Source organism: Erythrobacter sp. JB1-15, from assembly GCF_057365035.1.
In genome coordinates this window covers 2112014-2338313 of sequence record NZ_CP200295.1, presented here as the reverse complement: position 1 = coordinate 2338313, position 226300 = coordinate 2112014, and the positions used below count along the sequence as shown (strand labels likewise).

Sequence of the window (226300 nt, the reverse complement as noted above, 5' to 3'; positions counted from 1 at the left end):
GCGGGTCTGGCGGCGCGGCTGATGAAGATGCCAATCTTGGCACTTTAGTGCCCGATGACGATCTATCGAGCGGTTTGCTTTACCCCGCGGCCGTCCCAGCGCGCTGCGATGATCGCGGCTTGCTGTTGATCGGTAATCCGCCAGAGCTCGGTTCTTATGTCCTGCCGGGCAACAATTATCATGTCTATGACATCCCCTTGTTTTGGGCAAACACCCAGGCCGATGTGAATGGCCGGGTTCGCGCCTTCCTTGGCGATGTCGAGGACGGCAATACAACACCGCAAGCATCAGGCAGCGCATCCTGATTACCGAAGCCGCTCCCGATTTCGCCAATGGTCTGCCTAGTGGCGGCGTGCTGCTTGGCCTTGATCTTGGGACCAAGACGATTGGCACCGCTTTATGCGATGCTGGCTGGCGATTTGCGACCAATGGCAAAACTCTTGCACGCGGCAAATGGGGCCGTGATCGCGCGGTCATCGAAGCGCTTGTGAAAGAGCGTACAGTGCGCGGCATCGTGCTTGGCCTGCCGCGCAATATGGATGGCAGCGAAGGGCCGCGCGCCCAGTCTTCGCGCGCTTATGCTCGAAACTTGGCCGATACCTTTGCGCTTCCTGTGTTGTTATGGGATGAGCGATGGTCTTCGCAAAGCGCCGAAGCAGCGATGATCGGGCAGGATATGAGCCGTGCCAAGCGCGCCCAAGCGATAGACAGCCACGCCGCTGCCATCATCTTGCAAGGCGCGATTGATCGGTTGGCCGGCGGAGTGATCTAGGCCGCCGATGCGGAGGCGTTTCGCAGACTAAACCAGGCCCAGTTCTGCGCGTTTTTGCCTGGCCACGGCCGCGACCATTTTACTGCCGCAATTCTCCCCCTCGCGCCATAAAGCATCGCGAGCTTCTGGATGACAATAGACTGCAGAACGCGCCTCAAAACTGGCAAGCCGCAGGCGCTCACTGGGATGTGTTTCACCGACCCACTCCGCATATTCAAGAGCATCATCCGAACCGCTCGCCACCGCGATACGCATGAACACCTCGCTGGCATTGGGGCTCAGTACACGGCTGATCTCTTGCCGTTCCAGATCGAAGCCATATTGATCGAACCATCCCTGCACCGGATCAACATGCATGATGTTCAGCGATACGGACAGGCTTTCAGGCGGCAATTGCGAATGCACATCGCGATGCGCCCGGTACAGTAAGATACGCCCTTCCTTCAGGCAGCTGCGCTCAGCAAACCGCAGATCAACCCGTTCACCAGCAACGCCCGTCACGCTGTCATAATCATATTCGAAATAGTCGCTCTGGTAGCCCGGCCCCAGATATCCGCTGGTCAGAAACGAAAAATTGTGATCGTGAGGTATCCCATACACGAACGAGCGTGCCCCGCTGTTCTTGAAACACAAATCGTCTTCTGCCGGCCAAATATTGGCTCGCAAAAACATGCCGCCGCGCACTTGGCTTAAAACGATAGCTTGCGGGCCATATCCTGTCGCAATCTCGTGTGCGGAACGCCCGCAAAGCCTGTCAACCAGCCGATCGGCAAGGAAGGTCCGGTTTGCATTCAACTGCTTGAGCCATTCAGCCGCTTCGATAACACTATCGGCATCATAAGGGTCGAAATGAAGGCCTTCCAGCGCATCGATACATTGATCGAGCGAGCAGGTTTTTGCCACTTTTGCTGCGTCTTCAGTGCCCTCATCAATGACAAGCGGCATTACGCTGCCGCTCCGAACAAATGCGCGAGTTCGGGTTGAGTTTCCCTCAAAGCTTTGCGCAAATCAAACGCATCCAAAGATAACGGATCAGTTTCGCGTGCTATAATCTCATCCAACAATGCGATGCCGCGTGCGGGATTGAGCGCAAGTGTCTGGCGAACAGCCTCCCAGCGCACATCAAGATCCTCACTCTGGTCGAGCGCGCAAATGCGCATCGCATCAAGTCCGCTTTGATCGCCCAAAGCGCCCAGCACGCCCAAAGCCATGAATTTCTGGCTGGCAAGCTTATCCCCGCTGACTGATTGGACAAGTGCGCCATCTTCCAGTTTGTATTCGCGCGTGGGCTGCGGATTGGGAGCGTTTCGAGACAGTTGCAAAACCACCATCGCCCCATCCACTCGTATCACCTGACGCGCTTCGCAAGGCCCCTTTGTCACAATGACAGCTCCGGCGCGCCAACGAGCATGGCAGGTATCGATTATGGTGTCGTATCCGTCGCATTGGCGAACTTCGTGAAGCACGCCATCAGCTGATCCTTTCACAACGCATTCATGCGTCTGACGATCTGGAAAAACGGCTGTTTCAGGCTGGATCAGGTTTGCCTGCTCTTCATAAACGTTCACACTCAGGGCCGCGCGTCCGCTCGACATCAACACCATATTGGCGTTTGCATCAGAAGAGCGGTGCTGGAAGGTCAGATTTCCAAGAGGATATTCGCGCGACGCAGCAATAACGCAGCGCTGCCATATCTGTACAAATGTGCTGGCGCTTATGAAGTCTGACACAAGGGTGTCGAGATGTTCGCAATCTGCCAAATCCTCGCCAACACCGAACCTTTCCAGATCGCCCAGTATCGCCTGAGTGTGGTCTTGCGATTTCCATTTTGAAACCGCGGCCCGAAAGTGCTCTTGATTTGAGCCATGCCGATCTGGATCGCTTCGCAAAGCTGCAATGGCGGGGTGAATATTCACCGCAATACGCCCTTCACCACTCCCTTAACCCTCGGCCTCTGGTGGCAAAACGTCATAAAGATAGACCATGATATCGACGATGGTTTCGTTGTAGATTGGCCCTGATTGCTGAACCAGAGAGCCAAACAATCCCTGCGCCGTGCTGAGGCCTGGAAGAGAAGTCAGGTCGATTTTTGCGCCGTCCATATTCGATCACCTTCACCATTAAGCAGCCAGTTCACAAAGCGCCTGACTCGCTTTAGGCATGATGGGTCACCATGTTCGTGTGACCGAATTAAAACTCGGTTAGATCATTTTGTTTTGATGTCAGGAAGCGTGCATGAGTTCTGAGGCCGCCAAATTTGACGCCCGCGAGGCATCGAAGTTTTTCTTCCGTCACGGCCATACCGGCTGGCTGGGCCTTCGATACAGCAGTCACGGTGGCAATTGGGTCGAACTTGAATTGCCCTGGCGCGAAGATTTGCTCGGCGAAGATGCGCAGGACAAGGCGGCTGCCGTGCTAGCCTCTGGCCCGATCATCAGCCTGATGGATATGGCCAGCGGCATGTCCATCTGGCAGACATCAACCACATTCACCCCTGTCGCAACTCTGGACTTGAGAGTTGATTACCAGCGCCCCGCTCGCCCGCAATGCAGCGTCTTTGGCCGAGTTGAATGCTACAAAATGACTCGCTCTGCCGCTTTTGTCAGGGGTGTCGCCTATGATGAAGACATCGATGACCCGGTCGCTCATGTTGCAGGCGTGTTTATGACGATCGCCAAAGACGCGCGAACGGCTGCCAAAGCCAAAATCGAAGGGGCCCATGATGACTGACACAAACGGTCCGCCCCTGACGCCTTATGCCCGTTCGCTTGGCATTGAGATGGCTCAAATCGAGAATGATCTGCCGATCTTGACAATCGACTTCGGTTCCAACGTGGAAGGCAGGCCAGGCTATTTTCACGGCGGCGCAACCGCCGGTCTTTTGGAAAATGCAGGCTATGCCGCCTTGCGCTCAGTTCTCACCCATGAAGGACGTGTTGATGCAAGCATGAAGCCGATCAACATCACCGTCCAATATCTGTCAGCCGGCCAACAAAAGCAGACATTTGCGCTTGGCCGGATCACCCGGCTGGGCCGCCGAAACGCAAATGTGACGGTGGAAGCCTGGCAGGATGATCGCACTCGCCCGATTGCCAGCGCGGTGATGAACATATTGGTGAGTTAAGGCCCGCTTGGTTCAAGCGCCAAACCGTCTTCATCCAGCCGCAAATCGACACTGACCCCGTCAACATCGGTGGTCAGCGTCACGCCATTTTCATCAAAGCGCAGCCCGGTTCCTTCCTCATCAAGCGGGATTGTCTCACCCTCTTCTATGTCGAACCGCTCCAATGGACCTTGGGGATCAGGCGACGATTTGGGCGCTGGCGCGGTCTTCAGCGACAAGGCACCGCGCATGAAATCCTTCCAGATGCGCGCTGGCAGACCGCCGCCGGTGACTTTACCCATGGGCGAATTATCATCATTGCCAACCCAAACACCCACCACCAACGCATCCTCGCCTTCGCCGGCATAGCCAACGAACAGCGCATCACGGTAGTTTTGAGTCGTTCCGGTCTTGCCGTAATTGGCAATTGGCAATGTGGCCGCTTTGCCTGTGCCGCGATTGATTGCGGCGCGCAGCATCTTTTCTATATCGTCATGCGCGCTTGAAGACACGCTGTCTTCGGGCGTTGTCAGCCATTCCCACCAGGTTTCTTCTTGTTGCGGGAACGCAAATGCGCGCACGGGAAATTCATTGGCCGCAATCCCCGCATAGGCTGATGTGAGCTCAAACAATGTCATGGACGAGGTGCCCAAAGCTAGGCTGGGATCACCTTCGGCCATAGGCGAGGTCACCCCCAGCGACCGGGCCGTGCGGATCACCCGTTCACTGCCAATTTCGTTGAACAACCGCACAGTTGCCACATTGCTGGATGTCGCCAGTGCATTTTCCAGTGTGATCGTCTCCGAATAACTGCCGCCTGAATTTTTGGGCCGGTACGACCCTTTTTCTATCGGAGTGTTGGGCAAGGTGTCATCGGGTTCCCAACCTGCTTCTAGAGCGGCCAGATAAACGAACAGCTTGAACGTTGAACCGGGCTGGCGCTTTGCCTGTGTCGCGCGGTTGAACGGCGATACCGCGTAATCTTTGCCGCCCAGCATGGCGACAACTTCGCCCGTGGGCCGCATTGCAATCAGAGCCACTTGAGCATCGCCCAATGCGGCGCGGCCAATCACACGTCCGGCCAGTTTTTGCAGCCGCGCATCAAGCGTAGTTTCGACCACTTGCGCAGAATAGCTTGTCTCCATCCCTGCCCTCGCCAATGGCAGCGCCCAGTCGGCAAAATAGGTGCCCGTGGGCAAGTCATCGCGCGTGCGCACATCGAGCTTTGGCACAGGCAGTGCGTCGCGTTCTTCCTGCGTCATATACCCTGCATCCACCATGGCCTGGGTGACTAAGTACATACGAGAGCGGGCTCTCTCAAAATGGCGTGTAGGATTGTACCGCGAGGGTGCCTGTAGGAGACCTGCCAGCATAGCTGCTTGTTCTGGAAGGAGATTTTCAGGCTTGCGATAGAAATAATGGAGGCTTGCCGCGCGCAAACCATATTGATTGTCGCCGAAATAGGCATTGGACAAATATCGGCCCAGAATTTCGTCTTTGGTGAGCTGGGATTCCATCCACAAAGCGATCAACGCCTCGCGCGCTTTGCGGGTCATGGTCTGTTCTGGCGTGAGGAATGTGAACTTTGCCAATTGCTGAGTGATTGTGCTGCCCCCGCCCCGCCCAGTCCAGGCAGCGCGTGCGATGCCGCGCGGGTCGACACCCCAATGCGAATAGAACCGCCGGTCCTCAATCGCGAGAAAGGCTTCGATTACATGATCTGGCAAAGCGTCCACTTCGACAGGCGCGGCGACCACGGCCCCTTGCCGGGCAATCGGCGTTCCATCTTTTGCCAGCAAAGTAACCTGCGGCGGCGCTATGGGTTCAAGGCTTTTGGAAAGCGGCGCGGTTACCGCCAGCCAGCCGACCAGCAGAATGAAAAATAACAGGCACAGCGCCATTATGCGAACCGCCCACCAGCGTTTCCGGCGGCCACGATAGGAAGATGGTTTCCACCATGGGAGGCGCTTTTTTCTTCATGCTCGACATAGCTATCGAGCCGTTCGAGCCTATCGTCCCAGCTGGAATAATCCGGCTCAGACCGCGAGGCGGCAGCCCCTGACTGCGGGGTCAGATCGTCATCGTAAAAAACCGGGCGCTGGCTTTCATAGGTGGCATAAAATTCGCCGCCGGGCGCCTCGCCCGCCGATGGATCACGCCCTCGCGCGCTTTTAAAGAATCGGCCCAAAACGCCCATATGCCCACTGTGTTAGCAGACTATAACACCCGTCTGCAACACCGGGATACGCGGTGCCAAGTGTATCGCGCGTTTACGAAGCGGCAGCAGCGCTATCGGGCAAGTCTTCGCCAAACACGCGCTGATAATACTCGCTTACCAGCACGCGCTCTGCCTCATCACATTTGTTGAGGAATGACAGGCGGAAGGCAAAGCCCATTGACTTGAAGATCGCCGCATTCTGCGCCCATGTAATGACGGTGCGCGGGCTCATCACTGTGGAGATATCGCCATTCATAAAGCCCTGCCGCGTGAGATCCGCAACCTTGATCATATCGGCAATCACGCCATCATCGGTATCCGGCGTCTTCGACTTAACGATGGCTTTTTCTGTGTCGGCATCGAGATAATTGAGCGCCACTACAACATTCCAGCGGTCCATCTGCGCCTGGTTGATCGCTTGGGTGCCATGATACAGCCCGCTGGTATCGCCCAGCCCCACCGTATTGGTGGTCGCAAACAGGCGGAAATGCGGGTTCGGCGTGATTACGCGATTCTGATCGAGCAGTGTCAAACGGCCATCAAATTCGAGGATACGCTGGATAACGAACATCACATCCGGGCGGCCCGCATCGTATTCATCAAAGGTCAAGGCAACCGGATGCTGCAACGCCCATGGCAAAATACCTTCTTTGAATTCAGTGACTTGCAATCCATCTTTCAACACGATTGCATCGCGCCCGATCAGGTCGATCCGGCTGATATGCGCGTCCAAATTCACCCGGATGCTGGGCCAATTGAGACGAGCTGCGACCTGTTCGATATGAGTTGACTTGCCCGTCCCGTGATAGCCCTGAACCATCACGCGGCGATTATGCGCAAATCCGGCGAGGATCGCCAGCGTGGTGTCAGGATCAAAAACGTAATCCGCGTCAAATTCAGGCACATGCTCGCTTGCCTCGGAAAAGGCAGGCACTTGCCAATCGACATCAATGCCAAAGACATCGCGCACATCAATCGTCGTATCGGGAGAGGCGGGAATGGCGGTTGCGCCGGCGGTGTTGGGTGTAGCAGGTGAGTTCATTGCAGGGGCCGCGTTAATGGCCTTAAGCCAAGCGGGCAAGAGGGTCAGCGCGGCTTGCGCCTCACTATTTTTAGCAAGGGGTTTGGGCGGGCACACGAATATCGCGCAAATGCCCCCTTTTTATCCAAATCCGCGCGCCATTGCCTCCTGCGGTGACAGACGCTTTTTGCCCCGGAGGCCAACGTACCCAGTCATGAACGCCGTAGCGATCACCGCCGATCTCCATATCGCCTTTGAGCACAAGCAGTTCAAAACCGCCTTTGTCGCTCAATTCAATACAAGCGCTGGCATCCCATTCCTCAAGCGCGACATGCTCGTAATCCCTCTTTGCCAGCACCGCTTCGCGCACACCTTCGCGGCGGCTATCCGCGGTTAATGGCAGCGTGGTGAGATCGAGCGCGAATTGGTTGCGGTCGGCCGGATCAAACTGCCACAATTTGACAAAGATCGTGCAACCATCCTCTGATCTGGGCGTATGGCGTGTGCCAACTGGATTACGCACATAAGTGCCCGCCGGATAATCGCCGTGCTCATCCTGAAACACGCCTTCAAGCACGATGAATTCTTCACCGCCTGAATGGGTATGCTCGGCAAAAGCGCTGCCTTTGGCATAGCGGACGATAGAGGTTGCCCGGGCCACCTCATCGCCGATGCGGTCAAGCATCCTGCGATCCACACCCGCCATAGGCGACGCGCTCCATTCCAGTGTGCTTGTGTGCACCATCGCGGGGGACGCAAAATCGGCGTTGATCTGCATGGTCAGTCACATGGGCATCACGAGCGGTCTTTAAAAGCGGCAGCGTCTCTCGAAAAATGCGATTAGAGTAATTACCTTGCTCTGATGGCTGACCCAATCGAAGCCCTGCGACTAAAAGTGGTCGAACAAGTGCGCGGTGTCTTTAACGACACCTCAGCCGGTCAAAAGCCAGTGCCGCCTTCTGATGAAGCATTGTTCGCGCGTGATACGCCCATTCGCATGGTGCATGCTGATCTGGTTGGCATGATGACTGGCGGGATACGCGGGCTTTTGCTGCAAATGCTTCACCCCCACGCCTTGCAAGGGGTGCTCGATCATTCCAATTTTCGCGAGGATATGCATGGCCGCCTGCGCCGCACCGCTCGCTTTATCGCCGTGACCACCTTCGGGCATGAGGACGAAGCGATGCGCGCGATTGACCGGGTGAACCGCATTCACGCCCGTGTCGGCGGCACTTTGCCCGATGGCACGCCTTACATCGCCAACAATCCGCGCACATTGGCATGGGTTCATGTGGTCGAGGCGCAGAGTTTTCTTGCCGGATATGTCCGCCATGTCCGGCCCGATATGCCTGGTGCGGAAAGGGATGAATATTACCGGCAATTCGCAGTGATCGCGCGCGCATTGGGGGCGGACCCCGTGCCTGAAACCCGCGCAGAGGCTGATGCGATCTTTCGCGAATTGCGCGGCGATCTACGCGCCACTCCCGAAGCGCGCGAAGTGGCGCAATTGGTTCTAACTCAGCGCCCTCCCGGCACGCCTCCCGGTGTGCAAGCAATGTTGGGGGCAGAGGCGGTGTCCATGCTGCCTGATTGGGCGCGCGGAATGCTGCGGTTGCAGCGCCCTCGCCTGACTGCCCTGCCAGCGCGCGCGGCGACATCAGCCGTTGGACGAACATTGCGCTGGGCATTCAAGCAAAACTGAACGCCGGATTTTCGCCATCCTCTGATACACTTGGCCCGCTGAGTCGCTGACGAAGGAGGCGTTTGTGTATGTAGCTATTGCCGTGCTGTCCGTGCCTGAGGGCAATCGGGACGAATATCAAAAAGCCGCGCAATTCATGGCCGACTGGTCGATGAGCCAGGGCGCATTGGAAGTCATGGAATTGTGGGAAGCCAATGTGCCGACAGGCAAAACCACCGATCTTCGCAAAGCTGTTGCTGCACAAGATGGCGAGCAGATTGTCGCAGGATGGGTGATCTGGCCGGACAAGGAAACGCTCACCAAAGCGCAAGAGGCCATGGGACGCGGCGAAGGGTTCGAAGGCTATCCTGAAGGCGATCCTCCGTTCGATCCGGCGCGCATGATTTTTGGCGAATTTACTCCCGTTTTGACCAGAGGACGCGGCTGAAATGGCTGAATTCACATTCTACACTGTTGCGATGAGCCGGGGGCAGATTTCGCGCTGGGCTTTGCACGAAGCGGGAGCGGACTACGCCTCTGTGGTGTTTGATTGGGCCACGCGGCCCGATAGTTTCAAAGACATCAATCCGATGAACAAAGTCCCCGCTCTGGTGCATCATCAAGGCGGCCAAGACCATGTCATCACAGAGGCGGCTGCGATCAACCATTACCTTGCAGAAACGCATCCCGATAAAGACCTTCTGCCACAACCCGATGAGATGGCGGCCTATTTCCGCTGGATGTTCTTTGCAGCCGGACCGCTTGAACAGGCTCTTCTGGCGAAAGCTCTTGGTTGGGAAGTGTCCGAAGATCGCACCCGGACGGCAGGTTTTGGCACTCTGGAACTCGCTCTTTCTGCGATGAAAGACTGGCTTACTCATAACGATTTTGCTGCGGGGTCGCGTTTCACAATGGCCGACACATATGTCGGCAGCCAATTCGTGTGGGGTCTTAGGTTCGGCTCGATCCCTGAAAGCCCTGCGTTCAAAGCCTATGTAGAGCGCATCACCCAGCGGCCTGCCTATAGTGAGGCAAATGCGATCGATGCTGCGCTGATTGAACAGGCGGGCAGCTAGGTCAAAGCACGGCTTTTCTGGAGCAGTTGATAGGCCTCAACCACCTTACCCAGCCGCGCCTCGTATTTGCGATCCCCGCCATTTCGGTCGGGGTGATAGCGGCGCACAAGCTCTGAATAACGCCGCCGCAATCGCCTTTTGTCAGTGCCTGTGCCCAGGCCCATAACTTCCAGCGCTTCGGCTTCGTCTTTGGAAAACCGCCCATCCATGGCCATTGCCGCCTCGCGCTGGGCTTTGCTTTTGATCCCCGCCGCGCGCGCAGAAATCGCATCGAGCGGATCGTTGAAATCGGCCCAGCGCGGCATACCGTCAACATGGACTTTGGCCGAAAAACCCGGGCTTTCAGTGCGCCATCCCGACATTGGCGATTGCGCGGCGAGGATTTCGTCCGCACTCATCCCCTCGAACCAATCATAGCCCGCGTTGAATTCGCGCACATGCTCAAGGCAGAACCAGCGCCATGTGCCCGGCCCATCAAACCCCGCAGCACGGTGACCGGGCGCGCGAAATTCTCCGGCCTCGGTGCAACCGGGCCGTTCGCATTGCCGATGCGCGCCTTCATGGCGGCCATGAAATCGGGATTGAGCCATTAAGAGCTTGAGAATGGTGCCTCATATGCCAAATGCCAAGACTTGCAATTCGGGAAACACACAAATGGTTGGACATATAGCTGACGAAATGAGCGAGCTTTTGACGCAGGCCTTCGCGCCGACGCGGCTTGAGATTATCAATGACAGCGCCAGCCATGCTGGCCATTCGGGCGATGATGGATCAGGCGAATCGCACTTTACCATCGTGATAGAGGCCGCCCAGTTCGCAGAAATGACGCGCCTCGCCCGGCAGCGAGCGGTGATCGCAGCACTCGGCGATATTGTTGGCGGGCGAGTGCATGCGGTCGCGATCAAAGCTGGCGTGCCCACAGGGTGAGCGAACCTGCAGCCGGTCCCTTACGCATCCGCCGATCCGCGCGCATCATCGTGCTCGATCCGCAGACCCGCGCATTGATGTTTCGTTTTGATGTGCCGGGCCGTGCGCCTTTTTGGGTAACGGCCGGCGGTGAATGCGAAGCTGGTGAGACGTTCGAAGACGCCGCGCGGCGTGAATTGCTGGAGGAGACCGGCATCATTGCTGATCCGGGGAAGCAAATCGCGCGCACCACTCCGCAATTTGTCACGGTCGAAGGCGAGCCTGTGCAAGCCGATGAACGCTATTTCCTCATTCGCGTAGACGATGCGGCTATCGATACAGCGCGCCACACCCCGCTTGAACAAAAGGTGATGACGCAGCACCGCTGGTTCACATACCGCGAATTGGGCGAATGGCCTGAAGCAATATTTCCGGAAAATATCGCCGCCATTATAAAAAGGAATATTTCAAGCTGATTGCCCTTCGCGCACTTTCTGTTACGCATTACAACAGTTTGGGGCCAGAATTCTGGGGGAGCACATGGATTACACCGATAAGACGGTCTGGATAACAGGCGCATCATCGGGAATTGGCGCAGCGCTCGCGCGGGATTTAGCGGGCCGCGGCGCGCATCTTGTGCTTTCAGGGCGCGATGAAAGCCGGCTTGCTGCGGTCGCAGCCGATTGCGGCGAAACGCTGATCCTGCCCTTTGACGTTCGCGATGATGCCGCGCTGGCCGATGCCACCGAAAAAGCAATTGCTTGGAAAAGCGGTGTTGATCTTGCTTTTGCCAATGCCGGTGTGTCGCAGCGGTCCAGGGCGCTCAAGACCGACATGCAGGTTTACCGCGATATTATCGATATAGATCTGACCGCACAAATCGCTTTTTGCCAAGGGCTTATCGGCCATATGGCAGATCGCGGATCAGGTGGTATTGCGCTCATTTCCTCAATCGCGGGCAAAGTGGGTGTGCCTATGCGAACGGCCTACTCAGCGGTGAAATTTGGCCTTGCTGGATATGGCGATGCCCTGCGCGCAGAATTGTCGCAAACGGGTGTGAGTGTTCATGTCATCTACCCAGGATCAGTCGCCACCGATGTCGCACGCAATGCGCTTGTCGGTGATGGCCATAAGAGGGGCCGATCTGACAGAGTGATTGATGAAGGAATACAGGCTGAAGATGCAGCCAAAACCATGCTCGACGAAATTGCCGCGGGCACCCGGGAAATTATCGTGGCGCAAGGGTCTGAAGAGGCGATGGGCGAATTGCGCCGCACTCCCGAGGAATTGATGGATCAGGTCGCAGGCATGGTCGCGGCGGGATATATGGAGAAAATGGAAGCCTGAAAAACAGGCAAGACTGGGTCGTAACATTATGTTTTCTCGCAATTTCAAGCCATCAGCTAAGCTCGCGCCCTATGTCCGGGATTATTACATCTTCCAGGCGCCTTTGCCTGACAATCACGTGATTGAGGATTTCCTGCTGGCAGAAACCGCCTTTGTCCGGTGCCTGATCACAGGTGACTGGCGCGGCGGCGATGCGCCTGAGGAATTGTCGCGCGCGGGCTATGCCCTGTTTTCAGGTGCAAACAGCCGCCCATACAAGGTTCGACTTACCGGCAGCCTTGATAATATCGGTATTGCCTTTCGCCCCGGCGGATGGCGAGCATTGTTTACCCAATCCCATGCGGATTTTGCCGACGATATGCTCGCGCTGCGCGATATCTGGGGACCGCTGGCAGACACATTGCATGAAGAGGCCGCCCGCGCGCCCGACGATGAAACAAAGATCGCAATCGTCGAAGATATCCTCACACGGAGGCTGGACGAGATTGGCAGCTATCATGTCGATGAGGCGATGACCTTGTTTGAACGCATATCGCGTCAGGACAGCACGATCCGAATTGATGAGGCGGCGCAGCGAATCGGGCTTTCGGTTCGCCAGATGGAGCGGCGCTGCAAGTATCATTTCGGGCTTACGCCTAAGGCCGTTCTAAGGCGCAGCAGGTTCCTTGATATGGCAGCGGCTATTCGCGGGTTCAGCAGCCCCAACGATCAAGTGCTTGCCGAATTGCGATATTTCGACGATTCTGCATCTTAACAAGGAATTCCGGATGTTTGCGCATATGACGCCGGGCCAGTTTAAAGAGGCCGAAACGCCTCTGCAAACCGCCGGGCTGCGCTTTCGCGAAAACAGCCGATATGACGATTAGGGCCTGCTTGCGGGCCGCAGACACATGAGGAACGGCCTGCATGGAACAAAAGCGCGTTGAACTTGCCAATGGCATCCATCTGGACGTGATCGACGAAGGGCCGGTTGATGCCCCGCCCCTGATTTTTCTTCACGGATTTCCAGAAAGCCACCGGACATGGCGCCACCAGATTGCGCATTTCAAGGATCGCTTTCGCTGCATTGCGCCCGATCAGCGCGGTTATCGCGGGTCGTCCAAACCTCAAGAGGTTAGCGCATACACGCCTGACAAGCTGATCGGCGATGTCTTCCTGCTGGCCGATGCGCTGTCTTTATCCAAATTCACGATTGTCGGCCATGATTGGGGCGGCGCGATTGCCTGGGGCGTGGCTTTGGGCGGACAACATATGCGGGTTGAGCGGGCGATTATCGCCAATGCGCCCCACCCTGCAATCTTTCAAAAGCTGCTTTACACCCATCCCGGCCAGCGCGAGGCCAGCCAATATATTCGCGGATTTCGCGATCCCGCCAACGATGCCTTAGTGAAAGATCAGGGGCTCACAGGCCTGATGCTGAAAGAGGTCAGATGGGACCGCCCCAGCGCGATGGAAGCGGATGAGCGTGACGCCTTGCTGCGCGATTGGCAGAACCGCGATGCTGCCTTTGGCATGCTGAATTACTACCGCGCCAGCCCGCTGGTGGTGCCCGCGATGGAAGAGCCGTTTGAATTGCCTGCCGATTTCGTGCCTCTCGATCTGCCGAAATTGACCATCCCGACATTGGTGATCTGGGCTCTGGACGATCTCGCTTTGCCGCCTGAGAACATCGAAGGATTGGACGACATTGTCGAACCATTGATGATAGAGCGCGTGCCGAATTGCGGACATTTTGTGCCGTGGGAAGCCCCTGACAAAGTCAACGCAGCAATGGAAAAATTCCTGCCAATCTAGGCCGCGCGCGTTTTTGCTAGCATCTGGATACGATCCGCGCTATGTTGTTGATATACAAGGAGAAATAAAATGGTATATCATATCCCAGCCGATTGTTGTGATTGCGACTGCACCAAGTGTCAGCAGGGCGCTACGTGTCAGGATTGCGATTGCTGCTGAACGATTGACGAGTGGAGGATGGTGACGTGGAGGGAGGCCCTCCACCCACCCCGTTAGGCACCGCCCCATTCAATCCATGCGCCATGCGGATGGGCGTGCGCCAACAAGGTTGGCGTGCCTGAACCTTCGGTCCCGTCCCAAAACCGCACTTTCAATTCGTGCCGGAAAGTCGCCGGGTCTGTTTCCAGACTGACCCAGGCAAGCGGCATATCTGGCGTTGCGTTTTCGCCCGCTTCGGCAAATGCATCTTCGATAGAATTCTGCGTTTCGCGCGGCATATATTGCCACATAATCGAATGAAACATCGCCTTGGTCGTGCCCGCCATCTGCGGCCGGGCAAGTTCCTGCGCGACAAAACCGGCTGCATCCATCCGCACCAAGTCAGGCGGCGCCTCCTTTGCTAGGGAAATCGCAGCATCAATCCTCTCCATGCGTTCCCCCGCATCGGGCCAGACATAGGCTTTGAGCCGCAAAGCGGCGTCAGGATCGGCCAGATTGATGGGGGCAACGTCGCACCCGTTTACCGACAGGATTGCAAAATCGCTCGGCGGCAGTGGCGGTGTGCCGGTGCCGCGCCATTCGGGCCGGATTTGCATTGGCGATGATACGGGACCGGCCTGCGTGCCGCCCAGATCATAGGAATACCGTTCGATCATGGTGTTGACCCCGGCGCTTGCACCCAGTTCGAACAGATCAAAGCGCGCGCTCACCCGCTGCGCCAGCCACAGCAATCCCGCCATAATGCTGGCAGAACGTCCAGCCTCATTGGTTTGGGGCGGCCCATCAAGCCAAGGGGTCAACTCCGCGTCATGCTGGCGGGCGATATCAAGCACAAGCGCGTCAATCTCACCTTGATCGGTGATCCCGCCTTCGTAAATGGGCTTCAGCCGGGTGTCGCGCCCGCTCAAAACAAGATGGTGCAAACCGCCTGCCACGCGCAGCGGCAGCGCATCTTTCAAGGTCAGCCCTTCCCAACCAGTCATGGCGCGGCCCAATGCGGTGTCGCTATTGCGGATCACCCTAAGCGCTTTAATCATTCTCGCCGTACACGGTGCCCCATTTTTGGCCGCATGATCTGCCTGCCACTGGATCGCGGCATCAAATTCTTGCGTTGCCATAATATCATGCGCGTCCATGCGGCTTAAAACTCCCGTTATACGACCGCCGTTTTGGTTGCCCTTTTTAAGGCCGCACCCTAAGTGCCAGCGCTATGACAACGCCGCCTCCCCTCTCGGCCCAAAGCCAATTGACCTTTGCCATCCCCAAAGGGCGCATTCTTGATGAAGCGCTGCCTGTTATGAAGGGTTGCGGCATCGTGCCCGAAGATGGCTTTTTCGACAAGGCCAACCGCAGCCTCTCCTTTGACACAAACCGCGCAGATATGCGCCTCATCCGCGTGCGTGCTTTCGATGTGGCGACCTTTGTCGCGCATGGCGCTGCGCAGCTGGGGATTGTGGGATCTGACGTGATCGAAGAATTTGATTACGATGATCTGTATGCGCCGGTTGATCTCGATATCGGGCATTGCCGCCTCTCTGTCGCGCGGCGCGCCGATGATACAGTCCCTATCGAAAGCGCAAGCCATCTGCGCGTTGCGACCAAATATCCCAATCTAACGCGGCGACATTTTGAAAGTCAGGGCGTGCAGGCTGAATGTGTTAAGCTGAATGGCGCGATGGAACTGGCCCCTTCGCTCGGTTTGGCAGGGCAAATTGTCGATCTGGTTTCAACCGGCGCCACTTTAAAGCAGAACGGACTTGTCGAGGTTAGCCGCATTCTCGATATTTCCGCGCGCTTGATCGTCAACCGAGCCGCACTGAAAACCGATCCGCGTATTGCCGAACTCGTCACCCGTTTCCGCGACAATGCGCGGTGCAGCGATGAAAAAGGCTGCGTGATGCAACAACTCTCCACCCTTGATCCCGATTTCGAGGCAAAGTTTGCGCGGCTAGTCAACGCTCGGCGCGATAGCGATGGCGATGTCGCGGGCCAGGTTCAGGGCATTTTGAGCGCGGTCAAAAGCCGAGGCGAAGAAGCGGTGAAAGAGTATACCCAGCGCTTTGATGGCTATGCTTTGTCGCGCGATGAAGACTGGGTCATCACGCCAGACAGGTGCAAGCAAGCATATACCGAAATCGAACCGGAACTACGCGAAGCGCTCGATCTCGCCGCAAGCCGCATCCGCGCCTATCATCTGGCGCAATTGCCCGAAGATCGAGACTACACCGATGATGCAGGCGTAAGGCTGGGTGCGCGGTGGCGGCCAGTTGATGCTGCTGGCTTGTATGTGCCCGGCGGACGCGCGGCTTACCCTTCTTCATTGCTGATGAACGCCATTCCCGCCCGCGTTGCTGGGGTTGAACGCTTGGTCGTAGTCACGCCCACACCAAAAGGGCAATCGAACCCTCTGGTGCTCGCCGCAGCCCATTTGGCAGGCGTTGATGAGATTTGGCGTATTGGCGGGGCGCAGGCCGTGGCGGCTCTCGCCTATGGGACTGACCGGATCCGGCCCGTTGACGTCATCACCGGCCCCGGCAATGCCTATGTCGCCGAAGCCAAGCGCCAGCTTTATGGCCGGGTGGGGATCGATATGGTTGCTGGCCCGTCTGAAATTCTGGTCATCGCAGATGGCAACAATGATCCTGAGTGGATCGCGGCAGATTTGCTAAGTCAGGCAGAACACGATCCCACTTCGCAATCGATCCTCATCACCGACAATGCGGGCTTTGCAGCCCATGTCGAAGACTGCATTGACGTGCAATTGGCGCAGCTTTCAACAGCCAAAACCGCCAAGGAAAGCTGGGAAGCGCATGGCGCTGTCATCATTGTGAATGACCTTATGGAAGAAGCCCCCGCACTCGCCAACGCGCTTGCCGCGGAACATGTCGAATTGGCTATTGATGAAGCCGAAGCGATGATGGGCCTGATCCGCCATGCAGGCAGTGTGTTCCTGGGACGGATGACACCAGAAGCCGTGGGCGATTACGTCGCCGGGCCCAATCACGTGCTGCCAACCGGGCGGCGCGCGCGGTTTTCCAGTGGCCTATCGGTGCTTGATTTTATGAAACGCACCAGCTTCATCGAGCTTGATGATAGTGCCTTTGCCAAAATCGGCCCTGCCGCTGCTACCCTTGCCCATGCAGAAGGCCTGCCCGCTCATGCCAAAACAATAGAATTGCGCCGCAAATGAACACTTCTTCCCGCTCACAATCGCGCTCTGCAGCCCGATTGGCTGCCGTACAGGCGCTTTATCAGCAGCAGATGGAAGGCACAGCCCTGCCCAAACTGCTCGATGAATTTCACCAGCACAGGCTGGGCCGCGAAGTGGATGATGCCGAATATGAAGGCGAGGTGTTCGCCGATGCAGAGATTGCCTTTTTCGATGATCTGGTGCGCGGCGTGGATGCGCGGCGCGATGAAATTGACGCAACCTTGCTTGCCAAGCTGGCTGATGGCTGGACATTGAAACGGCTCGACAAGACGATGCTGCAAGTTCTGCGAGCTGGCGCTTATGAATTGATAGCGCGCGCTGACGTGCCAAAAGCGAGCGCCATCAGCGAATATGTGGATGTCGCCAAAGCGTTCTTCGATGATCGCGAGGCAAAGTTTGTCAACGGCGTGCTCGACGCTGTGGCAAAGGATGCGCGCGCTTAAGGATCGGCTGCATCTATGAAGGACAACGGTATGTCAACGCGCTGCGCCCACGCATTTTCCTCATGCTCAGCGCCGAAAAATACCCGGCTTTCAAAAGCAGGCAGCTGCCAACCCTGTTTTGCCATCATCGCATCGAATGCCCCGAAATAGGGAGCATAGTATGCATCAAGCGTCGCTGTTCCATGGTCAATGTAGATGCGGTTTCGCGCCGGATCGAGTGCGGTCTTGCTGAAGTATTGGCCAAAGGCTGCCGCAACCTGTGCTGCGCGCTCTTCCGGGTCACCGCCTTCCGGATTGGTCAATGGAAGATGGGTTGAAACCCCGGCGGCCTGGCCAAAAATATCGGGATATTCGGCAATAATATATAAGCTGATTAACCCGCCCATCGAGGAACCCATTACAGCGGTATCCTGCGGCGTGGGCAACGTCCGAAACTGGCGATCAATTTCGCCCTTCAAATCAACCGCGACCACTTTCGCATATGCATCACCGCGCAGCGGCGGTCCCGCCTTCATACCTCCTAAGTCAATCCCGGTCACGCCTCGCTGATAGCTTTCAGGCAGCAAACCAAACAGCTTTTGGGGGAAAAGCGCTTGATATCGGTCTTTGGGGCTGCTTAATCCGACCACAATCCATTCACGCAGATCTGCGCGCCCAGCCATTCGCGTAATTGTCTCGTCTATGCCCCATTCCTTGTCGAAATTGGACAGTCGGCGATCAAACAAATTTTCAGCGTCGTGCATGTAGAGCACCGGGAACCGCTTGTTCGGCTCGCTTTGATAGCTTGGCGGAAGCCAGATCCAGACATGATCGACACCTACATCTTTTGCCGGTGAAAAATCTGGCCACGATACAATCTCGCCAGCCGAAACAATTGGCACATCAGGCTTAAGGGACGGCTGGGTCTGTGCTCCAGCGCACGATGCGAGCACAAATGCGAAAGATGATAAAACGAAACGGAAAAACGTTGGCATTTTCACCTCATATGAATTGGCATGAGCATGCCGTTTTGGCCAAGCAAAGGGAAGAAAATACTCACCCGCTAGCGCCTCTGAATTTGCTCGAAAGGCAAATGCAGTCTAGCGAGCACCGGAAGAAGCAGAAAGTTTGTTCGAAATGAACGAGTTGGAGTTCTGGCATGCGTTAAGCGCGCTGCCCCTGCACACAGGCGCTCGCGGATTGAAAGATGATTGCGCGGTTTTAGAAGTCGGCAGCGAAACGTTAATCCTCACTCATGATGCCATGGCTGAGGGTACGCATTTTCGCGCCGATGCCGATCCTTTCGATGTTGCCTGGAAACTTGTCGCCAGCAACCTGTCAGACCTCGCTGCTAAGGGCGCGGAGCCCGTTGGGGTGTTGCTTGGCTATTCGCTGGGGGACGACGATGCGCGTTTTGCCGAAGGGCTTCGTGCGGTCTTGGAAGAATATGACACACCTTTGCTTGGCGGAGACACCATTTCAGCCAAGGGGCCAAAGACCCATGGCCTCACTGCCATCGGGCTGGCAACGCACACGCCTGTCCCGGCGCGCGGCGGCGCAAATGCCGGTGATGGGGTTTATATAACTGGCCCCTTGGGCGGCGCACTGCTCGGATTTGAAGGTGTCCCCGAATATCTGGAGGCTTTTAACCGGCCCCGCCCATTATTGGCGCAAGGTAAAGCGCTTGCGCCTATGGTCTCCGCGATGATGGATGTGTCGGACGGCTTACTGCTGGATTGCTGGCGATTGGCAACGGCGAGCAACCAAGTTGCGATTGAATTGGAAAGCGCTTCGATCCCGGTCGCTGATAGCACGCGGTTTGATGAATGCATCCGGTGGGGAGATGATTATCAGCTGCTTTTCACAGCTGCCCCCGATGCCACTATACCGGCCGCAGCCTATCGCATCGGAACTGTGACGAAAGCCGATTTCGCGCCGCTTTGGCTCGATGACAAAATTCTTACGCCCGGCGATAATCTCGGCTTCCAGCACAACTAATGCTGCAAGCGCTCCTGCACAAAACGCAAGTTTCCCACGCCCCATGCGCTTTCGTGCTTGTGTCCGAGAATTCTCTCGATAGGTTGCACCGTCTTGGCGCAAGGGATCTGCACTGAGAGATAACGACGGCGGACCCCATTTCTTGCGTTTATCTTCCACGCTTTGGAGAGGGGATTCTTCGTGGACTTAATTCTCATATCAATTGGGCTTGGTGTGCTCGCCATCGTGTATGGCTTTATCACCAGCCGCCAAGTGCTGGGTGCCAGCGCTGGCAATGAAAAAATGCAGGAAATTGCAGGCGCCATTCAAGAAGGTGCACAGGCTTATCTCAACCGCCAATACACCGCGATCGGCATTGTCGGCGTGGTCGTCGCTGTTCTTGTCGGAGTGTTCCTTGGCGCGGTTCCAGCGGTTGGATTTTTGATCGGGGCAATTTTGTCGGGCGTTGCTGGCTATATCGGGATGAACATCTCGGTTCGCTCCAATGTTCGCACCGCTGCTGCGGCTGATACGGGACTTCAGGAAGGGCTAACAATCGCCTTTCGCGCAGGCGCGATCACGGGAATGCTCGTGGCGGGCCTTGCTTTGCTGGCCATCGCGGTGTTCTTTTATGTTCTGGTCGGCCCGATGGCGCTTGAACCCAACAGCCGCACGGTCATTGACGGGCTTGTCGGGCTTGCCTTTGGCGCATCGCTGATTTCGATCTTTGCGCGGCTTGGCGGAGGTATCTTCACCAAAGCGGCGGATGTGGGCGCTGACCTTGTCGGCAAAGTAGAAGCGGGCATTCCTGAGGATGATCCGCGCAACCCTGCCACCATCGCCGATAATGTGGGCGACAATGTCGGCGATTGCGCGGGCATGGCGGCCGACCTTTTCGAAACCTATGTGGTGACCGTTGGTGCAACCATGGTGCTCACCGCGCTGTTGTTTGGAGAGGCACTTGGCGATCTCCTGCTGCCGCTGATGACATTGCCTTTGCTGATCGGCGGGGCGTGTATCGTCACATCGATCATCGGCACCTATTTCGTGCGCCTTGGCGGCGGCACCAATGTGATGGGCGCGATGTATAAGGGCTTCCTTGTCACTGCGGTTCTATCCGTGCCGCTGATCTACCTTGTCACAAGCTATGCTTTGGCTGGCGGTACTGATGGCATGAGCGCCGAGATCGCAAGCGGTATCACCGGCGAAGGCCTCGGCTTTAGCGGGATGGACCTGTTCTATTGCTCGCTGATTGGTTTGGTTCTCACAGGTGTCATCATCTGGATTACTGAATACTACACCGGCACCAATTTCCGCCCGGTGCGGTCCATCGCTAAAGCATCGGAAACAGGCCATGGCACCAATGTGATCCAGGGTCTGGCAATCAGCCTTGAATCGACCGCATTGCCAACCATCGTCATCATTGCAGCGATCATCGGTGCCTATCAGCTCGCAGGGCTTATTGGCCTCGCCTATGGCGCGACCGCAATGCTGGCCCTGGCTGGTATGGTCGTTGCGCTTGATGCCTATGGCCCTGTCACCGACAACGCTGGCGGTATTGCTGAAATGGCGGGTCTGGACGAAAGCGTTCGTGAGAAGACCGATCTGCTTGATGCGGTGGGCAACACCACCAAGGCTGTGACCAAAGGCTATGCCATTGGCTCGGCGGGGCTCGCAGCGCTTGTGCTGTTTGCCGCTTACACCGCTGACCTTCGGGAGTTCTTCCCAGATGCCAATGTCGATTTCAGCCTTGAAAACCCCTACGTGATCGTGGGCCTCCTGCTCGGCGCGCTTCTGCCTTACCTCTTCGGAGCCATGGGCATGACCGCGGTGGGCCGGGCTGCTGGCGATGTGGTCAAGGATGTGCGGGAGCAGTTCCGCGAGAAGCCAGGCATCATGGATTACTCGCAAAAGCCGGACTATGCCCGCACCGTTGATCTCGTCACCAAGGCGGCGATCAAGGAGATGATCGTGCCTTCGCTCCTGCCAGTGCTTGCGCCCATTGTGACCTACTTTGTCATCCTTGGACTGGCAGGTCAGGACAATGCGTTTGCAGCTCTCGGCGCGCTCCTTCTCGGCGTGATCGTTGGCGGCTTGTTCGTCGCGCTTTCCATGACTGCTGGCGGCGGTGCATGGGACAATGCCAAGAAGTACATCGAGGATGGCAATCACGGCGGCAAGGGGTCTGAAGCTCACAAGGCTGCCGTGACAGGCGACACTGTGGGCGATCCTTACAAGGACACCGCAGGTCCGGCGGTGAACCCGATGATCAAGATCACCAACATCGTCGCGCTGCTGCTGCTCGCTGCCCTCGCGCACTAGAGCGGTTAGCCAAACCCAAAGACAAGGCCCCGCTGCACTCCGGTGCGGCGGGGTCTTGTGCATTGGGAGAGTGCGTATCAGCACATCCCATTTCGAACCCACCTGCGCTTGACCTAGCCCCGCACCCACCGCATGGGCATCCGCTATGACCGACAGCCCAACCCCTCAGCAACTCGTCCAAGACCTCATCCGCTTGCTCACCACCCAAAAGCGCGCCGCTGATGTCTATGAAGGCGCTCAGCAAACCGATGGCTTTGGCCGCGTCTTTGGCGGGCAAGTGCTTGCCCAGGCCCTGCAAGCTGCCCAGGCCAGCGTGCCCCACACCAAGACCGCCCATTCGCTTCACGCTTACTTCCTGCGCGGTGGACGCGAGGGGGTGCCGATTGAGTACCGGATCGAGCGCGACTTTGACGGGCGCAGCTTTGCCAATCGCCGTGTTGTCGCAGCGCAGGAGGACGACCAGGGCCGCGCCGTCCCCATCCTCAACCTCACTGCCTCATTCCAAACGCCTGAGGATGGGTTGAGCCATGAAGACAGCCCTATGCCCGATGTCGCCCCGCCCGATACGCTCAAGACCGATATGGAGATGCGCCGGGCCATGATCGATACGATGGATCAGCTGACAGAGGGCCAGCGCGCCCTGATGCTGCGGCCCCGTCCGATCGAGATGCGCACGGTTGACCGGCTTCACTGGATGAACTCCGAACCCAAACCGCCGCGCGCGCACAGCTGGTTCAAGACCGCCGCCCCCATCACGGGAGAGGCTGACACCCCCGCCCTGCACCGCGCCATCATCACCTATGCCAGCGACTACACCCTGCTTGGCACCAGCGCCCTGCCCCATGGCCTCAGCTGGATGCGCGGAGAGCTGGTGGGCGCCAGCCTTGACCATGCGATCTGGTTCCACCGTGATGCGCGCGCCGATGACTGGCTGCTTTATGTCACGGATGCCCCGTGGTCTGGCGCGGGCCGCGGCTTCAACCGGGGGCGCATCTTCAACCAATCGGGCGATCTTGTGGCCAGTGTTGCCCAAGAGGGGATGATGAGGAAGCGCAAAGGCAAAGGCAACAGCAAGGCTTGAACAGCCGCCGCCTCAGCTCACCGCACCTCCACTCAACTCGTCGCTCGTCATGCACACATGGACCGCATGTTACACGGTCTTAGCGCAATAATCAGATCGATCACACAGGCCCGTATTGATCGCCTCACTCGATCAAAAGCGCCCGCATCGCCCTAACAATATCAAAGAACAGCGCGCGCAATACACCAGCACTCGCAAGTAGGAAAACGCAGCGCGCGTCCCCCAACTTCCCCTCGCGCCGCTCTATTTCGGCCCTGCCTCCACCGTGCCTCCAGCGGCCCAGCGCTCTCCCCACTTACGCCTGTAAGGTTCGCGTTAACCTTGCTTTTTTGCTTCTCAATTCAGCTTTCGCCCTTATCTTCAAACCCATGGAGATCGTTGCAATCGTCCTGGGCCTGGCGCTGATTATGCTTGGAATTGAGCTGCTTGCCCCCGGCAGAGCTTGGCCCAAAACCGCCGGATGGTGGGCGCGCGCTCTCGCGCTCAATGCGGTGCAGGTTGCGATGGTGTTCATCGCCGGGCTGACATGGGACAAATGGCTGGCAAACTGGTCGATCTGGAATGCCGAAGCCGCTTTTGGCCAGACAGGCGGCGCCATTTTCGGATACCTCGCCATCACCTTCATCTATTACTGGTGGCACCGCGCGCGCCATCAGGTCCCGTTTTTGTGGCGCATGTTCCACCAGATCCACCACAGCCCGCAGCGTCTGGAAGTCGTCACCAGTTTCTACAAACATCCGGCAGAAATCTTCGCCAATGCAGGATTGTCGAGCTTTATCCTCTATGTGCTCTGCGGGCTTGGACCAGAGGCGGCGGTCTATGCCATCCTGCTGACCGGGATTGCCGAACTGTTCTATCACTGGAATGTCAAAACGCCCTATTGGCTGGGCTTTATCATCCAGCGGCCCGAAAGCCACTGCGTCCATCACAAGCAAGGCCATCACCGGCAGAATTTCTCAGATCTGCCGATCTGGGACATGCTGTTTGGTACATTCCACAATCCGCGCGAATTTAACGAGGCTTGCGGTTTTGCTGATAATCGCGAGCTGAAACTGGGCACAATGCTGATCGGCGGCGATGTCCATGCAGCGCGGCATAGATCGCAGGAACGCCCCGGTTCATGAGCGCGCTGAAATCAGCGATAGCGCCCGCCGTCCTGATCGCGATTGGCTGCGTTCAGATGGTCGGCGATGCGCTGGAATTGCCAGTTGTGAAAGCCGTGGGCGCGGCCTCTGTCGCCTCGCCTGCACCCAAGGTTTTCACTGCGCATCAGGGGTTTGAAACCTATTCTTCGCAATTTATTCTAAGCTGGCGAGACAAAACAGGCGCGGGGCGCAAACTGGTTTTGACCCCGCAAAACTATGCCGGCGTGCGCGGGCCGTATAATCGCCGCAACGCTTACGGTGCGGCACTCTCCTATGCGCCTGTCCTCAATTCAAATGAGCTGAGCCGCCCGATGCTGGAGGCCGCAATCGAGCACACCTTTTGCGGCAATTCCACCGCGCTTGAGGAGATCGGTCTGGACCGTGATGATGTCGATGGCCCGGTCCAGTTTCGCCTGATCCCGCGCCAGACATTGCCCGCGAACCATCCGTGGAAACTCGAATATGAAGTGACCTGCGATGCTGAGTAAGTGGGGGCCGAGTAATTGGGGCGCTAACGATTGGACAGGCGGACAATACAGTATCTTTCGCGTGCTGTTCGGGGCCTATCTGTTTGTCCATTTCGCCTATCTGGCCCTGTGGGCGCCTGACATCTTCTCCAATGCTGGGATGCTGCCCGATGCACAGCTCAGCCCGCTCATCATCGCCTTTCCCAATGTGCTGGGCGTGATCGACAGCCCGGCCTTTGTCACCGGACTTGCCATCGCGGCGGCGGCGGCATCGGTGCTGTTTGCAGCCGGAAAATGGGACAAATGGGCCGCGATCTTCATGTGGATTGTGCTGGCGAGTTTTCTGGGCCGAAATCCGCTCATATCAAACCCCGCCATGCCCTATGCCGGGTGGATGCTGATTGCCCATGCGTTCATCCCGTCAAAGCCGTTTTGGTCATGGCCTGCGCGCGGGCGCGCTGATCCGGACGGCGGGTGGCATATGCCTGCTGGCGTGTTCTTTGCCGCGTGGGTCGTGCTTGCGCTGACTTACAGCTATTCCGGCTATACCAAGCTGCTCAGCCCCAGTTGGGTATCGGGCGATAATGTCCAATATGTGCTCGACAATCCGCTCGCGCGGGATTGGTTCGTGCGCGACATCGCTTTGGCAGTGCCCGATGCGGCGCTGAAAGCGCTCACATGGTTTATCCTCGGCATTGAGCTGCTCTTTGCCCCGCTTGCGCTGATCAAGCGGCTGCGCCCATGGCTGTGGGGCGGGATGCTGGCGGTGCAGTTTGGGTTCTTACTGCTGCTGAATTTCCCCGATCTGACGATCGCGATGCTGCTGTTTCACATGTTCACGTTCAACCCGGCATGGCTGCGGGCCAAACCGCTGGAAGACACCGTGCTGCATTTCGATGGCACCTGCGCCTTGTGCCATGGCACGGTGCGGTTCCTGCTGGCAGAGGAAACACCCGGTGAATTGCGCTTTGCCGCCTTGCAGGATGGCGCATTGGAGGCGGCGATTGGGCGCGACCGGGTTGAGGCACTGGGCGATACGATTGCGGTGCAAACGCCGGATGGGCGCGTTCTGACAGAGGCCGCTGCGGTAGCCTATCTGCTCGACCATTTGGGCGGGCTGTGGCGATTGGTGGCTTGGGGCCTGCGCGCTTTGCCGAACCGCTTTGCAAACGCCGCCTATCATTTCGTCGGAGATCGCCGCTACCAACTCTTCGGGACCAAGGCAAATTCCTGCCCGCTCATGCCAGCCGAAATGCGCGCTCGGTTTCTATAAGCGCGCCGCCCCTTCCCCCGATGCCTGCTGTGCGCTAGCCTCTCGCGTGGGAGACACCATCAATGCACATCACACGCCAACCGCCTGTCAAAACCAGCCTTGAACCCTCAAACCACCCCTATCTGTCGGGCGCATGGACCCCGCTTCATGAAGAGGTGGACGTGGATGAGCTGGAAGTGATCGAGGGCGAAATTCCGGCTGACATGGACGGGATTTACCTGCGCAACACCGAAAACCCCGTGCACCAGCCGCTTGGCCGTCACCATCCCTTTGATGGCGATGCGATGGTGCATCAGGTGAACATTTCGGGCGGGCGCGCGAGCTATCGCAACCGCTTCGTGCGCACCGCCTGTTTCGAAGCCGAACAGATCGCAGGCGGCGCGCTATGGGGCGGATTGATGGACCCGCCAAAACTGTCGAAACGCCCCGGCTTTGGCGCGCATGGCAGTCTCAAAGACACCGCCTCAACCGATATCATAGTGCATGCAGGGGTGGCGCTGGCGACGCTCTATCAATGCGGGGAAGCCTGGCAGATGGACCCGGTGACTTTGGAGAACCTTGGCAAGGCATCATGGGGGCCATTGGACGGCGTATCCGCCCATCCCAAAGTGGATGAGGAGACGGGCGAATGCATGTTCTTCAACTATTCCAAACACGCGCCTTTCATGCATTACGGCGTCGTGGACCGCGCGGGCAAAATCGCGCATTACGTGCCCGTTCCGCTTCCCGGCCCGCGTCTGCCGCACGATATGGCGATCACCAAGAACTGGTCGATCCTCAACGATATGCCGCTGTTCTGGGATGAAGAGCTGCTCAAACGCGATATCCACGCCGCGCGCATCCACGAAGGCGTGCCCAGCCGGTTCGCGCTGATCCCGCGTTATGGCAGTGCGGACGACATCCGCTGGTTCGAAGCCGCGCCCACTTATGTCCTCCACTGGACCAACGCCTATGAAGAAGGCGATGAGGTCGTGCTCGAAGGGTATTTTCAGGACAAGCCTATGCCCGACCCAATCGCGGAAGCGGGTGAATATGGGCATATGATGGCCTATGTGGATGAGCATTCCTTCCTGCCCAAACTCCACCGCTGGCGCTTCAACCTTGCGACCGGCGATACGCGCGAGGAACGCCTGTCGGACCGCATCGTCGAATTTGGCATGATCAACCCTGCATACCTGATGCGCAAGAGCCGCTATGTCTGGTCCACCACGGCCAAGCCGGGCTGGTTCCTGTTCAACGGCTATGTCCGCCACGACACCGAAACGGGCGAGGAGCAAGTGTTCCAATTGCCCGACGGCGTCTATGCCAGCGAAAGCCCCATGGTGCCGAGGAAGGGTGGAGCATCAGAAGATGACGGCTATCTCATCACGTTCCTGATTGATGAGAACAAGGGCACGTCCGAATGCGCCATCATCGATGCAAGCGACATCACCAAAGGCCCCATCTGCCGCCTCGCTTTGCCGCACAAGATATCAAGCGGGGTGCATTCAACCTGGGTGGAACATTCGCAGCTCAACGCCGACGCCGCATTCAAACAAGACCTCTCAGCCAGCGCCGCAGCTTAGCCCGCTTCGCCTGCGATCCGCCGAAATTTCCCAAAGTTTTCGCAACTCTTGCGCGGTCCGCGCATTGAACCCATATGAACCACGAGATTTTCAAACAGAGGGCACCCACATGGCTTATCAAGTAATCGACCTTCCCTATTCCGACACCGCTTTGGCCCCGGCCATTTCGGCCGAAACGCTGTCATTCCACCATGGCAAGCACCACCAGGCCTATATCGACAAGATGAACGCAGCCATCGAAGGCACCGATCACGCCGATGCCGCGATGGAAGACATTGTCGCTGCTGCTCGCGGCAGCAATCAGGGCCTGTTCAACAACGCCGCGCAAAGCTGGAACCACGCCTTTTACTGGAATTCCATGGCCGCCGAAGAAACCGCGCCGTCAGATGATCTGAAAGCGAAAATCGACGAAGCTTTCGGTTCTGTTGACGAGCTGAAAAAGCAACTCAAAGATCGCGGCGCGGGCCACTTCGCCAGCGGCTGGGTCTGGCTCGCTGAAAAAGACGGCAAGCTGTCCATCGAAGAAACCCACGATGGCGACACTCTGGCTGATAGCGATTTCAACCCGCTTTTGACCGTGGATGTGTGGGAGCACGCCTATTACCTCGACCACCAGAACAAGCGCCCCGCTTATCTGGACGCCGTGGTCGACAACAAATTGAACTGGGCCTTCGCCAGCGAAAACCTCGCCCGCGGCAGCGCTTGGACCTATCCGAAGTAAGCGACTAAAATCGCAATGCAAAAAGGCCGGTTCGCATAGCTAGCGAGCCGGCTTTTTTGTTGGGCAGAGAGCTTTGTCTCAAGAAACATGCATGTTGATTGGCTGGACTTGAGTGGAGCTGCGACTTTCCGGTTTGGGGAATGAACACCGAGACAGCAGTCGCTTTGCAAATCAAACCGTAATGACTGCAAGCGACTCAATTGCTGCCGCCACGAAACACCCATTTTCGCCTGTCGATTGAAGTCGATGTCGACCCTTGGCCTCGCAACTTAGCGGGAGCGGTGTGAGCCATAAGGGATTCCGGCCCCATGCTGCTCTTTGGGAAGGCGAATTCCCATTGTGCTGACAAGAATAGCACGCACACAGAACGGCCTTTTTGCAATTGACTCGCAAGAGCAACTCTATCAAGAGGCTCAGCGTTCGAATGCAGAAGGGGTCATCACTTGCTCAAACCAAACACCACGCCGCTAAAATTAGTATTATTGGCGTCCACTTGCGTCGCCACCAGCGCCCATGCGCAAGAAGCGCAGGATGCAGGTTCATCCGAAGACGAAGGCACGATCATTGTCACCGGTGAGGTTTCCACATTTGGCGCAACAAAGTCTGAAACGCCAATCCTAGAAACCTCTCGCTCGGTATCGGTAATCACCAATGATGCATGGCGCGAGCGTGGCGCGCTCACCCTTGATGACACATTGAATTACACCGCTGGTGTGGTTGGCGACACATTTGGCTTCTCGACTCGGGGAGACTTCCCACGGGTTCGAGGTCTCGATGTCCCTGAATATCTCGACAACATCCAGGTGCTGTTTGGTTTCTACAACAACGCCCGCTCTGACATTTATACGCTTGAACAAGTCGAAGTCCTCAAGGGACCAGCGTCCGTTCTCTATGGCCAAGGATCGCCTGGCGGTATCCTCAACACGGTGAGCAAGCGTGCTGGGCCTGACAATATCGGCAGCGAAGTGTTCGTTGAGTACGGCACATTCGACCGCGCGCAAGTTTCTGCCGATATCGGTGTCGATCTCTCCGGTGATGGAACGCTCACCGGTCGGCTTGTCACGCTTTACCGCGATGCCGATACGCAGGTTGATTTCGTGAATGACGACGCATTTATCATCGCGCCGTCGATCACTTTCGATAACGGCCAAACTGCGCTTACAGTTCTAGCCAACTACACGGACCGGGAAAGCGACACAGCGCATCAGTTTTTGCCCTTGGCAGTGACAGCATGCGCCAGCAGCGATGTCGCGGTTTCCGAACCCAACATTTGCTCTGGTGGTATTACAGAGGAAGTTGGCGCGTCGCTTTACGTAGGGGAACCGGCTTTCAATCGCTACGATAGCGAAAGCTTCTCGCTCACCGGGTTTCTCCAACACCAATTCAGCGACGCCATCGGGTTCGAAGCGACCGCTCGTTACCGCGACAACAGCGCCGATTACAGCCAGACATGGGTGTCGTTCCTTGGCGATGGCACTCCGCGAGTATTGGCTGATGGCACGGCGGTCGGACGCAGTTGGTATGACGCCCCTGCAAGCTCTGATCAGTTCGCGATAGACGGACGCTTCCGCGCTCAATTCTCAACCGGTGCGATTGAGCATGAGGTGCTCGCAGGCATCAACTACCAGACAATTGACACCCTGCTGGATGCTGCGTTTCTCTATGCGCAGCCGACCACCTTCAACGTCTTCAACCCGGTTTATGATGGGTCGGAAATCCCCGGTGATGCCCTGTTTGAGGCAGCGCGGGCGAGAAGCGTAAATGAGATCGATACGGTCGGATACTACATCAACAATCAGATGACCGTCGGGAATCTCGTCCTGAATGCAGGCGTTCGATTTGATGAGTTGGAAACTGGTAACGGCACCACCACACAAGATGATGATGCCACTAGCCTGAGTTTTGGCGCGCTCTACAAGACCGATATCGGCCTCAATCCTTATGTCAGTTATGCCGAGAGCTTTCAGGCCGTGGTTGGCAATGACACGGTCACCAACGAGCCCTTGCTGCCGCAGGAAGGTAAGCAGATCGAAGTCGGGGTGAAGTTCCAACCGCGCGGAACGCGCACTTACATCACGGCTGCATATTTCGACATTGAACAATCCAATCTGCCCAACCCGGCGGCCTTGCCCAACGCCTCCTCGCAGCAGGAAGGAGTTGCGAAAATCAGTGGCTTCGAAATTGAGGCTACGACCGCCATCGGGGATGTGTCGATCGACGCAGCCTTCAGCATCATTGATACGCAAGACCCAGACGGCGTTCGCTTCCCAAGTGTGCCGGAAGTGCAGGGTTCGGCCTGGATCGCATGGAAGCCTTCGTCAGAGCAACTGGATGGGTTGGTTATCGGCGCTGGCATCCGCTACGCCGAGGGCAATGAAAGCAGCGGCACAGCTTTTCTTGCCGCCAACGGTTTTGCGCCGACGCCGGTCTTGATTGAAACCGATGGCTACACCGTCTTCGATGGTTTGATCGGCTACAGCTTTGATCGGTACTCCATCACGCTGAATGCGCGAAACATCTTTGACAGCGAGTTTTACGGCACCTGCCTGTCGCGCGGAGACTGTTTCCCCGGCGAAGGGCGCACAATCCAGATCCGCGCTGGCGTCCGCTTCTAAGGGGCTCGCATTGTGTTGATCTGGCAAATCCTGGGATTGGCGCTGGCGGCGATGGGCGTTTGCTCGCTCTATTTCGCATGGCAGCGCAAGGCGCGCAGTTGGCCGCTCGTGGTGGCCGGATGGGTGCTGATCTTAGGCTCGATCATCGCATGGAGCCAGACCAGCGGCGTCGACAAGGGACCAGCCTTGGGTGTTGTCGCGGTCATACTGGTCGCTTTGATCGCGATTATCGCAGCCGCGATCAAAGCGCCGGTAAAGACGCGCCGCACGATCACACCTCGCCAGCCACAGCAAAGCGGGCAAGCCAGTGTCTGGCATGAGGGATTGTCCATCACGGCATCAATCCTTGCGATTGCAATCCTTGCCCTGATTGCTGCCCTTGCGAGCTGCACGGCCATGTTCATGGCTGGCCGTGCTACGGGATTGGAGCACACGGCCAATCTCACAATTTCGATGTTTGCCTTCCCGATGGCTTGGGCGGGGCTTGCGACTTTCATCGGCTATTCGACGAGCACGTTTTTGCGGGCAGCCGTGCTGCTTGGGCTCGCCTGTATCTCGGCGGCGATCATACTTGTAACTATGCAAGGGGGCGGCTGAGATGTCAGCGTCAAACTCAAAAGCATCGGCAACGCGCGTGGCAAAGTCGCTTGAGGCGCACAGCCTGATCGCGGTTATCTTTGGCGGGCTGATTTACATCCTTGCCGTCACCGGCACCCTTTCGGTGTTCAATCATGAATTTCAGCGTTGGGAACAGCCGAACGTGCCAGAGATGGAGAGCATCTCTCCAAAGGCGGCTGAAATGGCGGCGCTGGCGGTGTTCAGAAGCGAAGAAACGCCGACGACGCACCTTTATGTGAACTTCCCGCAGGCGGATTTGCCGCGCACGGTCATCACAACGGATACGCAGGCGTTCTTCGCTGCGCCCGACGGCACGATCGCTGCGAAGGAGGCGTTTCCTTGGACGCAGTTCCTGCTCGACCTGCACTATTATTTGCACTTGCCGCAAATCCTTGGCCTCACCGTCGTGGGAGCATTGGGCGCGATGCTCATCGCAATGTCGTTTTCGGGCTTGCTGGCTCACCCGCGCATCTTTCGTGACGCGTTTACATTCCGCAGGGGTGCGGGGCGTCTAACGACTGTTGATCTGCATAATCGTCTGAGTGTTTGGACGCTGCCGTTCCATCTATCCAATGCTCTAACGGGCGCCATACTTGGCCTCGCCAGCATTTTGGCTTTCGCCATTGCTGCGGCTGGCTTCAACAATGACACTGGCGCCGTCTTCAATCCAGTCTTTGGTACTGAGCCGGAAGAGAACTCGGCCCCTGCCGAGGTGGCAACGATAAGCACGCCTTTGACATATATGGCGCGCGAATTTCCCGATCTCGATGTCACCTATTTCATCTTGCACGACCCAGGGACGGCGGGACAACACAGTTCCATAATCGCGGAGCACCGTGATCGTTTGATCTTTGGTGAGTACTACAATTTCACCTCAGAGGGAGACTATGAGGGGAATGTTGGAATATCCGACGGAACGGTTGGCCAGCAGATCACTGGGGCCGTTTACAATGTGCATTTCGGCAATTGGGGCGGGTTGCTGGTTAAGTTGGCCTATCTGATTTTCGGCGTGGGCCTTTGCGTGATTATAGCCAGCGGCTTGAGCATTTACTTTGCAAAACGTGAAGCGAACGGCAGGCCAGCGCCGAAACTCGCTGCGGTTTGGACAGGTCTCATTTGGGGCACTCCTGCAATGCTCGCCGCAACTCTTGCAGCGGCGCTAACGGGTTCGAGCAGTGGAGGTTTGGTGGCCATCTTCTGGATAGGCCTTCTCGCTACCCTGATCATTGCAGGTTTTATCGGACGCGAAAAAACGCAAACATTTGGTCGCACATTTATGCTGACGAGCTTGGTCTTAGTGCTCGCCATTTACACTGGACGATATGGCATGAGTGCCTTTTCCAATGCTGGCCTTAGCATCTCGCTATTGGGCGCTGTCTTGGCTGCGGGATTGGGCTGGTGGAGCTTGAACGCGCGCAAGAACCGACCCCGTGGCCATTCACTGGCAGGCGAAGCCGCAGCACCGTCGGCCAAATGATGAAAACGGTTCTAAAAGTTTGAGCCGGCTTTGGTCTGGCAGCACAAAGGCTCTCCATTTACTCGCCACAGCTTACCCTAGCGCAGAGCGACCCGATACTCTTGAAGCAAATCAAGGTGAGCTATCAGCAGCAAGCTCAGGCGTTCAATTGACGCGTCCCACGCAATAGCTGAGCGCAAGCTGACTGGAAGGCGTTTGACCGTCATCATACAAGCCACTAATGCGAGTGATTATCAGAATCATTCGCACTTATGATTCGTCCTTGGGGTCACATTCTATGAAAATCAATCTGCTGCTTGCTTCTTCTGCCCTCGCGCTGGCGGGCTCACCGGCTTTGGCGCAGGCTGATATTGATGGCGATGCAGACGCTGAACTGACCGGTGAGATCATCGTAACCGCCCAAAAAATTGAACGGACACTGCAAGACACTAAAGAAAGCATTGCGGTCATCAGTGAGGAGACAATTGAAGCGCAGAACCTGCTCGATATTGAAGATGTTCTGAACCTTACCGCCAACGCGTTTGACTTTGCTGGAGGCGAGAACTTCGGCATTCGCGGGATCACTCAAAACTCGGCATCAACTGGCGGGGGAAGCGGCGAGCTTGCCAGTCTCTACGTGGATGGCGTTGCGCTCACCGGCTTCGCCACTCGCTTCCTCCCAAAAGACCTATGGGATGTTTCCAGCGTAGAGGTCCTGCGCGGCCCGCAATCCACCAATGTCGGGCGCAACGCTTTGGTCGGAGCGCTGGCGGTCAACACCAACCGCGCCAATCCTGATGAGTTCGAAGCAGCCGCACGTCTTGAGTATGGCAACCCCAACAAGCTATCAGCATCTGCACTCATCAACGTTCCATTGGCTGACAATGCTGCGTTTCGTCTGTCAGGCGAGTACGAGGAAACCGATGGCTTTATCTCTAACGTCACGATTCCGGTCGAAAACTTCGATGCGCGCGAGAACGTCAACCTGCGCGGCAAGCTGTTTTTCGAACCAGCGGATGGGCTGACCATTAATGTGACGGGCCAGTATGCTCGCACAGAGCGCGGTCAGGACATCTTTCGCGGCGACCTGCAACCGATCGATAGCCGCATCAGCAGCGCAAATTTGCGCGCCTTTGAAGACTACGAAGGCTATACCGCATCGGTCGATATCAACTATGACTTCGATGAGAATTGGTCGGTGCGATCTGTGACCGCCTATCTTGAAGGCGACTACGAACGCTTCGACGATGATGACGAAGGTCCAGAAGGTGGAAACGCATTTCGCGGACGCACTGCAAGAGATCAAAACTGGTCTCAAGAACTGCGCTTCACTTATCAGTCGGATCGTTTGAACGGTGTCTTTGGTGGCTATTACACCGAGGTCGAAATCGACAATTTCACAAGTGGATTGGTCAACATCTTGCCAGCGCAAGTCGGTGTTCCTGATGCGCTGCTGCCATTTTATCCTGCCGTTCTCGAAATTCTCGCTGACGTTCCGTTCCAAGGGGACACTCGCAACTATGCCTTCTTCACTGAATGGGATTTTGAATTTGCGGACAATTGGATTGTCTCTGGCGGCCTGCGCTACGACAATGAGCGCCAAAATGCGCTTTCAAACACCAATAACAGCCTGGCTCCTGGCAGTGAATTGCCGGACCCAGCTGCCGCAGGAGCCTTGGCGGATATGCTCCAACCTGGTTCTGGACAATTTGTTCAAGCAGGTGTTGCGCAGGTAAACGCTATCTTGGCAGCACAGCTTGCTCCGAGTAATTTTCCGGCGACCCAAACGACTTACGATGCGTTCCTCCCGCAGTTTGGTCTTACGCATCGTCTGAGCGACTATGTATCGCTCAGCGCCTTCTACAAACGCGGATACAGAGCCGGTGGAAGTGAGGTAAACCTCGCTGGCGTCCAGAGTGATTTTGACCCGGAATTTCTCGACAATTTTGAGCTGTCGCTAAGGACTGAGCTGGTGCCAAATCAGCTGTTTCTCAACGCAAACGCCTATTACGGGGATTGGAGCAGTCAGCAGGTTACTATCTGCGAAGGTGGCAGCGTCACCAATTGCACTGTCGAGAATGCTGGCGAGTCCGAGATTTATGGCGGTGAGCTGGAATTGAGTTACCGGCCCAATGGCCAAACAACTTTGTTTGCTAACATTGGCCTGTCAGAAACCAAGTTTACCGATTTCGTAAGCGGCACTGAAGGCGATCTTACCGGCAACACATTCGCTTTCTCTCCAGACTTCAGTTTCGCATTCGGCGGCAGGCATTTCTTCAACGACAACATCTACCTTGCCGGAAGTGTGAGCTATCAAGGCGAGAGCTTCTCTTCGGTGCAAAACGATGTGACGCTGGATAACAGAACGCTGGTTGATCTATCCGGCGGCTATGAGGCGGACACTTACGGCGTCAAACTCTACGTATCGAACCTCTTTGATAACGACTATCTCACCAATGATGGGCGAGGCGGGCTATCGAACGGCCGGTTTTTGCGGCTCGGTCCGCCTCGAGAATATGGCATCGTGCTAACGGCGCGTTTCTGATGCAGCGCAACCCCACCTCGCGTGTGGAGCGGCCTATTGCATGCTGATTGTTGGTGGAATAACGGCCCAACTGGCAGCGATTTGGGCGCTCAGGCTCGGTCAGCAACGCGGCCTGTTGCCGCTCACAATCGCTGCTTTGGCGCTGATGCTGGCATCTGCTTGGATCATGACCTTGGCGCTGGGCACTGAGCTTGGAGTGACTTGGGCGCTGACGGCCGTGTCCGTTGTTGCCTATCTTTTCATTTTGCACCCATTCTTTCGCGCAAAAGCGATTGGTCATGACCGTGTCCCGCGTCAGGGCAGACGGATGCCAACGCCGCCAAGCAATTCGAAAATGCGCCTCGCAGTGAAGCTACTTTCAGCAGGGCCACTCTATTTGATCGCTTCGCTGGGGCTTAGCCTTCTTATTGCCACCAAGCCTTGGACTACCGAACTCACCCGGCTCTTTATCGGCGGACTGTCCTCGCCGCTCTTTTGGTCGATTGGCGCATTGCACGCGACTGTCGATCCTAAGCTTTGGCGCGTCGTTGCGGTTCCAATCGCGCTTTCTCTCGTTTCGTTTGGGATATTCTATCTGTTATGAATGCAGAGCAGCCAATCACCGCAGAAGCCTCGAAGCAGAGCTCGTTCGTCCGCCGAATGATCGACTCTCATTCTGTGCTCGGACTGGGCCTTGCAGCGCTGATCTACATTGTCAGCGTGACAGGCGCTTTCACGCTATTCGTTCCAGAGATTTCGCTCTGGGAAAATCGCGGCGTCGTTACATCGCAATCCGTCACGCCTGAAGTCGCGGCGAAAGCAGCGGAGAATGCAGAGGCTCGGCTGGAGCCAGGCAATGGGATACTCAACGTAATTCTATACGCGCCAGACGAGTTTAAACCCTATACCACGGTGAGGCTGAACCAGCGGCCAGATCGTGAAAGCCCTTTGCAGTCGGCGGAGTGGATCGTCGAACCGAACACGGGTGAATTGCTCGATCAGATCGATGCACCCTACGCGCATTTCATCGAAGACCTGCACACCGTGCTGCATTTGCCGAGCCCTTGGGGGCGTTACCTCGTCGGTCTTGTGGGCGTTGTCATGTTCACGCTCATACTGTCCGGTATCTTTGCTCACCCAACGATCTTCAAAGATGCCTTCAAACTGAGGCTGGACCGCAATGCGCGGCTCGCGTGGACCGACATTCACAACAGATTGAGCGTTTGGGGGCTGCCGTATCACTTGGTTCTGACCTTCACCGGAGCCTTTCTGGGGGTCGCCGGGATCACCGTGTCAGCGCTGGCATTCATAGCGTTCGAAGGCGACACTGAAGAGGCTATCAGCGCCATCAACGGCCCGCAGCCAATCTTAGACGCGCCGGCTATGGAAAGGTCGCCAGACTATGCGGCTATGCTCCGCAATTCCGATCAAGAGGGGCGAACATTCGCGCTCATGGTTGCGAGCAATCCCAAAGATAGCGGCAGCACCACGTCCGTGATTTATGGCGAAGAGGGCATTCTTTCGACCCGCTCTTCTGACATCTATCGCAATGATGGTGAGTTTTTGGAAAAGTTCGGCGGTAAGGGTTCAGAGGTTGGTGCGCGCATATTCGGAGCGGTGCAACCGTTGCATTACGGCACTTTTGGCGGTTACCCGATCAAGTTCTTCTACTTCGTTCTGGCGCTGGGCCTTACCTATATCACCAGCAGCGGCATGATGATCTGGTTCAAACGCAAGATTCAACAAGGCCAGCCAAAGCCTAAATCGGAGGCGGCATGGCGCGGCATGACAACCGGGCTGACTCTGGCTTTGGCATTGGGAGCCGTCCTGGGGACAAGCGGCCTCAGTCTGCCCATTGCTCCAATTGGCTTGGGTGTTTGGGCCGCTGGTTTAGCTGCGATCTATCTCGCGAAGAACCCGATTAGAGTTGTCCGGATTGGTTGGTTCTTAAGCGCTGCAATGCTCGTGGTAGCAATGATAACTAATGTCTCGATGAGGGCGTCGATGGGAACTGTTTCTATTGTTACCAACGTCTTGCTCGTAGCAACTGCCGCCGGATTGGTGATCTGCGCGAAACGGCTGTCTGGAGCAGAAACGGTAAAAGCTGCACGTGAGCGCATTTCTTTGCCGACGAACTGAACTTCCGCTTTTACCCCCACGTCCTGCCAATTCGAGCCAGCGCAAACCGCGTCCGCTTTTGGCAGGCAAGGCGCTTTGCGCTTATAGCTGGTGTTCGGGCCGCGAGCGCATTCTCCCCTCACCCGCCCGCGTGGTAAAAGTCATAAATCTGCCGCGCGACCTTATCGCTCACGCCCGGCGCGCGCTGCAGATCTTCAAGCGCGGCGGCGCGGACTTTGCTCGCCGTTCCGAAATGCAGCAGCAATGCGCGTTTTCTCGCCGGGCCGATGCCGGGGATTTCATCGAGAGGGGATGCGGTGATCGCTTTGGAGCGTTTGGCCCGGTGCGCGCCGATGACATATCGGTGGACCTCATCGCGCAGGCGCTGGGCGTAGAACAATACGGGCGAGTTGGTCGGCAGCATCTTTTCGCGGCCGTCAGGGAAATGGAACACTTCGCGCCCTTCACGGCCATGATGCGGCCCTTTGGCGATGCCGATGACGGGCAGGTCTTCGATCCCGAGTTCGCCCAAGACCTCCATAACCGCCGATAGCTGCCCCTTGCCGCCATCAACCAGCACCAGATCAGGCCAAACCCCTGCACGCTCGCGGTCGGGATCATCTTTCATCGCGCGGGTAAAACGGCGCTCAAACACCTCGCGCATCATTGCAAAATCATCATTGGTTTGCGCGGTCTTGATGTTGAACTTGCGGTATTGCGATTTTTCAAAGCCTTCGGGTGAGGCGACCACCATCGCGCCCACCGCCTTGGCCCCCTGAATATGGCTGTTATCGTAAGCCTCAATCCGCTGCGGCGGTTCGGGCAGTTCGAGAAATTCAGCCAGCTCGCGGTGGACTTTGGCTTTGGTGCCTGTTTCCGCCAGCCGCCGCTCCAATGCTTCGACCGCATTGCGCTGCGCCTGTCCGAGCAATTTGCGCCGGTCGCCGCGTTGGGGGACCGACAGGGTCACTTTGCGCTCCGCCACTTCGGACAAGGCCGCCTCGATCAGCTCGCTTTCCGGCAATTCGCGGTCAAGCAGAACGGTCGCGGGCGGCGGCACTTCTTCGTAGAATTGCAGCATGACATTGGCGAGCACCTGATCCTCGTCCACATCCTTTGTGTGGCTCGGAAAGAACGCGCGGTGCCCCCAGTTTTGCCCGCCCCTGATAAAGAATGCCTGCACCCCGACATGCCCGCCTTTGCTGGCCAGAGCGAAGATATCGGCATCGCCCAGATGCTTGGCGTTGATCGCCTGTGACCCTTGAATAAAGGTCGCCGCCCGCAGCCTGTCGCGCAGGATAGCGGCGGTTTCAAAGTCGAGATCTTCTGCCGCCTTGGCCATTTGCTTTTCAAGATCGGCCTGCACTTGGGACGATTTCCCGGCGAGGAAATCCTTGGCCTGTTTGACCAGCTTTTCGTAATCCGCCTCATCAATACGATTGACGCACGGGGCCGAGCAGCGCTTGATCTGATAGAGCAAACAAGGTCGGTCGCGATTGTTGAAAAAGCTGTCTGTGCAAGACCTTAAGAGGAACAGTTTCTGCAGCGCATTAAGCGTGGTGTTGACACTACCCGCGCTGGCAAAGGGTCCGTAATAATTGCCTTTCGCCCGGCGCGCGCCGCGATGTTTGTGGATGCGCGGAAACGCATGATCGGCGCGCAGCAGGATGAAGGGAAAGCTCTTGTCATCGCGCAAAAGCACATTGAAGGGCGGGCGGAAACGCTTGATCAATTGCGCTTCCAAAAGCAGCGCTTCGGCTTCGGAATTGGTGGTGACGATCTCCATGCTGCGGCATTGCGAGATCATCCGCAAAATCCGCTGGGTCAGCCCGTTGGTCTGCGTGTAATTGGCGACCCGCGCTTTCAGGCTGCGCGCTTTACCCACATAAAGCACATCGCCGCGCGCATCGCACATCCGGTAGACGCCGGGAATGGGTTTGAGCGTTTTGACGACCTCGCGAATGGCATCAACACCCGCCTCCAGATTGGGCTGCGCGCGCGAGACCGTCTCTGCTGCGCGCGTCTCATCAAAACGCGCAGCACCATCGGGACTGTGGGGAGTGCCTGCTTTCGCCATCGGCTGCTTAGGTCCTGTTGACACATTCTATGCGGATCATGGTTTGAGGCCAAATTCGCATCTCACGAGGCGCTGACGTGCAGGAAGTGCATCGCACTTTCAAGCGGCAGCAACGCTGTGAAGGCGAATTTGGGTCAAATCCCGAAGGGACGCCCCAAGAATTGGCCAGCTAAGCGTCGCTCGTCCTTGAATATGCAACGGCATGTCCTTCGTCCTCGCTCCTTTATCTGACCAATTCTTGGGGCGCCGTGACCGCATAGAGTGTGTCAACAGGACCTAGGATAGGGATTGCCCTGCGCGATTGGCAATCCGCACGAGGCTCTCTATCGCCAGCTTGATGGAACAATATGATGTGATCATTCTGGGCGCAGGGGCTGCGGGCCTGATGTGCGCAGGCCGCGCGGGCCGGCGCGGGCTGCGCGTGGCGGTGCTGGAAAAGGCGGAGAAACCGGGCAAGAAGATCCTGATTTCCGGCGGCGGGCGCTGCAATTTTACAAATGTGAATGCGGGCCCTGCCAATTTCCTGTCCGCCAATCCGCATTTCGCCAAATCCGCCCTCGCCCGCTACACGCCGCAGGACTTTATCGATCTGGTCGATGCGCACGCGATTGCCTGGCATGAAAAGACGCTGGGGCAATTGTTCTGCGACGGCTCAGCCAAGCAGATCGTTCAAATGCTGCTCGAGGAATGCCCGGACAGTGTGGATGTGATCTGCGGCGCGGACTGCGAAACCGTTGTTCACGACAGCGGCGCGTTCGCCGTATCCGCGCGCGGTCGAAGCTTTACCGCTCCTAACCTCGTAATCGCCACAGGCGGACCTTCGATCCCGAAAATGGGCGCGAGCGGATACGCTTATGATCTTGCGCGCCAGTTCGGCCTGAAAGTGGTTGAGCCGCGCCCTGCCCTAGTGCCTTTAACGCTTGGCGGGGACGATGTGCTGTTTCGCGAGCTATCCGGCGTTTCTGCCCCCGTGACCGCTCGCAGCGGCAAAGCCAGTTTCGATGAAGCAGCGCTTTTCACTCACAGGGGGCTTTCCGGGCCAGCGATCCTGCAGGTTTCCTCATATTGGCGGCATGGCGAAGATATTGGCATCACTTTTCTGCCGCAAAACGATGCCGACTGGCTGCTCGATATGAAACGCGACCGCCCGCGCGCCAGCATTAAGGCAGCGCTGCGCGAACATTTGCCCGATCGGCTCGCGGATGCGTTGGCGGATAGACTGGGCATAGAACGCGAGCTTGGCAACGTGCCCGATAAGGCCCTGCGCGCAGCGGGCGAACAGCTCGCCAATTGGCGCTTTTCACCCAGCGGCACCGAAGGCTTCGCCAAAGCCGAGGTCACCATAGGCGGCATTTCCACCGCCGAATTGTCGAGCCAGACGATGGAAGCCAAACGCATGCCCGGCCTTTATGCTATCGGCGAAGCGGTGGATGTGACAGGCTGGCTGGGCGGATACAATTTCCAATGGGCCTGGGCGAGCGGGGTCGCTTGCGGCGACAGCATGTTGCCCGGCTCTCAATTGTAAAAATACGACACATCACAAACGAGAGAGCTGATTTCATGCGCAATCTGACTTTTACCATAGGCCGCATTTTGCTGGGGCTTTACTTCCTCTTTCCCGGTCTGATGAAAGCCGCAGGACCAGCGCAAACCATCGCTTACATGGAAAGCCATTCGATCCCCTTTGCCGCCCCGCTGATGTGGTTTTCCGCGTTTGTGAATATCGCAGGCGGCCTTGCTCTTATTGCAGGCCGGCATGTGCGTTTGGTGGCTTTTGGCTGCGTCATCTACATTTTGCTGGTGAATTTCATGCTGCACGATTTCTGGACCATGGGCGAGGATATGGCCCCGCGCGAAACGCAGAATTTCGTCAAAAACCTAGGGATATTGGCCGGGCTAATGGTGCTGGCAGGCGTATCGAGCAAACGCGCATTGACGCTGCGGCAATGGTGGGTTTCGGACAGTAAGGCCGCTAAAGGTGTGTAATTAAATTACAACACAGGCCCGTCCCAGAACAACACTTACCGCCTACGTCAGCTTGCCTTGATCCCAAAACGTGCCTACCTCACCTTACAGAGCTTGAAAACAAGCCGTTTTGGAGGATGCTTTAACAGGAGGCCCGTTTGCAGCAATTGCAGGGTATGGATTCCTCGTTTGTCGCGTTGGAATCCCCCAATTCGCCGATGCATATCGGCAATCTGCTGATCTACAATCCGGAAACGGCGCCAGGCGGTTTTGTCCGCTTTAAAGACATTCTCGACTTCTTCCGCGACCGACTGCACCTGTCCAAAACGATGCGTCAACGCCTTGTGCGCGTCCCGTTTGATCTCGATTATCCCTATTGGATCGAAGATCCCAATTTTGACCTTGAATACCATGTGCGCCATGTCGCTTTGCCAAAACCAGGCGATTGGCGGCAATTGTGCATCCAGACCGCCCGCATCCACGCGCGGCCGATGGATTTGAACCGTCCGCCATGGGAATTTACCGTGATCGAAGGGCTGGACAACGTGCGCGGTTATCCGCCCGGCTGTTTTGGTTTTGTCACCAAAATCCACCACTCCGCGATTGACGGGATGAGCGGGATCGATCTGATGGAGGCAATCCACACCGCCACGCCCAGCACTGCCCCGCCCAATTCCTCTGATGAGTGGAAGCCGGAAAAGATACCGGGTCCAGTTGAATTGCTTGGCAAATCCTATCTCAACGCCATCGTGAACCCGGTTAAACAGGCGCAGGTCGCAGCTCAGGCCGTTCCCGGTATCGCCAGCGCGATCAAGGGGTTGGTCACACGCCAGTTCAAACTGAACAGCGATTATGTGCCGCCGCGCACGCGCTTCAACCGCTCCATTTCGCCCCACCGCGTGGTTGAAGGGCGCAGTTTCCCGCTAGCCGATATCAAAGCGATCCGTGCGCTTCAGCCAGAAGCAAAGGTGAACGATGTGGCGCTGGCGATTGTCGGCGGCGCGCTGCACAAGTATTTAAGCGCGAAGGATGATCTGCCCAAATCCTCGATGACGGCAATGGCGCCCATTTCGGTGCGATCTGCCGATGAGAAAAGCGATATGGGCAATCAGGTCGCCGCGATGATCGCGCCGCTGGGATCGCAGATAGCAGATCCGGCTGAACGGCTGGAGTTTGTCTTCAAACGGACCAAAAACTCCAAAGCGATGACCAACGCCATCGGCGCGCGCACCATGACAGAAGTCAGCAAGGTCAACCCGCTGTTGTATATGGCCCTAGGCGCGCAATTGTTTAACCGCGTCAGCCTTGCCCATCGCACTTTGATGCCGTTCAACACGGTTGTCACCAATGTGCCCGGACCGCCGGTTCCGATTTATTCGGCTGGTGCCCGGATGGAATCGATGGCGCTTTCGCTCATTTGTCTAACCGATGGGCTGGGCCTTGCGCACGTGGTTCAAAGTTATGTCGATGAAGCCTATATAAGCTTCACCGCATGCCGCGATATCATGCCCGATCCTGAGTTTTACTCAGAATGCCTGCAGGAAAGTTTCGACGAAATGCTGGCTGCGGCGAAAGCCGCGGGCGCGCCTGCTGGCAAAGCGCCCGCCCAAAAACCGCCCGCCCAAAAACCAGCAGCGAAAAAGCCTGCTGCAAGGAAACCCGCAGCCAAATCCGCCGCGAAGAAACCGGCAGCTCGTAAACCTGCAAAACGCAAACCTACGACCACTATGAAACGAAAAACAAAACCTGAATAAGCCTAAATAAACCCATATAATCTTTGCAAAAAGCCTGCCGCAAGAGCGGGTCGCATAAGCCTTCAAGGGCCTCTGAGGAGAACAGCACAATGGCAAGCATCCCGTTCACGCAGCAGCCTGATTACAAGGCCTCGCCGCCCAACCGTTTCTGGACGCTGAGCGAAGGGCGCGCCATGTTTGAGCTGGGCCTGTTTTACGCCAGCCGCCCCATGCTGACCACTTTGCCAAAAGGTGATGGCCATGCGGTGATGTGTCTGCCCGGATTTATGGCATCGAACAGTTCCACCATGCCCATGCGCAGCCTTTTGAAAGAGCTGGGATATGACGCGCATGGCTGGGATGCGGGCCGCAATATCCGCGTTGACAACGCTCTGGTTGCGCAGCTCGAAAGCCAGCTGAAACGCCTCTTCAAAACATCAGGCCGCAAAGTGTCGATCATCGGCTGGAGCCTTGGCGGTGTGCTCGCCCGAGAAATCGCCAAGCTGCATCCTGATATGGTGCGCAGCGTCATCACTTTGGGCAGCCCCATTTCCTCAGATCGCAATCACACCCATGCGCGCGCTTTGTTTGAGCGGCTGAACGGCAAAGAACCCGAAGCGATGCGCGATGGCCGGTTTGACGATCTGGAAACCGCCCCGCCGCTGCCCACGACATCGATTTACACCAAAACAGATGGCATTGTGCATTGGCATGCGAGCCTTCAGGCCGAAGGCGCACATCCGACCGAGAATATCGAGGTTCATGCCAGCCATTGCGGCATGGGTGTAAATCCATCGGTGATGGTCGCTCTGGCGGATCGGCTGGCGCAGGCCGAAGGGGATTGGAAACCCTTCGTGCCGACATTCAACCAAAGCTGGATGTTCCCGCGTTCAAAACTGCATTGATAGTGGTGAGCAATCGCTAAAGTAAGTTATGTTGGGTGTTCGCTTTCGCTTATGCCGCAACGCCCTGAGTATTTGTTGGGTGCGGATCAGGCATCCGCCTGATCCTTGGCCGGACCGCCCCGAGTTTTTGTTAGGTGCGCCTTTGACATCCGCCAAAGGCTTGCCGGGGCGGCCCGGCTGTGAGCGCACGCGAACAAAAGACAAAAAAGCGCGCCAGCGAACACAAAACAAAAACACCCTCAAAACAGCTTGCGAATATCCACGCCCACAAACCGCCCGGTCGGATCAATAACAAAGGGCTGATAATTGATCGGCGTAGCGCCGCTTTCATCGGTCACCTGCCGGCGGGCATCAAAGATGTTATCCGCACGAAAAGACAGCCGCAGGTTTTTCAATGCCCCCTCATCACGCCCAAGAAACTGGCCCAAATTGGTGAACAATCGCAGATCGAATGTCGCCAGGTCATCAAAGATCAGGTCAGAACTGCCCGGCAAGCCGCTTCCGTTTAACCGGGTGCTGCCGGTATAGCGCGCAGACAAACGCGCACCGATGCCATTGCCGAACATTCCGCCTTCCAATCGGCTGGTGTGACGGGGCAAGCCAAAGGCTCCGGTTGCATCGCCGTCCAGTTGGTCCAGCAGATCGAGCCCCGGCGCGATCAGAATGTCGTTTTGCAGTTCAATCGTATGCGTCAGGCTGGCAAAATAACGCCAGCCACGCCGCGCGCCGCCGCGCCTGCCCAAAACGGCACCGATCAGGCTGCCGCCGCCTCTGCCAGAACCAGCGCCAGCGCCTTGGCGCGCTTGGGGCCGGCCTGCGCCCTCGCTTTCTGCGCTCCCACTTCCACGCCTGCCCCGCATTTGCGCCGGGTCCATGCTGCATATTCTTTCGCGGATCATGCCGATCCGTTCGGGCGTGATTGCCCCGCTATCATCGCGCGCGCGCTCGAGCATGGCTTGCAATCGCTGCGGGTTAAATCCGGGCAATTCGCCGGAGACGTCTTCTCCTGCCTCGACCCGGGCAATCAGCCTGGCGAGGAATTGCTCGCCATCATCCGCGCACACCTTTGTGCGAAACGCCATGAAAGCAGCGCGGCGATCATCGGAAGGCGCGCCCGGTGCAGCAGTTGGAGCACTGCCGCCAGCGGTCCGCTCAGGCGGGCCGCCCTGTCTTCCGCTAGCGCCTCGTCCTTCGCTCCCGGCCCCGCCTCCTCTTGATGAGCCGCCAAAAGTGCCGCGCGTCAGCAGATTGAATTGCAACCGGTCCGCCCGTGTCTGCGCAAAAGTCACAAGGCGTTGATCCACCGCCGTTAGAACGCCTGCAGCATCGCGCGTGACACGGCCTGGGAAAGCGGCCTCAATTTCCGGCGTGATCTGCGGAAAAGCGCTTGTGACATTGCGTGACCGGTTGCGGATATATTCGGCTGTAAAACTTGTATTTTCCCAAAATGGAAATTCCCATGTCGCGGCAAATTTCCAATCGGCTTGTGTTTCTGCCAGCAGGCCGGGATTGCCCCCGCTTGTCACAGTGGCAAGCACCGTTTCGCCATTGGTGAAATCGAACACTGGCACATTGAAAACCGTGATTGTGGGGCTGCCAAGCGCGGACAGGCCCGGTGCCACCTCGCGTTCGATATAGGTCGCTGACAGGTTCAGCGCATCGGTCACTTTCCAATTGAGGCCGATGGTGTAATCGCCCAAAGTGCCAAAATCCGACAAATGATCGAGCCCGATCTGCGCGTTCAAAGTGAAGCTTCCCAACCCGTCGGCAAAGCCCCGGCGCGTGCTCGTGATCGGGACCGTGATATTTGCCCCTGTCGTCACCACTCCGCGTGTGAGGTCGGCTGTTTGCAAAGTGCGCGTGTCCGAAGTGGTTAGGTTCGTCCAGCTGTATCCGGCATCGAAAGTCACCAGCACTTCGCCGCCCGGCAAATCAGCAAGCGGCCCGCGCAAAGTGGTCAGCGTTTCGCCGGCCAAAGTGCGCGAGCGTGCGATATCAAACCCGTTATCGGCATTGACAGGCAATGGCGCATCCAGCGCGATCAGCCCCGCACTCGCCCGCAAAGCGAGATCGCTAGTGTCGAACAAGCGGTCAATTTCGGTCTCGCTTTCGGTCAGCGATCCATCAAATGTGGTGGTGAGCTGAAAGGCATTCACGCGCTTGGTCAAAGATCCTGAGCCGGAGACCACATCGGTTGCCGTGCGCCGCTCCAACGGGCTGTCTTCGCCAAAGGTGCGATTGACGCTGGTGCCTGCGGCATCGGTCAAGGTAACGAAATTCAGCCCCGACAGGCTGCGCGTGTCGGTGCGGTCGTAATTCACATTGGCGGTAAGCGTGGTACCGGTTGCAATCACCGCTTTGGCCCAGCTGATATTGGCTTCAAGCGAGCGCGCATCGCTGATCAGGCTGCGGAACTGCGCGGGGTCAGGATCGCTTGTCAGATCGGATGTAGAGCCGTCTGTCTGAATAATATCGCGCTCGCTTTCGGTCAAAAGCGAAGTGTCATTGGCTTCCAGATTGATATTGAACCGGCCCTCTGGCGATATGCGCAGATATCCCAGTTCCTGCTCGTTCACGAAATACCCGCCGCGCGATGGCCCTTCAAATTCCAATTCCACCTCGCGGCTGGCGAAGTTGTCTTTGAGGATCAGATTGATGACCCGGCGATCAGGCGCAAAGCCAAACCTTTGCGCGACTTCTTCGGGGAAGACTTCCACCCGCTCCAGCGCTTCGGTGGGATAGGCGGCGAGCTGGCGAAACGAGCCTACCCTGATACCATTGACCAGAATAACAGGCCGCCCGCCCCCGCCGCGCCCTCTGGCAGAGCCGGATTGGGCCGTGATTTGCGCGATGAGATCGGTGATGGAGGAGACACCCTCGGCCGCGACATCGTCTTCATCGAGCACTTGCAAAGGGGCCTGTTCGACATCCAATTGCCCGCGCAATCTTTGCCCCTCAACAATGATCTCACGGTCGTCATCGCCTGCCCCGCGAGCGCCACCATCCTGCGACAAGGCTGGTGCCGAAATGACACCGCCAAGACACACGCTAGCCAAAAGAAACGGCCGAAAAGCTGCGCTGCAAGCGAAAGGAGAGGTCATAAAGAGCCCTTTTGAGCATTCCCGATAAAAGGACAAGCGGTTGAATTGTATCGCTTTGCACCCATATTAATGAAAACAAGGGCAAGCTGCGACAATGCGGCGCGCGCAGGCCCGCCACACAGGCACCAACGCACAAGGCTTCCCTTTTGTTCATCCGCTCGTTAAAGCGCGCCTCCTGAACACCCGATTTCACTCGAAAGCCGACACAAAGGACATCCATGGCCAAAGAAGAACTCCTCGAAATGCGCGGGCGCGTTGTTGAACTGTTGCCCAATGCGATGTTCCGGGTTGAGCTTGAAAACGGCCATGAAGTGCTGGGCCACACCGCAGGCAAAATGCGCAAGAATCGCATTCGCGTGCTGGTCGGCGATGAAGTGCTGTGCGAGTTGACCCCGTATGACCTTACCAAGGCACGGATCACGTACCGCTTTATGCCGGGCCGCGGCGGTCCCGGTCAGGGCCCCGGCCCCGCATAACAGTCCAAGGGCGAGGCCGATGGGTTCCCCTAATTTGACATTACCGCATCTGACATTGGCGTCTGCATCACCCCGGCGGCTCGAGCTGCTGGGAAGGCTAGGCATTGCACCTGATGGCGTGGTTCCTGCCGACATTGATGAGACCCCGCATTTGCGCGAGCTGCCAAAAGATTACGCCGCGCGCATGGGCCGCGAAAAGGCAGTTGCGGTGGAGGCAGACGGGTTCGTGCTGGCCGGCGACACTGTGGTCGCATGCGGGCGGCGGATCCTGCCAAAAACCGAGGATGAGGCCGAAGCGCGTGCTTGCCTGGAGCTGTTATCCGGGCGGCGGCACACGGTCTATTCCAGCATTGCCCTGCGCGCGCCCGATGGCAGCGTGAAAGAGCGATTGTCTGAAAATGTCGTGCGTTTCAAAAGCCTGACCCTTGAGGAAATCGAGCACTATCTCGCCAGCGAAGAATGGCGCGGCAAAGCGGGCGGATACGCGATACAAGGCGCGGCCGAAGGCTTGATCCAGTGGATCCGGGGCAGCCATTCCAGCATTATGGGGCTGCCTTTGTACGAAACGCGCGCTTTGCTGAAATCGGCAGGGTTCGCCATTGGCTAGGCCCGATGCCCGGTGGCTGGTTGAACGCGGCATCGGCGAGAGGCGCGCGCTGCTGGTCAAGGGCGAACAGGTTCTGGGCGCGCGATTGATCTGGCCGGGGGCTTTGCGTGCAGGCGATCAGGTTACAGCGCGGCTTATCGCAAAAACCAAAGGCGCGCGGCGCGGCACCGCCCAAACCGAAAACGGCGTCCAGATATTGGTCGATCACTTACCGAGCGATGTGACCGAAGGCGCCGCAATGAATGTGCGCATAACCCGCGCCGCAATCGCTGAGCGAGGCCGGTTCAAACTGGCGCATGGGCGCGCTGAGCGCACAGATATGTCTCAAAATGGGACAAACTTGTCTCAAAATGACACAAATTCCGGATTTGACGAGGCAAATGCAAAGCCCGTCGCCCGCTTCCCCGCCGGATTGTGGGAGGAGGTGTGGCACGCAGCCTCGGCCGCCAGCCTTGAATTTCCCGGCGGGCAGATCATCATCAGCCCCACCCCTGCGATGACTTTGGTCGATATTGACGGCGACATGGCCCCGCGCGAATTGGCGCTGGCAGCAATTCCCGCCATAGCCCGCGCGACCGCGTGGTTTGAAATTGGCGGGAATATCGGAATTGATTTCCCCACTCTCACCGCCAAAGCAGACCGCCGCGCCGTCGATGAGGCGCTCGCCGCAACGCTTTCCGATTGGCCGCATGAACGCACCGCGATGAACGGATTTGGCTTTGTCCAGATTGTCACGCGGCTAACAGGCCCCTCGCTTCTCCACCTGTTCGCTGCCTCTCGCACGGGCCTGTGCGCACGGTACGCGATGAGAGTGGCCGAGCATGCACAGGGGACAGGGCCAATCCTGCTTGTGCGCATTCACCCCGCTCTTAAAGCCAAATTGAAACCAGACTGGCTGGAGGAACTTTCCCGGCGCACGGGCAAGCAATTGCGGATTGAGACCGATCCGGGCCTTGCCCTTGAGGCGCCGCAGGCCCAAATTGTGGGTGTATGAAGACCGCTCCCAAATTCTGCTCCTTTTGCAAATCGAAACCGCGCAGCGCTGAGTTTAAACCGTTTTGTTCTGCGCGCTGCCGCGACGGCGATCTCGCCAAGTGGTTTGGCAATGGATATGCTGTGCCCGGCCCGCCCGTTGACCCGGCTGAAATCGCCGCGCGCGGCCTCGATAGCGATGCGAAAGACGAGTTTTAAACAGATCAATTGCTGCATGGCGCAGGATACTTGCAAAAACAGGCCCTAAAACCTCTTGCCAAGCGCCGCGCGCCGCGTCATAGCGCCGCCTTCATTTGCTCGCCGTTAAAGCTTGTCCGATAAAGGCCACAGCAACAACGTCGCCGCAGCGAATGCCCGGGTAGCTCAGGGGTAGAGCAGCGGATTGAAAATCCGCGTGTCGGTGGTTCAAATCCGCCCCCGGGCACCATTCGTATGATAAAGGGTTTTGTGCATGTCGCGTCGCCGTCAGATCTACGAAGGCAAAGCCAAAATCCTGTATGAAGGGCCGGAACCCGGCACAATCATCCAGTATTTCAAGGATGATGCGACCGCCTTTAACGCCGAAAAACAGGGCACAATCAACGGCAAAGGCGTCATCAACAACCGCATCAGCGAACATGTTTTCACGCGCCTTTCGCATATCGGCATCCCCACCCACTTCATCCGCCGCCTCAATATGCGCGAGCAATTGGTCCGGCAGGTCGAAATTGTCCCGATCGAAGTGGTGGTGCGCAATGTGGCGGCTGGTTCGATCAGCAAACGGCTGGGCATCGAAGAAGGCGAACCGCTGCCTCACACCTTGATCGAATATTACTACAAAGACGATTCGCTCGGCGATCCGCTGATTGCAGAAGAACACATCGCCTGTTTCAACTGGGCCAGCCATGAGGAAATGCAGGACATTTCTTCAATGGCGATCCGCATCAATGATTTCATGTGCGGAATGTTTGCCGCGATTGATATCCGGCTGGTTGATTTCAAACTCGAATTTGGACGGCTGTTCGATGGCGATTTCAGCCGCGTCATTCTCGCCGATGAAATCAGCCCGGATGGCTGCCGGTTGTGGGACATGAATTCGGGCGAAAAGCTGGATAAGGACCGTTTCCGCCGCGATCTGGGCGGCGAAGAGGAAGCCTACCGCGAAGTGGCGCGCCGCCTTGGCCTCCTGCAAAACGAAGACAATGGCCCGGGCGAAGTGCTCGACTTGTCGAGCCACCGATCCCGCCTGCGCGGAATGCCGCCTGCAAAGAAATAAGCTGACAGTCAGGTTTGACCCGCTAGTCTCCCCTCAACTTAAAGGTTTGGAGAGACCACCGCTTTGAAAATTCCGATGCCGCGCGCGCTTTCCTGCGCCCTTTTGCTTGCCCTTCCCAACTTTGCTTTGATGCATCCTGCGGCGGCGCAGGACACCGCAGATGCGGCGGCGCCATCAGAGGCGAGCGAGCCTGTCTGGCCGTTTGAGGCAAGCGACATTCCGGTCGATCCCGATTATGTTTACGGCCAGCTTGATAACGGCATGCGCTATATCCTGCGGCAAAACGCCACACCCGAAGGGACCGCTCTGGTGCGGATGCGGATATCGTCCGGATCGCTGGAAGAAACCGCGTCCGAACGCGGATTGTCGCATTATCTGGAACATATGGCGTTTAACGGGTCGACCAACATCCCCGAAGGCGAAATGATCAAGCTGCTCGAACGCGAAGGGCTGCAATTTGGCGCGGATACCAATGCGTCAACCGGGCTTGAGGCGATCACTTACATGCTCAACCTGCCGCGCAATGAGGAAAAGCTGCTCGATACAGCGCTCATGTTGATGCGCGAGACGGCCAGCGAGCTCACCATTGCGCCTGATGCAGTGGAGCGCGAACGCGGCGTAATTCTGGCCGAACGGCGCGATAGGCGCGGGTTCCAGCAGCGCGCTGCCGAGGATTCCATGGCCTTTACCGCGCCTGATGCGCGGTTCCGCGACCGGCTGCCGATTGGCGATCTATCGGTGCTCGAAAACGCGACCGCCGCGCAATTGCGCGCCCTGTATGAGCGCACATATACGCCTCACAACACAGTGCTTATCATCATTGGCGATTATCCGACCGAAATGATGGAAGCCAAGCTGCGCGAACGGTTCGCCGATTGGCGAGGCCCGCCTGCCCCGCCCCAGCCCATCAGCGGCCCTATCGATCCCGCGCGCGGCGGCGAGGCTGATATCTATATCGACCCGGCTTTGTCAGAAAGCGTATCAATCTTTGCCTTGGCCCCGTGGCGCGATGAACCCGACACGCAGGCAAATCGCGACCGGCGCATGCACAGGTCCATCGCCTATGCCATCATCAATCGCCGCCTCACTCGCCTGGCACGCGGCGATGATGCACCCTTTCGCGCGGCCAGCTTTGCCAGCAGTGACGTGTTCGAAGATGCGCGCAGCACCGGGATCGGCATTTCCAGCGTGGATGGCGAATGGGAGAAAGGCCTGCTTGCCGCCGTGCGCGAAGTGAACCAGGCGCTCACCTATGGCTTTACCCAGGCCGAAGTGGACGAACAGCTCGCCAATCGGCGCACCGCTGCCGAAAACGCGGTGAAATCAGCCGACACCCGCAGCAATGCCGCTTTTGCTGGAAGCGCGCTGCGCGTCGTGGGCGATGATGTGGTGACGACAACGCCCGCATACAGGCTCGCGCAATTTGAACGGCTTGCACCCGCGATCACGCCGCAATCAGTCTATGCCGCATTGCTGGCTGATGCCGCTGATCTGTCTGACCCGCTGATCCGGTTTCAGGGCCGCACTGCGCCCAAAGGCGGCGAGGAGGCGCTGCGCAGTGCATTCAAGGCCGCCATGGCGCTGCCAATTGCCCCGCCCGAAGACACCGGCACGGCAGAATTTGCTTACACCGATTTCGGCAAAGCGAGCGCAATCGTTGCGGACACGGCCGAAGAGCGGCTTGGCATTCGCAAAATCCGGTTTGCCAACAATGTGCGGCTGAACCTTAAACAAACCGACATTCGCGAAGATCGCATATCGGTGCTGACGGTGGTGGATGGCGGCAGCCTGCTCGATACCAAGCTCGATCCGCTAAAGACTTTCCTCACAAGCTCGCTTGCCGCGGGCGGTTTGGGCCAGCACAGCCGCGATGAATTATCGACCATTCTGGCAGGCCGATCCGTTGGCAGCAATATCAGCGCAACCGGCAATGGCTTTGCCTTAAGCGGCGGGACCACACCGCGCGATCTTGAACTGCAATTGCAGCTGATCACCGCCATGCTGACCGATCCGGGATATCGGCCCGAAGCCGTCACCCGGTTCCGCAAGGGGATCGACAATTTCTACGAAACGCTGACCTCAACACCGGGCAGAGCCTACAGCACCGCAATCGGCGGGATTGTATCGGATGCTGATCCGCGCTTTGCGCTGCCCGCAAAGGAGGCATATTACGCGATTGATTTTGAACAATTGCGCGCAGCGATTGGCGACAGGCTGGCCAATGGCGCGATCGAAGTTTCGATTGTCGGCGATTTTGATGAGGATGCTGTGATCGCAGCGGTCGCCAAAACGCTTGGCGCTTTGCCCCAGCGAGAGGCGGAGTTTCTGCCCCGCGAGGAAGCCCGCATTCGCACTTTCACCGCCGACAGAACGCCGCGCACTCTTACCCATCAGGGCGAAGCGGATCAGGCTTTGCTGCGCATTGTGTGGCCCACAACCGATGATAGCGATCTGGCTGAAACGGTGCGCCTCAGCCTGCTGGCAAGCGTGGTGCGGATCGAGCTTCAGGAACGTCTGCGCGAAGAATTGGGTCAGGCCTATTCCCCCACGGCCGGCAGCAGCCCTAGCCGGGTCTATCGCGATTACGGCACATTTGCGCTCGGCTCTTCGCTGGAAGCAGCCAATATCGACGCGGCGCGCGCGGCGATTGGCGCATTGCTTACCGATCTGCGCAGCGCTCCGATTGATCCTGACACGCTTGAACGCGCGCGCAAGCCGGTCAAAGAACGCTATGACAACGCATTGAAAAGCCTTGGCGGATGGATGGGGCTCGCGCGCTTTGCACAAAGCCAGCCGGAGCGGATCGAGCGATATTTCGATTACCCGCAAGTGCTGGAGGCGATCACTCCGGGTGATATTCAGGCGATGGCGGTCAAATATCTGGCACCTGAAGACGCGATCGAAGTGGTGGTCTTGCCTCAGAAAGCTCAGGACAAATAGGCATTGGCAATTGCGTAAGGGTGCAGGCGGGTTATATCGCACGCAGCAATCCAACGCTCAGCAGGAGCCGCTTCTTATGAAAGCCCGCATCATCGTATCGTTAAAGCCCGGCGTTCTCGATCCGCAGGGGCGCGCGGTGCACCATTCGCTCGATGGGCTTGGCTTTGAAGGCGTGAATGATGTGCGCATTGGCCGGGTGATCGAACTCGATGTGGCAGACGGCACCAGCGATGAGACGATCAAGGCAATGTGCGAAAAGCTGCTCGCCAACACAGTGATCGAAGATTACGCGATTGAACGCATCGCCAGCCAAGCAGCAGAGCCCGCCTGATGAGCTTTACTGCAGGCGTTATCACGTTTCCCGGCTCCAATTGCGACCGCGATATGGCGGTGGCACTGGAAGATGTGACCGGCAAACCGGCTGTGCGCATCTGGCACGGGGATGCAGACCTTCCCAGCGGCCTCGATTTCCTCGCTCTGCCCGGCGGGTTTTCCTATGGCGATTACCTGCGCTCTGGCGCGATGGCGGCCAAAAGCCCGATCATGCGCGCGGTTGTGGCCGCAGCGCAAAAAGGGCTGCCCGTTCTGGGCGTTTGCAATGGGTTTCAGGTGCTGACAGAGGCGGGGTTGCTGCCCGGCGCGCTGATGCGCAATGCGGGCCAGACTTTCATCTGCCGAACGGTCCCTTTGCATGTCGCCAACACTTCATCACTTTACACTGGCGGCTTTGCCGATGGCGAGGTTTTGAACATCCCCGTTGCGCATCACGATGGCAATTATTTTGCCGATGATGCGACGCTGGATCAGTTAGAGGCGGAAGGGCGCATTGCCTTTCGCTATGGCGAGGCTGTCAATGGATCACAGCGCGATATTGCAGGCGTATTGAGTGCCAATGGCCGGGTGCTGGGCATGATGCCGCATCCCGAACGCGCAATCCGTGCAGCCGCGCACCCTTCGCTGGGCGGCACAGATGGCAGGCGGATTTTTGAAAGCCTGCTTGGCAGTCTGGTTTCTGCGTAAATCAGCGCGGCAGTAATATGCCGCTGCGAACGGCCCGCTTTCGCCCTGCTTACGCCCGGCGCTTCATCGATGCGGCGCCAAACAGGCGGCGCGCTTCCTCGTTTGACATGGGCCTGCCAAAGTAGAACCCCTGGATTTTGTCGCAGCCCAGATTGCGGATCAGATCCGCTTCCTCAACCGTTTCAACACCCTCGGCAGTGGTAGTCATATCGAGGCTTTTCGCCATAGCGACCACCGCGTTGATAATCGCCAGACTTTCCGAGGCCCCTTGCGCGGCGCCCTGCACGAAAGTGCGGTCCACCTTGATCGTTGAAAAGCGCAGCTTGCGGATATAGCCGAGCGAGGAATAGCCCGTGCCAAAATCATCAAGCGCAATCGAGCACCCAAGCGCCATCGCCTGTTCCAAAGCGTTGCGCGCAACACTGGCATCGCGCACAAAAATGCTCTCAGTCACTTCGATCTCAAGCCGGTCAGGCCGCAGCCCGCTTTGCGAAAGCGCCTGCACAACATCGGCGTGGAAATCGGGTTCAAGCAATTGTTCAGGCGATACGTTGACATTCACCTTGATATGATCGGGCCAGCTCATCGCTTCCTGGCAGGCCTGAAAAAGCACCCATTTGCCAATCGGGACAATCAGCCGTGTATCTTCGGCAAGCGGGATAAACTTGCCCGGACTGACAAAGCCATGATCGCGGCTGTTCCAGCGGGCCAAAGCTTCGAAACTGACGATATTCTCGCTGCGCGCATCGACCACGGGCTGGTAATGCAGCACAAATTCATCGCGCGCCATGGCGGACCTGAGCGCAACTTCCAATTGGCGGCGTTCTTCGGCAGAGGCATGCAGTTCCTGTTCAAACGCGCAATGTTCGCCCCCGCCCACATCCTTGGCACGGTACAGTGCAAGGTCGGCATTGCGCATCAATTCCTCAACGCTTTTGCCATCACGCGGGCCAACGGCTGACCCGACACTCGCCCCGACATACAAGGTGTGCTGTTCAACCTGATAGGGTTCGGACAAAGCTTCGATGATCTTGTTCGCCATCGCCTTTACAGTGCCCTGCTCGCTCGCATCTTTGATCACGATGGCAAATTCATCACCGCCCAGCCGGCCGCACATCTGGCCATCGCCCATCAGCTTTTCGAGCCGCGCAGAAACCTGTGCGAGCAATTTGTCGCCTGTCATATGGCCCAGCGAATCGTTCACCGCCTTGAACCGATCAAGGTCCACCATCATCAACGCACAGCGCGTGCGCCAGCGAGCGCTGTCATCAAGCGCATGGCCCAACGCTTCTGTCAGCTGCAACCGGTTGGGCAGGCTCGTCAGTGTGTCAAAACGCGCCAGATAAGCGATTTTCTCTGAGCTTTCGCGCGCCTCTGTCTTATCCGAACCCACTCCGCGAAACCCGATAAAGCGCCCGCGTTGATCGCGCATGGGCGTACCGGAAAGCTCCCACCAACGCTCTTGGCCCTTGATCGTTACTTTCACGAGCAGGTTGGAGAAGTTCTCCTGCCGGGTCAGACATTCGGCCAGTTCGCGCAGACTTTTATCGTATTGGCCGCCGCTGACATGCTCACCCGCAATCAGATCAAGCAAGGGTTTGCCCTGCACCTCGCTCTGCTTTGCTCCCAGCGCAAAGGCAAAACGCGGACTGACCGAACGCAGGCGGCGCGAGGGGTCAATTTCCCACAACCAGTCCGCTTCGTTTTCTTCAAATTCGCGCAGCAGCAGCGAGACAACCTCTTCTTTTTCCGCAATCACCCGCTCAGACAATCGCGCGGCAAGATAGGTTCGGCCAACATGCACTGTGCCCAGCATCGCCGCGATCAGGAACAAAATCGTGGCCCCCATCACCAGCCACAATCCGTTCATCGCCAATTGCGCAATGCTGGCCAGTCCCACGGTCATGCCAAGGATAAGAATGCTGATCGGCGCAGCGGTGTAGAAAAACACCGAAGAGGCGATCAACAGCGCAATCAGCATCAGCAGCGCCGCCATATCCTCCATCGAACCATAGGGCGCAAATGTCATCACTGGCACAGCCCAGAATATTCCCGACAGGACAGCAAATTGCATCTGGCGGTTAAACTCCCCGGACGAAATCTTGCGCTTTTCGGTGTCAGCAAGGCCGCGGTCCAGCCGGGCGCTTTGGATGTTGATCAGCGCCATTGCACCCATCCACACCAGGACAATGGCGGGCGGCACGCTATCGAGGTAAATGCGCGCCACAAACACGGCGAGCAGCGAATGCGCAAAGGCTCGCTGGAATGTCAGTTTGGCTAGGCCTGCATATTGCAAACCGCGCAGCTGCGCCCAATCCCTGTCCGCTTTATCGGAAAGGCCCAGAACCGCTTTCAAAGACAGGTTGCGCGGACGCGCTGCACCGGCGACCTTGTCCAAGGCCGGATCGGGTGTGTTTTGAATTGAGGAAGCCGGATCGTTCACACCGTGCGGCCTAACCAAAAAAGGTTAGCCGCGCGTAAAGCTTGAGCCCCTCACAAAGAGTTAATTCGCCTCTCCGCCAAAGGGCGCAAGGCGTGTGTTATTCCACTGTAACAGACTTCGCCAAATTGCGCGGCTGATCGACATCAGTGCCTTTCACAACCGCCACGTGATAGGCCAGCAATTGCACCGGAATCGCATAGACGAGCGGCGCGATGAGCGGATGGACAACGGGCATTTCGATTGTGGCAATGCAGCCATCGCCCGCCTCGCTGATGCCATCCTTGTCCGAAATCAGCACGACTTGGCCGCCGCGCGCGCGGACTTCTTCCATGTTGGAGACCGTCTTTTCAAACAAAGGCCCCGATGGCGCGATCACCACCACGGGAACCTCGTCATCAATAAGCGCGATAGGGCCGTGCTTCATTTCACCCGATGCGTAACCTTCGGCGTGTATATAACTGATTTCTTTGAGTTTTAACGCGCCTTCGAGCGCAAGCGGATAATCCTGCCCGCGTCCCAGATACAGCACATCGCGCGCTGGCGCGACCAGAGGCGCCATGGCGGCAATGTCTTCATCATGATCAAGCGCAGCGTTGAGCGCAGCGGGCGCTTCGAGCAGGTGGCCGACAACTTCGATCTCTTCCTCGCGGCTCATCAGCCCTTTCTTGACCGCCATATGCGCCGCCAAAGCGGCGAGCACGGCAAGCTGGCAAGTAAACGCCTTAGTCGAGGCAACGCCGATTTCCGGGCCTGCATGGGTCGGCAGTAGCAAGTCTGCCTCGCGAGCCATAGAACTGGTGGGCACATTCACGACAACGCCGATGACCTGCCCATTTTCCTTGCAATGGCGCAGCGCCGCCAGCGTGTCTGCTGTCTCCCCGCTTTGGGAGATAAACAGCGCGAGCCCACCGTCTTCGAGCACCGGATCGCGGTATCGAAATTCGGACGCGACATCGATGTCGACAGGCACGCGGGCAAAATGTTCAAACCAGTATTTCGCCACCATTCCAGCGTAATAAGATGTCCCGCACGCAACAATTGTCAGGCGGCGAATGGCTGACAGATCTATGTCGAATTGGGGCAAAGCGACAGAATTGTCATCACGGCGCAGATACGATCCCAGGGTTTGGGCCACCACAGTGGGCTGCTCAAAGATCTCCTTCTGCATGAAGTGGCGATAATTGCCTTTCTCCACCGCAGCCGCTGATGCACCCGACGCCTGTATCTCGCGCGTGACGGGTGTGTTCTCATCATCATAAACCTGCGCGCCATCGCGGCGCACGACGACCCAGTCGCCTTCTTCAAGATAAGTGATGCGTTGCGTCAGCGGAGCAAGCGCCAGGGCATCGGAGCCCAGATACATCTCGGCATCATCGCCTGCCGGGCCATATCCCACGACAAGTGGCGACCCGAGCCGCGCACCGATCAACAGATCAGGATGCTGGCGAAACGCAATCGCGAGCGCGAATGCACCGCGCAGGCGCGGCAGCACGTCCTTGACCGCAGCGATGGGGTCCAGTCCCGCCTCAATCCGGTGCGAGACCATATGCGCGACCACTTCGCTGTCGGTTTCGCTTTCAAAGGTGCGCCCTTGCGCGGCGAGCTCTGCGCGCAATTCTTTGAAGTTTTCGATGATGCCATTGTGCACAATCGCAACCTCATCGGTCGCATGCGGGTGCGCATTGGATGCCGTCGGCGCGCCGTGCGTCGCCCAGCGCGTGTGGGCAATACCCACGGTGCCAGGTGCTGGTTCATTCTCCAGCACGCCTACAAGGTTGAGCAGTTTCCCCTCTGCCCGGCGGCGCACCAATTGGCCATCATGCAAAGTGCAAACGCCAGAACTGTCATAGCCGCGATATTCCATCCGGCGCAGGCCATCGACCAGCCGATCTGCAACCGCTTCACCGCCAACAATTCCGATAATGCCGCACATAAATCGTCAAACCCCTTAATTGCCGCCTTTAACTGGCACTTTGGACTGGCCCCCACCTTGATCAAAGCCCCTAGGCATTAGTCATGAACATTGCCTTGCCAAAGATGCCCATCTGCCAGCCAAGCGTCTAACCGCTATCTTTTGATCGGCAAGCTCTCGTTTGATGCACTCTGCTTTGGGGGCCCGGCAATACCCCCATCGCGCCACAGATACAGGCCAGCAGCAATGATGATCGCAGCGCCTGCGAGCGTGTAGAGATCAGGAATGTCATCAAACACCAGCCAGCCTGCCACGATCGCGATCAACATTTGAACATAGATAGCAGGTGCAATCGCCCCTGGTCCCGCTTTTGCAGCGCCAATATACGCAAGCCAATGCGCGGTTGTCGCGGTGCAAGCGACAATCGTGCAGCGCAGCACTACATCCCAGCTTGGCCAGGTAAAATCGAGCGCGGGAATGCCCGAATATTTCGCAGCCAGACTGCCTGCAATCAGCCACGGAGCGCAGAAAACCGCGACGAACACTTGCATGGAAAGCCCGCTGCCCTGTCCCGAACTGACTTTGTTTGCGACCATCAATAACGAAAAGAACACTGCAGAAATCAGCGGCAGCAAAGCCGCCCAGCCAAGCTCTGCCAGACTGGGCCGCAGCACAATCGCCACCCCAATCAGCGCGGCCAGCGACACGGCAAAAACCGAACGCCGCACGCGCTCTTTCAGCAGCCATCCACTCAGCGCCTGCGTCAACATCGGGGCGAGAAACGATATCGCCAAAGCTTCAGCCAGCGGCATGATGTAAATTGCTGAAAAAAAGCACAACGAAGCTGTCGCCAGACAAAATCCGCGCGCAATCTGCAGTCTCAAGTTTTGCGGAACAAACGCCGCTGCGCCCTCGCTTCGCCACAACCAGAAAGACAAAGCAATCGCGCCAATCGTAAACCTTAACGCCGCAACCGCATAAACCGGCCAGTCGCCGGCCATGCTTTTGACAACCGCATCGCCCAGCGCAAGCACGGCAAAGCCGGTAAGCGCATACAGGAAACCTGCGCGTGTATCATTGCCTGTCATGGATGCTTTCACCGTTGCAGCATTCGACGCTGCGCCCTTCTGTTAATCGCCGCCTAGGCAAAAATCGCCGTTTTGCAAAGCCAAATGAGCGGCCAGCCATCGGGGCGAATGCCGCGCCGACCGGGATCGATTTGAATGTTTGTTAACCATTCTTGGCCATAGCCCTGATCACACCTTTTTGGGGGCATTCATGGATCTTACCAACTCAAACTACACCGCATTTCTTGAAGGCCGCGACCCTAACGCTGCGTCTCAAGTTGATGTGACAATCGTAATGCCCTGCCTCAACGAAGTGGAAAGCTTGCCGCATTGCATCGGCAACGCGCTCGATGCGCTGGCTATGATGCGCGAACAATTGAACATGACGGGCGAAATTGTGATCGCCGACAACGGTTCAACCGATGGCAGCCAGGCGCTCGCCACAGAACTGGGCGCCCGCGTGGTCGATGTTGAAGATCGCGGATATGGCGCAGCCCTTATTGGCGGCTGCTGGGGCGCTGAGGGACGCTATATCGTCATGGGCGATTGCGATGGCAGCTACAATTTCACCGAAGGCGTGGCCATGGTGGCAAAGCTGGAGGAAGGGTTTGACCTGTGCATGGGCAACCGTTTCAAAGGCGGAATTGAACCCGGCGCCATGCCCTGGAAAAACAAGCATTTTGGCAATCCGGGGCTGACAGGGGTTCTCAATATCCTGTTCCGGTCCGGCATTGGCGATGCCCATTGCGGCCTTCGCGCCATTCGCAAGGATTGTTTTGAGCGCTTGCAACTGTCCGGTTCAGGCATGGAATTCGCCAGCGAAATGGTGATCAAGGCCGCGCTGTTGAAAGTGCGCATTGCCGAAGTTCCTGCGACATTGTCGAAAGACCTTCGCGATCGCGCGCCCCATCTTCGCCCGTGGCGCGATGGTTGGCGGCATCTGCGCTATCTGTTTATGCTCAGCCCCACATGGGTGTTTGGCGTACCCGCCCTTATCGCGTGCGCTATCGCTGCCATTATCCTCTCGGTTGGCCTTGCGCATTACACCGGTGTTCTGGCCGGCCCATCCTATTTCGGCGTCAGCTGGAGCGTTGTTGGCGGTTTCCTTGCGACATGCGGACATTTTGGCCTGATTATGGCTCTTGCAACGCATTTTTACGGGGTCAATCGCGGCTTTCGTCTGATGCGGCCAGTGCTCAAACGCAATGCAAAAATTCTGACGCTGGAAACCATGCTGCTAAGCGGCCTCGCGCTGATTGCCATTGGCATTTCCGGGCTGACAGCAGTGACGATTGGTTGGGGTCAGGCAGGCTTTACCGCGCTCGACAATCCCTTGCCGCTGATCTTGTCAGCAGCGATTGGGACCATCGGTCTGCAAAATGTTCTTGGCGGGTTCATGCTGGCCATCATTGCAGGCAATGAAAGCCAGTTTGCCCCGAAAGAACGCCTGCCGCAGGCTGCCTAAAGTTAGGGTCAGGACCCTAAGGCGATGCGCGCGCGCCCAGCGATTGTGCTGGTGCGCGATCAGGGTTAGGTAAAGCGTCAATCGCCGCTGGCTCAACCGATTGCATGTCGGGATATTGTTTGAGGGACACCAGCGCCTTGCGGCTTACCGTCATTTTCCAGAAAGCCCGCCCGGCGTAATATTGCTGAGCCGCTGCAGTCCATTCAGGCTTAAGATCGCGCATGAAGACGATCTTTTGCGCATCCACTTCGGGATCATTCCAAACAGGATCAATCTCGGCAGAAGTGCGCGATTGCAATTCCACAAATACGACATGCTGGCCCGGCTCTTGTGAAAGCCGCTTAAGCACCTTGGCCCGTGGGCTAGGCAAGTGATTGTCAAAGTGGCTGAGCGGTGGTCCCAACATCCGGACCGGCGCGCCCATCTTCAAAGCAGCACTCGCCGCCAGATGCCCCACCGGGACCAGCGCCGCGCCAATGATAATGGTGCCCACCAATGCAGGGCCCCATTTGCCGTCCCAAATAACCAGATGACGCAGGCCCTTGGCCACCAGCAGCAGCAAGGGAGCGGTGTAGGCTGCGAAATAGATGTTCATGTAGAATGTCGGCAAAGACGTCGCGAGCATTCCAATCAGGATAGTCAGAATGGCAAGCCGTTCATCAGCGTTCTGCCAGCGCATAAATAGAACAAACACAGCAAGCAGTTTGACAATCGATCCCGCCACCGGCCCGCACAGGGCAAGCAGGATCAACACCAGGCACAGACCAACCGAAATGATCTGTATCTTGCTGACTGAACGCGCTGGGCCGATCCAGCGCGGGGACCAGCAGCAAAAGGCAAGAAACAGAAACGGACCAAGCAAATCACGAAAGGTCACGCCATGCCGGCTGATCAGGTAAGCCCAGGACATCGGGCCGCCATCCGTGATTAGCCTTACTACTCTCACATTCCAATCGGCGAAAAAGCTTGCGCCTTCGTTGTAGAATGTCCGGCCCGAGGCAATTTCCTGCCACAAAAAGACCGGCGTCATATCCTGAGATTCCCGCCAGATCTGATAGGGCATCAGCGCGATATTTCCGGTAGTGGCCTGATTGTACCACAGCTGCGCCGCAACAATCCCGGCCACACCAATCGCCATCGGCAAAACCACAATTGCAATGGCGCGCGGTATCTGCGCGCGCTTTTCCTTGGCCAGATGGCGATAACCCAGCCACCCGCAGCAAACCGCTGCAAACACCGCGTTTTCAAACGGTCTTGTCCCGGCAAGCAGCACAAGCGCAATCACGCTGATCAGCGCCAATCCAAATGTCGCTTTGCGTTCAATGCGCGGGACTGCGCCAAACAGCAATGCCCCGCCAAGCGCGATTGTTGTGGGTGCCCAGAACGAATTGACCCAATAGCCGAACAGACAAAACGCAACGATCGCAAGATAGCTGCCCAGCGCCGCCCAATGCCCCCTAACCCAGCCCAGCAGCGACCAACATAGTGCCGCCGATGTAAGGCCCAGCGCCATCAGGTTCCCGGCAAAGGGAGAACCAAACAAAACCTGTCCCAGATAAAGAAATATCGGCGGCAAGGGAGGACGGGCTGACACATGGTTTGGCCATTCAATCTGCTGATATGTCTGCAGCATCACGGCAAAGGGATGCACCGGGTTTGTGACCCGGCCAAGATCATAAGTGGCGGTCAGAAACAGGTGGTTGTATTCCTCCATCACATAGGGGACGGGCGCTGGAACAAGCGGCAGCATCGCAATGCGCAACACCACAGGCGTAAGCCCGGCGATCAAAATCAGCAGGGCTGGCCGCAGCGAAATGCGCCGCGCAATCACCATGGCATTGGCGGAAACAAGCCGGGTTTGCGGTTGCAGCCGCACAATCAGCGCAATCAGAATGCACGCGAGCAGCGCTTCGCCAAGCGTTCCCATGGTAAGATTGATACTATACGGCAAGAAATCTTCCCCAGGAGCCAAAACAAAGTCCGACTGACTGTTTCGCGGGAAAGTCGAGCGTTGCGCCCCCCGATTTTAACCACTCGTCAATCATAAACTTCTAGGCATCCTTAATCGGATTTAAGAAGCACAACAACGCGATCAGGCTTCCTAAACCACAGATTTGCACTTTCGGGGATTTACGATGACGGTTGCTCCCAATGAGCAGTACAATGTCGCTTCGGCAGACAGCCTTCCGGTCAAACTGGCAGGGTATCAAAGACGCCGAATGTTCGAGCACTTTATGAAATCAAGTGGCATCGAAGCAGACGATACTGTTTTGGACATTGGCGCGACGTCCGAACGTTCTTATCCCAGCTCGAACTATTTCGAGAAATGGTTTCCGCACAAACACAATGTGACCGCAGCCGGGCTTGATGATGCGCAATTCCTTGAAGAGGAATTTCCAGGCATGACTTTTGTCAAAGCCGATGGCTGCGAATTGCCGTTTGACGATGACAGCTTTGATTACGTCCACAGTTCCGCCGTGATTGAACATGTGGGATCGTTCGAGCGGCAAATTCAGTTTGTCAAAGAATGCACCCGCGTGGCCCGCAAGGGCGTGTTTATCACGACGCCCAATCGCTGGTTTCCGGTTGAATTTCATACCATTGCGCCTTTGATCCACTGGCTGCCGCCTTCGATGTTTCGCAGCATTATGCGATCCACAGGACGCGAATTTTTCGCCAGCGAAGACAATCTCAACCTGATGTCGAGCAAAAGTCTTATGCGCGCTGCGCAGCAGGCTGGCGCTTCGTCCAAATTTGCAACGCGCATTGACAACGTTCGACTGGGCGGCTGGCCCAGCAATCTGTTGCTGGTCGCCAAAGCCGCTTGATTGCAAAGGCAATGAACATGGTCATCTGCGATGGCGCATTCTTGTGATTGCCAGCTACTTGCAAAAAGCGCGTTTTGCGCCATTTCTCGGCGGCAGCATACTGTGCGCCGGCATCAACAATGTCATTCTGATTGCTGGTGAATATGCCGGGCTTGGATATGTGCTGCTGACGTTTGTCTGTTACGCTACAAGCGGCACGGTCGGATATTTCTACCATTGCAAAGTGACATTCAAAGAAGCGATGACGCCTGGCGGATATGTCAAATTCATCTCCACCTTGTGCTTGGGCTTACCCATATCGCTGGCCATTCTTGCTGTGATGATTGATTGGATGGACCTGCCGATGTGGGTTGCAGCCCCTACGATGACAGTCATCATGTTCTTTTATCATTACCTCATCGCCAGACTTGCCATCATCAGGCCGCAAGAAACCGCGTAAAAGGCAGTGCCGGGCTTGATTTTACTAATACAATCAAGACTTTGCGATTTTCAAACACGCAAAACGCCCCTTCGGCCAAGGCTGAGGAAGCCGAATTTCCTTCAGCATAAACTGAGCCGGAAAAGCCAGCGGCGACCGGGTGCACTTTGGGGGTCCAAATCGATCTGACAAGCTCGACAATTGCTCGTCATTTTAGGGAAAAAATAAGGTTTCCGAATTATTCACCACATCTCGAAAGGCACTGTTCGGCTCGATTTGAACATGTCTCGATTTTGGATTGGTAGCCTTGGGGGCTAGGAATGAGCGCATTCGGGAAAAAAGGCGGCGGCGGGATGAAACCTGGCGGTCGTCCGGCATTTGGGGTCGCACGCCCCATGAAATCCGGCGGCGGACAGTCCGACGGCGGAGAGCAGTTTCCGCCGCTTCCGGGTGAAGAGGAAAAGCCCGAGGCTGAAAAAGCCAAAGCTGCGCCTTCCAAACCCTCCAAACCAACTTCCACCGCTGATGCAATGGACCGCCTTACCGAACGCATGAATGCAACCCATTCGGGCGAACATGAAGGCGGCGGTTTCGAAGCCAGCGTCCACAAAATCAAAGAGCAAGTGCTCCCGCGCCTGCTCGAACGGGTCGATCCCGAAGCCGCAGCCACGCTTTCCAAGGAAGAGCTGTCGGAAGAATTTCGCCCGATTATCATGGAAGTGTTGGCCGAACTTAAGGTCACGCTGAACCGCCGCGAACAATTCGCGCTTGAAAAAGTTCTTATCGATGAACTGCTGGGTTTTGGTCCGCTTGAAGAGCTGCTGAATGATCCGGACGTGTCCGACATCATGGTCAACGGCCCCGATCAGACTTACATCGAGAAAAAGGGTAAACTGATTATCGCACCCATCCGGTTCCGCGATGAACAGCACCTTTTCCAGATCGCCCAGCGCATCGTGAACCAAGTCGGCCGCCGCGTTGACCAGACCACGCCGCTTGCCGATGCTCGTTTGAAAGACGGCTCTCGTGTGAACGTCATCGTTCCCCCGCTTTCGCTGCGCGGCACCGCGATCTCCATTCGTAAATTCTCTGAGAAACCGATCACCTTGGACATGCTCAAAGAGTTTGGCTCGATGAGCGAGAAGATGTGCACCGCTCTGAAAATCGCAGGTGCCTGCCGGTTCAACATCGTTATTTCTGGCGGTACGGGCTCTGGTAAAACCACCATGCTCAACGCCTTGTCGAAAATGATCGACCCGGGTGAGCGCGTTCTCACGATTGAGGATGCCGCGGAATTGCGTCTGCAACAGCCGCACTGGCTGCCGCTGGAAACGCGTCCGCCTAACCTTGAAGGGCAAGGCGCGATTACCATTGGTGACCTTGTCAAAAACGCCCTGCGTATGCGTCCTGACCGGATCATCCTGGGTGAGATTCGCGGAGCCGAGTGCTTCGACCTTCTCGCCGCGATGAACACGGGCCACGATGGCTCGATGTGTACGCTTCACGCTAACAGCCCGCGCGAATGCCTTGGCCGGATGGAAAACATGATTTTGATGGGCGACATCAAGATCCCGAAAGAAGCCATTTCGCGCCAGATCGCAGAATCGGTGGACATCATTGTTCAGGTGAAACGTCTGCGCGATGGTTCACGCCGGACGACCGACATCACCGAGGTAATCGGGATGGAAGGCGAAGTGATCGTGACGCAGAATCTGTTCAAGTTCGAATATCTTGACGAGACAGAAGACGGCAAGATCCTGGGCGAGTTTCGCGCTGCGGGTCTGCGGCCCTATACGCTGGAAAAAGCGCGTCAGTTTGGCTTTGATCAGGCGTATCTCGAGGCTTGTCTGTAAGTCTGTGAGCTCGCGCGAAGGCGGGAGCCTCCATCGGCTTACCTCATTTATGCAAGAGATCCCTGCCTTCGCAGTGATTCTCAAGCGCTTAAAGAGTTCCCAGCACCACCGGCAGGCTCATCGCCAGGCACCCGCCGCCTATCATTGCGCCCATGATGAAAATCGCAGTCCAAGGCACCCAGCCGACGCGTTCCAGCTGCGCATAGTCACGCATCTTTTTGCGCCGCCATTCCATCAGCGCGGCAAAGCCGGCCAATAGCCAGAACAAAGCGCCTGCCAACGCCATCTGCGCGGCATCGCTTGAAAGCGCGAGTGTGGTGAGAATATCCATCCGCTAGGCGATGTAGGCAACCATCGCGCTTGCGCAATCCCGCTCTATCGCCCAAGCGCGCGCACATGGATGGTTCAGTTGCTCAACCCCGCCCAATGCTCGCCATTGGTTTGCGTCTCATCACCGCCGTGGTGTTCGCGACGATGGGGATGCTCGTAAAACTCGGAGGCGACCGCGGCGTGCATCTGGTTGAGATGCTGTTTTGGCGTCAATTCATCACCTTTGTTTTGATGGCAGCTGGATTGGCTTTATTTGGAAAGCTCTCGACCCTGCGGACTAAGCGGATAAAAAGCCACGCAGGCCGCGCGGCTCTGGGCGGATTTTGCATGTTTTTTGTATATGGCGCGTTGCTGCTGCTTCCCTTGGCCGAAGCAACCACGCTTTCTTACACAGCACCGTTTTTCGCGGTTGTAATCGCTGTCACGATGTTCGGTGAGAAAGTGGGTCTCTATCGCTCCCTTGCCGTCGTGGTCGGGTTCTGCGGTGTTTTGGTCATTATGCAACCGGGCAATATGAGTGGGGACAAGTCAGGGCTTGGCGTAATGGTCGCGCTTGCCGCAGCGGCAATGGTTGCGTTGATTAGCTTTCAGATCCAAGACCTCAACAAGACCGAAAGCCCATGGAGTATCATTTTCTGGTTCACGGCACTTTCGACGCCGTTTTTCGCGATGTTGCTGCCCTTCTTTATAAGTGCCCATGATGCTGAAACTTGGGGGATAATTGTCGCTATGGCTTTGGCAGGGGCGCTTGCTCAAATCCTGCTGACTAGTTCGCTGCGGTTCGGATCAGCCTCGGTGATCCTGCTGATTGATTACACCTCGCTCCTTTGGGCGACATGGTATGGCTACACCGTGTTTGACCGCACCCCGCCCGCCAGTTTGTGGATCGGCGCGCCGCTGATTATCGGCGCAGGGGCATTGATCGCATATCGCGAACGCCTCCTCGCACAGGCCAAAGCGAAACCAGCAGAGACAACCTAAATAGCACGCTGAAAGGAATTTCGATGATCCGCACCACCCTGATCGCCGCCGCGCTTGGCGCGCTTACCCTTACCACCGCTGCCTGTAACACAGTGCAAGGTCTAGGCGAGGACATCTCCTCGGTTGGCAGAGCGGGCGAAGATGTGATTGACGGCGACGAATAAATTACACCCGCCTGTAAACCAGCGCAAGATTGTTGGCAGGCATTTCATGCCGTGCGCTGCGCGATAGGCCGTTTGCCGCGCCCGCTTCGTCCATCTGTTCAACATGGCGAATGCCCCAAGCGGGATTGCGCGATTTAAGGCTAGCATCGAATTCAAGATTGGAAGGCGCTGGTTCCAATCCGTTTTCAAAAAACGGGCCATAGATAATCAGCGGCCCACCTGAATTTCCCAGCACACGGGCCGCGCCTGCCATCAGGCCAAGGCTTGCCGCCCATTCGCTGATATGGGCCATATTGATGCACAAAACCGCGTCCGCGCGCGCAGGGGGCCATGCCGCATCCGCCGCGTTTAGCGCAATCGGTGATTCCAGATTGCCCTCCCGATATTCCGCTCGGTAAGCCTTGATCGAACCGAGCGCTCGCGGATCAGGGTCGCTGGGCTGCCACTGAACCTGCGGCAGATGCTGCGCAAAATACACCGCATGTTCGCCGCTGCCCGATGCAATTTCGAGCACTTTGCAGCACCCGGTCAATTCCGCCTGCAAGACAGCAAGAATAGCCTCGCGATTGCGCAAAGTGGCGGGCGCGTGGTGCTTCACAGCGCTCAGCCCACTTGCCGGTCCTGCCCTTCCCAATAAGGCGCACGCAATTGCCGCCGCAGGATTTTGCCCGATGGATTGCGCGGCATTTCAGGGATCACATCGACGCTTTTGGGTGCTTTGAAAGCGGCGATCTTCTTGCGCGTATAGGCGATTACGTCAGCTTCATCGATCTCCATGCCCGGTTTGGCAACGCAGCAAGCTTTGACCTCCTCGCCCCACTTTTCGCTGGGGATGCCAATCACTGCCACCTCGGCAATGGCTGGATGACCGTAGATCGCGCTTTCCACTTCTGCCGGATAGACGTTCTCGCCGCCTGAAATGATCATGTCTTTGATCCTGTCCTGGATGTAAACATAACCATCTGCGTCCATGATCCCCGCATCCCCGGTGTGCAGCCAGCCATCGGCATCAATCGTCTGCTGAGTTGCACCGGGCAGCTTCCAATATCCGCGCGTATTTGAGGGGGAGCGAATGCACACTTCGCCGATCTCGCCGCGCGGGGCTTCCTTGTTGTGAGTGTCGCGCACCTCAATCTCAGCTCCCGGCACAGCCTTGCCCGCCGAACGCATCCTCTCATTGCCTTCGAGCACATGATCTTCGGGCGGCAATAACGATATTGTGCCTGATGTCTCTGTCATTCCATAGGCTTGCAAAAAGCCCGCATTGGGCATGGTCCGGACCGCTTCTTTGAGCAATTCCAAAGGCATGGGCGCTGCGCCATACATCAGATATCGCAGCGCGGAGAAATCGGTTTGCGCCGCTTTGGGATGCTGCACCACCATTTGCAGCGCGGCAGGCACGATAAACATATGCGTTGCGCCCGCCTCAATCGCTTTGAGCGCACCTTCGGGAGTGAATTCAGCCTCGATATGATGGCGGATGCCGTTTGAAATGCCGATATTGATCAGGCCCGTGCCGCCAATATGGGCGCATGGCATGGCAACCAGCATGCAGTCACCTTCTTCATAAAAGCTCCACGCCAGCCCCTCTTCCGCCGCAGCATTGCGAAGGCCCAAAAGATTGCGATTGGACAGCACCGCGCCCTTTGGATTGCCGGTGGTGCCAGAGGTGTACAATTGCAAAATTGGATCTTCGGCAGGCGGGGCCGTGTAATCGTTATCGGGCTGCATTTCGGCAATGTGCGCGCGCGCCTCATCGACAAGCAGCACGCCGCAATCATGTTCAAGCTCGCTTGCCACATTGTTTGCCGTGTCTGCGAATTGCTCTTCGGCAAACAGCAATTTCGCCTCTGTGTCGGACAGGATGTAAGCGACCTCAGGCGCAGCCAGCCGCCAGCCAACAGGAACCATAACAGCGCCCATTCGGGCCGCCGCCAGGTAAAGCTGGCAATAAAACTCGGAGTTTTTGCCCAGCCAAGCAACGCGGTCACCTTTGCTGATGCCTTGCGATTTATACAGCGCGATGATCCGGCGGGTTGCCGTGTTCAATTCTGAATAACTTGTCCGGCGATCGCCTTGTTCGAAAGCGATCGCATCGGGGCGTTCTTCGGCCCAGAAATTCAGAATTTCATCAAAGGTTTCATAGTTGTGATGCGCGTTGCCCTGGATGGTGTTTTCCCAGCCCATGCTTATCTCTCCTGGCTTTTTTCTTTGCCGGGCAGACTAGGCGCAAACCGCTCTATCAGTCCATCAATTTACGTTAGGCGAAACGGCCTTGTCTGCGTGCTGCAGGCTCGCGAAGGATCAGCCAGATAAACAGACCGAGCGGTCCTGCAAACAATGTGGCCAGCAGGATAGGGGCCTGGATAAACCGATTGATCCCTTTTGCATCGCCATCGCGCGCAATCCAAAGCCCGACAAACAAATCAAAGGCGAGATAGTGCGTCCATCCAACGGTGACGCCGCCATCGCTGGCAAACAAAGCGCGCACGCCTTCAATGGTGGAGAAATTGGCGCCGCCCCCGCCCGCGCCCACATCCGGGCCAGCCGATATCAATCCGCTGACAATCCCGATCAAGCCCCCAGCGTAAACACAGCACAGCATGCCAATCCCTGCATAAAGCACCGCTGACAGCAAAGCAGGCCAGCGCGGCAACAAGATCAATGCGGCCCATGCGATCATCGCAAGGGCATTCACGGCGCTAAAGACAAGATCCCATGGCATAATCGCGATTATTCCTGTTCCTCGGGCAGATCCGCTTTCATCCGCCATTCGCGCGCGGCCCGCTTCATTGCCTCGTTATCATGGGTAAAGCGCCCCTGCGCGCGCCGCATGCCCAATCCCAAAGCCGCCTCTGCCACCAGATCAGCCTCGACCGAGCGGAACATCTCCCATTTCTTGGGAAGCAGCGGATCGATCAGCGGGCTGGCGATCTTTGCCAATCCCTCTGCCATGCGGAAATCATCATTGCGCGCGCCTTTCAAAAGGCCGGGGCGCAGAATATCGAGCCGCTTGAAGCCCACCTTGGAAACCATCTGTTCCGTCTCACCCTTGACCCGCATATAGAAATGTTTGGACGCCGGATCAGCCCCCGCCGCGCTGACGAGGACCAGATTGAGAATGCCAGCCTTGTGTGCAGCCTCTGCCGTGGCCATCACCAACTCTTGATCGACCGCGCGAAAGGCATCTTCGTCCCCGCCCACTTTCTTAATGGTTGTTCCCAGCGCGCAAATCAAAGCGCGCGGGCGGACCGCTTCGAATATTTCTCCCCATTTTTCCGGCTCAGCAACAAAGATCTCCATCCGAGTGCCCGCAGGCATATCAAGTTCGCGCCGCGCGATGCCGACGATCCGGGCGGCATCGCCATGGCTGGAGATTTCGATAACGCGCCGCCCAATCAGCCCGGTGGCGCCCACAAGCCCAATGCGCAGCGGCGCTTTTTTCTCATCCATGCCGTTATCGGCAAAATATTCGCGCGGCCGGTCAGACATTGGTCAATCCGCTTGGGGCTTCGCCATAGATCGCCGCGCATTGGCGAATCGCAAAGCCATCACTCATTCCGGCGATAAAATCGGCAATACACCGCGCGCGCGCAGGCTCTTTATCGGGCAGACGATCCTGCCATTCTTCGGGCATCAGCCTTGCATCTTGCGAATATGCGGCGAATAACCGCGCCACAACATCGCGTGCATGTGCAGCAGCGGCAACTTGTTCGGGGTGGAAATACAGCTTGTCATACATAAAGGATTTAAGCGCGCGCTCCTGCGCTTCCATAGCAGGCGAGAAACTTGCCAGCTGGCGGCCAGCGGCGCGAATATCGGCGACTGTTTCCATACCCTCGATCTGTTTCGCCGTGTGTTCCAGCACATCATTCACCATCAATCCAATCTGCCCGCGCACCAGTTCGCGCAGTAGCCGGTCTTTGGGTGCACCAGGAAAGCGTTTTTCGACCGCTCGCCATTGCTGCGCGAGGAAATCCAGCTGAAGCAGATCATCAAGGTCAAGAAACCCTGCGCGCAGGCCATCATCAATATCGTGATTGTCGTAAGCGATATCATCGCTAAGCGCGGCAATCTGCGCTTCGAGCGAAGGCCACTGGCCCAGTTCCAAAGGAAACGCCGCATCAAGCTCCGCCAGCGCCCAGCCCGGATTTTCCACCGGGCCATTGTGCTTGGCCAACCCTTCGAGCAAATCCCAGGTCAGGTTGAGCCCTTCGTGCAGCGGATAGGGGCTTTCGAGCCGCATCACCGTGCGCAATGTCTGTGCATTGTGGCAAAACCCGCCATGCCGCTCCATCGCATCGGACAAAGCATGCTCCCCTGCATGGCCAAAAGGCGGGTGCCCCAGATCATGCGCCAGACACAAGGCTTCGGTCAGATCCTCATCCAAGCCCAAAGCGCGCGCCAGCACACGTCCAATCTGCGCAACCTCCAAACTATGCGTAAGCCGGGTGCGATAATGATCGCCATCGGGCGCGATAAAGACCTGTGTTTTCGATTTGAGCCTGCGAAAACTCATCGAATGGATGATCCGGTCGCGGTCGCGCTGAAAGGCGGTGCGCGGCCCTCTGCGCTCGCTGGGCGTTCGGGGCGCGCCTGCGATATTGGCGGCCCCGTCAAATTCTCTGCCTGAAAACCCGCGGTGATCCAGCGCGTCAGGATTGGCAGCGTAAGGTGCGCGTTTCATTTTGGGACATTGGCGGAGGGTGCCAACCAGCTCAAGGCGAACAGATCAGCAACTCTGCGCGCATATGTGGACATCAGCCAATCCCTTATTGCGCCTGCATGCCGCCCATTGGCGCCCCGCGCAAAGTTGAGTGGGGCCGCTCGCCGGACAGAAAAAGGGGTGGCAAGCGGCCCCGGGCTATCGGCATAGCGACCCGAGAGCCCGGAATTTGCACTGTTACGTTCCAATGACAAATTCGCCACGGCCAATACGGGTTTCAATTCAAAACCGCATCCCTTTGTGAGCGATCCCTGCGGCCAGTTGTTCCCGCGCGGCGTTGAGTCGCAAATGAGCGTGCTTAATCCTCGCTCAAAATCCATTCTGCCGCTGCTTCGCAGTGGATTACAGTCGAATCGAACACTGGCAGCACATTGGCATTGATATCGACGATCAGATCAAGCTCCGTGCACGCCAGCACAATTGCCTGTGCGCCTTCCTGTTCCTTGTTTGTGATGATCGTTTTCAATGTGCGCTGTGCATCACGCGTGACTTTGCCGACCATCAATTGATCGTAGATAATCCGGTCCAGCGTTTCGACATTGCCCATATCGGGCGGCAGCAGATCAATCCCGTGCGAAACCAGTCTGCGCCGGTAAAACCCCTCCGTCATCACATTGCGCGTGCCCAGAAGCGCGACATTCTTGATGCCCGCCTGCTTTAGTTTTTTACCGACGCACTCAGCGATATGAATGATTTCAATATCAACCTGCGTTTCAAGCTCGCGATAGACTTTGTGCATGGAATTGGCACCGATCAACAATGCCTCTGCGCCGGCTGCTTCCAACCGTTTTGCGCTGGCGATCAGAGTTTGGGTCGCCCGATCCCAATCCTCTGGCGTATTCAGGCCGTGAAGTTCGGTGAAATCAAGACTTTCGATCAGCATCGGCGCGCTTGCCATGGGGGCCGCGCGTTTTTGGATGATGCGGTTGATCCGCTCATAATATATGCCCGTCGACACCCAGCTCATGCCGCCGATCAATCCCAATTTGCGCAAAGCGACCCTCGATTCCACTTAGGTAGGTGGCCCGGTTTAGCGGCGAACGTTACGCCGCGTCTATAGGCGGGAAAAAACCACCGCTTTACAAGGCGCTTACGTGGTTTCTGCGATGTTCAGCAGCCAGCCTCTTAGCGTTTCGAGGCTCGCCTCTGGCGCTTCTTCGTGCGGCAAGTGGCCGATGCCGGGATAGATAACCATGGTCGAGCTAGGCAGATTTTCGTCATACCAGCGGCTCGAGGGAACCGGGATCAGCGGATCCTTTTCCCCGCACAGCAGCAAAGTTGGCACAGCTATCTGCGCGATGTCTTCAGCGTCAAACGATGTGCGCGGATTACCGAACCGGGCGATTGTGGCCTGCCTGTTGCCGGGATAGCGCAACAATTCCCAATACCGGTCGACCGTCTCATCGGTGACGATGGCTTTGTTGCTGACGGTTTGAGCAAAGGCATCCTTGACCATGGATCGCGGAGTGATCTGCGCCATGATGGAATTGATGACAGGGGTCTGCGCCAATTGATAGGTAAGGCTGGCATCACGCTCTGGCCGCACCGGCGCACCGCTTGCCCCCACCATAACCGCGCCAATCAATCTGTCCGGATGCGCCATCGCGTAGGCCGCCGTGTGCGATCCGCCCATCGAGCTTCCGGCCAGAACAAACCGTTCCAGTCCAAGCGCATCTGCCACCTCATCAATATCGGAGACAAAGTTATCGAGCGAATAATCACCGTCTGGATCAGGCCCGGTCAGGCCGTGCCCCACTTGGTCAAACCGGATGACGCGGTGATCTTCGCGCAAGGCCTCTGCCCAAGGCTGCCAGGTGTGCAGATCGGCTGTTGAACCGTGCAGCAACATGATGACAGGCGCATTTGCATCGCCGTTCAAAGGGCCTTCATCGCGCAAATGCACTTTCAAACCGCTTTCCAGCAGCACAAATTGCGAAGGCTCACCGCCATATTTGGCGCGCATTTCAGCGGGATCGGTATCGGGCGTGCGAAAGATCAGGAAAGCTGCGCCCAGCACCACGGCGAGAAATCCGATTGTCCTAAACACCCATTTCATTCTGCGACCCCCAAAAGCGGTTTCAAAGCAGCTGTTTCAGCATATCCAACCCGCACCCTGCCGCGACCGATCCCAGCGTCTCAACAGCTTCGCGGTCATCGACCCGCTCCAATCGCTCCAGCGCTTTGCCAGGCGATAAAGGCACGCGGTCCTCGCCCTCTTCGGGGGCCAGGCGTTCCAGCTTTTTCAATTGCACAATCGATAGCCTGTCGGTGAGGCGCGGCGCCATGCAGGTGGCCAGGTTTTCAGGCACGCCATTGGCGAGCAGCGCCTGCTCAACGCGTTCCTCGGTCACCTGTTCAAGCACCCCGCCATCGCGGAACACAAAATACCCCCCAACCAGCAGCGCAATCACCGCAAGCGCAAGGAGCATCGCGCGCATTTAGTCGAGCGCCTTCACGATGCCTTCGACCATCTTCTTCGCATCAGACAGCAGCATGACGGTTTGCGGCATGTAGAAGACATCATTGTCAACGCCCGCATAGCCAACGCCGCCCATGGAGCGTTTGATGAAGAACACCTGCTTTGCCTTGTCCACATCGAACACAGGCATTCCATAAATGGGAGATGATTTGTCGGTTTTCGCGGCCGGGTTCACCACGTCATTTGCCCCGATGATGAAAGCGACATCGGCCTGGGCAAATTCTGAGTTGATATCCTCAAGCTCGAACACCTCGTCATAGGGCACGTTCGCTTCTGCAAGCAGCACGTTCATATGCCCCGGCATCCGGCCAGCAACAGGGTGGATCGCGTATTTCACATCCACGCCTTTTTCTTTTAGCGCATCGGCCATTTCCCGCAGAACGTGCTGAGCCTGTGCCACCGCCATGCCGTATCCCGGAATGATGATAACGCTTTCAGCCTGTTCAAGCATAAAGGCCGCATCATCCGCGCTGCCCTGTTTGTACGGGCGCTGTTCTCGCGGTGCGCCATCGCCAGCGCCGCCGCTGTCATCCGCGCCAAATCCGCCAGCGATCACGCTGATGAAGGAACGGTTCATGGCCTTGCACATGATGTAGCTGAGGATCGCGCCTGATGATCCCACCAGCGCGCCGGTGATAATCATAGCGCTGTTGCCGAGTGTAAAGCCCATCGCTGCGGCTGCCCAACCCGAATAGGAGTTCAGCATGGACACCACCACCGGCATATCCGCCCCGCCAATCGGGATAATCAGGAGAAAACCAATGACAAAGGCAAGCACAGTGATTGCCGGGATCATCCAGCCCTCGCCTGCTCCGCCTTGAGGTGAAACGGCGTAATACCCGACCAGCCCGACGATCGCGGCCAAAGTGCCCAGATTGATGACATGCCGCCCCGGCAGCATGATCGGAGACCCGCTCATTTTGCCCGACAGTTTAAGGAAAGCGATAACCGAGCCTGAGAAGGTGATCGCACCAATCGCAATACCAAGGCCAAGCTCGATCCGGCTGACCATCAGGATTTGGCCTGCGCTATCGGTGATCCCGAAACTCGCCGGATCAAGCCATGCAGCAAGCCCAACCACTACGGCGGCAAGGCCGACCAGTGAGTGAAAACCTGCAACCAGCTCGGGCATGGATGTCATCGCGATTTTGCGCGCGATCACAAACCCAATCGCGCCGCCGATCGCGACCGCTATTGCGATCTCATACCATGTCGCAAGGTTGTGCGTGATCAAAGTGGTGCCAACGGCAATGACCATCCCGATCATGCCATTGCGGTTGCCGCCGCGGCTTGTGGCCGGGCTGGAAAGCCCGCGCAAAGCAAGGATGAAGAACACACCGGAAATAAGATAGGCAAGCATTGCCCAAGCAGGCGTAGCCGCGCCATCGCCAGCGGCATGGGCTGGGGTTGCGAATAAAGCCGTCATCCCAGCGAAAGCTGGGATCGCTGGCCACTTAGCGCGGAGCTTATTGAGGGAGATCCCAGCTTTCGCTGGGATGACGGGTGACATGAAAGAACCCATCCTCACTTCTCCTTTTTCTTATACATGGCGAGCATACGCTCGGTCACGGCAAAACCGCCAAAAATGTTGACGCTGGCCAGCACCACACCAAACAGGCCCAGATATTTGGCCACCGGACTGCTAGCCTCAGCCGCCGCAATCAGTGCGCCGACGATAATCACGCTGGAAATCGCATTGGTCACGGCCATCAACGGCGTGTGAAGCGCAGGCGTCACCGACCAGACCACATAATAGCCGACGAAACACGCCAGCACGAAAATCGAGAGGATTGAGATAAAGTCCATGGATCAGGCCCCCTTCAGCCTCTCATTAACAACAGCACCGCCCAGCGTCAGGCGAATCGCATCGCCGATCTCTTCGTCAAACACAGGCTTGCCCGCTTCCTTGTCCCAGAACGCCTGAAACATGGTGAAGTGATTGCGCGAAAACAGTGCGGAGCTGTCAGCGGGCAAATGCGCGGGCGTGTTTGAAAATCCGATGATCTTAACGCCATGCTTTTCGACGACTTCGTCAGGCTTTGAACCTTCGACATTGCCGCCTTGCGCCACGGCCAAGTCGAAGATGACACTGCCCGGCTTCATTGTGGCGATTTGCGCATCGGTTATGAGCACGGGCGCAGCGCGTCCGGGGATCAGCGCGGTGGTGATAACAATATCCTGCTTGGCAATGTGTTCGCTGACAAGCTTGGCCTGCGCCGCCTTATATTCATCGCTCATCTCGGTCGCGTAACCGCCCGAACCCTCGCCTTCGATCCCGGCTACGTCCTGAACGAATATCGCCTTGGCTCCGAGGCTTTCGATCTGCTCTTTGGTAGCAGAGCGCACATCAGTCGCCGAAACCTGCGCGCCCAAACGCCGCGCGGTGGCAATCGCTTGCAGACCCGCCACGCCAACGCCCATAATAAACGCCTTGGCCGCTTGAACGGTGCCGGCTGCCGTCATCATCATCGGAAAAGCGCGGCCATAGGTGTCCGCGGCTGCCAAGACCGCTTTATATCCAGCAAGATTGGACTGGCTGGAAAGCACATCCATACCCTGCGCGCGCGTGATGCGCGGCATGAATTCCATCGACAACGCTTCAAGGCCCGCTGCCGCGTAGGCATCAAGCAGATCTTTATTGTTGAACGGGTCAAACAGGGCCGCAACCATCGCGCCCGGCTTTGCGCCTTTCAACAGCTTCACATCGGGAGCCTGGATCGCCAGCACGATGTCAGCATCCTTGATCGTAGCAGCGGCGGTGCCAACAGTGGCACCTGCCTCTTCATACGCTTGATCCGTGATCGACGCGGTCAGGCCTGCGCCCTTTTCAACGAACAGATCATTGCCAAGGCCTGCAAACTTTTTGACCGTTTCCGGCGTTGCCGCAACGCGCGTTTCGCCCGCGCTGCGTTCTTTCAACACTGCAATTTTCACAAGTACGCCCCTGTTAACGGCCTATTGGCCAGGCTTTAGCCGGCAATCATCGCAACGACGAGTGCAACGATCACCGCAATCACGGGGATCGAATATTTCAGCGCGCTCATAAAGCCGCCATATGTTTCTTGTGCTTTGTCCATGTCATGGATGCTCATTGCGTCATTTTCCCTTTGTCGGCCTGTTTGGCCCTTATTCATCCAACCGATCCGCCTGCGGTTCCTGCCATAAACTTGCGCGTCACGCGCGGTTCATCCGAAAACCATACAGCTTAATCTAAGCGGCCCCTCCCCGTATCGGAGAGAGCCGCGTTGCTCAAGCCCACTGTATTGCCAGTGCTCTGCAACAATGCTGTGCGATTGGTCGCGTTCAAAGACCGGCTTAAAGTGCATCGGGTCGAACAGCCTTAATATCGTATTTACTCGATGCTTGTACGCCCTGCGGACGTCTCACCCTGGGACGATTGCCAGGGCATCGGAGGGTCCTTGCCGATTATGGCGGAGACAGAACAGCTAGAAGACACACGTCTTGTGATGTTGATCGATGATGAGCCTGCACAATCGCGGCTTATCTCAGCTATTGCAGCGCGTGATGGCTGGCGCACTTTGGTTGCGCCCGATGCCGATACAGCAATCGCCATGCTTGGCACGCGCGAAGGCATGCAATTGTCTGCGATCCTGCTCGATCAGTGGGTTCCCGGCGACGATGCCTGCGCTCTTATCACCGAGTTGAAAGAGCGCCGCCCTGCCCTTCCCATCCTAATGCTCACCACCAGCGCTTCCCCGCTGCTCGCGGTCGAAGCGATGCGTGCAGGCGCAAGCGATTACCTCGTTAAACCCGTCTCGCCTGACCGGCTGATGGAAGCCTTGCGCACCGTCACCAAGCGGCAAGCGCCCAAGGACGAGCTTGCCCCGCTGACCGAGAAGATGTCTGCCACGCTCGATTTCGATGCGATGATCGGAACCGCGCCCGGTTTCCGCACGGCTTTGGCCAAAGCTGCCAAAGCGGCCCGCGGGCATGGCCACACTCTGATTGAAGGCGAAAGCGGCACTGGCAAAGAGATGCTGATGCGCGCCATGCACGCCGCTTCTCCGCGTTCGAAAGATGCTTTGCGCATCATCAATGTCGCCAGCGTTCCGCCCAATTCGCTCGAATCGGTGCTGTTCGGACACGAACCCAATGCCTTTCCCGGCGCGTTTGACCGCCAGATTGGCGCGATGCAGCACTGCGATGGCGGCACTTTGGTGCTCGATGAGATTGACCGGCTTCCCGGCCCTGTCCAACGCCGCCTTGCCGAAGCGCTGGAAACCGGCATTGTCCGCCCGGTGGGCGCCGCGCATGGGTTCCGCATCGATGTGCGTCTTTTGACAGCAAGCAATTTCCCTTTGAAAACGCTCGTTTCTGCTGATCAGTTTGACGAGGAACTGGCGCTTAAACTGGGCGGCACGCTCATTTCGCTGCCGCCTTTGCGCGAACGCACGGGCGACATCACCGCTCTTACTCGCCATTTCCTGGCGCGTATTGGCGAACAGCCGGGGCTTAAGCATCTGTCCGTCTCTGATAGCGCATTGTCGCTTTTGTCGGCGTTTGATTGGCCGGGCAATGTGCGCCAATTGCAATCGGTGCTGTTCCGAGCCGCCGTCTATTGCGAAACCGATTCGCTGACAGCGGACAGTTTCCCGCAGCTTTCTGAGCTTTTGGGAGAGCAGAAAGACCCCGTATCCAGCCATCTGCACGAAGGTGTGGGCGTGATGCTGTATACCGAAGACGGCAATCTGCGCCCGCTGGAAGAGATCGAGGCCGACGTGATCCGCCTCGCGATTGGTCATTATCGCGGCCGAATGACCGAGGTTGCCCGCAGGCTCGGCATTGGGCGATCAACGCTTTATCGCAAGCTGAGCGATCTGGGGATTGATAACGTCGCTTGATCGCTGTGCGCGTTGGGCTATCCCTGCGGGCATGACTGACACAAACCCTATCGCCCATGCCTTCACCAACCGGACTGCGCTCGTCACGGGCGCAGCGTCCGGCATTGGCGCTGCCTGCGCCCACTTGCTCGCCGAACGCGGCGCAGCAAAGCTCATCCTTGTCGATGTGGACGAGGCCGGTATGGCCGCGCTCGACCTTGGCGATACCGAAACCGTGTGCATCACCGGCAGCGTCGCGGATGAGGCATTGTGGGATGACATTGCCCCGCATCTTACCGGCCTCAATCACGCCATCGTCAATGCTGGCATGGGCGGTTTTGGAGCCTTTGCCGATCTCACCATGGCCGATTGGCGGCGCATTATGGACGTAAACCTTGACGGCGCGTTCCTCACTTTGCGGGCCAGCCTCAATGCCATGCTCAAAGCACAGTCAGACGGCAGTAGGAAAGCGGCAAGTGTCGTTATCACGGCCTCATCAACCGGGGTTAAGCCTGTGCCCGGCACTGGCCCCTACGGCGTCTCCAAAGCAGCCGTTGCCCATATGGCGCGCATGGCAGCAGCTGAAAACGCCGCCGCCGGTATTCGCGTCAATGCGATTGCGCCGGGCGGCGTTGACACCGCCATCTGGGAAAGCGGGCCTGAATTCAACGCGGCGGTTGCAAAGCATGGCCGCGATGCCGTTATCCAGAACATGGGCAAAACGACGCCGCTGGGCCGCTTTTCAACCGCGCGCGAAACCGCGCAGTCGATCCTCTATATGCTCAGCGATGAAGCCGCGAACCTTACAGGCCACGTGCTGGTCGATGATGGCGGGTTCACGCTTTAGCGCCGTTTGCACCCAAACGCGCTTACCAGTTCACCGTCTGGGTCACTCGCTCTTCACCCTTATTGCCGCGCATGGACATGGTGAAAGTCCGCTTGGCCCAGTCGATATCGACAAGCCCGAAATTCTCCTCCGAGATGAAGTCCGTCACCCGCTTGGGATCGGGTTCGCGCGCGGTGTTCCGTTCGGTGGTGGAAAACGAGTAGTTGAGCGAAGAGCTGGTCAGTTCCCAGATCGTCTCGCCTTTCGTCTCGGGTGCGGTCTCGGTGTAGATGCCGCCCGCATGGCGATCGCCTGACAGCAGCACCATGCCGCTTTCCTCGCGATTGGCGAGCATTTCGTAAAGCCGCGCACGCTCCAGCGGCAGCGCTTCCCAGCTTTCGTAATTGTGCGCATCGGTCACCACCTGAATGGAGGATGCGATGATGCGGAAGTCTGCCGGTTTGGCAAGCTCCTGCGCCAGCCAAGTCCACTGCGCATCGCCCAACATGGTCTTCGACGCATCCTCGCTAGGCACATAGGGGCCAAGCGGCGGGCGTTCGTCTGAATAGGGCATCGCTTCAAAGTCTGACCGGAAGAACCGGGTATCGAGCACGATCACCTGAGTGCGCTGTCCTTCAGGCCCAAACATGCGGCTTTCGTAAATACCGGGGCGCGCGCGCACTTCGTCGGATGATCCCCAGAATGTCTCAAAGATCGTCTCTGACCAGCGGCGATGGGCAAAGCTGGCGCCGCCATCGTTGAACCCGAAATCGTGATCATCCCAGGCGACCATCATCGGCACTTTTGCCATGAAATCGGCAAGCTCAGGCGTGCCAGCCTGCACTGCATACGCTTTGCGCAAAGTGCTGAGCGATGCATCGCCTTTCCAGAACTGATCGCCATAATTGTTGTCACCGATAAACAGGAACAACTGCGGATCGGCTGCGGCAATCTGGCCCCACATATGCTGCGAGCGCAATTGGTGATTGCAGCTGCCAAAGGCGAGCCGGGTAATCACGCTTTCCGGCGCGAGCGAGGCATTGGCAGGCGCGACGGGCAATTCGATGCTTTCGGCCAGTTTCGCGTAATAGGGCGCTAGCAGGTCTTCAGCGGCCAGCGGCACTTCGCCATGGTTACCGCCGTGTCCGTTATGTCCATCGGCCACAGCAGGCGCTGCTGCCAGGGCAGCGATGGAACAGGTGGCGGCGGCAAACAGCGAAAGACGGCGCATGGGTGATATCCTTGATTGAATGGTCAATTGCCTCTTGCCCGCATCTCATGGCGAGTTTGTGACAAGTAGGAAAGCGGTAAAGGCGCGGCGCCGATCATAGAGGTTCAAGCTGACTGAAATCGGTTAGCGCCGCATCGCGCATACCGCGCCACACATTGCGCGCCTGAACGCTCTCAGCCACGTCATGCACGCGCAGCACATGCACGCCTGCATCCATCGCGCGCAAGGCCAACGCAATCGAGCCGCCAAGGCGTGCGCCTGCTTCCTCCTCGCGGCTCAACGCGCCGATCATCCGTTTGCGGCTGGCCCCGACCATCAACGGCGATCCAAGGGCATGAAACAGCGGCAGCGCGTTCATGAGCGCGAGGTTGTCGCTGAGCGACTTGCCAAAGCCGATGCCGGGATCGAGCATGATGCGCGCTTCATCAACACCGGCCGCAATCGCGCGGGCGCGGGCATCCTTGAGGAAGTCAAACACGTCGCTCACCACATCGGTGTAGTCGCCGCCATCCAGCTTGTCCTTGGCATGGAGGTCTTCGCCCCCGCCCGGTGCATGCATCAGGATGACGGGGCACCCGGCATTGGCAGCCAGTTCCCCCATGCGCGGGTCATAGCGCAAGGCTGACACGTCATTGGCCACTTGCGCGCCTGCGCCCAGTGCAGCCTCAAGCACACCTGCGCGCCGTGTGTCGACGCTGATCGCTGCGCCCATACTCGCGCAGTACTCAGCCGTCGGGATCACTCGTTCAATCTCATCCCCTTCGAAAGTCGCAGCAGCGCCGGGGCGTGTGCTTTCCCCGCCAATGTCGATGATCGCCGCCCCTGCCTCCAGCATGGCAGCGGCGTGCTCGCGGCCTGCTTCTGCTGTATCGAATGCGCCCCCATCCGAGAAGCTGTCGGGCGTTACGTTGAGGATGCCCATCACTTGCGGTTGATCGAACCGGATCACTCGCGCGCCCAGATCCCAGGGTTGATGCACCTTTTGAAGGTTCGCCCACTGCGCCTGCGCTTCCTCTGCCAGCGCGCCGCCCGGCTCGCCCAATGCCTCTGCCGCATCTGCCAGGGCGAACACACGGCGATGCGTCACTGCCCCGCTTTCGCGCACCACCAGCGCAAAGCGGCTGGCATAGGCCATCGAACCGCCCAGCCGAATCGATGCGGGGCCGCCTGCCCCTGCTTCTGCCTGCGGGGAAGCGGAAAGGCCGATGGGATGGACATAGACTGACGCGCTCATGCCCGACCCCTCGAGATCGGTGATCTGTTCAGCTTTCTCATCCGAAGTCTGACGCATGGACCGCATGTTACACGGTCCTGACAAAGAAAAGTGCCCTGCCCCAAAACCAGCGTTTGGGACGAATTTCAGGCGGGTGAAGAGCGATGATTTGGTCATGGCGTGAACGATAGCGCCCCGCCCCGATGTAGGACAGTGCCGCGCGTGGGTTCTCGTCAGCTCTATCGCACCACGGCTTGCTTCACCTGTTGGCCTTCAGCCTTTGCGCGTGTTCTTTTTCGACCAATCGCCACGCTTTGAAAACAGTCATGTCCGGGTCCGTTCTGCCCGTTCGCCCCAGCGCATATATCTGCGCGTAGAACCAGAATTGCGTGGCAAACCCGGCCATGGCTCTGATTGCCCGTATCTTTTCCAGGAATTTCAACGGCGCTGGCAAAAGCGAAAGCGTGTTTTCTGCGCGCGGCAGAGCGTCTGCACCTGCCAGAATGCGCCTCGCCCCATCAGGCTCGACGCAAAGCGGGCGGCCAAGGCCCACGATATCCGCCGCGCCATCGCTCACGGCCTGCTCCATCGCCGCCCTGCTGCGGAAACCGCCCGTCACCATCAGCGGCACTTTGACCGCCTCTTTCATCGCTTTGGCAAAATCGACAAAATACGCCTCCCGCGCAAGGGTTGATGCGGCGATGCCGGGATCATCAGCGGGTTCCATCCCTTCGATGCCAAGCAATTTGGGCTGTTCATAGGTGCCGCCGGAAATCTCGATCAGATCAACCCCGCGTTCCTCAAGCCAGGTGACAACCTGAAGGCTGTCTTCAAATGCAAAGCCGCCCTTTTGGAAATCCGCGCTGTTCAATTTCACGCTGATCGCAAAATCAGGCCCCGCAATAGCGCGCGCTTGTTCGACAACGCTCAGCAGCAATCGCGCGCGGTTTTCAAGGCTCCCGCCCCAGCGATCGGTGCGCAGGTTTGAGCGCGGGCTGAGGAATTGCGAAATCAGATAGCCATGCGCGCCGTGGATCTGTGCGCCGGTAAAGCCCACCTGCTTGCAAATCCGCACCGCCCGCAGGAACCCGCGGATGATCGCTTCAATCTCGCTGTCTTCCAAAGCGACAGGTTCCCCAAACTGCCCGCCGGGCAGGCCCAGCTTCACCGCAGAGGGAGCCTTGGGCTGAGGGTTGATATTGGCAAAGGTCTGCCGGCCGGCATGGCTGATTTGCGCCCAAAAATGGTTGCCAGAACGCGTTGCCGCCGATGTCCAGCGCTGAAAGGCGGCGATGGCGTCATCATCCAGCTCGCCATCGATGATGATATTGCCGGGCCGCTCCAGATGATCGCGGTCAATCTGGATATTGCCCGAAAGCAGCATGCCGCAGCCGCCATCTGACCAAATGCCATATAGCCGCTCCAATTCAGCTGTCGGCGCGCCGCGGCTGTCTGCCAGTCCTTCGGTCATCGCGGCTTTTGCGAGGCGATTGGGCAGGCTTATACCGCATGGCAGCGCAAGTGTGGTTTGCAAGATCATCCGCGACATCCTCTTTTATGGCTTTTGTTGGACCGCGGCGATATCACGAATTTTCAGATAGGAAACGGGCAAGCTCAGCCAATCGGCAGCGCTCTGGCGCAAAAAGGGGCCAGACTTGCGTGCCCGGCCCCTTCTTTTTCGGTTTGGATAATGCGCCCGTGATCACAGTTTCAGGCGAACCCCTGCTGAAATGATCGACTGGGCGCTTTCCACACCCAAGGTCGCTGGCAACAGGTCCAATTCAATATCCGCATCGCTGAAATTGGCACGGTAGGTGTATTGGCCAAAGACCTCTGCGCCATCGGTCACAGCGAAACTGGCACCCGCCATTGCCTGATAGGCGAACGATCCGTCGCTATCATCGCCAACCAGAACGCCGGATGGGGCGTATTCGACATCGGTGGATTGATAGCCAAGTCCCGCACCAACATAGGGCTTGAACCCGCTGCCTGTGTTGAGATCATAGAAGACATTGGCAAAAATGCCGAGATTGGACACATCGCCCTGTCCATCGGCAATCACGGCCCCGACGGTTGGATTGGCAGGGTCAGCTGCGCCGCGCGTCAATACCGCGCTGTCGGCACCGTCAATATCCGCGCCGCCAACCAGCAGGCCAGCATGCGTATCGACATTGTATTCGGTATAAGTCCCTTCCAGTTCGGCGCGCAGACCATTGCCAAAATCATAGCCAACCTGTCCGCCAATCGCGAAACCTGTGTCATTCTCGGTGCTCCACGCGAGCTCAGTTCCGGCAGGAATTTCGCCAAAATCCGCCGTTGCTGGCACGGTCTCATCAAATTCGCCGGAATTGTCGCTGTCATTGGGCAATGCGGCGCCGCCGCTTACGCCGACATAGATGCCGCCATCATCATCCTGCGCAAATGCATTGGATGGAACCGCCAGCACGCCAAGCGCGATGGCAATAGGTGCAAGTTTAGAAAAAGACATTCGTAGCTCCTAAGGGTTGCGGCTTTGCGCCGCTTAGTGTTCCCCCCGCTTAGGCCCGATCACACGAACGGATGCCCCAAGGATACGATGCCACCTGAACCTCAGATGCGAATGATTGTCAGGATTTGCCAGGACGTGCGATATCTGCGCTGGATGATGCATATCCTTCGCACAAGTTTCAGGTTTTCAGATGGATAGAAAGCGGACTTAATCCTCAGACGCGAGCAGATAAAGCTGCCTTGCCGCGTCCACAGGGAGCATTTCGCCGCCCTTTTCATAATGCCAGAACGTCCAGCCATTGCAGCTTGGCGCGCCTTGCAATTCTTTGCCCAGCGAGTGGATCGATCCGGTGTGGACACCTTTGGGCGCGTGGCCTTTTTCGTGTTCAAGCGAACCATCTGCCCGGACGATCGCGACCCAGCGGCGTTTCTTGTCGAACACCTTGGTTCCGGGCGCGATCAGTCCGGTTTCCACCAACGTCCCGAAGGCGACCCGGGGCGCGGACTTTCGTGATTGCATTGTCTTTAAAGCGCTCTCGTCGAGCGGAAGTTCCTTTTCTATGCGCTTATACGCAATGGTCTGATAAAATTCCTCGCGTTCGCAGCCGACCCATTGGCGGCCCAAGCGCTTGGCAACAGCGCCCGTTGTGCCAGTGCCAAAGAACGGATCGAGCACCACATCACCCGGCTCGGTTGTCGCGAGCAGCAAGCGGTACAAAAGGCTTTCGGGTTTTTGTGTCGGATGCGCTTTCTTGCCGTGCTCTTTCAGGCGTTCATTGCCCGAACAGATCGGCATCACCCAGTCAGACCGCATTTGCAGTTCATCATTGAGCGTTTTCATCGCGCGGTAATTGAAGTGATAGCGCGATTTTTCGCCCATGCTCGCCCAGATCAGCGTTTCATGCGCATTGGTGAAACGTGTGCCTTTGAAATTTGGCATCGGATTGGTCTTGCGCCAGATGATATCGTTGAGGATCCAGAACCCCATATCCTGCACCGCAGTGCCCACACGAAAGATATTGTGATAGCTGCCGATGACCCACAGCGATCCATCGGGCTTCAAAACACGGCGCGCTTCGGCAAGCCAGGCGCGCGTGAAATCGTCATAAGCGCGGAAACTGTCAAACTGGTCCCAGTGATCGGTCACGGCATCGACCTGGCTGCCATCGGGGCGGTTCAAATCGCCGCCCAATTGCAGGTTGTAAGGCGGATCAGCGAAGACAAGGTCGACCGAATTGTCGGGCAATGAGCGCATGGCTTCGACGCAATCACCGCCAAGAATGGTGCCCAGCGGCAGACCGGGAATGGGACGCACAGGCGTGATCGCAGGGGCCGCAACCGCGCCCGCCGCTTTCAGTTTTGAAGTTTCGATCACACCCATTTTTTCGCCCCATTGGCTTGTCCCGGATCGGGACTCCATCACTTATCCACAGGCATGGAGTCCGATAGGAGTCCGCGTCAAGCAAAGAATTAGAGGGGTTTATGGTTAAGGCTTCGTAAAGACTCTAGCGCTGGTGCAGGAACGAAATAAGAACCCACAAGATGTGGAGTCTGAGCGTGTTGACGGGACTCGATATGAAGGGGGTGTATTAACCGGGTGATACAGGACCAGGAAAATTGTAAATTTTTCAGGCCACGCCATTTTTTAACGCAAAGCTTGGCCGCGATTACGCAAAAACCCAAATGGTATTGGCCGCAAACCCGGCCAGCAGCAGCCCGCCGATCACCCGTCCGATCCTTTTTGCCTTCCACAAAATCAGCAGCAGCAAAACAGCGCTCGCAGCGAGCAGAGGCAGCTGAACGCCTGCCAATTCTGCCGGCAGCGGCAGCGGCGCGATTGACATGGTCGCCCCGCCGATCAGCAGGATGTTGTATATGTTGGACCCCACGACATTGCCCAATGCCAAGCCCGGCCTGCCCCGCAAGGCCGCCGCGATGGATGCGGCAAGTTCGGGCAGGCTGGTGCCCACGGCCACAACCGTCAGGCCGATCACGGTTTCAGGCACGTTAAAAATGGTCGCCAGATCAATCGCGCCTGTCACCAGCGCGTTCCCGCCTGCGACCAGAATGACAAGGCCCACCACAAACAAGGCAATGGCCTGCCACAAGACCGATGGCGCATCGTCCAGCTCTTCATCATCGCCGCCTGCCCCCGGATTGCGATAGCGCCACACGATATAGGCAAGGATACCCGCCAGAAGCGCAAAGCCAATCCAGCGCCCGCCCACCTGACCAATGGCAAGCGCCCAGAGCAGCAATGTCGCGCCCAGCGCCACCACCGCATCGCGTTTTCCGCTGCCGCTGAGTGCAATCGGCATGACCAGAGCAGTCGCGCCAAGGATAAGCAGCGTGTTCGCCAGATTGGATCCCACCACATTGCCCCATGCAATTTGCGGAGAGCCTGCAAGGCTTGCCTGAACGCTGGCCGCCATTTCGGGCATGCTGGTGGCAAATCCGACAATCACCAGCCCTGTGAACAGAGTGGACACGCCCATTTTCTGCGCAATGCCCACCGCCCCGCGCACCAGCAGCTCACCACCAATGCCAAGGCCAACAAGACCCACCAGACTAAGAAGAATCGCACCAAACATCCGCGGCGTTTAGGCGGGTTGCAGGGGATAGCAAAGCGGATTGGTGGCGGCGGGTGTTCTTGCTTGGTGTTCGCTTCGCTCACGCCGGACCGCCCCGCCTCCCCGCCCGTCCACCAAGGGTTCCATAGGATATGGTGGACGGGCGGGGAGGCGGGGCGGTCCGGCCAGGGATTGCACGGATGTGCAATCCGCACCCAACAAATACGTGCGTAAGTGAACACCCAACAAAAACCCGCGGTCCAAGCAGAGGAAAAACCCTTCGGCCCTACAGCAAACTCGCCTGGGCAACGGGTGCAAAACTGCGGCGATGCAGCGGGGTTGGACCGTGCAGGCGTAGGGCCTGTATATGCTCTTTGGTGCCGTAACCCTTATTGCGTTCCCAACCGAAATGCGGGTGATCGGCGGCGGCGGCGATCATCAGCCGGTCGCGCCATTCTTTGGCTATGATCGAAGCCGCGCTGACCCCCGGTTCGGTCCCGTCCCCGCCCACAATCGCGCGAGCATCCCAGCGCCATTCCTCACACCGCCCTTGCGGGGTCTGGTTGCCATCAATCAGCACTGTGCACGCAGGATCACCCAATTGCGCAGTCAAATCGCGCACGCAGCGAGTCATCGCCAGCATCGTCGCCTGGAAAATATTGACCCTGTCAATCTCATCCGGCTCCACCACTGCCACGGCCCAGGCGCATGTCTCGCGGATGGCGATATCCAGCGCGCCGCGCCGCTTTGGGGAAAGCACCTTGGAATCCGCGCAGCCAGCGGGTAGATCACCGCCAACAGCCACCGCCGCTGCCACCACTGGCCCCGCCAAAGGCCCGCGCCCAGCCTCATCCACCCCGATGAGCACAGGCCGCGTCAAAGAGGCAGCGCCCGTTTGATTTTCCGGAGTTGATTGATCCATGACGTTCTCTTCACAATTCGCCGCTTCGCTTCGGCTTACAGCTTTGTCCATCCCCGCTCTCGCGCTCGCAAGCTGCGCTGGCGCTGAAACCGGGGATAGCGCCAATGGGGCAGAGGCAGGCGCGGATTACACCGTTGAAACCATGGGCGTGTTTGAAGAACCATGGGCGATCGAATTTGCCCCCGGCACCGGCGTGATGTTCATCACTGAAAAAGCGGGGGTGCTCAAAGTCATGGACACCTCCACTGGCGAAATCGGCGAAGTGACCGGCGCACCAGACGTCGCCTATGGCGGACAGGGCGGATTTGGCGATATCGCGTTCCTCCCCTCTCAATCAGAAAGCGAACTCACTGGCCGCACCATCTATCTTAGCTGGGCCGAAATGGCCGCTGATGCGGATGGAGATGACGGCGCGCGCGGCGCCGTTGTCGGGCGCGGCACTTTGGATTGCAGCGCAACCGATGCCTGCGCGCTCGAAGGGCTGGAAGTGATCTGGCGGCAAGCCCCAAAAGTAACCGGCAAAGGCCATTATTCGCACCGCATCCTTGTGTCCCCTGATGAACAATATCTGTTTGTCGCCAGCGGTGACCGCCAAAAACAAGACCCCGCACAGGATATGACAAACACGCTTGGCTCCATGGTCAGGCTGAACCTTGATGGCACGCCTGCGAAAGGCAATCCATTTGCTGACAAAGGCGGGGTGACAGCGGAAATCTGGTCCTATGGCCACCGCAATATCCTCGGGATGGATTTCGATGCTGAGGGGCGTTTGTGGGAGATAGAGCACGGCCCTGCTGGCGGGGATGAGCTTAATCTGGTGCAGCGCGCGGCCAATTATGGCTGGCCCACCCGGTCGAATGGCGACAATTACAACGGGGTCGATATCCCCGATCACACGCCTGATGATGGCTTTGTCAAACCCGCAATCCACTGGACCCCGGTGATCGCGCCGGGCGATATGATTATCTATACAGGCGATATGTTTGCCGCGTGGAAGGATCAGGTGCTGATCGCAGGGCTTGCCTCGCAGGCATTGGTGCGCGTGTCGCTTGATGGCAATGCGGTGGCAGAGGAAGACCGGATCGAACTTGGCGGGCGCCTGCGTTCAGTAGAACAGGGGCCAGATGGCGCGATCTGGGTGGCCGAAGATGGCGATGAAGCGCGCCTGCTCAAACTGACTATGTAACGCTGTTTTGCATTGCTTTCGCAATGCACAAGGTGGAGGAAGCGGCCAGCCTAAGACCGTCTCACTCCTCCTGCGCAGAACATTGCAAAACACACACGATGACAACCAAAACCGCCTCTCTCATCCCGCTTGCCAGCGTTGAGCCCGCCATGATCGAGGCTCTGCTGGACCGTGCCTTTGGCCCGGACCGCCATGCGCGCACCGCCTATCGCATACGGGCGGGCATGGAATGTCTGGGCAGCCTCAGCTTTGCCGCGCTGGATGAAGATGAGATGCTGGTTGGCACCATTCAGTGCTGGCCTGTGGCACTGCGCGAAAAAACCGCCCGCGACACCGAAAGCCGGGCGATCCCGCTGATCATGGTGGGGCCGGTTGCAGTGCTGCCCGAACGTCAGGGCGAAGGGTTTGGCATGGGGCTGATGGCAGCGATGCTTGATGCCGAAGCGCAGCTTGCCGCTGGCGGGCAGACACCTTTGGCGCAGGTTCTGATCGGTGATGCTGACTATTATGGGCGCTGGGGCTTTTCCGCCGCGATGACCGGCGGATGGCGCTGTCCGGGACCGTATGAGCAAAACCGCCTGTTGGCACGCGGCCCCGCGCTTGCCGCAATGCCCGCCGAAGGAATGCTGGGCCCCTGGGGCGAGTAGAGCGGCAGGCCTGCTGGGGGTGTTTTGTTTGTGTTCGCTTACGCGGAGTCTTTGTTGAGTGTTCGCTAACGCTCACGCCGGGCCGCCCCACCTCCCCGCCCGTCCACCATATCCTATGGAACCTTTGGTGGACGGGCGGGGAGGTGGGGTGGCTCGGCAAGCCTTTGGCGGATGCCAAAGGCGGATGCCAAAGGCGCACCCAACAAAAGACTCGGTCCGGCCAAGGTCAGGACGGATGTCCTGGCCGCACCCGACAAAGACTCAGGTTGGCCAGGCAAGCCCTTGGAGGATGTCCCGGCCGCACCCAACAAAAACTCAGCGTAAAGAACACAAACAAAACCCCCTTCCCCCGCCACCCATCATCTGCCATCGACACAGCCACAAATGCCATACGATCCGCCGCCCTATCTTGCAGAACTGACGCTGGCCCAAATCGCTGAGCAAGTGGCCGCGCGCAAAATTCCGCCGGTTGAAACCTGGTCGCCCCAGCACATCGGCGACAGCGATATGCGCATTGCCGCAGATGGCACTTGGTTTCACGAAGGCGGCATCATTCATCGACCGGCCATGGTGCGCGCGTTTTCCTCGCTTTTGATCCGCGATGATGCGGGCCAGCACTGGCTACAGACACCCGTTGAAAAACTCAGCATCGAAGTCGACGATGCCGCCTTTATCGCAACCGATTGCGTTGCCAAGACGGGCGAGATCGCGATCCGGCTCAACACCGATGAATTGGTGCTGGTGGGGCCTGACAACGCGCTTAGGGCCGCTGGCGATCCAGAGACCCCGGCGATCTACCTGCATGTCCGGCGCGGCTGCGAAGCGCGGCTCAATCGGTCCACCTATGCGCAATTGGCTGAAATCGCGATGGAAACGAGCGGCGATGATTGGCTGGTCACCAGCCAGGGCGCAATCTTTTCGCTGATTGCAACGGGCTGACCGGATGACGGCTTTGTTTGACCGTCTATGCGCGCTTTATGAAAAAGGGCACGCAAAAGATGTTGCCGGCCTGCTCACTGATGCGGATCTTGCCGATGGCCGCGATACGCCCGCCGCCGTATTGATTGCGGTGGTCGACCGGGAAGAGCCCACAATCGTGCTGACCCAGCGGCCCACAAACATGCGCGATCACCCCGGCCAGGTCGCCTTTCCCGGCGGCAAGATTGATCCGGGCGAAGATGCGGTTGAGGCGGCCCTGCGCGAGGCGGAAGAGGAACTTTCCCTGCCCCGCTCGGCCGTGAGCGTGATCGGTACGAGCGACCTTTATCACACCGGCACAGGGTTTCTTATCACGCCCGTTCTCGCCGTTATCCCCCCCGACTTGCCGTTCACTCCCAATCCGCAAGAAGTCGAAGCCTGGTTCGAAGTGCCTGCTGCAACCCTGCTCGACCCCGCCGTTTGGACACAGCGCAGCACCATGTGGAAAGGCAAGCCGCGCCGTTATCTCGATATGGATTATGCAGGCTTTCGCATCTGGGGCGTAACCGCCGCGATCTGCGCCAATTTATCGCAGCGCATTGCGGTGGACCAGCTGCGCTCTTAAAAGGGGCAAGGTTATGTCCGCTTTCCCGCCTTCTGCAACATCGCATCATCTGCCTGCCGCGCCGTGGACGAAGCGCGCGGATCTGGCGGTGTTGCGCGCCGCTTTGGGCGCTGAGAATATGCGCTGGGTCGGCGGCGCGGTGCGCGACACGTTGTTAGAACTGCCCGTCAACGATATCGATTGCGCAACCACGCATTGGCCCGACACGGTGATCGATCTGTGCGGCAAAGCTGGCATCCGAACCGTTCCCACAGGCATTGACCATGGCACTGTCACCGCCGTTTTCGATGACGGCACGGTCGAGATAACGACTTTGCGCCGCGATGTCGCGACCGATGGGCGGCGCGCCACCATCGCGTTTGCGACCGAATGGCGCGATGATGCGGCGCGGCGCGATTTTACAATCAATGCGCTGTTTGCTCACCCGGAAACGCTTGAGGTGTCCGATTATTTCGGCGGGCTGGACGATTTGAAAGCGCGCCGCGTGCGCTTTATCGGAGAGGCGCGGGACCGGATTGCCGAAGATCACTTGCGCATCCTGCGTTATTACCGGTTTCAAGCGCGCTTTGGTTCAGCTCTCGATGACGCAGCCGAAGACGCATGCGCGGATATGGCAAGCACGATGAAAGGGCTGAGCCGCGAACGGGTATGCGATGAATTGCTCCGCCTTCTTGCACTGCCCGATCCGCACGCCACAATAGAACGGATGCACAAGCGCGGCGTTTTGCAAGTGATCCTGCCCGAAGTGTGCAAGGCTTTTATCGCGAGCCTTCGCAAGCTGATCGCGGCTGAGGCGGCGCAGGGGTTTGCGTCCGATCCGCTGCGGCGCCTTGCCAGCCTGCTGCCGACCTCGCCCGATATTGCTGAAAGCGTCGCAGCGCGGCTGCGCCTATCCAAAGCGCAGCGTGCGCGGCTCGTCAGCGCGGTCAGCCGAACGGGCGAAGATGCCGCCAATCCGAAAGCTCTGGCGTATGAGGTCTCGCCCGCTTTTGCGGTGGACAGGCTGCTATTGCTGAACGCCGATGCGCGTGTGCTGTCCGGATGGGAACCGCCCACCTTCCCTTTGAAAGGCGGAGAAATCGTCGCACGCGGGGTCGCCAAAGGGCCAGAGGTTGCGCGCATTCTGCAAACGGTTCAGCGCCGCTGGATCGCGGAGGGCTTTCCCGACGCACAGCGAGTTCAGGCGCTGTTGGACGCAGAACTTGGCGGTTGACCATTAGCGCTCAATAGAGCGCTTCACCGAAGCTGCGCCTCGCATTACCGATTTCTGCCCTGAACAGGCCCACAAATTTGGAACGATCCGCGTGTACGCGCCATTCCTTATTATGCGCCCTGTCCCGCCGAACCCGCGATCGCTTTGCGGCAAATGGTGATCAGTGCGCTGACATGCCCGGCTGGGCTAACACACCGAATGGAGAAATTTGACCATGAAATTCGCTAAATCCCTCACCGCTGCCCTCTTGATTGCAGGCGCCCCGTTCGCCGCGAGCGCGCAGGATGCAGGCACAGTGGTTTATGGCAATGACGATGCGCCTGTGGGCACGATTGAAAGCAATGTTGATGGCATCGTAACGCTGGACACCGGCAGTTATAAAGTGCCGCTGCCCGCCGATCTGCTTGCCGAGCGCGAAATTGGCTGGACTGCCAATACGACCAAGGCGGATCTGGACGCGATGATGGCCGCTGAAGAGGCGGAAAAGGCAGCCAAGCTTGATGCCGCGCTGGTCAAAGGCGCTGCGGTTATGAGCGCCGATCAAAAGCCTGCCGGAACGATCCATCTGATCGATAACGAAGCCGATCAGATCGTTCTGATGCGCGAGGATGGCATCATCACCTTGAAACGCGAATTTTTCATGCTGGATGCCGCCGATACGCTGGTGGTGCGCGTGAATGAAGCGCAAATCGCCGAGAATGTTACCGAAGTGCCCGAAGGCGCTGTGATTGAAACCGCCAGCATGGCAGCAGGCGGCGAAACGGGCAGCTAAACCCCGTTTCAGTGAGCAAACAAGGCCCGCAAGGAAGAGGCTGTTGCCTCTGCTTGCGGGCTTTTTGCTGTCCGTTTTCGGCGTTAAAAGCGGTTGTCCTTGGGAAAGCCCTGCGGCGGCATGCGCCCGGCCGCCCCGCGCGCGACTTTCCATTGCCAGATATCGTTTTCAGTGCGGGTGCGCTCGCCAGATCCGCCCATCTGCCAGCTTAGACCCTCTGCCAGCGTAAACGTCGTCGCATCGGACAATCCGCCATCGCGGTATCGTTGCAGCATCACACCCTGCCCGCGCGCCAACACTTGCATTTCCTCAAGATTGAAGACGATCAACTTGCGATTATCGCCAACAGCGGCGACGTGATCGTGTTCCTTGGCGATTTCGCGGATGACTTGCAGCCGGGCTGTGCCTTTGAGGTTCACCACCTGCTTGCCCTTTTTGGTCTCCGCAACCAGTTCGCCAGTCTCGGCGACAAAACCTTTGCCGTTGGAGGAAGCGAGCAATAGCCGCCCGCCTTCTTTGTGCACCAACATCTTGGCGATGCTGGTATCGGCTTCCAGATCAATCATCGTGCGCACCGGCTCACCAAAGCCGCGCGCGCCGGGCAATTTGTCGCATCCCAACGTGTAGAACCGCCCATTGGCCGCCGCGATCAGCAGTTTATCGGTCGTTTGCGCATGGACGATGTCAAACAGCGCATCGCCCTCTTTATATTTGAATTCCTGCGCAAGATCGACGTGGCCTTTTGCCGCTCTGATCCAGCCCTTTTGCGACAGGATCACCGTGATCGGCTCTTTTTCGATCATCGCATCCATCGAAAATTCAACCGTAGGCGCGGCTTCCTCGATCAGAGTGCGGCGCGCGCCCAGCGCAGTGTCCTCGGCATATTCCTTGCGAAGCGCGGCCATATCTTTCTTCAACCGGGTGCGCTGGCGCTGCGGGCTGTCCAAGAGTTTTTGCAAAGCTTCCTGCTCTTCCAACAGCGCGGTTTTCTCATCGCGCAGCTTCATTTCCTCAAGCTTGCGAAGCGAGCGCAGCCGCGTGTCGAGGATCGCTTCGGCCTGCCTGTCAGTCAGCTCAAATTCGGCGATCATCACCTTTTTGGGGTGATCTTCGTACCGGATAATCTCGATCACGCGGTCAAGATTGAGGAAAGCGATGATATAGCCTTCGACCAGTTCCAACCGCCGTGCGATCTGATCGAGCCGGTGCTGAGTGCGCCGCTGCAAGATGTCGATCTGCGCCGCGATCCAGTGGGTCAGCAGCTCCTTGATCCCCATCACCATCGGCGTGCGGGTTGCATCCAATACGTTGAGGTTCAGCCCAAAACGCGTTTCCATATCGGTGAGCTTGAAAATGCTCTCTTTCAGCAATTCCGGGTCCACATTGCGGCTGCGCGGGACCAGCACGATGCGGATGCTTTCGTCGCTTTCATCGCGCACATCTTCGAGGATCGGCAGTTTCTTGTCCGCAATCGCCTGCGCGATCTGTTCAATCAGCTTACCCTTGGCCACCTGATAGGGGATTTCGGAAATGACGAGCTGCCATTGCCCCCCTCCCAGCCGCTCAATCCCGGCGGTAACATCCTCAGCCTTGTCAGCCTCTGGCGCATGGAACCTTCCGCGCAAACGGAACGATCCGCGCCCGGTGGCATAGGCCTGCGAAATAATCTCCGCGCTGTCGACCACTTGACCGCCAGTGGCAAAATCGGGGCCTTTGAAGACGCCCATCAGCTCTTCATGGGTCACGTCCTTGTTGAACAGGACAAGTTCGGCCGCATCGAGCACTTCGGCGACATTGTGCGACGGGATATTGGTCGCCATGCCCACCGCAATTCCGCTTGCCCCATTGGCGAGCAGATTGGGGAACAGGCCCGGCATGATGTCGGGTTCTTGTTCCTCGCCATTATAGGTCGGGATAAAATCAACCGTGCCCGCATCCAAGCCGTCCATCAGCTGCATCGCGGTTTTGGTCAGACGGCATTCGGTATAGCGGTACGCAGCGGCGTTATCGCCATCGACATTGCCGAAATTGCCTTGGCCCTCAACGAGCGGGTATCTCAGCGAGAAATCCTGCGCGAGCCGCACCATCGCATCATAGGCTGCCGTGTCGCCATGCGGGTGGTACTTACCGATAACCTCACCCACTACGCGGGCGGATTTCTTGAACGTGCTGGTGGGCGTCAGGCCCAATTGCCGCATCGTCCAAAGCAAGCGCCGGTGAACCGGTTTCAACCCATCGCGCAAATCGGGCAGCGACCGCGCTGTGATCGTGGAAAGCGCATAGACGAGATACCGCTCTTCCAGCGCTGCATCGAACGGCGCATCGGTTATGAGGTCAAATTCGTCCTTGGGGGAATCGTCAGGTGTCGTCGGTTCATCCATCCCACCCGCTTAGCAAGCGGCGCGCGCGCGGGGGAGAGGCGTTTCCACAGGGTTTGCAATTCCTAATCGCGGCCGCACCCATCGGCACAGGCGCGCATGACGTTAAGGCGGCCTGCGACCGGTCAGGCTGCGTCCTTGAATGCTTGGCTTGCCTCTTGCCAGTTTTCAAAGCCCCAGACCGATGGGTCTTCGATACTTATGATGCACCGATCTTTGCCCTCACGGTCTATCCGCTGCGGTTTGCCGCAAATAGGCGTGTCAGTCTTGATGCAGCGAACGGCCATGATCCGGACATACCGGGCCTGATTGTCTTGCGGCAAAGTGACAGCCAGCGTGTCATCAGACAATCGAACCAGCAGCCCATCGGCAAAGACATGGAGGATATGCATCAGATCGGCCAATAAAGACCGGTCAAAATGCCCTTCCCAACTCCACATAGCCGTTACAGCCTGCTGCAATGACCACGGCGCTTTATACGCACGCTGCGATGTCAACGCATCAAAAACATCGCAAACCGCACCAAGCCGCGCTGCGAAGGATATCTCTTCTCCCGAAAGGCCGATTGGATATCCCGTGCCGTCCATCTTTTCGTGGTGATGCAAGCTCACATCCAAAGCCGCGTGCGGCATTTGCGGTGCTTCCTTGAGCAGATCATACCCGTAAGCGGGGTGTTTCCTGACCTCTTCAAACTCTTCGCCAGTCAGTTTTCCGGACTTGTTCAGGATCGCATCAGGGATGGCGACTTTACCGACATCATGCAGCAACCCGGCCATGCCCAGATCGCGAACTTCATCGCTCGACTTTCCCTGCCGTTTGCCGATGGAAATCATCAAAGCGCACACTGCGACTGAATGCAGATATGTGTAATCATCCAGAGTTTTCAGCCGTGTTACCGTAAGCAAAGCGGCAGCATCCTGATCAACTTCTGCAACGATATCCTCAACCACGCGGTCCACCACTTTGCCGTCCATCCGCCAACCGAACCGCAAATCGGAAAACACACTTTTTATCGCATCCTTGGAACGCGACGCCACTTCGCTGGCGCGGCGGTGAGCAGCGCGTTCTTTCGCGGCCATTGGCGATAGACGAAAGCCGCCTTTACGTTTGAGCGCGCGCTGGGCAGCCGGAATTGGCGGGGTGTCGTATATTCGTTCAAGAACAGGGGGAGCATCGTCAGGCTGGCTCTGGCTCTGGCTCTGGCTCTGGCTGTCATCAACCAGAACATACGGCACTTTTGAACGCATCAGCTTTTGCAGATCCGCATCTGCGACGATATGAAATTTGCTGCGGAAGAAGGGATGATCAAACCATGTGCCGCCGAAACCAACGACAAACATGCCTTTTGTGACATCCTCAGGGGCGATTTTGCGCAGCATATTCTAAGCGGATTTGGCATCCAGAACAGTTATTGATCCCGATATGTTATTCCAAAACCGTCCTAGAATTGCGTTTTATGCATCTACGTAGGAACCCTGTGATTTCGGAACGCCGCCATTCACTTTTTGGTATCGGTACGCAAAGCTGCGACGTCTTCGCGCAGCGCTTTCAGCTCCAGAATGATCTCCTCACGCTCAGAATGCGCTTCCTCGCCCGTCGCCTCGGCCATGGCGTTGACGATCACACCGATAAACAGATTGAGCACGATGAAGCTGGTGAGCAGGATAAACGGCACAAAGAATGCCCAGGCATAGGGGTATACTTCCATGACGGGCCGCACGATGCCCATCGACCAGCTTTCCAATGTCATGATCTGGAACAGCGAATAGAGCGATAATCCCAGATCACCGAACCATTCGGGAAACGCTTCGCCAAACAGCTTTGTCGCCATCACCGCGCTGATGTAAAACAGCAATCCCAGCATGACGACGACGGTGCCGATGCTGGGGATCGCGCTGAACAAGCCAACAATCACTTTGCGCATGCTCGGCACGACCGAAACCAGCCGCAAAGCGCGTAAGATACGGAGCGCGCGCAAGACCGAGAATTGATCGCCTGCGGGCAGCAGGGCTGCGCTGACGATAGTCAAGTCAAAGACATTCCAGCCATTTTTGAAAAACCGCCAGCCATAAGCGAACAGTTTGAGCGCCAGCTCAACGATAAAAATACCCAGAGCCAGCCGATCCAGTTGAGCTATGACACCGCCCGCCTGCGCCATAATGGTAGAGGAGGTTTCAAGACCCAGCCCGATCGCATTGATGACGATGACAGCAATGATGAAGTGCTCAAACCGCTTGGATTCCACCAGAGCGCGCACACGGTTGCGCACGGCTGACAAAGGGCCTGTTGCAGGCGGCATAGGGGTTTCACCAGAGGCAGTCATCACCGCGACCCATGGCGACGAATGGCCGCGTTATCAATAACCAAGCAGCTTGTGGTGGGGGGCGAAAGAACGGATCAGACTTGCGCTTGCCTCAATTGTGGCGTAAATATGGCGATATTAGGGCTGAAATAAGGCAGGAGAGGATGGGCATGTCTAAATCTTGGATGTTGATCGCGGGAACCGCTTTGACGCTAACCGCATGCAGCGGCGCGGAAAGCGAAATGGCCCGCAGCGCGGATATGATGGCGATGGAAGCGCCTGACATGGCTGCCGCTGATGCAATCGCCGAGGAAGCGGGCAGCGCCCCTGCCGATGGCGCAGACATCCCCGTCAGCGAGCCGCAGATCGCCTATACCTACCGTCTTGGCTTCGACCTTCCATTGGGCAGCATCAGGCAGGTTCAGCAAACGCATGTCTCCATGTGCGAGGAATTGGGCAACAGAGGCTGCCGCGTTATCTCGATGGATCAGGCGCGTGATAGCGATGAATATTCAAGCGGCCGCCTCCACATTGCCGTGGCCGCAGACAAAGCCGCCGATTTTGCCAAAAGACTGGAAACCACATCAGGCGAAGCGGATGGCGAACTGACATCATCCTCGCGCACGGGCGAAGATCTGTCGAAACAGATTGTCGATACCGAGGCCCGCCTGCGATCGCGCGAATTGCTGCGCGAACGGCTTACCGAAATCCTCGCCTCTCGAAGCGGCAGCGTTGGCGAATTGGTCGAGGCCGAACGCGCCGTTGCGCAAGTCAATCAGGAAATCGATCAGGCGAAAAGCTGGCTGGAAACCATGCGCACGCGCGTTGCGTTCAGTGAAATGACAATCCGCTATGAAGCGGGCGAGGTCAGCGCGGTTTCGGGCAGCTTTGGTGAGCCAATTGAGGCAGCGTGGAATTCGCTGGGCACCATCCTTGGCGGGACAATTGCCTTTATCATGATGGCCGCGACCGCTTTGTTGCCGATCACCTTGCTGGTGCTGGCTCTGCGCTGGCTGCTCCACCGCTTTGGCTATCGCTTGCGGTTCTGGAAGAACAATCTGCGCGAAACCTCTAAAACAGAGGCTTAGGCTAAACCGCTAGCCCATTCCTCGCGCATCGCGGGCTTCGCCGGGCACGTGCACGGTGAGCCCGTCGAGCGCGTCAGATATGTCTATCTGGCAGGAAAGCCGGCTGGTCCGCCGCGCTCCTGAAGCAAAATCGAGCATGTCCTCTTCTTCCTCGCTTGCCTCGGTGAGCTTGTCGAACCATTCGCCCGCGATAATCACGTGGCAGGTCGAGCATGCCATCTGACCCTCGCATGTCCCCTCAAGCGGCAGACCTGCCGCCTGACCCACACGCAGCAAATTGTCGCCCGCCTCGCATCGCGCCTCAACCGGATTGCCGCGCGGGTCGATAAAGGTGACGCTTAGCCCCATTGCTCTTGCTCCTTTGCGGCATTGTTGATCGCCTTGGCTGCAGCTTCGATATCGTCCATCGCCGTGTAACGGCCAAATCCCAGCCGGATCGAAGATTTAGCCTCTTCGTCGCTCAGCCCAATAGCCTTTAGAACATGGCTGGGCCGCCCTGATCCGCTCGCACACGCACTGCCAGCCGAAAACATGACAGTGCGACATTCCGACATAAGCCTTGCGACATCAACACCTTGTTTGCGAATGTTGAGATTGCCATGCCAGCGTGCATCCTCGCTCCCGTTCAGTGCCCATTCGCCGAACATATCGCGCGCGCGGTTCCACAGGGCCTGAGTGTGCGCGGCGTCTTCATCCATGCGCTCTTTCGCCAAAGCCGCCGCCGCGCCCATTCCGGCGATCAGCGCGGGTGACAATGTTCCCGACCTCAGGCCATGCTCCTGCCCGCCGCCGGTCTGCACTTCGTCCAGCGAAACACCCTCGCGCACCCACAACGCGCCCACCCCTTTGGGGCCGTGAAATTTGTGCGCCGAAATCGCGATCATATCGGCGTGAGTGACAGTGATCCTGCCATAGGCTTGCACGCCGTCCACCAGCATCAAAGCGCCCATCTCGCGCGCTTTTGCTCTCCAGTCGAGGATCGGCTGCACAGTGCCGATTTCATTGTTGACCTGCATAACCGCGATAAGGCCGACGCTGCCCGGAATATCCTGCGAGGCATCGCAAATCCCTGCCGCATCCACGTCCAGAATATGCCTTTGCCCGGCTGCATCGGCGGTATCGCCAACGGCTGAATGTTCGATGGCGGAATGCGCCACCACGCCTCTGGAGGAGCAACCGCGAATGGCGAGGTTAAGCGCTTCTGTCGCGCCGCTGGTGAAGATGACGCGCCCGCCGGGGGGAAACAGCGCGGCAACCTTATCGCGCGCCGCCTCAATCGCAGCGGCTGCCTGACGGCCCAGCTTGTGCGGCGAATGCGGATTGCCAAAACCAGTGCCATCCGGCCCATCGAGCCAGCGCAGCATAGCATCGCGCGCTTCAGGCGCGAGCGGGGTTGTGGCTTGGTAATCGAGGTAGATCATTGCCCCTCATCCTCTAACCGCTCGTGCTGAGCTTGTCGAAGCACCGTTCTTCCTTTTTTAAGCAGACGTTTGAAGTGAAGGACGATCCTTCGACAAGCTCAGGATGAGCGCCCTTCGACAAGCTCAGGATGAGCAGGTTTCCTTACGAGAGCGATTTCCACGCCTCGGCGAATTGCTCAAGATCATTCGGCGTGGTTGACCAGCCAATGCTCACCCGGATTGTGCGTGCGGCGACATCATCAGGCACACCGAAAGCATCAAGCACCCGGCTTTTCTTGAGTGTTCCTGAGGAGCATGCACTTCCCGCTGAAACAGCAAAGCCCATGGCATCAAGACGGATCAGAAGCGCTTGGGCGGACATCTCGGGGTGAGCAAGGGCGTAGATATAATCGCATTGCTTGCCAAAAGCTTGGACACCCTCGCCCATAGCGGCGGCAAACGAGGTTCGATCCGCAGGGCTACTCGCCCAATCGCCGGCCTCTAATGCGGCTGCCATTCCCATAGTCGCCGGCGCATTTTCGGTTCCTTGGCGATAGCCGCGTTCGTGCCCGCCCATGGGTTCTAGCATATTGAAGTCGCGCACCAGCAGCGCGCCAATACCAATAGGGCCGCCAAATTTGTGCGCGGACACAACCAGCATATCCGCATCTGGCAGAGAGATTTTGCCCGCTGACTGCGCGCAATCGGACAGAACCAATGCGCCGCTTTCACGCACGGTTTTGGCCATCTCGCTAACGGGATTGATTGTCCCGGTCTCTGAGTTAACGTGCTGAACGGCCAGCACGCTGCTTTCGGCAAACACGCTATTATCGCTGACAATCTCAGCATCAGGCGCCGCGCGAAACACCGCGTCATGCTCAACCGCGCTCACAATCCGGCGGTCCGCTTTCGCACGGTTGAGTGCAATCCAAAGCGCCTCACTCGCCCCGCTGGTAAAGATCAGCTCGCCATTCCAGCCAAGCGACCGCTTTATCCGCTCGCGTGCATCTTCGAGTGCCTTTTTCGCCTTGCGCCCCTCTGCATGCGGCGAGGACGGGTTGGCCCACAAGGCAAAGCCCTCCTCCATCGCGGCGCGCGCTTCGGGGCGCAGGGGCGAGGTCGCGGCGTGGTCGAGATAGATGCGGGGTTTGGACACTTATTGCGAACGATTCTTAAAAAATTGCAGAATGAAACCTATCGCGCTATAGGCCCCATCGTCCAATGTGTCAGCCGACATATCGCATTCCTCATAACAAGGTTTTTTCATGCCATCCGTCATTTTTCCCGGCCCCGAAGGCCGTCTTGAAGGTCGTTTCTCCCCTCCCCGCGCCCGCGCGCGCCTGTCGCGATGATCTTGCACCCGCACCCTGAAGGCGGCGGCACAATGAACGACCGGATCGTCCAGCGGATGTATAAGACGTTTGTGGACCGCGGCTTTGCCGTTTTGCGCTTCAACTTTCGCGGCGTGGGCCGCAGCCAGGGGTCGTTTGACAGCGGCGTGGGCGAATTGTCGGATGCAGCATCCGCGCTCGATTGGGTGCAGTCGATCCATCCCGAGGCGCAGACGACATGGGTGGCAGGCTATTCATTCGGAGCGCTCATTGGCATGCAATTGTTGATGCGCCGTCCTGAGGTGCGCGGGTTTATATCGGTCGCGCCGCCTGCAAATATGTATGATTTTTCCTTCCTTGCCCCCTGCCCCGCCAGCGGGATTTTCGTGCAAGGTGCAGCAGACACTGTGGTCCAGCCGAGCGCTGTGCAAAAGCTTGTGGAGAAGCTGCGGACACAAAAGCACATCACGATCCATCACGACGAAATCCCGCGCGCAAACCATTTCTTTGAAAATGAAATGGAAGACATGATGGCAAGCGTGGACAATTACCTCGATTTCAGGCTGTCGCCGGATTGTCCGATTAAGTGAGTGTGAAACTCACTTAATCTATTTTTGTGTTTCGCTCGCCCATCCGGGCGAGCATCCTCGGTGCTGTTTCAAACCCGGGCTTCGTCCGGGTTTGAGCACCTGCGGTCGCGCAGTCGCGCTCTGGCTCGCCTACGGCTCGCAATCACCGCCCGTTGGACCTGTTGTCCCCTGACGCTCTATGCCAGTCATTGGCTTGGTCGCGGAGCACGGCGGCGCAGCCGCCGCAAGGGCGACCGCCCGTCGCGGCTTATGCCGCGTAGCCAAGCGGGCCGGATGGCCCGCGCCCGGCGCTTGAGGGACTCAAGCAAACAAACGCCCAGATGGGGTGCGCAACACAAAAACCAGTCCCGATCAGCAACTCGAAACTATTTGCAAAACAATCATTTGAGGGGTTAGCTTACCAATAGTGAGCCTGAGTTATCAGCGCCCCTAACCGCTCTTAACTCAACCACGGCGCACGTGATGAGAGAGGAGTACCACCCAATGAACTATGCAAAACAAGCAAGCAGGCCCAGCCCCGCCGCCATGCTGGGCGCGATCGGTGTGCCTGCCGCATTTGGCGCGGTTTTGATTGCCGGACTGGCAGTGACAGTCGTGATAACCAAGCCGATTGCCAACCCCACAGGCGTGATCGTCACGCCCGAAGTGATCGAGACACCCCCTCCGCCCGCACCAACCCCGAAACCGGTTGAAACGCAAACCAGCGAAGCGCGGCCAATCGAAAACACACACATTACCGCGCCAGATGCGCCAATTGTGCTTGGCCCGACCAGCCCTGTAACCGGGTTTCCCGATTTGGACGGTCCGCTTATCGGCTCTGCCGGCCCATCCGGCCCGATTGATCTCGGGATCGAAGGCCCTACCGCGCCGCCGCCTCCCACATTCGATCCGGTCAAAGCCAGCCCGCGCGGCAATCCGGGATCGTGGGTCACGACGAATGATTACCGTTCAAGCTGGATCCGCCGGGGTTATTCTGGCCGCGCGAGTTTCACTCTGGAAATCAGCGCGTCTGGCCGGGTCAGCGATTGCACAATCACTCGGTCAACCGGGCACACCGCTCTGGATGAGGCGACGTGCAAACACCTGACCAGCCGAGGGCGGTTTACCCCTGCCAAAGACAGCAGCGGTGCAAATGTTGCAGGCACCTATTCAAGCGCAATCAATTGGGAATTGCCCTGAACTGACACGAATGGGCCGCGTGCAAAAGGCGCGCGGCCCATCCCGCTTCCGCTATTCCTCTTCCAGCGCCTGCGCCTGATCGAGCGGTCTTTCGCCATCCGCGCTCGGCAATGTCCAGATTAACACATTCGCCACCGCAACCGCTGAAAGCAGCACCATCAGCAAAGGCTGTTTCGCCTCACCCGTGCGCCGCCACAGGAAAAACGCCCCCACCAAAAGCGCAATCGCGGCAAGCATGACGATGGAAAGCACCAGATCTGCCATGTGATTAAAGCCTCTTTTTACAAAACTACCGAGCAAGCAGCATCATTACGCTGGCCCAACTGCGTGTGTTCCGATACGGTTTTTCGGGTCTAATACAAAGGAGGATAATATGGGGATTTTCAGTTCAATCAAAAGCGCAATTTGGGGCGATGACGAGGAAGAGGCGAAAGCCGCACCTGCTGCAGCTCCGGCCGCAGATGCCGCGCCGCAGCGCGCTGCAATTGACCAAGTTGATGTGGTCGCACGCGTCGGCTCGATCCCGGGAGCAGATGATCTTAACTGGAAAACCTCGATTGTCGATCTGATGAAACTGCTGCGGCTTGATCCCAGCTATGCCAATCGCAAGGAATTGGCTCAGGAAATGGGCAATGCCGATTATTCTGGATCGGCAGAAGACAATATCGCGCTGCACCGGTCCGTTATGAAAGCTCTGGCCGATGCAGGCGGGATTGTGCCGCCCGAACTCAAGGACTGATTGAACTGAGACCATGGGCGAGGTAAACATTGCGGCCATGGATAAATCAGACACGAACATCACGCGCCGCCAGACCCTTTCAGGGCTTGGCGGCGCTTCTGCTTTGGCACTGGGCGCTGGCACCATCGGGGGTTGCGCGCCAACTGGTTCGCGCGCCCTCTCAGCGTCGCCGGCGGTATTTTCCGACCCAGATCAGGTGCTTGAGGATATCGGTTACCGCATGCTCGCCCATGAACCGGCGCGCGCAACCGGGCTTGGCGTGGATACGGGCGAATATGCCGAATGGCGCGGGACTTTTGGCACGCCGGGGGCATTGGGCCGCGACGACTATAAAGCGACATTGAAAGAATTGCGCGAAGGCGCGCGCACCTATCCCAAGGACGGCCTCACCGCCGATCAGGCAACCAGTTTTCAGGTGGTGGAAAGCGCCTTTACCACGGCGCTGGAAGGCATGGAGCTGCCCTATGGCGATGTGGCCGTGGGCAGTTGGCGCAATGCACCTTACGTGGTGATCCAGAATGTCGGCGCTTACATCGACTTGCCGCGTTTCATGTCCTCATCCCAGCCTGTGGCAAGCGAGGAGGACATCTATTTCTACCTCAATCGCTTGTCGCAAATCCCATTGGTGCTCGACGGAGAGACCGAGCGGATGAAGGCGGCCCGCGCTTATGGCGTTATCCCGCCCGATTTCCTGCTCGATAAGGCCATCACCCAAATGCAATCGAGCATTGCCGATGCAGCCAAAGGGGGCATTCTGGCCGGCAGCCTGACCAGCCAGATTACATCGAAATTTGGCGAGGAAGCTTTGGGCGAAAAAGGCGAATACGCTTTTGGCATTGTGTCAGGCGATGTCGCACCCGCACTCCAGCGCCAATTGGAAGAACTGCAAACACAGCGCGCATTGGCCAAGTCCGATGCTGGCATCTGGGCGCAGCCCAATGGCGATGAATGGTATGCCTGGGCCAATCGCGCATCGACAACGACGGCGCTTTCGCCCGATGAAATTCACGAGCAGGGCCTTGATGAACTGGCCGAGTTGCATGGCCGGATGGAGCCTATCCTGCAAGAAATCGGCTACACCAAAGGCACGGTGGGCGAACGCATGCAGGCCCTGTCGCAAGACCCGCGCTATCAGTTTGCTCCGGGAGATAAAGGCCGCGCTGAAATCATGGCGTTCATTGGCGATCAGGTGGATTACATTAAAGCGCAAATGCCGCGCGCCTTTACGCAGCTGGTCGATCCCCCGTTCGAAGTGCGCCGTATTCCGCAATCCGAAGAATTGGGCGCACCTGCGGCCTATGGCGGCGGCGGCAGCAAGGATGGATCGATACCGGGACGCTTCTGGATCAATCTGCGCGACACTGATCTGCACCGCAAATATGATCTGCCCGATCTCACTTTCCATGAAGCCATTCCCGGCCATGTATGGGAAGCGGCCTATTCCAACCGCTTGCCGCTGATCCGGTCCATCCTCGCCTTTAACGCCTTCAGCGAAGGTTGGGCGCTGTATGGGGAGCAATTGGCCGATGAACTGGGCGCGTATGACGAATTCAAAGTTGGCCGGCTGGGCTATCTGCAAGCGCTCGCTTTTCGCGCCTGCCGCTTGGTGGTGGATACGGGCCTGCATCACAAACGCTGGACTCGGACACAGGCGCGGCGGTTCTTTGTTGAACGCAATGGCTCAAAGGAACAGGAGGTTGCCTCCGAAGTCGATCGGTATTGCAGCTGGCCGGGCCAGGCCTGCGGATACAAGATCGGCCATTCGCAAATCGTATCACAACGCGCCCGCGCCGAAGCGGAATTGGGCGATGCCTATGATTTCAAGGCATTCAACACAGCGGTAATTCTGGGCGGCAATTCCCCGCTCGATGTGGTCGACAAAACCGTCAGCCGTTATATTGCGGGGGCCCGGGGCTAGATTCTCTCGCTCCGAGCTTTCAGAAACAGGCACATCCTTTCATGGAAACATTCGGCGAAGAACTCGAAACAATGCGCCGCGTGCCTTTGGCCAAAGCGCATGTTGAGGCGATCCGCGATATCGGGCGCGAGGTCACTTACCAGCAGGGCGATATTGTTGCCGATATTGGCGATCCAATGGACACCTTTGTCTATGTCGTCGAAGGCGAGCTTGAAGTTGTCAATCCGCACACGGATGAACGGCTGATGGAATCCTCGCTCGGTCCGACCCAGTTCATGGGCGAGATCGGGTTCTTGAACCGGGCAACAAACTATCTCAAAATGCGCGCAGCAAAGCGGACAAGCGCGATTGAGGCGCCGCGCGGCGCCATGCTTGATCTGATGGCGCGCGTACCCGAGCTATCCGATCACTTGATTTCGGTGTTTGCCGCAAGACGGCGCAAGCAGTTCGAAATGCGCAACAGCGCTGTTAAAGTCATCGGGGCGGACCGCGATCCGGCGGTGCAGGCGTGCGAACGATTTTTGTCGCGCAACCGGATACCCTTTCAAAGCTTTGATATGGGCGCGAGCGATGCCGAGACAATCAAGGTTTGCGAAATAACGCAGCATAAACCTTCGGTGATCCTCGGCATTGACCAACAGCTTGATGACCCGACCCCGCGCAAAGTTGCCCGCTATCTTGGCCTTGATCTGGACATTTGCGAAAACACCGATGTCGATCTTTTGATTGTGGGCAGCGGACCTGCAGGCGTTGCTGCCGCTGTTTATGCCGGGGCTGAAGGTATCGAGGCGCTGGTGGTTGAAGATATGGCCATTGGCGGACAGGCGGGCACGTCCAGCCGGATCGAAAACTATATGGGTTTTCCCACAGGGATCAGCGGCACTGACCTGACCTATCGCGGACAGATTCAAGCGCTGAAGTTTGGCACCCGGTTTGTCATGCCGCGCCGCGTTGAAAAGCTGGAGCGTCGCGAGGATGGATCGTATTGCGCGACGCTTGATGAAGGCGACCGGGGACGCGACATCATCTGCGCACGCGCCGTTCTGGTGAGCACGGGCGTCCAATATAGCCGCTTGCCGCTGGACAATCTGCGCGAACTCGAAGGCGCAGGCATTTTCTACTCCGCCACCGAAATGGAAGCGCGCTTTTGCGCCAAGACCGAAGCGGTCGTGATCGGCGGCGGCAATTCAGCCGGGCAAGCTGCGATGTATCTATCGCGCAGCGCCGCTCATGTGCATTTGCTGGTGCGTTCGGGCTCGCTGGCGGCTTCCATGTCGAGCTATCTTTCCAGCCGTCTCGAAGCGGACCCGCGCATCACCATTCATTATCACACGCAGGTAACCGCGCTGCATGGGAGTGATTGGCTGGAGAGTGTGACGCTGAAAACGAAAGACGGTGAACAGCAGCTTGCCACCACCGCCTTGTTCATCATGATCGGGGCCGCGCCCAACACCGATTGGCTGTCTGGCCTGGCCCGAACCGATGACAAAGGCTTTGTTTACACTGGCCACGATGCCGGGCGAAGCTCTCCTTTTGAAACCGGGACCGATGGCATATTTGCCGTCGGAGATGTGCGCGCAGGGTCTGTCAAACGGGTCGCCAGCGCGGTTGGCGAAGGGTCCGTCGTGGTCAGCACCATCTGGAGCTATCTCGATGCGATCAGTCAAAAGGATGATAGCCAAGCGTAGGGCTATTCAAATGCTTGAAAATCAATATCCTGCTACAGATTGAGCGCACAGATTCGCAATCGCTGCGCCAATGGGGCTAACAGGGTACTTTGCGATGACGACAAGATTGCTTTCGATATTTGTGTGTTTCAGCGCATTCCTGCTGATTACTTCCCCTGCCAAAGCCGCGTGGTACGAGGCATCAAGCGATAACTTTGTTGTCTATGCCGATGACAAGGAAAAGGATATCGCACGCTACGCTGAAAACCTTGAGCGGTTTCACAAAGCGATGGAAGTGCTGACCGGACGCCGCGTGGAAAAGCCCAGCCCGTCAAACAGGGTCGTCATTTTCGTCGTTGGCAGCGAACGCCAGTTGCAAAAAGTCGCAGGCAAAGGAAGCCGGAACATCGCCGGTTTTTACGTACCGCGCGCGGGCGCAAGCCGAGCGTTTGTCCAGAATATCCGCAACAAGAACGGCTATCCTGATTTCTCAACCATCGTGCTGATGCACGAATATGTGCACCACTTTTTGATCTCGTCCTCACGGTTTGAAATGCCCCGCTGGTTAAGCGAAGGAGCAGCGGAATTTTTCGCCGCTGCTTCATTTGAGAAAGATGGCGGCATTCTGATCGGGCGCGTCGCGCGCCACCGGGCAGGCGAACTCGCCTATGCCAAGGATGTAAGCGTGCGCGAATTGCTTGATCATGAGCTGTACGAAAAGCGTGCGGGCCGCCGTTACACCGCGTTTTATGGGCGCAGCTGGCTGCTTTATCACTATCTCACATTCAATCCCGAACGGCGCGGCCAATTGGCCGAATACGGCCGAGCGGTCTTTTCCGGCTCGTCTCCGCTCGATGCAGGCGAAGCGGTTTTTGGCGATCTTGACGCGCTGCAAAGGGAACTGGATGCCTATATGCGCGGACGCCGGTTCAATATGCTCACGCTGCCGCCAGAAGAGCTCCCGATTGGCGAGATCACGATACGCCGCCTGCCCGAAGGCGAAGCAAAGATGATGCCCCTGCGCATCCGCTCGCAGCGCGGAGTATCGCGCGAACAGGCGCTCGAACTGCTTCCCGATGTGCGCGAAATCGCGGCGAAATATTCAGGCGATGCAGGGGTTTACACGGCCCTTGCCGAAGCGGAGTTTGACGCGGGCAATAACGCCGAAGCCATCGCAGCGGCGGAACAGGCCATCGCTCTCGATCCATCGCGTGCCAATGCTTATGTTCAAAAAGGCTTCGCATTGTTTCGCCAGGCAAGTGAGCTGGACGGGGATGCGCGCGATGATGCTTATGATGCAGCGATGAAGCCGTTTTCCGCGCTGAACCAGATCGAGAACGACCATCCGCTGCCGCTCATCTATTACTATCGCAGCTTCGTCGCGCGCGGCATAACGCCGCCTGAAAACGCTCGTCATGCACTCGAACGCGCGGCGCAATTGGCCCCGTTTGACAAGAGCCTGTGGTTCAATGTGGCGATGATGCAGCTGAGCGAGGGCAAGATTGCGCTCGCAAGGCAATCCTTACAGCCTATTGCGTTTGACCCGCATGGGGGCAACCGGGCCGACAGGACGAAGGCGTTGATCGAAGGGCTAAAAGACGCACCCGAAGGAACGCCGGTCAATGCTTCGATGGCGGGAATAGCCGAGGCCGGAACAGATGCGGCCGAAGGGACGAACGATAACGATGACCCGGAAGGTAGCAGTGAAGCAAATGGATACGAAGACGCAGCAACCGAGCAAACGATAAGCGCGCACGCGCACCACTAACCCAGCTGATATCGCCCCTGTCAGCCGCGTATCATTCCGCTCACAATCGAGCCTAAAATGCCGCCCAGCGGATTGCTGCCGCCTCCGCCTGATGACGCAGCGCCCGCGCCGCCGGTTGCCGATTTCGCGAGATAGCCCGCCACCGCCATTGCAAGGATCGGCAGCATCTTTTTGAGCAGCCCTTCATCAAGGCCTGTCATCGCGGCGACTTCACCTGCGACCGAGCGGCTCACATCCTTGCTGCCAAAGATATTGCCAAGAATGTCATTGCCCGGCTGCGTAGGCGTTGGATCATTGCCCAGAACCGCATCGAGCAGCCCGCCGCCAAGCATACCGCCGAGCCCGCCTGCTGCACCGCCGCTGCCTGAGCCACCGCCAAGGATCGCGCCAGCCAAAGAGCCAAGCCCACCCAAAGGTTCGGGCGTGCTTGTCCCCCCGTTGCGCTGCGGCCCATCCCCGCAACGATCGCCGGCAGCAAAGCGCCCGCCGCCGTTTTCGCGGTGCCTTCATCAATTCCAAGTTCGCGCGCCATCGATGTGATTGCGCCCGATTGTTGCAGCATTTGAGCAAGGCTCATCGTCTATCCCCCTTGGTTTGTGGTCAGATTGGCGCGCCTGTCCCGCGTGTTCTGCGAAAGGCCAGGCGCACCATCTGCCTTATTTCTTGCCGAAAAAGCTCGACGCCATATCGGTAATGTCATTGAGCGGATTGCCATCGCCATCACGGTCCAGCATCCCCATAATCCCGGATAGCCCGCCTTCGCCATCGGCTTGCAATTTGCCAGCAATATCGCCCAGCGCATTTTCGCCGCCAAGCTGTTCCATGATGCCGCCCAAGGCGCCGGTATCAAGGCCGGTTTTTTCAGCGGCCAATTCAACCGTATCGCCTTCTTCGGCGTGCGAAGCGCCCAAAGCGGCAACCGCTTTTTCAGCCATGGCCGGATCAATGCCGACCTTTTCTGCAAGGCTGGCAACCGTATCGGGCGAGCCTGCGACCTGTTTCATTATTCCATCAAGAATGCTCATAGTTCTTCCTTCCCTTCGCGAATCTCTGCCGAGGTTGTGCGCTGCAATCGCGCAAAAGAAAAGGCCCCGCACCGCCTTGGTGCGAGGCCTTTACAAAGAGAAACCTGATTATCAGGCCGCCGCAGGTGCCGCCTGACGAACGCCTTCATCAACATGCGCTTCAAACTCAGCAAAGTTGTCGATGAACAATTGCACAAGCTTGGATGCAGCCGTGTCATATTCGCCTTTATCGGCCCATGTCCTACGCGGGTCGAGAATGGTCTGATCGATCCCCGCCTCAGCCAGAACGGGCACATGCACGGGCACATCAAATCCGAAATTGGGATCGCTGCGATATTCGACATTGTCGAGATTGCCATCCAGCGCCGCGTTCAGCAAAGCGCGGGTCGCCTTGATCGGCATCCGGTTGCCAACGCCGTATTTACCGCCGGTCCACCCGGTGTTGAGCAGCCAGCATTGGACCTGCCCCTTGGCGATGCGTTCTTTCAGCAGATTGCCGTATACGCTTGGGTGGCGCGGCATGAACGGCGCGCCAAAGCAGGTTGAGAAAGTCGCCTCAGGCTCGGTCACGCCGATTTCGGTGCCGGCCACTTTGGCGGTATATCCGGACAGGAAGTGATACATTGCCTGTTCGGGCGTAAGCCGCGCAATCGGAGGCAACACGCCAAAGGCATCGGCGGTCAGCATCACGACATTGGCCGGAACAGGGCCGAGGTTTTTCTCAGATGTGTTTGGGATGAAGTGGATCGGATAAGCGCCCCGCGTGTTCTCCGCGAGCGTGTTGTCGTCAAAGTCCAATTCGCGCGTTGACGGGTCCATCACGACATTTTCAAGCACGGTGCCAAACCGTTTGGTCGTGGCGTAAATCTCCGGCTCTGCCTCTTCAGACAGGCGGATCATCTTGGCGTAGCAGCCGCCTTCAAAGTTGAAGACCGCCGTGTCGGACCAGCCATGTTCATCATCGCCGATCAGCGTGCGGCTGGCATCAGCGGAAAGCGTGGTTTTGCCCGTGCCCGACAAGCCAAAGAACACAGCCGTCTTCTGGTCTGCGCCAATATTGGCAGAGCAATGCATCGGCATCACGCCTTTGGTCGGCAGCAGGTAATTGAGAATGCCAAAAACGCTTTTCTTCATTTCGCCGGCATATTTGGTGCCGCCGATCAGGATCAGCTTTTCGGTGAAGTTCACTGCAATCACCGTCTCGCTGCGTGTGCCGTGGCGATCGGGATCAGCGCGGAAGCTCGGCAAGTCGATGATCGTGTATTCGGGGTCAAACGTGCCCAATTCTTCCGCAGTGGGACGCACCAACAAAGTGCGGATAAACAGGTTGTGCCAGGCAAGCTCATTGATGACGCGCACATTGACGCGATGCTCTGGTTGCGATCCGCCGAACAGGTCCGCGACATACAAAGTGTCTTTTTTGGCAACCGCCGCCATGAAATCTTCTTTGAGCGCAGCAAAATGCTCGGGCGTCATTGACGCGTTGACTTTGCCCCACCACACAGTGTCCTCGGTCGTTTCATCGCGCACGATGAACTTGTCTTTCGCGCTGCGACCGGTGTGCGCGCCGGTTTGGACGACCAGTGCGCCGTCTTTTGACAAAGCGCCTTCGTCATTGGCGAGCGAAGCTTCAACCAGAGCAGCGGTCCCGAGATTGGGGTGAATATCAGCGGCGGCATTGATGCCTTGCGAAGCCAGCGATTGGGCGAGCGGTGTCAAACGTAATCTCCTTCATCGAACCCGTTTGCTGTGGATTGGAGAAATGCTCAGATCAAAGATCCGGGGGAAAGCATGGCCGCTGATTCGCTAATGGCTGGATTCCAATCCGGCCATTTGCATACTGACCCACCGCCGCAGCGTAAACCGCTCAAATGGGCTAGTGATACCCAATTGAGAGGAGTTGAATTGACGATACTGCATAGCGAGTTGCACTTGACGCCATTGCATACGCCCCACTTTGGGACATCGGCATGGGGCATCCGCTTGGGAGATCGCGTTCAGCCATCGTTGTCCGCCTTGGTCATACTGATCGCGAACAAACGCCAATTGTTTCGCCGAACGCTTGGCGCTAACCCGGTTCAACCGCCCCTGAATAAAGAGGCTTGGGAGCAAACATATGGCCACCACATCATCATCCCTGCCCGATGATCTTTCGAGCAATCCTGATTCGGACCAATCAACCGGCGCAAACCAACCCGCGATTGGTGATGCAAACGAAAGTGACGCGGCAAAAACCGATGAGCGGTTCGAGATCGCGTTGGTTGATGATGATCGCAATATTCTGACCACAGTTTCCATCGCGCTTCAGGCCGAAGGGTTTGTGACACGGTTGTATTCCGATGGGCAAGCAGCGTTGAAAGCGCTTATTGAAAACCCGCCTGATCTTGCTGTTTTTGATATCAAAATGCCTAAGATGGATGGCATGGAATTGTTGCAAAGGGTGCGCGAACACTCCGCCCTCCCGGTGATTTTCCTCACCAGCAAAGATGATGAAAGCGACGAGGAAGCAGGGCTGGAACTGGGCGCGGATGATTACATCGCAAAACCGTTCAGCCTGCGCCTGTTGACCGCACGGATCAGAGCGATCCTGCGCCGCGCAGATCCCGAACGCACATTTGGTAATGAACCCAGCGAAGCAGATGCGTCGCATCCCATTATCGCGCGCGGCCGGCTCTACATGGATCCTGCTCGGCATTATGCCGCGTGGAATGATCGTCCCGTCAGCCTGACGGTGACCGAATTTCTCATCCTCGAAGCTCTCGCTGCGCGGCCAGGCGTCATTAAAAGTCGCAACCAGTTGATGGACGCAGCCTATCCCGACGACATTTTCGTCGATGACCGAACAGTGGACAGCCACATCAAGCGGATGCGGCGCAAATTCCGCGTGGTTGATCCCGAATTCGGTGCAATCGATACATTGTATGGGGCCGGCTACAGTTTCACCGATGGCTGATACCTGTTCCTCAAACACTGCCGATGATCCGACGCCAGCGGTCCGGCCACCGGAGAAATTGACTACCACCGGCAGATTTGCGCTGACCGCGCGCATTCTGGTCGTCAATATCTTGCCGCTGGCAATTCTGGGCGGCGGCCTGTTCTACCTTGATGTCTATCGCAACCAGCTGATCGATGAACGGTTCAAACTGGCGCGGATCGAAGCGCAGATCACCGCCGAGGCCTTGGCCGGTGCCACTCTGGAGCGCCAAGAGGCGTTGCTGGTTCAGATCGGCAAAGAGCAAAGCCTGCGCCTTCGCATGTTCGATGCCGATGGTGCGATGATTGCGGACAGTTTTGCTCTCGATGAGCCCGCGTTTGAATTCAACGATATCACCGATGATGACTGGGATCAGCAATTAGCGCGCTGGCTTGATGACACTGTCAGCGCCATTGTCAGCGCTGAACCCGTGCCCGACTACATCGAACCTGAAGCCATGGAAGCCAATGCCTGGCCGGAACTCGCCCGCGCTCGTGAAGAGGGTTTGAGCCAGATTACATTGTATGACTGGCCCGATGGCAGCCCCGTCATCACCGCAGCGGCCCCTGTCGGATTGAACGGCGCGACTCTGCTGACAGTTCGCAATCCGGTCGATATCACAGAACGCGTGCGCTCAGCGCGCTCTGCGCTTGGCTTTGCTGTGATGCTGGTGCTGTTCGCTTCGGCCCTTTTGTCGCTGTTTCTGGCGCGCACCATAGTCACGCCTTTGCGCGCGTTGACCAAAGCCGCGATGCGCGTTCGCCAGGGACGCGAGCGCGAGGTTGAAGTGCCGCGCCTGCCCCAGCGCAGCGATGAAATCGGCCTTCTTGCCCGGGCATTCTCCGATATGACGGGCGCGCTGCGATTGCGGATTGATGCGGTCGACAGCTTTGCTGCGGATGTCGCACACGAAATCAAAAACCCGCTTGCCAGCCTTCGCAGCGCGATTGAATCGCTCCCCAGGGTGGACGATCCGAAACTGAGCGACGAACTGATTCAGATCGCCACGCATGATGTGCGCCGGATTGACAGGCTGGTCTCTGAAATCTCGGATGCCAGCCGGATCGATGCCGAAATGTCGCGCGCCACATTGGAGCGGATCGATATTGCCGACCTGGTCCGCGCAATCATCGGCAGCCGCGAAAACCGCGCGGAAAACGCAGGCCGCCCGATTGATCTGCAAGCGCGCGGTTTTGCCGCCTATGTGATGGGCGTTGGGGCGCGGCTTGAACGGGTCATCGAAAACCTGCTCGACAATGCGGTGTCGTTCTCTCCGCCCGGCGCACCGATTGATGTTGAGATCGACAATGATGGCGAATGGGTGGTCCTTAAAGTGTGCGATATCGGCCCCGGCATCCCCGAAGATGCGCGCGAAAAGGTGTTCCAGCGGTTCCACTCGCTCCGCCCGGAAGGCGAGGATTTCGGCAACCATTCCGGCCTCGGCCTTGCCATAGGACGCGCCATTGCCGAGGCGCATGACGGGTCGCTGAGCGCAGAAGCCCGCGCGGATGGCAAGACCGGAGCATGCCTCGTTCTGCGCCTGCCCGCTGCGCAATCGGGCTGATACCGCCATGACGGCAGAGACGATCTTTTCAGGCACTGCCGTTGCGATAGATGGCCGCGCCGTTTTGATCGAAGGCGAGCCGGGTTCGGGCAAATCCTCGCTGGCTTTGGCCTTGATAGAGGATGGCGCGGTCCTGATCGGGGATGACGGCGTGCGTTTGTCGCGCTCTCCCCAGGGACAAACCCTCGCCTCCCCGCCTCCCAATATCGCTGGCCTTCTTGAGATCCGCGGGGTTGGACTGGTCACGCTGCCAACCGCCGCCGGCGTGCCTGCCGCGCTGATCCTGCAGCTTGAAAGGTCGCCAGAGCCAAAGGGCGAACGGCTGCCCGAGGCGCTCACCGCCCGCACGCTGCTCGGCGCTCCCATTCCCGTGCTGCCTTTCACACCTGGCCCTTGGGCGCCTGCCGCAAGGGCTCGCTGGGCTTTGCGCATGCACGGCATCTGAGCTGGACATCTGATTGAACCGCTCACGCGATTGTGCCTTGCGCTATCGCGGTCAGGTCGTAGCATGCGGTATGGACCAGCCAACCACCCCTTCTGCTCCCAACATGGCAGGGCACGGCGCGGCGCAAGATCGCCAGCGGCTCCTGCTTGTCACCGGCCTTTCGGGAGCGGGCAAATCGACCGCGCTCGATGTGCTGGAGGATCTGGGCTGGGAGACGATCGACAATTTCCCAGTGCGCCTGCTCAAACGGCTTGTCGCAAAGCCTGAACAGCAGGCCAATCCGCAGCGCACCCCCATGGCCATCGGCTTCGATTCGCGCACCCGCGGCTTTGTCCCGGGCGACATCATCGCTCTGGTTAAGGACTTGACCGAGCGCGATGATCTGGCGGTCACTTTCATGTTCATCGATTGCGCCAGCGCTGAGCTGGAGCGGCGCTATAACGAGACCCGCCGCCGCCATCCCATGGCGCAGGGCCGCCCCGTGCATGACGGCATCGCCGCAGAGCGCGAGCTGCTCGAACCGCTGCGCCGCTGGGCCGATATCGTGGTCGATACGAGCGCGCTTGCCGTCAATGAGCTGCAACAGCAGGTTCGCAGCCAGTTTTCCGATGAGCAGGCAGGTGAAATGACGCTCACCGTCTCCAGCTTTGGCTTTGCGCGCGGGATGCCGCCGCTTGCTGATCTGGTTTTCGACATGCGTTTTCTCGACAATCCGCACTGGGTCGATGGCCTGCGCGAGCTGACCGGCAAGGATGCGCCCGTGGGCGAGCATATCGAGAGCGACCCCGCTTTTCACGCGGTTTTCAACCAGATCCGCGACCTGTTGACCGATCTCCTCCCCCGCTACGAAGCGCAAGGCAAAGCCTATGTCCACGTCGCTTTCGGGTGTACCGGAGGGAGACATCGCTCCGTCTTTACCGCTGAACGCATGGCCCAAGGCTTGCGCGATGCTGGCTTTTCGCCCACTGTCCGCCATCGCAATTTGCGCAGCCGCGCCGCTGACGAGATCGAACGCGACCGCCGCTGAACAGCAATTGCCAATACGAACAAAGCCACACGCTTTCGGGCGTGTCCTTGCAAGGTAGTAACGGGTTTCATTTCTCACATGATCGGTTTGATACTGGTAACGCATGGCCGCCTGGCTGAGCAATTCGTGCAAGCGATGGAGCATGTCGTTGGCCCGCAGGATGCGCTGGCGACGGTGTGCATCGGCCCCAATGACGATATGGAAGAGCGCCGCGCTGACATCGCGAATGCTATCGGCGATGTCGATGCAGGCAAAGGGGTCATTATCCTCACCGATCTGTTTGGCGGCACCCCGTCCAATCTGGCGATTTCGCTGCTCGATAAGGGCAAAGTCGAGGTAATCGCCGGGATCAACCTTCCCATGCTCATCCGACTTGCCGGCGCGCGCAAGGTCATGCCGGTCGCAGACGCGGTTGAAGCCGCGCAAACCGCCGGGCGCAACTACATCACCGTCGCCAGCGAGCTGCTGGCAAGCGACACGAGCTGCGAGCCCGAGCGCGCTGTTGGCGGCAAAGGCTGATCGCGGACAGGACGACACCAAAGCCATGACCGCGCATCGCCAGACTGTCACTATCGTCAACCAGCGCGGCCTGCATGCGCGCGCCAGCGCCAAGTTCGTGGGCGCGGTTGCCGCTTTGCCAGACACCGTCAAAGTGCGCGTTGCCAAGGATGGCAACGAGGCAGCGGGCGGCTCGATCCTGGGTCTGATGATGCTGGGCGCAGCCAAGGGACACGATATCGAACTGATCGTCGAAGGCGATGGCGCGGACGCGGTGCTCGCCGATCTGGTTGCCCTGGTCGAAGATGGCTTTGGCGAGGAGTAGCACGCGCGCCTCCCCCTTCGCCCGTGCATGATCCGATGACCCGCACCCATATCACCGGTTTCTCCAATGCCAGCGTCAAGTATTGGCGGTCCCTGCGCGACAAGAAGCATCGCCGCCGCGCGCGCCAGTTCCTTGTCGAAGGGCTGCGGCTGCTCGAGGATGCGCGCGCCAGCGGCAGGCTTCCCAAAGAGCTGATCATGGTCGCCCCAGAGCAGAGCGGGCGCACCCCGCATCCGCTGCTTGACCAGTTGGAGAGCGCGGTGCTCGACACAGGCGGCGATGTCATCACCACAACGCCTGACATCCTTACCAAGATCACGGGCAAGTCGAACCCGCAAACCGTGCTCGGCGTGTTTGAGGAGTGGGAGACCAGCCTTGACCATGTTGACCGCCATGCCGCCCCCATCTGGCTGGTGGCGCAAGACCTGCGCGATCCCGGCAATCTGGGCACCATGCTGCGCACCGCAGACGCGGTTGGCGCTGGCGGGCTCATCCTGATCGACGACTGCACCGATCCTTTTAGCGCCGAAGCCGTCCGCGCGAGCATGGGCGCTGTGTTCACCCAAACCATCGCGCAGGCCCGCTGGGAGGCCTTTGTACCATGGCTTCGCGAGGGATCGGGGCAGCTTGTCGCCGCGTCCTTGCGCGATGCCGTCCCCTATCGCGGTGCGCCTTACGCATCGCCCTGCTTCATCCTTGTCGGCAACGAATCGCAAGGGCTTCCCGAAAGCTACGAAGCGGAATGCGATCTGCGCGTCACCATGCCGATGCGCGGCCGGGCCGACTCGCTCAACGCCGCGATGGCGGGTGCGGTGCTTGCCTATGAAGTGCTGGCCAGTCTGGAGCCCTAAGGCCGCCATTCCGGCCCCTTTTCCATACCGAGACATGGACCGGTGACGGGGGTTTTGCAAAAGTTTGCCGGGCCGCGCCGCCTGCTCACAATCCCCCTCTCGCGATGCGCGCATCAGAGCGTTTCAAAAAGCGCAAAACGGCGGAATTGTCGGGCCTGCGCCTGATCTGGGTGACTTTTCCGCGATACAGAACGGGCTGCACAAAGCCTTCTTCGATCCGCTCCATCAGTTCAGATTGTGTAACCTTTTGCCAATTGGCAGGAACGCCCGGCAATCGGCCAGTGCCCGGCGGCGACAAGACATGGTCCCATGCCCGCGCAAAGCTCACCGCATCACCGCGTTTGCGCAGACGATAAGCGCTCATTCGGCTCATCCCCACGCGCCGCGCCGCGGTGGTGACCGATCCCGACAGGTAAAGCTCAGCGAGGAACAGCGCCTGACGCACCGCGCTCCACCCATCGGGGCGAGCACGCACAGGCACAGGGCGAAAGAAATGCGGTTTGCGGCGGCGCGAATGTGCAGGATGTTTTGCCATCTGCCAGGATGAAGCAGAAATGGCGCGTGTAGGAAAATTGGGGTGTGGTTAGCCCGATATCCCCAATAGGAAAATGGGGCGGTGCAAACTATTGCGCCGCGTCAGTGTCGCTCGCCAGCATGAAATCTTGCGCAGAGGTATGGTCTTCGGCCTCAATCGCCGCTGCATCCGCATCCCCGGAATCCACATCGGCTGCATCGGCGGCGTTGTAGCGGGGGGCGCTTTCCACCAGCGGGACGTCTTCGATCTCGCGTTTGCCGATCTCGACGCCTTTTTCAGCTAGGCGCTTGCCCGATGACAGCACATTGCGTTCAAACGATCCGACGAATTTGTTGTAATTGTTGACCGCGCTTTCCAGCCCGCCGCCCATGCGTTTGAGGTGCTGGGCTGCCGTTTCAAGCCGGCCGTAAAGCTCTGCCCCCATCCGCCCGATTTCCTGAGCTTCTTTGGCGAGCCCATCCTGCCGCCAAACCTGCGCAACCGTGCGCGCAATTGCCACCAGATTGGTGGGTGTGGCCAGCAAGACCCGGCGTTCAAACGCGAAATCCCACAATTGCGGGTCTGCATCCAAAGCAGCGGTCACAAAATGCTCTCCCGGAATGAACATGATGACGTAATCGGGCGCTTCTTCAAATTGGCTCTGATAGCTTTTCGCGCTCAGGGTCTGAACGTGACCGCGCATCGATTTGGCATGCGCTTCAAGCTCGCGTTTGCGGGTGTCATCATCATCCGCCTCGAACGCGGCCTGATAGGCGTTCAAGGACACTTTGGAATCGATCACAAGCTTCTTTTGCCCCGGCACATTGATGATCGCATCGGGCCGCAGTCGGCCTTCCTCGGTATCGACCGAATGCTCCATCTGAAAATCGGTATGCTGCGCCAGCCCGCATTGTTCGAGCAGGTTTTGCAAAGCCCGCTCTCCCCAGCGCCCCCGCGCTTTGGGCGCATTGGTGAGCGAATTGCCCAGACGCTGCGCTTCGCGGCGCACTTCTTCCTGCCCCTCGCGCATGGACTGGATCAGGCCGTGCAATTGTCCAAAGGCATCCTTGCGCTGGTTTTCGAGCGTTTCGACCTGCCGCTCGTATTTCTCCAGCCGCTCCCCCACGGGATTAAGCAGCGCCTTGATCTTAGCCTCGCCCGTCTCTTCGGATTGTTTGAAGCGTTGTTCGGCCCGGCGCAGGAATTCGTCCTGATTCTGTTTGAGTACCTCTGCCCCTGTCGCCTTGAATTGATTGAGTAATTCCTCGCGCTGCTCGGTCAAAACACGCTTTTGCTCGGCAAAGGCTTTCGCCCGTTCTTCCGCCTGACTTTCCATCGCAGCCAGATGTTCTGCGAGCTGCGCGCGCTCTTCACGCGACATTTCCAATTGCTCGGCCAGCCCATCGGCGCGCCCTGCCCGTTCGTTCGCCGCAGACAGCTCAATCTGCGCATGGCCAAGCTCAGCCGCTGCGCGCTTGAACTCCTCCTCGCGAGCATCAAGCCGAGCACGCAAATCCGCCACCGGGCGCGAGGCGAAAAACCACGCAGCAATGCCGCCTGTGAGAAGGCCCGCGATCAATATTGCGATGATGAGAATCGGGTTTTCCATACTTTTGCATAGCACGGAACATAGTAAGAACAAGGGCGCGCGGTTGGATTTCCACCAAATCGGATGGATTTGCGCCGGTGATGGATCCTGAAACGAGTTCAGGATGACGTTAACAGCTATCTCCGGTTGCGCAGCAGCCGCAAGGGCGACCGCCAGCCCGCCCGCAGAGAATATAGCGTGTGCAGCCATGCTGCACGTCTAGCGAGGACGAACGCGCGGAGGCGCGTTCGCAACAACTACGCTGCCGCCCGCAGTTTCTTTAGCTTCTTCAATGCCATGCCGCGCTTTAGCCGCGACAGGTGGTCAATAAACAAAATGCCTTCCAGGTGATCCATCTCATGCTGGAGGCACGTCGCCATCAGGCCTTCCAACGCCTCTTCGTGAGTGTTTCCGTCCAAATCCTGATAGCGCACCGTGCAAGTCGCCGGGCGGTCTATATCGGCGTAGATTTCGGGGACGGACAGGCAGCCTTCCTGATAGGTCGACATTTCCTCTGCCGGATCAAGGATAACCGGGTTTACGAACACGCGCGGCTCTTTCTTGGTTGCCGGGTGCGTGTGCTTGGTGCCGTCATGGTCGCATTCCACCGGCTCTGCATCGGGGTCTTCGGGTTGCAGATCAATGACTAGCAAGCGCTTGGGCACACCCACTTGAATAGCGGCCAAGCCGATGCCGGGCGCATCATACATCGTCTCGAACATATCATCGACGAGCGTTTTAAGCTCATCATTGAATTCACCGGGTTCAACGGGAACAGAAACAGTTTTCAGGCGCGGATCGGGCGCTTCTAGGATTTCGCGGATAGCCATGAAGGTGATTTAGTGTGCGCGGCGCGAAAGCTCAAGGTGGGGAGTTGTTGGTTGGGTTAGTAGCTTGCTTGTGTTCGCTTTGCTCACGTGCCGTAGCCACCCGCGCCCTCCACCCTTCCACCCGGATGATCACTCCGGAGTACGATCCGGGTGGAAGGGTGGAGGGCGCGGGTGGCTAAGGCACCAAGGTCAGGATGGATATCCTGACCGCACCCAACAAGCACGCCACTACCCCACCGGCCTTCGCGCTCGCAGCGCCTGCGCTAACGTCCCCTCATCCAGATAATCCAGCTCTCCGCCCACGGGCAGGCCGTGCGCCAATTGGGTGATGCGAACCTTGTGCTCCTCTAGGCGCTCCGCCAGATAATGCGCGGTTGTTTGCCCTTCGAGAGTGGCATTCATCGCCAGCACAACCTCATCGACCGCGCCGTCTGAAACCCGGTTAAGCAGGCTTGCAATGTTAAGGTCTTCCGGCCCGATCCCATCGAGCGCCGACAGCTTGCCGCCCAGCACGTGATAGCGCCCCTGAAACAGCTTTGCCCTATCAAGCGCCCACACATCGGCCACATCCTCTACCACGCACAAAGACCGCGCATCGCGGCGGTGATCGGTGCAAATGCCGCAGGGGTCCGATGTGTCGATATTGCCGCACACCGAGCATTCCACCAGCGTCTCCGACACCGCGTCGAGCGCCTCCAGCAAAGCGGGCAGCGCGGTCGCGCGGTTCTTCACCAGCCACAAAACCGCGCGCCTGGCAGAGCGCGGCCCAAGGCCGGGAAGCCGGGCCAGACTTTGCGATAAGCTTTCAATCTCTTGCGATGCCATGGGGTGCAAGATAGGGGCTGGCGGCTTGGTAACAAAGCTTGGGGCTGGGTTTATGCGCATAGTTTTTATGGGAACGCCGAATTTCGCAGTGCCCGCGCTGGTCGCTCTGCGCGATGCTGGGCACGAAATCGTGTGCGTGTATTCGCAGCCGCCAAGCCGTTCGGGCCGGGGCAAGAAACTGCGCCCTTCCCCTGTGCATGCCAAGGCAGAGGAATTGGGGCTGACCGTGCGCACACCCAAGAGCCTGAAACCTGCCGAGGAGGAGGCCGCGTTCGCCGCGCTTGACGCTGATGTTGCGGTGGTGGCCGCCTATGGGCTGATCCTGAAACAGGCGGTGCTCGATGCGCCCACGCATGGCTGCATCAATATCCACGCCTCCATCCTACCGCGCTGGCGCGGGGCTGCGCCTATTCACCGCGCGATTATGGCAGGCGATGAGGAAACGGGCGTTACGATCATGCAGATGGAAGCGGGATTGGATACAGGCCCCATGCTGCACACTGTGCGCACTCCTATCGCGCGCAAAACCACAGGCGATTTGACGCGCGAGCTGGCCGATATGGGCGCGGGTGCCGTGGTGGAGGTTTTGGAGGAATTGTCAGCCTTCCCCCCGAGGCGCAAAATGACGCAGCATCCACATACGCACCCAAGATTGACAAGGCTGAGGCGCGCATTGACTGGCGCGAGGACGCCGAGGCAATCGAGCGTAAAATCAGAGGCTTGGCACCTTTCCCTGGCGCTTGGTTTGAACTGGGTTCTGGAGAAGAGAGCGAGCGGGTGAAAGTGCTGTTGGCCGAGGCTCTTGCGAGCCCCCGCGAAGGCGCGGACCTTGCGCAGGATGAAGGAGGCTTCCGCCTTCGCGGGAGATCACACCCGGGTGAAGTGCTCGACAACGACCTTTCAATCGCCTGCAAGACCGGCGCAATCCGCCCCTTGCGCCTGCAACGCGCGGGCAAACCTGCGATGGACCGAGCCGATTTCCTGCGCGGGCGCGGCGTGGACGCCGGAACAATTCTCACGTGACCCGCTTTGCGCTCACTCTCGAATTTGATGGCACGCCGTTCATGGGCCTCCAGCGGCAAAAGCATGGGCCCAGTGTGCAAAGCGCGGTTGAAGAGGCGGCCCATGCGATCACGGGCGAGAATGTGCAAATGCTCAGCGCCGGGCGCACCGATGCGGGCGTTCACGCGCTCGCCATGCGCAGCCATATTGATGTTGAAAAAGACCTGACGCCGTTTCGTTTGATGGAGGGATTGAACGCGCATTTGCGGCCCAACCCTATCGCTGTCACCGATTGCGAGATTGTCGCTGATGACTGGCACGCCCGCTTTTCGTGCACCGGGCGGCGTTATCTTTATCGCATCGCCAACCGCCGCAGCCCGCTGACACTGGATGCCAACCGCGTCTGGCAAGTCGCGCCCGAACTGGATGCAGAGGCGATGCACCGCGCCGCCCAGGCCCTGGTCGGCGAGCATGACTTCACCACGTTCCGATCCGTCCGATGCCAGGCGCAAAGCCCTGTCAAAACCCTTGATCAGGTCGATGTCGTGCGCGCCGCCGGGCCTCATGGCGACGAAATCCACGTCCATGTCGCTGCACGCAGTTTCCTCCACCATCAAGTGCGCAGCATTGTGGGAAGCCTTAAAATGGTTGGCACAGGCACTTGGGCAGAAAGCCGCATTGGCGAGGCATTGGCCGCGCGCGACCGGCAGGCCTTGGGCCACAATGCCCCTGCCCATGGGCTTTATTTTGTCGAAGCCGTCTATCCCGATTGAGCTTACGTAACGTCACGCTGGCCAATGCGTGGCAGCGCGCCTAGCTGTTGTATCAACACAAAGAGAGGACTTCTGCCATGACGACGACCGGACACAAGCTTTACACCACGCTTTCCGCTGAGGGCACACTGACACTGGAAGTGGTTGAAGAGACCTTCCCCGAACCCACCGGCAATCAAGTGCTTGTCAAAATGGAAGCGGCGCCGATCAATCCATCGGACCTTGCGATCCTCACTTCGGCGGCCGATTTCCAGAATGCGGAATATTCGCCCGGCAAAGTGGTCGCGCAAATGCCGGAGCCGTTTTTGAGCGGGCAGAAGGGCCGCCACGGCCAGCGCCTTGAGGCGGGCAATGAAGGCGCAGGCACTGTTGTCGCAACAGGCGACAGCGACATGGCCAAAGCGCTGATGGGCCAGCGGGTCGCCTGCGTGCCCGGCCATGCCTTCAGCCAATATGCGATTGCCGATGCGATGATGTGCCTACCGCTGGGCGATCACGATTGCGAAACGGGCGCATCCAGCTTTGTGAACCCGATGACTGCGCTTGGCTTTGTCGAAACGGCAAAGAGCGAAGGGCACGATGCGATCATCCACCTGGCCGCCGCGTCGAACCTTGGCCAGATGCTCAACCGCATCTGCATCGAAGATGGCATGAAGCTTGTGAATATCGTGCGCAAACAAGAGCATGTCGATCTTTTGAAAGGGATTGGCGCGACCCATATCGTGAATTCATCTGACAAAGGGTATGGAGCAAACCTGCGCGAGGCGATTGCCGAAACAGGCGCATTTTTGGGCTTTGACCCCATTGGCGGCGGGCAGAACACCGACAAGGTCTTGAAAGCGATGGAGCAGGTCGCCGCTTCGCAAATGGGTGAATATTCGCGCTATGGCTCCAATCAGGACAAGAAGATGTATATGTACGGGCGGCTGGATCTTGGCCCGACCATTCTGACGCCCAGCTATGGTTTGCAGTGGTGCGTGGCAGGCTGGCTGCTGACACCCTTCCTTGCCAAAGCGGGAATGGAAACCGTCGTCAAAATGCGCACCCGCGTGCTGGAAAACCTGACGACGACCTTTGCATCAAGCTACAAAGCCAAAGTGAATTTGGAAGAAATGCTGACCAAGGACGTGATCGAGGATTATCGCCAGATGAAAACGGGCGAGAAATATCTGGTTACGCCCTGGGGGTAAGAAGATTTAGAGCCGGGGGCCACGACGCCAAGATCAGGACGGATGTCCGCTCACGCGTTTTTCGTTTTAAGTTCGCTCACGCCGGACCGCCCCGCCTCCCCGCCCGTCCACCATATCCTATGGAACCCTCGGTGGACGGGCGGGGAGGCGGGGCGGTCCGGCCAAGCTCAGGCGGATGCCTGAGCGCACCCAACAAAAGACCCCCTCATCAAGGATTATCAAACGCGCTTTGAATAGCGCTCAACTCCCGCACCCCATTCGCGATCAGCACCTGCAACAAAATCCGTGCCTTTTGCGGATTGAGCGCGCGGGCGGCGATAAAGCCGTTCTCCGCATCCTCCGGTTCGCGGTCCACCAGCCCTTCATCAACCCGGCTGGCGCGCACCACAATTGTGCCTTCGCTCGCGCGCTTAACCAAAACCTGGCGCAATCCGTCCGGCATATTGCCTTCCCCTGCCCCGGCAACAATCACGCCGCGCGTGTCCTCATCCAGCATACGCGCGGCATAGTCAGCCGGCATGCCGGCCCCGATATAAAGAATCGGCACATCGGGCAGTGCGCTAGTAAACTGGTACCGCGCGCCCTCCCCTGTCCGCCACGGATTGCCAAACCATTCAAGCGCGGCAGGCGTCACCAGCCCGACAGAGCCGCGCGGAAACCCGCGAAAGGCATCATCGGTGCCGCGCGTGCGCACTTTCCTTGCATCGCGCGCGGCCAAAATCCTGTCGCCCATCACCAGCAATACGCCGCGCCCGCTCGCCTCAGGGTCGCTTGCCACCCGCACGGCATTGACGAAATTGCGCAGCCCGTCGCTGCCAACCGCATCCGCAGGCCGCATCGCGCCGACCAGCACCACAGGCTTCGTCGCAGGCACAGTCAGGTCGAGCAGAAACGCGGTTTCCTCTGCCGTATCGGTGCCATGGGTGATCACAATGCCATCAATCGCTGGATCGCCCGCCGCGCGGGCGATCGCCGCGTGCAGCTTTGCCCACACCCCAGGGCCGATATCTTCTGACCCGATATTGGCGATCTGTTCGCCGGAAAGCTGCGCCGACAAACCAAAGGCGCGCACTTGTTCCAGCCAATCGGCAATGGCAATCTGGCCGGGCCGATATTCGTGGCGCGTGGGCGATCCGGCCATCCCGGCAATGGTGCCGCCGGTCGCCAAAACACAAAGATGAGGTGTCGTCATAAAAGCGCGCTTTACTCTTTTTGAAAATTCCGGGCCACTCAGCAATTGATTTTGAACCATTTGCCGCTAGATACCGCTTCACCCGGCGGGAAACATCCCCGTCAATGGCCGTGGGGCGATTAGCTCAGTTGGTAGAGCATCTCGTTTACACCGAGAGGGTCGGCAGTTCGAGCCTGTCATCGCCCACCACGTTTCATTGCATTGCAATCAAAGGCCCGCGCCCACGTTTACTCGGCAAGTGCCTCTTTGACAGCGGCAATCGCGTCCTCGCTATCCCATTCATATCCGCCTGCAACGCGCAGCAATTCCTTGCCATCGGCATCGAACAAAATGGTAAGCGGCAGCGCGCCCGCTTCGCCAAATTCTGCCGCCATATTGGCTTGCGGGTCGAGCCAGGGCTCCAGCCGCTCAAAGCCCTTATCTGCAAAAAACGGCTCCACCACTTCAGCTCCGCGCATGTCCTGGCTGATGGTGATGACCCGCATTTCGCCCTCTAGCTCGCCCGCCAGCGCATCAAGGGTCGGCATTTCGATCACGCACGGCGCGCACCATGTCGCCCACAGATTGAGCAATACCGGCTGATCCATCGCGCCAAGATCCAGCGTTTCCCCTGCAGGGTTTTCAAAGGTGAGCGCAGGCAGCTCAGTCCCTGCAAAAGCGCGCACAATCTTGCCCGGTATCTGCGGCGGGGGCGGCGGGGCTGCACTATCGCTATTGCTGGCCGAAGCAGCGCTTTCTTGCGCCGCGTCGCCAGCGCCACTATCGCAGCCTGCAAGCGCGAACGCAGCCAAAGTGACGAAAGCAAATAAACGAGACATGAGCGACTCCAAAAACACCATGTGGGGCGGCAGGTTCGCTGACGGGCCTAGCGCGATCATGCGCGAAATCAATGCCTCAATCCCGTTTGATAAAGCGCTGTGGCGCGAAGATATCGCCGCATCCAAAGCGCACGCCGCCATGCTGGCAGCACAGGGCATTGTCAGCGCGGATGATGTCGCCGCGATCACCGGCGGGCTCGATCAGATCGCTACCGAATACGAAGCGAACGGGGTGCCCGAGGATTGGGATCTCGAAGACATCCACATGACAACCGAGGCGCGTCTGGCGGAATTGATCGGAGCAGCGGCAGGGCGGCTCCACACCGCGCGCAGCCGCAATGATCAGGTCGCCACCGATTTTAAAATGTGGGTGCGCAGCTCTTGCGATGCGATGGATGAAGGGCTGGCCGGGTTGCAGCGCACTCTTGTCGCGCGCGCTGCCGAACATGCAGGCAGCATCATGCCCGGCTTTACCCATCTGCAAACCGCACAGCCCGTCACCTTGGGTCATCACCTGATGGCCTATTACGAGATGATCCGGCGCGACCGATCCCGCCTTGCCGATGCACGGGCACGATTGAACGAATGCCCGCTGGGATCAGCCGCGCTCGCAGGCACGGGCTTTCCGATTGACCGCGATGCGACGGCGGCCGCGCTTGGTTTTGATGGGCCAACCGCCAATTCGCTCGACGCGGTATCAGACCGCGATTTTGCGATGGATTACCTCCACTGCGCAAGCGTAACCGCGCTGCACCTGTCGCGGCTGGCCGAGGAAATGATTATCTGGGCGAGCCAGCCTTTCGGCTTTATCGCTATGTCCGATAGCCTTTCAACAGGGTCATCCATCATGCCGCAAAAGAAGAACCCCGATGCCGCCGAACTGGTGCGCGGGCATGCGGGCCGCGTGATCGGATGCGCCAATGCTCTGATGATAACGATGAAAGGCCTGCCGCTCGCCTATTCCAAGGATATGCAGGACGATAAGCCGCCCGTCTTCGAAGCCGCCAGCCTGATGACGCTCTCCATCGCGGCAATGACCGGAATGATCGCAGACAGCACGTTCAACACCGCACGCATGCGCGAAGCGGCTGAATTGGGATATGCCACCGCGACCGACCTTGCCGATTGGCTGGTCACGCAGGCCGACATCCCCTTTCGCGAAGCGCACCATATCACCGGCGCTGCTGTGAAGCTGGCTGAGGAACGCGGCCAAGCCCTTGCGCAATTGCCGCTGGCTGATTTGCAGGCCATCGATGCGCGCATTGACGAACGCGTGTTTGATGCGCTCAGCGTGGATGCCTCGGTTGCTGCGCGTTCAAGCTATGGCGGAACCGCACCGGTCGAGGTAAGACGGCAGGTAAGCAGCGCGCAAGATGCGCTTGAAGGAGAATAGGACGTGCGCATTCGAAGCATCCACGGTTTAACTCTCGCCTTGATCGCAAGCGCCGGCCTGCTTGCCGCTTGCGGATCGCGCACGGCGCTGACCCCGCCCGAAGGAGCCAGCCTGCCCGTCGCGCCCGCAGGGGCCAGTGTGCAGCCGACATCGGACGAATTGCTTGAACTCGAAGCCCTCGCCGCGCCCGAACGCAGCGTCGAATTGCGCCGCCGGTCCGAAGAGCGCGAAGATGACCCCTTTGATCTCCCTCCCGAATAAAGTCTGAAATCATGGATCATTTTGCCATCAAAGACGGCGTCATGCACGCCGAAGACGTTCCCTTGCCGCGCATCGCAGATGAAGTCGGCACGCCTGTCTATGTCTATTCGCGCGCCACCTTGGAACGTCATGCGGCTGTCTTCCGCGACGCGCTGGAGGGTGTGCCGAACAAACTCATCGCGTTTGCGGTTAAAGCCAATCCGAACCTGGCTGTGCTTAAAGTGCTTGGAAAACAGGGATACGGGGCGGATTGCGTATCGGTGGGCGAAATGCGCCGCGCGCTGGCGGCAGGGATTACGCCTGACAAAATCGTCTTTTCCGGCGTGGGCAAGACCGCAGCGGAACTGGCAGAGGCATTGGACGCAGGCATTGGCCAGTTCAACATTGAAAGCGAAGAAGAAGGCCTGGAGCTTGCCGAAATCGCCGCCGAAATGGGGAAGCAAGCGCAATGCGCGCTGCGGATCAATCCCGATGTCGATGCGGGCACGCATGACAAGATATCGACCGGCAAGGCGGACAACAAATTTGGCGTGCCGATTGATCAGGCGGGTCAGATTTTTGGCATGCTGGCGGCCAAGCCAAGCGTAAATTTACGCGGTGTGGCGGTGCATATTGGCAGCCAATTGGGCGATCTTGCCCCGCTGGAGCGCGCATTTGAAAAACTGGGCGCGCTGGTCACATCGCTGCGCGGGGCAGGCCATACGATCACTCATGTCGATTTGGGCGGCGGGCTTGGTGTGCCTTACAAACGCGAAGAAGTACTGCCATCCCCTGCCGAATATGGCGCGATGGTGGCGCGGGTCACACGCGATTGGGGCGTGACGCTGATTTTTGAACCCGGCCGAGTGATCGCAGGCAATGCAGGCGTGCTTCTGACCCGTGTGGTGCGAGTGAAACGCGGGATCAAAGACCCGTTTGTGATTGTCGATGCGGCAATGAATGATCTTGCTCGCCCGGCCCTTTACGGGGCCTATCACGATTTCGTCGCGGTTCAGCCGCGCGGCGCGGATATGACGGCCAATATCGTTGGCCCCATTTGCGAAACCGGCGATACATTCGCGATGGGCCGCCTGACCGACAAGCTGGAAAGCGGCGATCTCGCGGTGTTCCGCACCGCCGGAGCATACGGCGCGACCATGGCGTCCAGCTACAATTCGCGCGGATTTGTCGCCGAAGTGCTGGTTGACGGGGATCGCTATGCCGTAGTCGCAGACCGCATTGCCGCCGCCACCATCATGGATGCAGAACGCGTGCCGGAATGGCTGGATTAAGCGCGCTGTAATGGCCGAAATCGCGAGCCTTCCCCTGTTTCATCAGATCGCCGGGCAGTCGGTGCTGGTGCTGGGCGATGGGCCTGCGGCCGAGCCAAAGCGGCGATTGGTAGAGCGCGCAGGCGGCATTGTAGTGGAAGACCATGCGCGCGCTGTTGATGAAGGCGTTCGGATTGCCTTTGTCGCGTTCGAGGATGCAAAAGCGTGCGAAGTCGCTGCGATCAATCTGCGCTGTGCAGGGATGATTGTGAATGTGGTCGACCGGCCTGACCTGTGCGATTTCACAACGCCGAGCATTCTGGATCGAGATCCGCTGCTCATCGCCGTTGGCACAGGCGGCGCTTCTGCCGGGCTTGCCAAACATGTGCGGCTGCGGCTGGAGCGGATATTGCCGCAAAGCCTTGGGAAGCTTGCCGATGCTTTGAAAGCGGTTCGCCCTCGTTTGCGGTCCCAGCTGCCCGGTGGAGCTGACCGCCGCCGCGCGATTGATGCCGCGCTTCGCGAAGGCGGCGCGCTTGATGCGCTCGATGAGGCATCGCACCAGCGGGTGAAGGATTGGGCCGATAGCCTTGGCAATGACGCCGCGCAGGCAGGCGCCGAAGAGGTGGCCACGTCAAGGGGGAGCAGGATGAAACGCTGGATGGGTCGGCAAGTGATGCTTTGCCCCCTCGCCCCAACATCAATGACGCACCGCGCATCGCTGATTTCATCCTTACAAGCGCCGATCCCGGAGAGCTGACCCTGCGCCAAGCACGGATGCTGGGTGAAGCCGATATTGTGTGCACTCACGGCGATGTGAGCGGTCAAATCCTTGCGCGGGCGCGGGCTGATGCGGTTCGTATCCAATGCGACCTTTCCCAGTGCCCCGCCGCGAACGGTGCTGGCGGCATGCCTGCTTGTGCATCGGCAAAGGATTGCGCAGACAGAGGTTCTGGCGCGGCTGAGGGCCCGGCTAATGGCACGGCTGGGGCCGCCGATGGTAGCGCGGATACGGACCCGCACCGCTCGATTGTGATCCTGCGCAGCCCATTTCCCGGTTGACTAACGCGCCGCCTACCATAGCGACCTTGCAAGTTAGCGCGCCGCCTAAGCGGCCTTCGCCAATGGCACTTCGAGCTCTTGGAAATAGCGCGCCATTCCTTCGAGCGATGCATCGCTGAGCGCGATAAAGGCGCGGCGTTTATCAGAAGGATCAGCCACCCTTTCAAAGATGCCGCAATCCACCATCTGTTTGAGCCACCGCAGCGCCGTTGTTGCTGGCACAGCTGCGGCTATGCAAAGGCTGGTGACAGAAACTTGCGATTTTTCTGCATGCGCCGCGGCCAGGTCCAGCAGCATATCCCATGCCGGATCGGCAAACAGTTCTGCATCGAAAAACTTCGCGCGCGCCTGCCGGCCTGCGATAATCTGCCGCACAAAGCGTGCATCGGGCAGCGCAGGCGCGGTTGAATTGAACAGCTGCGTCGGCGCGCCATCCCCGCCCTCGCCCGAATGCGACACCGCGTCAAAGCCTGCCGCATCGCGCAATCCGGAATGGTCCGACAACCCTTCCAATGTGTGAGCAATCGCTTCAACCTGGCGGGAGAGGTGGAGCAGGTTGAGCCTGTCCTCCTCGCTCATTTCGCGCACGCGGCCATTGGAGAGATTTGCCATTACCCGGCCCACGGCCAGCACCCGCTCCGCCCGGCTGGGCTGGACCAGAATTTGCGGATGCGATTGGTCAAACGCTGCGAACACGCCGTCAAGCGCATCAAGCGAAGTCGAGACAATCAGCTGCGCCCCTGTCCGCGCCACCCGCATATCGAGCCGAGTCAACGCAGCAAGCGTGCCGGTATCCACCACCGGGCAATCAATCATCACAACATCGCCCAGCAGAGCAATCGGGCCAGTTAGCAGCGCATCAATCGTCCCGCCATCAAGCGTGCGAAACCCTGCGCCTGTAAGGTCTTCGCCAATTTCGCGGCGGATCCGGTCCCGATCAGCAAAGATCGCAACGCGGGCCCGCGTCCCTGCGGCGTCCTGCGCTGGCGTGTCCCAACTGCCGGCCGCATCATCAATCTGATCATCAGCGCCCGGCAGATCGTAAGCAACATCACCAATATCAGCGCCAAAACTTGTATCCATGCCATCTTGTTTCATCGAATCACCTCCACCTGTTGGAAACAGAAGTAGAACAAAACAGGTTCAAGTCAAGAATTTTACCGCTCAACTCTTAATCAACCGAAATAAATCGCGCTCCATTGAACCCTTTTGGCCCATGGTCAGACTACCCTTGTAATGCCGCCATCTGTTTCAACTTCCCAGCCTGCTGAACAGGCAAGTGCGCTGTTCGATGAATTGCTTGTCGTGCTTGCACAGCAAGGCGACCGGGCGGCCTTTGCGCGGCTGTATCAGCGGTGGAACCCGCGTCTGCTGCGCGCGGCGCGGCGGTATACGGGCGAGGCTGATCTGGCCCGCGATCTGGTGCAGGAATGCTGGGTGGGCATTTGGAAAGGGATTGGGGATTTGCGCGATCCGGCCCGCTTTCGCAGCTTTGTTTTTGCCGTGCTGCACCGCCGCGGGGCCGATGCGATTGCGCGCGCGATCAAGGCACGAAAACAGGCGGATCACTCACACGCAGCGGCCAGCGAACACAGCGCCCCGCCCACGCAGGACACCGCCAGCGCGCTGGCCCAGGCATTTGCCAGCCTGCCCGCCGATCAGCGACTGGCCGCGCATCTGCATTTCGCCGAAGGGCTGACCCTTGTTGAGATTGCCCGCGCCCAATCGATCCCGCTCGGGACAGCCAAAACCCGCCTGTTCCACGCACGGCGCAAGTTGAAGCTTGCCTTGCAGGACTGACTTTGACCACACCGAACTCACGCTAGAGGAGCCCTAAACATGACAGACGCACCCGATACTCGCATTGCCCAGCAGCTCAGCGATGATGACTGGGCCTTTCTTGAAAGCCTTGAAGATGATCGCGGCATGTTCCAGCAAATCGGCGACAGTTGGAAAGGGCCTTTGGGTGGTTGGGCCAAGCTGATCTTTGCTTTCACCACCGTTCTGGGATTTCTGCTGCTGTTCGTGCTGTGGCAGACAACGCAGACCACCGATCACCCGATCCTGCACGCGATCTGGGCGATTGCCGGGGTCGCTCTGCTTGTCATTATGGGCTTTGCCAAGGAATGGATGTTTGCCCGCATGAACATGCTCACCATTCTTCGTGAGATTAAGCGGCTCCAGGTTCAGGTTGCGATGCTGGCCGAACAGAACGCTGGCGAGACTGCCGATAAGGATGCGAGGTAAGCGCGCTACGGCTGAATGCGGATCGGGGTGCCATCGGGCACAAGCTGCCACAGCTCCCTGATTTCTGCATTGGAAAGCGCGATGCAGCCATCGGTCCAATCGCGCTTTATCGCCCGTCCGCGATATCCATTGGGCTGGCCATGGATAAAGATATCGCCGCCCGCCGAACGGCCCTGACGCGCAGCATAATCGCGATCGCGCATATTGGGATAAGAGATACGCAGGCTCAAGTGATAGCGGCTTTCAGGATTGCGCGCATCGATGTAATACAGCCCTTCGGGCGTGCGTTCATCGCCTTCAAAGCGTTTGTGCCCGCGCGGCGCATCGCCAAAACGCAGCCCGCGATATGTGCGGATAGGTTTGCCTTTGGAATAGGCGATCAGCATGCGGTCCGATTTATCAACCAGCAGGAAATCGGCATATTGGCGGGTGATGACCTGCCGAGTGTAAGGATCAAGCACGCGGTGCGGCGCGCGGGCATGAGGAGCGCTTTGCGGCCCGCCCGCCTGCGATTGCCCGCTTTGCACTGGCGTGTTGCGCTGCGTGGGATAGGCCTGGCTTTGATCGGAGGCAGCCGCGCTTGAAAACCCGGCACTCCAAAACACCGCGAAGCCCGCGAACATTGCCAAAACAGCCAAGACAGACTTGAAACGCATTACGCCGGATTTATGCCTTTTGTATCCTTCACCGCAATTGGGTTAGCTGCAGAGCAGGCCCGTAGGAAAGGCTTAAGTTGTAAATTGCGCAAGCCTTAGGGTCAGGATGCCCTAATCCACAAACGGATCGCGCATCAGGATGGTGTCATCGCGTTCCGGACTGGTCGACACCAACGCAACCGGGCACTCGATCAGTTCCTGCACGCGCTGGATATACTTGATCGCATTGGCAGGCAGATCGGCATAAGACCGCGCGCCCACTGTGCTCTGGCTCCAGCCTTCCATTTCCTCATAGATCGGTTCGACCGCTGCCTGATCCGCGGCGTGGCTGGGCAGGTAATCAAGCACATTGCCATTGAGCCGGTATCCGGTGCAAATCTTCACTGTCTCCAGCCCATCGAGCACGTCAATCTTGGTGAGCGCAATGCCTGTAACGCCGCTGATCGAGCATGTCTGGCGCACCAGCACCGCATCAAACCACCCGACGCGCCGCTGGCGGCCTGTGACGGTGCCGAATTCGTGACCGCGCTCCCCGATGCCCTGGCCGATCTCATCGTCAAGCTCGGTCGGGAAAGGGCCGCTGCCCACGCGGGTGGTGTACGCTTTCACAATGCCCAGCACGAAGCCTGTTGAATTGGGACCAAGCCCGCTGCCTGCCGCTGCTGTGCCGCTGACCGTGTTGGAGCTGGTGACAAAGGGATAGGTGCCGTGATCCACATCAAGCAGCACACCCTGTGCGCCTTCAAACAGGATCTTCGCGCCCGCTTTGCGCACTTTCTTCAACCGTTTCCAGACAGGCTGCGCAAACCGCAGCACGAACGGCGCAACATCGCGCAGCTGCGCAATAAGCGCCGCGCGGTCCACGGGCGGCTGGTCAAACCCTGCGCGCAGCGCGTCGTGATGCGCGCAAAGCCTATCGAGCTGTGCATCAAGGTCATCAAGATGCGCCAGATCGCATACGCGGATTGCGCGCCTGCCCACTTTGTCTTCGTAAGCCGGGCCAATGCCGCGCCCCGTTGTCCCGATCTTGCCCTTACCTGCCGCGTTTTCGCGCAGGCCATCCAGATCGCGGTGCATCGGCAGGATCAAAGGGCAATTGTCGGCAATCGCCAGATTGTCATCGCTGATCGCGACGCCTTGCGCTTCCAGCTTTTCCACCTCATCGCGCAAAGCCCATGGGTCGAGCACCACGCCATTGCCGATCATGCTCATCGTACCTGACACAATGCCCGATGGCAGCAGTGACAGTTTGAACACATTGCCATCGATCACCAAAGTGTGCCCGGCATTGTGCCCGCCCTGAAAGCGCACCACTGCATCCGCCCGGCTGGCCAGCCAATCGACGATCTTGCCTTTGCCTTCATCGCCCCACTGGGCGCCGATTACGGTGACGTTGGCCATGCTATGCGATTTCCTTGAAACTGGGTCTTAGATCGAAGCGCTCGCGAAGCGCCGCGCGGGGGTTAGGCGCTGGACAAGCGAAGGGCAAGCGCGCGCAGACATGGACCGGTGAAGGCCGTTTTTGCAAAATAGTGCATTTCGGGCAAGTGGCTGAAATTGCAAGAGAACAAAGCAATGCCGCCGAACAAAGTGTAACCTTGTTCATTTTTGCAGCTTCGGCCCCGCAGTGCGCGTATTTTGTCGAGAGTCGCCATCAGAGCCATGCGCATCTATTCGCACATGGCCGGTTATGTAGGAAAGCGCCTGATCTGAGGGGCCTGGGCTTCTCAATCAGCATAAAAGGCCCCCTTTGTAAAAATGCGACATATCCTGCGGCTGATCGGCGGAGAGCAAGGGATCGTTACAAAATGCGACGCTATCGCCGATTGGCACGGATAGGCATTGTGGTACCGTGGGCAGACCGCCGCAATAAGAACACCGTAATCAATCTGAGGAAGCCCACCTTGTGTTAAACCGATTGACCGCTGCTTTGGGAACGGGCCTGATCGCCGCTCTTATCATCGGCCCTATCTTTGCCCAGGATCGCGGGTCAGATCGCCTACCGCGCGAATGTATGCGCGAGATCAGAACGCTGTGCGGGCAGGATGGCCGCCCTAACCGGGCAGATATCCGCAACTGCCTTGCGCAAAAATCAGACCAGTTATCAGACACCTGCGCTCAGCAAGTGCGAGAGCGCGCGCGGGCGCGGCGCGGCGGGAATGCTGACGGGCGCAGCGCTTCTTTTGCCTCAGCAAAGCCCGCCCGCACGCTGTTTTTCGGATCGCATCCCAGTCAGCAAATCGACGTCTATACGCCCGCCGATGCAGTCGATGACTTGCCCGTCATCCTGTTTGTCCATGGCGGCGGGTGGTCGATGGGCGACAACAAATATGTGCAGGGCAAACCGGCTTATTACACCGCGCGCGGCATCATCTTTGCGTCAACCGGATACAGATTGCTGCCCGGCGCACCTGTCGAAGAACAGGCAAAAGATGTCGGCGCAGCGGTGCAGGCTTTGGTGGGTCAGGCCCAATCTGTCGGGATTGACCGGGAACGCATCGTGCTGATGGGCCACAGCGCAGGCGCGCATCTGGCAGCCTTGGTGGCCAGCGATCCGCAATATGCAGGCGATGCGTTTGAGGCGGTGCGGGGCGCGGTGCTGCTCGATGGCGCTGGATACGATATCGCTGCCAATATGGCGGATGCCGGCCCGCGCAGCCGGGATCTGTATCTGCGCGTATTTGGCAATGATGCGGCCCGCCACGCAGCCTTATCGCCCCAAACCCATGTGGGCGGGCGCGATGTGCCAAACTGGCTGGCGCTTTATGTCCAAGAGCGCGATGCATCGCGCAAACAGGCGCAGAAGCTGACAAACGCCTTGGTGGAAGCAGGCAGCACGGCGAGCGCGCTGCCCATTGCAGACACGGATCACGGCCGATTAAACCGCGAAATAGGCACTGATGCAGGCGCCGCGCAGACCGAAGCGATTGACGCGTTTCTGGAAGCAATCCTGAGCTAAGCCAACTCGGCGATTGCGGTCAGGAAAGCTCTGTTACCTCGTCACCGCGCAGCTTATGCGTGCAGCCCAGAGCCGCCGGGTCTTCATCATCGCCAATTTGCGCGCATGTCCGCCAGCCATCCGCCCGCAATTGAGCCGCGCGCACCGGGTCATACCCTTGCGGCAAATAGACCAATTGCCCCGCTTCGGGCGCAGGCGCGGCTTCTGCCAGCCGGTCTGCATAAAGCGTAAATCCGCTTGCCGCTTCGCCCGTGCCGCCAATCATATACGTGCCGCCGCGCCCGGCTGCGCCGCGCACATTGCCCGCATAGATGGTAAAGCCAAACCAGCTTTGATATTCAAACCCGTGCCGCTCTGTCGGATCAAGCGTGATGCGAACATCATCGGGAATGCGCGCCGCGATTGCTTCTAACCCATCAAGCCTGCTCGCCAATGCGCCGCCCGGATCAAGCGCGCGCAGTTTCGGCAGCGCTTCGGCGAAAGGCCCGGTGGCATAAAGCAGCGGTAGATACGCCTCGCCGCCCACAGCTTTCAGCCCGCCTGCATCCTTGGTGTCCAATTCGCGCCGGATCGCATCCAATGTTTCAGGCGCAAGCGAGCGGTCTTGCGCGCCCAATGTGTCCACCAGATCGGGCAGAGTGAAATCCACCGACAGCCCGGTAAGCCCGGCTGCGCGCAATGCCTCAATCGCCACCGCGACAATCTCACCCGCCGCCGCCGCCGTGTCTGACCCGATCAGTTCGCCGCCCAATTGCAGCCGCTCGCGTGCAGGATCAAGCTGGCTTGCCTGCATTACGGCAGTGTCCCCGCAATAGGCGAGCCGAAGCGGGCGCGGCGCGTCTTTCATGCTGGTTGCAGCGATACGCCCAATTTGCGGCGTGATATCCGACCGCAGCGCCAAAGTGCGCAGGCTGGCCGGGTCTGTCATGCGGAACATGCGGCGCGTTTCCACGCCTTTCATCCGGGCGGCAAGCGAGCTTTCAAATTCGAGCAATGGCGGGCGCGCCCGGTCATAACCATGGGCGTGCAGCACATCGAGGCACGCGCGCATGGCAAGGGTGATCGCCTGCGCGGATGCAGGCAGGCGATCCTGAAGCCCTTCGGGAAGGAGATCTGTTGAATTCGTCATTTCGCGAGGGCCCCTAGCCTATCTGCAATCCCCGTGGAAGCGGGGACGCAGATAGGCGTGACTTAAAACACCAGAGCTTTGGCCATATTCACACCTTCGACCGCCTCGGCCTTGGCGATCATATCCTCGCTCAGCGCATCATCGAGGCTGAGCAGCAACACAGCTTCCCCGCCTGCATCACGCCGGCCGAGGTTAAACGTGCCGATATTGATGCCATGATCGCCCAAAAGCGTCCCGATGCGGCCGATAAAGCCCGGCTCATCATCATTGACGACATAGAGCATATTGCCATCCAGCTCTGCCTCGATCCCGATACCGAATATCTCAACCAGACGCGGCGCTTCATTGCCGAACAAAGTGCCCGCAACAGAGCGCGGTCCGGCATCGGTTTCAACTGTCACGCGGATCAACGTGGAAAACGCGCCTTCGCGGTTCTGGCGAATCTCGGACACTTCCAGCCCGCGTTCCTTGGCAAGGAACGGCGCGTTGACCATGTTCACCGTATCGGAATACCGCCGCATAAAGCCTGACAGAACCGCCCCTGTGATCGGCTTGCCATTCAATTCAGAGGCTGCGCCTTCGCGTTCGATGCTGATTTTGGTCAGGCTGCCATGCGCCAATTGCCCGACAAGACTGCCCAGCTTTTCCGCCAGCGCCATATAGGGTTTCAATTTGGGTGCTTCTTCGGCGGAAAGCGATGGCATGTTGAGCGCATTGGTCACTCCGCCATTGACGAGGTAATCGGCCATTTGCTCTGCGACTTGCAGCGCGACATTGACCTGCGCTTCAGTTGTGGATGCGCCCAGATGCGGGGTGCAGATGAAATTGGGCGCGCCAAACAGGGCGTTTTCCTTGGCCGGTTCTTCGGCAAACACATCCAATGCAGCGCCGGCCACTTGCCCGCTTTGAAGGCAGTCTTTCAAGGCAACCTCGTCAACCAATCCGCCGCGCGCGCAATTGATGATGCGGATGCCCGGCTTTGCATTTTCCAGCCGCTCGCGGCTCAAAATATTGCGCGTTTCGTCAGTCAACGGGGTGTGGAGCGAGACGAAATCAGCCCGGCTGAGGAGTGTATCGAGATCAACTTTCTCAACGCCCATTTCCACCGCACGGTCCTCGGTCAGGAAGGGATCGTAAGCGACCACTTTCATTTTCAGACCCAAAGCGCGCGAGGCAAAGATCGAACCGATATTGCCCGCGCCAATCAGGCCAACCGTTTTGCCGGTCACCTCAACGCCCATAAAGTCTTTCTTGGGCCATTCGCCCGCTTGCGTGCGCGCATTGGCAGCCGGGATCTGGCGTGCGAGCGCCATCAGCATGGCAATCGCGTGTTCAGCCGTGGTGATCGAATTGCCGAACGGCGTGTTCATCACAACCACGCCTTTGCCGCTGGCATAGGGGATATCGACATTGTCGACACCAATGCCGGCCCGGCCGATGACTTTCAAATTGGTCGCCGCATCCAGAATGGCAGGCGTGACCTTGGTGGAGGACCGGATCGCAAGCCCGTGATAATCGCCGATACGCGCGGCGAGTTCTTCGGGGCTTTCACCAGTGATGACATCAACATCGCAGCCGCGCTCTTCAAAAATGCGCGCAGCGTTGGGGTCCATCTTGTCGGAAATGAGAACTTTGGGTTTGGTCATGGAAAACACTTTCGTCATCCCAGCGAAAGCTGGGATCGCTATCAAATAGATTGGAAACAGTGGCGAGCGATCCCCGCCTTCGCGGGGATGCACTTGCGACGCTAATCAGCCGGCTTTGACGATCTCGTAAGCCCACTCGATCCACGGCAGCAGGCGCTGAATATCTTCAGCTTCCAATGTGCCGCCGCACCATATCCGCAAGGATGGGGGCGCATCGCGGTAGCCGTTGAAATCATATCCAACCGCGCGCTCTTCGAGCATTTTCACGATTTTTTTGGGCACCGCAGCCTGTTCGTCAGCCGAAAGGCCATCATACCATTCGCCGGTGAACTGCATGCACACACCTGTATTGGTGCGCTGCGCCGGATCGGCGACCATGTTTTTCAGCCACGGCTTGGCCTCAATCCAGTCTTTGACGATTTTGGCATTGGTGTTTGCCCGCTCAATCAAAGCTTTGCGCCCGCCAATGGATTTCGCCCATTCAAGCGCTGCAATGTAATCTTCAGTGGCCAGCAAAGAAGGCGTGTTGATTGTCGCGCCTTCAAAGATGCCCTTGTTGATTTTGTCGCCTTTCTTAATGCGGAAAAGCTTGGGCAGTGGCCATGACGGATCATAGCTTTCGATGCGCTCCACCGCTTTGGGCGACAGGATCAGCATGCCGTGCTGAGCTTCTGAGCCCATGACTTTTTGCCAGCTAAACGTGGTTGCATCCAGCTTTGCCCAGTCCATCTCCATTGCAAAAATGGCACTGGTGGCATCGTTGATCGTGATGCCTTCACGGCCCGGTTCCAGCCAGTCCGTATCAGGGATCATCGCGCCCGATGTCGTGCCATTCCACGTGAAGACGACATCATTGCGCTGAGGGATTGTCGAAAGATCGGGAATTTCGCCGTAATCGGCTGACAGAACTTGCAGATTGGGCAGTTTGAGCTGCTTGACCGCATCCTGGATCCACACATTGCCAAAGCTTTCCCACGCCGCAACCGTTGCAGGGCGCGCGGGATCGAGCATCGTCCACATCGCCGCTTCCAATGCGCCGGTGTCAGATGCAGGCATGATACCGACGAGGTAATCATTGGGCACGCCCAACAATTCGCGCGTCAGATCGATCGCATATTTCAACCGGCCTTTAGCGAGCGCAGAACGATGCGAGCGCCCCAGCGATTCGGTTTTCAGCTTGTCGAGGGACCATCCAGGAAATTTCACCGTAGGACCGGATGAAAATTGCGGACGTTCAGGTTTTACGGGCGGCTCATGTGCGAGCCCGCGTGCATAGTCAGTCATTGTATTCTCTCCTTACAGAGAGCTCGCGCGGCGTTGGGACCGCGTGGCCCGGAGCCGCCATTAGAGATGCAGGGGAGAGAGTCAATCTCTATCGCTCCCATATCGGTGGAAGGGACCAATGGCCGGATAAAAGGCGAGCGGCGCGTCGCTTCCCCGATTGCCGCACGCATCGGTGCCGCTTGAACGGTGGTAACTCAGCCGCGCATCGCCTAAAGCGCGCGGGATGGAGTTTTCTGATCTTCGCATTGCGCTGTTCAGCGGCAATTATAACTACACGCGCGATGGCGCCAATCAGGCGCTCAATCGGCTGGTGGCTTCTTTGCTGAGCCTTGGCGCGAAAGTGCGCGTCTATTCTCCAACAGTGGAAAAACCCGCGTTTGAGCCAACCGGCGATCTCATCAGCCTGCCTTCCATTGGTTTTCCCATGGGCCGGGGCGAATACCGCATGGCAACGGGTCTGGGCGGCAAAGTGCGCCGCGATCTGGCCAAGTTTGCGCCCAATATCATCCACCTGTCCGCGCCTGATCCGGCCAATCACGCCGCTTTGCGCTGGGCGCAGGATGCCGATATCCCGGTTCTCGCATCGGTTCACACCCGGTTTGAAACCTATCCGCGTTATTATGGTCTTGGCTTTGCCGAACCTGCCGTCATCTGGATGCTGCGCCGGTTCTACAATCGCTGCGATGCGCTGGTCGCCCCATCGCAAAGCATGATTGCCGAATTGCTCGAACAGGACATGCACAACGACATCACCCTGTGGAGCCGCGGAGTGGATCGCACGATCTTTGCCAGCGGCAAGCGCGATCTGGATTGGCGGCGGTCCCTTGGCCTTGCCGATGATGATGTCGCGATTGTGTTCTTGGGACGGCTGGTGATGGAAAAAGGCCTCGATGTCTTTGCCGAAACCATCGTCCAATTGCGCAAACGCCAGGTGCCGCACAAAGTGTTGGTGATCGGCGATGGCCCTGCGCGCGGATGGTTTGAGGATAATCTACCCGGCGGGATTTTCGCAGGGTTCAAAACGGGCGCGGACCTTGGCACAGCTTTGGCAAGCGGGGATGTGTTCCTTAACCCATCCATCACCGAAACATTTGGCAATGTGACATTGGAAGCCATGGCCTGCGGATTGCCTGTCGTCGCAGCAGGCGCAACCGGCGCATCCAGTCTGGTGGATTGCGGCGCGTCAGGGCGTCTGGTGCCGCTGGCCGATGGCAAGCCCGATGCAGCGGGCCTGGCCGAAGCGATTGCCCCCTATTGCACCGATCCCGCTTTACGCCAAAGCCACGGGGCAGCAGGGGAGGCACGTTCAAAGCTGTTCAGCTGGGAAGCGATCAACCGCGTGGTTGCCGAAACCTATGTCCGTCTGATCGAAGACCGCCGCGCTCTGCAAAACAGCGAAGCGGCAACCGCTTAACGCAATACCCGCGCGCGCTGCATGGCCTTTGCGTAGAAAAACAGAGCGATGGTGACCACCCAAATGGCAGCGGCAAACGCGATATGCCCGCCGGTTTTCAATTCGGCAGGCAGATCAGAAATCCCCCAGTTAAAAATCGTTGTCCCGATCAAACCGATGATCGAAATGCCAAACAGGATGACAGCCAATCGGCTGCGAAAGAGCAGCGCCAGCGATCCGGTAAAACAGCCCCACACGCCCAGCGCCCAAACGGCGGTCGCCCAGGCGGGAAAGCTGGAGTAAAAAGCGATCTGTTCAGGCGGCATGCCCATCGCTTCCAACATGCCAAGATGCGTCATGGTGTAGCTTATCGCGCCGCCGGAATTCCACAGCAGGCTAAGCCCGCCCACGACCCACAAATGCCACGGTGTTGGCTGTGTGATACTCATCCCAATCCCCCGATCGGATTAAACCAGCGCGACCCGGTTGCAGAGGATCGTATAGATTTATGGCGCGCGCGGCAATTGCCGGGGCTCAGGGGGAGATCAGACAGGGGTCAAAGGGGTCAAGCTGGCCCGGTTCGGCTCACATCCGTTCAATCCGCTTGGACACCTCGTCAATGATATCGACGATCTCGTCCAATGCCTTTTGATCAAGCTTACCTGCCCGCGCGCGGTTTTTAAGCACATTGGCAAGATTGCCCATAGCGCGCCACAGATCGGGTGATTTCTCTTTCACCTTTTCCGCCCGTTCGCCGTGTTCGCCCAGCCGGGCCATCAATTCCTCGACTTCCTCTGCGCGGTCTTCAAGTTCGCCTTTGCCCTTTTTGGTGGGCTTGAACGGTTTCTTGCTGCTGCCCTCATCGCCGGCGGCCGGTTTTGCCTTGGCCGGTTTGATCAGACCTTCCTCTTCGAGCATTTGCAGCGTGGGATACACCGCGCCCGGACTTGGCGCATAGCTGCCGCCGGTCATATCCTCGATCGCGCGGATCAATTCATAGCCATGGCGCGGCTCCCGGTCGATCAGCGCCAGCAAAGCGAGGCGCAATTCGCCTGTGCCAAACATGCGCCCGCGCCGCTTGCGCGATTTGCCGCCATCATACCAACCCTGCGATTTGCGCGACCGGCGCGCCCCATCGTCCCACTCGCTCGCGGCAGAGGCTGCCATCATCGCGATCATCGGGCCAAGCTGCGACCAGTTTCCACCATTCATGCGGGTCATATTCGTTCTCCTGATACGTCTTATGACAGTAAAGATATATCGTGGATGCATCACTTCAAGCCCTCTCGCCCTCGCCAGTGGCTTTTTCCGACGAGCGGCCTATCACGCCCGATCAATGGCTGATTTGTTTGGAAATGATGCACCTGCCGCAGGTGAAGGGGCACAAAACGCCGCCAATGCGCCGCGCGATGATGCCCCGCTGGCTGACCGTTTGCGCCCCCGCTCGCTTGGCGAAGTGATCGGACAGGAACACCTCACCGGACCAGAGGGCGCAATCGGGCGGATGGTGGCGGCAGGCAAGCTTTCCAGCATGATCCTGTGGGGGCCGCCGGGCACGGGCAAGACCAGTATTGCCCGCCTTCTGGCCGATGCGGTGGGGCTGCGCTTTGTATCGATCAGCGCGGTGTTCTCCGGCGTTGGCGACCTTAAAAAAGCCTTCGCCGAAGCGGACAAAATGGCCGATGCCGGGCGCAAGACACTGTTGTTCGTGGACGAGATCCACCGCTTTAACCGCGCGCAGCAGGATGGGTTTTTGCCCTTTGTTGAACGCGGCACGGTGACATTGGTGGGCGCGACCACAGAAAACCCCAGCTTTGCTCTCAACGCCGCCTTATTAAGCCGCGCGCAGGTGCTGATTTTGGAACGGCTTGGCGCAAAAGCCTTGGAAGCACTGCTTACCCGGGCTGAGACGCTTGAAGGCCCCCTACCCCTCACACAAGATGCGCGCGCTGCCCTTATCGCGAGCGCGGATGGCGATGGCCGCTTTCTGCTGGGGCAGGCTGAAACGCTGTATAATGCAAACTTGCGCGAACCGCTTGATCCTGCTGCTCTCGGCCAATTCCTGCAACGCCGCGTCGCTGTTTATGACAAGGACCGCGATGGGCATTACAATCTCATCAGCGCGCTGCACAAATCTCTGCGCGGCAGCGATCCCCAGGCTTCGCTCTATTACCTCGCGCGCATGCTGACAGCCGGGGAAGAACCGCTTTACGTGCTGCGCCGTCTGGTCAGGTTTGCGAGCGAAGATATTGGCCTGGCTGATCCGCAAGCCCTCACCCAGTGCCTTGCCGCCAAAGACGCGTACCAATTCCTCGGCAGCCCCGAAGGCGAGCTCGCGATTGTTCAGGCCTGCCTTTACTGCGCGACTGCACCCAAATCGAACGCCGCCTATGCTGCGCAAAAATCCGCTTTCAAAACAGCGCGCGAGACCGGCAGCCTGATGCCGCCCGCCAATATCCTCAACGCGCCGACCAAGCTGATGAAAGATATCGGGTACGGCGAAGGCTATGCCTATGACCACAACACCGATGAAGGGTTTTCCGGCGACAATTACTGGCCCGAGGACATGGAGCCGCAGCAATTCTATGCGCCGGTTGAACGCGGCTTTGAACGCAAAGTCCGCGAGCGGATGCAATATTGGGACAATTTGCGGGCGCAGCGCGGCGAAGAACAAAATTGATGAGAGATTTTGAGCATTTCCTCGCCATCGATTGGTCAGGCGCAGCAGGAGAAAGGCATAAGGGCATTGCGCTGGCCTTTGCGGCGATTGGCGGCGGCGCGCCCGTTCTGGTCAAGCCTCCTGAAAAAGGCTGGTCGCGCGGCGAAGTGCTTACCCTTTTGCGGGAGGATTTACCTCCCAATACGCTGATTGGCATGGACCTTGGTATTGGCCTTCCCTTTGCCGATTGCGGCGCGTTTTTTCCCGGCCTTGCAACCAGCCCTGCCAGCGCGCGCGATCTGTGGGCTATGATCGACACTATCAGCGCCGCCGATCCGCATTTGGGCGCAAACAGCTTTACCGATCACCCCGACCTCGCCCCCTATTTCCGCCGTCATGGCGGGCGCGAAGGCGCGCATTTTCGCGCTGACCCGGCCCAGGGCGGGCGCGGGCGATTGCGAGTCACGGAGCACGCACAGGCCGCGATGGGGCTGAAACCCTATTCCAATTTCAACCTTGTCGGCGCGGCGCAGGTTGGCAAAAGCTCGCTCACGGGCATGCGGGTTTTGCACCAGCTATCGGGGCAAGTTCCCGTATGGCCGATTGATCCGCTGCCAGAAAATGGCTCAGCCACAGGCAGCGTCATCTGCGAGATTTACACCGCCCTTGCCGCAGCAGCAGCAGGCCGCGCGCCAGGCAAATCGAAAATCCGCAGGTTTAGCGCGCTCAACGCCGCGCTTGATTGTCTGGGATCACCGCCGGTTGCGGGCGAAGGCGCGATTGATGATCATTCATCCGACGCGCTGATCACTGCCGCATGGCTGCGCAAAGTGCACCGCGAACCGGCCCGCTGGTGGCCAAAGGCGCTCACCGCGCACATCGCGCGGACCGAGGGTTGGACATTTGGCGCGCTTTAACCCCGCTCTTGTTAACGAAGAGCGCTGAAATCACCGCTGAAACGGTCGCGGCGTTCTTTGCGATAACCAGTGGCGCGCAATTCTTCGAGCATCGCTTTGCGTTTGGGATCGAGATTTTCGGGCGCAATATCCTGCGGGCCCGGTTCGGGCAAAGCCTGCGGGTTTTGCGCCGCGCCTGCATTGATCAGCTTGAGCGCTTTCAGGTTCTGTTCGCCGATCATGGAGGGGATCAGGAACAGATCAATGATCCACAGCAATCCAAGAATGGCCCACCCGACAAAAGGGATCAGCCACAAAAGCAAGCGCACCACGCCCGATTTGGTCTTGCCTGCATAAAAGCGGTGCACTCCCAAAAGTCCGAAGAAGAACCACAACAGATAGGCCACCCCGACCGATTTGCTGTTGGCTTCAAACGCCTCATCTATTTCTCGATTGTGGTCCACGTGCTCAGTCCCTTTGCTTGGAGCTACGATGTATCTTAAGGGCTGCGCAGACAAGGCTTAAATGGCGAAGCCGCCCGCTTGTTCGATGAACGACACAGGCCGCTCGGCAAATTTCGATATGGCAAAGGAAATGCAAAGAGTTGCGATTGCCATCTGGACAAAGCTGGCCCTTTGCGGCTAGGCGCGCGCTTCGCGATGCGATTCATTCGAAAATCGCGAAGATAATGGGCCGGCTTAGCTCAGTTGGTAGAGCAGTTGATTTGTAATCATCAGGCCGCGCGTTCGAATCGTGCAGCCGGCACCATTTTTTCTTATCCTCAATGCTATTCCTCCGCCGGGCTTCGTCCGGCTACGGGCATCTGCGGGCGGCCGGTCGGCCTTGCGAGCGTGCGCTCGTTTCTTCTTCCTCGATGCCGTTCCTCCGCCGGGCTTCGTCCGGCTGCGGGCATCTGCCAGCGGCCAGTCGGCCTTGCGAGCGTGCGCTCGTTTCTTCTTCCTCGATGCCGTTCCTCCGCCGGGGCTTGTCCGGCTGCGGGCATCTGCGGGCGGCCAGTCGGCCTTGCGAGCTTGGGATGCTCGGTTGGTTTGGGTTCAGGCTTGGCGCGGTGTTCACCCGCGCCCGCGATAGGGCGCTACGCCTTGATCGGGCAGCCACAGGCCTTCGGGCGGGGCGCCGCTTTGCCAGAACACGTCGATGGGAATGCCGCCGCGCGGATACCAATACCCGCCAATGCGCAGCCATTGCGGCTTCATCTCGTCATAAAGCCGCTGACCGATGCCCACAGTCACATCTTCGTGAAAGCCGTTATGATTGCGAAAACTGCCCAGAAACAGCTTGAGGCTTTTGGATTCGACAATTGTCTCCCCCGGCGCATAATCGATCACCAGATGCGCGAAATCGGGCTGATTGGTGACCGGGCATAGCGAGGTAAATTCGGGCGCAGCAAAACGCACCAGAAAGAGCGCGCCTGCACGCGGATTGGGAACATAATCGAGTACCGCATCTTCCGGCGATTGCGGCAGAGGGGTATCCTTGCCCAAAAAGGCGGGCGCTGTGGCGGGGTCTTGTGTGCTTTCCATGCCGCGCTGTTGCCGCGAAAGATGCCGTCATGCAAGCGCGTTACTGGACGCAGCGATCAGATGCCCTATTTGCGGTGAAAGCGGGCCTGCATCGGATCAATCGCCAATGCGACAGCCCGGTTTTGTCAATCCGTTCATATTGCCGGGTCTAGGCTTGTTTCGACCAATCATTGTGATGACGCATTTTGATCGCCCTTTTTCTGCTCGACGCATTCGGTTGACCCGCCGCCTATGCAGCGCGTTTGCGCTGGCGATCGTAATCGTAGTGGGAACAGGCCCGCTCACTCATGGCGCGGCGCAGGCGCAGAACGCGCCGGGCGGTTTTTCTCTGCCTGAACCAACGCCGACGCCAACCCCCGCTCCGCAAGGGCCTGTTGATGTGCGTTCAGGCGTGCCGATCGCGCCGCGTTCGATCCCCACAGAAACGCCCGCGCCCACCCCCTCGGCCACGCCTGTTCCAAATGATGAGCCGGCAACCGAACCTCTGGGCGAGCCCGAGCTTGAGGCGGCAGGGGAGCGTGACCGTCCGAGCGCGCCTGCATCGACCGCGCCTGCATCGAGCGCCCCGGCGGCGCGGCCTGTTCAGCCTGCACGGCAAGGCGGCGCGCCGTCCGCTCAAGGCCCTGAACCGAGCGCGCCAGGCACGCCTGCGCCCACCGTGCCCCAAGACAGTTCGTCATCTGAGAACGCAGGCCAAGCAAGTCCTATTGCTGCCCCGCCCCCCGCTGCATCCGCAGGCGATGCCATACCTGACGCTGCATCCGAAACCGCGCCGCAATCCGGCGGCATTCCCCTGTGGCTATGGGCGCTGATCGCACTGGGCCTTGGCGCAGCTGCGGCGATTGCGGCATGGTTTCTACGCACGCGCAAATCTGCCGCGCGCCAGCCAGCGGCTACCCCGGCACCGCCTGTCACCGCCCCGCCTCTCGATCCCAAAGCGGAGCAGCCGCAAACCCGTGCCAATACACCCCCACCCGCCAAATCTCCTGGAAAATCGCCCGCCGCACCGGCTGCACCTGCGCCGCCGCCGCGCATAGATTTTGAGCTTGAAATTGCGGGCGCGACCCGTTCGCTGATGATGTTCACGCTGGATTGCCGCCTCACTCTCGCCAATCGGTCTGATAATGCGGTGCGCGATATCGCGGTCTCCGGCGCGCTGGTATGCGCACAGCGCAGCGCCACCGCGCCCGCCACAAGCTCAGCTGCAAACGCGCTTGAAACGCTCGATCGCATCGGACCCAATCAAAGCCGCACCATCACCGCGCAGCTGACTCTGCCTTTGAGCGAAGTGCAGCCCCTGCGGCAGGGGCAAAAACCACTGTTTATCCCGCTTGCGCAAATCACCCTCGCCCGCGCCGGATCGCCTGATGAAACGCGCAGTTTCGTGATCGGCACGCCCAGCATGGCAAGCGCCGGAAGGCTCCACCCGATTGCGCTCGACACCCCGCCGGGCAGCGTTCCGGGCTTGCTGGCCCGTCAGGTCAAAGCCGATGGAGCTGCTGCCAAAGCGGCATGAGGTCTTGGCGGGAGCGGCGGCGAACGCTACGCCTCGCTTTATGAGTGACCCTTTTCCATCGCTTGTCACGGCCCACTGGCTTGGCGGCAACATTGACCAGCCGGATATCGCAGTGGTGGATGCATCGCTGCATCTGCCTGCCGCTGGCCGGGATGCGCGCGCAGAATACGAAGCCGCGCATATACCGGGCGCGCTGTTTCTCGATTTGAAGAGCTTTACCGACAGCGGATCTGACGTCCCCGCCGCCCTGCCCAATAAAGCTCAGGTAGATGCCCGGCTCAAAGCGCTTGGCATTTCTCCTGGCAGCCGGATTGTCTTGTATGATGACAGCGCGGTGAAAACATCCGCGCGCGCCTGGTTTGCCTTAAAAGCGCACGGATTTGACGATGTCGCGATCCTTGATGGAGGGCTGGCCAAGTGGCGCGCCGAAAACCGCCCGCTTGAAAGCGGCACCGCGCCAGACTTGGCGGCCGATAACAGCGCAGGCACCGCGCCTGTGCGGACCATGACGAAGGCCGATATGCTCGCCAATCTCAAGACCCGGACGCAGCAAGTCGTCGATGCCCGCAGCGCGGATCGCGTGTTTGGCGATGGGATAGACCCCGTCCATGGCGGCGCAAATGGCCGCATACCCGGCGCGCTCAACGTGCCATTTGGCGACGTGTTTGCAGCAGATGGCACATTCAAAACCCCGCCCCTTTTGCGAGCGGTCTTTCACGAGGCAGGCGTTGATCTTGCCCGCCCCATCACCACCACTTGCGGCAGCGGTGTCACGGCCAGCGTGCTGCTGTTCGCGCTTGATCTGATCGGCAAGCAAGACACCGCTTTGTATGATGGCAGCTGGATGGAATGGAGCGCCGATCCTGACACTCCCAAAGCGGTAGGGCCTGCTGAATGAGCGATGCAGGCGGCACCGAAAAAGGCGCAGACAAGGATCTGAGCCCAGCCACTCGCATCACCCATGCAGGGCGGCGCGAAGAATGGACCGGGCGCGTGGTTAATCCGCCCATATGGCGCGCATCGACGCACCTTTATGCGAGCGAGGCCGAGCGCAAGGCAGCCTTAGGTTCGAATGAGGATGGCGATTTCTTCTACGGCCGCCGCGGCGCGCCAACGCAATGGGCGCTGGCACAGGCGCTCACCGAAATGGAGCCCGGCGCGCATGGCACAGTGCTGTATCCCAGCGGTGTGGCAGCGATTGCGGGGAGCCTTTTGGCAGTGCTCAAACCCGGCGATACCCTGCTGGTAACCGACAACGCCTATGATCCTTCGCGCGCAATGGCGATGGGGCTGCTGAAACGCATGGGCGTGGCGCATCACTTCTTTGATCCGCTCGACATTCCGGCGTTTGAAGCGCTGGTCGCCCGAACAAGCCCGCGCGCAGTGTGGCTGGAAAGCCCGGGCAGCCTGACAATGGAAGTGTGCGACATCCCCGCACTCACCGCAAACGCGCGCGCCGCAGGAGCGGTCAGCCTGCTCGACAACACCTGGGCCAGCGGGCTTGGTTTTGCAGGGCTTTCCCATGGCTGCGATATCGTCATGCAAAGCCTGTCAAAACATGTCGGCGGGCATTCGGATTTGATGATGGGCAGCGCATCAGCGGGGGAGCGATGGTATCGCGCGCTGCGCCGTACAGGTCAGGAATTGGGGCAGGTTGTCTCGCCCGATGATGCCGCATTGGCCGCGCGCGGATTGCGCACCATGGCGGTGCGATTGGAACGCTCCACCCAAAGCGCGATTGCGATTGCCGAATGGCTCCACAATCAGCCCCAGATCGCGCAAGTCATGTGCCCGATGCGCCCCGGTGATACGAGCCACGAATTGTGGCTGCGCGATTTTACCGGCGGCTGCGGTCTGTTCAGCTTTGTCCTTGAGGGCGATGATCCCGATGCCAGCGCGCGCGTCGCCGATGCGCTTGAGTTGTTTGGCATTGGCTACAGCTGGGGCGGTTTTGAAAGCCTCGTGCTGCCAATCTACCCGCACCAGCACCGTTCTGCCATGAATGCCCCAACAAGCGCTGGTGCAGGGGCCGCTATTCGCCTATCAATTGGCGTTGAAGACCCGGCTGACCTGATCGCAGATCTGGCACAAGCCCTTGCAAAATTGGATATTTGATGACTGCCACGACTGCTTCTCTACCTGCCGATGCCACCGAGACCGAGGTGCCCGAAACGGGCACATCTGAAACAGGGACAGGCGAAACAGGGACAGGCGATGCGGGCGGCGCGGATAGTGGCAGCGAAAGCGCATCCGATACAGCCGCATCGCAGTCAGAAGATGGCGGCGAAGTAGCCGAAGCCATCGGCGCATCTGGCGAACTGGTCGAAGAGGTCGGCGCGCAAAGCGAAACGGCGGGCGCTGTTTTGGGCTGGATGGCTGACTGGGCGTTTGAGCTTGGCAGCATCCGTATCTCGCTGCTCGATGTGATTTTGGTGATTGGCGTGATCGCGCTGGTGATGACCGCTGCATGGCTGCTCACCCGCATCAGCCGCAATCTCATCCGCCGGGTCACAGGTTTTGACAGCACCCAAAAACTGCTTGCCGAAAAACTCAGCACGATTCTCATCTGGGCGGTTGCATTTCTGATCGGGATTGATCTGCTGGGCATTGATCTGACCGCTCTCGCATTTGCTGGCGGCGCGTTTGGTCTGGCGATTGGTTTTGGCCTTCAGAAAACCTTCGGCAATCTCATCTCAGGCATTCTGCTTCTGCTCGATAAATCGATCAAGCCGGGCGATGTGATCTCGGTCACCGATCAGGCAGGCAATGAAGCGGTGGGCCAGATTCGCAAGATCGGCATCCGCGCGATATCCGTGATTACTCGCGATCAGACAGAGCACCTTATTCCCAATGAAAACCTGATGATCAATCAGGTGGTGAACTGGTCCTATTCGTCAAAGGAAGTGCGCGTGAGAGCGCCTGTTGGCGTGTCCTATGACAGTGACCTCGATCTGGTGACCAAGCTGTTGTATCAAGCGGTGAGCGAAACAGACCGCATTCTGACCCGCCCGAAACCGCGCGTTAACATCATGGAATTTGGCGATAATTCGGTGAATTTCGAAATTCGGTTCTGGATCGAGGACCCCGAAGGCGGCCTCGCCAATATCCGGTCCGATGTCTATATGCGGATCTGGCAATTGTTCAAAGAACACGATGTCGAGATTCCGTTCCCGCAGCGCGATCTTCACCTGCGCTCATCCAAACAGCTCGATCAGCTGGTCGAATTGATGAGCGCAGGCAAAGCTTAGGGCCGCCGGATGTTAACCCGGCTCTAGCGTTTTTCGCTTATCGCCCTGTCGCATGACCCAGAAAGTTGACGCGACAAATTGGACTGGCCTTACCCATGACCGCGCAGCTGGAGGAGTGCGCGGCGCGCAAAAGCCCGTGGCCGAGCCGCAAGCTCTAAAACCACGATCATATTACAGGCGCATCATTGATTGGTCGGACATTCTCTTTATTTGGCCAATGGCTATCCTGATCGCGGCCGCGTTGGGCGCAGGTTTGGATGAGTTCATCAAGATGTCAGTCATCCTGCTTACCGCTGCAAGCCTCCCATCACTTGTCAGATGGGTCGCTAGACGCCTTCAAGGTAATCCGCCCGCCATCACGATGGACGAAGCAGGGCTGTATTTCCCTTACGCTTTTCGCAAACCCATCCCTTGGTCGAAGGTAGGGAATATTTCCTACACATACGGTCCGAAATTCGGCTGGGTAAGCGTTGCGCTGGATAAGTCGCATCGCATTGAGCGGATTTATCCATGGCCGCTGAATAAGTTAGGTATCGATGCCCCAGATGTGCGCTCTAAGGTTGAAATCATCTCCACTTGGGAAACGCGCGCCAAGGGTGACGAGTTGATCGCCACATTGGAGCAATTCCGCGACAATTATTGCTCTGCATAAACGTAGTTCCCTGGCGCAATAGCTTTCCTTCACGCATCCCAATCCATTCTCACTGGCGCGCCGCGTCCGCCTCCCCCATTTGGGCTGTATGAAAACAGGCACAATCTTTCTTGTCGGCGCAGGTCCGGGTGATCCTGATCTGCTGACCCTGCGCGCCGCGCGGCTGATTGAGCGCGCTGAAGTTATCGTCCACGATGGGCTGGTCAGCGCTGAAATTCTTGAAATGGCGCGCCCCGATGCGCGGCTGATCTCGGTCGCCAAGAAACGCGCCCGGCACACTCTTCCTCAAGATGACATCAACGCTCTGCTGATCCGCGAAGCGAAGGCTGGCCGCGATGTGGTTCGCCTTAAAGGCGGCGATCCGCTGATTTTCGGGCGCGGCGGGGAAGAGGCAGAAGATGCGCGCGCTGCCGGTGTTCCGGTAGAAATCGTCCCCGGCATATCAGCAGCCAATGGCGCAGCTGCCGCAGCCCAGATCGCGCTGACTCACCGCGATGCGGCCAGCATTGTGAGCTTCGTGGCAGGCCAGTGCAAAGGATTGTCCGATCAGGATTGGTCGGGACTTGCTGGAAAAGGGCGGACGCTCGTTATCTATATGGGCGTCAAAACCGCGCCCCAGATTGCCGAGAAGCTGATGGCAGATGGCCTTGCTCCTGACGCGGCTCTGGCTGTGATCGAAAACGGCGCGCGCCCCGAAATGCGCGTGGTGCGCGGATTGCTCGCTGAGTTGCCCGATCTGGTGCGCGAACAAGCGATCAAAAGCCCTGCCTTGATTGTGATCGGCGATGTAACCGCGCGCCTCCCTCGTCATCCCAGCGAAAGCTGGGATCGCTCTGAGTTGGGCGCAATCCTCAAACAGATCCCAGCTTCCGCTGGGATGACGGGTGAATAAGATGAAAGTGCTCACAGGCAACGACCTGAAAACCGGCGATGTCACGTGGTGGACCGGCTCTGGCTGGTCCCGATATGTGGACGATGCGGCTGATGTGGGCGAACAAGGCGAGGAAATCCTTGCCCGCGAAGAAGCCGCCCGCCGCGTCAATGTGCCCTACATTATCGAGGCAACACGCGAAAATGACGGCAGCGTGCGCCCTGCCCATATCAAAGACCGCGTGCGTGCACTCGGCCCCACAGTGCGGCCTGACCTGACGCTCAAACCCAAAGACCCTGAAGCGCTCGACTGGATTATTTGATGTATAAGTACGATACCTATGACCAGGCCATGGTCGATGCCCGCGTTGCAGAATTCCGCGATCAGGCACAGCGCCGCCTTGATGGCAAATTGACCGAAGACCAGTTCAAGCCGCTGCGGCTGATGAATGGCCTCTATCTGCAATTGCACGCCTATATGCTGCGTGTCGCAATCCCATACGGGACGCTCAATTCCGAGCAAATGACCGCGCTTGCCAATATCGCGGATAAATATGATCGCGGCTATGGCCACTTCACCACCCGGCAAAACATCCAGTACAACTGGATCAAACTGGAAGATGCAGCCGATATTCTGGAAGAGCTTTCCAAGGTTGAGATGCACGCCATCCAGACCTCGGGCAATTGCATCCGCAACATCTCGTCAGATCACTTCGCCGGTGCATCGCATGACGAGCTGATCGACCCGCGCCCCTATGCCGAGCTGCTGCGGCAATGGTCGAGCTTTCACCCCGAATTCACTTATCTGCCGCGCAAGTTCAAAATCTGCGTGATCGCTAGCGAGAAAGACCGCGCTGCGATGCGGCTGCACGATATCGGCATTCAGATCGTCGAGCAGGATGGCAAGGTTGGCGCGCGTTTCTATGTCGGCGGCGGCATGGGCCGCACCCCGATGATCGCTCCGATGATCCGCGATTTTGTGCCGGTCGATCAGCTCATCACCTATGCTGAGGCCGCCTTGCGCGTCTACAATCGCTATGGCCGGCGCGACAACAAGTACAAGGCTCGGATCAAAATCCTCGTCCATGAGCTGGGCAAGGATGAATACACGCGGCAAGTCGAAGAAGAATTTGCGCACATGCTCGATCAAGGCGTTGAACCGCCTCTGGCCGAGATTGAACGGCTGCGCACATTCTTTGCCCCGCCCGCATTCGAAGACGGCCCCAAATCGGTGGACCGCTCCGATCCCGATTTCGCGCTGTGGGTGGACCGCAACACCAATCGTCACCGGCACGACAGCTATGTTTCGGCCGTCATCTCGCTAAAGCCTGTTGGCGGCATCCCCGGCGATGCAACAGGCGATCAGATGCGCTTGATGGCTAATCTTGCCAAGCAATACAGCTTTGATGAACTGCGCATCACGCACACGCAAAATGTGGTGCTGCCGCATGTTCGTATCGCTGATCTGCATGCGCTTTGGACTGCTCTGGATGCGGCTGATTTGGGTTCGCCCAATCTCGACACGATCGAGGACATCATCGCATGCCCCGGACTTGATTATTGCGCGCTTGCCAATGCGCGTTCGATCCCGCTTGCCCAGCGCATTTCACAGCGCTTTGCCGATAAGGGCAAAACCGAAACCCTGGGCGAATTGAAGCTCAAAATTTCCGGCTGCATCAATGCCTGCGGGCACCACCATGCGGGCCATATCGGCATTTTGGGCGTGGACCGAAAGGGTAAGGAAAACTTCCAATTGTCGCTCGGCGGGTCCGAGGCTGAGGATGTCAGCCTTGCCAAGATCACCGGCCCCGGTTTCGATGAGGACGGCGTGATCGACGCGGTTGAAAAAGTGACCGACGTCTATCTCGGCGCGCGCGAAGGCGAGGAACGGTTCCTCGACACATATCGCCGCATCGGCATGGCCCCGTTTAAGGAGGCGCTTTATGGTTGAAGCCGGCCTCAGGACCGTTACCGGCTCGGCGCGTTCGGTTCATCTCCATACAGATTTTGTCAGCGCGATAGCCGCTAAAGGAGGCGGGAATGACTGAGAACCTCGGCACATCACCTGACGAAGTGCAATTCCGTTTCCGCGATGACGAAGCGGTCGATCACGGCACCGTAACCGTCGATGCGTGCTGCGATCAGACCAACGCGACCGCTGTGCGCATCGAACCGGGCGATGATGCGCGCGCTTTGCTGCCATTCTTGGACAGGCTTGCGCTGGTTGAAGTGACCTTCCCCAGCTTTACCGATGGGCGCGGCTATTCCTCCGCCCGCATCCTGCGCGAGGCGGGGTTCGCGGGCGAATTGCGCGCGGTGGGCGATATCGGGATTGACCAGCTTTCGCATCTGCGCCGCTGCGGATTTGACGCCTTTGCGCCCGATACACCGCTTGATGAAGCGGATGCGAAACGCGCCTTTGCCACATGGGACAATGTCTATCAGCGCACGGTCGATGGCCGCTCGACAATCCAGCAATTGCGTCATGGGACAGGTCAATGAACGAAGTGCGCAAAATTGACCGGCTCGATATCGCACCGCGCTTTTCAGAGCACGATGCGGTGCGCCTCAACCGGATGTTTCGCGGGTCATCGACGCGCGAAATGCTCGAAGGTGTGATCAAGGACAATCTTGCAGGCGATATTGCAATCGTTTCCAGCTTTGGCGCGGAAAGCGCTGTTTTGCTTCACCTTGTGGCTGAGGTTGATCCCGGCATCCCGGTGCTGTTTCTTGATACGGGCAAGCATTTTGCCGAAACTCTGGAATATCGCGATCTGCTGGCAAGGCGCATTGGCCTCACCAATTTGCAAATCCTAACGCCCGATGCAGCCGAGATCGCAGCAAAGGATGAAACGGGCCTTAGATGGTCGTATGATCCCGATGGCTGCTGCGAAATTCGCAAAGTCAAACCGCTTGAAAAAGCGCTGGCTGATTATGATGCGAGCTTTACCGGGCGCAAAGCGTTTCAATCTTCCACGCGCGCGAACCTGCCAAGGTTTGAAGTGGACACATCAGACGCGCAAGGCCGGCTAAAAATAAACCCGCTGATCGATTGGTCAGCCGATGACATCGCATCCTATTTTGCGGAGCATGACCTGCCAGCGCATCCTCTGGTGGCCAAAGGGTTTCCCTCGATCGGCTGCGAGCCGTGCACGCACAAAGTCGCACCGGGTCAGGATCCACGCTCTGGCCGCTGGAAAGGCTGGGACAAAACCGAATGCGGCATTCACAAGCCGGGCGAAGAACCGTTCTTGTGATCCTCTGCCTCGTGTGAGCACCCGCGAAGGCGGGTGCCTCCACCGATAAATCGCCGCCAGCTAGAGATCCCCAAGTTCGCGGGGATTCGCGCCATCATTCTTAAAGCCAACCTTTGGCTCTGTACCAATCCGCCGTCTGTTTTAGGCCGTCTTCACCGCCGATCTGCGGCTCCCATACGTTTTTGGGCACCGCTCGGTCCGATCGTGCGACCCAGTTGGGATGGCACATATAGCCCACCCTGTCGGCGGTCAGTTTGGCCTTGTCACCGCGCAGCAATTTGTCAGCGCTGGCTGCAGCTCTCAACACGGTTTCCGGCAAATGAGGCGCGAAGACCGACCGTTTGCCAACCGCCTGCCCGATGGCCTGCGCCAGTTCCTGATGCGACCAGCCACCCTCGCGCCCATCATCGGGTTCGTAAATGGTTTTGAGCCGTGGTTTCTGCGCCAGCGCGACAAGCAGCCGGGCCAGATCGCTTACATGGATGATGGATGTCGCACCGCGCGGCGGCAGCGGGACCAAACCCATTTTCGCCGACCGGAAAAGCTCAAACATATCGGCATCGCGCGGGCCGTACACTGCAGGCGGGCGCACCATTGTCCAATCAAGCTTGCTCGCCTGCACAAGTTCTTCTGCACGCGCCTTGGATGCGCCATAGGCGGACAATTCAGGCTTTCGCGCCGATAACGAGGAGACAAAGACGAACCGCTTTACGCGCGCGGCCTTTGCCGCTGCGATCATATTAGCAGTGCCGCCGACATTGGCCGCTTCAAAATTGGCAGGGTCAGGCGTGTTCGTCAGCCCCGCAATATGGATGACCGCATCAGCATCCTCGCATAATGTGCGCAAGGCCGCTTCATCGTCCAAAGTGCCGTTCACCCACACCGCGCCATCGCGCCCCGCCTGATCGCGCCGGGTTAGCGCGCGCGCAGTATGTCCGGCGCTCAAAGCATGATCGAGCACTGCGCTGCCGACAAACCCGGTCGCGCCTGTTATCGCAAGCGTCAGCGGGTCGCTCATCCCAAAATCACCCTTGCACCATATGATCGCGGTGGACGACAGCAGCGCGCGGTGCGTAGCCAAGCTCGGCTTCCTGATCGCCTTGGCTCAGACCAAGGATTGCGCGGCATTCGGCGGCTGAATATTCAACCAATCCCTGCCCCAATCGCTCCCCTTTGGGGCCGTGCAGGCTTACGAGCGCACCGCGTTCAAATTCGCCTTCGATCTCGGTCAGGCCAGCGGCGAGCAAGCTTGCGCCTTTGCTCAAAGCCTCGACACAGCCCGCATCCACGCTCAGCACGCCTTCGGGCGCGAGCCTTCCGCCTAGCCAGCTCTTGCGGGCATTGTCATCGCGCACAGGGACAAACACGGTGCCGCGTCCTGTCTCGCAAGCTTGGGTGATCGCGCGTTCACCCGTACCGTTGATAATCGCGAGCGTAATGCCGGCGCGTTCGGCAATCCGGGCGGCTTGCAATTTGGCTTTCATCCCGCCTGATCCCAGGCCCGAAGACGAATCCTCGCCCGCCATCGCGATAATCTCTGGCGTGACCCCTTCGACGACCGGGATAAGCGCAGCATCGGGCTCGCGCGGATCGCGATCATACAGGCCGTCTACATCGGAAAGCAGCAGAACGGCCTGCGCACCAGCCGCCTGCGCGACCCTTGCGGCCAAGCGGTCATTATCGCCAAATCGTATCTCTTCGGTCGCTACGCTGTCATTTTCATTGACGACCGGCACCGCGCCCAGTTCGAGCAGACGTTCCAAAGTGGCAGAGGCGTTAAGGTAGCGCCGCCGATCCTCCAGATCATCCAGCGTCACCAGCATCTGCGCGGCCTGCAATGTGTGCGCTCCCAGAACATCAGCCCACAATTGCGCCAAAGCCACCTGCCCCACAGACGCCGCCGCCTGCGCATCGGCAAGGCTGGCGCGCCCGCCTTTGGGCAGGCCGAGCAAAGCCGCACCAAGAGCAATCGCGCCCGAGCTTACCACGATCACTTCGCTGTCTGTGCGGCGAATTTGGGCGATCTCATCCGCCAGGGATTGGAGCCTCGAAAGCGCAGGCTTGCCGTCTTCGACCAGCAGCGCGCTGCCGATTTTGACAACCAGCCGCCGGGCCGCTGCGATGTCTTTAAGGGAGTGCGCGCTCATGGTTCAAATCGGCGACCATTCGGCCGCGCCGTCCTCTTCCTCGTCCACAACCTCATTGGCTTTGGTCTCGGTAGAGGTGCGGTCGGGTAGATATGACAGCACCGCATCCATCAGCGCATCAATCCCTTCGCCGGTTGCGCCTGAGATATTGAACACTTTCTCAGCCCCTGCCGCGATCAATTCCTGCGCGAATGCATCGCCCAATTCGCTGTCGGCCAGATCCAGTTTGTTGAGCGCGATCAGCTGGGGTTTATCCTCTAGCCCCGCGCCATAGGCCGCGAGCTCGTCTTGCACGATACGCAGAGCTTCGGCTGGATCATCGCCTGCAATATCGACCAGATGGATCAGCACCCGGCAGCGCTCTATATGGCCAAGGAAGCGGTCGCCAATTCCGGCCCCATCAGCCGCGCCCTCAATCAGGCCGGGGATGTCCGCGATCACAAATTCGCGCGCGCGGTGCCGCACAACGCCCAGTTTTGGCACCAGAGTGGTAAAGGCATAATGCCCCACTTTTGCGCCAGCATTGGACACCGCATTGATAAAGGTCGATTTGCCCGCATTGGGAAGCCCGACAAGCCCAACATCCGCGAGCAGTTTAAGGCGCAACCACACCCATTCTTCCTGGGCAGGCTCACCCGGCTGGTGCTGGCGCGGGGCGCGGTTGGTGGAGCTTTTGTAAGACGCATTGCCGCGTCCCCCCATCCCGCCTTCAAGCATGGTGATGCGCTGGCCGACTTCGGTGAAGTCTGCGAGAATTTCTTCCTTGTCCTCTGACAAGACCTGCGTGCCCACAGGCACTTCGATCACCAGATCGTCCGCGCCCGCGCCCGTCTGATCGCGCCCGCGCCCGTGATTGCCGCGTTTGGCTTTGAAATGCTGGGCGTAGCGAAAATCAATGAGAGTGTTGAGGCCCTGGACCGCTTCGAAAATTATGTCGCCGCCTTTGCCGCCATTGCCCCCATCAGGCCCGCCATATTCGACGTATTTTTCGCGCCGAAAGCTGACCGCACCGGGTCCGCCGGCTCCTGATCGGATATAGATTTTGGCTTGGTCGAGGAAATGCATAAACGCGCATGTATGCATTTCCCCGCCAGAAAGCGAGAGCTTAAGCGCGAACCTAAGCGAGAGCTTAGAACCCGGCCTGTATCCCGATAAGCGCGCTGCGCCCCGGAGCGACGAAGCTGAAGACGGGTTCATAGCGTTCATCAAGCAGGTTTTCGACACGGCCAAACAGCGCGATATCGTCTGTCAGGGCCACCCGCGCGTTGAAATTGACAAGCGTGTAATCATCAAGCGTCGTTTGCGGAGCTGGGAAAGCGCCAGTGCTGAAATCCAGATCCTGCGCCTCGCCATTATACCGCACCGCAAGGTTGGCAGCAAAGCGTTTGCCCGGCGCTTCCCAATTGAGCACCGCGCTGGCGATGTGATCGGGGCGGCGCACTTCTTCCACGCCGTCCTCTTCCGCATCAAGGAACGTGTAAGCGCCGTTAAAAGAGAAGCCCGCGCCCAAATCGGCCGTGATCGCCAATTCCACGCCCTGCTGATCGCTTTGAGTGTCGAGATTGCCGGGGGTGGCGATAAAGTTTGGCGGGGGAAAGGTGGTGAAAATCTCATCATCCAGTTCGGCCCGGAAATAGGTGGCTGACACCGTGATATCGCCATCTGCAAAACGCTGGTCCACGCCCACTTCCCAGCTTGTCGATTGTTCAGGCTGCAAATCGGGATTGCCGATAAAAGTGCCATCGAAAAAGCCGAACAGTTCATTCAGCGTCGGGTTCTTAACGCCCGATCCCGCGGCTGCTCTTACACGCGTGCTGTCGGTGATCTGGTAACCTGCGCCCACGCGAAACGTGGTCGCATCCTGAAACCGGTCATTGATATCGTGGCGGATTGCGGCGGAAAGATCCAAGCGGTCGCCTGCAAAGCGATATTCACCGACAAACCCGATATTCTCCACCTCATTGCGATCATCGAAGGTCAGGACATTGTTGAACCCTTCAAGCTCGTAATCGGCCGCAAAGGTTACGCTGTGTTCGCTGCCGCCAAAATCATAGGCGGTGACATAGGATGCTTTGAACCGGTCGCTTTCCGTTCCGCTGGGAAAGCCATTGGGCTGCACCGTATCGCGCGTAGCATCGGTGATTTGGGCGGACAGATCATGCGTCCATGCGCCGTTCAGCGCGGTCACACGCGCGCCGACAAGTGCAGAGAACGCCTCGTTTTCAAAGCTGGTGCCGGGGCTGTCGATGACAAGGCCGAATGTCGGGCTGCCAAAGGCAAAATCCTGTTCGTTAAATCGCCCCTCTGCCGATGAGTACCGGGCAACTGCGCGCAAGGTGACATTGTCAGCGAGATTGACCGAGCCCTTGCCTGACAACGCCGCGCTTTCGCGTCCGATATCGCGCAGCCCCCCACGCGCATTGGGCTGCCCATCTGTGCTGACAACAATGCCTGACAGGGCGAAATCCCATTCATCCCCTGCAAACCCCGCACGCGCGCCGACATTCAATGTGTCGTCAGTGCCCGCTTCGAGAAACGCCGATACACCGCTTAACGCGCGGCCTGATGCGGTCTGGTAAGCGACCACCCCGCCAATCGCATCATTGCCGTAAAGCGCGGATTGCGGTCCGCGCAAAACCTCTAGGCGGCTGCCAATTTCGGCCTGCAAAGTGCCGATATCAAATTCGCCGCTGCCGGGGTCAGAGACTTCAATCCCATCAACCAGCACGAGCACATGATTGGCCTCAGAACCGCGCAGGCGGATTTGGGTTTGGCCGGGCGTAGAGGCAACCGCGACACCGGGCACATCGCGCAAGGCGTCTTCGACATTGCGGATCTGGCGCTGGGTGATCTGGTCAGGTGTTATGAGCGTGGCTGAACCAGTATAGTCTTCCACGGCCAATTGCCCCGTCCGGCTGCCCGGAACCAGGATCACTCTTCCGGGATAACACAAGGTTTCGAGTTCGGGCGTGCTCTCATCATCGGTAATGTAGCAAACACCATCTCGCCGATCCTGAGCAAAAGCGGAGCTGGCTGAGCAAAGCGCGGCGAAGCACGCGCCTGCCAAAAGGTTTTTTAGTTTCATTGCGGATATCCCATTCGTTCAAGCGTCAACAAACGCACCGCGCGGGGATTTACCCACACGGCGCACACGTATCGTCGCTCGAAACGAAATGTATCCGCGCCTCCCCAATCCCTGAGAGCGGCCACAAGCGACACACTCCGGTCGGTCTCCTGGCTCGCGGGTCAGTGCGCCCGTTCTCCCCTTCCCAAGCCTGCCGCCCAGTGGGTGCATGCCGGTTGGCATGCGCGAGAAAGACACTCACCGCTTACAGTTGCAGGGACAGCTGCGGAATTGGCATGCCCGAAAAAGCGCGCCGCACCGCATTCCCGTTACCGGTGTGTGCCAGCGCCTTAAAAGGCGATGATACCAAGGGCAAGAGCCTTACTGATCGCCGCTGTCATCACTCGCTATTGGCTGGGTGACGGGTTGGGATACAAATTGCGTATCAGTTGGGATGACGGGGACCTGCGTGCCGGTTGCCGGATCGGCCACCGTTCCTGACACAGCAGCCGGGTTTGCCAATGTCGCACCGGGATTGGTCGCCCCCTGCCCCGGCGAAGGAACAACAACGCCGCGCGCTTTGGCTCTTTGCACAGCGACCCAGCCGGGCTGCGATGCGCCATATTGCGCGCCATATCTCGCATCCCATTCAGCCGAGCTTTGCTGATAGGCCGCATAATTGTTGAAGAAGGTTTCAAACGCGCGTTCGAGCTGGACGAAGTTATCGCGCGCAAATGCCGCCGGGTCCACATCAGGCGCGGCCAGCAACCGGTTGGATATATCCAGCGTTTCGCGGCAGAATTGCGCGCGCGCTGGCGGCAGCGCGAAGAAGTTGTAAACGCTGGTCATACTGCCCTCGCGCTCCATAATCGCTGCTCGGCGGCTGGAGTTTTGACCGCGATAGACCCGGTCGATCCGGTCATTCACCGCTTTCAGCGGTTTGGCATAGCGTTTGATGTAGAGCGAATAGCCATCAATGATCGGTTGATAGCGCGCCGCTGAACAATTGAGCGCAGCGACATTCCAGCCAGAGCGGAAATGCCACACCAGTTCATCATCGCTCAGATTGCGATTGACTGTCATGCGCCTGCCGTCCGCGCCCAAAGGCGGGATCGTCATCACATAGGCCGCGCCAGATGGCGGGAGCGGACGATACGGCACCGCTTCGACCACAGGTGGCGGCGGTGGTGGTGGCGGGGGTGGTGGCGGCGGAGTGGTAGCACACGCGCCGAGCAAAGCGACGCCTGCACCCATGAGGGCAAGCTTAGCAGCGGATCGGGGATTGCGCGCCGATTTGGCATCGCGGCTGGCGGAAATTGCGGCAATCTTTATCGGCGATGTTGTATCGGCTGTCATCATCAAGCGACCTTTTTCTATCCCACCAATGGGAGGATGCCGAACCCAGCCTTTATGGAGGGTGAAGCGGATTGGTTTATCCCCGCGTTACCCAAGCTTCGCCGCAAAGCAAATGCCCGAAGCCTAGGTATTAGGCTCCGGGCATCACTTTTTTCGCATATCCTGCGGAAACGGCGAACAAGGCCGCTCCGAAGACTTAACCGATTATTCGCGGCTGCCGAGGAAGTTCAGCAGGAACATGAACATGTTCACGAAATCGAGATACAGGTTCAACGCGCCCATGATGATGGCTTTGCCCATAAATTCGGTGCCGCGCAGATACTGATACTGCGTCTTCAGCTTTTGCGTGTCATAAGCGGTCAGGCCTGCGAAGATCAAAACGCCAAGCCCGCTGATCACAAAAGCCAGCGTACTGGAGCCGATGAACATATTCGCAATCGACGCGATAATCAGGCCAACAACACCCATAATCAGGAACGTGCCGAAACCCGACAGGTCTTTCTTCGTGGTGTAGCCGAACAGGCTAAGTCCCGCGAACGCGCCTGCGGTGGCGAAGAACGTGACCGCAATGGATTCGCCCGTGAAGACGAGGAAGATGGTCGACATCGACATGCCCATGACCACTGCAAATGCCCAGAACAGGACTTGCAGCGTCCCCTGGCTCATTTTGTTAAGGCCAAAGCTCATCGCCAGCACAAAACCAAGCGGAGCGAGCATGACAACCCATTGCAGCGGAGTGCTAGCAATAGCCGCAGCCATCCCGCTTTCCGCCATGCCAAGCGCGACGAAGCCGGTGACGATGATCGCGGTGCACATGTAATTGTAGATCGAGAGCATGTATTTGCGCAGGCCCTCATCATAGGTTACAGCACCGCCAGCGCGCGGCACAGAGCCGATGCCTTGGCGAGGCTGAGTGTCATTCCAATCAGACATTATGGATCCCTTTCTCCAAGATCGGAGTCATGAAAACGGCGCGAACGCACACGCCTTGCCTGCACAATATCGGTGTTTTGTCAGAGGATTTCAAGCAAAACCGGACTGATTTGCGCGAATTGTTCATATACACTTACTAAAAAATGAACAAATTGCACAACTGGGCGCTAATCATCCCAATTCACTCGACAATTCGGCGCCGCGATCACGTGTTTTGCGCAAGGTTTCGCGCAAAAGCTGTTTCAGCGCCGAATCCGCATCGAGCACATTGAGCCCCTCGCGCGTCATCCCGCCGGGGCTGGCAACCTTATCAGCCAAAGCGCCCGGGGCATCCTCAGCATTTGCCGCCAGCGATGCGGCGCCGTCCACCATTGCGAGCGCCAAGGTCTGCGCCTCTTCTTGCGGCAAGCCCAATTCCTCAGCCGCGCCTGCCAATGCGTCGATAAAACGATAGACAAAGCCTGGCCCTGACCCGGCGAGAGCAGTGGCCAGATTGTAATGCGCCTCATCCTCCAGCCACACCGCCATGCCTAAGCGATCGAACAGATCGAACGCGGCTGTGCGGCCCGGCTCGTCCAATCCGCTTTGCGCCAGAATGACCGGCGATTTGTTCACCCGGCTCGCCAGATTGGGCATCACCCGCACATGCGCCGATGCGGCGGGAAACGCAGCCTGCAATTGCTCCAGCGTGATGCCTGCAAGCAGCGAGTAGACAGGCACTTGCGGACACAGGGTCTGAAAATCAGCCGCCAAACCATTCAATTGATGCGGTTTAAACCCCAGCATCACCGCCGAAGGGCGCGGCCCGCTTTCAGCCTCAGCAAGATCTTTATAAACGCGCACTCCGCCAGGCGCAGGCTTTACCGAACGGTTCAAGATCGCAAATTGCGACGGATCAGCGCCTGCCGCCAGCCACCCGGCCAGCATTGCGCCGCTCATATTGCCATACCCAATAATAAGCAGCGGCCCGCCAGTCATGCGTTGCCCCCAGTCATGCCTCACCCCTACTCATGCTTCACCGACCGCATCGACCATCGCCGCCTCCAAAGCATCGCGCGGGGATTTGTCGCCCCACAATACGAATTGAAACGCGGGATAGAACCGGTCGCATTCGTCAATCGCGCTTTCCACCATCGCCTGCGCCTGATCGAGGCTCAGCATCCCATCATCGCCCAGCAGCGCGCCGTGGCGGTAAAGCAGAACATCACCGCTGGACCAGATATCGAAATGGCCGAGCCATATCTGCTCATTCACAAGGCTGAGCAGTTCATAGGCGTGCTGGCGCTTATCCTCTCCAATGCGGATATCAGGCAGGCACAGAAACTGGAGCACATTATCGCTGCTGCGCCAGATCGCGCGCAGTTGATATTTCGCCCAGCTGCCTTGCACTTCGCCCAGCATTTCCTCTTCGGAAACGGTTTCGCAGTTCCACCCGCGCGCTTCGAACAGCGCAAGCAGCATGTCCAGCGGCGCGCCATCATCCTGCGCGGCAACCATTTGCTGGCGCGGGGTCATTCGGGCGCTTTCAAAGCGGTTGGGGCCATGCGGCCTTGCGGTGTGCGACTTATCATACATTTGCGGCATGGACCCGGCCTCAAGCGATTGGCAATGCGCGAGGCGAGAGCGGCTGGGGAGAATTGATCTGACTTGTTAAAAGGCTGTGCAAAGATTGCTTTGCGGCCCCATTTCAAGAGCCCGTGAGCGGCTTGATCTCTGCGCCTTCGGGGCTGGTATAGGCAAAAGTGTCGAGCCCCTTGGCTTTCAGATCATTGACCATGGCGCGCGCATCTGTCGCACTGTCCAACGGACCTGCGAGCAGCCGATTGGCCTCGCCCCAAGGGGTTACATGGGCATTTAGGTCACCCAGAACATCGGGCGCTGTGCGTTTGATCCGCCGCCAGTCAAACCGCAGCGCAGCCACATCGCGCCCGGTTGCGACCTGCACCCAATATCGGCGCGGCGCGGCAGGCGGGGCGGGCTCAGCAGGCGCGCTGGTTTCGCGCGGCACCTCTATCGCATTGATATCAACCGCATCAGCGCGCCTGCCTGTGGGCGTGCTTTCCCCTCACCAATATCAGCAAAGGCATCCGCGACGCTGGGTTTTGCAAGCGAAGCGGGTTGCGGTGCTGGTTGGCTCGCAGGGCGACGTTCTGGCCGGGTCGGCGCCGTGCCGTAGACAACCGTCGGGCCCGTGGGCGCGGAAATGGGCACTTCTGCGGTATCGACTTGCGTTTGGGCTGCGGCTTCGCTGGGTGCGCCGGACGCTTGCCCTGTCATTCGCGGCGCGCTTGCCAAACGGGCTGCGGTGTCCGTGCCCGCCGATGCAGGCGATCCAAGCGGTGTTCCCGCAGGCGCTAGCCGAGCATCGGCCCCATTCGGATTGACCCCGCTCGGATTGCCGGCCGTGGTCGCAGCGGCCAAAGTGCGAGGCTGCTCGCCCCCTTCGAGCGCGCGATATTGAACAATGGCCGGATCTTCGCGGCCAATATCAGCCGCGCGCGGGAAAATGCCCAAATTGGCAGCGGCGGATTGCTGCGCGGGAGTAAGGCGCGGCATGAATGCCAGATAGGGGGTCAAACGGCTCGCCAGATCGCGCGGCATCACTTCATTGACGATTGACGCGGCCCGCGCCTGCTCCCCCATAATCGCCAAACCAAAAGCCCGCGCGCGAAATGCAGCCGGATCGCTTTCTTCGAGCAATGGACGCAGAGTGTCTTGAAAGCCCGTGTCATCGCCCGCAATCGCCTGAGAGATGGCCAACCGGCGCACGGTTTCAGCATCTTTGGGATTGGCCGCGAGCACGGCTGCGTATTGCGCCTGCGCAGCTTGAGTGTTGCCGACCAGATCAAAGGCCAGCCCGCGATCGCGCGCAAAGCTTGTTCGAGCCGTGCCTGTAAGACGCGTGCCCGAGGCCGCGACATCGTTATACAATTGCAGCGCCGGAACCGGGCGGCCCGATTGCAGAAGCACCGATGCCATGCCTAGTTTCACGCGCGGATCACTGGGCGCCAAATCCTGCGCGCGGCCGAAAAATCCAATTGCGGCATCCAGATCGTCCACCGCAAGCGAGGCATGCCCTGCCGCCAGCAATGCAGACAGATCGCGCGGACGGCGCGCCAATTGCCGCAAAGCCGCACCCAGATCCTGCACTTCCTCAGATCCCAGCGATTGCACGACCGGGCGCGAGACCATTTCCTGAGCCTGCGCGGGGGCGTTCGCCATTGCGGCAAACACAGCAGCTGCGATCAGCGCAGGGGCCGATGCGAGGGCAGATAGGGACGAGCTGAGGGTGCGGGCGATTTTCACGAACGCTACGCTAGCCAATTCGCCGCCCACACGCATCCTGTTGCCGCAACAGACGAGGCGAAGCGCGCTTTGCTCAGGTTAGTCTGAGCAATCACCGGTGGTTTGCGCGTGAGCACGGGCATGAGCACCCGGCAAACGCTTGGGTGTTACTGGTTGTTCTGACGTCCCAGAAAACGCGGAATGCTGAGCGCTGGTGCATCACCGTCGCCATCCTCATCGTCATCATCATCGTCGCTGGAACTGCGCGACAGATTGGCCATGCGTTCAAACAAAGTGCTGCCCGAACTGCCGCCGCCACTCGAAGCCGCGCCGCCCGAGCCGCCACCACCTGAAGCGCCGCCCGAAGCCGCGCCGGAACTGCCGCCAGACGCATCCGCATCGTCAGAAGCATCATCGCCGCCGCCCAGCAGACCGCGGCGGCGACCGCCGCCCAAACGCGCTTCGACAGGGTTGTCTTCGGCTGCCAGCCTGTCTGCATCGGCGAGCACATCATCGCCATCGGCTTCGCAATATTCGGCATAGCCTTCATCGCTCAATTCAAGCGTATCGTCCGCATCGGCGGAGCCGGCTTCGGACAGGCTGCCATTTTCGCGCGGGGCCATGCCGCCTTCATCGCCATCGTCCACGCCATATGCATCATCGCTTGCACCGCGCAATCCGGCGAGCGGATCGACGATTTCATCAACGTCATCTTCGCTGTCGCCCATATCATCACCGGCCTGCATTCCGGTGAGATCAAACGGCTCGTTCCCGCCAGCCGAAACATCACCGCTGAGGCCAGTTTCTTCGGCTCCAACTTCTTCGGCCTCACCTTCTTCAAGCTCAGCTTCGGCAGCTTCGGGTTCTTCGGGCACTGCCATAAGGGATGCCACAGGTTCATCGGCCGCTTGCCCAGCGGCATCATCTGCCACAGCGCTGTCATCCGGCAATTCAAATACGGGCCGCTTGGGCGCACGAGCACCTGGCAACGCGCCGGAGGATGAACGCGCAGTCTCCCCCGCAGCGCCGGGTTCGATACCCGTTGCCACAACCGAGACACGGATCTTGCCATCAAGGTCAGGATTGAACGCGCTGCCCCAGATGATGTTCGCGTCTTCGTCGACCAGTTCGCGAATATGATTGGCGGCCTCGTCCACTTCGAGCAGCTTCATATCTTCGCCGCCGATGATCGAGATAATAACGCCTTTGGCGCCTTGCATGCTCACCCCGTCAAGCAGCGGATTGGCAATCGCCATTTCAGCCGCTTCGAGTGCGCGGCTTTCGCCAGACCCTTCGCCTGTGCCCATCATCGCTTTGCCCATCTCACTCATGACAGAGCGGACATCGGCAAAGTCGAGATTGATCAGCCCCGGCATCACCATCAGATCGGTGATAGAGCGAACGCCCTGTTGCAACACTTCATCGGCAAGCTCAAACGCTTCTTTAAAAGTCGTCTCAGGCTTGGCGATCAGGAACAGGTTCTGGTTGGGGATGACGATCAGCGTGTCGACGTGATCCTGCAATTCGGCAATGCCAGCCTCAGCTGCGCGCATCCGGCGCGTGCCTTCGAACAGGAACGGTTTGGTCACTACGCCCACGGTCAGCACGCCCATTTTGCGCGCCACCTCTGCGATGACAGGCGCAGCGCCTGTGCCCGTGCCGCCGCCCATGCCAGCGGCGATAAAGACCATATTGACGCCGTCGAGCGCCTCTTCGATTTGCTGCACGGTTTCTTCGGCAGCTGCTTTGCCCACTTCAGGCCGCGCGCCAGCACCCAGACCGCCAGTGATTTCAGGGCCAAGCTGAATGCGTTTGTCCGCCGAGCTTGAGCTTAACGCCTGCGCATCGGTGTTGGCGACGATAAAATCGACCCCTTCAATCTCGGACGCGATCATATTGCCGATTGCGTTGCCGCCAGCGCCGCCGATCCCGATTACGGTGATACGCGGACGCAAATCGTCGGTTGCTGCGGGTCCAATTGTGATGCTCATCGCCTTGTCCTCCGAATGCAAGCGCTCAGGTTTGAAGGTGCGCTTTTTGCATTCTGTTTATCTCTGACACATTCCTGACTTACCCGTTATAGCGGTAAAATCCTTATCCACAGTGGGGCTTATCCCCCATTGGGCACATATGGTCTTATAAACACTGCGTGAACCTTTAGAAATATTCACGCAGTGCGCGCGCCAGCCGGCCGAATTGGAACGCGCTTTTCTTGGCTGGGTCCAATTTGTAAACACTGCTTGCCTGGCCGCGCAGCGACCGGATATCAACCGGGTCATCGGCTGCATACAGACACAGACCTGCCAATGTCGCAAAGCCGGGATTGGCATGCGCTTCGGGCAGACCGCGCAAAGCAGGCGCGCGGCCAATGCGCACCGGCATGCCCAGCGCGCTTTGCGCAAATTCGGCCAAGCCATCCAGTTCTGCCCCGCCGCCTGTCAAAACGACCTGCCCTGCACGCGGGCCGGAAAAACCCATGGATCGCAGCGCCTTGCCCACTTCATTGGTGAGCTGCGATAAGTTCTGCGTGACAACCGACACCAATTCCGCCCGCGCAATCCGGGCAGTGTTGTCAGCGCCCCTTTTGGCCGCAATCTCAGCGCCGGGAGCGGGGGTTTCATTGCCTTCATCGTTGGGGCCGAAAAGCGGGATCATTTCGCGGTGATCGCTCGGGCTGGCCATAGCAGAGCCGGATACGCATTTCAGCCGTTCGGCCTGAAAGCGGCGAATGCCAAATGCGCTTGCCACCGCATCCGTGATGCTGCCCGAACCCATCGGAATAGAGCGCAGTCCCAAAAGCATCCCGCCTGCAAAGACCGAAACATTGGTCACATCGCAGCCGATCTCAACCAGAGCGACACCCAGATCGCGCTCTTCTTCGTTAAGGCAGGCATAGCCCGCCGCCAGCGGGGACGCGACCACGCCTTCGACATCAAGATGCGCGCTTTGCACCGCTTCCATCAGATTGCGCACAGGCGGACCATCGGCCAGCATAACATGCACATCCACGCCCAGCCGTTCCGCATGAAGCCCGCGCGGATTAGCAACGCCGTGTGCCCCGTCCAAAGTGTAATGCGCCGGCTGTGCGTGCAGCACTGTGCGGCCATCGGGTTCAATCGTATCGCGCGCAGCAAACAACAGATGATCGACATCGTCTTCTTCGATGCGCCGTCCGCCGATTTCAATCTCCACTTTGGAAACCTGGCTTTTCAGCCCTGCCCCGGCGCATCCGATCCAGACGCTGTTGACGCTGACGCCGGCGTTTTTCTCTGCACGCTCCACTGCATCGCGAATGGCATAAGTGGCGCTGCGCATATCGGTGACATAGCCGCGCTTGATCCCCTGAGCGGCGCGGTGGCCTGATCCCAGTACCAACAGATCGCCATTCTCGCTCTCGCCCATAATCATGACAGAGATGCGGAACGAACCGATATTGATCGCGCCGAAAACTTTTGAAAGACGCGCCTTATGCGCTTGTTTTGGAGCGGGTTTAGGGGTTTTCGCAGCGGGCACAGGCTTTGCCGATTTGCGGGTTTTGGTCATTGCCATAACTCAGCTTCCCCCTGCGCAAGAACGGTATCGCCGCGCCCGGGCACCCTCATATAAACGCGCGGCGGATTGCGCATGTCAAAGGTTGCAACTTTGCCGCCAATCAGGCGGTTTTGCCCGTCCATGCGCGCAAATTTCACCAGCGCGCTGGATGCGGCCATTTGTCCTTCGGGCAAAGCCACCACCTGATCGCTGTTCAACGTCAGGTTCCAGCGCCGATTGCCAATCCATTCCGCCGCCGCCAGATGCGGTTCCAATGCTGGGGCTGCGGCCAGCAATTGATCAAGCTCGCCCACTTGCGCAGCCGAACCGGGGCCGGAGATTTTGAGCATTGCGTCCGCATCCTTGCTCGCAATCGGTTCGAGCTCGCGCCCGGTCGGATCAATCAGCATCATCCTGTCGGGCCGCACCAGCACCGCATGCGGAGTGCGCTCGACAATATCAATCACCAGAGTATCGGGCAGCTGCATCGACACGCGCGCATCCTTAACCCATGGCAGTTCAAGAAGTTCGGCGCGCAGCTTGTCAATTTCAACATCGGGCATGGACCGGCTCTGCTGGCCCAAAGCGCGCGCATAAACCTCGCGTTCGTCCATGCGCTCGGTCCCTGTCACCCGGACATGGCGAACCTTGTACCCCGCATCGGCGGCAACATGCGACATCTGTGCGCGCGCCATGGCAGGCACCCCTGCGAGATTGGCGATAAACGCGGCAAACGCCAATGCAGCCGCGATAATGCACACCATCCAGATGCGGCCCCATTGTTCTTCGGTAAAGGGCAGCACCGACATCGCTGTGTCGAGCACGCCTGCGGTTTTCGCCTTGGCCCGGCGCGCATTGGCATTGCGGCTGTGCGACTGTGCCGCACGCCGCACGCCTTTGGTGTTGGAGCGTTTGATTTTAGCCATGGGCTGTCTCCTGCGCGTGGGTTTGGCTGCTGGCGGATGAATGCACTCTGATTGCTTCGCGCACGATCATTTCGACGAGATCGGCGTAATCGATCCCGGCATGACGCGCCTGTTCGGGCACCAGGCTGAGCGGGGTCATGCCCGGCTGCGTGTTCGTCTCCAGCACAAACAGGCCGTCTTCGCCCAGTTCTTCGTCCCAGCGATAATCGGTCCGGCTGGTGCCATGGCACCCGAGCACCTGATGCGCCCTGATTGCATAATCTTCGCACAGCGCGGCGATTGCGGGCGGGATTTGCGCAGGGCACACATGCTGCGTGCGGCCTTCTGTGTATTTGTGTTCGTAATCGTAAAAACCGGTTTCGATAATCAGCTCGGTCACGCCCAAAGCTCGCGGGCCATCAACCCCATCGATCACAGCCGTAGTCAGCTCGCGCCCTTTGATAAACGGTTCGGCGAGCAGATGCGAAAATTCCTGCCACGGCCCCGCAGCATCGCGCGCGATCGGATTGCCGACATTGGAATCCTCGGTCACAATCGCAACGCCAACCGATGATCCTTCATTGACAGGTTTAAGCACATAGGGGCGCGGCAGCGGATCGCGTTCGAACAATTCCTCAGACGGCACAATTCGCCCGCCCGGCATAGGGATGCCGTGGGGGACCAGCGCCTGCTTGGTCAGCTGTTTGTCAATCGCGATCACCGATGTGGCGAGGCCTGAATGCGTGTAAGCAATGCCCATCAGATCGAGCATACCCTGCACGCTGCCATCTTCGCCCGGCACGCCGTGCAGCGCGTTGAACACCACATCAGGCTTGGCCTCAGCCAGACGCGCGGCGACATCGCGGCCCATATCAATGCGCGTGACGCGGTGCCCTTTAACCTCAAGCGCATCGGCAACGCCGTTTCCGCTCATTAACGAGACCTCACGTTCATTCGCCCAGCCGCCCATCAGGACGGCGACGTGCAATGCAGCTGGCGCGCTCATACCCGGCCCACTCGCTTGATTTCCCATTCGAGCTGAACGCCCGAATGCGCGTAAACCTTTTCGCGCACCAATTCGCCCAGACCTTCGATATCGGTGCTGGTCGCATCACCTGTGTTGATGAGGAAATTGCAGTGCTTTTCGGAAACCTGCGCCCCGCCATGCTTAATCCCGCGCAGACCCGCATCATCAATCAGCTTCCAGGACGAATGCCCTTCGGGGTTTTTGAATGTCGATCCGCCCGTCATGCTGCCAATGGGCTGCGCATCTTTGCGCTGAGCTGAAATGCGGTCCATCTCTGCCTTGATCGCCGCAGGATCGCCGGGGAACCCTTCGAACCGGGCCGCGACAACCACTGCGCCATCGGGCAAAGCGGAATGGCGATAGCTGTATTGCAGATCAGCGTTGGACAATGTCACAAATTCGCCATCAGGCAAGAACACATCGCAATCCGTCAGAACGTCGCAGGTTTCGCGGCCATAGCAGCCGCCATTCATCCGCGTGACCCCGCCAACAGAGCCGGGAATGCCGGTGAAGAACGCCATGCCATCAATGCCTGCTTTCGCCGCGCGCCGCGCCAGAATGCTCACCGGCGTGCCCGCGCCTGCCTGAACGCTGGTCTCGCCTGTGATCTCAACCTCGCTGAACGCTTTGCCCAGTTTGATGACGATCCCCGGCACACCGCCATCGCGGATAATCATGTTTGATCCAACACCCAAAGCCATCACCGGAATTTGTCCGTCAAGCCGCTGCATGAACGCTTTCAGATCATCCAGATCAGCCGGTTCAAACAGCCAATCCGCATTCCCGCCGCTTTTGAACCAGACATGCTTTGCCAAAGGCGCATTGCGCGTAAGCGTGCCGCGAATGCCATCTGTGGGCACATGCGTGCTCGCCTCGCCTTCGACATGGCAATTGGGAGCCATGCCCGTATCGCCTTGATAGCCATCGCCGGGTTGGTTTGCTGTCATCCTCATGCAGCCTTTAGTGAGTCAATCGCAGCGCCAAGGCCAGCCGCCCACCGGGTGATATCCCCCGCGCCGAGGCATACGATGATATCTCCGGCTGCGATTTCGCTTGCCAGCGCCGCGGCAAGGTCGCTTTGGCTGTCAATTGTGGCGGCAGATCGGTGTCCGCGCGATTTCAACCCTGCGACAAGCGCGGCGCTGTTTACGCCTTCGATCGGGTCTTCGCCCGCTTCGTAAACGGGCGTGACATAGACGCTGTCGGCATCGTTGAAGCAGGATTGAAACTCCTCCATCAAATCGCCCAGCCGGGTGTAACGATGCGGCTGCGCAACCGCGAAGACACGGCCTGAATTGTCGGCCACAGCTTCGCGCGCGGCGGACAAAACGGCCTGAATTTCGACCGGATGATGCGCGTAATCGTCAATGACGGTTACCACGCCGCCATCGCGTGCAATTTCGCCCATTTTGGTAAAGCGCCGCCGCACCCCGCCAAAGCTGGCAAATCCGGTGCGGATTACATCATCGCTGCAGCCCATCTCAATCGCAACAGCAATCGCCGCCAAAGCGTTCTGGACATTGTGGCGGCCCGGCATCGGCAATTGCACGCCTTCGATACGGCGGTCTTCTTCACCGCGCTGGCGCACGATCACATCAAATGTGTTCCCGCCGCCCGATGATTGGATATTGACCCCGCAAATATCGGCCTGAAGCGAGAACCCGTACGTCACCACTTTCCGGTCGCGCACTTGCCCGATCACGGCTTGCACTTCGGGATGGTCAACACACAGGATCGCCGCGCCGTAAAACGGCACGTTCTGAATAAATTCAAGAAAGGCCCGCTTTACCCCGTCAAAATCGCCGTAATGATCGAGATGTTCTGGATCGATATTGGTGACGACCGCAATCGTGCCATCCAGCCGCAAAAAGCTGCCATCGCTTTCATCGGCTTCAACCACCATCCATTCAGAATCGCCCAGCCGCGCATTGGAGCCGTACTGTTCGATGATACCGCCATTGATGACGGTGGGGTCAATATCGCCCTTGTCCAGCAGCGCTGCAATCATGCTGGTCGTGGTGGTTTTGCCGTGCGTACCGGCGACCGCGACAGTGGATTTAAGCCGCATAAGTTCGGCCAGCATTTCAGCCCGGCGCACGACGGGAATGCGGTTTTCAAGCGCGGCGGCCACTTCGGGATTGGTGCGTCGCACAGCGGTGGACGTGACCACCACGGCGGCGCCTTCCACGTTCTCTTTCGCGTGGCCGATATGCACCGTGATGCCGCGTTGGCGCAGGCGTTCCACGCTTGGCCCTTCGGCAATGTCGGACCCTTGGACGCTATAGCCCAGATTGCGCATCACCTCGGCAATGCCGGACATGCCAATGCCGCCAATGCCAACGAAGTGAATAACGCCAATTTCGGTGCCAACGCCTTTCATGGGAGCAGCGCTCCGTTGAGAGGTGTCCGTGCATCCTGAGCCTGTCGAAGGACTTTCATTTAGCCGGCATCCTTGGCGGCAATATCTTTGGCCGCTTTCCGGGTCGAAGGCTGAGTGACCGCAGCGCCCTGCGCCGCTCTTGGCACGGCATCGCCCACGCGGATCACATCCATCAGATCAATGCCGCTCATGCTTTCAACCAGATCAGCCAAGTCCTTTGCCGCATCGGGCCGGCCGCAATTCCACGCAGCATGGGCTGCATTGGCAAGACTGCCCGGATTTTGCGCCATGGCCTGAATTTGCAAGCAGATGTCTTTTGAAAGCTTGGCAAAGATCGCTTCCTGACGGCGCATGAGATCATTGCCATCTTCGCCCATGGGACGCGGATCGGTGACGGTTTCGGCAGGCTGGCGGATCATGCGCGCACCGCCCGCTTCGACCATTTCGCGCGTGTTCGCCGCCTGATGATCGTCGGTCGCAATCGGCAGCGGGATCAGGATCGCTGGCCTGCCCACCGCTGTCAGTTCAGCGATGGTGGATGCGCCAGCGCGTCCGATAAACAGATGGGTATCAGCCAGCCTTTCATCCATATCTTCAAAATAGGTGCCCAGCTCTGCCGGAATGCCATGTTCGCCGTATCGTTCGCGCACCGCGTCCAGATCTTCGCTGCGGCATTGCTGAGTGATTTGCAGCCGGTTGCGCAGCGGCGGGGGCAGCATCGCCATGCCATCGGGGATCACTTCGGATAGGATACGCGCGCCCTGACTGCCGCCTGTCACCAGGATGCGCAGCAGGCCCTCTTCGCCCAGCGCGGGAAAATCCTCATCACGCAAAGCAAGCACGCCTTCGCGCACTGGATTGCCAACCAGATGGGTTTTGATTTGATATTTTTGTTTGAGCCGGTCAACTTGCGGATAGGATGTCGCGATGGCATCCACCCGGCGGGCCAGCAAGCGATTGACCCGGCCCAGCACCGCGTTTTGTTCATGCACAACGCTGGGCACTTTGGCCGATGTCGCAGCCAGCAAAGCAGGCAAAGCAGGATAGCCGCCAAAGCCGACCACGGCGGACGGTTCAAAGCTTTCAAACAAGCGCAGCGCCATGCGCCGCCCTTCGAGCACAGCGCGCACTCCGCCAATCCATTTCAGCGGGTTTTTGCCAAACCGGCCTGCGGGAAGGACATGCGCGGTCAGGCTGTCGGGTTTCCCCGGAATATTGGCGCCGCGTTCATCGGTGATAAGCGCAACGTGATGCCCGCGCGCTTCGAGCTCGCTTGCCAGCGCAAAGGCCGGGATCAGATGACCACCCGTCCCGCCTGCGGCCAGCACGAAATGCCGGCTTGATCCTGTCGGTGTGTGCTGGTCCGCTTTGTTCTGGCCGGTCATGCGCCCTCCTTGCGCTCAAAGAAATGTTTGAGCCCTTTCGTCTCGCGCTCAAGATAGGGATTGCGGCGCGTAATCGCGAGCAGCAACCCAAAGGTAAAGCATATGGCGAGCGTGGAGGAACCGCCATAGCTGATGAGCGGCAGGGTCATGCCTTTGGATGGGAACAGCTGAAGATTGACGAGGATATTGATGAAGGCCTGCCCGCCAACCTGTGTGGCAAGGCCAACACCGGCCAGCATGGCAAACAGATTGTCCTCATCCACCAGCCGGATCAGCGCGCGAGTTAAAATGGCGAGGTAGAGGAGCACGACCAAGCCGCACACAACCAGGCCAAACTCCTCTCCGATAACCGAGAAGATGTAATCGGTGTGCGCTTCGGGCAGGCTCATTTTGCGAATGCCAAGCCACAGCCCGCTGCCCGTCCATCCGCCCGCAAGCAGAGTGCGCTGCGCAAGGTCAACCTGATCAAACGCGGTGCCGCCGCCCAGAAACGCATCGATGCGGTGGCGCGCATTGTCATAGAAGAAATAGGTTGCGGTGATGAGGCCAATACCGCTGGCCACCAAAACGCCGATGCGCGCGATGGATACGCCCGATAGCAGGATCATCACAAACCAGATGCCGCCAAACAGGATCGTCGCGCCCAAATTGGGCTGCAACATCAGCAATCCGGCAACTAAGACCATGATTGCACTGACAAACGTGAGAACGGGCAAATCTGGGTCGCGCAGCCGCAGGCTCATAATCCACGCTAGGATGATGACAAAACCGGGCTTTAAAAATTCACTCGGCTGCAAAGACATGCCCACTTCGAGCCACCGGCGCGACCCATTGCGCTCTTCCCCGAAAATGGGGACCAGAAACAGCAATAACAGCATGCCAACGCCCATAATGATCCCAATGCGCCGGGCTTCATCGCGGCTCATAAAGGACACAGCCAGCATCCCTGCCAAACCGAGCAATTGGAAAAGGATATGGCGTTTGAAAAAAGCAAAATCAGCCGTTTCATATTGATCCGCAGCCGCAGGCGATGCCGCCGCCACCGCGACCGTACCCAGCAGCATCAAGCCGATAACAAGCGCCAAAAGCGTTTTGTCCAGCTCACGCCACCAGATGCGCCCGCGATTGTTCCAGATCTTTAGAAATCCGGTCGGGGCAATGGCCGGTGCATCGCTGTGGGTACCCGTATGTGTTTTGAAAGCGCTCATGCCGCTTCATCCTTGAAATAGGCAGCCGAACAATCAACTTCGCAATCGGCAATCACGCCCACCAATTGGCGGAAATGTTCGCCGCGCTTTTCGTAATCGCGAAACTGGTCAAAACTGGCGCAGGCGGGTGAAAACAGCACGACATCACCGGGCCGAGCCGCATCGCGCGCACGGCTTACCGCTTCGCTGATAAGCTCGCAGCGTTCAACACGGGTATGGGGCGCGATAAGATCGGCAAGCATCGGGCCAGCTTCGCCCACGGTGTAAGCGGCAGCGATCATACCCAGATGCTGCGCGCAATCGCCCAGCCCCTCCTCTTTCGCCAACCCGCCAAGGATCCAGTGAATGCGCGGCGCGCCGTCATTAATCGCCGGATCAGGCGGAAACGCGGCCAAGGCAGGCGCGGTGGATGCAGTGTTGGTCGCTTTGGAATCGTTGATGAACATGACGCCCGCATCCTCTGCCACCAATTCCATCCGGTGCGGCAGAGATTGAAACCGGGGCAAAGCGTGCTGCCACTGTGCAGGTTTAACGCCCAGCTCTTCGGCAATGGCGATGGCGACGGCGGCGTTTTCAAGATTGTGCGGACCCTGCAAACTTGGCCAACCGCGCTGAAGCGATTGAAGCGCAGCGCCATCTGCCGCGATCACGCAGCCATCTGGCTTGCTGTCCAATTGCGCGCGGTGGACAGCGCCCGCAGGGCCATCAAGCGAACCAAACACTGCAGGATTGCGCGCCGATTGCATTGAAAACAGCCGCGCTTTTGCCGCAGCATAGGCCGCGTAATCGTCATACCGGTCCAAATGATCGGGCGTCACATTGGTGAGCGCTGCGACATCGCAATCCAGATTGAAAGTCAGATCAATCTGATAGCTCGACAATTCGAGCACATAGACGCCCACGCCGTTTTCATTGGGAGCAAGCGGCTGCTGGCCAAGAATGGGATCACCGATATTGCCGCCCATCACTGTGGGAATGCCCGCCATGTTCAAGATGTGATGAAGCAGCGCAACCGTGGTCGATTTGCCATTGGTGCCTGTAATTCCCACCACTTTGTGCGGCAGCAATTCAGCCCGGGCGAGCGCAAACAGCTCTATATCGCCAATCACGGGCACATTGAATTTGGCAGCATGGGCCGTGATGGGATGGGTGTTCAGTGGCACGCCGGGAGAGACGATGACGCCGGCATATCCGGTCAGGTCGGTTTGCAAGGGATCGGCCAATTCGCACCGGCCGATAAATCTGTCCCGCGCAATATCCTGCCGGTCCCACGCGGTCACGTGCGCCCCGCTTTCCAGCAAAGCTTCCACCGCAGCCGCGCCCGATCGCGCCAAGCCAAGGACGGCATAGCGTTTATCGGCAAAGGCGGCAGAGGTGATCAAGCCTGTTTCCCCTATCTCAGTTTCAGCGTGGCAAGGCCGATCAGCGCCAGGATGATGGCAACGATCCAGAACCGGATCACGACTTTGCTCTCGCTCCAGCCCAATTGTTCGAAATGGTGGTGAATGGGGGCCATGCGAAACACGCGCTTGCCCGTCCGTTTGAACCAGAATACCTGAATGATGACGCTCAAGGCTTCGAACACGAACAAGCCGCCAACGATGGCCAATACGACTTCGTGATGCGCAGCAACCGCGATTGCGCCCAATGCCCCGCCCAATGCGAGCGAGCCTGTATCGCCCATAAAGACCGCAGCAGGCGGCGCGTTGAACCATAGGAAGGCCAGCCCCCCGCCCATGATCGCCGCGCAGAATATTGCCAGCTCGCCAGCGCCCGGCACATGCGGGATGCCCAGATATTCCGAGAAATCCGCTCGGCCCACCAGATAAGCGATGATGGCAAAGGTGCCCGCCGCAATGATTACCGGCATAATCGCCAGACCATCCAGCCCGTCTGTCAGGTTCACCGCATTGCCAGCGCCCACCATAACAAAGGTGGCAAAGACATAATAGAACGGCCCCAAGGGTATCTCTACGTCGGAGAAAAACGGGATATACAAATTGGTGTTGATCTGGCTGACGATGATGTAACTCGCCACCCCTGCCACTGCGAATTCCAGCAGCAGGCGCACTTTGCCCGATAGCCCTGCATGGCTGTTCTTGGTGACTTTGTCGTAATCATCAAGAAAGCCGATCAGGCCGAAACCCAGCGTCACGGCAAGGCAGGCCCATACAAACGGGCTGCGCAAATCCATCCAAAGCAGCAAGGACAATGACAGCGCGACCAGGATCATCAGCCCGCCCATGGTCGGCGTGCCAACCTTGGCCAGATGCGATTGCGGGCCATCTTCGCGGATCGGCTGGCCCTTGCCCTGACGCACGCGCAGCATGTTGATGAATTTGGGGCCAATGACCAGACCGATCAAAAGCGCTGTCATCAACGTCGCGCCGGTGCGGAACGTCTGGTATCTGATCAGATTGAAGAGCCCTTCATAGCCCAGCCATTCGGCAAGTAGGTAAAGCATTCAGATCCCTCGGCGCCCGCTCATGAAAGCGCGCTTGTAAAATGTGACACCAATCGGCCAAGGCCCATAAAGTTTGATCCCTTAACCAGAACGGCATCGCCATTGGTCAGGCCAAATTCGGTCAATTCGGCAATGGCTTCATCGGCATCATTGCAATGCGTGAAGGAGGGCGCAAAGCCAAGTTGGCCGCTCTCTCGTTTCCCCAATTGCGCCGCGAGCGCGCGCATTCCCTCGCCCACCAGAATAACATGGTCGATTTTGGCATCCGCGAGTGGCTCTGCCAGCTTGCGGTGGAAACTGTCGGCAAAATCGCCCAGCTCGCCCATTGTGCCAAGCACCGCGATGCGGCGAGCGGCCGGCGTCTGGCCAAGGCTTGCCAGCGTTGCGCGCATGCTGGTGGGATTGGCATTGTAGCTTTCATCGACAAGCAAAGCCTTGCCGCCGCTTGCCGCGATCTGAAACCGCGCGCCGCGTCCTTTCAATCCGCCCATTTCTGCCATGGCCAGCCCCGCGCCCGACAGATCGCCGCCCGCTGCCCGGATCGCGGCCATCACGCCCAGCGAATTGCCGATCCAGTGCTCGCCCGGCTCTGCGATGGTGTAGCACAGACGCGTCTCGCCTAGGTCGGCGGTAATCAGCGCGCCGCCATGGTCCTGCGGGATCGCGTCCAGCAAGCGCACATCGGCCCCTTCGCTGCGGCCAAAGGTTACGATGTTCACGCCTGCCCCGCGCGCATGGCCGATAAGACGCTGCGTCATATCACTGTCAGCCGGGATGATCGCAGTGCCGCCTTCGATAAGGCCCGTAAAAATCTGCGCCTTTTCATCGGCAATCGCTTCGATGCTGCCAAGGTTTTCAATATGGGCAGGCGCAATAGTCGTAATCAGCGCCACATGCGGGCGCACATGATCGGCCAAAGGCGCGATTTCGCCTGCGTGGTTCATGCCCATTTCAAATACACCAAATTTCGCGCGCGCGGGCATTCGCGCAAGGCTGAGCGGCACGCCAACATGATTGTTGTAACTGCGCACAGAGCGATGGGCCGCGCCTCGGCTTGCTCTATCAAGACTTGTGAAGATCGCTTCTTTAACGCCTGTTTTGCCGACCGATCCGGTCACTGCAATGCGCACCGCTTCGCTGCGATCGCGCGCGGCATGGGCCAGCGCATGAAGCGCCTTGGTGGTATCGCCCACCAGCACGTGCGGGAAATCAACCGGGCGATCCGTGATCGCTGCGACGGCACCTTTGGCGAAAGCTTGCGGCAGGAACCGGTGCCCGTCCATCGCATCGCCTTTCAGCGCGACAAACACATCGCCCGGTTTGACATCGCGGCTGTCCATTTCAACGCCCGCGGCCTGAAAAGCGTGACTAGCGGTGCCGCCTGTCGCTGCTTCAATCGCTGCTGCATCCCACAAAGCCATCGGCAGCGCGTCACGGGCATCAACCGGCCATTCGCGCAACCATTTGTGGATGGAGGGGTTAATCGCATTCATTGGAGCTGCTCCCCGCCATTTGCCGCGCATTCACGCGCCACCTGAACATCATCAAAGGCAAGCACTCGCATAGTGTTTCCTGACCCTATTATCTGGCCTTGTTCGTGGCCTTTGCCCGCAACCAGCACGATATCATGCGCGCCCGCATCCGCGATGGCAGCGCCAATGGCTGCGCGCCTGTCGCCGATGTCGCGGGTGTTGGCACAGGCGCTGTTTGCACCTTCCAGAATTTGCGCGCGGATCAAAGATGGGTCTTCGCCGCGCGGATTGTCATCCGTAACAATAGCCATATCAGCAAGGCGCGCTGCAACGTCGCCCATCGGCGCGCGCTTACCGCTATCGCGGTCTCCGCCTGCGCCAAAAACCACAATCAGACGGCCGCCTTTGTCCGCGTCGACATGCGGGCGCAATGCGGCAATCGCGGCTTCCAAAGCATCGGGTGTGTGCGCGTAATCGACATAAACGGGCGCGCCGCTGCGCGTTATGACAGCGCGTTCCAGCCGCCCTCTGACAGGCTGAAGCCGCGACAGCGCATCAAAAACCTGCCCCGCATCAGACCCCGTCGCCAAAGCCAGCCCGGCAGCGCACAACGCATTGGCCGATTGATAAGCGCCGATAAGCGGCAATTTAACAATGCGCTGTTCGCCTGCATATTCAAGCGTCAATGTCTGGCCCAGCTGAGTTGCGGACCGGTGGACGAGGCGGAGGAAAGTATCACGCTTGTGCCCAGATGGGCCCTCCGCCTCGCCGACGATAAGCACTTTGGCAACACTTTTCAGTCCATGCTCAATCGCCTGTTCGGTCCATTCATCGCTGGATTTGTCGCGCCAGATCACGATCCGCCCATCCGGTTCGATCACTTCATCAAACAGCCGCATCTTGGCGGCAAAATAATCCTCCATCGTGCCGTGATAATCGAGGTGATCGCGGCTGAAATTGGTGAACGCACATGCGCTTACCCGCACACCTTCATTGCGGTATTGGGACAGGCCATGGCTGGATGCTTCATAGGCAACATGAGGTCACCCCTTCACGCGCCAAACCGCTCATATTGCTAAGAAATGTTACGATATCAGGCGTGGTAAGACCGGTTGAAACGCTTTCATCCGGCGTGGTCACACCCAACGTGCCAATGCTGGCCGCACGCTCGCCGCACATACGCCAGATTTGCCGGGTCATTTCGGCGGTGGAAGTTTTGCCATTGGTGCCCGTCACTGCGACAACCGTTTCAGGCACAGGGCTGAAAAAGCCGCGCGCCAAATGCGCAAAGGTCTGCCGCGGCTCTTTGCTTGGCACATGCAGGGCATTTGCCACTTGCGCCTCGGGCCGGGCAACCACAGCGATAGCGCCCGCTTCAACCGCGTCGCTGATCACCTCTTCGGCATTGAAAGTCGCGCCGCGAAACGCGCCGAAGACGGTGCCGGGGGCAACCTTGCGGTGATCGATGGCAAAACCTGTCACGCGCGCATCACCTGCGCGCGCGCGTTCAAGTCCCATGTCCAGCCCAGCCTGATCCATCAGCGCCGCCAGCTTCATTTGCGCCCCTCCACCAGATAGCGAAGGTCAGAAATATCAACATCGCGCCGATTGTCGGGCCGCACGCCCAGAATGGGCGCGATCCGAGGCACCAAGCGCCCAACGATAGGCGCAGCGTTAAATGCGGCGGTGCGCTGGTAAGAACTCGCCGCCGTGCCGCGCGGTTCATCCAGCACAATCACGATCACATAGCGCGGCTGATCCATTGGGAAGGCCGCAGCGAATGAGGAAACGAGCGAGGTTTTCCGGTAGCCGCCTTTGCTCGCCTTTTCCGCAGAGCCCGTTTTGCCCCCGACCCGGTATCCGGGCGCATCGGCATTGCGGCCTGTGCCGTACATCGAAATCATACGCAGCAATTGCCGCATGCGCGATGAGGTAGAAGATTTGAACACTCGCCGCCCGCGCGGCACATCTTCGGGCGCAAGCTTGTGCAAAGTCGCAGGCCGCCAGATGCCGCCATTCACCATCGCTGCATAAGCATTGGCAAGGTGCAGCGGTGTCACAGCAAGGCCGTGGCCATAGCTGACCGTCATATTGGTCAGCTTGCTCCATTTGCCGCGCGGCCAGATCGGCTGACCTTTGGCGGGCAATTCAATGTGAGGACGCTGATCCATGCCCAGATCAATCATCGATTGGCGCAGCTTTTCAGGACCAAGCGTGTTTGCAACGCGCGCGGTGACTGTGTTCGACGAATAGACGAGCGCTTGCGGCACATTCAGCGCCGCGCCTTTGGGCTTCAAATCGCGTATCTTACGCCCCGACATTTCCACTGTTGAGGCATCCCAGGCCTTGCCCATATTGCGCACCACCCCTGCATCAATGGCAGCCGCGATGCTGACGGGTTTGAATGTCGAACCCAGCTCGTAAACCTGATTGGTGACGCGGTTCATCATATTGGCCTGACCTTCCGCATCAATCCGGTTGGGATCGAAATCAGGCAAGGAGGCAAGCGCCATGACCTCGCCTGTATCAACATCAAGGATAATGCCTGCCGCGCCCAGCGCATTGGTCGCGAGCATGCCGCGCCGCAATTCATCTTCAAGCGCCCCTTGCGCGCGCACATCAATCGACAGCGCGGTGGGCTGATCGCGAAGATCGGGATCGGACAATTGCTCGTTCAGCACCTGCTCCATCCCCAGACGCCCGGTATCATCCGATGCGACATAGCCCAGCACATGCGATGCCAGCGACCCTTGCGGATAATGGCGATCGGTTTCGCGCGGGATTTGCAGCGCGATCTCGCCCAGGGAATACACTTTGTTCGCATCTTCCGGCAGGACGCGGCGGCGCAGATATCCCGCTTTGCCAGATGCAAGGCGGCGCGCGGTGCGGCGTTCGTTTATGGCCGGGAAAATCGCTTTCAAAGATGCAGCGATGTCGTCAGGCTCTCCCACCAAAGGCGCACCTTCATCGCCCATCGCCTTGGGATCAAACCACAAGGCATAGGCGGGAAAGGCACGGGCCAGCGGCTTGCCATTGCGGTCCGTGATCTCGCCGCGCGCAGGCAGCAATTGTTCAGCCAGGCTTGATTGCACCGGCGTGTGACCAGCAAAGCCAAGATAAGCGATCCGCAGCAAAGCCGCCGCCGCCACCATCGTGAACACAATTGCGATCCACAAAACGCGCCACCGCGCCGTCAACAAGGAACGATAACGCAGATGCACCAATTGGATGCGGCCCGCCTCAATCGCTGGACGGGGCGCTGCAAAAGCGCTCATTCGGCGACCTCACGCGAAAGGGCGCCGTCATCAATCAGCGGGGTTTGCGCATTGGCGGCGCGGATGGGGGAAGCTTCGATCAGGAAATTGCCAAAGGCTTCAGTAAAAGCTGCGCCCGGATCGGCGCTCGCCACATTTGCCGAGGCAAAAGTGATCGGCTCGCCCGAAACGGGCGATACCATCTGAGCGGTTTCGCTTGGCCGCGCATCGCCGCTCTCACCCAGATCGGCGCGGGCTACGCGCACGGGGCTTGGCGCTTCGGGACCGGCGGGTTGACCCAGGCTTGCCAATTGGCGCTGGTGATCGAAATATTGATCTGCGCGCGGCGCTTCATAACCAAATTCAATCCGGTTCCAATTGGCAAGCTGGCGCTGACTGGCGCGCGCTTGCAATTCGGTTTCCAGCATCAAGGTTTGCCGCTCGAGCGCGACAATCTTGCGTTCGGCCAGTAGCACCGCACTCTTTTCAGCCATCGCGCTGATCGAAAGCAGAGCAAACAGCCCCACACACATAGCCAAAGCTGCAACCCAGCCAATTTGGCGTTTTCTTGCATCGGTGACGATCATGCGGCGGCTCCTTGTGGGAGGTTTGCGGGGGCGGCGGTGCGAATGGCGGTGCGAAGGATGGAGGAACGTGCGCGCGGATTGCGCTCCAGCTCTGCCTCACTCGCGCGGATCGCTTTGGATAGCTTTGCGAAAGTTGGCGGCGGTCCGGGCACTTCGCCGGGCAAATGGCGCGACACCGCCCGGCCTGCACCCGATGATTCGCGCAGGAACCGTTTGACGATCCTGTCTTCAAGGCTGTGAAAGCTCACAACAGCCAGAACCCCGCCCTCTTTAAGCAAAGCCTGCGCTGCAAGAAGCCCTGCGCGAAGTTCGCCCAGCTCATCATTCACATGTATGCGAACGGCCTGAAAACTGCGCGTGGCGGGGTCTTTCTTGTCATGCGGCTTATACCCCAAAGCGCGGCGGACCACGCGGGCAAGATCGCCGGTGGTCTCTAACGGGCGCGCTGCCACAATCGCGCGGGCGACGCGGCGCGACTGGCGCTCTTCGCCGTAATCATAAAGGACATCGGCAATCGCGGCTTCATCGGCGCTGTTGAGGAAATCCGCTGCACTTTCGCCCTGCTGGCTCATCCGCATATCGAGCGGGCCGTCTGATTGAAACGAAAAGCCGCGCTCTGACTGGTCGAGCTGCATGGAAGACACGCCGATATCCATCACCACGGCATCGACCGCCTGCACCCCTGCATCCGCCAATTCCGCCTGCATGTCGGAAAAACGGTGGGGGTGCAGCGACAATTGACCGCCTGCGCTCGCCGCCATGCCCGCCCCATCGCGAATGGCATTGGGATCGCGGTCAAATGCGTAAACGCGCGCACCCTTATCGAGCAGCGCCGCGCTGTATCCGCCTGCACCAAAGGTCGCATCCACCACGGCCATGCCGGGCACTGGCGCAATGGCCGCGATCACTTCATCAAGCAGGACAGGGATGTGGAGCGCGCTCATTTCTTTGCGCCCTTGGCTTTTGCTTTGGCCGCAGCCTCGCTCAATTGCTTGCGGCAGGCGGCTTGCGCTCCCTTGAAATCAGGCCCCATTTTGGCGAGCTCTTCGGGGTTCCAGATGAGAAAGAAGTCGCCTGCCCCCTGGAAAAACAGCCCATCTTCGATCTTGCCCAGATCCCGAATGTAATCAGGCATCACAAAGCGGCCGCTGTCATCAAACGGGAGCTGTTCAAACCCGAACAATTGCTGCGCGCGCGTGTCGTAATCAAATTCGGCATTGTTCATGCGAATGGCGCGCTCTTGCTCATCGTCGAGCTTTTGCTGAAGTTTTTCAATGCGTGAGACACCAAACCCGATAAGGCAATCGAGCTTGTCATGAGCAGCAATGCACAGCGTCTTGGCCCCGCCGGAGCTTTCCTTCAGCTCTTTGCGCAAAGCCGGCGGCAGCACAAAACGGCCCTTATCGCCTGCTGGCGAAAAAGCGTTACCGCTATATGCTCCCAAACCCGACACCTGAACAATTCCCCGTATACCCTTGTGCGGCCCCACCTTTTGCCGCATTCACCTCACCGCGACACACCTTCCCCGCTGCCGCCCCCGCGCGAACGGAGGCAGCGCGCCAATCCATAGAGGCGGCGCGAGGCAAACAGATGTGTTTGATGGAACCCGGTAATATCCGGGAACTAGGCGGGTGAAAAGGGGTTTTCGCGGGAAATCACGGGATTAGATGGTAAATATTTGATTTACCTATATTTCATCTTGTGAGTAATTGGTGATGAATCCCCCAATCACCCGGACATTCCCTTAATTTCCCCACAAAACGATCTGATTTCGCGAGAAATTTGGCTCCGAGTCCCGGCTGCTACATGGCCGCAGCAGGCATTTCCCGCAATTTCCCCAAATTGGATCATTGAACGCTCGCAAAAGCATATCGTAGCACTGCCGTCATGGCTTCAAGGTTTTCGCCTGCCAGGTCGCGCTGTTCGAAAACGGCCGCATCGCCAAACAAGGTGACTTGCCCTTCGCCGACTTTGCATTGTGCAAGATATTCCTTGCCAGTCAACGCGCATCTTGCCGCATCAGGATCGGTGATCCGCCATTTCCAGCCTGTATCAATCGGGATAAGCGTGCGCCCCAGAACGATCTGGTCCGCGCCCACTCCCCCTGCCTCGTCATCGCCCGGACCAGCGCCCCCGTCTTCTGGCGGAGAATACACCACTTCCAGCCCCCACCGCGTAACAACCGGCGGGATCGCATACAGCATGCTGTCAATCGGCCTCACCGGATCGCCAAGCGGCGCATCATAATGCCCCGTTAGCAGCGGATCGAGCGCAATCAGAGCATGCCCGCCTGCCCGCACCCAATCATCCAGCGCAACATTGTCAGAAGGGGTCAAAGCGCGCGGCTGAATGATGGCAATCCGGTCAAGCGAAGCGAGCGGGTCCATTTTGGGCGATGCATCATCAAGGCTCGGCACCGGCGTCAGCGTATCAAGCGGCACCAGATCATAACAGGCAGACAGCGCGCTAAATTGCCAGGATTGCGCGCTTTGGCCGCTGGCCACATCTTCTATGTTTGCATCAATCGACCAGAATACAGGCAGGCTTGTGGTCAGACCAAGAGAGCCAGCGTCGCCTGCAGCTTCGCCTGCATTCTCGCACTCTACCGCCTCTGGCATCGCCGCTTGTGCAGCACTTTCGGCGTGATCGTGCGAATGATCGCCGCTTTGCGAACAGGCGGTGAGCGCGCCCAGAAAAACGGTTGCCAGAATTGATTGCGCGTTCGGGTAAGGGGCGAAGCGGCTGCTCGCCCAGCGGCTTTGGCTAAGGCGCATCAACCGGATCAGTGTCAGCAGTATCAGGAACCACGCCATCTTCGGCAAAGATTGGTTCTTTAAGGGCAGGCTCTTCGGCCGGCTCTTCGGGATCAGCCGGAATATCGGGCACGATGCCTGCATCGGCCAGCGGATCGACCTGCGCGGGTGCTTCTGTGGGTTCGGTTGTGGGCGCGGCGTCGGGCACGGCGGCTTGCTCTGCCAATTCGGCTTGCGTGCCGATAATGCTGGCCAGCCCAACCAGAAGGATCATGGTGCAAATGCCCAGCAGCCCTGCGCGCAAACGCTGAGCCGCTTCATCGCGGGTGCCGCCAAGGGGCATGGAATGAGGCGCGTCGCCGCTCATGCCAGCGGCCTCTAACTCCGCCTCATTAATGTCAGCTAAAGCGCTGCCAAACAGTCTGCGTCCTGCCATGTCCCGTGCCTAGCGCGCCATTCCCGGCTTGTCGATCCACTTGGGTCTAAGATAGCTCTAAGCCGGTGCTGTTTGAACAAGCCAATCGAATACAGGCAGGCCTTTTGCCGCCAGCCATTCAGCATTGTACAGCGTCGACAGATAGCGAAAGCCGGAATCGCACAAAATGGTCGCAACCTGCGGGTTCTCAGCGCCTTCGCTCACCAATTGCTGCCCCAGCGCAATCGCGCCTGCCACATTGATTCCGCTCGACAAGCCAAGGCAAAGCCCTTCTTCGCGCAGAAGCTTTTCCACCCAGATCAGGCCTTCTTCGTCAGAGATGCGGAACTGCGTGTCGATGGGCGCGTCTTCCAGATTGGCAGTGATGCGTCCCTGCCCGATCCCTTCGGCAACTGATGATCCTTCGCTTTTCAGCTCACCATGGGCGTAATAATTATACAGCGCCGCGCCGTGCGGATCGGTCAGAGCGATGCGGATATCGGGGTTCTTCTCTTTCAGCCCCATGCCAACGCCTGCAATCGTGCCGCCCGTGCCCGCCGCGCAGGTAAAGCCGTGCAGGTTTCCGCCCGTTTGCTCCCACAATTCGCGCGACGTGCCTTCGATATGGGCGCGGCGATTGGCGACATTGTCGAACTGCCCTGCCCAAACCGCGCCCTCATTCTCCTCCGCCATGCGGCGCGAGACGTGCTGGAAATGCGCAGGGTCTGCATATTTGGTGGGCGGGACCAGAACCAGCTCAGCGCCAAGCGCGCGCAAAGTGTCCATTTTTTCTTTGGATTGATTGTCAGGCATGACGATGATCGTCTTATAGCCAAGCGCATTGGCAACCAGCGCAATGCCAATGCCGGTATTGCCCGCCGTCCCTTCGATCACTGTCCCGCCCGGCTTCAGATCTCCGCGCGCTTCTGCATCGCGGATCATGTAAAGCGCCGCGCGGTCTTTCACGCTGGAGCCGGGATTGGCAAATTCGCACTTGCCCCAAATATCGCAGCCCGCAGCCTTGCTCGGCCCTTCGAGCCGGACAAGCGGGGTGTTTCCAATCAGGCTGAGCGTATCGACGTAAGGTTGAGTTATGTTCATGCCGAACGATTTAGTCGCTGGAACGCGCGCCAGCAAACAAGTTTAATCTTCAGCGGTGATAGTCACTTTCATGCCCGAAAGCTCATCGGTCAGCGGCACCTGGCACGAGAGGCGCGAGGTTTCGTTGCGATGATCGGAGGATTCCAAGAGGTCATCCTCGTCCTCGCTCATTTCCGGCAGTTTGTCGGCAAAAGCGGGATCGACATAGACATGGCACGTCGCGCAAGAACAGCATCCGCCGCACAAAGCCAGCAGTTCATCAAAGCCATTGTCGCGAATGGCCTCCATGACAGTAAGGCCGCTTTCGACCTCAATTTCGCTTGTTTCCCCTTCGCGATTGGTGACGACCAGCTTGGGCATGGGCTTTCAAAGTCCTTTTCGAAACGATTGAGCGCAAGGGTGCGCCCTTGGAATAATGCGCTGCTCAGCTAGGGAGTTCCTTGCAAATTGGCAAGTTAGAGGAATTGAGAGTGGGCCTGACCGCACAAATTATCAAAGCCGAAATGGATGCGCTTGCTGCCCAAGATACCCGCATTGGCGAGGAGTTGGCGCGGATTGGATACCCGGAACCGCGATTGCGGCCGCGCGGATACAAAACTCTGCTGCGCACCATTGTCGGCCAGCAAGTCTCGGTCGCCGCTGCCAGCTCGATGTGGAACAAGTTGGAAGCAGAATTGGGCGCGGATTTCACTCCGTCCTGCTTGCTCAAACGCGATTTCGATACATTGAGAGCCTGCGGGCTTTCCCGCCAGAAACAAGGCTATGCGCGGTCCTTGTGCGAACTGGTCGAAGCGGGCGCGCTCGATTTTGACGCGATGCCCGAAGACGATGAAGAGGCCACCCAAACCCTGACCCAGATCAAAGGGATCGGGCAATGGTCGGCGGAGATTTATCTGCTGTTTGCAGAAGGGCGCACCGACATCTGGCCGGCTGGCGACCTTGCCGTGCAGGAAGGCGTTAAGCGCCTGCTGGACCTTGAAGAACGCCCCAACGAAAAAGAATGCCGCGCGCACGGCGAACAATGGCGCCCGCACAGGGGCGCAATGGCGATCTTTACCTGGCATTTTTATGCCAACCCTGCCCTGTGAAGCAGCGTAACGCGCCCGACCAACGGCATATCCGCTCGACCAAGCGCGCTTGCGATGGGGCATCAAAATTGTATTACTGGGGCAATACACTGGCTGCCCGATTTCTGGGGCCTGTGTTCACATCTTGAATAAAAGGGGCCCCCCGCCAATGTTCAGTCTTTCACACCCTGCGCGCCTGTTTGTCACCGCTGCCACTGCCTGCGCGCTTACCGTGCCAAGCGTCGTATCAGCCGACAGCCATGCGCAATCCGAAACCGGAGCATCGATGACCCATTCCCAAGCCGCCGCCCCCTTGATCCCGCGCGATGCGCTGTTTGGCAATCCCACCAAAGCGCAAGGGCGATTGAGCCCGGATGGCACCATGCTGAGCTGGCTTGCTCCCAAGGACGGCATTCTCAACATCTGGGTTGCGCCGCGCGATAATATGGCCGCTGCCAAAGCGATCACCAGTTCAACAGACCGCCCGATCCGCGATCATTTCTGGGCTCCCGATGGGAAAAGCGTCGGCTACATTCAGGACAAGGGAGGCGATGAAAACTTCCTCCTGTATAAAATCGATATCGCCAGCGGCGAAGAAACCTTGATGACCCCGTTTGAAAACACGCGGGTTCAAATCGTCGGCGCGTCCGAAACGATCAAGGACAAGATCCTGATCGGGGTCAACAATCGCAATCCGCAATTCCATGATATCCACCTGCTCGATATCAACACCGGCGAATTGGAGCTGGTCTATCAAAATGACAGCTATGCCGGGTTTATGGCTGATGACACGCTAACTTTGCGCATGGCGTTTCGCCAGAATGCCGAAGGCGGGACGGATTACTTCAATGTCGCAGATGGAAAGGTGGAGGAAGCCCCGTTTGAAACCACCGCGATGGAGGATCTCGCTGACGACATCGCCAGCAGGCTACACAACCGATGGATCGGTCCTCTATTGGCTCGACAGCCGGGGTCGCAACACCGCTGCCTTGTTTGCACAGGACACCGCAACCGGCGAAAAGACCATGATTGCCGAAGATGACAAGGCCGATCTGGGCGGCACAATCCGCGATCCCAAAACCGGCGTGGTCGAAGCCTATTCGGTGAATTACCTCAAAAACACCTGGACCGCGATTGACGATGATATCGGCGCGGCTCTGGCATTCCTTGATGGCGAATTGGAAGGCGATTTCGGCATTTCCAGCCGCACTGATGACGATCAGACATGGATCGTTTGGAACGACCCGCTGACAGCGCCATCGCAAACCTTCATCTATGACCGGGCGGCCGGCACGCTCACCCCGTTTTACACCACAAGGCCAGAGCTTGAAGGCGCACCATTGCAGCCCATGCACCCGGTTGAGATTGCCAGCCGTGATGGGCTGACCCTGCCCTCTTATCTGACCCTGCCGCCGGGCAGCGACAGCGACGGTGATGGCCGTCCTGATAAAGCCGTACCGATGGTTCTGCTGGTTCATGGCGGCCCGTGGGCGCGCGATGATTACGGCTTTTCCAGCGGCGTCCAATGGCTCGCCAACAGAGGGTATGCGGTGCTGCAAACCAATTTCCGCGGCTCGACCGGCTTTGGCAAAGACTTCCTCAATGCAGGCAACAAGCAATGGGGCCTAAAAATGCATGATGACCTCATTGATGCGACCGATTGGGCCATTGCAGAAGGGATCACGAGCCCTGATCAGGTTGCGATCATGGGCGGTTCTTACGGCGGTTATGCGACGCTTGCCGGGCTTACCTTTACGCCTGAAAAGTTCGCCTGCGGGGTTGATATTGTCGGCCCGTCGAACCTTGAAACGCTGCTTGGCACCATTCCGCCTTATTGGGCGCCGCTGGTGAAGATTTTCCATGAACGCATGGGCGATCCGAACACCGAAGAAGGCCTCGCTCTGCTCAAAGCGGCCAGCCCGCTTTACAAGGCGGATGAAATCACCAAGCCGCTGCTTATCCTGCAAGGCGCCAACGATCCGCGCGTCAAGCAATCGGAAAGCGACCAGATCGTAGGCGCAATGAAAGAGGCAGGCGTGCCTGTCACCTATGTGCTGTACCCGGATGAAGGCCACGGTTTTGCCAAGCCGGTGAACAACATCGCCTATACCGCGATCACTGAAAACTTCCTCGCCAGCTGCCTTGGCGGACGGGCAGAACCCATCGGCGACACGGTGGCCGATTCCAGTGCCGAAATCCTTGAGGGAGCAGAGCACGTCCAAGGCCTTACAGAGGCTCTGGGCGGTTAAGCGCTCTTAAAATAATTCGCGCTGACAATGATGTCAGTTGCTGACAAGGTACGCGCGCATGGCTAGAGCTTTGCGCGCGTACTTTATTGGGGAGAGGGATCATATGAGCGCGACTAACCAGCGCCGAGCAATTTTCATCAGCGGCGGAGCATCGGGCATTGGCCGAGCCATCGCGCAGCATTTTGCCGAGCGCGGCTGGTTCGTTGGGATCGGCGATGTGAATGAAGCCGGGATGGAGGACACGCTCGGCCTGATTGAGGGGGGCTTTAAATACATGCACATCCTTGATGTGCGTGACCGGGATGAATGGGACAACGCCTTGCAAGCTTTCAGCGTGGCAGCCGGCGGTCGGGTGGACGTGGTTGTCAACAATGCCGGTATCGGCACTGGCGGGCCAATCCACGAATTGGGCAAGGATGAGATTGACCGCTGCGTCGATATCAACATTCGCGGCGTGCTGTATGGCGCGCAGGCGGCCTATGCGCATCTGTTCAAAACCGCGCCGGGGTCTTGTCTTGTCAATATTGCAAGTGCCGCAGGCATTGTGGGCGGCACGGGAATGAGCGTTTACAGCGCCAGCAAATTTGCAGTGCGCGGCATTGCCGAAAGTCTGGATGCGGAATGGGCGCCCGATGGCATCAAATCCTGTTCGATCTGCCCCAGCTTTATTGAAACGCCCCTTCTCGAAGGGACAGGGCATCGAAAATCCAACGAATCCGTGCGCAGCCGGGTTCAATCTGCCGGATTGGAGATTACACCGGTAAGCGAAGTCGCCGCGACCGTGTGGGATGCGGTTCACGGCGAAGACCTGCATTATCTGGTCGGCAAGACAGCCCGGAAAATCAACTTTGCCAAAAAATGGATGCCGGGCCGCGTGCGCAAACAGCAGCGCGACAGCGCCAGCCTGCTGGGCCGTTAGGAAGGCAAGCCCGCGCTTTCCTACACAGGCCCGCGCAGATTATAAGCGGCGCGGCTCTTTGACATTGTGGCGGTATGGGATGCGGTTTTTTGGTTGATCGCGAGGCGTTCAGGGCGGCAAATCCAAAAGGTTACACTTGGGCTCACCCGAAATTCAAAATGCACCCGGTTTTTCAGGTGTTTGCGGCGACGACCAAATTTTGCAAAAACCCCCGTGAGCGTAACAGGTCTCCCCGGTTGCAGGCCGGTTCAGGCGAGCTTTGCGATGGCTTTCACCATATTGACATCGCGCTGTGACACGCCGCCTGCATCATGGGTGGTGAGAGTGATCTCAACCTTGGCATAGACGTTGAACCATTCAGGGTGATGATCCTGCGCCTCTGCCAACAGCGCAACGCGGCTCATAAAGCCCCAGGCTTGCGAGAAATCATCAAACTGGAATGTGCGGGTAATCGCTTTGCCTTCGCGAGCGTCTTCCCATTCGGGATTGTCAGCCAAAAGGCGCGCCCGTTCCTCAGGCGTGAGTTCGGCTACAGATACCATGGCAGATTGCTCCTGTGAGTGCGTGTGTGCGTGGTTGTGTGCGAGCGGGGTTAGCAGCGGTTGTTTGCAGGCCCGCTTTTGCCTAACGCGCATAGCGATGCAAGTGTCTTTGCCACCATCCCTCACCGCGCATGCCCTCGCCTGTCGGCGCGGGGATCGCTTGCTGTTCCGCGCGCTGGCGATGGACCTGCGCGCAGGCGATGTGCTCCATGTGACCGGAGCCAATGGCACGGGCAAGACGACATTGATGCGCGCTTTGGCAGGGCTGCTTACCCCTTTTGCAGGCCATGTCGAAAACGAAGGCGCGATCGGGCTGCTGGATGATCGCCCCGCGCTTGAGCCTGAATTGCCCTTGGGTAAAGCGCTCGCCTTTTGGCAAAAGGTGGATGGCTGCCTGGACCCGGTGGCAGCGATTGAAACGCTGGGGCTGGAGGCTTTGTTGGAAGTCCCGGTGCAATACCTGTCAACCGGGCAGACCAAGCGGGCAGCCCTTGCCAGCCTGGTCAATCGCGCGGTTCCGATCTGGCTGCTGGACGAACCGCTGAGCGGGCTTGATACAGCCGCGATTGCGCAGGTCACGGCGTTGATTGAAAACCATGCGGCACATGGCGGCATTGCAGTGATCGCCTCGCATCAGGAACTTGCGATTGGCGCCCTGCAAACCCTCGCGATAGAGGATTTCGCGCCGTGATCGCAGCCTTGCTCAAACGCGACCTTGCCCAATTCTTGCCCTTTGCAGGCAGCGGGGCGGCGCTTCCAGTGGTGTTCTTCCTGGCCGTCGCGATGCTTTACCCCTTTGCGGTCGGACCAGATGGTGATTTGCTTGCCCAGACAGGCGGCGGGGTTGTGTGGATCGCGGCGCTTCTCGCGGCAATTCTGCCCGTTGAACGATTGGTGCGCGCCGATATAGAACGCGGCGTTTTTGACCAATTGCGCCTGCGCGGTATGGCTGAAGAGACGATAATGGCAGTGCGCCTTTTGGCCCATTGGATGAGCTTTGGCCCGCCATTGGTGCTCGCCGCTTTCCCCGCTTCTGCGCTGCTGGGGCTGGATGGGGCTACCTTGCATCTGGTTCTCATCGGCTTGCTCGCGGGCACTCCGGGGCTTGCAGCCATCGGATTGATGATCGCGGCCCTGACTGCCAGCCTGCGCGCGGGCGCGGCGTTATCGGGCTTGCTGCTGATCCCGCTGGCATTGCCGATCCTGATCTTTGGCGCAGGCGCGCTCGCACGGCAGGATGTCGCAAGCTTGGGTTTCGCAGGCGCGGTCTCGCTTGGCCTGGTTGCTATAACCCCCTTCGCAGCAGGCGCCGCAATCAGAGCCGCGAGAGAAGCCTGACATGCGCGCGCCAGAAAGACATCGCCGGGCCAATATCCTGATGAGCCAGATCGCAGCCACGCTGCTGGTGTTCACGATCACTGCATTCGCTGTGAAAGCCATCGTCCATCCCGAAGTGCAGGCGCGTTATATCCCTATCGTCATTCTGCACGGGGTCCTTATGCTGACATGGCTTGCGCTGCTCGTGATCCAGCCGATGCTGGTTTTGACCAAGCGGATGCGGTGGCACCGCGGGCTTGGCAGCGCATCAATTGCTCTGGTCGGCGCGATGGCTGCGTCAGGTGCGATTATCGCGGTCAACATTGGTAGGGAGTTGGACCGGCCCGAAGTCACCGTGGTAAACATCGCCGCCTTTGTGACCTTTCTGCCGCTCTATTTCGTGGCGGTGAATTACGCTCGCGCAAAGAAAACGCACCAACACCGACAAGCTATGCTGATCGCAACGTTGGCACTCATGACACCCGCCTATGCGCGGGTGGTGCAAGTGCTGGATCTGCCAGACCCTGTCGCGATTGGTGTGCAAATGCCGATCACAATCGCCATTGCATGCGGGTATGACTGGCTGGTCAAAGGCCACATAACGCGCGAAGTTATCGCAATGCTCGCGTTCTCGGTGGCCGTGATCGCCGTGATGGTGGCGGTGCTGGCGATTTGGTTCTTGTGAGCCGTCAATAAGGCGGCTTGTCGCGTCCCGTCGGGCTTTTGGTGAATATCTCATTCCCGTCTTCGGTGATCGCCAGCGAATGTTCGAACTGAGCCGATAAGGATTTATCACGGGTCACCGCAGTCCAGCCATCGCTCAAAACTTTGGCCCATGGTTTGCCGAGATTGATCATCGGTTCAATCGTGAAGAACATGCCCGGTTTAAGCTCTGGCCCCGTGCCCGCTTTGGATGCGTGCACCACTTCGGGCGCATCGTGGAACAGGCGGCCCAAACCGTGCCCGCAAAATTCGCGCACCACTCCGTAGCGGAACTGCTTGGCATGCGCTTCAATCGCTGCGCCAATATCGCCAAGCCGCGCGCCGGGCTTGGCCGCCTCGATCCCCAGCATCAGGCATTCATAGGTCACGTCAACCAGCCGCTTGGCCTTGATCGAGGGTTCGCCAGCAAAAAACATCCGGCTGGTGTCGCCATGCCAGCCATCCAGCAGGCTGGTCACATCGACATTCAGAATATCGCCTTCTTTCAGGACTTTGTCAGACGGAATACCATGGCAGATCACATGGTTGATCGAAATGCAGCTCGAATGGGCATAGCCGCGATAGCCAAGCGTTGCAGGAACAGCGCCTGCATCCATCATCATTTCGCGCACGCGGGTATCGATGCTTTCGGTGGTCACGCCGGGCTGCACCCAGTCGGCAACTTCATCAAGAATGCGCGCGGACAATTGGCCAGCGCGGCGCATGCCTTCAAAACCTTCTTGCGTGTGCAGTTTGATCGTGCCGTCACGGTAGACGGTGTCGGTGTTTTCTACGAGCTGATATTCTTGCATGCCCACCACATAGCGATGCGTTTGCCAAAATGCGAGAGTTACGGCGCTGCCGCGAACGCTGCACGAAATTCGGGTTTGACTGCGCTCAAAATCGCCTCGGTCACAGGCAAGGTCATCTGATAAGACCCTTCTACATAGGGGCCGGCCACGTAGGGGGCTGCTAGGAACTCGATCCGGTCAAGCTTTTCGCCGCCATAAGACGATACAGAAACCACCATTCTGTCAACGCTGGGGCAGTCGGTGAACTTGCTGCCCTGTGCCGGGTCCAGCCCGCGCCGCTTGCTGCGCTGGGTGTGAAGCGCGGCGCAATAATCACCATAGGCAACATTCTCGAGCGCGGTGGGATCGACAAACATTTCAATTGGGCGAAGCGCTGCTTGCTCCTGCTTGTCCCATAACAGCGCATCAAAACTGGAATTGCCATGCGCCCCGCCTGAATAGAAGTAACGCTCTTGCCCAAGAGAGAGAAACCGCTGCGTATCCGCCATTACTTCCCAGTCTTCAGAATAGGACCGCGAAACGCAGGTGACACAGTCCGAGCCTGCAAATTCCTTGACCGCTTCCTCCCATTCGCTTTTTTGCGCCGCCAAAGTTTTCGCGCGCTGTTCGCTCAGCACCGCGATCAAACCGGGAAAGTCTTCTGCCTCACGTGGCCACTGCGATACAAATTCGCGCCGGGCTTCGCCTGAGATTTCAACGTCAGAAAATTCAAAATCGCTGATATTGCCGGCGCTGTGCGGGGGCATCTGTTCAACCGAGGCGGGATCAGCCAAGGCCGCGCCCGCGCCCGCGCCCGCGCCCATCAAACCCAAACCAAGGCATAGTCCACCCAATAATCCTGCGCGTTTCATCCAAAGCCTTTCACATTTCCAAGTGGCGCGATCAAATTGCCGCGTGACAAGCGGTAAACCTGCACTAATTACAACAATATGACCGATACAGCCGATCTGATCCAACCCGATCGCGGACAAGACGCGACGTCCATTACTCTGACCTGTAAAGATGATTGTGAGGCTCTCCTCAAATCACTGTCTGCGGGCCAGAGAGCTCAGCTTACCGCGCAAAAGTTTGATGGATCACCTGGCCAGGTCGCCATTGTGGGCGATGGGGACGGTTTTTTTGCCGTCGGAGGCGTGGCAAAACCCGATGATCTCTCGCCATTTTGCCTCGCTGCTTTGGCCGATCGCCTGCCCGAAGGCACTTACCGGCTTAAAGACATCGATCCCGGCGCGGCGATGTTCGGCTGGATCACAGCACATTATCGTTTCACCCGGTACCGCGAAGAGGACCACCCAACGGGCAACCGCGTGCTTTTAACAAGCCAGGTTGGCCAGATCGATGCGATCCGGGCCGAGGCTGATGCGGAAATGCTGGTCCGTGATCTCGTCAACACCCCTGCCGAAGATATGGGGCCAGCCGCGTTGGAGGCGGAATGCGAAAAGCTGGCAAGTGCGCATGGCGCTGAACTGAAAACCACCAAAGGCGATGCCTTGGAGCAGGGTTTCCCTATGGTGCACGCAGTGGGCCGGGCCGCTGCCCGCCATCACGCGCCGCGCCTGTTGCACCTTTGCTGGGGTTCCCCAAAGGATCCTGTGCTGGCGATTGTCGGCAAAGGGGTGTGCTTTGATTCCGGCGGGCTCGATATCAAGCCTGCGGCCGGAATGCGTCTGATGAAAAAGGATATGGGCGGCGCTGCCCATGCGATTGCGCTGGCAGGTTTGATTATGGGCGCGGGGCTGAAAGTGCGGCTCCACCTGTTCGTGCCAGCGGTCGAAAACGCCATTTCAGGCCCCGCATTTCGCCCCGGTGACGTGCTGGACAGCCGCAAGGGGCTGTCGGTGGAAATCCACAATACCGATGCCGAAGGGCGGTTGATCCTGGGCGATGCTCTGACCCGCGCGAGCGAGGAAAACCCCGATCTGGTGATCGACTTTGCAACTTTGACAGGCGCTGCACGGGTCGCCCTGGGGCCCGATTACGCCGCGATGATGGCGCGCCGCAATGACACTGCGAATGCTCTGACAGAAGCCGGCAAAGCGCACGGGGATGAACCCTGGCGGCTACCCCTACCCGATGCGTATCGCGAATATTTGCGGTCCGACATCGCTGATATCGTCAATGCGCATTCAAACCCTTATGCAGGCGCGAGCGTTGCAGGACTGTTCCTCGACAGATTTGTGTCCGAAGGCACCGATTGGGTGCATTTTGACACCTTTGCCTGGCGACCCTTTGCCAAGCCTGGCCGTTCCAAAGGCGGCACCGCATATGGCCTGCGGGCAAGCTGGCATATGCTGCAAGCACGTTATGGCTGAAATAGCCATGCCCTTGCTCGCCAGCGTACCTGCCGCTAAGCGCGGTCATGTGCGGGGGCATAAGGAATGAACGAGCAATGGGCAGCGCACGCAGCCAGATGCCAAAATACGAAGTGCCAAATGGGGTGATTGGTCTGAATGGGCCGGTTGAAAAGCCTGCGCCGGGCACCCTGCCCCTGCGCGGCGACCTTGCTCATATGGCTCTGGCCGGCGAACATCTTGCTGCGCATTATGTGATCCCAAACAGCCGGATAATTGGCAAGAATGGCGCAGAATTGCTCCTGCTGCCCAGTGTGGACGCGCAGATTGTTGCTAAAGCCCAGCCGGATAGCACGATCGAAGTGCTCGACACCGAAGGCGACTGGGTATGGGCCTGCATGGGGCCAAAGGGGCCGAGCGGATATTGCCTGAAAGCAGCGCTTGCCCCCCGTTCTGACGCAAGCTAGCGCGCAGTCTTTATGGCAACACGCATTTTCATAGATGGCGCAGCGGGCACAACGGGCCTCGAAATACGCGAACGCCTGGCACAGCGCAGCGAATTTGAGCTGCTGGTGCTTGACGATGCGCAGCGCAAGGATTTGGCCGCGAGAAAAGACGCGCTGCATTCAGCCGACATCGCGGTCCTGTGCCTGCCCGATGATGCCGCGCGCGAAGCCGTCAGGCTGGCGGACGGGTCAGGCACGAGGATTATCGATGCATCATCCGCGCACCGGGTGGCAGATGGCTGGACCTACGGCTTTCCCGAGCTGACTGGCCGCGACAAGATCGCGAATGCCTCGCTCCTCTCTAATCCCGGATGCTATCCCACGGGCTTTCTCGCTCTTGTTGCGCCCTTGGTTCGCAGCGGCCTTCTGCCCGCTGATTGGCCCTACACCGTCAACGCGGTGAGCGGATATTCAGGCGGCGGGAATGCGCTGATTGATCGTTTCGCAAACGAGCCTGACATCGCTTTTCGCGCCTACGGCCTCAATCTTGCGCACAAACATCGCCCCGAAATGAAACTGCACGCTGGACTTAGGTACGAAGTGCTGTTTGCCCCAGCCGTAGTGCCCGCATTTCGCGGTATGTTGGTCGAAGTGCCGCTGCATTTGGGCGCGACGGCAACCAATCCATCTGCTGATGATCTTAAGGCGGCTTTGCAGCAGCACTATGCCGGCTCGAAAGTGGTCAATGTCAGCGATAAAGTGCCGTCCGAATTGCTCCTCAATGAAAATGCGCAAGGCTCAGATGGCATGACGCTGTTCGTTTGCGGCAACGAAGGCGGCTGGAATGTACGCCTGATCGCCCGTCTCGACAATCTTGGCAAAGGCGCATCGGGCGCGGCAATCCAGAACCTCAACATCATGTGCGGCCTGCCCGAAACCACTGGGTTACGGCTCTGACAGACTCGTCCGCGGAGTGCCTCTTGCACAAATTTTAAGCACACATCGCCTGCTTGATGAGCAGTGTTGCTTCCTGCGTCACAATGTTGCTATTTCGCTGGCTGCATCAAGCGATTCCTTGCGCGATTTTGGGCATGGAAAAGGGGGTGCAAGGACCGGATCTTATGAAACGGCACAATTGGCCGGTTTGGCATGATTCTTGGTTAAGAGAGCGTGACAAACCGACCGGTCAAACACCGGCAAGCCTGCTGTCCCACAAGCAGGCCAACAGGCGGGGATCCAAGTGAAGAAGATCGAAGCGATCATCAAACCTTTCAAACTCGACGAGGTGAAGGAAGCGCTGCACGAAATCGGCGTGTCCGGCATCACCGTCACCGAAGCGCGCGGGTTTGGCCGGCAAAAAGGCCACACCGAGCTTTACCGCGGGGCCGAATATGTCGTCGATTTCCTTCCCAAAGTGAAACTCGAAGTGGTTGTCGACGATGACCAGGCCGAACGCGTCATCGAAGCGGTTGCAGGCGCTGCGCAAACGGGCCGCATTGGCGATGGCAAAATCTTTGTCACCCCGATTGAAACCGCATTGCGCATTCGCACAGGCGAAACCGGTGAGGACGCAATTTAGAATACCAATATCCCGCCTGTCCTTCGGGCCGGGCAAACCTCTCAAACCATCTACCAGCTGGAGAATACAATAATGGCTAGCGCAAAAGACGTTGTGAAACAGATCAAAGACGAAGAAATTGAATGGGTTGATCTGCGTTTCACCGACCCCAAAGGCAAATGGCAGCACCTTACCATGGCTGCCAGCGCCATGGACGAAGATGCGCTGGAAGATGGCCTGATGTTTGACGGCTCCTCTATCGAAGGGTGGAAAGCTATCAACGAATCCGACATGATCCTGAAACCGGATCTGAACGCGGTCTATCCTGATCCTTTCTCGGCAACGCCAATGATCTCGATCTTCTGCGATATCGTCGAACCATCCGACGGTCAGCTTTACGCCCGCGATCCTCGCTCAACCGCGAAACGCGCTGAGGCTTTCCTTAAATCCACTGGCATTGGCGACACTGTCTTTGTCGGGCCAGAGCCTGAGTTTTTCATGTTCGATGATGTCCGCTTCGAAGATGGCTATGCCGGCAGCGGCTTTGCGATTGACGATGTGGAATTGCCCACCAACACCGGCAAAGAATACGAAATGGGCAATATGGGCCACCGCCCCCGTGCAACGGGCGGCTATTTCCCCGTCGCGCCCGTTGACAGCGCCACCGATATTCGCGGCGAAATGGTTGCGACCATGATGGAAATGGGCCTCGACATGGACAAGCACCACCACGAAGTGGCCGCTGCGCAGCATGAACTTGGTATTACCTTCTCAACCCTCACCAAAACGGCTGACCAGGTGCAGGTCTATAAATATGTCGTCCAGCAGGTTGCCCACGCTTACGGCAAAACGGCGACTTTCATGCCAAAGCCGATCAAGGACGATAACGGATCGGGCATGCACACCCATATGTCGATCTGGAAAGATGGCAATCCGACTTTCGCTGGCGATGAATATGCCGGACTTTCGGAAACATGCCTGCATTACATTGGCGGCGTCATTAAACACGCCAAGGCGCTGAATGCTTTCACCAACCCGACCACCAACAGCTATAAGCGGTTGGTCCCAGGCTTTGAAGCGCCCGTGCTGCTCGCTTATTCGGCGCGCAATCGGTCAGCGTCATGCCGCATTCCCTATGGTGCGGGTGATAAGGCAAAGCGGGTCGAGTTTCGCTTCCCCGATGCGCTTGCTAACCCATATCTGTCCTTTGCTGCATTGCTGATGGCAGGCATCGACGGGATCGAGAACAAGATCCACCCAGGCGAGGCAATGGACAAAAACCTTTACGATCTGCCGCCAGCTGAGCTTTCGCAAGTTCCCACCGTATGCGGATCGCTGCGCGAGGCTCTTGAAGCGTTGGAGCAGGATCACGAATTTCTGCTGAAAGGCGATGTGTTCTCAATGGATCAGATCGAAGCCTATGCAGAGCTCAAGTGGGAGCAGGTGATGCGGATGGAAACAACGCCGTGCCCGGTTGAGTTCGATATGTATTACAGCGCGTAATTCTTGGCGCATCAGGGGGCGAGGCCTTCTTTTGCGACAGTGAATTCCCAAACTGAGACACAAACAGGCCGCTCGGTGCAAACCGGGCGGTCTTTTTGTTGCGCAATTGACACGCAATTTGCCTGTGTCTTCGCCGCAACATGTGAAACCATTTTCCTACACTGCAAGAATCTGCCTAATAGGTCGGCCTCACCTGCTTTGTTGTGTCTGTGACAGGCCTTGTGACCCCGGCTTGATCCAAACGGCTCTGCAAAGTCTGACCCCATGAGGCAGCCTTATGAAACGCCGTTCCCTTTGCCCAAAACAGCCCACGTCTTCTCTCTTGCCGCAAAAGCGAGGGAGTAAGCATGGCTAGCATTGCCCCCTATCTGGGATTTGCAGAGCGCTTTATTGCGCTGATCGACAAACATCCGCGCCGCGCTGTCATTGCTGTTCCCGTTGTGATGTGCGCGGCGATTGTGGCGCTTGCTTTCTGGCAGGCACCATCACTGATTGGCCTCTACGAAGCGCGCAGCGATCACACTTACCGGATGGAAATCCTGCGCGAAGAACGCGAACGGCGCGCCGAAGTGCACGCCATAAAAGTCGACGAATTGGTGCGTCAGCGATTGCTCGATCTGCGCCTTCGCTCCTCGTCAAGCCGTGCAGTTATTCGGGCGTTGGTGTTTGATGTGGACCAATCTGAACAGGTTGTGGGCATTGTCGATGTGTTTGAAAGCATGGACATCCGCACTGAGGAAACGGGCCTTCGCAATCGCCCCTTCCTCTCACCGCGATCCGGCGCACATTGAATTATATGCTGGCGAGCGACGTTCCGCGCTGTATTGCCCGCAATGTTGAGGACTATGAAGATGGCGAGCTTCAGGCCTTTATGCTCGCTGGCAATCTGAAAGCATCGGTTGCGTGTCCCTTAAGAACGCTGGACGGGCGCCCGATTGGATTGCTGGCTGTCAGTATCCGCACACCGATCGAGCAAAACACGCTGGTGCAGCCGATGACTCGCGACGCTGCGCTGGAATTGGGCGCGATCCTGACCGAGGCCGCCTCTTTCAAATCTGTTATCACCCGCAAACGGGAGACCCCCAATGAACACCCGAGCCCCTGTATTCGACGCTGTCCGCAAATTGTTGGGCCGCGGATTTCGCCGCGATGAAGTGAATGCGCTGGATGATGCGCTTGATAACGCCATGGATTGTGCGGGCGATAAAACCGCAGATTTATTGTCTCAGGACCGTGTAACATGCGGTCCATGTCTCTCAATCGGACCAGACGGAATTGCGCTTATCAAAGCGTTTGAGGGCTGCGAACGCAAACGCCCTGATGGCCGGGTTGAGGCCTATCCTGATCCCGGAACGGGCGGGGAACCGTGGACGATTGGCTGGGGCGCAACCGGTATGGGACTGGATGGCAAACGGATCGGGCCCGGCACTGTGTGGTCCAAGGCTGAATGCGATGCGCGGTTGGAACGCGATCTGGTCCGCTATGCCGATGACGTCGCGCGCGCGATTGGCAAGACGCCGACGACGCAGAGCCAGTTCGATGCAATGGTCAGCTTTCACTACAACACTGGCGCGATTGCCCGCGCGACTCTAACCAAAAAGCACATCGCCCGCGATTACGCAGGCGCGGCGCGCGAGTTCCCGCGCTGGAACAAGGCAGGAGGCCGCGTGATGAACGGTCTGGTCAGGCGGCGTGCGGCAGAACGGAAGCTGTATGAACGTTGAGCTCGCCTGCGGCGCCAATCGGGCCGTGCAGGGCTAAACCTAAATCGTCTTGCTGGGTTTGAACGGAGCGCTCTGCCCGTCTTTGCTGAGGCCCTTGGCAAGATCATCCACGGCAGCTTTGCGCGGTGCGGTGGCCTCTGCGATCAGGCGGGTTTGCTCCTCCGCGTCCATCCGTTTCCACCCATCGCGCGTGAGCGTTTCGAGCGGGCGATAACGGACCTTGTACTGCATCCGCGGTGACCCATCGACCCAATAGCCAAGGTAGACAAACGGCAACCGGTCCATCGCAGCGCGGCGGATGTGGTCCAGGATAATGTAATTGCCCAATCCCGCGCGCCCTTCGTGAGAAGGGTCGTAGAACGAGTAGATCATCGAAAGCCCATCGCCCTGACGATCCGTCAGACATGCGCCGATCAGTTTGCCCTGCTCCCCGCCAACGCCCGGTTCGCGGTATTCAACCAGAGTGCTGGTAACAGGAGTGTGTTCGACCATATCGGCATAGTCGAGCTCGTCCATGGCAGACATGCCGCCATCCGGGTGGCGGACAGCGAGGTATTTGGACAAAAGCTCAAACTGTTCATCGGTTGCCCAAGGGCGGCATTCGGTCACAACAAGATCGGAATTGCGTTTGATGTCGCGTTTCTGCGTGCTGGATGGTTTGAACTCGCTGGCAACAACACGGACCGAAATACAAGCCTGACAATCAAGGCAGCTGGGACGGTAAGCAACGGTTTGACTGCGGCGAAATCCGATCCTGCCAAGCGCCTCGTTCAGCTGATCGGCATGCGCGCCTTTCAGTTCGGTGAAGACCTTGCGTTCCTGTTTGCCCGGCAGATAGGGGCACGGCGCAGGGCTCGTAACAAAGAAGCGGGGAAAGCGGATTGGGGCCGTCACGGGTAAAAGTCGGTCCTATCTTGCGAGAGAATCGCGGGGAAATCGTTAAGATCAGGTTATGCCTGCTCCACCCTCGCGGTAAAAGACCCTTAACCATGAAACAGGGTGAATAATGTCTTACTTTGCACAATGCCGAGGGCCGCAAGGGCCAAAGCGGAGCAATCTGGGACGATGCGCGCAGCATTTGTGAAACGCAGGCAGGTAAAAGCCCCTATCTCAGCCCTAAGCTTTCAGCCGAAGATCAATTCAGCTCCACCAGTTCAACCGCGTAATTCTTGGCACGCAAAGCGCTGACCAATTGTTCCACCTGGCTGGCATCACGCGCTTCGCACTCGATATCAGTGATAAGGCCTTTCGCAGGGAGCGTGGTAAAAATACGCTGATGATAAATCTCGATGATGTTGACATTGTGATCATCGAACAATCGCATGACCTTGAATAACGCGCCGGGCCGATCCTGCAATGTCACCCGCAAGCGCGCGAGCCTCCCTTGCCGGGCCAAATCGCGCAGCAGCACATTGGCGAGCAAACGCGTATCGATATTGCCCCCACACAAAACGAGACCGATTGTTTTGCCCTTGAACCGTTCAGGGTTTGAAAGGACCGCAGCAAGGCCCGCAGCCCCTGCGCCTTCGACGACGGTTTTCTCAATCTGGAGCAGGAGAGAAACCGCCTTTTCAAGCGCTGGCTCGTCCACCAGCAAAATATCATCGACGCGTTCTTCAATCACTTTGGCTGTGAACGCGCCGGGACGTTTGACCGCAATACCTTCGGCCAGCGTGTCGCCCCCGCAATCGCGATCTTCACCCTTGATGCGCGAATACATGCTGGGGAACAGCCCTGCCTGTACGCCAACAACCTCAATATCGGGATTGGTCGAGCGTGCCACAGTAGCCATGCCAGAGATCAATCCGCCTCCGCCGATGGGAGTGACGAGACAATCTAGATCCGGTTTTACGTCCAGCATTTCAAGAGCGACTGTGCCCTGCCCTGCAGCAATCAGCGGATCATCAAAGGGATGGATGAATGTAAGCCCCCGTTCCCCTTCCAATTGGCGCGCATAAGCGTGCGCATCGTCAAAGGTCTCTCCTTCCAAAACGACATTACCGCCAACGCTTTCTGTCTGCATCACTTTAACGGTTGGCGTGGTGCGCGGCATCACGATGGTGACGGGAACCCCCAGCCGCGTGCCGTGGTAAGAAAGCCCTTGGCTGTGATTTCCAGCCGATGCAGCGATGACGCCGCGCTGCTTTTGGTCCTCGGTGAGGTGCAGCAACGCATTGAGCGCGCCGCGTTCTTTGTAGGCTGCAGTGAATTGCAGATTTTCAAACTTTAACCAAACCTCAGCTCCGGTTATCTCGGACAAGGTTATCGAGTGCATCATCGGCGTTTTGACAACCGCACCGTCGATCCGTTCGGCCGCAGCGCGCACGTCATCTATCGTAAGGTCTGAAGGGATCGCAGCGCTTTCGCGCAGGCCGGATTGGGGGGCTTCTTGTGCAGTCATATCGCCGCCCGGTTACGCGCTCAAACGCGCCAGAGCAAACCCTATCGGTTGGCAAGCTTTGGATAAGACTCTAGGCACCAACTCCATGAGCAGATTGAAAACAGTCGCCTTCATCGGCCTCGGGGTCATGGGCGGTCCGATGGCCGGGCATCTCGCACGAGCGGGACATTACGTGCGCGCTTTTAACAGGTCGGCGAAACGCTCTTCTGCCTGGCAAAAAGCTTGGCAGGATGAGGGTTTTGAAATCGCGATGCCTGCAACACCGGCTGAGGCGGCAGCGGGCGCCGACATAGTCTTTACCTGCGTTGGTAAAGACGAGGATGTCGATGAAATCACTCGGGGCCCAGCAGGGATATTCGAAGAGATCGGCAAAGGCGCAATGCTGGTCGATCACACCACGACGTCGGCAGCGCTTGCCCGCAGCCTCGCGGAAGAATGCGAAAAACGCTCCATCGAATGGCTTGATGCGCCGGTGAGCGGGGGCAGGCTGGCGCTGAAAGCGGGCAGCTCGCAATCATGTGCGGCGGTACTGATAAAGCTATGGAGCGCGCGCGTCCCGTTATGGAAAGCTATGCCAAGGCCATCACGCATGTGGGTCCGGCGGGTTCTGGCCAAACCGCCAAAATGGCCAACCAAATGTGCATTGCAGGGATCCTGGGCGGCTTGTCCGAGGCTGTGCGATTGGCGCAGGGCGCAGGCCTCGATCTTGAGAAGACCTATGATGCCATTTCAGGTGGTGCCGCGCAAAGCTGGCAGATGGACAATCGCTGGGCCACGATGACAGCCGGCACATTTGATTTTGGCTTTGCAATAGACTGGATGCGCAAGGATCTGGGCTATGCCCTTGATGAGGCAAACCGGCTGGGCCTGTCCTCCCCTATTACCGCTTTGGTCGATCAGTTTTATGCTGATGTTCAGGCGCAGGGCGGCAACAGACATGACACCAGTGCGCTCATCACACGGCTGGCCAAATCGACGATACAGGATTGATTGACAATGCAAATGTTCTCTCGCGCGGTGGCATCATTGGCGGCGGCACTTCTATTCGGTGTCTCCTCCACTGCCAACGCTGACACTTTGGTCGATAATGTTGACGGGATCACCATCGCTGAGGGCGGCAAAGTCAAGCGGTTCACAGGCCTTGTATTTGATGATGACGGGCGCATCACTCAGGTTCTGGAGCGCGCTGAAGAGCGGCCCAGCACCGATTTCGCCGTCGATGGAAAAGGTCAGGTGATGCTGCCGGGCATGATCGATGCGCATGTGCATGTGATGGATATCGGCTTTGCCGCACTCACACTCGATTTGTCTGACACAAACAGCCTCGAAGATGCACTGGCCAAAATTAAGCAATTTGCCGAGGACAATCCGGGGCGGCCCTGGATTTTGGGTCGCGGTTGGAATCAAGAGAAATGGGGGCTGGGCCGTTTCCCTACCGCCGCCGAACTCGACAGTGTGGTCGCAGATCGGCCTGTGTGGCTGGAACGCGCCGACAATCACGCCAATTGGGCCAACAGCCTCGCCATGCAACGCGCCGGGGTCACGGCGGCCAGCAAAGACATCGAGGGCGGCCGGATCGTGCGCGACGTCGCGGGCAATCCCACCGGGGTATTTATCGACAATGCGATTAAGCTTGTCGGAGAAAGCGTCCCCACGCCTCGCCCTCAGGACCGTGATGCCGCCTTCGCCAAAGCGCAGGAAGTGTTGCTCGCCAGAGGTGTGACCGCGGTCGCTGACATGGGTACGCCGGTGGTCGATTGGCAGACGTTTCGGCGTGCGGGCGATCTAGGCTCCTTGAAAATCCGGATAATGGCCTATGCGGACAGCATTGAGGCGATGGAATTGATCGGTGGGCCAGGCCCTACCCCCTGGCTTTATCGCGACAAATTGCGGCTTTTGGGCGTGAAGCTATACTTGGATGGCGCGCTGGGATCACGCGGGGCTGTCTTAAAGGAACCATACGAAGACCAACCCGGCACGCGGGGCCTGCCGCTGCTAACTCCAGCGCAATTGCGCAACCGGATGAGCCGCGCTGCGCTCGATAATTTTCAAACGGCAGTTCACGCGATTGGCGATGCGGCAAATGCCGATGTGCTGCTGGCGATCGAGGAATTGGCAGACACCTATAAAGGCGACCGGCGTTGGCGCATTGAGCATGCCCAAATTGTTGATCCCGCCGATCTTGCAGCGTTTGGCAAGCATGGGATCATCGCGTCAATGCAGCCATTGCATCAGACATCGGACCGCGAAATGGCAGAAGCGCGCCTTGGGCCTAATCGCTTGGGCGGCGCCTACGCATGGCGCAGCGTTCTTGCCAAAGGCGGGCGGCTGGCTTTCGGGTCAGACGCTCCAGTGGAATTGGCTGACCCATTTGCGGGCATTGCTGTTGCAATCAGCCGGACCGATGAAAACGGTGAACCTTTCGGCGGCTGGCGCGCAGAAGAAGCTGTGAGCCGCGAAGACGCCTTGCGCGCTTTCACCGCTGATGCGGCATTTGCAGGTTTTGCCGAGGGTCGATTTGGCAGGCTTATCATCGGAGAACGCGCCGATTTTCTGCTCGTTGATCGCGATCCAATGCTTTCCACACCGCGCGATATCAGAGCAACTCAAATCAGCGAGGTCTGGGTGGGCGGCGTCCGGGTTCTTCAGCAATAGGGCGAGCTTTGCGAGGGCGATTAACAGCCGTTAAGCGGGGCTTGCGCTCGTTAAACAATTCAGCTGGTCTTCTTAATAACACGGTTTGAACAGTTTTGGGTCGGCACGTTCACCTTTTCGTCATACTTGGCGTGCAAGTGCGTTGCGCGAACTTAAGCAAATCATGGTTTCTTTTGTCTGACTGATGCGATTGATGCAATTGTGCAACTGCACAAAAAAACTTGCTCCGATTTGGCATGGAATTGGTCCGAAACTGGCTGAACTCGTTTAAGGTTTTAGAATTGCACCATATTTTTGACAGCCCTCAATATGGTGCATCACAAAAAGAGGGTTGTCACAATCGTCGGGCAAGTCTATTTGAAACCTGGCAACACAAGAACGATCTCAATAGGAGACCACTAAATGAAGATCCGCAATCTCGCTCTGGCGACAGCAGCTATTTCGCTTGCTGCTACGCCGGCTATCGCAGAAGCCGCGTTTGAGCGTTCGACCGCACCGGTCGAAGGTGAAAGCGGTCTCGAAGGCGGCTCTGGCATCATCATCGCTGTTTTGGCGGCTGCTGCTGTTATTGCCGGTATCATCATCGTTGCTGACGATGGTGACGACGAGCCGACAAGCCCCTGAGGGTTTTGACGAACCAATTGAAAGAGGCTCCTTTTTGGAGCCTCTTTTTTTGTCCAAAATCCGCGCGCTAAGCTATTGGCGCGGCGCGCAAAGGATGAGGTGAGGGTCGAAGAGTATCCAACGGCCTGCGTCTACAGACCTTTCTCAAAGAGACGGCTCGCCCGTATCTTCTCCCTCGTCGATCAAACCTTCATCTTCTTCGTTCTCAGCGTCAGGCCGGCCTGCTTCCTGAAAACGCATGAGGAACAGCGACCCTTCAAACAAAAGCAATAGCGGCACTGCCAAGATGACCTGACTGCCCGGATCAGGCGGCGTTACAATCGCTGCCAAAGCGACCACACCAACGATTACATATCGACGGGCAGCAACCAATTGTTCGCGCGTAACAATTCCTGCTTTGTGCAGAAGCATCAATAGAACGGGCAAAAGGAACGTGACACCAAAGGCCAGAATGAACTGCATCACAAGGTTGAGATATTCACCGGCCGACGGAAGCGCCTCAATATCAATTCCGCCCGCATCTCCTCCATAGCCAAGGAAGAACGCAAAAGCGGTGGGCATAACCACGAAGTAAGCAAGCGCAGCTCCGCCAAGGAACAGCACGGGCGTGGCAATGAGAAAGGGCAAAAATGCACGCTTCTCTTTTGCATAAAGCCCCGGCGCAACAAACGCCCACAGCTGATTGGCGATAATTGGGAAGCTCAGCATAAAGCCTGCGAACAAGGCGACCTTGAGATCGACGAAGAACAATTCAGGCAGTTTGGTGAAGATTAACTGGCCCTCGCCATCGGGAAATGCACTGATAAGCGGCTTGACCAAAAAGGCGAGAATGGGATCGGCGAAGACCAGGCAGACGCTGAAACACACCAGCAATGCGAGCACACAACGGACCAACCTGCCGCGCAGCTCAATCAGGTGATCAAGCAGCGGTGCACGGCTTTCATCAATATCTTCGATCTTGAGAACCATCGCGCCCTCTTATCCCTCAGTGTCAGGCTGTGGTTTGGGATCGGAATTGGCTTTGGGCGATGCCGCTGCGACATGTGCCGGATCCACTTTATCTCTATCAGCGGGTTCATCGGCACCACCGGTTGGTGGGCTTTTTGGAGCCTCAATCGGAGGCGGGCCTGTCATTACAGGTTCACCAGCTTTGTCTTCAGCCGAAACAGCGGTGCGCTTCATGATTTCCTCATTCTGCGCTTTCCACTTTTTCTCCATGTCTTCCAATTCAGCTTCGCGGACCATGGCATCAATGCCGGTGCGAAAATGAGCTGAGACCTTGCGCACCTGGCCAATCCATCGACCAACCGTACGCATGGCAAGCGGCATGTCTTTTGGGCCGATCACGATGACGGCGACGATTACAATGACAAGCAATTCAGCGGCGCCGAGATCGAACATGACGGGTTAAAGGCCCTGCCTCTCCTGAAAATTACACGATTTGGGCGCGGCGCAGGCCTGCGACAAAAATCACGACGATGGGGTGTTCTCGCCCGTTTTCGTGCTTTCCGGCGAAGCAGCCGAAGGATCGGCTGGCGGCGCTTCGATTTGGGCATTGGACGCAGGCGTGTCATCCACTTCTTCGTTCATACCCTTTTTGAAGCTGGAAATACCTTTGCCAAAATCACCCATCATCTCTGAAATCCGGCCACGGCCGAACAGGACAAGAATGACCACGGCAATGATTGCGATTTGCCAAACACTAAGACCCATGGGGTTTCTCTCTTATTGCACAGAACACATTCGATATAGGGACAAACGCCCTGCTATGCCACCCGAGTTACACATCAGCGTTCATTATCCGTTACAGCGTCAATTGCGCCATCGGACAGAGCAACGCCCGCATCGCTGCCGTCATCATCGTTTGGCCCACTTTCTGCTTTTACTGAAACATCACCCAAAGCCTCTTCCAATGCCTCATCGACAGGATCGAGAAGGCCCGCAGCGCGCAATTCGTCCATTCCGGGCAGATCGCGCCGCGATGCCAGGCCGAAATGATCGAGAAAGCCCGGCGTTGTTGCATAGATTACCGGCCGGCCGGGCACTTCGCGCCGGCCTGCTGGTTTGATCCAACCCGCTTCCAGCAACACATCCAGCGTTCCCTTGGCCGTTTGGACGCCGCGAATGGATTCGATTTCGGCCCGGCTGACAGGCTCATGATAGGCAATGATCGCTAGCACTTCGGTGGCAGCCCTGCTTAAGCGCCGGACCTGCTCACGCTCGCGCCGAAGCAAATGCGCAAGATCAGGTGCGGTTTCAAAGTGCCACCGTTTGCCGCGTTCAACCAGATGAACCCCGCGCTTTTCGTAATGCTCGGCAAGCGCATGAAGACCGCTGCGAATCTCGACATGTTCAAGGCCGCCCAAATGCGCCGACAAATTTTCGACGCTCAAGGGTTCTTCAGCCGCAAACAATGTGGCCTCAATCGCCCGCTCAATATCATCAGATGACGTACTTTGGGCGTTGGTGGGGGCGAAAGCGGCCGCTTCACTTGCGCCTTCGCACTTGTGGACCGTCTCCTCGCTCATTGTGCTGCGTCCTGTTTCATCCGCCTGATCCGCATCGGGGCAAACGCCTCGTCCTGATCAATCTCCGCCCGGCCCAATCGCGCCAATTCAAGCGCTGCGACAAAACTGGAAGCAAGCGCGGATTTGCGCAGTTCTGGTTCCGCATGCGGGGGAGAAAGTCGCGAATATCCATCCATTCCAGCGTGACGCCCAGCATCGAGGAAACCCGATCAAGCGCGCTGTCGAGCGTCATCACCGGGCGATCAGCCACATGGTATATTCGCGGCGCCGTGCGGGCCTTTACCTGGCCATAGGCCTGGATGATCGCATAGACATTGCTGGTCCAAACCGTTTTGCGGTCGGTGCGCAGCCCTTCGGGTGCACCGCGCAAGAATATGTCCCGCCCGATCCTGTCACGCCCCATCAAGCGCGCTGCAGCTTCGCGCATGGCTCCCAGCCTTTGAAGGCGCAGTTGCAAACGCAGCGCGAGTTCCTCTGGACTTGGGTCTTCCTGCTCGTCCTTGGGCAAAAGCAGTGCAGATTTGAGATAAGCCAGCCACGCCGCCATCACGAGATAATCGGCGGCAAGCTCCAATCGCAGGCTTTCCGCACGCTCGATATATCCAAGATATTGATCAACCAGCGCAAGTATGGATATCTGCCGCAGATCAACCTTTTGACGGCGCGCCAGATCAAGCAGCAGGTCAAGCGGCCCTTCCCATCCCTCCAGATCGAGATAAAGCTTGTCGCCCGAGGTGGTGTTTTCTTCATGCCCCCCGTGAACGATCAAATTTTCGCCCGCATCATCGCGATCGCCATCTGGCCAGGGCATCACTGGTGCCGCGACATCTTTAGCCTCCGCAGGCTCAGAATTGAGGGCCTGCATAGGGCCTTCGATATCTTCTTGATTGCTCATGCCTGCTCGACCGTCAGAGCCAGCAGAGCATCGCGTTTAGCCAGCAATTCAGCTTGGTCATCCGGCATTTTGTCAGCGACAGCGGTGTTCTCCAACGCACGATCAAGCCGGTTCGCTGTTGCCTCAGTCATAGCAGGCAAGACGTCGCAAATCCCTTTCATATCCTCCATTTTCGCCCAGCAATTGAGGATGATGTCGCAGCCAGCCCGATGCGCGCGGGCGGATCGTTCGGGGATGGTGCCAGTAAGAGCCTCCATATCAATATCGTCGGTCAGCAGCAGACCATCAAAGCCGATTTCACCGCGAATAATATCGCGGATGATTGTCTCAGACAAAGTGGCAGGATTTTGCGCATCCCATACCGGGAACAGCAAATGTCCCGTCATCCCGATCAAAGCGGTGTTGAGCGCCCGAAACGGCGCGAGGTCTGAAGCGAGCTCCTCTGCGCTTTCATTGACCGTCGGCATTTCCTTATGCGTATCGACGCTGCTGCGCCCATGGCCTGGCATGTGCTTGATGCAACCGGTCACGCCGCCTTCGGCAAGCCCTTCGAGGATTGCGCGCCCGATCGCGGCAATTTGCATAGGGTCAGAGCCGAGCGCGCGATCCCCGATAACATCATGCGCGCCTGCCTGGCGCAGATCGAGCGGTGGGTGATAATCGACCGTAATGCCCATGGCCGACAATTCGAGCCCCATCGCGCGCGCATTCACCCGCGCCGCTTCAATCGCGCTGGCTGGCGCGATTTGATAAAGGTCCGCAAACGCCTCGCCCGAAGGATAAGACGACCAATGCGGCGGACGCAATCGCGCCACGCGTCCCCCTTCCTGATCGATGGATACCAGCAGACGGTCGCGCCCGTGCAGGCTGCGCAATTCATCGGTGAGCGCGCGCAATTGTTCGCGATTGTCGCAATTGCGCCCAAACAGGATGTAGCCTGCCGGATCAGCATCGCGGAAGAAATTACGCTCATCAGCCGTTAAAGTCAGGCCGGAACATCCGAAGATTGCCGGGGTCATGTCTGTAGCCTTGCAGCACAGGCGCGGTCAGGCAAGCGGGCTAACGGTCCGTTATGGGGAAAAATGCGGCAGAACGCGGTGCGCATCGCTCCTAAGGCTTGACCGCACACTCCAGGCCATCTGCCTTAATCGCCGCGCAAAGCCTGTCTGCTTCGGCGCGATTGGATGCCATGACCTGCAAACGATAGACGGTGCCGATATCGACCTTGGCTTCGACAATCCGGTAGCGAGCGCCGTTCAGTGCATCCGAACTGCGGCTCAAATCCGTCCACCCTTTTTCGGCCCGCGCACGGTTACCATAGGCGGCCAATTGCACCGCAACGCCGCTGGCATTTGACGACGCACCGCTTGAGGTATCTGATGAAGGGCTTGCTGCGGTTTCAGACGCTTGAGTGTCAATCGTTGGCCGCGCTGTATCACCCCCTGCGTTTCCTGCACCCTCTGCTCCTGCGCTATCGGCCATTTGCGCATCGCGGACCTCGCCCTCGCCTACGCCCGGTGCCAGATTGCCCGTGCCTTCAAATTCCTTGCCGCCCGGATCCTCGGGGCGTTCCTTGATCGGACCGGCTGGTGCTTCGATCGTGCTGCCATCTGCGACCACTGCGGCATCGCCAGACCCCTTGGTGAAATACCAAACTGCGATGATAATAGCTGCTGCCAGAACCAGCAGTACGGCCAGAAAGCTCATGACCTGAACACTGTCGATACCACCGGCAGCCGCATTGTCTTCATCAGATTCGAGCCAAGGGAGGCTTTCATCAGCACTAAGATCAAGCTGGTCTTCGGTCACGGTGATATCCTCAAATTCGGCATCAATTACCATCGTCATGGTGCCTACCCCCTGTTGGCACGAGCGCGGGTGCTACATGGCTTCGACCGCATCGACGCCTAACACACCTAACCCATTACGGATTACTTGCCCGATTGCTTGGCCAAGGAAAAGCCTTGCGCCCGACAATCCCACATCGTGTTCCAGCTTGAACCGCTTTTCAGGCTGTTTGGTGCCCATTGTGTAAAAAGAATGCAGCTCTGAGGCCAGATCATAGAGGTAAAACGCTATTCTGTGCGGCTCTCGCGCTTTGGCAGCGGCTTCAATCTCACGCGGGAATTGCGCCGCGCGTTTGATAAGCGCCAATTCTTCTTCGCCCAAACGCTCCAGATCGGCTGGGTCAGGCGTGATCCCTTCTTCAGCGGATTTCAGTGCGGTGCGATTGAGCCGGGCGTGAGCATATTGAACGTAGAACACCGGATTGTCTTTGCTCTGCTCCACCACTTTGGCAAAATCGAAATCCATCTGCGCCTCGGGCTTGCGCGTCAGCATGGTGAAGCGGACAACATCCTTGCCCACCTCCTCGATCATATCGGCGATGGTGATGAAATTGCCGGAGCGTTTGGACATTTTCACAGGTTCGCCGCCGCGCATCAGCTGGACCATCTGGACAAGCTTCACATCGAACGGGGTTGGCTTGCCCTTGCCTTCGGATAAAGCAGCAACCGCAGCTTTGATCCGCTTTACCGTACCTGCGTGGTCCGCACCCCAAATGTCGATCAATTCATCAGCATTTTCCGCCTTTTGCATGTGATAGGCGAGATCGGCTCCGAAGTATGTCCATGCGCCGTTTGACTTCTTGATCGGGCGATCCTGATCATCGCCGAACCGGGTGGACCGGAACAGGGGCAATTCGACCGGCTCCCAATCTTCGGGCGGCGCTTTACCTTTCGGCGCCTCTAGCATGCCGTCATAAACAAAATCGTGCTCGCGCAGCCAGCTTTCCGCTTCATCCGGTTTGCCCGCCAGATGCAGCGCAGCTTCGGATGCGAAAACATCGTGATGGATGCCCAACAGTCCAAGATCAGACCGGATGACATCCATCATCCGCGACACTGCCTCTGCCCTGAAAATCGGCAGCCAATCTTCTTCTGCGGCATCTTTGAAGCGGTCGCCCAGCTCATTGGCGAGCGCCTGGCCCACAGGCACGAGATAATCGCCGGGATAAAGACCTTCCGGGATTGCACCGACGTCCTCGCCCAGGGCTTCGCGATAGCGAATGTGCGCGGAGCGTGCGAGCACATCAACTTGTCCGCCCGCATCGTTGATGTAATATTCGCGGATCACATCATGGCCTGCGAATTCAAGCAGGCTGGCCAACGCATCACCGACCACCGCACCCCGGCAATGGCCCATATGCATCGGCCCTGTCGGATTAGCCGAAACATATTCGACATTCACCGTGGTCCCCTGCCCCATGGCAGAGCAGCCATACCCATCGCCGAGCGCATGAATAGCCTTCAGCTCTTCCAGCCAAGTCTTTGTATCAAGACGTAAATTGATAAATCCCGGCCCAGCAATCTCGGCGCTGATGATCGCGGGATGCGCTTTCAGTTTGGCGGCTATCTGTTCTGCCAGATTGCGCGGATTGGTCTTTGCCTGTTTTGCCAGCACCATGGCGGCATTGGTTGCAAGATCGCCATGCGAAGGATCGCGCGGCGGCTCGAGCGTTACGTTCTTGAACGAGGCATCCGCAGGCAAATCGCCATCTTCAACCAGCGCGTCCAATGCAGCGTCAATCGTGCCTGCAAAGGCGGTGTAGAGTGTTGTGTGGTCTGTCATGTCCCCGCGCGGTTAGCGCAATGGCGGCCTAGGGAAAAGCCGCAATCCTACCGCCGGACGTTATAGGCGAGTTGATCTTCGGTCAGCTGGAACCCGATCAGCATCTCAAAACTGGTCCGCTGGATCGCCGCGCGCACATCAGGTGCCGTCAGCGGGTCAAGCGCAGCTTCAGGATCGCCGGGGCGCCTGCGAGCGGTGATTTTCTCACGAATATCTTCTGGCAAGGTCGCTGCGGCCTTATCAACAAATGATCCCGCTTTGTTGCTTGTCATGGCACGCTCTTCGCCATCGGCGAAGCTCAACGTCACCTGACCCACCCGCTTGGTCACGACCGCGCTACCACCGCGCAAAACGGTGACAAAATAGGGCAATGTCACCGTACGAGCGCCGCGCACATCCTTGCGCGTGGCAACCACATCAAAGGTCGCTTCACTGTAGATTTTGTCAGTCGTGTCATCGCAAGTGGACCGCAATTTGGTAATCGCAGCGCTCACATCAAGATTGGCAAAGCTTGCATCATCTGCGGTGCGGAAAGTTGTGATATCGCCGGTGTAATCGGGAATGCCAACGGCCGGACAACTCGACAGCACCGATGTGATACCCACACCTTGATTGACGACCAATTCGCCTTCTTGAGAGCACCCAGCGACAGCTGCCACCAACCCCAAGGCCATTGTCCAGCGAGCACCCAAATGTGCAACGGATTTCATCTGTTCACGGTCCTTAAATTTCGATCCAAAAAGGCGGCCTGAACCAACCCAGTGACATGTCCCTAGCGAGACGCGTCTCAAAGCGCTAGTAGCGCTTGCATGAACGCGCCCTTTCACGACTCAGCATCCGCCAAAAAACCCCTCAATCTGCTGATCGCAGCGCCGCGCGGCTTCTGCGCTGGCGTGGACCGGGCGATCGAAATCGTTGAAAAAGCGCTCGAACGCTATGGCGCACCGGTCTATGTCCGGCACGAGATCGTCCACAACAAATATGTGGTTGAAGGCCTGAAAGCCAAAGGCGCTGTTTTCGTCAAGGAATTGCACGAGGTGCCCACAGATGCGCCCGTGGTCTTCAGTGCGCACGGTGTACCCAAGGCGGTGCCTGCCGAGGCAGAACGCCGCAATATGGTATATGTCGATGCGACCTGTCCGCTGGTCTCCAAAGTCCACCGTCAGGCCGAACGCCAGCTTGAAAAGGGGCGGCATATCATTTTCATCGGCCACGAAGGACATCCCGAAGTCATTGGCACTATGGGTCAGGTAGAGCCGGGTCAGATGACCTTGGTTGAGAATATCGAAGATGTGGACAAGCTTCCCTTCGACAGTGATGAACCGCTGGCCTATCTCACCCAAACCACTTTGTCGGTTGATGACACGCGTGAGGTGATCCAGGCGCTCGAATGGCGCTATCCCAATATTCGCGGACCCAAAGCGGAAGACATTTGCTATGCCACGTCAAACCGGCAGGCGGCGGTCAAAGACCTTGCTAAGGATTGCGATCTTGTGCTGGTCGTCGGCGCTCCCAATTCATCCAATTCGCTGCGGCTGGTGGAGGTTGCGGAGCGTTTGGGCACACCGGGCAAGCTGATCCAGCGCGCTGATGAAATTGATCCTGCTTGGTTGGATGGAATTGATACAATTGGATTGACCGCCGGCGCATCAGCCCCCGAAATATTGGTTCGCGAAGTGGTGGATGCCTTGGCCAAATTGCGCCCTGTCGAAGAACGCACCATCACGGCAGCGGAAGAGAAAATGGTGTTCAAACTTCCGCGTCAATTGACCGAATAATCGTAGCTTACGACCGTGAATTGAGCTGCCATGGCCGTTTATACCCATCTTAGCGCCGAAGTTCTCAGCGATCTAATCAGCCACTATGACGTCGGTGAATTGGTCTCGGCCAAAGGGATCGCCGAAGGTGTGTCCAATTCCAACTGGCTAATTGAAACGCGCAAGGATGATGACGCGCAAGCACGCTATATTCTCACCATGTATGAACGACGGATCGAGCTTGATGATCTGCCCTATTTCCTAGGCCTGCTCGATCATCTGTCCGCCAAAGGCTGCCCTGTCCCGCGCACAATCCATGATCGCAGCGGCGCAGAATTCCGCATGGTGAATGACAAAGCCGTTGCGCTGATTGAATTTTTGCCTGGGGTATCACCCACCCGCCCCACGCCAGAACAGGCCAAGGCGGTTGGAAAAACGCTGGCGGCAATTCATTTGGCGAGCCAAGATTTTCTGCTGAACCGGTCCAATACGATGGACTTTGCCAGCAATTTTGCCGCCCTGGAAAAGTGCACACCCAACGGCCTGAGCGCGATTCATCCTGACTTGCCAGCAATGCTTGGCCCGGCCCGCGAAGCAGCAGCGCTTGATTTATCCGCTTTGCCAGCCGCGCAAATCCATGCTGACCTTTTTCCTGACAACGTTTTATTGCTGGACGGGCACGTAACGGGCCTCATCGACTTTTACTTCGCCTGCACAGATTGCATGATCCTTGATCTGGCGACGACACACGCCGCCTGGTGCTTTGATTCTGACACCGGCGAATATATGTCCGATTGTGGGACAGAATTGCTTAACGCCTACGAAACTATCCGGAACCTGACAGAGCAGGAGCGGATGCTGTTCCCGGCAATTGCAAAGGGGGCGTGTCTGCGTTTCATCGCCAGCCGTTCAGAGGATTGGTTAGAGACGCCAAATGATGCATTGGTTACAAGAAAAGACCCGATGGGATCTCGTCCATAGATGGCGGTTCTACGACCAAAAAGGCGCGGGTCTTCTAAGCTGAGGGGCGGTTTCCGTTGTTTATCGGAGCCAACAAGACAATGAAACAAGTAGCAATTTACACCGACGGCGCATGTAAGGGAAACCCGGGGCCAGGCGGCTGGGGCGCACTTTTGAAGATGGGTCAGCACGAAAAAGAGCTGTCCGGCGGTGAAGAAGACACAACCAACAACCGGATGGAGCTGACCGCAGCAATCAAAGGGCTTTCTGCACTCATCGAACCGTGCTCAGTGGACCTATATTCCGACAGCAAATATGTGCTCGATGGGATTACCAAATGGGTTGATGGCTGGCAGCGCAATGGCTGGCGAACGGCCAGCAAGAAACCGGTTCGCAATGCTGATCTATGGCACGAATTGATTGATGTAGCCGCCAAACACCAAGTTGAATGGCATTGGGTTAAGGGGCATTCCGGCCATCCGGAAAATGAACGCGTCGATCAGCTTGCCAGCAACGAAGCCGACGCAATCCTTGCGGCCGAATAAAGCGCAAGACCCCACACAAAAACGGGCGCGCCGCATTGGCACGCCCGGATTGTCTTTTGCGAATGAATGGCAGCCTTAGCTGTTGTCTTCTACCGGTGCGCCGGGTCCATTCTTCTGGATCGATTCGATCGCGTTCTTCGCCGACGATTTGCTGGAATAGCCCTGCGTTGAGAACATCACTTCCGAATTGTAGCTGAAGCGCACACGAAATTCGCCCGCTTTATCTTTGTAGATTTCAAACTTGTGAGACATTTCTCTTCCCCTCATTCGTGTTGGATCTAGCCTGCACCATACAGATCGAAAGGGGCTTGGCTAGGGTGAAGCCGCCGCGAGGACACCAGGATTTACAACCTTAAACCTTGCGGGCGAATAGGCCTGTTCATCCAGCCCGCAAGTGGTCGCATCGCGCGGTCTATCAAGCGCAATCTGCGCAGCGAGACGGGCAGCGGCGGGCGCGGTTTGAATGCCAAAGCCGCCTTGGCCAGCAAACCAGAAAAAGCCCGCGACAACGGGGTCCGCGCCATAAATTGGCAGGCGATCAGGCGCGAAACTGCGCAGCCCGGCCCAGCGTCGTTCAACCGCTTCGATCCGCCAATTTGTGACCGAACAAAACCGATCAATCGCCAGCGCAACATCCATCTCTTCCGGCGCTGCATCGCACGGTTCGCTTGCGATCTCATCATGCGGGCTGAGCCATAGACGGCCATTGTCGGGCTTGAAATAAAACCCGCCATTGATGTCGAGCACCAGCGGAAGATCGTCGGGGGCAGCCGGGTCTACACGCAGCTGCATGACTGTCCGGCGCTTAGGTTCAATACCCAATGGCCTTGCGCCTGCCATCTTGGCGACCGGGTCCGCCCACGCACCTGCCGCGTTGATAACTTGGGCCGCGCGAAAAGATTGCCCCGACTGCGTTGAGATACGCCAGACACCACTTTCATGCGCGAGCCCGCTCACACGCGCACGGCAGACCATATCGCCGCCAGCGCGCCGCAATGCGCCAAGATAATGCTGATGCAAACCTGCGACATCAATATCCGCGCAGGCCTGCTGCCAGATGCATTCACTCCATTCAGCCCGGACCTGCGGAACCCGAGCGGCCAAGTGCTCACGGTCCTTGCGCTCCAGCATCACACCGGTTTGCTCGAACCGATCAATAAAGGCTTGCATAGCGCCCCGGTCTTCAGCGCGCCCCAGATACAGCGCGCCGCGTTCGCGCAGGAAACCATGGTGCTGCAGGAACGGCCCAGACGCCAATGTCAGTGGCGCCACGCCCGGCCCGCCATAGGATGCTTCCCAAAACGCAGCCGAACGCCCGGTTGAATGGTAGCCGGGAGCATCCTCCGCTTCGAGCACAAGCACCGATGCATAAGGCGCGATTTCAGCAGCAATGCTCGCGCCCGCCATTCCGGCACCGATCACGGCAAAATCATAGACCTTCCCAGACATCAGCCGCGCGGTGCCCCTAAGGATGATCCCCCATCGGTCACACGGCCGAGAAATTCGCCAATCGCGTCCATCACAAGGCTGCGCACTTCGTCCACTTCGCGCAGAACCTCATGATGCGCCTCCGCGCCCAGTTCGAGCAGCTCGCCTTTTGGCAAGCGGGACACGGCGCGGGTGTTGGCCGTATGGCTGACCAGCTTATCAATGGAAGTGGACGCAATCAGAACGGGCACATCGACCGCTTCCATCGCGCCTGCTTCCTCCAACCTTCTGCATGATGCATAGGCACGCTCTAACCAGCCCCAGCTAGCCGGACCCATCGCAATTTCCGGGCGCTGCGCGCGCCACCACAATTCATCAGCATAACGATCTGGATCATGCGTTAAAAGCCGAGCGCGTTCCTCAGGCAGATCGCCCGGCTTTTCTCCGCCTTTCCATGCTTTGCGCATGGGATCGCCGATCATCGTCATCAATGTCGCAACCGAATGCAGCATTGCAAGCGGCAAAGGAGGCCCTGCCATGCCTAGCATGGGCGCAGACAGCGCCACGGCATCAGGCAGCGGGGAAAGGACGCCGTCGACCAAAGCGCGCATGACAATATGCCCGCCCATTGAATGCGCCGCCAGCACATGCGGGCCTGGAGTGGCCGCCACCCAGTCCTCCCAAAACGCGGCAAGATCAGCGGTCCATGTCGAAAAATCGTCAATATGGCCGGTTGTGGCATCACCGCCGAGCCTTCCGCTGCCGCCCTGCCCGCGCCAATCCGCAGCCGTTACACGCCAGCCACCAAGGTGCCATTCGTGCAGGCTTTCTAGATATTTTTCATAATGATCGCCGCGCCCCGGCATAAACAGGATTGATCCGCGCGGGCCGGCCCCTTGCGAAAACGGCCAATCGATTCGGCGAATGGAATGCCCATCGCGCGCGGCCCAGCGGCTTTCCACCGCTTCAGCAGGAATAGCGCGCCGATCAATCGTATCAGCAGACATTCGCTTGTTTGTCGGGGAAGACATTTCGCCGCCATGCATGTCCTAAATATCGTCCCTCTGGTTTTGGTTACTTTATAGTAAGCACTGACCTGTAGCACGCCCTTACTCAAGGATCGCCGGATGGATTGGCGATCATACTGCCGCGAGGGCTTGGCGCTAATGATGTACCTTCACTACGGTTTGCTGATTGGCTTGGCAATTGCGCTGCTTTTTGCAGCGTTCACTGACATCCGCAGCCGCAAGATCGCCAATTGGCTGAACGGTGCCATTGCATTGGGCGCGCCTTTGTTCTGGTTTGCCAGCGGTATGGCGATCTGGCCGGATATGCTCATGCAATTCGGCTTTGCCTTGCTGGTAAGCGTTGCCTTGATGGGGCTCTACGCTCTCGGCCTATTGGGCGGGGGTGATATCAAACTGCTCGCCGCGCTTTCGCTTTGGATTGCGCCGCTCGATTACATGACCTTGCTTGTGATCATGGCGATCGTGGGCGGTTTCATGGCGATTTATTTTGTCGTGCGCCGCATCGTCTTCAAACCCTCCACCCCCGGCCAGCTCCCCTACGGAGTGGCGATTGCAGCCGGCGCGCTGTGGGTGCTGAGCATCAATCATTTCGACACAATCGCACTGGCCGCCAATCCGGGGTGAACCCGATCTTAACCAGTTCGCGCTTAACGATAGAAACCATACCTGCCCGCACACCAATCAAGGGCAATTACGAAGGGGCCTGAATAGCCATGGATAGGAAGAAACTGGTTCTGCTGCTCGGCGCGTTGATCATCGCGGTCGGCACCGCATTCGCAGCGCGCACCATGTTCGCCGGGGGAACGGCTGCACCTGAGGCAGTCGCCGCAGAGCCTGTGGGCCCCAAGGTTTTGGTAGCCAAGCTGCCTTTGCCTGCTGGAACAATTATCACTGCCGAGGCGCTGGAATTCCAGTCCTGGCCCGAAGGTCTTGTGCAGGATGCATATT

General features: G+C 58.4%; 218 protein-coding genes, 3 tRNA genes, 7 pseudogenes and 1 riboswitch (2 of these 229 cut by a window edge). Of the genes and pseudogenes, 120 read left to right on the top strand and 108 right to left on the bottom strand.

The window, feature by feature from the left end; translation table 11 throughout:
- Positions 1-305, top strand: the end of a protein-coding gene (locus AC0V6L_RS11225; protein WP_486154338.1) for a DUF3089 domain-containing protein. The gene continues 931 nt to the left of window position 1, outside the view; only the last 305 of its 1236 coding nucleotides appear in the window; its start codon lies off the left edge, out of view; its stop codon occupies positions 303-305.
- Positions 287-772 (top strand): Holliday junction resolvase RuvX, encoded by a 486-nt coding sequence (ruvX, locus tag AC0V6L_RS11220; protein WP_486155118.1) that lies wholly within the window; start codon positions 287-289, stop codon positions 770-772. The genes AC0V6L_RS11225 and ruvX overlap by 19 nt, the downstream gene beginning before the upstream one ends.
- Positions 773-799: 27 nt before the next feature.
- Here ruvX and AC0V6L_RS11215 read toward each other — a convergent pair whose 3' ends face one another.
- Genes AC0V6L_RS11215 through AC0V6L_RS11205 form a run of 3 tightly spaced genes read right to left on the bottom strand, consistent with a single transcriptional unit; the run spans position 800 to position 2874 of the window.
- Positions 800-1717 carry a transposase gene (locus tag AC0V6L_RS11215; protein ID WP_486154337.1) on the bottom strand — a complete coding sequence of 306 codons (918 nt, stop codon included), beginning with the start codon at positions 1715-1717 and terminating at the stop codon, positions 800-802.
- Entirely contained in the window at positions 1717-2688 is a 972-nt protein-coding gene (locus tag AC0V6L_RS11210) for a hypothetical protein (RefSeq protein ID WP_486154336.1), read from the bottom strand. The genes AC0V6L_RS11215 and AC0V6L_RS11210 overlap by 1 nt, the downstream gene beginning before the upstream one ends.
- A 24-nt stretch (positions 2689-2712) precedes the next feature.
- Positions 2713-2874 (bottom strand): hypothetical protein, encoded by a 162-nt coding sequence (locus AC0V6L_RS11205; RefSeq protein WP_486150793.1) that lies wholly within the window; start codon positions 2872-2874, stop codon positions 2713-2715.
- 133 nt (positions 2875-3007) lie between these two features.
- Here AC0V6L_RS11205 and AC0V6L_RS11200 point away from each other — a divergent pair, with 133 nt between their 5' ends.
- Together AC0V6L_RS11200 and AC0V6L_RS11195 are read left to right on the top strand one after the other, a co-directional pair.
- A complete protein-coding gene (locus AC0V6L_RS11200) occupies positions 3008-3502 on the top strand; it encodes a PaaI family thioesterase (protein ID WP_486150791.1) in 495 nt (164 codons plus the stop codon).
- Positions 3495-3896: a PaaI family thioesterase gene (locus AC0V6L_RS11195; protein WP_486154335.1), complete on the top strand. Its 402-nt coding sequence runs from the start codon at positions 3495-3497 to the stop codon at positions 3894-3896. The genes AC0V6L_RS11200 and AC0V6L_RS11195 overlap by 8 nt, the downstream gene beginning before the upstream one ends.
- Here the strand turns inward: AC0V6L_RS11195 and AC0V6L_RS11190 are convergent.
- From AC0V6L_RS11190 to AC0V6L_RS11180, 3 genes and pseudogenes are all read right to left on the bottom strand, one after another.
- Positions 3893-6072 (bottom strand): annotated as a pseudogene (locus AC0V6L_RS11190) (transglycosylase domain-containing protein). The gene AC0V6L_RS11195 and the pseudogene AC0V6L_RS11190 overlap by 4 nt on opposite strands.
- A gap of 73 nt (positions 6073-6145) precedes the next feature.
- Positions 6146-7135 (bottom strand): cobaltochelatase subunit CobS, encoded by a 990-nt coding sequence (gene cobS, locus AC0V6L_RS11185; RefSeq protein WP_486154334.1) that lies wholly within the window; start codon positions 7133-7135, stop codon positions 6146-6148.
- A gap of 70 nt (positions 7136-7205) precedes the next feature.
- Entirely contained in the window at positions 7206-7859 is a 654-nt protein-coding gene (locus tag AC0V6L_RS11180) for a cupin domain-containing protein (protein ID WP_486154333.1), read from the bottom strand.
- Between the two features lie 117 nt (positions 7860-7976).
- Between AC0V6L_RS11180 and AC0V6L_RS11175 the strand changes: the two genes are divergently transcribed.
- The 3 genes from AC0V6L_RS11175 to AC0V6L_RS11165 all read left to right on the top strand — a co-directional run bounded on the left by AC0V6L_RS11175 (position 7977) and on the right by AC0V6L_RS11165 (position 9871).
- Positions 7977-8816 (top strand): oxygenase MpaB family protein, encoded by an 840-nt coding sequence (locus tag AC0V6L_RS11175; RefSeq protein ID WP_486154332.1) that lies wholly within the window; start codon positions 7977-7979, stop codon positions 8814-8816.
- A gap of 64 nt (positions 8817-8880) precedes the next feature.
- The gene (locus AC0V6L_RS11170) at positions 8881-9243 is read left to right on the top strand and encodes a DUF1428 domain-containing protein (RefSeq protein WP_486154331.1); all 363 of its coding nucleotides are present in this window, start codon (positions 8881-8883) and stop codon (positions 9241-9243) included.
- Position 9244: 1 nt separating this feature from the next.
- Entirely contained in the window at positions 9245-9871 is a 627-nt protein-coding gene (locus AC0V6L_RS11165) for a glutathione S-transferase family protein (protein ID WP_486154330.1), read from the top strand.
- Here AC0V6L_RS11165 and AC0V6L_RS11160 read toward each other — a convergent pair.
- Positions 9868-10461, bottom strand: coding sequence for a J domain-containing protein (locus AC0V6L_RS11160; protein WP_486150773.1), 594 nt, complete (start codon positions 10459-10461; stop codon positions 9868-9870). The genes AC0V6L_RS11165 and AC0V6L_RS11160 overlap by 4 nt on opposite strands.
- 88 nt (positions 10462-10549) lie before the next feature.
- Between AC0V6L_RS11160 and AC0V6L_RS11155 the strand changes: the two genes are divergently transcribed.
- From AC0V6L_RS11155 to AC0V6L_RS11135, 5 genes are all read left to right on the top strand, one after another.
- Complete coding sequence (locus tag AC0V6L_RS11155; RefSeq protein ID WP_486154329.1) at positions 10550-10798, top strand: BolA family protein; 249 nt, start codon at positions 10550-10552, stop codon at positions 10796-10798.
- Positions 10795-11253, top strand: coding sequence for an NUDIX hydrolase (locus tag AC0V6L_RS11150; protein ID WP_486154327.1), 459 nt, complete (start codon positions 10795-10797; stop codon positions 11251-11253). The genes AC0V6L_RS11155 and AC0V6L_RS11150 overlap by 4 nt, the downstream gene beginning before the upstream one ends.
- 64 nt (positions 11254-11317) lie before the next feature.
- Entirely contained in the window at positions 11318-12124 is an 807-nt protein-coding gene (locus AC0V6L_RS11145; RefSeq protein ID WP_486154326.1) for an SDR family NAD(P)-dependent oxidoreductase, read from the top strand.
- A 28-nt stretch (positions 12125-12152) separates the two neighbouring features.
- Positions 12153-12878 carry a DUF6597 domain-containing transcriptional factor gene (locus tag AC0V6L_RS11140; protein ID WP_486154325.1) on the top strand — a complete coding sequence of 242 codons (726 nt, stop codon included), beginning with the start codon at positions 12153-12155 and terminating at the stop codon, positions 12876-12878.
- Positions 12879-13030: 152 nt separating this feature from the next.
- Entirely contained in the window at positions 13031-13918 is an 888-nt protein-coding gene (locus AC0V6L_RS11135) for an alpha/beta fold hydrolase (protein WP_486154324.1), read from the top strand.
- Between the two features lie 212 nt (positions 13919-14130).
- Here AC0V6L_RS11135 and AC0V6L_RS11130 read toward each other — a convergent pair whose 3' ends face one another.
- Positions 14131-15213, bottom strand: a complete 1083-nt coding sequence (locus AC0V6L_RS11130; RefSeq protein ID WP_486154323.1) for a DUF2332 domain-containing protein — start codon at positions 15211-15213, stop codon at positions 14131-14133.
- Between the two features lie 74 nt (positions 15214-15287).
- Between AC0V6L_RS11130 and hisG the strand changes: the two are divergent.
- The 3 genes and pseudogenes from hisG to nusB all read left to right on the top strand — a co-directional run.
- Positions 15288-15938 (top strand): annotated as a pseudogene (gene hisG, locus AC0V6L_RS11125) (ATP phosphoribosyltransferase); the annotation flags it as partial.
- A 36-nt stretch (positions 15939-15974) separates the two neighbouring features.
- Positions 15975-17267 (top strand): histidinol dehydrogenase, encoded by a 1293-nt coding sequence (gene hisD, locus AC0V6L_RS11120; protein ID WP_486155117.1) that lies wholly within the window; start codon positions 15975-15977, stop codon positions 17265-17267.
- On the top strand, positions 17264-17731 hold the full coding sequence (nusB, locus tag AC0V6L_RS11115; RefSeq protein ID WP_486154322.1) for a transcription antitermination factor NusB: 468 nt from the start codon (positions 17264-17266) through the stop codon (positions 17729-17731). Before hisD ends, nusB begins: the two co-directional genes overlap by 4 nt.
- On the opposite strand, the gene AC0V6L_RS11110 is transcribed toward nusB, so the two are convergent.
- Positions 17728-18705, bottom strand: a complete 978-nt coding sequence (locus tag AC0V6L_RS11110) for an alpha/beta hydrolase (RefSeq protein WP_486154321.1) — start codon at positions 18703-18705, stop codon at positions 17728-17730. The two genes, nusB and AC0V6L_RS11110, sit on opposite strands and share 4 nt — an antisense overlap.
- A gap of 142 nt (positions 18706-18847) precedes the next feature.
- Between AC0V6L_RS11110 and thiL the strand changes: the two genes are divergently transcribed.
- The 14 genes from thiL (at position 18848) to AC0V6L_RS11040 (ending at position 37613) form a co-directional block, all read left to right on the top strand.
- On the top strand, positions 18848-19708 hold the full coding sequence (thiL, locus tag AC0V6L_RS11105; RefSeq protein ID WP_486154320.1) for a thiamine-phosphate kinase: 861 nt from the start codon (positions 18848-18850) through the stop codon (positions 19706-19708).
- 180 nt (positions 19709-19888) lie between these two features.
- The gene (locus AC0V6L_RS11100) at positions 19889-22009 is read left to right on the top strand and encodes a sodium-translocating pyrophosphatase (RefSeq protein WP_486154319.1); all 2121 of its coding nucleotides are present in this window, start codon (positions 19889-19891) and stop codon (positions 22007-22009) included.
- 145 nt (positions 22010-22154) lie between these two features.
- Positions 22155-23090, top strand: coding sequence for an acyl-CoA thioesterase (locus tag AC0V6L_RS11095; protein ID WP_486154318.1), 936 nt, complete (start codon positions 22155-22157; stop codon positions 23088-23090).
- A 368-nt stretch (positions 23091-23458) separates the two neighbouring features.
- Complete coding sequence (locus AC0V6L_RS11090) at positions 23459-24214, top strand: sterol desaturase family protein (protein ID WP_486154317.1); 756 nt, start codon at positions 23459-23461, stop codon at positions 24212-24214.
- Positions 24211-24723: a hypothetical protein gene (locus AC0V6L_RS11085; protein ID WP_486154315.1), complete on the top strand. Its 513-nt coding sequence runs from the start codon at positions 24211-24213 to the stop codon at positions 24721-24723. Before AC0V6L_RS11090 ends, AC0V6L_RS11085 begins: the two co-directional genes overlap by 4 nt.
- Positions 24713-25975, top strand: a complete 1263-nt coding sequence (locus tag AC0V6L_RS11080; RefSeq protein WP_486154314.1) for a DCC1-like thiol-disulfide oxidoreductase family protein — start codon at positions 24713-24715, stop codon at positions 25973-25975. Before AC0V6L_RS11085 ends, AC0V6L_RS11080 begins: the two co-directional genes overlap by 11 nt.
- Before the next feature lie 62 nt (positions 25976-26037).
- Entirely contained in the window at positions 26038-27540 is a 1503-nt protein-coding gene (locus AC0V6L_RS11075; RefSeq protein ID WP_486154313.1) for a carotenoid oxygenase family protein, read from the top strand.
- A 109-nt stretch (positions 27541-27649) separates the two neighbouring features.
- Complete coding sequence (locus AC0V6L_RS11070) at positions 27650-28261, top strand: superoxide dismutase (protein ID WP_486150737.1); 612 nt, start codon at positions 27650-27652, stop codon at positions 28259-28261.
- A gap of 443 nt (positions 28262-28704) precedes the next feature.
- Positions 28705-30876 (top strand): TonB-dependent siderophore receptor, encoded by a 2172-nt coding sequence (locus AC0V6L_RS11065; protein WP_486154312.1) that lies wholly within the window; start codon positions 28705-28707, stop codon positions 30874-30876.
- 15 nt (positions 30877-30891) lie between these two features.
- Positions 30892-31473, top strand: coding sequence for a hypothetical protein (locus AC0V6L_RS11060; protein WP_486154311.1), 582 nt, complete (start codon positions 30892-30894; stop codon positions 31471-31473).
- A gap of 1 nt (position 31474) precedes the next feature.
- Positions 31475-32971 (top strand): PepSY-associated TM helix domain-containing protein, encoded by a 1497-nt coding sequence (locus tag AC0V6L_RS11055; RefSeq protein ID WP_486154310.1) that lies wholly within the window; start codon positions 31475-31477, stop codon positions 32969-32971.
- 277 nt (positions 32972-33248) lie between these two features.
- The gene (locus AC0V6L_RS11050) at positions 33249-35495 is read left to right on the top strand and encodes a TonB-dependent receptor (protein WP_486154309.1); all 2247 of its coding nucleotides are present in this window, start codon (positions 33249-33251) and stop codon (positions 35493-35495) included.
- Positions 35496-35535: 40 nt separating this feature from the next.
- Positions 35536-36078 (top strand): hypothetical protein, encoded by a 543-nt coding sequence (locus AC0V6L_RS11045; protein ID WP_486154308.1) that lies wholly within the window; start codon positions 35536-35538, stop codon positions 36076-36078.
- Positions 36079-36134: 56 nt separating this feature from the next.
- A complete protein-coding gene (locus AC0V6L_RS11040; protein ID WP_486154307.1) occupies positions 36135-37613 on the top strand; it encodes a PepSY-associated TM helix domain-containing protein in 1479 nt (492 codons plus the stop codon).
- A 118-nt stretch (positions 37614-37731) separates the two neighbouring features.
- On the opposite strand, the gene uvrC is transcribed toward AC0V6L_RS11040, so the two are convergent.
- Positions 37732-39669, bottom strand: coding sequence for an excinuclease ABC subunit UvrC (gene uvrC / locus AC0V6L_RS11035; protein ID WP_486154306.1), 1938 nt, complete (start codon positions 39667-39669; stop codon positions 37732-37734).
- Positions 39670-40006: 337 nt separating this feature from the next.
- Between uvrC and AC0V6L_RS11030 the strand changes: the two genes are divergently transcribed.
- The 4 genes from AC0V6L_RS11030 (at position 40007) to AC0V6L_RS11015 (ending at position 44272) form a co-directional block, all read left to right on the top strand.
- The gene (locus AC0V6L_RS11030; RefSeq protein ID WP_486155116.1) at positions 40007-41194 is read left to right on the top strand and encodes a BaiN/RdsA family NAD(P)/FAD-dependent oxidoreductase; all 1188 of its coding nucleotides are present in this window, start codon (positions 40007-40009) and stop codon (positions 41192-41194) included.
- 35 nt (positions 41195-41229) lie between these two features.
- A complete protein-coding gene (locus AC0V6L_RS11025) occupies positions 41230-41655 on the top strand; it encodes a DoxX family protein (RefSeq protein ID WP_486154305.1) in 426 nt (141 codons plus the stop codon).
- A gap of 155 nt (positions 41656-41810) precedes the next feature.
- The gene (locus AC0V6L_RS11020; protein WP_486154304.1) at positions 41811-43388 is read left to right on the top strand and encodes a WS/DGAT/MGAT family O-acyltransferase; all 1578 of its coding nucleotides are present in this window, start codon (positions 41811-41813) and stop codon (positions 43386-43388) included.
- Positions 43389-43477: 89 nt separating this feature from the next.
- Positions 43478-44272 carry an esterase/lipase family protein gene (locus tag AC0V6L_RS11015; RefSeq protein ID WP_486154303.1) on the top strand — a complete coding sequence of 265 codons (795 nt, stop codon included), beginning with the start codon at positions 43478-43480 and terminating at the stop codon, positions 44270-44272.
- 239 nt (positions 44273-44511) lie between these two features.
- Here AC0V6L_RS11015 and AC0V6L_RS11010 read toward each other — a convergent pair whose 3' ends face one another.
- Positions 44512-47373 carry a TonB-dependent receptor gene (locus AC0V6L_RS11010; RefSeq protein ID WP_486154302.1) on the bottom strand — a complete coding sequence of 954 codons (2862 nt, stop codon included), beginning with the start codon at positions 47371-47373 and terminating at the stop codon, positions 44512-44514.
- A 218-nt stretch (positions 47374-47591) separates the two neighbouring features.
- Between AC0V6L_RS11010 and infA the strand changes: the two genes are divergently transcribed.
- The 9 genes from infA (at position 47592) to purQ (ending at position 54664) form a co-directional block, all read left to right on the top strand.
- Positions 47592-47849, top strand: coding sequence for a translation initiation factor IF-1 (gene infA, locus AC0V6L_RS11005; protein ID WP_108786584.1), 258 nt, complete (start codon positions 47592-47594; stop codon positions 47847-47849).
- A 19-nt stretch (positions 47850-47868) separates the two neighbouring features.
- Positions 47869-48456 carry a Maf family protein gene (locus tag AC0V6L_RS11000; protein ID WP_486154301.1) on the top strand — a complete coding sequence of 196 codons (588 nt, stop codon included), beginning with the start codon at positions 47869-47871 and terminating at the stop codon, positions 48454-48456.
- Entirely contained in the window at positions 48449-49450 is a 1002-nt protein-coding gene (locus tag AC0V6L_RS10995) for a ribonuclease (RefSeq protein WP_486154300.1), read from the top strand. The genes AC0V6L_RS11000 and AC0V6L_RS10995 overlap by 8 nt, the downstream gene beginning before the upstream one ends.
- The gene (yacG, locus tag AC0V6L_RS10990) at positions 49447-49647 is read left to right on the top strand and encodes a DNA gyrase inhibitor YacG (protein WP_486154299.1); all 201 of its coding nucleotides are present in this window, start codon (positions 49447-49449) and stop codon (positions 49645-49647) included. The genes AC0V6L_RS10995 and yacG overlap by 4 nt, the downstream gene beginning before the upstream one ends.
- A gap of 154 nt (positions 49648-49801) precedes the next feature.
- Positions 49802-49876: transfer RNA gene (locus tag AC0V6L_RS10985), tRNA-Phe, on the top strand.
- Positions 49877-49900: 24 nt separating this feature from the next.
- Entirely contained in the window at positions 49901-50704 is an 804-nt protein-coding gene (gene purC, locus AC0V6L_RS10980) for a phosphoribosylaminoimidazolesuccinocarboxamide synthase (RefSeq protein ID WP_486150712.1), read from the top strand.
- Between the two features lie 63 nt (positions 50705-50767).
- Positions 50768-53644 carry a M16 family metallopeptidase gene (locus AC0V6L_RS10975; RefSeq protein ID WP_486154298.1) on the top strand — a complete coding sequence of 959 codons (2877 nt, stop codon included), beginning with the start codon at positions 50768-50770 and terminating at the stop codon, positions 53642-53644.
- A gap of 76 nt (positions 53645-53720) precedes the next feature.
- Complete coding sequence (purS, locus tag AC0V6L_RS10970) at positions 53721-53975, top strand: phosphoribosylformylglycinamidine synthase subunit PurS (RefSeq protein WP_486150708.1); 255 nt, start codon at positions 53721-53723, stop codon at positions 53973-53975.
- Positions 53975-54664: a phosphoribosylformylglycinamidine synthase subunit PurQ gene (gene purQ, locus AC0V6L_RS10965; protein ID WP_486154297.1), complete on the top strand. Its 690-nt coding sequence runs from the start codon at positions 53975-53977 to the stop codon at positions 54662-54664. The genes purS and purQ overlap by 1 nt, the downstream gene beginning before the upstream one ends.
- A 49-nt stretch (positions 54665-54713) precedes the next feature.
- Here the strand turns inward: purQ and AC0V6L_RS10960 are convergent, their stop codons facing one another.
- From AC0V6L_RS10960 to AC0V6L_RS10950, 3 genes are all read right to left on the bottom strand, one after another.
- The gene (locus AC0V6L_RS10960) at positions 54714-57107 is read right to left on the bottom strand and encodes a putative bifunctional diguanylate cyclase/phosphodiesterase (RefSeq protein WP_486150704.1); all 2394 of its coding nucleotides are present in this window, start codon (positions 57105-57107) and stop codon (positions 54714-54716) included.
- A gap of 97 nt (positions 57108-57204) precedes the next feature.
- Positions 57205-59040 (bottom strand): glutamine--fructose-6-phosphate transaminase (isomerizing), encoded by a 1836-nt coding sequence (gene glmS, locus AC0V6L_RS10955; RefSeq protein ID WP_486154296.1) that lies wholly within the window; start codon positions 59038-59040, stop codon positions 57205-57207.
- A 134-nt stretch (positions 59041-59174) separates the two neighbouring features.
- On the bottom strand, positions 59175-60107 hold the full coding sequence (locus tag AC0V6L_RS10950) for a DMT family transporter (RefSeq protein WP_486154295.1): 933 nt from the start codon (positions 60105-60107) through the stop codon (positions 59175-59177).
- 190 nt (positions 60108-60297) lie between these two features.
- Between AC0V6L_RS10950 and AC0V6L_RS10945 the strand changes: the two genes are divergently transcribed.
- The gene (locus tag AC0V6L_RS10945; RefSeq protein ID WP_486154294.1) at positions 60298-61551 is read left to right on the top strand and encodes a glycosyltransferase family 2 protein; all 1254 of its coding nucleotides are present in this window, start codon (positions 60298-60300) and stop codon (positions 61549-61551) included.
- Positions 61552-61567: 16 nt separating this feature from the next.
- Here AC0V6L_RS10945 and AC0V6L_RS10940 read toward each other — a convergent pair whose 3' ends face one another.
- Entirely contained in the window at positions 61568-63502 is a 1935-nt protein-coding gene (locus AC0V6L_RS10940) for a hypothetical protein (RefSeq protein ID WP_486154293.1), read from the bottom strand.
- A gap of 184 nt (positions 63503-63686) precedes the next feature.
- Between AC0V6L_RS10940 and AC0V6L_RS10935 the strand changes: the two genes are divergently transcribed.
- The 3 genes from AC0V6L_RS10935 to AC0V6L_RS10925 all read left to right on the top strand — a co-directional run bounded on the left by AC0V6L_RS10935 (position 63687) and on the right by AC0V6L_RS10925 (position 66650).
- Positions 63687-64379, top strand: a complete 693-nt coding sequence (locus AC0V6L_RS10935; RefSeq protein ID WP_486154292.1) for a class I SAM-dependent methyltransferase — start codon at positions 63687-63689, stop codon at positions 64377-64379.
- A gap of 43 nt (positions 64380-64422) precedes the next feature.
- Complete coding sequence (locus AC0V6L_RS10930) at positions 64423-64818, top strand: GtrA family protein (RefSeq protein ID WP_486154291.1); 396 nt, start codon at positions 64423-64425, stop codon at positions 64816-64818.
- A gap of 299 nt (positions 64819-65117) precedes the next feature.
- On the top strand, positions 65118-66650 hold the full coding sequence (locus AC0V6L_RS10925; RefSeq protein WP_486150688.1) for a TadA family conjugal transfer-associated ATPase: 1533 nt from the start codon (positions 65118-65120) through the stop codon (positions 66648-66650).
- 88 nt (positions 66651-66738) lie between these two features.
- On the opposite strand, the gene AC0V6L_RS10920 is transcribed toward AC0V6L_RS10925, so the two are convergent.
- Positions 66739-66981: a hypothetical protein gene (locus tag AC0V6L_RS10920; protein WP_486154290.1), complete on the bottom strand. Its 243-nt coding sequence runs from the start codon at positions 66979-66981 to the stop codon at positions 66739-66741.
- A gap of 65 nt (positions 66982-67046) precedes the next feature.
- On the opposite strand from AC0V6L_RS10920, the gene AC0V6L_RS10915 reads away from it, so the two are divergent.
- Positions 67047-67961, top strand: a complete 915-nt coding sequence (locus tag AC0V6L_RS10915; RefSeq protein WP_486154289.1) for a DMT family transporter — start codon at positions 67047-67049, stop codon at positions 67959-67961.
- A gap of 23 nt (positions 67962-67984) precedes the next feature.
- Entirely contained in the window at positions 67985-68125 is a 141-nt protein-coding gene (locus AC0V6L_RS10910) for an entericidin A/B family lipoprotein (protein ID WP_486150680.1), read from the top strand.
- A 1-nt stretch (position 68126) separates the two neighbouring features.
- On the opposite strand, the gene AC0V6L_RS10905 is transcribed toward AC0V6L_RS10910, so the two are convergent.
- The 12 genes from AC0V6L_RS10905 to AC0V6L_RS10850 all read right to left on the bottom strand — a co-directional run bounded on the left by AC0V6L_RS10905 (position 68127) and on the right by AC0V6L_RS10850 (position 78422).
- Positions 68127-68723, bottom strand: a complete 597-nt coding sequence (locus AC0V6L_RS10905; RefSeq protein ID WP_486154288.1) for a DUF938 domain-containing protein — start codon at positions 68721-68723, stop codon at positions 68127-68129.
- A 5-nt stretch (positions 68724-68728) separates the two neighbouring features.
- Positions 68729-70312: a long-chain-fatty-acid--CoA ligase gene (locus tag AC0V6L_RS10900; RefSeq protein ID WP_486154287.1), complete on the bottom strand. Its 1584-nt coding sequence runs from the start codon at positions 70310-70312 to the stop codon at positions 68729-68731.
- A 73-nt stretch (positions 70313-70385) separates the two neighbouring features.
- A complete protein-coding gene (locus AC0V6L_RS10895; RefSeq protein WP_486150674.1) occupies positions 70386-70850 on the bottom strand; it encodes an ABA4-like family protein in 465 nt (154 codons plus the stop codon).
- An 8-nt stretch (positions 70851-70858) separates the two neighbouring features.
- Positions 70859-71617 carry an NAD(P)H-binding protein gene (locus tag AC0V6L_RS10890; RefSeq protein WP_486154286.1) on the bottom strand — a complete coding sequence of 253 codons (759 nt, stop codon included), beginning with the start codon at positions 71615-71617 and terminating at the stop codon, positions 70859-70861.
- Complete coding sequence (locus tag AC0V6L_RS10885; RefSeq protein ID WP_486154285.1) at positions 71610-72812, bottom strand: deoxyguanosinetriphosphate triphosphohydrolase; 1203 nt, start codon at positions 72810-72812, stop codon at positions 71610-71612. The genes AC0V6L_RS10890 and AC0V6L_RS10885 overlap by 8 nt, the downstream gene beginning before the upstream one ends.
- Positions 72813-73149: 337 nt before the next feature.
- Complete coding sequence (locus AC0V6L_RS10880) at positions 73150-73845, bottom strand: aspartate/glutamate racemase family protein (RefSeq protein WP_486155115.1); 696 nt, start codon at positions 73843-73845, stop codon at positions 73150-73152.
- A 96-nt stretch (positions 73846-73941) separates the two neighbouring features.
- A complete protein-coding gene (locus tag AC0V6L_RS10875) occupies positions 73942-74907 on the bottom strand; it encodes an alpha/beta fold hydrolase (protein ID WP_486154284.1) in 966 nt (321 codons plus the stop codon).
- Positions 74908-74929: 22 nt separating this feature from the next.
- On the bottom strand, positions 74930-75289 hold the full coding sequence (locus tag AC0V6L_RS10870) for a hypothetical protein (protein WP_486150664.1): 360 nt from the start codon (positions 75287-75289) through the stop codon (positions 74930-74932).
- A complete protein-coding gene (locus AC0V6L_RS10865) occupies positions 75290-76756 on the bottom strand; it encodes an NAD(P)(+) transhydrogenase (Re/Si-specific) subunit beta (RefSeq protein WP_486154283.1) in 1467 nt (488 codons plus the stop codon). It lies immediately after the preceding gene.
- Between the two features lie 98 nt (positions 76757-76854).
- The gene (locus tag AC0V6L_RS10860) at positions 76855-77136 is read right to left on the bottom strand and encodes an NAD(P) transhydrogenase subunit alpha part 2 (protein ID WP_142786877.1); all 282 of its coding nucleotides are present in this window, start codon (positions 77134-77136) and stop codon (positions 76855-76857) included.
- Positions 77137-77139: 3 nt separating this feature from the next.
- On the bottom strand, positions 77140-78264 hold the full coding sequence (locus tag AC0V6L_RS10855; RefSeq protein ID WP_486154282.1) for an NAD(P) transhydrogenase subunit alpha: 1125 nt from the start codon (positions 78262-78264) through the stop codon (positions 77140-77142).
- A 35-nt stretch (positions 78265-78299) separates the two neighbouring features.
- The gene (locus AC0V6L_RS10850; RefSeq protein WP_486154281.1) at positions 78300-78422 is read right to left on the bottom strand and encodes a hypothetical protein; all 123 of its coding nucleotides are present in this window, start codon (positions 78420-78422) and stop codon (positions 78300-78302) included.
- Between the two features lie 336 nt (positions 78423-78758).
- Between AC0V6L_RS10850 and AC0V6L_RS10845 the strand changes: the two genes are divergently transcribed.
- Together AC0V6L_RS10845 and AC0V6L_RS10840 are read left to right on the top strand one after the other, a co-directional pair.
- A complete protein-coding gene (locus AC0V6L_RS10845; protein WP_486154280.1) occupies positions 78759-80192 on the top strand; it encodes a sigma-54-dependent transcriptional regulator in 1434 nt (477 codons plus the stop codon).
- A gap of 31 nt (positions 80193-80223) precedes the next feature.
- Positions 80224-81018, top strand: coding sequence for an SDR family NAD(P)-dependent oxidoreductase (locus AC0V6L_RS10840; RefSeq protein ID WP_486154279.1), 795 nt, complete (start codon positions 80224-80226; stop codon positions 81016-81018).
- Between the two features lie 22 nt (positions 81019-81040).
- Here AC0V6L_RS10840 and AC0V6L_RS10835 read toward each other — a convergent pair whose 3' ends face one another.
- The 7 genes from AC0V6L_RS10835 to AC0V6L_RS10805 form a co-directional block, all read right to left on the bottom strand.
- The gene (locus AC0V6L_RS10835) at positions 81041-82228 is read right to left on the bottom strand and encodes an alkaline phosphatase D family protein (protein WP_486154278.1); all 1188 of its coding nucleotides are present in this window, start codon (positions 82226-82228) and stop codon (positions 81041-81043) included.
- 94 nt (positions 82229-82322) lie between these two features.
- On the bottom strand, positions 82323-83462 hold the full coding sequence (gene folP, locus AC0V6L_RS10830) for a dihydropteroate synthase (protein WP_486155114.1): 1140 nt from the start codon (positions 83460-83462) through the stop codon (positions 82323-82325).
- 238 nt (positions 83463-83700) lie between these two features.
- Positions 83701-84981, bottom strand: a complete 1281-nt coding sequence (locus tag AC0V6L_RS10825) for an NADH:flavin oxidoreductase/NADH oxidase family protein (protein WP_486154277.1) — start codon at positions 84979-84981, stop codon at positions 83701-83703.
- Between the two features lie 162 nt (positions 84982-85143).
- Complete coding sequence (locus AC0V6L_RS10820) at positions 85144-85929, bottom strand: outer membrane protein (protein WP_486154275.1); 786 nt, start codon at positions 85927-85929, stop codon at positions 85144-85146.
- Between the two features lie 207 nt (positions 85930-86136).
- Positions 86137-87309, bottom strand: coding sequence for a DNA methyltransferase (locus AC0V6L_RS10815; protein WP_486155113.1), 1173 nt, complete (start codon positions 87307-87309; stop codon positions 86137-86139).
- A 286-nt stretch (positions 87310-87595) separates the two neighbouring features.
- On the bottom strand, positions 87596-88519 hold the full coding sequence (locus AC0V6L_RS10810; protein WP_486154274.1) for a calcium/sodium antiporter: 924 nt from the start codon (positions 88517-88519) through the stop codon (positions 87596-87598).
- Positions 88520-88784: 265 nt separating this feature from the next.
- Entirely contained in the window at positions 88785-89420 is a 636-nt protein-coding gene (locus AC0V6L_RS10805; RefSeq protein ID WP_486154273.1) for a ribonuclease HII, read from the bottom strand.
- Between AC0V6L_RS10805 and AC0V6L_RS10800 the strand changes: the two genes are divergently transcribed.
- From AC0V6L_RS10800 to AC0V6L_RS10775, 6 genes are all read left to right on the top strand, one after another.
- Positions 89419-90606, top strand: coding sequence for a PQQ-dependent sugar dehydrogenase (locus tag AC0V6L_RS10800; protein ID WP_486154272.1), 1188 nt, complete (start codon positions 89419-89421; stop codon positions 90604-90606). The two genes, AC0V6L_RS10805 and AC0V6L_RS10800, sit on opposite strands and share 2 nt — an antisense overlap.
- Positions 90607-90704: 98 nt before the next feature.
- Positions 90705-91253 carry a GNAT family N-acetyltransferase gene (locus AC0V6L_RS10795; protein ID WP_486154271.1) on the top strand — a complete coding sequence of 183 codons (549 nt, stop codon included), beginning with the start codon at positions 90705-90707 and terminating at the stop codon, positions 91251-91253.
- Positions 91254-91637: 384 nt separating this feature from the next.
- Positions 91638-92192, top strand: a complete 555-nt coding sequence (locus tag AC0V6L_RS10790; protein ID WP_486150636.1) for a DUF1285 domain-containing protein — start codon at positions 91638-91640, stop codon at positions 92190-92192.
- 4 nt (positions 92193-92196) lie between these two features.
- On the top strand, positions 92197-92796 hold the full coding sequence (locus AC0V6L_RS10785; RefSeq protein ID WP_486154270.1) for a CoA pyrophosphatase: 600 nt from the start codon (positions 92197-92199) through the stop codon (positions 92794-92796).
- Between the two features lie 13 nt (positions 92797-92809).
- A complete protein-coding gene (locus AC0V6L_RS10780) occupies positions 92810-94009 on the top strand; it encodes a CCA tRNA nucleotidyltransferase (protein ID WP_486154269.1) in 1200 nt (399 codons plus the stop codon).
- Between the two features lie 214 nt (positions 94010-94223).
- The gene (locus AC0V6L_RS10775; RefSeq protein ID WP_486154268.1) at positions 94224-94781 is read left to right on the top strand and encodes a hypothetical protein; all 558 of its coding nucleotides are present in this window, start codon (positions 94224-94226) and stop codon (positions 94779-94781) included.
- 83 nt (positions 94782-94864) lie between these two features.
- On the opposite strand, the gene parC is transcribed toward AC0V6L_RS10775, so the two are convergent.
- The 3 genes from parC to AC0V6L_RS10760 all read right to left on the bottom strand — a co-directional run bounded on the left by parC (position 94865) and on the right by AC0V6L_RS10760 (position 99482).
- On the bottom strand, positions 94865-97162 hold the full coding sequence (parC, locus tag AC0V6L_RS10770) for a DNA topoisomerase IV subunit A (protein WP_486154267.1): 2298 nt from the start codon (positions 97160-97162) through the stop codon (positions 94865-94867).
- A 122-nt stretch (positions 97163-97284) separates the two neighbouring features.
- The gene (locus AC0V6L_RS10765; protein WP_486154266.1) at positions 97285-98538 is read right to left on the bottom strand and encodes an HD-GYP domain-containing protein; all 1254 of its coding nucleotides are present in this window, start codon (positions 98536-98538) and stop codon (positions 97285-97287) included.
- A gap of 119 nt (positions 98539-98657) precedes the next feature.
- Complete coding sequence (locus tag AC0V6L_RS10760) at positions 98658-99482, bottom strand: ion transporter (protein ID WP_486154265.1); 825 nt, start codon at positions 99480-99482, stop codon at positions 98658-98660.
- Between the two features lie 149 nt (positions 99483-99631).
- On the opposite strand from AC0V6L_RS10760, the gene AC0V6L_RS10755 reads away from it, so the two are divergent.
- Positions 99632-100549, top strand: a complete 918-nt coding sequence (locus tag AC0V6L_RS10755; RefSeq protein ID WP_486154264.1) for a DUF4349 domain-containing protein — start codon at positions 99632-99634, stop codon at positions 100547-100549.
- A gap of 9 nt (positions 100550-100558) precedes the next feature.
- Here the strand turns inward: AC0V6L_RS10755 and AC0V6L_RS10750 are convergent, their stop codons facing one another.
- From AC0V6L_RS10750 to AC0V6L_RS10740, 3 genes are all read right to left on the bottom strand, one after another.
- A complete protein-coding gene (locus tag AC0V6L_RS10750; protein WP_486154263.1) occupies positions 100559-100897 on the bottom strand; it encodes a 2Fe-2S iron-sulfur cluster-binding protein in 339 nt (112 codons plus the stop codon).
- Entirely contained in the window at positions 100888-101970 is a 1083-nt protein-coding gene (locus AC0V6L_RS10745; protein WP_486154262.1) for a cysteine desulfurase family protein, read from the bottom strand. Before AC0V6L_RS10745 ends, AC0V6L_RS10750 begins: the two co-directional genes overlap by 10 nt.
- 142 nt (positions 101971-102112) lie before the next feature.
- Entirely contained in the window at positions 102113-103105 is a 993-nt protein-coding gene (locus AC0V6L_RS10740; RefSeq protein WP_486154261.1) for a cysteine desulfurase family protein, read from the bottom strand.
- 109 nt (positions 103106-103214) lie between these two features.
- Between AC0V6L_RS10740 and AC0V6L_RS10735 the strand changes: the two are divergent.
- Together AC0V6L_RS10735 and AC0V6L_RS10730 are read left to right on the top strand one after the other, a co-directional pair.
- Positions 103215-103870, top strand: a pseudogene (locus AC0V6L_RS10735) (alpha/beta hydrolase).
- 483 nt (positions 103871-104353) lie between these two features.
- Entirely contained in the window at positions 104354-105049 is a 696-nt protein-coding gene (locus AC0V6L_RS10730) for a TonB family protein (RefSeq protein ID WP_486154260.1), read from the top strand.
- Positions 105050-105100: 51 nt separating this feature from the next.
- On the opposite strand, the gene AC0V6L_RS10725 is transcribed toward AC0V6L_RS10730, so the two are convergent.
- Positions 105101-105313, bottom strand: coding sequence for a hypothetical protein (locus AC0V6L_RS10725; RefSeq protein WP_486154259.1), 213 nt, complete (start codon positions 105311-105313; stop codon positions 105101-105103).
- 109 nt (positions 105314-105422) lie between these two features.
- Between AC0V6L_RS10725 and AC0V6L_RS10720 the strand changes: the two genes are divergently transcribed.
- The 4 genes from AC0V6L_RS10720 to AC0V6L_RS10705 all read left to right on the top strand — a co-directional run bounded on the left by AC0V6L_RS10720 (position 105423) and on the right by AC0V6L_RS10705 (position 111141).
- Entirely contained in the window at positions 105423-105788 is a 366-nt protein-coding gene (locus AC0V6L_RS10720; RefSeq protein ID WP_486150610.1) for a DUF3597 domain-containing protein, read from the top strand.
- 13 nt (positions 105789-105801) lie between these two features.
- Complete coding sequence (locus AC0V6L_RS10715; RefSeq protein WP_486154258.1) at positions 105802-107706, top strand: DUF885 domain-containing protein; 1905 nt, start codon at positions 105802-105804, stop codon at positions 107704-107706.
- Positions 107707-107747: 41 nt separating this feature from the next.
- A complete protein-coding gene (locus AC0V6L_RS10710) occupies positions 107748-109394 on the top strand; it encodes an FAD-dependent oxidoreductase (protein ID WP_486154257.1) in 1647 nt (548 codons plus the stop codon).
- 94 nt (positions 109395-109488) lie between these two features.
- Positions 109489-111141 carry a DUF1570 domain-containing protein gene (locus AC0V6L_RS10705; RefSeq protein ID WP_486154256.1) on the top strand — a complete coding sequence of 551 codons (1653 nt, stop codon included), beginning with the start codon at positions 109489-109491 and terminating at the stop codon, positions 111139-111141.
- 20 nt (positions 111142-111161) lie between these two features.
- Here AC0V6L_RS10705 and AC0V6L_RS10700 read toward each other — a convergent pair whose 3' ends face one another.
- The 3 genes from AC0V6L_RS10700 to AC0V6L_RS10690 all read right to left on the bottom strand — a co-directional run bounded on the left by AC0V6L_RS10700 (position 111162) and on the right by AC0V6L_RS10690 (position 113885).
- A complete protein-coding gene (locus AC0V6L_RS10700) occupies positions 111162-111536 on the bottom strand; it encodes a DUF937 domain-containing protein (RefSeq protein WP_486154255.1) in 375 nt (124 codons plus the stop codon).
- 261 nt (positions 111537-111797) lie between these two features.
- Entirely contained in the window at positions 111798-112166 is a 369-nt protein-coding gene (locus tag AC0V6L_RS10695; RefSeq protein WP_486150600.1) for a hypothetical protein, read from the bottom strand.
- Positions 112167-112277: 111 nt separating this feature from the next.
- Positions 112278-113885, bottom strand: a complete 1608-nt coding sequence (locus AC0V6L_RS10690; protein WP_486154254.1) for a phosphoenolpyruvate carboxykinase — start codon at positions 113883-113885, stop codon at positions 112278-112280.
- Positions 113886-114282: 397 nt separating this feature from the next.
- On the opposite strand from AC0V6L_RS10690, the gene AC0V6L_RS10685 reads away from it, so the two are divergent.
- The 7 genes from AC0V6L_RS10685 to AC0V6L_RS10655 all read left to right on the top strand — a co-directional run bounded on the left by AC0V6L_RS10685 (position 114283) and on the right by AC0V6L_RS10655 (position 119850).
- A complete protein-coding gene (locus AC0V6L_RS10685; RefSeq protein WP_486154253.1) occupies positions 114283-115119 on the top strand; it encodes a response regulator transcription factor in 837 nt (278 codons plus the stop codon).
- Complete coding sequence (locus AC0V6L_RS10680) at positions 115112-116704, top strand: sensor histidine kinase (RefSeq protein WP_486154252.1); 1593 nt, start codon at positions 115112-115114, stop codon at positions 116702-116704. The genes AC0V6L_RS10685 and AC0V6L_RS10680 overlap by 8 nt, the downstream gene beginning before the upstream one ends.
- The gene (locus tag AC0V6L_RS10675; RefSeq protein WP_486154251.1) at positions 116649-117149 is read left to right on the top strand and encodes an HPr kinase/phosphorylase; all 501 of its coding nucleotides are present in this window, start codon (positions 116649-116651) and stop codon (positions 117147-117149) included. Before AC0V6L_RS10680 ends, AC0V6L_RS10675 begins: the two co-directional genes overlap by 56 nt.
- A gap of 70 nt (positions 117150-117219) precedes the next feature.
- A complete protein-coding gene (rapZ, locus tag AC0V6L_RS10670) occupies positions 117220-118176 on the top strand; it encodes an RNase adapter RapZ (protein ID WP_486154250.1) in 957 nt (318 codons plus the stop codon).
- A gap of 78 nt (positions 118177-118254) precedes the next feature.
- Positions 118255-118695, top strand: coding sequence for a PTS sugar transporter subunit IIA (locus AC0V6L_RS10665; protein ID WP_486150588.1), 441 nt, complete (start codon positions 118255-118257; stop codon positions 118693-118695).
- Positions 118696-118720: 25 nt separating this feature from the next.
- The gene (locus AC0V6L_RS10660) at positions 118721-118999 is read left to right on the top strand and encodes an HPr family phosphocarrier protein (RefSeq protein ID WP_486154249.1); all 279 of its coding nucleotides are present in this window, start codon (positions 118721-118723) and stop codon (positions 118997-118999) included.
- A 35-nt stretch (positions 119000-119034) separates the two neighbouring features.
- The gene (locus AC0V6L_RS10655) at positions 119035-119850 is read left to right on the top strand and encodes a TrmH family RNA methyltransferase (protein WP_486154248.1); all 816 of its coding nucleotides are present in this window, start codon (positions 119035-119037) and stop codon (positions 119848-119850) included.
- A gap of 85 nt (positions 119851-119935) precedes the next feature.
- Here AC0V6L_RS10655 and AC0V6L_RS10650 read toward each other — a convergent pair whose 3' ends face one another.
- The 4 genes from AC0V6L_RS10650 to recR form a co-directional block, all read right to left on the bottom strand.
- Positions 119936-120385 carry a hypothetical protein gene (locus AC0V6L_RS10650; RefSeq protein WP_486154247.1) on the bottom strand — a complete coding sequence of 150 codons (450 nt, stop codon included), beginning with the start codon at positions 120383-120385 and terminating at the stop codon, positions 119936-119938.
- Positions 120386-120473: 88 nt separating this feature from the next.
- A complete protein-coding gene (locus AC0V6L_RS10645) occupies positions 120474-121973 on the bottom strand; it encodes a DNA recombination protein RmuC (protein WP_486154246.1) in 1500 nt (499 codons plus the stop codon).
- 236 nt (positions 121974-122209) lie between these two features.
- Positions 122210-122782, bottom strand: a complete 573-nt coding sequence (locus AC0V6L_RS10640) for a peptide deformylase (RefSeq protein WP_486154245.1) — start codon at positions 122780-122782, stop codon at positions 122210-122212.
- 228 nt (positions 122783-123010) lie between these two features.
- A complete protein-coding gene (recR, locus tag AC0V6L_RS10635; protein ID WP_486154244.1) occupies positions 123011-123607 on the bottom strand; it encodes a recombination mediator RecR in 597 nt (198 codons plus the stop codon).
- Positions 123608-123659: 52 nt separating this feature from the next.
- Between recR and fmt the strand changes: the two are divergent.
- From fmt to AC0V6L_RS10620, 3 genes and pseudogenes are all read left to right on the top strand, one after another.
- Positions 123660-124630 (top strand): annotated as a pseudogene (gene fmt, locus AC0V6L_RS10630) (methionyl-tRNA formyltransferase).
- A complete protein-coding gene (truA, locus tag AC0V6L_RS10625; protein WP_486154243.1) occupies positions 124627-125382 on the top strand; it encodes a tRNA pseudouridine(38-40) synthase TruA in 756 nt (251 codons plus the stop codon). The pseudogene fmt and the gene truA overlap by 4 nt, the downstream one beginning before the upstream one ends.
- Positions 125383-125459: 77 nt before the next feature.
- Positions 125460-126572 (top strand): zinc-binding dehydrogenase, encoded by a 1113-nt coding sequence (locus AC0V6L_RS10620; RefSeq protein ID WP_486154242.1) that lies wholly within the window; start codon positions 125460-125462, stop codon positions 126570-126572.
- Positions 126573-126780: 208 nt separating this feature from the next.
- Here the strand turns inward: AC0V6L_RS10620 and AC0V6L_RS10615 are convergent, their stop codons facing one another.
- A complete protein-coding gene (locus tag AC0V6L_RS10615; protein WP_486154241.1) occupies positions 126781-127764 on the bottom strand; it encodes an asparaginase in 984 nt (327 codons plus the stop codon).
- A gap of 113 nt (positions 127765-127877) precedes the next feature.
- Here AC0V6L_RS10615 and AC0V6L_RS10610 point away from each other — a divergent pair.
- Positions 127878-127953: transfer RNA gene (locus AC0V6L_RS10610), tRNA-Val, on the top strand.
- Positions 127954-127991: 38 nt separating this feature from the next.
- Here AC0V6L_RS10610 and AC0V6L_RS10605 read toward each other — a convergent pair.
- On the bottom strand, positions 127992-128582 hold the full coding sequence (locus AC0V6L_RS10605) for a TlpA family protein disulfide reductase (protein ID WP_486154240.1): 591 nt from the start codon (positions 128580-128582) through the stop codon (positions 127992-127994).
- A gap of 19 nt (positions 128583-128601) precedes the next feature.
- On the opposite strand from AC0V6L_RS10605, the gene argH reads away from it, so the two are divergent.
- The 5 genes from argH to AC0V6L_RS10580 are packed head-to-tail and all read left to right on the top strand — an operon-like array spanning position 128602 to position 132548.
- Positions 128602-129975, top strand: a complete 1374-nt coding sequence (gene argH, locus AC0V6L_RS10600; RefSeq protein ID WP_486155112.1) for an argininosuccinate lyase — start codon at positions 128602-128604, stop codon at positions 129973-129975.
- Between the two features lie 9 nt (positions 129976-129984).
- Positions 129985-130236, top strand: coding sequence for a hypothetical protein (locus AC0V6L_RS10595; protein WP_486155111.1), 252 nt, complete (start codon positions 129985-129987; stop codon positions 130234-130236).
- Positions 130237-130247: 11 nt separating this feature from the next.
- Positions 130248-131507, top strand: coding sequence for a diaminopimelate decarboxylase (gene lysA / locus AC0V6L_RS10590; protein ID WP_486154239.1), 1260 nt, complete (start codon positions 130248-130250; stop codon positions 131505-131507).
- A 10-nt stretch (positions 131508-131517) separates the two neighbouring features.
- Positions 131518-132246 carry a precorrin-2 dehydrogenase/sirohydrochlorin ferrochelatase family protein gene (locus AC0V6L_RS10585; protein ID WP_486154238.1) on the top strand — a complete coding sequence of 243 codons (729 nt, stop codon included), beginning with the start codon at positions 131518-131520 and terminating at the stop codon, positions 132244-132246.
- Positions 132168-132548 (top strand): hypothetical protein, encoded by a 381-nt coding sequence (locus AC0V6L_RS10580; RefSeq protein ID WP_486155161.1) that lies wholly within the window; start codon positions 132168-132170, stop codon positions 132546-132548. Before AC0V6L_RS10585 ends, AC0V6L_RS10580 begins: the two co-directional genes overlap by 79 nt.
- Before the next feature lie 45 nt (positions 132549-132593).
- On the opposite strand, the gene AC0V6L_RS10575 is transcribed toward AC0V6L_RS10580, so the two are convergent.
- Entirely contained in the window at positions 132594-133646 is a 1053-nt protein-coding gene (locus tag AC0V6L_RS10575) for a MarR family transcriptional regulator (protein ID WP_486154237.1), read from the bottom strand.
- A gap of 138 nt (positions 133647-133784) precedes the next feature.
- On the opposite strand from AC0V6L_RS10575, the gene AC0V6L_RS10570 reads away from it, so the two are divergent.
- Both AC0V6L_RS10570 and AC0V6L_RS10565 read left to right on the top strand, forming a co-directional pair.
- On the top strand, positions 133785-134348 hold the full coding sequence (locus AC0V6L_RS10570) for an RNA polymerase sigma factor (RefSeq protein WP_486154236.1): 564 nt from the start codon (positions 133785-133787) through the stop codon (positions 134346-134348).
- 39 nt (positions 134349-134387) lie between these two features.
- Positions 134388-134795 (top strand): DUF6768 family protein, encoded by a 408-nt coding sequence (locus AC0V6L_RS10565; RefSeq protein WP_486154235.1) that lies wholly within the window; start codon positions 134388-134390, stop codon positions 134793-134795.
- A gap of 5 nt (positions 134796-134800) precedes the next feature.
- Here AC0V6L_RS10565 and AC0V6L_RS10560 read toward each other — a convergent pair whose 3' ends face one another.
- Together AC0V6L_RS10560 and AC0V6L_RS10555 are read right to left on the bottom strand one after the other, a co-directional pair.
- Positions 134801-135451, bottom strand: a complete 651-nt coding sequence (locus tag AC0V6L_RS10560) for a L,D-transpeptidase family protein (protein ID WP_486154234.1) — start codon at positions 135449-135451, stop codon at positions 134801-134803.
- 111 nt (positions 135452-135562) lie between these two features.
- Complete coding sequence (locus tag AC0V6L_RS10555) at positions 135563-136852, bottom strand: adenylosuccinate synthase (RefSeq protein ID WP_486154233.1); 1290 nt, start codon at positions 136850-136852, stop codon at positions 135563-135565.
- 505 nt (positions 136853-137357) lie between these two features.
- Between AC0V6L_RS10555 and AC0V6L_RS10550 the strand changes: the two genes are divergently transcribed.
- Positions 137358-138410 carry an alpha/beta hydrolase gene (locus tag AC0V6L_RS10550; protein ID WP_486154232.1) on the top strand — a complete coding sequence of 351 codons (1053 nt, stop codon included), beginning with the start codon at positions 137358-137360 and terminating at the stop codon, positions 138408-138410.
- Positions 138411-138429: 19 nt separating this feature from the next.
- Here the strand turns inward: AC0V6L_RS10550 and AC0V6L_RS10545 are convergent, their stop codons facing one another.
- The 3 genes from AC0V6L_RS10545 to AC0V6L_RS10535 form a co-directional block, all read right to left on the bottom strand.
- Positions 138430-139539, bottom strand: a complete 1110-nt coding sequence (locus AC0V6L_RS10545) for an ATP phosphoribosyltransferase regulatory subunit (RefSeq protein ID WP_486154231.1) — start codon at positions 139537-139539, stop codon at positions 138430-138432.
- Positions 139540-139601: 62 nt separating this feature from the next.
- Positions 139602-141185, bottom strand: a complete 1584-nt coding sequence (gene serA, locus AC0V6L_RS10540) for a phosphoglycerate dehydrogenase (protein ID WP_486154229.1) — start codon at positions 141183-141185, stop codon at positions 139602-139604.
- Between the two features lie 105 nt (positions 141186-141290).
- Complete coding sequence (locus AC0V6L_RS10535; RefSeq protein WP_486154228.1) at positions 141291-142469, bottom strand: phosphoserine transaminase; 1179 nt, start codon at positions 142467-142469, stop codon at positions 141291-141293.
- Positions 142470-142692: 223 nt separating this feature from the next.
- Here AC0V6L_RS10535 and AC0V6L_RS10530 point away from each other — a divergent pair, with 223 nt between their 5' ends.
- Entirely contained in the window at positions 142693-143883 is a 1191-nt protein-coding gene (locus tag AC0V6L_RS10530) for a glycosyltransferase family 4 protein (protein ID WP_486154227.1), read from the top strand.
- Here AC0V6L_RS10530 and AC0V6L_RS10525 read toward each other — a convergent pair.
- Positions 143880-144311 carry a hypothetical protein gene (locus tag AC0V6L_RS10525; RefSeq protein ID WP_486154226.1) on the bottom strand — a complete coding sequence of 144 codons (432 nt, stop codon included), beginning with the start codon at positions 144309-144311 and terminating at the stop codon, positions 143880-143882. The genes AC0V6L_RS10530 and AC0V6L_RS10525 overlap by 4 nt on opposite strands.
- Positions 144312-144447: 136 nt before the next feature.
- Positions 144448-145083 carry a PadR family transcriptional regulator gene (locus AC0V6L_RS10520; protein ID WP_486150540.1) on the bottom strand — a complete coding sequence of 212 codons (636 nt, stop codon included), beginning with the start codon at positions 145081-145083 and terminating at the stop codon, positions 144448-144450.
- Between the two features lie 115 nt (positions 145084-145198).
- Here AC0V6L_RS10520 and AC0V6L_RS10515 point away from each other — a divergent pair, with 115 nt between their 5' ends.
- Both AC0V6L_RS10515 and AC0V6L_RS10510 read left to right on the top strand, forming a co-directional pair.
- Entirely contained in the window at positions 145199-146542 is a 1344-nt protein-coding gene (locus tag AC0V6L_RS10515; RefSeq protein WP_486154225.1) for a replication-associated recombination protein A, read from the top strand.
- Positions 146542-147438: a hypothetical protein gene (locus AC0V6L_RS10510; protein ID WP_486154224.1), complete on the top strand. Its 897-nt coding sequence runs from the start codon at positions 146542-146544 to the stop codon at positions 147436-147438. Before AC0V6L_RS10515 ends, AC0V6L_RS10510 begins: the two co-directional genes overlap by 1 nt.
- Before the next feature lie 11 nt (positions 147439-147449).
- On the opposite strand, the gene AC0V6L_RS10505 is transcribed toward AC0V6L_RS10510, so the two are convergent.
- Complete coding sequence (locus AC0V6L_RS10505; protein ID WP_486150534.1) at positions 147450-147881, bottom strand: TM2 domain-containing protein; 432 nt, start codon at positions 147879-147881, stop codon at positions 147450-147452.
- A 228-nt stretch (positions 147882-148109) separates the two neighbouring features.
- Between AC0V6L_RS10505 and AC0V6L_RS10500 the strand changes: the two genes are divergently transcribed.
- A tRNA-Thr gene (locus tag AC0V6L_RS10500) sits at positions 148110-148185 on the top strand.
- A gap of 305 nt (positions 148186-148490) precedes the next feature.
- Here AC0V6L_RS10500 and queF read toward each other — a convergent pair.
- On the bottom strand, positions 148491-148961 hold the full coding sequence (gene queF, locus AC0V6L_RS10495; RefSeq protein ID WP_486150532.1) for a preQ(1) synthase: 471 nt from the start codon (positions 148959-148961) through the stop codon (positions 148491-148493).
- Positions 148962-149178: 217 nt separating this feature from the next.
- On the opposite strand from queF, the gene AC0V6L_RS10490 reads away from it, so the two are divergent.
- From AC0V6L_RS10490 to AC0V6L_RS10445, 10 genes are all read left to right on the top strand, one after another.
- Complete coding sequence (locus AC0V6L_RS10490) at positions 149179-150477, top strand: hypothetical protein (RefSeq protein ID WP_486154223.1); 1299 nt, start codon at positions 149179-149181, stop codon at positions 150475-150477.
- Positions 150478-150517: 40 nt separating this feature from the next.
- The gene (locus AC0V6L_RS10485) at positions 150518-151375 is read left to right on the top strand and encodes a sulfurtransferase (protein WP_486154222.1); all 858 of its coding nucleotides are present in this window, start codon (positions 150518-150520) and stop codon (positions 151373-151375) included.
- A complete protein-coding gene (gene metC, locus AC0V6L_RS10480; RefSeq protein ID WP_486154221.1) occupies positions 151372-152592 on the top strand; it encodes a cystathionine beta-lyase in 1221 nt (406 codons plus the stop codon). Before AC0V6L_RS10485 ends, metC begins: the two co-directional genes overlap by 4 nt.
- Positions 152592-153725 (top strand): mechanosensitive ion channel family protein, encoded by a 1134-nt coding sequence (locus AC0V6L_RS10475; RefSeq protein WP_486154220.1) that lies wholly within the window; start codon positions 152592-152594, stop codon positions 153723-153725. The genes metC and AC0V6L_RS10475 overlap by 1 nt, the downstream gene beginning before the upstream one ends.
- Before the next feature lie 136 nt (positions 153726-153861).
- Positions 153862-154377 (top strand): hypothetical protein, encoded by a 516-nt coding sequence (locus tag AC0V6L_RS10470; protein ID WP_486154218.1) that lies wholly within the window; start codon positions 153862-153864, stop codon positions 154375-154377.
- A gap of 88 nt (positions 154378-154465) precedes the next feature.
- The gene (cobA, locus tag AC0V6L_RS10465; protein ID WP_486154216.1) at positions 154466-155269 is read left to right on the top strand and encodes a uroporphyrinogen-III C-methyltransferase; all 804 of its coding nucleotides are present in this window, start codon (positions 154466-154468) and stop codon (positions 155267-155269) included.
- Between the two features lies 1 nt (position 155270).
- Complete coding sequence (locus tag AC0V6L_RS10460) at positions 155271-155570, top strand: DUF2849 domain-containing protein (RefSeq protein WP_486155110.1); 300 nt, start codon at positions 155271-155273, stop codon at positions 155568-155570.
- The gene (locus tag AC0V6L_RS10455; RefSeq protein WP_486154214.1) at positions 155570-157198 is read left to right on the top strand and encodes a nitrite/sulfite reductase; all 1629 of its coding nucleotides are present in this window, start codon (positions 155570-155572) and stop codon (positions 157196-157198) included. The genes AC0V6L_RS10460 and AC0V6L_RS10455 overlap by 1 nt, the downstream gene beginning before the upstream one ends.
- An 89-nt stretch (positions 157199-157287) precedes the next feature.
- A complete protein-coding gene (locus AC0V6L_RS10450; RefSeq protein ID WP_486154213.1) occupies positions 157288-157749 on the top strand; it encodes a DUF934 domain-containing protein in 462 nt (153 codons plus the stop codon).
- Positions 157746-158504, top strand: a complete 759-nt coding sequence (locus AC0V6L_RS10445) for a phosphoadenylyl-sulfate reductase (protein WP_486154212.1) — start codon at positions 157746-157748, stop codon at positions 158502-158504. Before AC0V6L_RS10450 ends, AC0V6L_RS10445 begins: the two co-directional genes overlap by 4 nt.
- A gap of 100 nt (positions 158505-158604) precedes the next feature.
- On the opposite strand, the gene AC0V6L_RS10440 is transcribed toward AC0V6L_RS10445, so the two are convergent.
- The 30 genes and pseudogenes from AC0V6L_RS10440 to AC0V6L_RS10295 form a co-directional block, all read right to left on the bottom strand.
- Positions 158605-159522, bottom strand: coding sequence for an NAD-dependent epimerase/dehydratase family protein (locus AC0V6L_RS10440; protein ID WP_486154211.1), 918 nt, complete (start codon positions 159520-159522; stop codon positions 158605-158607).
- Positions 159523-159529: 7 nt separating this feature from the next.
- Complete coding sequence (gene proB, locus AC0V6L_RS10435; protein WP_486154210.1) at positions 159530-160651, bottom strand: glutamate 5-kinase; 1122 nt, start codon at positions 160649-160651, stop codon at positions 159530-159532.
- Between the two features lie 3 nt (positions 160652-160654).
- Positions 160655-161716, bottom strand: a complete 1062-nt coding sequence (gene obgE / locus AC0V6L_RS10430) for a GTPase ObgE (protein WP_486155109.1) — start codon at positions 161714-161716, stop codon at positions 160655-160657.
- Between the two features lie 64 nt (positions 161717-161780).
- Entirely contained in the window at positions 161781-163736 is a 1956-nt protein-coding gene (locus AC0V6L_RS10425; protein WP_486154209.1) for a TonB-dependent receptor plug domain-containing protein, read from the bottom strand.
- Between the two features lie 122 nt (positions 163737-163858).
- Positions 163859-164067, bottom strand: a riboswitch (cobalamin riboswitch).
- 29 nt (positions 164068-164096) lie between these two features.
- On the bottom strand, positions 164097-165074 hold the full coding sequence (locus tag AC0V6L_RS10420; protein WP_486154208.1) for a hypothetical protein: 978 nt from the start codon (positions 165072-165074) through the stop codon (positions 164097-164099).
- Positions 165075-165275: 201 nt separating this feature from the next.
- A complete protein-coding gene (locus AC0V6L_RS10415; protein WP_486154207.1) occupies positions 165276-166004 on the bottom strand; it encodes a Bax inhibitor-1/YccA family protein in 729 nt (242 codons plus the stop codon).
- Positions 166005-166175: 171 nt separating this feature from the next.
- Positions 166176-166982: a pyrroline-5-carboxylate reductase family protein gene (locus tag AC0V6L_RS10410; protein ID WP_486154206.1), complete on the bottom strand. Its 807-nt coding sequence runs from the start codon at positions 166980-166982 to the stop codon at positions 166176-166178.
- Between the two features lie 30 nt (positions 166983-167012).
- Positions 167013-167519 carry a type III secretion system chaperone family protein gene (locus AC0V6L_RS10405; RefSeq protein WP_486154205.1) on the bottom strand — a complete coding sequence of 169 codons (507 nt, stop codon included), beginning with the start codon at positions 167517-167519 and terminating at the stop codon, positions 167013-167015.
- A 172-nt stretch (positions 167520-167691) separates the two neighbouring features.
- Entirely contained in the window at positions 167692-168012 is a 321-nt protein-coding gene (locus AC0V6L_RS10400; RefSeq protein ID WP_486154204.1) for an SPOR domain-containing protein, read from the bottom strand.
- A 2-nt stretch (positions 168013-168014) separates the two neighbouring features.
- A complete protein-coding gene (locus AC0V6L_RS10395; RefSeq protein WP_486154203.1) occupies positions 168015-169310 on the bottom strand; it encodes a tetratricopeptide repeat protein in 1296 nt (431 codons plus the stop codon).
- A gap of 146 nt (positions 169311-169456) precedes the next feature.
- Positions 169457-171280 carry a cell division protein FtsZ gene (ftsZ, locus tag AC0V6L_RS10390; protein WP_486154202.1) on the bottom strand — a complete coding sequence of 608 codons (1824 nt, stop codon included), beginning with the start codon at positions 171278-171280 and terminating at the stop codon, positions 169457-169459.
- Positions 171281-171446: 166 nt separating this feature from the next.
- Complete coding sequence (gene ftsA, locus AC0V6L_RS10385) at positions 171447-172838, bottom strand: cell division protein FtsA (protein ID WP_486154201.1); 1392 nt, start codon at positions 172836-172838, stop codon at positions 171447-171449.
- Entirely contained in the window at positions 172829-173746 is a 918-nt protein-coding gene (locus tag AC0V6L_RS10380) for a cell division protein FtsQ/DivIB (protein WP_486154199.1), read from the bottom strand. The genes ftsA and AC0V6L_RS10380 overlap by 10 nt, the downstream gene beginning before the upstream one ends.
- On the bottom strand, positions 173739-174731 hold the full coding sequence (locus AC0V6L_RS10375) for a D-alanine--D-alanine ligase (protein ID WP_486154197.1): 993 nt from the start codon (positions 174729-174731) through the stop codon (positions 173739-173741). Before AC0V6L_RS10375 ends, AC0V6L_RS10380 begins: the two co-directional genes overlap by 8 nt.
- The gene (gene murB / locus AC0V6L_RS10370) at positions 174728-175699 is read right to left on the bottom strand and encodes a UDP-N-acetylmuramate dehydrogenase (protein ID WP_486154195.1); all 972 of its coding nucleotides are present in this window, start codon (positions 175697-175699) and stop codon (positions 174728-174730) included. Before murB ends, AC0V6L_RS10375 begins: the two co-directional genes overlap by 4 nt.
- A gap of 2 nt (positions 175700-175701) precedes the next feature.
- Positions 175702-177132, bottom strand: coding sequence for a UDP-N-acetylmuramate--L-alanine ligase (gene murC / locus AC0V6L_RS10365; RefSeq protein ID WP_486154193.1), 1431 nt, complete (start codon positions 177130-177132; stop codon positions 175702-175704).
- Positions 177133-177191: 59 nt separating this feature from the next.
- Entirely contained in the window at positions 177192-178517 is a 1326-nt protein-coding gene (gene murG / locus AC0V6L_RS10360) for an undecaprenyldiphospho-muramoylpentapeptide beta-N-acetylglucosaminyltransferase (protein WP_486154192.1), read from the bottom strand.
- Positions 178514-179725, bottom strand: coding sequence for an FtsW/RodA/SpoVE family cell cycle protein (locus AC0V6L_RS10355; protein ID WP_486154190.1), 1212 nt, complete (start codon positions 179723-179725; stop codon positions 178514-178516). The genes murG and AC0V6L_RS10355 overlap by 4 nt, the downstream gene beginning before the upstream one ends.
- Positions 179722-181107, bottom strand: coding sequence for a UDP-N-acetylmuramoyl-L-alanine--D-glutamate ligase (murD, locus tag AC0V6L_RS10350; RefSeq protein ID WP_486154188.1), 1386 nt, complete (start codon positions 181105-181107; stop codon positions 179722-179724). Before murD ends, AC0V6L_RS10355 begins: the two co-directional genes overlap by 4 nt.
- Before the next feature lie 11 nt (positions 181108-181118).
- The gene (mraY, locus tag AC0V6L_RS10345) at positions 181119-182189 is read right to left on the bottom strand and encodes a phospho-N-acetylmuramoyl-pentapeptide-transferase (protein ID WP_486154186.1); all 1071 of its coding nucleotides are present in this window, start codon (positions 182187-182189) and stop codon (positions 181119-181121) included.
- A gap of 20 nt (positions 182190-182209) precedes the next feature.
- Positions 182210-183682: a UDP-N-acetylmuramoyl-tripeptide--D-alanyl-D-alanine ligase gene (locus AC0V6L_RS10340; protein WP_486154184.1), complete on the bottom strand. Its 1473-nt coding sequence runs from the start codon at positions 183680-183682 to the stop codon at positions 182210-182212.
- Positions 183679-185218 (bottom strand): annotated as a pseudogene (locus AC0V6L_RS10335) (UDP-N-acetylmuramoyl-L-alanyl-D-glutamate--2,6-diaminopimelate ligase). The gene AC0V6L_RS10340 and the pseudogene AC0V6L_RS10335 overlap by 4 nt, the downstream one beginning before the upstream one ends.
- Positions 185215-186936 (bottom strand): peptidoglycan D,D-transpeptidase FtsI family protein, encoded by a 1722-nt coding sequence (locus tag AC0V6L_RS10330; RefSeq protein WP_486154182.1) that lies wholly within the window; start codon positions 186934-186936, stop codon positions 185215-185217. The pseudogene AC0V6L_RS10335 and the gene AC0V6L_RS10330 overlap by 4 nt, the downstream one beginning before the upstream one ends.
- Positions 186933-187502: a hypothetical protein gene (locus AC0V6L_RS10325; protein ID WP_486154180.1), complete on the bottom strand. Its 570-nt coding sequence runs from the start codon at positions 187500-187502 to the stop codon at positions 186933-186935. Before AC0V6L_RS10325 ends, AC0V6L_RS10330 begins: the two co-directional genes overlap by 4 nt.
- The gene (gene rsmH / locus AC0V6L_RS10320) at positions 187499-188446 is read right to left on the bottom strand and encodes a 16S rRNA (cytosine(1402)-N(4))-methyltransferase RsmH (protein WP_486154178.1); all 948 of its coding nucleotides are present in this window, start codon (positions 188444-188446) and stop codon (positions 187499-187501) included. The genes AC0V6L_RS10325 and rsmH overlap by 4 nt, the downstream gene beginning before the upstream one ends.
- Complete coding sequence (locus AC0V6L_RS10315) at positions 188443-188955, bottom strand: division/cell wall cluster transcriptional repressor MraZ (RefSeq protein ID WP_486150468.1); 513 nt, start codon at positions 188953-188955, stop codon at positions 188443-188445. Before AC0V6L_RS10315 ends, rsmH begins: the two co-directional genes overlap by 4 nt.
- Before the next feature lie 394 nt (positions 188956-189349).
- Complete coding sequence (locus tag AC0V6L_RS10310; RefSeq protein WP_486155108.1) at positions 189350-190315, bottom strand: hypothetical protein; 966 nt, start codon at positions 190313-190315, stop codon at positions 189350-189352.
- Positions 190266-190691 carry a hypothetical protein gene (locus AC0V6L_RS10305; protein ID WP_486154177.1) on the bottom strand — a complete coding sequence of 142 codons (426 nt, stop codon included), beginning with the start codon at positions 190689-190691 and terminating at the stop codon, positions 190266-190268. Before AC0V6L_RS10305 ends, AC0V6L_RS10310 begins: the two co-directional genes overlap by 50 nt.
- A 57-nt stretch (positions 190692-190748) precedes the next feature.
- The gene (locus AC0V6L_RS10300; protein WP_486154175.1) at positions 190749-191771 is read right to left on the bottom strand and encodes a cysteine synthase A; all 1023 of its coding nucleotides are present in this window, start codon (positions 191769-191771) and stop codon (positions 190749-190751) included.
- A 42-nt stretch (positions 191772-191813) separates the two neighbouring features.
- Positions 191814-192131, bottom strand: coding sequence for a 2Fe-2S iron-sulfur cluster-binding protein (locus tag AC0V6L_RS10295; RefSeq protein ID WP_486150460.1), 318 nt, complete (start codon positions 192129-192131; stop codon positions 191814-191816).
- 110 nt (positions 192132-192241) lie between these two features.
- On the opposite strand from AC0V6L_RS10295, the gene AC0V6L_RS10290 reads away from it, so the two are divergent.
- From AC0V6L_RS10290 to AC0V6L_RS10275, 4 genes are all read left to right on the top strand, one after another.
- Complete coding sequence (locus AC0V6L_RS10290) at positions 192242-192859, top strand: DNA-3-methyladenine glycosylase family protein (RefSeq protein ID WP_486155107.1); 618 nt, start codon at positions 192242-192244, stop codon at positions 192857-192859.
- A 148-nt stretch (positions 192860-193007) separates the two neighbouring features.
- Positions 193008-193880, top strand: coding sequence for a TolB family protein (locus tag AC0V6L_RS10285; protein ID WP_486154173.1), 873 nt, complete (start codon positions 193008-193010; stop codon positions 193878-193880).
- Positions 193864-195087 (top strand): alpha/beta hydrolase family protein, encoded by a 1224-nt coding sequence (locus tag AC0V6L_RS10280; protein ID WP_486155106.1) that lies wholly within the window; start codon positions 193864-193866, stop codon positions 195085-195087. Before AC0V6L_RS10285 ends, AC0V6L_RS10280 begins: the two co-directional genes overlap by 17 nt.
- A 103-nt stretch (positions 195088-195190) precedes the next feature.
- Positions 195191-196006 carry an SDR family oxidoreductase gene (locus AC0V6L_RS10275; RefSeq protein WP_486154171.1) on the top strand — a complete coding sequence of 272 codons (816 nt, stop codon included), beginning with the start codon at positions 195191-195193 and terminating at the stop codon, positions 196004-196006.
- Positions 196007-196254: 248 nt separating this feature from the next.
- Here the strand turns inward: AC0V6L_RS10275 and AC0V6L_RS10270 are convergent, their stop codons facing one another.
- A complete protein-coding gene (locus AC0V6L_RS10270) occupies positions 196255-196548 on the bottom strand; it encodes a 4a-hydroxytetrahydrobiopterin dehydratase (protein WP_486154169.1) in 294 nt (97 codons plus the stop codon).
- Between the two features lie 97 nt (positions 196549-196645).
- Here AC0V6L_RS10270 and ccmA point away from each other — a divergent pair, with 97 nt between their 5' ends.
- Genes ccmA through AC0V6L_RS10255 form a run of 3 tightly spaced genes read left to right on the top strand, consistent with a single transcriptional unit; the run spans position 196646 to position 198550 of the window.
- On the top strand, positions 196646-197239 hold the full coding sequence (gene ccmA, locus AC0V6L_RS10265) for a heme ABC exporter ATP-binding protein CcmA (RefSeq protein WP_486154168.1): 594 nt from the start codon (positions 196646-196648) through the stop codon (positions 197237-197239).
- Complete coding sequence (locus tag AC0V6L_RS10260) at positions 197236-197886, top strand: heme exporter protein CcmB (RefSeq protein ID WP_486154166.1); 651 nt, start codon at positions 197236-197238, stop codon at positions 197884-197886. The genes ccmA and AC0V6L_RS10260 overlap by 4 nt, the downstream gene beginning before the upstream one ends.
- 1 nt (position 197887) lies before the next feature.
- On the top strand, positions 197888-198550 hold the full coding sequence (locus AC0V6L_RS10255) for a hypothetical protein (protein WP_486154164.1): 663 nt from the start codon (positions 197888-197890) through the stop codon (positions 198548-198550).
- A gap of 4 nt (positions 198551-198554) precedes the next feature.
- On the opposite strand, the gene map is transcribed toward AC0V6L_RS10255, so the two are convergent.
- Both map and AC0V6L_RS10245 read right to left on the bottom strand, forming a co-directional pair.
- Positions 198555-199379 (bottom strand): type I methionyl aminopeptidase, encoded by an 825-nt coding sequence (gene map, locus AC0V6L_RS10250; RefSeq protein WP_486155105.1) that lies wholly within the window; start codon positions 199377-199379, stop codon positions 198555-198557.
- A gap of 38 nt (positions 199380-199417) precedes the next feature.
- On the bottom strand, positions 199418-200230 hold the full coding sequence (locus tag AC0V6L_RS10245) for a PdaC/SigV domain-containing protein (RefSeq protein ID WP_486154162.1): 813 nt from the start codon (positions 200228-200230) through the stop codon (positions 199418-199420).
- Positions 200231-200308: 78 nt separating this feature from the next.
- On the opposite strand from AC0V6L_RS10245, the gene AC0V6L_RS10240 reads away from it, so the two are divergent.
- From AC0V6L_RS10240 to AC0V6L_RS10205, 8 genes are all read left to right on the top strand, one after another.
- Positions 200309-201691, top strand: coding sequence for a leucyl aminopeptidase family protein (locus AC0V6L_RS10240; RefSeq protein ID WP_486154160.1), 1383 nt, complete (start codon positions 200309-200311; stop codon positions 201689-201691).
- 77 nt (positions 201692-201768) lie between these two features.
- Positions 201769-202137, top strand: coding sequence for a hypothetical protein (locus tag AC0V6L_RS10235; protein ID WP_486154158.1), 369 nt, complete (start codon positions 201769-201771; stop codon positions 202135-202137).
- A 12-nt stretch (positions 202138-202149) separates the two neighbouring features.
- Entirely contained in the window at positions 202150-203073 is a 924-nt protein-coding gene (gene argC / locus AC0V6L_RS10230) for an N-acetyl-gamma-glutamyl-phosphate reductase (protein ID WP_486154156.1), read from the top strand.
- Positions 203074-203356: 283 nt separating this feature from the next.
- Positions 203357-203695: a P-II family nitrogen regulator gene (locus AC0V6L_RS10225; protein WP_486154154.1), complete on the top strand. Its 339-nt coding sequence runs from the start codon at positions 203357-203359 to the stop codon at positions 203693-203695.
- A gap of 72 nt (positions 203696-203767) precedes the next feature.
- Positions 203768-205177 carry a type I glutamate--ammonia ligase gene (gene glnA, locus AC0V6L_RS10220; protein ID WP_486154152.1) on the top strand — a complete coding sequence of 470 codons (1410 nt, stop codon included), beginning with the start codon at positions 203768-203770 and terminating at the stop codon, positions 205175-205177.
- Between the two features lie 347 nt (positions 205178-205524).
- Complete coding sequence (locus tag AC0V6L_RS10215) at positions 205525-205968, top strand: hypothetical protein (RefSeq protein WP_486154151.1); 444 nt, start codon at positions 205525-205527, stop codon at positions 205966-205968.
- 5 nt (positions 205969-205973) lie between these two features.
- On the top strand, positions 205974-206330 hold the full coding sequence (locus AC0V6L_RS10210; protein WP_486154149.1) for a hypothetical protein: 357 nt from the start codon (positions 205974-205976) through the stop codon (positions 206328-206330).
- Positions 206263-206901 (top strand): lysozyme, encoded by a 639-nt coding sequence (locus AC0V6L_RS10205; protein ID WP_486154147.1) that lies wholly within the window; start codon positions 206263-206265, stop codon positions 206899-206901. The genes AC0V6L_RS10210 and AC0V6L_RS10205 overlap by 68 nt, the downstream gene beginning before the upstream one ends.
- A 39-nt stretch (positions 206902-206940) precedes the next feature.
- Here the strand turns inward: AC0V6L_RS10205 and AC0V6L_RS10200 are convergent, their stop codons facing one another.
- Both AC0V6L_RS10200 and AC0V6L_RS10195 read right to left on the bottom strand, forming a co-directional pair.
- Complete coding sequence (locus AC0V6L_RS10200) at positions 206941-207795, bottom strand: arginyltransferase (RefSeq protein ID WP_486154145.1); 855 nt, start codon at positions 207793-207795, stop codon at positions 206941-206943.
- A gap of 241 nt (positions 207796-208036) precedes the next feature.
- Positions 208037-209302, bottom strand: coding sequence for a threonine ammonia-lyase (locus AC0V6L_RS10195; protein ID WP_486154143.1), 1266 nt, complete (start codon positions 209300-209302; stop codon positions 208037-208039).
- Between the two features lie 85 nt (positions 209303-209387).
- Here AC0V6L_RS10195 and AC0V6L_RS10190 point away from each other — a divergent pair.
- The 4 genes and pseudogenes from AC0V6L_RS10190 to AC0V6L_RS10175 all read left to right on the top strand — a co-directional run.
- A pseudogene (locus AC0V6L_RS10190) lies at positions 209388-209839 on the top strand (NAD(P)-dependent oxidoreductase); the annotation flags it as partial.
- Complete coding sequence (locus AC0V6L_RS10185) at positions 209819-210292, top strand: NAD(P)-dependent oxidoreductase (protein ID WP_486155104.1); 474 nt, start codon at positions 209819-209821, stop codon at positions 210290-210292. The pseudogene AC0V6L_RS10190 and the gene AC0V6L_RS10185, both read left to right, overlap by 21 nt.
- A 12-nt stretch (positions 210293-210304) precedes the next feature.
- Complete coding sequence (locus AC0V6L_RS10180; RefSeq protein ID WP_486155103.1) at positions 210305-211957, top strand: amidohydrolase; 1653 nt, start codon at positions 210305-210307, stop codon at positions 211955-211957.
- 402 nt (positions 211958-212359) lie between these two features.
- Positions 212360-212581, top strand: coding sequence for a hypothetical protein (locus AC0V6L_RS10175; protein ID WP_486150424.1), 222 nt, complete (start codon positions 212360-212362; stop codon positions 212579-212581).
- 144 nt (positions 212582-212725) lie between these two features.
- Here AC0V6L_RS10175 and tatC read toward each other — a convergent pair whose 3' ends face one another.
- From tatC to AC0V6L_RS10130, 9 genes and pseudogenes are all read right to left on the bottom strand, one after another.
- Positions 212726-213550 carry a twin-arginine translocase subunit TatC gene (gene tatC / locus AC0V6L_RS10170; RefSeq protein WP_486154141.1) on the bottom strand — a complete coding sequence of 275 codons (825 nt, stop codon included), beginning with the start codon at positions 213548-213550 and terminating at the stop codon, positions 212726-212728.
- 9 nt (positions 213551-213559) lie between these two features.
- The gene (gene tatB, locus AC0V6L_RS10165; RefSeq protein WP_486154139.1) at positions 213560-213982 is read right to left on the bottom strand and encodes a Sec-independent protein translocase protein TatB; all 423 of its coding nucleotides are present in this window, start codon (positions 213980-213982) and stop codon (positions 213560-213562) included.
- A gap of 69 nt (positions 213983-214051) precedes the next feature.
- Positions 214052-214294, bottom strand: coding sequence for a twin-arginine translocase TatA/TatE family subunit (gene tatA, locus AC0V6L_RS10160; RefSeq protein ID WP_486154137.1), 243 nt, complete (start codon positions 214292-214294; stop codon positions 214052-214054).
- A 74-nt stretch (positions 214295-214368) separates the two neighbouring features.
- Entirely contained in the window at positions 214369-215109 is a 741-nt protein-coding gene (scpB, locus tag AC0V6L_RS10155) for an SMC-Scp complex subunit ScpB (RefSeq protein ID WP_486154136.1), read from the bottom strand.
- A pseudogene (locus tag AC0V6L_RS10150) lies at positions 215106-215974 on the bottom strand (segregation and condensation protein A). The gene scpB and the pseudogene AC0V6L_RS10150 overlap by 4 nt, the downstream one beginning before the upstream one ends.
- Before the next feature lie 26 nt (positions 215975-216000).
- Positions 216001-217023, bottom strand: coding sequence for a beta-N-acetylhexosaminidase (gene nagZ, locus AC0V6L_RS10145; RefSeq protein WP_486154134.1), 1023 nt, complete (start codon positions 217021-217023; stop codon positions 216001-216003).
- 91 nt (positions 217024-217114) lie between these two features.
- Positions 217115-217852 (bottom strand): SPOR domain-containing protein, encoded by a 738-nt coding sequence (locus AC0V6L_RS10140; protein ID WP_486154133.1) that lies wholly within the window; start codon positions 217850-217852, stop codon positions 217115-217117.
- Between the two features lie 33 nt (positions 217853-217885).
- Positions 217886-219634: an arginine--tRNA ligase gene (gene argS, locus AC0V6L_RS10135; protein ID WP_486154132.1), complete on the bottom strand. Its 1749-nt coding sequence runs from the start codon at positions 219632-219634 to the stop codon at positions 217886-217888.
- Positions 219635-219681: 47 nt separating this feature from the next.
- Positions 219682-220344, bottom strand: a complete 663-nt coding sequence (locus tag AC0V6L_RS10130; RefSeq protein ID WP_486154131.1) for a hypothetical protein — start codon at positions 220342-220344, stop codon at positions 219682-219684.
- A 99-nt stretch (positions 220345-220443) separates the two neighbouring features.
- Between AC0V6L_RS10130 and ispH the strand changes: the two genes are divergently transcribed.
- The 3 genes from ispH to rnhA all read left to right on the top strand — a co-directional run bounded on the left by ispH (position 220444) and on the right by rnhA (position 222896).
- The gene (ispH, locus tag AC0V6L_RS10125; protein ID WP_486150408.1) at positions 220444-221412 is read left to right on the top strand and encodes a 4-hydroxy-3-methylbut-2-enyl diphosphate reductase; all 969 of its coding nucleotides are present in this window, start codon (positions 220444-220446) and stop codon (positions 221410-221412) included.
- A 30-nt stretch (positions 221413-221442) separates the two neighbouring features.
- Complete coding sequence (locus tag AC0V6L_RS10120; protein ID WP_486154130.1) at positions 221443-222372, top strand: homoserine kinase; 930 nt, start codon at positions 221443-221445, stop codon at positions 222370-222372.
- Positions 222373-222452: 80 nt separating this feature from the next.
- Positions 222453-222896 (top strand): ribonuclease HI, encoded by a 444-nt coding sequence (gene rnhA / locus AC0V6L_RS10115; protein ID WP_486150404.1) that lies wholly within the window; start codon positions 222453-222455, stop codon positions 222894-222896.
- A 75-nt stretch (positions 222897-222971) separates the two neighbouring features.
- Here rnhA and AC0V6L_RS10110 read toward each other — a convergent pair whose 3' ends face one another.
- Genes AC0V6L_RS10110 through AC0V6L_RS10100 form a run of 3 tightly spaced genes read right to left on the bottom strand, consistent with a single transcriptional unit; the run spans position 222972 to position 225355 of the window.
- Positions 222972-223148: a YegP family protein gene (locus AC0V6L_RS10110; RefSeq protein WP_486154129.1), complete on the bottom strand. Its 177-nt coding sequence runs from the start codon at positions 223146-223148 to the stop codon at positions 222972-222974.
- Between the two features lie 60 nt (positions 223149-223208).
- Positions 223209-224345, bottom strand: a complete 1137-nt coding sequence (locus AC0V6L_RS10105) for an NAD(P)/FAD-dependent oxidoreductase (RefSeq protein WP_486154128.1) — start codon at positions 224343-224345, stop codon at positions 223209-223211.
- On the bottom strand, positions 224345-225355 hold the full coding sequence (locus AC0V6L_RS10100; protein WP_486154127.1) for an alpha/beta fold hydrolase: 1011 nt from the start codon (positions 225353-225355) through the stop codon (positions 224345-224347). The genes AC0V6L_RS10105 and AC0V6L_RS10100 overlap by 1 nt, the downstream gene beginning before the upstream one ends.
- A 135-nt stretch (positions 225356-225490) precedes the next feature.
- Between AC0V6L_RS10100 and AC0V6L_RS10095 the strand changes: the two genes are divergently transcribed.
- Positions 225491-225976: a prepilin peptidase gene (locus AC0V6L_RS10095; RefSeq protein ID WP_486154126.1), complete on the top strand. Its 486-nt coding sequence runs from the start codon at positions 225491-225493 to the stop codon at positions 225974-225976.
- Positions 225977-226065: 89 nt separating this feature from the next.
- Positions 226066-226300: the beginning of a Flp pilus assembly protein CpaB gene (gene cpaB / locus AC0V6L_RS10090; protein ID WP_486154125.1), read on the top strand. 893 nt of this gene lie beyond the right edge of the window; the window shows 235 of its 1128 coding nt (coding positions 1-235); the start codon lies at positions 226066-226068; its stop codon lies off the right edge, out of view.

What these genes read in the sequence shown, in the direction of transcription:
- AC0V6L_RS11215 (WP_486154337.1), bottom strand. Translation starts at nt 1,717, where the DNA reads ATGCCGCTTGTCATTGATGAGGGCACTGAAGACGCAGCAAAAGTGGCA.
- AC0V6L_RS11205 (WP_486150793.1), bottom strand. Translation starts at nt 2,874, where the DNA reads ATGGACGGCGCAAAAATCGACCTGACTTCTCTTCCAGGCCTCAGCACG.
- AC0V6L_RS11200 (WP_486150791.1), top strand. Translation starts at nt 3,008, where the DNA reads ATGAGTTCTGAGGCCGCCAAATTTGACGCCCGCGAGGCATCGAAGTTT.
- AC0V6L_RS11195 (WP_486154335.1), top strand. Translation starts at nt 3,495, where the DNA reads ATGACTGACACAAACGGTCCGCCCCTGACGCCTTATGCCCGTTCGCTT.
- cobS (WP_486154334.1), bottom strand. Translation starts at nt 7,135, where the DNA reads ATGAACTCACCTGCTACACCCAACACCGCCGGCGCAACCGCCATTCCC.
- AC0V6L_RS11180 (WP_486154333.1), bottom strand. Translation starts at nt 7,859, where the DNA reads ATGGTGCACACAAGCACACTGGAATGGAGCGCGTCGCCTATGGCGGGT.
- AC0V6L_RS11175 (WP_486154332.1), top strand. Translation starts at nt 7,977, where the DNA reads ATGGCTGACCCAATCGAAGCCCTGCGACTAAAAGTGGTCGAACAAGTG.
- AC0V6L_RS11165 (WP_486154330.1), top strand. Translation starts at nt 9,245, where the DNA reads ATGGCTGAATTCACATTCTACACTGTTGCGATGAGCCGGGGGCAGATT.
- AC0V6L_RS11160 (WP_486150773.1), bottom strand. Translation starts at nt 10,461, where the DNA reads ATGGCTCAATCCCGATTTCATGGCCGCCATGAAGGCGCGCATCGGCAA.
- AC0V6L_RS11155 (WP_486154329.1), top strand. Translation starts at nt 10,550, where the DNA reads ATGAGCGAGCTTTTGACGCAGGCCTTCGCGCCGACGCGGCTTGAGATT.
- AC0V6L_RS11145 (WP_486154326.1), top strand. Translation starts at nt 11,318, where the DNA reads ATGGATTACACCGATAAGACGGTCTGGATAACAGGCGCATCATCGGGA.
- AC0V6L_RS11140 (WP_486154325.1), top strand. Translation starts at nt 12,153, where the DNA reads ATGTTTTCTCGCAATTTCAAGCCATCAGCTAAGCTCGCGCCCTATGTC.
- AC0V6L_RS11135 (WP_486154324.1), top strand. Translation starts at nt 13,031, where the DNA reads ATGGAACAAAAGCGCGTTGAACTTGCCAATGGCATCCATCTGGACGTG.
- AC0V6L_RS11130 (WP_486154323.1), bottom strand. Translation starts at nt 15,213, where the DNA reads ATGGACGCGCATGATATTATGGCAACGCAAGAATTTGATGCCGCGATC.
- hisD (WP_486155117.1), top strand. Translation starts at nt 15,975, where the DNA reads ATGCAACAACTCTCCACCCTTGATCCCGATTTCGAGGCAAAGTTTGCG.
- nusB (WP_486154322.1), top strand. Translation starts at nt 17,264, where the DNA reads ATGAACACTTCTTCCCGCTCACAATCGCGCTCTGCAGCCCGATTGGCT.
- AC0V6L_RS11110 (WP_486154321.1), bottom strand. Translation starts at nt 18,705, where the DNA reads ATGCCAACGTTTTTCCGTTTCGTTTTATCATCTTTCGCATTTGTGCTC.
- thiL (WP_486154320.1), top strand. Translation starts at nt 18,848, where the DNA reads ATGAACGAGTTGGAGTTCTGGCATGCGTTAAGCGCGCTGCCCCTGCAC.
- AC0V6L_RS11095 (WP_486154318.1), top strand. Translation starts at nt 22,155, where the DNA reads ATGACCGACAGCCCAACCCCTCAGCAACTCGTCCAAGACCTCATCCGC.
- AC0V6L_RS11090 (WP_486154317.1), top strand. Translation starts at nt 23,459, where the DNA reads ATGGAGATCGTTGCAATCGTCCTGGGCCTGGCGCTGATTATGCTTGGA.
- AC0V6L_RS11085 (WP_486154315.1), top strand. Translation starts at nt 24,211, where the DNA reads ATGAGCGCGCTGAAATCAGCGATAGCGCCCGCCGTCCTGATCGCGATT.
- AC0V6L_RS11080 (WP_486154314.1), top strand. Translation starts at nt 24,713, where the DNA reads ATGCTGAGTAAGTGGGGGCCGAGTAATTGGGGCGCTAACGATTGGACA.
- AC0V6L_RS11075 (WP_486154313.1), top strand. Translation starts at nt 26,038, where the DNA reads ATGCACATCACACGCCAACCGCCTGTCAAAACCAGCCTTGAACCCTCA.
- AC0V6L_RS11070 (WP_486150737.1), top strand. Translation starts at nt 27,650, where the DNA reads ATGGCTTATCAAGTAATCGACCTTCCCTATTCCGACACCGCTTTGGCC.
- AC0V6L_RS11055 (WP_486154310.1), top strand. Translation starts at nt 31,475, where the DNA reads ATGTCAGCGTCAAACTCAAAAGCATCGGCAACGCGCGTGGCAAAGTCG.
- AC0V6L_RS11050 (WP_486154309.1), top strand. Translation starts at nt 33,249, where the DNA reads ATGAAAATCAATCTGCTGCTTGCTTCTTCTGCCCTCGCGCTGGCGGGC.
- AC0V6L_RS11045 (WP_486154308.1), top strand. Translation starts at nt 35,536, where the DNA reads ATGCTGATTGTTGGTGGAATAACGGCCCAACTGGCAGCGATTTGGGCG.
- AC0V6L_RS11040 (WP_486154307.1), top strand. Translation starts at nt 36,135, where the DNA reads ATGATCGACTCTCATTCTGTGCTCGGACTGGGCCTTGCAGCGCTGATC.
- uvrC (WP_486154306.1), bottom strand. Translation starts at nt 39,669, where the DNA reads ATGGCGAAAGCAGGCACTCCCCACAGTCCCGATGGTGCTGCGCGTTTT.
- AC0V6L_RS11030 (WP_486155116.1), top strand. Translation starts at nt 40,007, where the DNA reads ATGGAACAATATGATGTGATCATTCTGGGCGCAGGGGCTGCGGGCCTG.
- AC0V6L_RS11025 (WP_486154305.1), top strand. Translation starts at nt 41,230, where the DNA reads ATGCGCAATCTGACTTTTACCATAGGCCGCATTTTGCTGGGGCTTTAC.
- AC0V6L_RS11020 (WP_486154304.1), top strand. Translation starts at nt 41,811, where the DNA reads ATGGATTCCTCGTTTGTCGCGTTGGAATCCCCCAATTCGCCGATGCAT.
- AC0V6L_RS11015 (WP_486154303.1), top strand. Translation starts at nt 43,478, where the DNA reads ATGGCAAGCATCCCGTTCACGCAGCAGCCTGATTACAAGGCCTCGCCG.
- AC0V6L_RS11010 (WP_486154302.1), bottom strand. Translation starts at nt 47,373, where the DNA reads ATGACCTCTCCTTTCGCTTGCAGCGCAGCTTTTCGGCCGTTTCTTTTG.
- infA (WP_108786584.1), top strand. Translation starts at nt 47,592, where the DNA reads ATGGCCAAAGAAGAACTCCTCGAAATGCGCGGGCGCGTTGTTGAACTG.
- AC0V6L_RS11000 (WP_486154301.1), top strand. Translation starts at nt 47,869, where the DNA reads ATGGGTTCCCCTAATTTGACATTACCGCATCTGACATTGGCGTCTGCA.
- yacG (WP_486154299.1), top strand. Translation starts at nt 49,447, where the DNA reads ATGAAGACCGCTCCCAAATTCTGCTCCTTTTGCAAATCGAAACCGCGC.
- purC (WP_486150712.1), top strand. Translation starts at nt 49,901, where the DNA reads ATGTCGCGTCGCCGTCAGATCTACGAAGGCAAAGCCAAAATCCTGTAT.
- purS (WP_486150708.1), top strand. Translation starts at nt 53,721, where the DNA reads ATGAAAGCCCGCATCATCGTATCGTTAAAGCCCGGCGTTCTCGATCCG.
- purQ (WP_486154297.1), top strand. Translation starts at nt 53,975, where the DNA reads ATGAGCTTTACTGCAGGCGTTATCACGTTTCCCGGCTCCAATTGCGAC.
- glmS (WP_486154296.1), bottom strand. Translation starts at nt 59,040, where the DNA reads ATGTGCGGCATTATCGGAATTGTTGGCGGTGAAGCGGTTGCAGATCGG.
- AC0V6L_RS10950 (WP_486154295.1), bottom strand. Translation starts at nt 60,107, where the DNA reads ATGACAGGCAATGATACACGCGCAGGTTTCCTGTATGCGCTTACCGGC.
- AC0V6L_RS10945 (WP_486154294.1), top strand. Translation starts at nt 60,298, where the DNA reads ATGGATCTTACCAACTCAAACTACACCGCATTTCTTGAAGGCCGCGAC.
- AC0V6L_RS10935 (WP_486154292.1), top strand. Translation starts at nt 63,687, where the DNA reads ATGACGGTTGCTCCCAATGAGCAGTACAATGTCGCTTCGGCAGACAGC.
- AC0V6L_RS10925 (WP_486150688.1), top strand. Translation starts at nt 65,118, where the DNA reads ATGAGCGCATTCGGGAAAAAAGGCGGCGGCGGGATGAAACCTGGCGGT.
- AC0V6L_RS10920 (WP_486154290.1), bottom strand. Translation starts at nt 66,981, where the DNA reads ATGGATATTCTCACCACACTCGCGCTTTCAAGCGATGCCGCGCAGATG.
- AC0V6L_RS10915 (WP_486154289.1), top strand. Translation starts at nt 67,047, where the DNA reads ATGGATGGTTCAGTTGCTCAACCCCGCCCAATGCTCGCCATTGGTTTG.
- AC0V6L_RS10910 (WP_486150680.1), top strand. Translation starts at nt 67,985, where the DNA reads ATGATCCGCACCACCCTGATCGCCGCCGCGCTTGGCGCGCTTACCCTT.
- AC0V6L_RS10900 (WP_486154287.1), bottom strand. Translation starts at nt 70,312, where the DNA reads ATGGGCTGGGAAAACACCATCCAGGGCAACGCGCATCACAACTATGAA.
- AC0V6L_RS10895 (WP_486150674.1), bottom strand. Translation starts at nt 70,850, where the DNA reads ATGCCATGGGATCTTGTCTTTAGCGCCGTGAATGCCCTTGCGATGATC.
- AC0V6L_RS10890 (WP_486154286.1), bottom strand. Translation starts at nt 71,617, where the DNA reads ATGTCTGACCGGCCGCGCGAATATTTTGCCGATAACGGCATGGATGAG.
- AC0V6L_RS10885 (WP_486154285.1), bottom strand. Translation starts at nt 72,812, where the DNA reads ATGAAACGCGCACCTTACGCTGCCAATCCTGACGCGCTGGATCACCGC.
- AC0V6L_RS10875 (WP_486154284.1), bottom strand. Translation starts at nt 74,907, where the DNA reads ATGAAATGGGTGTTTAGGACAATCGGATTTCTCGCCGTGGTGCTGGGC.
- AC0V6L_RS10870 (WP_486150664.1), bottom strand. Translation starts at nt 75,289, where the DNA reads ATGCGCGCGATGCTCCTTGCGCTTGCGGTGATTGCGCTGCTGGTTGGG.
- AC0V6L_RS10865 (WP_486154283.1), bottom strand. Translation starts at nt 76,756, where the DNA reads ATGACGGCTTTATTCGCAACCCCAGCCCATGCCGCTGGCGATGGCGCG.
- AC0V6L_RS10860 (WP_142786877.1), bottom strand. Translation starts at nt 77,136, where the DNA reads ATGGACTTTATCTCAATCCTCTCGATTTTCGTGCTGGCGTGTTTCGTC.
- AC0V6L_RS10850 (WP_486154281.1), bottom strand. Translation starts at nt 78,422, where the DNA reads ATGAGCATCCATGACATGGACAAAGCACAAGAAACATATGGCGGCTTT.
- AC0V6L_RS10845 (WP_486154280.1), top strand. Translation starts at nt 78,759, where the DNA reads ATGGCGGAGACAGAACAGCTAGAAGACACACGTCTTGTGATGTTGATC.
- AC0V6L_RS10840 (WP_486154279.1), top strand. Translation starts at nt 80,224, where the DNA reads ATGACTGACACAAACCCTATCGCCCATGCCTTCACCAACCGGACTGCG.
- AC0V6L_RS10835 (WP_486154278.1), bottom strand. Translation starts at nt 82,228, where the DNA reads ATGCGCCGTCTTTCGCTGTTTGCCGCCGCCACCTGTTCCATCGCTGCC.
- folP (WP_486155114.1), bottom strand. Translation starts at nt 83,462, where the DNA reads ATGAGCGCGTCAGTCTATGTCCATCCCATCGGCCTTTCCGCTTCCCCG.
- AC0V6L_RS10825 (WP_486154277.1), bottom strand. Translation starts at nt 84,981, where the DNA reads ATGATCTTGCAAACCACACTTGCGCTGCCATGCGGTATAAGCCTGCCC.
- AC0V6L_RS10820 (WP_486154275.1), bottom strand. Translation starts at nt 85,929, where the DNA reads ATGTCTTTTTCTAAACTTGCACCTATTGCCATCGCGCTTGGCGTGCTG.
- AC0V6L_RS10815 (WP_486155113.1), bottom strand. Translation starts at nt 87,309, where the DNA reads ATGGGTGTGATCGAAACTTCAAAACTGAAAGCGGCGGGCGCGGTTGCG.
- AC0V6L_RS10810 (WP_486154274.1), bottom strand. Translation starts at nt 88,519, where the DNA reads ATGTTTGGTGCGATTCTTCTTAGTCTGGTGGGTCTTGTTGGCCTTGGC.
- AC0V6L_RS10800 (WP_486154272.1), top strand. Translation starts at nt 89,419, where the DNA reads ATGACGTTCTCTTCACAATTCGCCGCTTCGCTTCGGCTTACAGCTTTG.
- AC0V6L_RS10805 (WP_486154273.1), bottom strand. Translation starts at nt 89,420, where the DNA reads ATGGATCAATCAACTCCGGAAAATCAAACGGGCGCTGCCTCTTTGACG.
- AC0V6L_RS10795 (WP_486154271.1), top strand. Translation starts at nt 90,705, where the DNA reads ATGACAACCAAAACCGCCTCTCTCATCCCGCTTGCCAGCGTTGAGCCC.
- AC0V6L_RS10790 (WP_486150636.1), top strand. Translation starts at nt 91,638, where the DNA reads ATGCCATACGATCCGCCGCCCTATCTTGCAGAACTGACGCTGGCCCAA.
- AC0V6L_RS10785 (WP_486154270.1), top strand. Translation starts at nt 92,197, where the DNA reads ATGACGGCTTTGTTTGACCGTCTATGCGCGCTTTATGAAAAAGGGCAC.
- AC0V6L_RS10780 (WP_486154269.1), top strand. Translation starts at nt 92,810, where the DNA reads ATGTCCGCTTTCCCGCCTTCTGCAACATCGCATCATCTGCCTGCCGCG.
- AC0V6L_RS10775 (WP_486154268.1), top strand. Translation starts at nt 94,224, where the DNA reads ATGAAATTCGCTAAATCCCTCACCGCTGCCCTCTTGATTGCAGGCGCC.
- parC (WP_486154267.1), bottom strand. Translation starts at nt 97,162, where the DNA reads ATGGATGAACCGACGACACCTGACGATTCCCCCAAGGACGAATTTGAC.
- AC0V6L_RS10765 (WP_486154266.1), bottom strand. Translation starts at nt 98,538, where the DNA reads ATGCTGCGCAAAATCGCCCCTGAGGATGTCACAAAAGGCATGTTTGTC.
- AC0V6L_RS10760 (WP_486154265.1), bottom strand. Translation starts at nt 99,482, where the DNA reads ATGACTGCCTCTGGTGAAACCCCTATGCCGCCTGCAACAGGCCCTTTG.
- AC0V6L_RS10755 (WP_486154264.1), top strand. Translation starts at nt 99,632, where the DNA reads ATGTCTAAATCTTGGATGTTGATCGCGGGAACCGCTTTGACGCTAACC.
- AC0V6L_RS10750 (WP_486154263.1), bottom strand. Translation starts at nt 100,897, where the DNA reads ATGGGGCTAAGCGTCACCTTTATCGACCCGCGCGGCAATCCGGTTGAG.
- AC0V6L_RS10745 (WP_486154262.1), bottom strand. Translation starts at nt 101,970, where the DNA reads ATGATCTACCTCGATTACCAAGCCACAACCCCGCTCGCGCCTGAAGCG.
- AC0V6L_RS10730 (WP_486154260.1), top strand. Translation starts at nt 104,354, where the DNA reads ATGAACTATGCAAAACAAGCAAGCAGGCCCAGCCCCGCCGCCATGCTG.
- AC0V6L_RS10725 (WP_486154259.1), bottom strand. Translation starts at nt 105,313, where the DNA reads ATGGCAGATCTGGTGCTTTCCATCGTCATGCTTGCCGCGATTGCGCTT.
- AC0V6L_RS10720 (WP_486150610.1), top strand. Translation starts at nt 105,423, where the DNA reads ATGGGGATTTTCAGTTCAATCAAAAGCGCAATTTGGGGCGATGACGAG.
- AC0V6L_RS10715 (WP_486154258.1), top strand. Translation starts at nt 105,802, where the DNA reads ATGGGCGAGGTAAACATTGCGGCCATGGATAAATCAGACACGAACATC.
- AC0V6L_RS10710 (WP_486154257.1), top strand. Translation starts at nt 107,748, where the DNA reads ATGGAAACATTCGGCGAAGAACTCGAAACAATGCGCCGCGTGCCTTTG.
- AC0V6L_RS10705 (WP_486154256.1), top strand. Translation starts at nt 109,489, where the DNA reads ATGACGACAAGATTGCTTTCGATATTTGTGTGTTTCAGCGCATTCCTG.
- AC0V6L_RS10695 (WP_486150600.1), bottom strand. Translation starts at nt 112,166, where the DNA reads ATGAGCATTCTTGATGGAATAATGAAACAGGTCGCAGGCTCGCCCGAT.
- AC0V6L_RS10685 (WP_486154253.1), top strand. Translation starts at nt 114,283, where the DNA reads ATGGCCACCACATCATCATCCCTGCCCGATGATCTTTCGAGCAATCCT.
- AC0V6L_RS10680 (WP_486154252.1), top strand. Translation starts at nt 115,112, where the DNA reads ATGGCTGATACCTGTTCCTCAAACACTGCCGATGATCCGACGCCAGCG.
- AC0V6L_RS10675 (WP_486154251.1), top strand. Translation starts at nt 116,649, where the DNA reads ATGGCAAGACCGGAGCATGCCTCGTTCTGCGCCTGCCCGCTGCGCAAT.
- rapZ (WP_486154250.1), top strand. Translation starts at nt 117,220, where the DNA reads ATGGACCAGCCAACCACCCCTTCTGCTCCCAACATGGCAGGGCACGGC.
- AC0V6L_RS10665 (WP_486150588.1), top strand. Translation starts at nt 118,255, where the DNA reads ATGATCGGTTTGATACTGGTAACGCATGGCCGCCTGGCTGAGCAATTC.
- AC0V6L_RS10660 (WP_486154249.1), top strand. Translation starts at nt 118,721, where the DNA reads ATGACCGCGCATCGCCAGACTGTCACTATCGTCAACCAGCGCGGCCTG.
- AC0V6L_RS10655 (WP_486154248.1), top strand. Translation starts at nt 119,035, where the DNA reads ATGACCCGCACCCATATCACCGGTTTCTCCAATGCCAGCGTCAAGTAT.
- AC0V6L_RS10650 (WP_486154247.1), bottom strand. Translation starts at nt 120,385, where the DNA reads ATGGCAAAACATCCTGCACATTCGCGCCGCCGCAAACCGCATTTCTTT.
- AC0V6L_RS10645 (WP_486154246.1), bottom strand. Translation starts at nt 121,973, where the DNA reads ATGGAAAACCCGATTCTCATCATCGCAATATTGATCGCGGGCCTTCTC.
- AC0V6L_RS10640 (WP_486154245.1), bottom strand. Translation starts at nt 122,782, where the DNA reads ATGGCTATCCGCGAAATCCTAGAAGCGCCCGATCCGCGCCTGAAAACT.
- recR (WP_486154244.1), bottom strand. Translation starts at nt 123,607, where the DNA reads ATGGCATCGCAAGAGATTGAAAGCTTATCGCAAAGTCTGGCCCGGCTT.
- AC0V6L_RS10620 (WP_486154242.1), top strand. Translation starts at nt 125,460, where the DNA reads ATGACGACGACCGGACACAAGCTTTACACCACGCTTTCCGCTGAGGGC.
- AC0V6L_RS10615 (WP_486154241.1), bottom strand. Translation starts at nt 127,764, where the DNA reads ATGACGACACCTCATCTTTGTGTTTTGGCGACCGGCGGCACCATTGCC.
- AC0V6L_RS10605 (WP_486154240.1), bottom strand. Translation starts at nt 128,582, where the DNA reads ATGTCTCGTTTATTTGCTTTCGTCACTTTGGCTGCGTTCGCGCTTGCA.
- argH (WP_486155112.1), top strand. Translation starts at nt 128,602, where the DNA reads ATGTGGGGCGGCAGGTTCGCTGACGGGCCTAGCGCGATCATGCGCGAA.
- lysA (WP_486154239.1), top strand. Translation starts at nt 130,248, where the DNA reads ATGGATCATTTTGCCATCAAAGACGGCGTCATGCACGCCGAAGACGTT.
- AC0V6L_RS10585 (WP_486154238.1), top strand. Translation starts at nt 131,518, where the DNA reads ATGGCCGAAATCGCGAGCCTTCCCCTGTTTCATCAGATCGCCGGGCAG.
- AC0V6L_RS10575 (WP_486154237.1), bottom strand. Translation starts at nt 133,646, where the DNA reads ATGAAACAAGATGGCATGGATACAAGTTTTGGCGCTGATATTGGTGAT.
- AC0V6L_RS10570 (WP_486154236.1), top strand. Translation starts at nt 133,785, where the DNA reads ATGCCGCCATCTGTTTCAACTTCCCAGCCTGCTGAACAGGCAAGTGCG.
- AC0V6L_RS10565 (WP_486154235.1), top strand. Translation starts at nt 134,388, where the DNA reads ATGACAGACGCACCCGATACTCGCATTGCCCAGCAGCTCAGCGATGAT.
- AC0V6L_RS10560 (WP_486154234.1), bottom strand. Translation starts at nt 135,451, where the DNA reads ATGCGTTTCAAGTCTGTCTTGGCTGTTTTGGCAATGTTCGCGGGCTTC.
- AC0V6L_RS10555 (WP_486154233.1), bottom strand. Translation starts at nt 136,852, where the DNA reads ATGGCCAACGTCACCGTAATCGGCGCCCAGTGGGGCGATGAAGGCAAA.
- AC0V6L_RS10545 (WP_486154231.1), bottom strand. Translation starts at nt 139,539, where the DNA reads ATGACGAATTCAACAGATCTCCTTCCCGAAGGGCTTCAGGATCGCCTG.
- serA (WP_486154229.1), bottom strand. Translation starts at nt 141,185, where the DNA reads ATGACCAAACCCAAAGTTCTCATTTCCGACAAGATGGACCCCAACGCT.
- AC0V6L_RS10535 (WP_486154228.1), bottom strand. Translation starts at nt 142,469, where the DNA reads ATGACTGACTATGCACGCGGGCTCGCACATGAGCCGCCCGTAAAACCT.
- AC0V6L_RS10530 (WP_486154227.1), top strand. Translation starts at nt 142,693, where the DNA reads ATGGAGTTTTCTGATCTTCGCATTGCGCTGTTCAGCGGCAATTATAAC.
- AC0V6L_RS10525 (WP_486154226.1), bottom strand. Translation starts at nt 144,311, where the DNA reads ATGAGTATCACACAGCCAACACCGTGGCATTTGTGGGTCGTGGGCGGG.
- AC0V6L_RS10520 (WP_486150540.1), bottom strand. Translation starts at nt 145,083, where the DNA reads ATGACCCGCATGAATGGTGGAAACTGGTCGCAGCTTGGCCCGATGATC.
- AC0V6L_RS10515 (WP_486154225.1), top strand. Translation starts at nt 145,199, where the DNA reads ATGGCTGATTTGTTTGGAAATGATGCACCTGCCGCAGGTGAAGGGGCA.
- AC0V6L_RS10510 (WP_486154224.1), top strand. Translation starts at nt 146,542, where the DNA reads ATGAGAGATTTTGAGCATTTCCTCGCCATCGATTGGTCAGGCGCAGCA.
- queF (WP_486150532.1), bottom strand. Translation starts at nt 148,961, where the DNA reads ATGGAAAGCACACAAGACCCCGCCACAGCGCCCGCCTTTTTGGGCAAG.
- AC0V6L_RS10485 (WP_486154222.1), top strand. Translation starts at nt 150,518, where the DNA reads ATGAGTGACCCTTTTCCATCGCTTGTCACGGCCCACTGGCTTGGCGGC.
- metC (WP_486154221.1), top strand. Translation starts at nt 151,372, where the DNA reads ATGAGCGATGCAGGCGGCACCGAAAAAGGCGCAGACAAGGATCTGAGC.
- AC0V6L_RS10475 (WP_486154220.1), top strand. Translation starts at nt 152,592, where the DNA reads ATGACTGCCACGACTGCTTCTCTACCTGCCGATGCCACCGAGACCGAG.
- cobA (WP_486154216.1), top strand. Translation starts at nt 154,466, where the DNA reads ATGAAAACAGGCACAATCTTTCTTGTCGGCGCAGGTCCGGGTGATCCT.
- AC0V6L_RS10460 (WP_486155110.1), top strand. Translation starts at nt 155,271, where the DNA reads ATGAAAGTGCTCACAGGCAACGACCTGAAAACCGGCGATGTCACGTGG.
- AC0V6L_RS10455 (WP_486154214.1), top strand. Translation starts at nt 155,570, where the DNA reads ATGTATAAGTACGATACCTATGACCAGGCCATGGTCGATGCCCGCGTT.
- AC0V6L_RS10450 (WP_486154213.1), top strand. Translation starts at nt 157,288, where the DNA reads ATGACTGAGAACCTCGGCACATCACCTGACGAAGTGCAATTCCGTTTC.
- AC0V6L_RS10445 (WP_486154212.1), top strand. Translation starts at nt 157,746, where the DNA reads ATGAACGAAGTGCGCAAAATTGACCGGCTCGATATCGCACCGCGCTTT.
- AC0V6L_RS10440 (WP_486154211.1), bottom strand. Translation starts at nt 159,522, where the DNA reads ATGAGCGACCCGCTGACGCTTGCGATAACAGGCGCGACCGGGTTTGTC.
- proB (WP_486154210.1), bottom strand. Translation starts at nt 160,651, where the DNA reads ATGAGCGCGCACTCCCTTAAAGACATCGCAGCGGCCCGGCGGCTGGTT.
- obgE (WP_486155109.1), bottom strand. Translation starts at nt 161,716, where the DNA reads ATGCATTTCCTCGACCAAGCCAAAATCTATATCCGATCAGGAGCCGGC.
- AC0V6L_RS10425 (WP_486154209.1), bottom strand. Translation starts at nt 163,736, where the DNA reads ATGAAACTAAAAAACCTTTTGGCAGGCGCGTGCTTCGCCGCGCTTTGC.
- AC0V6L_RS10420 (WP_486154208.1), bottom strand. Translation starts at nt 165,074, where the DNA reads ATGATGACAGCCGATACAACATCGCCGATAAAGATTGCCGCAATTTCC.
- AC0V6L_RS10415 (WP_486154207.1), bottom strand. Translation starts at nt 166,004, where the DNA reads ATGTCTGATTGGAATGACACTCAGCCTCGCCAAGGCATCGGCTCTGTG.
- AC0V6L_RS10410 (WP_486154206.1), bottom strand. Translation starts at nt 166,982, where the DNA reads ATGACTGGCGGGCCGCTGCTTATTATTGGGTATGGCAATATGAGCGGC.
- AC0V6L_RS10405 (WP_486154205.1), bottom strand. Translation starts at nt 167,519, where the DNA reads ATGACCCCGCGCCAGCAAATGGTTGCCGCGCAGGATGATGGCGCGCCG.
- ftsZ (WP_486154202.1), bottom strand. Translation starts at nt 171,280, where the DNA reads ATGAGCATCACAATTGGACCCGCAGCAACCGACGATTTGCGTCCGCGT.
- ftsA (WP_486154201.1), bottom strand. Translation starts at nt 172,838, where the DNA reads ATGGCAATGACCAAAACCCGCAAATCGGCAAAGCCTGTGCCCGCTGCG.
- AC0V6L_RS10380 (WP_486154199.1), bottom strand. Translation starts at nt 173,746, where the DNA reads ATGGCTAAAATCAAACGCTCCAACACCAAAGGCGTGCGGCGTGCGGCA.
- AC0V6L_RS10375 (WP_486154197.1), bottom strand. Translation starts at nt 174,731, where the DNA reads ATGAGCGCGCCAGCTGCATTGCACGTCGCCGTCCTGATGGGCGGCTGG.
- murB (WP_486154195.1), bottom strand. Translation starts at nt 175,699, where the DNA reads ATGACAGCAAACCAACCCGGCGATGGCTATCAAGGCGATACGGGCATG.
- murC (WP_486154193.1), bottom strand. Translation starts at nt 177,132, where the DNA reads ATGAAAGGCGTTGGCACCGAAATTGGCGTTATTCACTTCGTTGGCATT.
- murG (WP_486154192.1), bottom strand. Translation starts at nt 178,517, where the DNA reads ATGACCGGCCAGAACAAAGCGGACCAGCACACACCGACAGGATCAAGC.
- AC0V6L_RS10355 (WP_486154190.1), bottom strand. Translation starts at nt 179,725, where the DNA reads ATGAGCGCTTTCAAAACACATACGGGTACCCACAGCGATGCACCGGCC.
- mraY (WP_486154186.1), bottom strand. Translation starts at nt 182,189, where the DNA reads ATGCTTTACCTACTTGCCGAATGGCTGGGCTATGAAGGGCTCTTCAAT.
- AC0V6L_RS10340 (WP_486154184.1), bottom strand. Translation starts at nt 183,682, where the DNA reads ATGAATGCGATTAACCCCTCCATCCACAAATGGTTGCGCGAATGGCCG.
- AC0V6L_RS10330 (WP_486154182.1), bottom strand. Translation starts at nt 186,936, where the DNA reads ATGAGCGCTTTTGCAGCGCCCCGTCCAGCGATTGAGGCGGGCCGCATC.
- AC0V6L_RS10325 (WP_486154180.1), bottom strand. Translation starts at nt 187,502, where the DNA reads ATGATCGTCACCGATGCAAGAAAACGCCAAATTGGCTGGGTTGCAGCT.
- rsmH (WP_486154178.1), bottom strand. Translation starts at nt 188,446, where the DNA reads ATGAGCGCGCTCCACATCCCTGTCCTGCTTGATGAAGTGATCGCGGCC.
- AC0V6L_RS10310 (WP_486155108.1), bottom strand. Translation starts at nt 190,315, where the DNA reads ATGGCGTGGTTCCTGATACTGCTGACACTGATCCGGTTGATGCGCCTT.
- AC0V6L_RS10305 (WP_486154177.1), bottom strand. Translation starts at nt 190,691, where the DNA reads ATGGCAGGACGCAGACTGTTTGGCAGCGCTTTAGCTGACATTAATGAG.
- AC0V6L_RS10300 (WP_486154175.1), bottom strand. Translation starts at nt 191,771, where the DNA reads ATGAACATAACTCAACCTTACGTCGATACGCTCAGCCTGATTGGAAAC.
- AC0V6L_RS10295 (WP_486150460.1), bottom strand. Translation starts at nt 192,131, where the DNA reads ATGCCCAAGCTGGTCGTCACCAATCGCGAAGGGGAAACAAGCGAAATT.
- AC0V6L_RS10285 (WP_486154173.1), top strand. Translation starts at nt 193,008, where the DNA reads ATGTTCAGTCTTTCACACCCTGCGCGCCTGTTTGTCACCGCTGCCACT.
- AC0V6L_RS10280 (WP_486155106.1), top strand. Translation starts at nt 193,864, where the DNA reads ATGATTGCCGAAGATGACAAGGCCGATCTGGGCGGCACAATCCGCGAT.
- AC0V6L_RS10275 (WP_486154171.1), top strand. Translation starts at nt 195,191, where the DNA reads ATGAGCGCGACTAACCAGCGCCGAGCAATTTTCATCAGCGGCGGAGCA.
- AC0V6L_RS10270 (WP_486154169.1), bottom strand. Translation starts at nt 196,548, where the DNA reads ATGGTATCTGTAGCCGAACTCACGCCTGAGGAACGGGCGCGCCTTTTG.
- ccmA (WP_486154168.1), top strand. Translation starts at nt 196,646, where the DNA reads ATGCAAGTGTCTTTGCCACCATCCCTCACCGCGCATGCCCTCGCCTGT.
- AC0V6L_RS10255 (WP_486154164.1), top strand. Translation starts at nt 197,888, where the DNA reads ATGCGCGCGCCAGAAAGACATCGCCGGGCCAATATCCTGATGAGCCAG.
- map (WP_486155105.1), bottom strand. Translation starts at nt 199,379, where the DNA reads ATGCAAGAATATCAGCTCGTAGAAAACACCGACACCGTCTACCGTGAC.
- AC0V6L_RS10245 (WP_486154162.1), bottom strand. Translation starts at nt 200,230, where the DNA reads ATGAAACGCGCAGGATTATTGGGTGGACTATGCCTTGGTTTGGGTTTG.
- AC0V6L_RS10240 (WP_486154160.1), top strand. Translation starts at nt 200,309, where the DNA reads ATGACCGATACAGCCGATCTGATCCAACCCGATCGCGGACAAGACGCG.
- AC0V6L_RS10235 (WP_486154158.1), top strand. Translation starts at nt 201,769, where the DNA reads ATGGGCAGCGCACGCAGCCAGATGCCAAAATACGAAGTGCCAAATGGG.
- argC (WP_486154156.1), top strand. Translation starts at nt 202,150, where the DNA reads ATGGCAACACGCATTTTCATAGATGGCGCAGCGGGCACAACGGGCCTC.
- glnA (WP_486154152.1), top strand. Translation starts at nt 203,768, where the DNA reads ATGGCTAGCGCAAAAGACGTTGTGAAACAGATCAAAGACGAAGAAATT.
- AC0V6L_RS10215 (WP_486154151.1), top strand. Translation starts at nt 205,525, where the DNA reads ATGGCTAGCATTGCCCCCTATCTGGGATTTGCAGAGCGCTTTATTGCG.
- AC0V6L_RS10210 (WP_486154149.1), top strand. Translation starts at nt 205,974, where the DNA reads ATGCTGGCGAGCGACGTTCCGCGCTGTATTGCCCGCAATGTTGAGGAC.
- AC0V6L_RS10205 (WP_486154147.1), top strand. Translation starts at nt 206,263, where the DNA reads ATGAACACCCGAGCCCCTGTATTCGACGCTGTCCGCAAATTGTTGGGC.
- AC0V6L_RS10195 (WP_486154143.1), bottom strand. Translation starts at nt 209,302, where the DNA reads ATGACTGCACAAGAAGCCCCCCAATCCGGCCTGCGCGAAAGCGCTGCG.
- AC0V6L_RS10185 (WP_486155104.1), top strand. Translation starts at nt 209,819, where the DNA reads ATGTGCGGCGGTACTGATAAAGCTATGGAGCGCGCGCGTCCCGTTATG.
- AC0V6L_RS10180 (WP_486155103.1), top strand. Translation starts at nt 210,305, where the DNA reads ATGTTCTCTCGCGCGGTGGCATCATTGGCGGCGGCACTTCTATTCGGT.
- AC0V6L_RS10175 (WP_486150424.1), top strand. Translation starts at nt 212,360, where the DNA reads ATGAAGATCCGCAATCTCGCTCTGGCGACAGCAGCTATTTCGCTTGCT.
- tatC (WP_486154141.1), bottom strand. Translation starts at nt 213,550, where the DNA reads ATGGTTCTCAAGATCGAAGATATTGATGAAAGCCGTGCACCGCTGCTT.
- tatB (WP_486154139.1), bottom strand. Translation starts at nt 213,982, where the DNA reads ATGTTCGATCTCGGCGCCGCTGAATTGCTTGTCATTGTAATCGTCGCC.
- tatA (WP_486154137.1), bottom strand. Translation starts at nt 214,294, where the DNA reads ATGGGTCTTAGTGTTTGGCAAATCGCAATCATTGCCGTGGTCATTCTT.
- scpB (WP_486154136.1), bottom strand. Translation starts at nt 215,109, where the DNA reads ATGAGCGAGGAGACGGTCCACAAGTGCGAAGGCGCAAGTGAAGCGGCC.
- nagZ (WP_486154134.1), bottom strand. Translation starts at nt 217,023, where the DNA reads ATGACCCCGGCAATCTTCGGATGTTCCGGCCTGACTTTAACGGCTGAT.
- AC0V6L_RS10140 (WP_486154133.1), bottom strand. Translation starts at nt 217,852, where the DNA reads ATGACGATGGTAATTGATGCCGAATTTGAGGATATCACCGTGACCGAA.
- argS (WP_486154132.1), bottom strand. Translation starts at nt 219,634, where the DNA reads ATGACAGACCACACAACACTCTACACCGCCTTTGCAGGCACGATTGAC.
- AC0V6L_RS10130 (WP_486154131.1), bottom strand. Translation starts at nt 220,344, where the DNA reads ATGAAATCCGTTGCACATTTGGGTGCTCGCTGGACAATGGCCTTGGGG.
- ispH (WP_486150408.1), top strand. Translation starts at nt 220,444, where the DNA reads ATGAACGCGCCCTTTCACGACTCAGCATCCGCCAAAAAACCCCTCAAT.
- AC0V6L_RS10120 (WP_486154130.1), top strand. Translation starts at nt 221,443, where the DNA reads ATGGCCGTTTATACCCATCTTAGCGCCGAAGTTCTCAGCGATCTAATC.
- rnhA (WP_486150404.1), top strand. Translation starts at nt 222,453, where the DNA reads ATGAAACAAGTAGCAATTTACACCGACGGCGCATGTAAGGGAAACCCG.
- AC0V6L_RS10110 (WP_486154129.1), bottom strand. Translation starts at nt 223,148, where the DNA reads ATGTCTCACAAGTTTGAAATCTACAAAGATAAAGCGGGCGAATTTCGT.
- AC0V6L_RS10105 (WP_486154128.1), bottom strand. Translation starts at nt 224,345, where the DNA reads ATGTCTGGGAAGGTCTATGATTTTGCCGTGATCGGTGCCGGAATGGCG.
- AC0V6L_RS10100 (WP_486154127.1), bottom strand. Translation starts at nt 225,355, where the DNA reads ATGTCTTCCCCGACAAACAAGCGAATGTCTGCTGATACGATTGATCGG.
- AC0V6L_RS10095 (WP_486154126.1), top strand. Translation starts at nt 225,491, where the DNA reads ATGATGTACCTTCACTACGGTTTGCTGATTGGCTTGGCAATTGCGCTG.